Annotated in this window: 229 protein-coding genes and 1 pseudogene (2 of these 230 running past the window's edge); 128 read left to right on the top strand and 102 right to left on the bottom strand. The window is 68.1% G+C overall.

The genetic code is table 11. From position 1 onward, the window contains the following. Both MX571_RS19285 and MX571_RS19280 read left to right on the top strand, forming a co-directional pair. A protein-coding gene (locus MX571_RS19285) for a type I 3-dehydroquinate dehydratase (protein WP_247420175.1) crosses the window boundary here: on the top strand, nt 1-441 show its 3' portion. 240 nt of this gene lie to the left of the window's left edge; the window shows 441 of its 681 coding nt (coding positions 241-681); its start codon lies beyond the left edge, outside the window; the stop codon is at nt 439-441. A gap of 100 nt (nt 442-541) precedes the next feature. Continuing rightward, the gene (locus MX571_RS19280; protein WP_247420172.1) at nt 542-958 is read left to right on the top strand and encodes a DUF7575 domain-containing protein; all 417 of its coding nucleotides are present in this window, start codon (nt 542-544) and stop codon (nt 956-958) included. Nucleotides 959-1,003: 45 nt separating this feature from the next. On the opposite strand, the gene MX571_RS19275 is transcribed toward MX571_RS19280, so the two are convergent. Further along, nucleotides 1,004-1,744 carry a proteasome assembly chaperone family protein gene (locus MX571_RS19275; RefSeq protein ID WP_247420169.1) on the bottom strand — a complete coding sequence of 247 codons (741 nt, stop codon included), beginning with the start codon at nt 1,742-1,744 and terminating at the stop codon, nt 1,004-1,006. A gap of 124 nt (nt 1,745-1,868) precedes the next feature. Between MX571_RS19275 and MX571_RS19270 the strand changes: the two genes are divergently transcribed. Together MX571_RS19270 and MX571_RS19265 are read left to right on the top strand one after the other, a co-directional pair. Further along, nucleotides 1,869-2,828, top strand: a complete 960-nt coding sequence (locus tag MX571_RS19270; RefSeq protein WP_247420165.1) for an RsmB/NOP family class I SAM-dependent RNA methyltransferase — start codon at nt 1,869-1,871, stop codon at nt 2,826-2,828. Further along, complete coding sequence (locus MX571_RS19265; protein ID WP_247420163.1) at nt 2,825-3,382, top strand: DUF7122 family protein; 558 nt, start codon at nt 2,825-2,827, stop codon at nt 3,380-3,382. The genes MX571_RS19270 and MX571_RS19265 overlap by 4 nt, the downstream gene beginning before the upstream one ends. A 40-nt stretch (nt 3,383-3,422) precedes the next feature. On the opposite strand, the gene MX571_RS19260 is transcribed toward MX571_RS19265, so the two are convergent. From MX571_RS19260 to MX571_RS19245, 4 genes are all read right to left on the bottom strand, one after another. Continuing rightward, a complete protein-coding gene (locus tag MX571_RS19260) occupies nt 3,423-4,382 on the bottom strand; it encodes a M23 family metallopeptidase (RefSeq protein ID WP_247420160.1) in 960 nt (319 codons plus the stop codon). 227 nt (nt 4,383-4,609) lie between these two features. Then, a complete protein-coding gene (locus MX571_RS19255; RefSeq protein WP_247420155.1) occupies nt 4,610-6,109 on the bottom strand; it encodes a DUF790 family protein in 1,500 nt (499 codons plus the stop codon). 251 nt (nt 6,110-6,360) lie between these two features. Further along, on the bottom strand, nt 6,361-7,017 hold the full coding sequence (locus tag MX571_RS19250) for a helix-turn-helix domain-containing protein (RefSeq protein WP_247420153.1): 657 nt from the start codon (nt 7,015-7,017) through the stop codon (nt 6,361-6,363). Nucleotides 7,018-7,134: 117 nt separating this feature from the next. Next, the gene (locus MX571_RS19245; RefSeq protein ID WP_247420150.1) at nt 7,135-8,574 is read right to left on the bottom strand and encodes a DEAD/DEAH box helicase; all 1,440 of its coding nucleotides are present in this window, start codon (nt 8,572-8,574) and stop codon (nt 7,135-7,137) included. A gap of 71 nt (nt 8,575-8,645) precedes the next feature. On the opposite strand from MX571_RS19245, the gene MX571_RS19240 reads away from it, so the two are divergent. Both MX571_RS19240 and dnaK read left to right on the top strand, forming a co-directional pair. Continuing rightward, a complete protein-coding gene (locus MX571_RS19240) occupies nt 8,646-9,350 on the top strand; it encodes a nucleotide exchange factor GrpE (protein ID WP_247420148.1) in 705 nt (234 codons plus the stop codon). A gap of 312 nt (nt 9,351-9,662) precedes the next feature. Beyond that, nucleotides 9,663-11,585: a molecular chaperone DnaK gene (gene dnaK / locus MX571_RS19235; protein ID WP_247420145.1), complete on the top strand. Its 1,923-nt coding sequence runs from the start codon at nt 9,663-9,665 to the stop codon at nt 11,583-11,585. 81 nt (nt 11,586-11,666) lie between these two features. On the opposite strand, the gene MX571_RS19230 is transcribed toward dnaK, so the two are convergent. Then, on the bottom strand, nt 11,667-12,485 hold the full coding sequence (locus MX571_RS19230; protein WP_247420135.1) for an enoyl-CoA hydratase/isomerase family protein: 819 nt from the start codon (nt 12,483-12,485) through the stop codon (nt 11,667-11,669). Between the two features lie 104 nt (nt 12,486-12,589). Here MX571_RS19230 and MX571_RS19225 point away from each other — a divergent pair, with 104 nt between their 5' ends. After that, nucleotides 12,590-13,318 carry a hypothetical protein gene (locus tag MX571_RS19225; RefSeq protein WP_247420125.1) on the top strand — a complete coding sequence of 243 codons (729 nt, stop codon included), beginning with the start codon at nt 12,590-12,592 and terminating at the stop codon, nt 13,316-13,318. Between the two features lie 96 nt (nt 13,319-13,414). Continuing rightward, nucleotides 13,415-14,065: a DUF3267 domain-containing protein gene (locus tag MX571_RS19220; protein WP_247420122.1), complete on the top strand. Its 651-nt coding sequence runs from the start codon at nt 13,415-13,417 to the stop codon at nt 14,063-14,065. 6 nt (nt 14,066-14,071) lie between these two features. Here the strand turns inward: MX571_RS19220 and MX571_RS19215 are convergent, their stop codons facing one another. Together MX571_RS19215 and MX571_RS19210 are read right to left on the bottom strand one after the other, a co-directional pair. Further along, nucleotides 14,072-15,907: a Rieske (2Fe-2S) protein gene (locus tag MX571_RS19215; RefSeq protein WP_247420120.1), complete on the bottom strand. Its 1,836-nt coding sequence runs from the start codon at nt 15,905-15,907 to the stop codon at nt 14,072-14,074. A gap of 152 nt (nt 15,908-16,059) precedes the next feature. Continuing rightward, on the bottom strand, nt 16,060-17,688 hold the full coding sequence (locus MX571_RS19210) for a S8 family peptidase (protein ID WP_247420118.1): 1,629 nt from the start codon (nt 17,686-17,688) through the stop codon (nt 16,060-16,062). 219 nt (nt 17,689-17,907) lie between these two features. Here MX571_RS19210 and dnaJ point away from each other — a divergent pair, with 219 nt between their 5' ends. Then, complete coding sequence (dnaJ, locus tag MX571_RS19205) at nt 17,908-19,065, top strand: molecular chaperone DnaJ (protein WP_247420115.1); 1,158 nt, start codon at nt 17,908-17,910, stop codon at nt 19,063-19,065. On the opposite strand, the gene MX571_RS19200 is transcribed toward dnaJ, so the two are convergent. Genes MX571_RS19200 through MX571_RS19190 form a run of 3 tightly spaced genes read right to left on the bottom strand, consistent with a single transcriptional unit; the run spans nt 19,066 to nt 20,532 of the window. Continuing rightward, nucleotides 19,066-19,563: a hypothetical protein gene (locus MX571_RS19200; RefSeq protein WP_247420104.1), complete on the bottom strand. Its 498-nt coding sequence runs from the start codon at nt 19,561-19,563 to the stop codon at nt 19,066-19,068. Nucleotides 19,564-19,610: 47 nt separating this feature from the next. Continuing rightward, a complete protein-coding gene (locus tag MX571_RS19195; RefSeq protein WP_247420101.1) occupies nt 19,611-19,916 on the bottom strand; it encodes a MazG nucleotide pyrophosphohydrolase domain-containing protein in 306 nt (101 codons plus the stop codon). Nucleotides 19,917-19,965: 49 nt separating this feature from the next. Then, the gene (locus MX571_RS19190) at nt 19,966-20,532 is read right to left on the bottom strand and encodes a hypothetical protein (protein WP_247420099.1); all 567 of its coding nucleotides are present in this window, start codon (nt 20,530-20,532) and stop codon (nt 19,966-19,968) included. Between the two features lie 230 nt (nt 20,533-20,762). Here MX571_RS19190 and MX571_RS19185 point away from each other — a divergent pair, with 230 nt between their 5' ends. Next, nucleotides 20,763-21,500, top strand: coding sequence for an AMP-binding protein (locus MX571_RS19185; protein ID WP_247420096.1), 738 nt, complete (start codon nt 20,763-20,765; stop codon nt 21,498-21,500). A 55-nt stretch (nt 21,501-21,555) separates the two neighbouring features. Here MX571_RS19185 and MX571_RS19180 read toward each other — a convergent pair whose 3' ends face one another. Together MX571_RS19180 and MX571_RS19175 are read right to left on the bottom strand one after the other, a co-directional pair. Next, entirely contained in the window at nt 21,556-22,206 is a 651-nt protein-coding gene (locus MX571_RS19180) for a hypothetical protein (protein ID WP_247420094.1), read from the bottom strand. A gap of 253 nt (nt 22,207-22,459) precedes the next feature. Then, nucleotides 22,460-23,917: a TIGR00366 family protein gene (locus MX571_RS19175; RefSeq protein WP_247420091.1), complete on the bottom strand. Its 1,458-nt coding sequence runs from the start codon at nt 23,915-23,917 to the stop codon at nt 22,460-22,462. A 149-nt stretch (nt 23,918-24,066) separates the two neighbouring features. On the opposite strand from MX571_RS19175, the gene MX571_RS19170 reads away from it, so the two are divergent. Beyond that, nucleotides 24,067-25,338 carry an MFS transporter gene (locus MX571_RS19170; protein ID WP_247420089.1) on the top strand — a complete coding sequence of 424 codons (1,272 nt, stop codon included), beginning with the start codon at nt 24,067-24,069 and terminating at the stop codon, nt 25,336-25,338. Between the two features lie 18 nt (nt 25,339-25,356). Here MX571_RS19170 and MX571_RS19165 read toward each other — a convergent pair whose 3' ends face one another. Continuing rightward, nucleotides 25,357-27,345 (bottom strand): AMP-binding protein, encoded by a 1,989-nt coding sequence (locus MX571_RS19165; RefSeq protein WP_247420087.1) that lies wholly within the window; start codon nt 27,343-27,345, stop codon nt 25,357-25,359. Nucleotides 27,346-27,467: 122 nt separating this feature from the next. Between MX571_RS19165 and MX571_RS19160 the strand changes: the two genes are divergently transcribed. Next, on the top strand, nt 27,468-28,073 hold the full coding sequence (locus MX571_RS19160) for a GNAT family N-acetyltransferase (protein ID WP_247420085.1): 606 nt from the start codon (nt 27,468-27,470) through the stop codon (nt 28,071-28,073). A gap of 64 nt (nt 28,074-28,137) precedes the next feature. On the opposite strand, the gene MX571_RS19155 is transcribed toward MX571_RS19160, so the two are convergent. Then, a complete protein-coding gene (locus MX571_RS19155; protein ID WP_247420083.1) occupies nt 28,138-29,040 on the bottom strand; it encodes a DMT family transporter in 903 nt (300 codons plus the stop codon). 248 nt (nt 29,041-29,288) lie between these two features. Here MX571_RS19155 and MX571_RS19150 point away from each other — a divergent pair, with 248 nt between their 5' ends. The 4 genes from MX571_RS19150 to MX571_RS19135 all read left to right on the top strand — a co-directional run bounded on the left by MX571_RS19150 (nt 29,289) and on the right by MX571_RS19135 (nt 36,192). Continuing rightward, on the top strand, nt 29,289-29,771 hold the full coding sequence (locus MX571_RS19150) for an Lrp/AsnC family transcriptional regulator (RefSeq protein WP_247420081.1): 483 nt from the start codon (nt 29,289-29,291) through the stop codon (nt 29,769-29,771). A 194-nt stretch (nt 29,772-29,965) separates the two neighbouring features. Next, nucleotides 29,966-31,642 carry an acyl-CoA mutase large subunit family protein gene (locus MX571_RS19145; RefSeq protein ID WP_247420079.1) on the top strand — a complete coding sequence of 559 codons (1,677 nt, stop codon included), beginning with the start codon at nt 29,966-29,968 and terminating at the stop codon, nt 31,640-31,642. A 259-nt stretch (nt 31,643-31,901) separates the two neighbouring features. After that, nucleotides 31,902-32,288 (top strand): methylmalonyl-CoA epimerase, encoded by a 387-nt coding sequence (gene mce / locus MX571_RS19140; RefSeq protein WP_247420077.1) that lies wholly within the window; start codon nt 31,902-31,904, stop codon nt 32,286-32,288. 139 nt (nt 32,289-32,427) lie between these two features. Continuing rightward, nucleotides 32,428-36,192: a PKD domain-containing protein gene (locus tag MX571_RS19135; RefSeq protein WP_247420074.1), complete on the top strand. Its 3,765-nt coding sequence runs from the start codon at nt 32,428-32,430 to the stop codon at nt 36,190-36,192. Nucleotides 36,193-36,293: 101 nt separating this feature from the next. On the opposite strand, the gene MX571_RS19130 is transcribed toward MX571_RS19135, so the two are convergent. The 3 genes from MX571_RS19130 to MX571_RS19120 all read right to left on the bottom strand — a co-directional run bounded on the left by MX571_RS19130 (nt 36,294) and on the right by MX571_RS19120 (nt 38,678). Further along, entirely contained in the window at nt 36,294-36,899 is a 606-nt protein-coding gene (locus MX571_RS19130; protein ID WP_247420071.1) for an NUDIX hydrolase, read from the bottom strand. Nucleotides 36,900-36,961: 62 nt separating this feature from the next. Further along, nucleotides 36,962-37,978: an NAD(P)H-dependent flavin oxidoreductase gene (locus tag MX571_RS19125; RefSeq protein ID WP_247420068.1), complete on the bottom strand. Its 1,017-nt coding sequence runs from the start codon at nt 37,976-37,978 to the stop codon at nt 36,962-36,964. Between the two features lie 55 nt (nt 37,979-38,033). Next, nucleotides 38,034-38,678 (bottom strand): FAD-binding oxidoreductase, encoded by a 645-nt coding sequence (locus MX571_RS19120; protein ID WP_247420066.1) that lies wholly within the window; start codon nt 38,676-38,678, stop codon nt 38,034-38,036. Nucleotides 38,679-38,788: 110 nt separating this feature from the next. On the opposite strand from MX571_RS19120, the gene MX571_RS19115 reads away from it, so the two are divergent. Together MX571_RS19115 and MX571_RS19110 are read left to right on the top strand one after the other, a co-directional pair. Continuing rightward, nucleotides 38,789-40,552 carry a 2-oxoacid:acceptor oxidoreductase subunit alpha gene (locus MX571_RS19115; protein ID WP_247420064.1) on the top strand — a complete coding sequence of 588 codons (1,764 nt, stop codon included), beginning with the start codon at nt 38,789-38,791 and terminating at the stop codon, nt 40,550-40,552. Then, nucleotides 40,549-41,415, top strand: coding sequence for a 2-oxoacid:ferredoxin oxidoreductase subunit beta (locus MX571_RS19110; RefSeq protein ID WP_247420061.1), 867 nt, complete (start codon nt 40,549-40,551; stop codon nt 41,413-41,415). The genes MX571_RS19115 and MX571_RS19110 overlap by 4 nt, the downstream gene beginning before the upstream one ends. A gap of 1,153 nt (nt 41,416-42,568) precedes the next feature. On the opposite strand, the gene MX571_RS19105 is transcribed toward MX571_RS19110, so the two are convergent. Beyond that, the gene (locus MX571_RS19105) at nt 42,569-43,240 is read right to left on the bottom strand and encodes a helix-turn-helix domain-containing protein (RefSeq protein WP_247420058.1); all 672 of its coding nucleotides are present in this window, start codon (nt 43,238-43,240) and stop codon (nt 42,569-42,571) included. A gap of 249 nt (nt 43,241-43,489) precedes the next feature. Here MX571_RS19105 and MX571_RS19100 point away from each other — a divergent pair, with 249 nt between their 5' ends. The 4 genes from MX571_RS19100 (at nt 43,490) to MX571_RS19085 (ending at nt 46,948) form a co-directional block, all read left to right on the top strand. Further along, nucleotides 43,490-44,764, top strand: a complete 1,275-nt coding sequence (locus MX571_RS19100) for a digeranylgeranylglycerophospholipid reductase (protein ID WP_247420054.1) — start codon at nt 43,490-43,492, stop codon at nt 44,762-44,764. Nucleotides 44,765-44,994: 230 nt separating this feature from the next. Continuing rightward, entirely contained in the window at nt 44,995-45,840 is an 846-nt protein-coding gene (locus tag MX571_RS19095; RefSeq protein ID WP_368409073.1) for an aldo/keto reductase, read from the top strand. Nucleotides 45,841-45,949: 109 nt separating this feature from the next. Continuing rightward, nucleotides 45,950-46,714: a hypothetical protein gene (locus tag MX571_RS19090; protein WP_247420038.1), complete on the top strand. Its 765-nt coding sequence runs from the start codon at nt 45,950-45,952 to the stop codon at nt 46,712-46,714. A 45-nt stretch (nt 46,715-46,759) separates the two neighbouring features. Beyond that, nucleotides 46,760-46,948 carry a DUF7333 family protein gene (locus tag MX571_RS19085; protein WP_247420033.1) on the top strand — a complete coding sequence of 63 codons (189 nt, stop codon included), beginning with the start codon at nt 46,760-46,762 and terminating at the stop codon, nt 46,946-46,948. Between the two features lie 38 nt (nt 46,949-46,986). Here the strand turns inward: MX571_RS19085 and MX571_RS19080 are convergent, their stop codons facing one another. Further along, on the bottom strand, nt 46,987-47,349 hold the full coding sequence (locus tag MX571_RS19080; protein WP_247420030.1) for an HNH endonuclease: 363 nt from the start codon (nt 47,347-47,349) through the stop codon (nt 46,987-46,989). A 53-nt stretch (nt 47,350-47,402) separates the two neighbouring features. Beyond that, nucleotides 47,403-48,350, bottom strand: coding sequence for a phosphoadenosine phosphosulfate reductase family protein (locus MX571_RS19075; protein ID WP_247420027.1), 948 nt, complete (start codon nt 48,348-48,350; stop codon nt 47,403-47,405). 217 nt (nt 48,351-48,567) lie between these two features. Here MX571_RS19075 and MX571_RS19070 point away from each other — a divergent pair, with 217 nt between their 5' ends. Then, nucleotides 48,568-48,807 carry a hypothetical protein gene (locus tag MX571_RS19070; protein ID WP_247420015.1) on the top strand — a complete coding sequence of 80 codons (240 nt, stop codon included), beginning with the start codon at nt 48,568-48,570 and terminating at the stop codon, nt 48,805-48,807. A gap of 401 nt (nt 48,808-49,208) precedes the next feature. Here the strand turns inward: MX571_RS19070 and MX571_RS19065 are convergent, their stop codons facing one another. Beyond that, entirely contained in the window at nt 49,209-49,400 is a 192-nt protein-coding gene (locus MX571_RS19065; protein WP_247420013.1) for a hypothetical protein, read from the bottom strand. 194 nt (nt 49,401-49,594) lie between these two features. Here MX571_RS19065 and MX571_RS19060 point away from each other — a divergent pair, with 194 nt between their 5' ends. Continuing rightward, a complete protein-coding gene (locus MX571_RS19060) occupies nt 49,595-50,149 on the top strand; it encodes a hypothetical protein (protein WP_247420011.1) in 555 nt (184 codons plus the stop codon). 44 nt (nt 50,150-50,193) lie between these two features. On the opposite strand, the gene MX571_RS19055 is transcribed toward MX571_RS19060, so the two are convergent. Then, nucleotides 50,194-50,430, bottom strand: coding sequence for a helix-turn-helix domain-containing protein (locus tag MX571_RS19055; protein WP_247420009.1), 237 nt, complete (start codon nt 50,428-50,430; stop codon nt 50,194-50,196). Between the two features lie 233 nt (nt 50,431-50,663). On the opposite strand from MX571_RS19055, the gene MX571_RS19050 reads away from it, so the two are divergent. Further along, nucleotides 50,664-50,843 carry a hypothetical protein gene (locus MX571_RS19050; RefSeq protein WP_247419998.1) on the top strand — a complete coding sequence of 60 codons (180 nt, stop codon included), beginning with the start codon at nt 50,664-50,666 and terminating at the stop codon, nt 50,841-50,843. Between the two features lie 206 nt (nt 50,844-51,049). Further along, nucleotides 51,050-51,997: a LipP1 family hormone-sensitive lipase gene (lipP1, locus tag MX571_RS19045; protein WP_247419995.1), complete on the top strand. Its 948-nt coding sequence runs from the start codon at nt 51,050-51,052 to the stop codon at nt 51,995-51,997. Nucleotides 51,998-52,141: 144 nt separating this feature from the next. On the opposite strand, the gene MX571_RS19040 is transcribed toward lipP1, so the two are convergent. From MX571_RS19040 to MX571_RS19030, 3 genes are all read right to left on the bottom strand, one after another. Beyond that, nucleotides 52,142-53,110 (bottom strand): phosphoadenosine phosphosulfate reductase family protein, encoded by a 969-nt coding sequence (locus tag MX571_RS19040; protein WP_247419992.1) that lies wholly within the window; start codon nt 53,108-53,110, stop codon nt 52,142-52,144. A gap of 364 nt (nt 53,111-53,474) precedes the next feature. After that, nucleotides 53,475-53,966 (bottom strand): hypothetical protein, encoded by a 492-nt coding sequence (locus tag MX571_RS19035; protein WP_247419989.1) that lies wholly within the window; start codon nt 53,964-53,966, stop codon nt 53,475-53,477. A gap of 238 nt (nt 53,967-54,204) precedes the next feature. Next, nucleotides 54,205-54,804 (bottom strand): hypothetical protein, encoded by a 600-nt coding sequence (locus MX571_RS19030; RefSeq protein WP_247419986.1) that lies wholly within the window; start codon nt 54,802-54,804, stop codon nt 54,205-54,207. 164 nt (nt 54,805-54,968) lie between these two features. Here MX571_RS19030 and MX571_RS19025 point away from each other — a divergent pair, with 164 nt between their 5' ends. Further along, nucleotides 54,969-55,265, top strand: coding sequence for a hypothetical protein (locus tag MX571_RS19025; RefSeq protein WP_247419983.1), 297 nt, complete (start codon nt 54,969-54,971; stop codon nt 55,263-55,265). 77 nt (nt 55,266-55,342) lie between these two features. On the opposite strand, the gene MX571_RS19020 is transcribed toward MX571_RS19025, so the two are convergent. The 3 genes from MX571_RS19020 to MX571_RS19010 all read right to left on the bottom strand — a co-directional run bounded on the left by MX571_RS19020 (nt 55,343) and on the right by MX571_RS19010 (nt 57,820). Beyond that, nucleotides 55,343-55,573 carry a hypothetical protein gene (locus MX571_RS19020; RefSeq protein WP_247419980.1) on the bottom strand — a complete coding sequence of 77 codons (231 nt, stop codon included), beginning with the start codon at nt 55,571-55,573 and terminating at the stop codon, nt 55,343-55,345. Nucleotides 55,574-55,690: 117 nt separating this feature from the next. Next, nucleotides 55,691-56,113: a hypothetical protein gene (locus MX571_RS19015; protein WP_247419977.1), complete on the bottom strand. Its 423-nt coding sequence runs from the start codon at nt 56,111-56,113 to the stop codon at nt 55,691-55,693. 1,203 nt (nt 56,114-57,316) lie between these two features. Continuing rightward, complete coding sequence (locus MX571_RS19010; protein WP_247419974.1) at nt 57,317-57,820, bottom strand: hypothetical protein; 504 nt, start codon at nt 57,818-57,820, stop codon at nt 57,317-57,319. A 125-nt stretch (nt 57,821-57,945) separates the two neighbouring features. Between MX571_RS19010 and MX571_RS19005 the strand changes: the two genes are divergently transcribed. Both MX571_RS19005 and MX571_RS19000 read left to right on the top strand, forming a co-directional pair. Then, a complete protein-coding gene (locus tag MX571_RS19005; protein ID WP_247419971.1) occupies nt 57,946-58,197 on the top strand; it encodes a hypothetical protein in 252 nt (83 codons plus the stop codon). Nucleotides 58,198-58,410: 213 nt separating this feature from the next. Then, a complete protein-coding gene (locus tag MX571_RS19000) occupies nt 58,411-58,836 on the top strand; it encodes a DUF8159 domain-containing protein (RefSeq protein ID WP_247419968.1) in 426 nt (141 codons plus the stop codon). An 820-nt stretch (nt 58,837-59,656) separates the two neighbouring features. Here MX571_RS19000 and MX571_RS18995 read toward each other — a convergent pair. Continuing rightward, a complete protein-coding gene (locus MX571_RS18995) occupies nt 59,657-60,325 on the bottom strand; it encodes a helix-turn-helix domain-containing protein (protein WP_247419965.1) in 669 nt (222 codons plus the stop codon). Between the two features lie 312 nt (nt 60,326-60,637). Here MX571_RS18995 and MX571_RS18990 point away from each other — a divergent pair, with 312 nt between their 5' ends. The 3 genes from MX571_RS18990 (at nt 60,638) to MX571_RS18980 (ending at nt 62,074) form a co-directional block, all read left to right on the top strand. After that, the gene (locus tag MX571_RS18990; protein ID WP_247419962.1) at nt 60,638-60,958 is read left to right on the top strand and encodes a DUF7344 domain-containing protein; all 321 of its coding nucleotides are present in this window, start codon (nt 60,638-60,640) and stop codon (nt 60,956-60,958) included. A 611-nt stretch (nt 60,959-61,569) separates the two neighbouring features. Further along, complete coding sequence (locus MX571_RS18985; RefSeq protein ID WP_247419959.1) at nt 61,570-61,782, top strand: hypothetical protein; 213 nt, start codon at nt 61,570-61,572, stop codon at nt 61,780-61,782. Nucleotides 61,783-61,876: 94 nt separating this feature from the next. After that, nucleotides 61,877-62,074: a hypothetical protein gene (locus MX571_RS18980; RefSeq protein ID WP_247419956.1), complete on the top strand. Its 198-nt coding sequence runs from the start codon at nt 61,877-61,879 to the stop codon at nt 62,072-62,074. On the opposite strand, the gene MX571_RS18975 is transcribed toward MX571_RS18980, so the two are convergent. The 4 genes from MX571_RS18975 to MX571_RS18960 all read right to left on the bottom strand — a co-directional run bounded on the left by MX571_RS18975 (nt 62,068) and on the right by MX571_RS18960 (nt 65,891). Continuing rightward, nucleotides 62,068-63,603, bottom strand: coding sequence for a hypothetical protein (locus tag MX571_RS18975; protein WP_247419953.1), 1,536 nt, complete (start codon nt 63,601-63,603; stop codon nt 62,068-62,070). The two genes, MX571_RS18980 and MX571_RS18975, sit on opposite strands and share 7 nt — an antisense overlap. Nucleotides 63,604-64,161: 558 nt before the next feature. Beyond that, entirely contained in the window at nt 64,162-64,650 is a 489-nt protein-coding gene (locus tag MX571_RS18970) for a hypothetical protein (protein WP_247419950.1), read from the bottom strand. Nucleotides 64,651-64,781: 131 nt separating this feature from the next. Beyond that, nucleotides 64,782-65,261: a hypothetical protein gene (locus tag MX571_RS18965; protein WP_247419947.1), complete on the bottom strand. Its 480-nt coding sequence runs from the start codon at nt 65,259-65,261 to the stop codon at nt 64,782-64,784. 201 nt (nt 65,262-65,462) lie between these two features. Beyond that, nucleotides 65,463-65,891: a hypothetical protein gene (locus MX571_RS18960; protein WP_247419945.1), complete on the bottom strand. Its 429-nt coding sequence runs from the start codon at nt 65,889-65,891 to the stop codon at nt 65,463-65,465. A 519-nt stretch (nt 65,892-66,410) separates the two neighbouring features. Between MX571_RS18960 and MX571_RS18955 the strand changes: the two genes are divergently transcribed. Beyond that, nucleotides 66,411-66,950, top strand: coding sequence for a CDC48 family AAA ATPase (locus MX571_RS18955; RefSeq protein WP_247419942.1), 540 nt, complete (start codon nt 66,411-66,413; stop codon nt 66,948-66,950). Nucleotides 66,951-67,055: 105 nt separating this feature from the next. Continuing rightward, nucleotides 67,056-67,283, top strand: a complete 228-nt coding sequence (locus tag MX571_RS18950; protein ID WP_247419939.1) for a hypothetical protein — start codon at nt 67,056-67,058, stop codon at nt 67,281-67,283. A gap of 294 nt (nt 67,284-67,577) precedes the next feature. Here the strand turns inward: MX571_RS18950 and MX571_RS18945 are convergent, their stop codons facing one another. The 3 genes from MX571_RS18945 to MX571_RS18935 form a co-directional block, all read right to left on the bottom strand. Next, on the bottom strand, nt 67,578-68,183 hold the full coding sequence (locus tag MX571_RS18945) for a DUF7110 family protein (RefSeq protein ID WP_247419909.1): 606 nt from the start codon (nt 68,181-68,183) through the stop codon (nt 67,578-67,580). Between the two features lie 118 nt (nt 68,184-68,301). Beyond that, the gene (locus MX571_RS18940) at nt 68,302-68,643 is read right to left on the bottom strand and encodes a glutaredoxin family protein (protein WP_247419905.1); all 342 of its coding nucleotides are present in this window, start codon (nt 68,641-68,643) and stop codon (nt 68,302-68,304) included. Nucleotides 68,644-68,689: 46 nt separating this feature from the next. Next, complete coding sequence (locus MX571_RS18935; protein WP_247419903.1) at nt 68,690-68,836, bottom strand: hypothetical protein; 147 nt, start codon at nt 68,834-68,836, stop codon at nt 68,690-68,692. Nucleotides 68,837-68,900: 64 nt separating this feature from the next. On the opposite strand from MX571_RS18935, the gene MX571_RS18930 reads away from it, so the two are divergent. Continuing rightward, nucleotides 68,901-69,932 carry an NAD(P)/FAD-dependent oxidoreductase gene (locus MX571_RS18930; protein WP_247419898.1) on the top strand — a complete coding sequence of 344 codons (1,032 nt, stop codon included), beginning with the start codon at nt 68,901-68,903 and terminating at the stop codon, nt 69,930-69,932. Nucleotides 69,933-69,983: 51 nt separating this feature from the next. Here MX571_RS18930 and MX571_RS18925 read toward each other — a convergent pair whose 3' ends face one another. Continuing rightward, a complete protein-coding gene (locus MX571_RS18925; RefSeq protein WP_247419896.1) occupies nt 69,984-70,790 on the bottom strand; it encodes a helix-turn-helix transcriptional regulator in 807 nt (268 codons plus the stop codon). Nucleotides 70,791-71,012: 222 nt separating this feature from the next. On the opposite strand from MX571_RS18925, the gene MX571_RS18920 reads away from it, so the two are divergent. The 4 genes from MX571_RS18920 to MX571_RS18905 all read left to right on the top strand — a co-directional run bounded on the left by MX571_RS18920 (nt 71,013) and on the right by MX571_RS18905 (nt 76,312). Next, nucleotides 71,013-72,014, top strand: a complete 1,002-nt coding sequence (locus tag MX571_RS18920) for a DMT family transporter (RefSeq protein WP_247419894.1) — start codon at nt 71,013-71,015, stop codon at nt 72,012-72,014. 78 nt (nt 72,015-72,092) lie between these two features. Further along, the gene (locus MX571_RS18915; protein ID WP_247419891.1) at nt 72,093-73,550 is read left to right on the top strand and encodes an amidase; all 1,458 of its coding nucleotides are present in this window, start codon (nt 72,093-72,095) and stop codon (nt 73,548-73,550) included. A 363-nt stretch (nt 73,551-73,913) separates the two neighbouring features. Further along, nucleotides 73,914-74,681: an ABC transporter ATP-binding protein gene (locus MX571_RS18910; RefSeq protein WP_247419889.1), complete on the top strand. Its 768-nt coding sequence runs from the start codon at nt 73,914-73,916 to the stop codon at nt 74,679-74,681. Beyond that, complete coding sequence (locus MX571_RS18905) at nt 74,678-76,312, top strand: hypothetical protein (RefSeq protein WP_247419887.1); 1,635 nt, start codon at nt 74,678-74,680, stop codon at nt 76,310-76,312. The genes MX571_RS18910 and MX571_RS18905 overlap by 4 nt, the downstream gene beginning before the upstream one ends. A 93-nt stretch (nt 76,313-76,405) precedes the next feature. On the opposite strand, the gene MX571_RS18900 is transcribed toward MX571_RS18905, so the two are convergent. Beyond that, nucleotides 76,406-76,738, bottom strand: coding sequence for a 2Fe-2S iron-sulfur cluster-binding protein (locus tag MX571_RS18900; protein ID WP_247419885.1), 333 nt, complete (start codon nt 76,736-76,738; stop codon nt 76,406-76,408). A gap of 109 nt (nt 76,739-76,847) precedes the next feature. On the opposite strand from MX571_RS18900, the gene MX571_RS18895 reads away from it, so the two are divergent. Further along, nucleotides 76,848-78,218, top strand: a complete 1,371-nt coding sequence (locus tag MX571_RS18895; protein ID WP_247419883.1) for a geranylgeranyl reductase family protein — start codon at nt 76,848-76,850, stop codon at nt 78,216-78,218. 219 nt (nt 78,219-78,437) lie between these two features. Beyond that, nucleotides 78,438-78,917, top strand: coding sequence for a DUF5797 family protein (locus MX571_RS18890; RefSeq protein ID WP_247419880.1), 480 nt, complete (start codon nt 78,438-78,440; stop codon nt 78,915-78,917). Nucleotides 78,918-78,938: 21 nt separating this feature from the next. Here the strand turns inward: MX571_RS18890 and MX571_RS18885 are convergent, their stop codons facing one another. Then, the gene (locus tag MX571_RS18885) at nt 78,939-79,595 is read right to left on the bottom strand and encodes a DUF998 domain-containing protein (protein ID WP_247419877.1); all 657 of its coding nucleotides are present in this window, start codon (nt 79,593-79,595) and stop codon (nt 78,939-78,941) included. Between the two features lie 207 nt (nt 79,596-79,802). Between MX571_RS18885 and MX571_RS18880 the strand changes: the two genes are divergently transcribed. Continuing rightward, complete coding sequence (locus tag MX571_RS18880) at nt 79,803-79,982, top strand: FmdB family zinc ribbon protein (protein ID WP_247419874.1); 180 nt, start codon at nt 79,803-79,805, stop codon at nt 79,980-79,982. Nucleotides 79,983-80,190: 208 nt separating this feature from the next. Further along, nucleotides 80,191-81,012, top strand: coding sequence for a glycerophosphodiester phosphodiesterase (locus tag MX571_RS18875; protein ID WP_247419871.1), 822 nt, complete (start codon nt 80,191-80,193; stop codon nt 81,010-81,012). Between the two features lie 177 nt (nt 81,013-81,189). Here the strand turns inward: MX571_RS18875 and MX571_RS18870 are convergent, their stop codons facing one another. Continuing rightward, nucleotides 81,190-82,302, bottom strand: a complete 1,113-nt coding sequence (locus MX571_RS18870; RefSeq protein WP_247419869.1) for a DUF5787 family protein — start codon at nt 82,300-82,302, stop codon at nt 81,190-81,192. Next, nucleotides 82,303-82,740, bottom strand: a complete 438-nt coding sequence (locus tag MX571_RS18865) for a bis(5'-nucleosyl)-tetraphosphatase (protein ID WP_247419865.1) — start codon at nt 82,738-82,740, stop codon at nt 82,303-82,305. A gap of 157 nt (nt 82,741-82,897) precedes the next feature. Between MX571_RS18865 and MX571_RS18860 the strand changes: the two genes are divergently transcribed. Together MX571_RS18860 and MX571_RS18855 are read left to right on the top strand one after the other, a co-directional pair. Continuing rightward, the gene (locus MX571_RS18860; RefSeq protein ID WP_247419862.1) at nt 82,898-83,227 is read left to right on the top strand and encodes an uS10/mL48 family ribosomal protein; all 330 of its coding nucleotides are present in this window, start codon (nt 82,898-82,900) and stop codon (nt 83,225-83,227) included. A gap of 119 nt (nt 83,228-83,346) precedes the next feature. Continuing rightward, entirely contained in the window at nt 83,347-84,615 is a 1,269-nt protein-coding gene (locus MX571_RS18855; protein WP_247419859.1) for an amidohydrolase, read from the top strand. A gap of 191 nt (nt 84,616-84,806) precedes the next feature. On the opposite strand, the gene MX571_RS18850 is transcribed toward MX571_RS18855, so the two are convergent. Further along, complete coding sequence (locus tag MX571_RS18850; protein WP_247419856.1) at nt 84,807-85,697, bottom strand: coiled-coil protein; 891 nt, start codon at nt 85,695-85,697, stop codon at nt 84,807-84,809. Between the two features lie 370 nt (nt 85,698-86,067). Here MX571_RS18850 and MX571_RS18845 point away from each other — a divergent pair, with 370 nt between their 5' ends. The 4 genes from MX571_RS18845 (at nt 86,068) to MX571_RS18830 (ending at nt 91,062) form a co-directional block, all read left to right on the top strand. After that, a complete protein-coding gene (locus MX571_RS18845) occupies nt 86,068-86,484 on the top strand; it encodes a DUF371 domain-containing protein (protein ID WP_247419853.1) in 417 nt (138 codons plus the stop codon). Between the two features lie 247 nt (nt 86,485-86,731). Next, nucleotides 86,732-90,472 carry a PAS domain S-box protein gene (locus MX571_RS18840; protein ID WP_247419850.1) on the top strand — a complete coding sequence of 1,247 codons (3,741 nt, stop codon included), beginning with the start codon at nt 86,732-86,734 and terminating at the stop codon, nt 90,470-90,472. Between the two features lie 148 nt (nt 90,473-90,620). Continuing rightward, a complete protein-coding gene (locus MX571_RS18835; RefSeq protein WP_247419847.1) occupies nt 90,621-90,827 on the top strand; it encodes a hypothetical protein in 207 nt (68 codons plus the stop codon). 70 nt (nt 90,828-90,897) lie between these two features. Continuing rightward, nucleotides 90,898-91,062, top strand: coding sequence for a hypothetical protein (locus tag MX571_RS18830; protein ID WP_247419844.1), 165 nt, complete (start codon nt 90,898-90,900; stop codon nt 91,060-91,062). A gap of 47 nt (nt 91,063-91,109) precedes the next feature. On the opposite strand, the gene MX571_RS18825 is transcribed toward MX571_RS18830, so the two are convergent. Both MX571_RS18825 and MX571_RS18820 read right to left on the bottom strand, forming a co-directional pair. Next, entirely contained in the window at nt 91,110-91,376 is a 267-nt protein-coding gene (locus MX571_RS18825; protein ID WP_247419841.1) for a hypothetical protein, read from the bottom strand. A 276-nt stretch (nt 91,377-91,652) separates the two neighbouring features. Further along, on the bottom strand, nt 91,653-91,970 hold the full coding sequence (locus MX571_RS18820; RefSeq protein WP_247419838.1) for a HalOD1 output domain-containing protein: 318 nt from the start codon (nt 91,968-91,970) through the stop codon (nt 91,653-91,655). Between the two features lie 220 nt (nt 91,971-92,190). On the opposite strand from MX571_RS18820, the gene MX571_RS18815 reads away from it, so the two are divergent. Further along, a complete protein-coding gene (locus MX571_RS18815) occupies nt 92,191-93,009 on the top strand; it encodes an endonuclease III domain-containing protein (protein ID WP_247419835.1) in 819 nt (272 codons plus the stop codon). On the opposite strand, the gene MX571_RS18810 is transcribed toward MX571_RS18815, so the two are convergent. The 3 genes from MX571_RS18810 to MX571_RS18800 all read right to left on the bottom strand — a co-directional run bounded on the left by MX571_RS18810 (nt 92,964) and on the right by MX571_RS18800 (nt 95,404). Then, entirely contained in the window at nt 92,964-93,434 is a 471-nt protein-coding gene (locus MX571_RS18810) for a disulfide bond formation protein B (protein ID WP_247419832.1), read from the bottom strand. The genes MX571_RS18815 and MX571_RS18810 overlap by 46 nt on opposite strands. After that, nucleotides 93,431-94,120, bottom strand: a complete 690-nt coding sequence (locus tag MX571_RS18805) for a DsbA family protein (RefSeq protein ID WP_247419830.1) — start codon at nt 94,118-94,120, stop codon at nt 93,431-93,433. Before MX571_RS18805 ends, MX571_RS18810 begins: the two co-directional genes overlap by 4 nt. 102 nt (nt 94,121-94,222) lie before the next feature. Continuing rightward, nucleotides 94,223-95,404 carry a 3-dehydroquinate synthase II gene (locus MX571_RS18800; protein ID WP_247419827.1) on the bottom strand — a complete coding sequence of 394 codons (1,182 nt, stop codon included), beginning with the start codon at nt 95,402-95,404 and terminating at the stop codon, nt 94,223-94,225. Between the two features lie 110 nt (nt 95,405-95,514). On the opposite strand from MX571_RS18800, the gene MX571_RS18795 reads away from it, so the two are divergent. Both MX571_RS18795 and MX571_RS18790 read left to right on the top strand, forming a co-directional pair. Further along, nucleotides 95,515-96,204 carry an HAD family hydrolase gene (locus tag MX571_RS18795; RefSeq protein ID WP_247419814.1) on the top strand — a complete coding sequence of 230 codons (690 nt, stop codon included), beginning with the start codon at nt 95,515-95,517 and terminating at the stop codon, nt 96,202-96,204. 54 nt (nt 96,205-96,258) lie between these two features. Beyond that, nucleotides 96,259-97,407, top strand: coding sequence for an acyl-CoA dehydrogenase family protein (locus MX571_RS18790; protein ID WP_247419811.1), 1,149 nt, complete (start codon nt 96,259-96,261; stop codon nt 97,405-97,407). A gap of 217 nt (nt 97,408-97,624) precedes the next feature. Here the strand turns inward: MX571_RS18790 and MX571_RS18785 are convergent, their stop codons facing one another. Continuing rightward, a complete protein-coding gene (locus MX571_RS18785) occupies nt 97,625-98,410 on the bottom strand; it encodes an SDR family NAD(P)-dependent oxidoreductase (RefSeq protein WP_247419808.1) in 786 nt (261 codons plus the stop codon). A gap of 24 nt (nt 98,411-98,434) precedes the next feature. Continuing rightward, nucleotides 98,435-98,977 (bottom strand): VOC family protein, encoded by a 543-nt coding sequence (locus MX571_RS18780; protein ID WP_247419805.1) that lies wholly within the window; start codon nt 98,975-98,977, stop codon nt 98,435-98,437. A 154-nt stretch (nt 98,978-99,131) separates the two neighbouring features. Between MX571_RS18780 and MX571_RS18775 the strand changes: the two genes are divergently transcribed. Next, on the top strand, nt 99,132-100,274 hold the full coding sequence (locus tag MX571_RS18775; protein WP_247419788.1) for a Vms1/Ankzf1 family peptidyl-tRNA hydrolase: 1,143 nt from the start codon (nt 99,132-99,134) through the stop codon (nt 100,272-100,274). Nucleotides 100,275-100,363: 89 nt separating this feature from the next. After that, nucleotides 100,364-101,047 (top strand): helix-turn-helix domain-containing protein, encoded by a 684-nt coding sequence (locus MX571_RS18770; RefSeq protein ID WP_247419786.1) that lies wholly within the window; start codon nt 100,364-100,366, stop codon nt 101,045-101,047. Between the two features lie 98 nt (nt 101,048-101,145). Here MX571_RS18770 and MX571_RS18765 read toward each other — a convergent pair whose 3' ends face one another. The 4 genes from MX571_RS18765 to trpC are packed head-to-tail and all read right to left on the bottom strand — an operon-like array spanning nt 101,146 to nt 104,856. Further along, a complete protein-coding gene (locus MX571_RS18765) occupies nt 101,146-101,940 on the bottom strand; it encodes a 2-amino-3,7-dideoxy-D-threo-hept-6-ulosonate synthase (RefSeq protein ID WP_247419783.1) in 795 nt (264 codons plus the stop codon). 28 nt (nt 101,941-101,968) lie between these two features. Beyond that, nucleotides 101,969-102,799 (bottom strand): tryptophan synthase subunit alpha, encoded by an 831-nt coding sequence (gene trpA, locus MX571_RS18760; RefSeq protein WP_247419781.1) that lies wholly within the window; start codon nt 102,797-102,799, stop codon nt 101,969-101,971. Then, nucleotides 102,796-104,043, bottom strand: coding sequence for a tryptophan synthase subunit beta (gene trpB, locus MX571_RS18755; protein WP_247419778.1), 1,248 nt, complete (start codon nt 104,041-104,043; stop codon nt 102,796-102,798). Before trpB ends, trpA begins: the two co-directional genes overlap by 4 nt. Nucleotides 104,044-104,085: 42 nt before the next feature. Further along, on the bottom strand, nt 104,086-104,856 hold the full coding sequence (gene trpC / locus MX571_RS18750) for an indole-3-glycerol phosphate synthase (protein ID WP_247419775.1): 771 nt from the start codon (nt 104,854-104,856) through the stop codon (nt 104,086-104,088). Nucleotides 104,857-104,963: 107 nt separating this feature from the next. Between trpC and MX571_RS18745 the strand changes: the two genes are divergently transcribed. The 4 genes from MX571_RS18745 to MX571_RS18730 all read left to right on the top strand — a co-directional run bounded on the left by MX571_RS18745 (nt 104,964) and on the right by MX571_RS18730 (nt 108,003). Next, entirely contained in the window at nt 104,964-105,578 is a 615-nt protein-coding gene (locus MX571_RS18745; RefSeq protein ID WP_247419773.1) for a lipase family alpha/beta hydrolase, read from the top strand. Nucleotides 105,579-105,648: 70 nt separating this feature from the next. Further along, nucleotides 105,649-106,110 carry an MGMT family protein gene (locus tag MX571_RS18740; RefSeq protein WP_247419770.1) on the top strand — a complete coding sequence of 154 codons (462 nt, stop codon included), beginning with the start codon at nt 105,649-105,651 and terminating at the stop codon, nt 106,108-106,110. Between the two features lie 137 nt (nt 106,111-106,247). Beyond that, the gene (locus MX571_RS18735) at nt 106,248-107,132 is read left to right on the top strand and encodes a rhomboid family intramembrane serine protease (RefSeq protein ID WP_247419768.1); all 885 of its coding nucleotides are present in this window, start codon (nt 106,248-106,250) and stop codon (nt 107,130-107,132) included. Between the two features lie 82 nt (nt 107,133-107,214). Further along, a complete protein-coding gene (locus MX571_RS18730) occupies nt 107,215-108,003 on the top strand; it encodes an endonuclease V (RefSeq protein WP_247419765.1) in 789 nt (262 codons plus the stop codon). A gap of 93 nt (nt 108,004-108,096) precedes the next feature. Here the strand turns inward: MX571_RS18730 and MX571_RS18725 are convergent, their stop codons facing one another. Continuing rightward, nucleotides 108,097-108,417 (bottom strand): hypothetical protein, encoded by a 321-nt coding sequence (locus MX571_RS18725; protein ID WP_247419763.1) that lies wholly within the window; start codon nt 108,415-108,417, stop codon nt 108,097-108,099. A 225-nt stretch (nt 108,418-108,642) separates the two neighbouring features. Here MX571_RS18725 and MX571_RS18720 point away from each other — a divergent pair, with 225 nt between their 5' ends. Together MX571_RS18720 and MX571_RS18715 are read left to right on the top strand one after the other, a co-directional pair. Continuing rightward, nucleotides 108,643-109,464, top strand: a complete 822-nt coding sequence (locus MX571_RS18720) for an SDR family oxidoreductase (protein WP_247419761.1) — start codon at nt 108,643-108,645, stop codon at nt 109,462-109,464. A gap of 31 nt (nt 109,465-109,495) precedes the next feature. Further along, a complete protein-coding gene (locus MX571_RS18715; protein WP_247419758.1) occupies nt 109,496-110,863 on the top strand; it encodes a glycerate kinase type-2 family protein in 1,368 nt (455 codons plus the stop codon). A 276-nt stretch (nt 110,864-111,139) separates the two neighbouring features. On the opposite strand, the gene MX571_RS18710 is transcribed toward MX571_RS18715, so the two are convergent. Then, nucleotides 111,140-112,363, bottom strand: coding sequence for an ArsA family ATPase (locus tag MX571_RS18710; protein ID WP_247419756.1), 1,224 nt, complete (start codon nt 112,361-112,363; stop codon nt 111,140-111,142). Between the two features lie 404 nt (nt 112,364-112,767). Between MX571_RS18710 and MX571_RS18705 the strand changes: the two genes are divergently transcribed. The 3 genes from MX571_RS18705 to MX571_RS18695 all read left to right on the top strand — a co-directional run bounded on the left by MX571_RS18705 (nt 112,768) and on the right by MX571_RS18695 (nt 115,844). Then, nucleotides 112,768-114,651: an ABC transporter ATP-binding protein gene (locus MX571_RS18705; protein ID WP_247419753.1), complete on the top strand. Its 1,884-nt coding sequence runs from the start codon at nt 112,768-112,770 to the stop codon at nt 114,649-114,651. A 104-nt stretch (nt 114,652-114,755) separates the two neighbouring features. Then, complete coding sequence (locus MX571_RS18700) at nt 114,756-115,277, top strand: CinA family protein (protein WP_247419748.1); 522 nt, start codon at nt 114,756-114,758, stop codon at nt 115,275-115,277. Between the two features lie 72 nt (nt 115,278-115,349). Next, nucleotides 115,350-115,844: a metal-dependent hydrolase gene (locus MX571_RS18695; protein WP_247419746.1), complete on the top strand. Its 495-nt coding sequence runs from the start codon at nt 115,350-115,352 to the stop codon at nt 115,842-115,844. A 21-nt stretch (nt 115,845-115,865) separates the two neighbouring features. Here the strand turns inward: MX571_RS18695 and MX571_RS18690 are convergent, their stop codons facing one another. From MX571_RS18690 to MX571_RS18660, 7 genes are all read right to left on the bottom strand, one after another. Then, nucleotides 115,866-116,594: a PHP-associated domain-containing protein gene (locus tag MX571_RS18690; protein WP_282594721.1), complete on the bottom strand. Its 729-nt coding sequence runs from the start codon at nt 116,592-116,594 to the stop codon at nt 115,866-115,868. Between the two features lie 112 nt (nt 116,595-116,706). Continuing rightward, nucleotides 116,707-117,144, bottom strand: a complete 438-nt coding sequence (locus MX571_RS18685; protein ID WP_247419741.1) for a transcription elongation factor Spt5 — start codon at nt 117,142-117,144, stop codon at nt 116,707-116,709. After that, complete coding sequence (locus tag MX571_RS18680; RefSeq protein WP_247419739.1) at nt 117,144-117,317, bottom strand: protein translocase SEC61 complex subunit gamma; 174 nt, start codon at nt 117,315-117,317, stop codon at nt 117,144-117,146. The genes MX571_RS18685 and MX571_RS18680 overlap by 1 nt, the downstream gene beginning before the upstream one ends. Before the next feature lie 61 nt (nt 117,318-117,378). Next, complete coding sequence (locus MX571_RS18675; protein WP_247419738.1) at nt 117,379-117,588, bottom strand: hypothetical protein; 210 nt, start codon at nt 117,586-117,588, stop codon at nt 117,379-117,381. A gap of 45 nt (nt 117,589-117,633) precedes the next feature. Continuing rightward, entirely contained in the window at nt 117,634-118,836 is a 1,203-nt protein-coding gene (gene ftsZ, locus MX571_RS18670; RefSeq protein ID WP_247419736.1) for a cell division protein FtsZ, read from the bottom strand. A gap of 27 nt (nt 118,837-118,863) precedes the next feature. Further along, on the bottom strand, nt 118,864-120,303 hold the full coding sequence (locus tag MX571_RS18665) for a D-aminoacyl-tRNA deacylase (RefSeq protein ID WP_247419733.1): 1,440 nt from the start codon (nt 120,301-120,303) through the stop codon (nt 118,864-118,866). A 114-nt stretch (nt 120,304-120,417) separates the two neighbouring features. Beyond that, complete coding sequence (locus tag MX571_RS18660; protein WP_247419730.1) at nt 120,418-121,812, bottom strand: sodium/calcium exchanger protein; 1,395 nt, start codon at nt 121,810-121,812, stop codon at nt 120,418-120,420. Between the two features lie 187 nt (nt 121,813-121,999). On the opposite strand from MX571_RS18660, the gene MX571_RS18655 reads away from it, so the two are divergent. The 5 genes from MX571_RS18655 (at nt 122,000) to MX571_RS18635 (ending at nt 127,480) form a co-directional block, all read left to right on the top strand. Next, entirely contained in the window at nt 122,000-122,830 is an 831-nt protein-coding gene (locus MX571_RS18655) for a shikimate dehydrogenase (protein ID WP_247419729.1), read from the top strand. 26 nt (nt 122,831-122,856) lie between these two features. Beyond that, entirely contained in the window at nt 122,857-123,909 is a 1,053-nt protein-coding gene (locus MX571_RS22535) for a helix-hairpin-helix domain-containing protein (protein ID WP_282594688.1), read from the top strand. A gap of 147 nt (nt 123,910-124,056) precedes the next feature. Then, nucleotides 124,057-125,673 carry an anthranilate synthase component I family protein gene (locus MX571_RS18645; protein ID WP_282594687.1) on the top strand — a complete coding sequence of 539 codons (1,617 nt, stop codon included), beginning with the start codon at nt 124,057-124,059 and terminating at the stop codon, nt 125,671-125,673. Nucleotides 125,674-125,859: 186 nt separating this feature from the next. After that, on the top strand, nt 125,860-126,504 hold the full coding sequence (locus tag MX571_RS18640) for an anthranilate synthase component II (protein ID WP_247419724.1): 645 nt from the start codon (nt 125,860-125,862) through the stop codon (nt 126,502-126,504). Nucleotides 126,505-126,595: 91 nt separating this feature from the next. Beyond that, nucleotides 126,596-127,480, top strand: a complete 885-nt coding sequence (locus MX571_RS18635; RefSeq protein WP_247419720.1) for an aminotransferase class IV — start codon at nt 126,596-126,598, stop codon at nt 127,478-127,480. Nucleotides 127,481-127,551: 71 nt separating this feature from the next. Here MX571_RS18635 and MX571_RS18630 read toward each other — a convergent pair whose 3' ends face one another. Beyond that, entirely contained in the window at nt 127,552-128,631 is a 1,080-nt protein-coding gene (locus MX571_RS18630) for a saccharopine dehydrogenase family protein (RefSeq protein WP_247419717.1), read from the bottom strand. Between the two features lie 115 nt (nt 128,632-128,746). Between MX571_RS18630 and MX571_RS18625 the strand changes: the two genes are divergently transcribed. Next, nucleotides 128,747-129,172 (top strand): Rieske (2Fe-2S) protein, encoded by a 426-nt coding sequence (locus MX571_RS18625; protein ID WP_247419714.1) that lies wholly within the window; start codon nt 128,747-128,749, stop codon nt 129,170-129,172. Nucleotides 129,173-129,287: 115 nt separating this feature from the next. Continuing rightward, nucleotides 129,288-130,007 carry an SOUL family heme-binding protein gene (locus MX571_RS18620; RefSeq protein ID WP_247419711.1) on the top strand — a complete coding sequence of 240 codons (720 nt, stop codon included), beginning with the start codon at nt 129,288-129,290 and terminating at the stop codon, nt 130,005-130,007. Between the two features lie 113 nt (nt 130,008-130,120). Here the strand turns inward: MX571_RS18620 and MX571_RS18615 are convergent, their stop codons facing one another. Further along, complete coding sequence (locus tag MX571_RS18615; RefSeq protein ID WP_247419693.1) at nt 130,121-130,411, bottom strand: transcriptional regulator; 291 nt, start codon at nt 130,409-130,411, stop codon at nt 130,121-130,123. Nucleotides 130,412-130,539: 128 nt separating this feature from the next. Here MX571_RS18615 and MX571_RS18610 point away from each other — a divergent pair, with 128 nt between their 5' ends. From MX571_RS18610 to MX571_RS18595, 4 genes are all read left to right on the top strand, one after another. Then, nucleotides 130,540-131,496, top strand: a complete 957-nt coding sequence (locus MX571_RS18610) for a nucleotidyltransferase family protein (protein ID WP_247419690.1) — start codon at nt 130,540-130,542, stop codon at nt 131,494-131,496. 391 nt (nt 131,497-131,887) lie between these two features. Then, a complete protein-coding gene (locus MX571_RS18605) occupies nt 131,888-132,394 on the top strand; it encodes a hypothetical protein (protein WP_247419687.1) in 507 nt (168 codons plus the stop codon). Between the two features lie 88 nt (nt 132,395-132,482). Continuing rightward, a complete protein-coding gene (locus MX571_RS18600; RefSeq protein WP_247419683.1) occupies nt 132,483-132,893 on the top strand; it encodes a DUF8526 domain-containing protein in 411 nt (136 codons plus the stop codon). Between the two features lie 116 nt (nt 132,894-133,009). Continuing rightward, nucleotides 133,010-134,293: a S8 family peptidase gene (locus MX571_RS18595; protein WP_247419680.1), complete on the top strand. Its 1,284-nt coding sequence runs from the start codon at nt 133,010-133,012 to the stop codon at nt 134,291-134,293. A gap of 18 nt (nt 134,294-134,311) precedes the next feature. Here MX571_RS18595 and MX571_RS18590 read toward each other — a convergent pair whose 3' ends face one another. Then, nucleotides 134,312-134,464: a hypothetical protein gene (locus tag MX571_RS18590; RefSeq protein WP_247419678.1), complete on the bottom strand. Its 153-nt coding sequence runs from the start codon at nt 134,462-134,464 to the stop codon at nt 134,312-134,314. A 51-nt stretch (nt 134,465-134,515) separates the two neighbouring features. Continuing rightward, on the bottom strand, nt 134,516-135,229 hold the full coding sequence (locus MX571_RS18585) for a diphthine--ammonia ligase (protein WP_247419677.1): 714 nt from the start codon (nt 135,227-135,229) through the stop codon (nt 134,516-134,518). Nucleotides 135,230-135,330: 101 nt separating this feature from the next. Here MX571_RS18585 and MX571_RS18580 point away from each other — a divergent pair, with 101 nt between their 5' ends. Next, nucleotides 135,331-136,320 (top strand): hypothetical protein, encoded by a 990-nt coding sequence (locus tag MX571_RS18580; protein WP_247419664.1) that lies wholly within the window; start codon nt 135,331-135,333, stop codon nt 136,318-136,320. A 37-nt stretch (nt 136,321-136,357) separates the two neighbouring features. Here the strand turns inward: MX571_RS18580 and MX571_RS18575 are convergent, their stop codons facing one another. From MX571_RS18575 to MX571_RS18565, 3 genes are all read right to left on the bottom strand, one after another. Then, nucleotides 136,358-137,488: a DUF373 family protein gene (locus tag MX571_RS18575; RefSeq protein WP_247419661.1), complete on the bottom strand. Its 1,131-nt coding sequence runs from the start codon at nt 137,486-137,488 to the stop codon at nt 136,358-136,360. Between the two features lie 103 nt (nt 137,489-137,591). Continuing rightward, the gene (sppA, locus tag MX571_RS18570; RefSeq protein ID WP_247419658.1) at nt 137,592-138,599 is read right to left on the bottom strand and encodes a signal peptide peptidase SppA; all 1,008 of its coding nucleotides are present in this window, start codon (nt 138,597-138,599) and stop codon (nt 137,592-137,594) included. Nucleotides 138,600-138,711: 112 nt separating this feature from the next. After that, nucleotides 138,712-140,034, bottom strand: coding sequence for an MFS transporter (locus tag MX571_RS18565; RefSeq protein WP_247419655.1), 1,323 nt, complete (start codon nt 140,032-140,034; stop codon nt 138,712-138,714). Nucleotides 140,035-140,128: 94 nt separating this feature from the next. Between MX571_RS18565 and MX571_RS18560 the strand changes: the two genes are divergently transcribed. The 3 genes from MX571_RS18560 (at nt 140,129) to MX571_RS18550 (ending at nt 141,728) form a co-directional block, all read left to right on the top strand. Beyond that, on the top strand, nt 140,129-140,386 hold the full coding sequence (locus tag MX571_RS18560; protein ID WP_247419650.1) for a DUF5789 family protein: 258 nt from the start codon (nt 140,129-140,131) through the stop codon (nt 140,384-140,386). 62 nt (nt 140,387-140,448) lie between these two features. Further along, nucleotides 140,449-140,769 carry a transcription factor S gene (locus tag MX571_RS18555; RefSeq protein WP_247419645.1) on the top strand — a complete coding sequence of 107 codons (321 nt, stop codon included), beginning with the start codon at nt 140,449-140,451 and terminating at the stop codon, nt 140,767-140,769. A gap of 359 nt (nt 140,770-141,128) precedes the next feature. After that, nucleotides 141,129-141,728, top strand: coding sequence for a DUF6517 family protein (locus tag MX571_RS18550; protein WP_247419642.1), 600 nt, complete (start codon nt 141,129-141,131; stop codon nt 141,726-141,728). On the opposite strand, the gene MX571_RS18545 is transcribed toward MX571_RS18550, so the two are convergent. From MX571_RS18545 to MX571_RS18525, 5 genes are all read right to left on the bottom strand, one after another. After that, complete coding sequence (locus MX571_RS18545) at nt 141,721-142,056, bottom strand: hypothetical protein (protein ID WP_247419641.1); 336 nt, start codon at nt 142,054-142,056, stop codon at nt 141,721-141,723. The two genes, MX571_RS18550 and MX571_RS18545, sit on opposite strands and share 8 nt — an antisense overlap. Beyond that, nucleotides 142,053-142,277 (bottom strand): hypothetical protein, encoded by a 225-nt coding sequence (locus MX571_RS18540; RefSeq protein ID WP_247419638.1) that lies wholly within the window; start codon nt 142,275-142,277, stop codon nt 142,053-142,055. The genes MX571_RS18545 and MX571_RS18540 overlap by 4 nt, the downstream gene beginning before the upstream one ends. 101 nt (nt 142,278-142,378) lie before the next feature. Continuing rightward, a complete protein-coding gene (locus MX571_RS18535; RefSeq protein WP_247419635.1) occupies nt 142,379-143,104 on the bottom strand; it encodes a methyltransferase domain-containing protein in 726 nt (241 codons plus the stop codon). Next, the gene (locus tag MX571_RS18530; RefSeq protein ID WP_247419632.1) at nt 143,101-143,532 is read right to left on the bottom strand and encodes a nascent polypeptide-associated complex protein; all 432 of its coding nucleotides are present in this window, start codon (nt 143,530-143,532) and stop codon (nt 143,101-143,103) included. The genes MX571_RS18535 and MX571_RS18530 overlap by 4 nt, the downstream gene beginning before the upstream one ends. A gap of 94 nt (nt 143,533-143,626) precedes the next feature. Continuing rightward, a complete protein-coding gene (locus MX571_RS18525; protein ID WP_247419630.1) occupies nt 143,627-144,088 on the bottom strand; it encodes a PUA domain-containing protein in 462 nt (153 codons plus the stop codon). Nucleotides 144,089-144,271: 183 nt separating this feature from the next. Between MX571_RS18525 and MX571_RS18520 the strand changes: the two genes are divergently transcribed. Beyond that, complete coding sequence (locus MX571_RS18520) at nt 144,272-144,454, top strand: hypothetical protein (protein WP_247419628.1); 183 nt, start codon at nt 144,272-144,274, stop codon at nt 144,452-144,454. 69 nt (nt 144,455-144,523) lie between these two features. Here MX571_RS18520 and MX571_RS18515 read toward each other — a convergent pair whose 3' ends face one another. Further along, nucleotides 144,524-145,021, bottom strand: coding sequence for a LabA-like NYN domain-containing protein (locus MX571_RS18515; RefSeq protein WP_247419625.1), 498 nt, complete (start codon nt 145,019-145,021; stop codon nt 144,524-144,526). Between the two features lie 408 nt (nt 145,022-145,429). Here MX571_RS18515 and dapA point away from each other — a divergent pair, with 408 nt between their 5' ends. The 6 genes from dapA to MX571_RS18485 are packed head-to-tail and all read left to right on the top strand — an operon-like array spanning nt 145,430 to nt 151,349. Further along, the gene (gene dapA, locus MX571_RS18510; protein WP_247419623.1) at nt 145,430-146,350 is read left to right on the top strand and encodes a 4-hydroxy-tetrahydrodipicolinate synthase; all 921 of its coding nucleotides are present in this window, start codon (nt 145,430-145,432) and stop codon (nt 146,348-146,350) included. Then, nucleotides 146,347-147,114, top strand: a complete 768-nt coding sequence (dapB, locus tag MX571_RS18505) for a 4-hydroxy-tetrahydrodipicolinate reductase (RefSeq protein WP_247419621.1) — start codon at nt 146,347-146,349, stop codon at nt 147,112-147,114. Before dapA ends, dapB begins: the two co-directional genes overlap by 4 nt. Continuing rightward, nucleotides 147,111-147,956 (top strand): 2,3,4,5-tetrahydropyridine-2,6-dicarboxylate N-succinyltransferase, encoded by an 846-nt coding sequence (locus MX571_RS18500; RefSeq protein ID WP_247419618.1) that lies wholly within the window; start codon nt 147,111-147,113, stop codon nt 147,954-147,956. Before dapB ends, MX571_RS18500 begins: the two co-directional genes overlap by 4 nt. Further along, nucleotides 147,953-149,284 (top strand): diaminopimelate decarboxylase, encoded by a 1,332-nt coding sequence (gene lysA, locus MX571_RS18495; protein ID WP_247419616.1) that lies wholly within the window; start codon nt 147,953-147,955, stop codon nt 149,282-149,284. Before MX571_RS18500 ends, lysA begins: the two co-directional genes overlap by 4 nt. Next, a complete protein-coding gene (gene dapF, locus MX571_RS18490) occupies nt 149,281-150,216 on the top strand; it encodes a diaminopimelate epimerase (RefSeq protein ID WP_247419613.1) in 936 nt (311 codons plus the stop codon). Before lysA ends, dapF begins: the two co-directional genes overlap by 4 nt. Continuing rightward, nucleotides 150,213-151,349 (top strand): M20/M25/M40 family metallo-hydrolase, encoded by a 1,137-nt coding sequence (locus MX571_RS18485; protein WP_247419611.1) that lies wholly within the window; start codon nt 150,213-150,215, stop codon nt 151,347-151,349. Before dapF ends, MX571_RS18485 begins: the two co-directional genes overlap by 4 nt. A 42-nt stretch (nt 151,350-151,391) precedes the next feature. Here the strand turns inward: MX571_RS18485 and MX571_RS18480 are convergent, their stop codons facing one another. The 4 genes from MX571_RS18480 to purB form a co-directional block, all read right to left on the bottom strand. Further along, entirely contained in the window at nt 151,392-151,733 is a 342-nt protein-coding gene (locus MX571_RS18480) for a hypothetical protein (protein WP_247419608.1), read from the bottom strand. A gap of 3 nt (nt 151,734-151,736) precedes the next feature. Next, entirely contained in the window at nt 151,737-151,961 is a 225-nt protein-coding gene (locus MX571_RS18475) for a zinc ribbon domain-containing protein (RefSeq protein ID WP_247419606.1), read from the bottom strand. 44 nt (nt 151,962-152,005) lie between these two features. After that, entirely contained in the window at nt 152,006-152,629 is a 624-nt protein-coding gene (locus tag MX571_RS18470; protein ID WP_247419602.1) for a phosphoribosyltransferase, read from the bottom strand. A 73-nt stretch (nt 152,630-152,702) separates the two neighbouring features. Continuing rightward, nucleotides 152,703-154,076 carry an adenylosuccinate lyase gene (gene purB, locus MX571_RS18465; protein WP_247419598.1) on the bottom strand — a complete coding sequence of 458 codons (1,374 nt, stop codon included), beginning with the start codon at nt 154,074-154,076 and terminating at the stop codon, nt 152,703-152,705. A gap of 166 nt (nt 154,077-154,242) precedes the next feature. Here purB and purH point away from each other — a divergent pair, with 166 nt between their 5' ends. After that, a complete protein-coding gene (gene purH / locus MX571_RS18460; RefSeq protein WP_247419595.1) occupies nt 154,243-155,859 on the top strand; it encodes a bifunctional phosphoribosylaminoimidazolecarboxamide formyltransferase/IMP cyclohydrolase in 1,617 nt (538 codons plus the stop codon). A 34-nt stretch (nt 155,860-155,893) separates the two neighbouring features. Here the strand turns inward: purH and MX571_RS18455 are convergent, their stop codons facing one another. Beyond that, nucleotides 155,894-156,238, bottom strand: coding sequence for a hypothetical protein (locus MX571_RS18455; RefSeq protein WP_247419590.1), 345 nt, complete (start codon nt 156,236-156,238; stop codon nt 155,894-155,896). Between the two features lie 121 nt (nt 156,239-156,359). Here MX571_RS18455 and MX571_RS18450 point away from each other — a divergent pair, with 121 nt between their 5' ends. The 6 genes from MX571_RS18450 (at nt 156,360) to MX571_RS18425 (ending at nt 162,557) form a co-directional block, all read left to right on the top strand. Then, complete coding sequence (locus MX571_RS18450) at nt 156,360-156,956, top strand: hypothetical protein (RefSeq protein ID WP_247419586.1); 597 nt, start codon at nt 156,360-156,362, stop codon at nt 156,954-156,956. Nucleotides 156,957-156,982: 26 nt separating this feature from the next. Continuing rightward, nucleotides 156,983-159,442, top strand: coding sequence for a dihydropteroate synthase (folP, locus tag MX571_RS18445; RefSeq protein ID WP_247419583.1), 2,460 nt, complete (start codon nt 156,983-156,985; stop codon nt 159,440-159,442). A 98-nt stretch (nt 159,443-159,540) separates the two neighbouring features. Next, complete coding sequence (locus MX571_RS18440; RefSeq protein WP_247419580.1) at nt 159,541-159,732, top strand: hypothetical protein; 192 nt, start codon at nt 159,541-159,543, stop codon at nt 159,730-159,732. A gap of 39 nt (nt 159,733-159,771) precedes the next feature. Next, nucleotides 159,772-160,485 (top strand): ABC transporter ATP-binding protein, encoded by a 714-nt coding sequence (locus MX571_RS18435; RefSeq protein WP_247419577.1) that lies wholly within the window; start codon nt 159,772-159,774, stop codon nt 160,483-160,485. Then, nucleotides 160,485-161,726 carry an ABC transporter permease gene (locus MX571_RS18430; RefSeq protein ID WP_247419575.1) on the top strand — a complete coding sequence of 414 codons (1,242 nt, stop codon included), beginning with the start codon at nt 160,485-160,487 and terminating at the stop codon, nt 161,724-161,726. Before MX571_RS18435 ends, MX571_RS18430 begins: the two co-directional genes overlap by 1 nt. Nucleotides 161,727-161,882: 156 nt before the next feature. Then, entirely contained in the window at nt 161,883-162,557 is a 675-nt protein-coding gene (locus tag MX571_RS18425; protein WP_247419572.1) for a helix-turn-helix domain-containing protein, read from the top strand. Between the two features lie 84 nt (nt 162,558-162,641). Here MX571_RS18425 and MX571_RS18420 read toward each other — a convergent pair whose 3' ends face one another. Next, nucleotides 162,642-163,853, bottom strand: a complete 1,212-nt coding sequence (locus MX571_RS18420; protein WP_247419546.1) for a glycosyltransferase — start codon at nt 163,851-163,853, stop codon at nt 162,642-162,644. Between the two features lie 298 nt (nt 163,854-164,151). Here MX571_RS18420 and proS point away from each other — a divergent pair, with 298 nt between their 5' ends. From proS to MX571_RS18380, 8 genes and pseudogenes are all read left to right on the top strand, one after another. After that, nucleotides 164,152-165,618, top strand: a complete 1,467-nt coding sequence (gene proS / locus MX571_RS18415) for a proline--tRNA ligase (RefSeq protein WP_247419543.1) — start codon at nt 164,152-164,154, stop codon at nt 165,616-165,618. 135 nt (nt 165,619-165,753) lie between these two features. Beyond that, nucleotides 165,754-170,241, top strand: a complete 4,488-nt coding sequence (gene gltB, locus MX571_RS18410; RefSeq protein ID WP_247419540.1) for a glutamate synthase large subunit — start codon at nt 165,754-165,756, stop codon at nt 170,239-170,241. A gap of 92 nt (nt 170,242-170,333) precedes the next feature. Beyond that, nucleotides 170,334-171,107, top strand: a complete 774-nt coding sequence (locus tag MX571_RS18405; RefSeq protein WP_379750522.1) for an MBL fold metallo-hydrolase — start codon at nt 170,334-170,336, stop codon at nt 171,105-171,107. Between the two features lie 82 nt (nt 171,108-171,189). Then, a complete protein-coding gene (locus tag MX571_RS18400; RefSeq protein WP_247419534.1) occupies nt 171,190-171,876 on the top strand; it encodes a hypothetical protein in 687 nt (228 codons plus the stop codon). A gap of 68 nt (nt 171,877-171,944) precedes the next feature. Beyond that, nucleotides 171,945-172,986: pseudogene (locus MX571_RS18395) on the top strand (NAD-dependent epimerase/dehydratase family protein). Nucleotides 172,987-173,057: 71 nt separating this feature from the next. Then, nucleotides 173,058-174,035 carry an NAD-dependent epimerase/dehydratase family protein gene (locus MX571_RS18390; protein WP_247419532.1) on the top strand — a complete coding sequence of 326 codons (978 nt, stop codon included), beginning with the start codon at nt 173,058-173,060 and terminating at the stop codon, nt 174,033-174,035. 42 nt (nt 174,036-174,077) lie between these two features. Further along, a complete protein-coding gene (locus MX571_RS18385) occupies nt 174,078-174,428 on the top strand; it encodes a MaoC/PaaZ C-terminal domain-containing protein (RefSeq protein ID WP_247419520.1) in 351 nt (116 codons plus the stop codon). A 184-nt stretch (nt 174,429-174,612) separates the two neighbouring features. Next, a complete protein-coding gene (locus MX571_RS18380; protein ID WP_247419517.1) occupies nt 174,613-175,659 on the top strand; it encodes an NAD(P)-dependent glycerol-1-phosphate dehydrogenase in 1,047 nt (348 codons plus the stop codon). A gap of 12 nt (nt 175,660-175,671) precedes the next feature. Here MX571_RS18380 and MX571_RS18375 read toward each other — a convergent pair whose 3' ends face one another. The 6 genes from MX571_RS18375 to MX571_RS18350 all read right to left on the bottom strand — a co-directional run bounded on the left by MX571_RS18375 (nt 175,672) and on the right by MX571_RS18350 (nt 180,915). Beyond that, on the bottom strand, nt 175,672-176,226 hold the full coding sequence (locus MX571_RS18375) for a GNAT family N-acetyltransferase (RefSeq protein WP_247419490.1): 555 nt from the start codon (nt 176,224-176,226) through the stop codon (nt 175,672-175,674). A 225-nt stretch (nt 176,227-176,451) separates the two neighbouring features. Further along, nucleotides 176,452-176,931, bottom strand: coding sequence for an NUDIX domain-containing protein (locus MX571_RS18370; protein ID WP_247419487.1), 480 nt, complete (start codon nt 176,929-176,931; stop codon nt 176,452-176,454). Between the two features lie 239 nt (nt 176,932-177,170). Continuing rightward, on the bottom strand, nt 177,171-178,988 hold the full coding sequence (locus MX571_RS18365) for a S9 family peptidase (protein WP_247419484.1): 1,818 nt from the start codon (nt 178,986-178,988) through the stop codon (nt 177,171-177,173). A gap of 137 nt (nt 178,989-179,125) precedes the next feature. After that, nucleotides 179,126-179,470, bottom strand: coding sequence for an AzlD domain-containing protein (locus MX571_RS18360; RefSeq protein WP_247419474.1), 345 nt, complete (start codon nt 179,468-179,470; stop codon nt 179,126-179,128). After that, the gene (locus MX571_RS18355; protein WP_247419472.1) at nt 179,463-180,176 is read right to left on the bottom strand and encodes an AzlC family ABC transporter permease; all 714 of its coding nucleotides are present in this window, start codon (nt 180,174-180,176) and stop codon (nt 179,463-179,465) included. The genes MX571_RS18360 and MX571_RS18355 overlap by 8 nt, the downstream gene beginning before the upstream one ends. 247 nt (nt 180,177-180,423) lie before the next feature. Then, the gene (locus tag MX571_RS18350; RefSeq protein WP_247419470.1) at nt 180,424-180,915 is read right to left on the bottom strand and encodes a DUF7984 family protein; all 492 of its coding nucleotides are present in this window, start codon (nt 180,913-180,915) and stop codon (nt 180,424-180,426) included. A gap of 213 nt (nt 180,916-181,128) precedes the next feature. Here MX571_RS18350 and MX571_RS18345 point away from each other — a divergent pair, with 213 nt between their 5' ends. From MX571_RS18345 to MX571_RS18335, 3 genes are all read left to right on the top strand, one after another. Further along, on the top strand, nt 181,129-183,048 hold the full coding sequence (locus tag MX571_RS18345) for a beta-CASP ribonuclease aCPSF1 (RefSeq protein WP_247419461.1): 1,920 nt from the start codon (nt 181,129-181,131) through the stop codon (nt 183,046-183,048). Nucleotides 183,049-183,476: 428 nt separating this feature from the next. Continuing rightward, on the top strand, nt 183,477-184,571 hold the full coding sequence (gene gfo6, locus MX571_RS18340) for a D-xylose 1-dehydrogenase Gfo6 (RefSeq protein ID WP_247419459.1): 1,095 nt from the start codon (nt 183,477-183,479) through the stop codon (nt 184,569-184,571). 45 nt (nt 184,572-184,616) lie between these two features. Next, nucleotides 184,617-185,033, top strand: a complete 417-nt coding sequence (locus tag MX571_RS18335) for a hypothetical protein (protein ID WP_247419457.1) — start codon at nt 184,617-184,619, stop codon at nt 185,031-185,033. A gap of 41 nt (nt 185,034-185,074) precedes the next feature. Here MX571_RS18335 and MX571_RS18330 read toward each other — a convergent pair whose 3' ends face one another. The 4 genes from MX571_RS18330 to MX571_RS18315 are packed head-to-tail and all read right to left on the bottom strand — an operon-like array spanning nt 185,075 to nt 186,826. After that, a complete protein-coding gene (locus MX571_RS18330) occupies nt 185,075-185,872 on the bottom strand; it encodes a carbon-nitrogen family hydrolase (protein WP_247419456.1) in 798 nt (265 codons plus the stop codon). 6 nt (nt 185,873-185,878) lie between these two features. Then, complete coding sequence (locus tag MX571_RS18325) at nt 185,879-186,304, bottom strand: SRPBCC family protein (protein ID WP_247419453.1); 426 nt, start codon at nt 186,302-186,304, stop codon at nt 185,879-185,881. A gap of 44 nt (nt 186,305-186,348) precedes the next feature. After that, complete coding sequence (locus MX571_RS18320) at nt 186,349-186,576, bottom strand: DUF7123 family protein (RefSeq protein WP_247419450.1); 228 nt, start codon at nt 186,574-186,576, stop codon at nt 186,349-186,351. Between the two features lie 52 nt (nt 186,577-186,628). Continuing rightward, the gene (locus MX571_RS18315) at nt 186,629-186,826 is read right to left on the bottom strand and encodes a DUF7525 family protein (RefSeq protein ID WP_247419448.1); all 198 of its coding nucleotides are present in this window, start codon (nt 186,824-186,826) and stop codon (nt 186,629-186,631) included. A gap of 168 nt (nt 186,827-186,994) precedes the next feature. Between MX571_RS18315 and MX571_RS18310 the strand changes: the two genes are divergently transcribed. The 3 genes from MX571_RS18310 (at nt 186,995) to MX571_RS18300 (ending at nt 188,893) form a co-directional block, all read left to right on the top strand. After that, nucleotides 186,995-188,002 carry a DUF7490 domain-containing protein gene (locus MX571_RS18310; RefSeq protein WP_247419445.1) on the top strand — a complete coding sequence of 336 codons (1,008 nt, stop codon included), beginning with the start codon at nt 186,995-186,997 and terminating at the stop codon, nt 188,000-188,002. After that, nucleotides 187,999-188,301 carry a DUF8060 family membrane protein gene (locus MX571_RS18305; protein WP_247419442.1) on the top strand — a complete coding sequence of 101 codons (303 nt, stop codon included), beginning with the start codon at nt 187,999-188,001 and terminating at the stop codon, nt 188,299-188,301. The genes MX571_RS18310 and MX571_RS18305 overlap by 4 nt, the downstream gene beginning before the upstream one ends. Nucleotides 188,302-188,374: 73 nt before the next feature. Further along, nucleotides 188,375-188,893, top strand: a complete 519-nt coding sequence (locus MX571_RS18300) for a hypothetical protein (protein WP_247419441.1) — start codon at nt 188,375-188,377, stop codon at nt 188,891-188,893. A gap of 64 nt (nt 188,894-188,957) precedes the next feature. On the opposite strand, the gene MX571_RS18295 is transcribed toward MX571_RS18300, so the two are convergent. Next, entirely contained in the window at nt 188,958-189,683 is a 726-nt protein-coding gene (locus MX571_RS18295; protein WP_247419440.1) for a DUF2797 domain-containing protein, read from the bottom strand. Nucleotides 189,684-189,850: 167 nt separating this feature from the next. On the opposite strand from MX571_RS18295, the gene MX571_RS18290 reads away from it, so the two are divergent. Then, on the top strand, nt 189,851-190,663 hold the full coding sequence (locus tag MX571_RS18290; protein WP_247419439.1) for a phosphatase PAP2 family protein: 813 nt from the start codon (nt 189,851-189,853) through the stop codon (nt 190,661-190,663). A 10-nt stretch (nt 190,664-190,673) separates the two neighbouring features. On the opposite strand, the gene MX571_RS18285 is transcribed toward MX571_RS18290, so the two are convergent. Further along, nucleotides 190,674-191,858: an MFS transporter gene (locus MX571_RS18285; RefSeq protein WP_247419437.1), complete on the bottom strand. Its 1,185-nt coding sequence runs from the start codon at nt 191,856-191,858 to the stop codon at nt 190,674-190,676. 137 nt (nt 191,859-191,995) lie between these two features. On the opposite strand from MX571_RS18285, the gene MX571_RS18280 reads away from it, so the two are divergent. The 4 genes from MX571_RS18280 to MX571_RS18265 all read left to right on the top strand — a co-directional run bounded on the left by MX571_RS18280 (nt 191,996) and on the right by MX571_RS18265 (nt 194,342). Continuing rightward, nucleotides 191,996-192,181 carry a hypothetical protein gene (locus MX571_RS18280; RefSeq protein WP_247419436.1) on the top strand — a complete coding sequence of 62 codons (186 nt, stop codon included), beginning with the start codon at nt 191,996-191,998 and terminating at the stop codon, nt 192,179-192,181. Further along, complete coding sequence (locus MX571_RS18275) at nt 192,178-193,023, top strand: beta-keto acid cleavage family enzyme (RefSeq protein WP_247419435.1); 846 nt, start codon at nt 192,178-192,180, stop codon at nt 193,021-193,023. Before MX571_RS18280 ends, MX571_RS18275 begins: the two co-directional genes overlap by 4 nt. Before the next feature lie 110 nt (nt 193,024-193,133). Next, on the top strand, nt 193,134-193,757 hold the full coding sequence (locus MX571_RS18270) for a VOC family protein (RefSeq protein ID WP_247419434.1): 624 nt from the start codon (nt 193,134-193,136) through the stop codon (nt 193,755-193,757). Further along, nucleotides 193,758-194,342 (top strand): flavin reductase family protein, encoded by a 585-nt coding sequence (locus MX571_RS18265; RefSeq protein WP_247419432.1) that lies wholly within the window; start codon nt 193,758-193,760, stop codon nt 194,340-194,342. A 34-nt stretch (nt 194,343-194,376) separates the two neighbouring features. Here the strand turns inward: MX571_RS18265 and MX571_RS18260 are convergent, their stop codons facing one another. Continuing rightward, entirely contained in the window at nt 194,377-194,754 is a 378-nt protein-coding gene (locus MX571_RS18260) for a winged helix-turn-helix transcriptional regulator (RefSeq protein ID WP_247419429.1), read from the bottom strand. A 109-nt stretch (nt 194,755-194,863) separates the two neighbouring features. On the opposite strand from MX571_RS18260, the gene MX571_RS18255 reads away from it, so the two are divergent. The 4 genes from MX571_RS18255 (at nt 194,864) to MX571_RS18240 (ending at nt 197,695) form a co-directional block, all read left to right on the top strand. Further along, nucleotides 194,864-195,529, top strand: a complete 666-nt coding sequence (locus MX571_RS18255; RefSeq protein WP_282594685.1) for an alpha/beta hydrolase — start codon at nt 194,864-194,866, stop codon at nt 195,527-195,529. Nucleotides 195,530-195,608: 79 nt separating this feature from the next. Further along, nucleotides 195,609-195,920, top strand: a complete 312-nt coding sequence (locus tag MX571_RS18250; protein WP_247419426.1) for a DUF7471 family protein — start codon at nt 195,609-195,611, stop codon at nt 195,918-195,920. After that, nucleotides 195,917-196,429, top strand: coding sequence for a winged helix-turn-helix transcriptional regulator (locus tag MX571_RS18245; RefSeq protein WP_247419424.1), 513 nt, complete (start codon nt 195,917-195,919; stop codon nt 196,427-196,429). The genes MX571_RS18250 and MX571_RS18245 overlap by 4 nt, the downstream gene beginning before the upstream one ends. A 177-nt stretch (nt 196,430-196,606) precedes the next feature. Then, nucleotides 196,607-197,695: a DUF7350 domain-containing protein gene (locus tag MX571_RS18240; protein WP_247419410.1), complete on the top strand. Its 1,089-nt coding sequence runs from the start codon at nt 196,607-196,609 to the stop codon at nt 197,693-197,695. Nucleotides 197,696-197,764: 69 nt separating this feature from the next. Here the strand turns inward: MX571_RS18240 and MX571_RS18235 are convergent, their stop codons facing one another. The 3 genes from MX571_RS18235 to MX571_RS18225 all read right to left on the bottom strand — a co-directional run bounded on the left by MX571_RS18235 (nt 197,765) and on the right by MX571_RS18225 (nt 201,001). Further along, the gene (locus MX571_RS18235; RefSeq protein ID WP_247419407.1) at nt 197,765-198,343 is read right to left on the bottom strand and encodes a histidine phosphatase family protein; all 579 of its coding nucleotides are present in this window, start codon (nt 198,341-198,343) and stop codon (nt 197,765-197,767) included. Between the two features lie 67 nt (nt 198,344-198,410). Further along, on the bottom strand, nt 198,411-199,376 hold the full coding sequence (locus MX571_RS18230) for a diacylglycerol/lipid kinase family protein (protein WP_247419405.1): 966 nt from the start codon (nt 199,374-199,376) through the stop codon (nt 198,411-198,413). Nucleotides 199,377-199,543: 167 nt separating this feature from the next. Then, entirely contained in the window at nt 199,544-201,001 is a 1,458-nt protein-coding gene (locus MX571_RS18225) for a GntP family permease (RefSeq protein WP_247419403.1), read from the bottom strand. A 377-nt stretch (nt 201,002-201,378) separates the two neighbouring features. On the opposite strand from MX571_RS18225, the gene MX571_RS18220 reads away from it, so the two are divergent. After that, nucleotides 201,379-201,705: a BsuPI-related putative proteinase inhibitor gene (locus tag MX571_RS18220; RefSeq protein WP_247419398.1), complete on the top strand. Its 327-nt coding sequence runs from the start codon at nt 201,379-201,381 to the stop codon at nt 201,703-201,705. A gap of 186 nt (nt 201,706-201,891) precedes the next feature. After that, complete coding sequence (locus MX571_RS18215; protein ID WP_247419396.1) at nt 201,892-202,434, top strand: tRNA (cytidine(56)-2'-O)-methyltransferase; 543 nt, start codon at nt 201,892-201,894, stop codon at nt 202,432-202,434. A 123-nt stretch (nt 202,435-202,557) separates the two neighbouring features. On the opposite strand, the gene MX571_RS18210 is transcribed toward MX571_RS18215, so the two are convergent. Continuing rightward, a complete protein-coding gene (locus MX571_RS18210) occupies nt 202,558-203,685 on the bottom strand; it encodes a methyltransferase (protein ID WP_247419394.1) in 1,128 nt (375 codons plus the stop codon). 627 nt (nt 203,686-204,312) lie between these two features. After that, on the bottom strand, nt 204,313-204,636 hold the full coding sequence (locus MX571_RS18205; RefSeq protein WP_247419393.1) for a hypothetical protein: 324 nt from the start codon (nt 204,634-204,636) through the stop codon (nt 204,313-204,315). Between the two features lie 174 nt (nt 204,637-204,810). Here MX571_RS18205 and MX571_RS18200 point away from each other — a divergent pair, with 174 nt between their 5' ends. The 5 genes from MX571_RS18200 (at nt 204,811) to MX571_RS18180 (ending at nt 208,570) form a co-directional block, all read left to right on the top strand. Continuing rightward, the gene (locus MX571_RS18200; protein WP_247419390.1) at nt 204,811-205,347 is read left to right on the top strand and encodes a transcription factor; all 537 of its coding nucleotides are present in this window, start codon (nt 204,811-204,813) and stop codon (nt 205,345-205,347) included. After that, nucleotides 205,348-206,019 carry a DUF2110 family protein gene (locus tag MX571_RS18195; RefSeq protein ID WP_247419387.1) on the top strand — a complete coding sequence of 224 codons (672 nt, stop codon included), beginning with the start codon at nt 205,348-205,350 and terminating at the stop codon, nt 206,017-206,019. Beyond that, nucleotides 206,016-206,756 carry a DUF5803 family protein gene (locus tag MX571_RS18190; protein WP_247419385.1) on the top strand — a complete coding sequence of 247 codons (741 nt, stop codon included), beginning with the start codon at nt 206,016-206,018 and terminating at the stop codon, nt 206,754-206,756. The genes MX571_RS18195 and MX571_RS18190 overlap by 4 nt, the downstream gene beginning before the upstream one ends. Before the next feature lie 75 nt (nt 206,757-206,831). After that, nucleotides 206,832-207,767 (top strand): ABC transporter ATP-binding protein, encoded by a 936-nt coding sequence (locus MX571_RS18185; protein ID WP_247419383.1) that lies wholly within the window; start codon nt 206,832-206,834, stop codon nt 207,765-207,767. Next, complete coding sequence (locus tag MX571_RS18180; RefSeq protein ID WP_247419381.1) at nt 207,764-208,570, top strand: ABC transporter permease; 807 nt, start codon at nt 207,764-207,766, stop codon at nt 208,568-208,570. The genes MX571_RS18185 and MX571_RS18180 overlap by 4 nt, the downstream gene beginning before the upstream one ends. Before the next feature lie 70 nt (nt 208,571-208,640). Here the strand turns inward: MX571_RS18180 and MX571_RS18175 are convergent, their stop codons facing one another. Together MX571_RS18175 and MX571_RS18170 are read right to left on the bottom strand one after the other, a co-directional pair. Next, the gene (locus MX571_RS18175) at nt 208,641-209,675 is read right to left on the bottom strand and encodes a S1C family serine protease (protein WP_247419379.1); all 1,035 of its coding nucleotides are present in this window, start codon (nt 209,673-209,675) and stop codon (nt 208,641-208,643) included. A gap of 143 nt (nt 209,676-209,818) precedes the next feature. Beyond that, nucleotides 209,819-210,493, bottom strand: coding sequence for a DUF420 domain-containing protein (locus tag MX571_RS18170; RefSeq protein WP_247419377.1), 675 nt, complete (start codon nt 210,491-210,493; stop codon nt 209,819-209,821). A gap of 574 nt (nt 210,494-211,067) precedes the next feature. Between MX571_RS18170 and MX571_RS18165 the strand changes: the two genes are divergently transcribed. The 6 genes from MX571_RS18165 to meaB all read left to right on the top strand — a co-directional run. Next, nucleotides 211,068-215,474, top strand: a complete 4,407-nt coding sequence (locus tag MX571_RS18165) for a malectin domain-containing carbohydrate-binding protein (protein ID WP_247419375.1) — start codon at nt 211,068-211,070, stop codon at nt 215,472-215,474. 172 nt (nt 215,475-215,646) lie between these two features. Beyond that, nucleotides 215,647-218,745, top strand: coding sequence for a malectin domain-containing carbohydrate-binding protein (locus MX571_RS18160; protein WP_247419373.1), 3,099 nt, complete (start codon nt 215,647-215,649; stop codon nt 218,743-218,745). Nucleotides 218,746-218,908: 163 nt separating this feature from the next. Next, entirely contained in the window at nt 218,909-220,684 is a 1,776-nt protein-coding gene (locus MX571_RS18155; protein ID WP_247419371.1) for a CARDB domain-containing protein, read from the top strand. Nucleotides 220,685-220,741: 57 nt separating this feature from the next. Beyond that, a complete protein-coding gene (locus MX571_RS18150) occupies nt 220,742-222,040 on the top strand; it encodes a hypothetical protein (RefSeq protein WP_247419368.1) in 1,299 nt (432 codons plus the stop codon). Between the two features lie 199 nt (nt 222,041-222,239). Next, entirely contained in the window at nt 222,240-222,659 is a 420-nt protein-coding gene (locus MX571_RS18145) for a cobalamin B12-binding domain-containing protein (protein ID WP_247419365.1), read from the top strand. Then, nucleotides 222,659-222,707 carry the start of a methylmalonyl Co-A mutase-associated GTPase MeaB gene (gene meaB, locus MX571_RS18140; protein WP_247419362.1) on the top strand. It continues 992 nt past the right edge of the window, so only the first 49 of its 1,041 coding nucleotides appear in the window; the start codon lies at nt 222,659-222,661; its stop codon lies beyond the right edge, outside the window. The genes MX571_RS18145 and meaB overlap by 1 nt, the downstream gene beginning before the upstream one ends.

The raw sequence follows: 222,707 nt of genomic DNA, 5'->3' as shown, positions 1-222,707 counted from the left end.
CCCGCGGTCGAGGCCATCGACGTCGAACTCGCCGCCATCGTCGGCGCGCGCAACGACGACGCGCTGTGGACCATCGCGCACGCCCGCGAGCGGGACGCGTCGGTGGTCGTGTCGATTCACGACTTCGAGGAGACCCCGGCGCGCGAGGAGTGCGGTCGCCTGCTCGACCAGGCGCTGGAGTTCGGCGACGTAGCCAAACTCGCCGTGATGGCCGAGTCGCGAGCCGACGTGCTCCACCTGCTCGGGGTGACCCACGCCAAGACCGAGGCGGGCGAACGGGTGGCGACGATGGCGATGGGCGAGACGGGCCGTCACTCTCGCGCCGTCGCCCCGCTGTACGGGTCCCGTATCGGCTACGCGCCGGTCGACCCGGAACGGGCGACGGCCCCCGGTCAGTACGACCTGGCGACGCTCCGCGAACTGGTCGACGCGCTCCGGTGACCGCCTGCCGGACTCGTCGTGACCTATTCCGCCCGACAGCGCCCGTTCACGACGGTGAAACTGCACAACGCTCTTGTGTGTTCAGCATCGAATCCCACCGATGAGGCGCCGTCGTCCGTGGCTCGCCGCGGTGCTCGCCTTCGTCTACCCCGGGCTCGGGCACGTCTACCTGCGGGAGTGGCTCCGGGCGCTGCTCTGGTTCCTCCTGTGGGTGTCGACGGCGCTCTGGGTGTTCGAGGACACGGCCATCGAGGACGGCGGCATCGACGCCGTCGTCCAGGCGTGGGGCAACCTCCCGCTGTGGGCGGCGGGGGCGCTGTTCGCCGTCACCGTCTTCTGCATCGTCGACGCCTACTGGCTCGCCTCCCGCGGCCAGAACGTCCCCACCGCACGCGAGACGGCCGGCGGGGCCACCGACGCCGATGCTGACGCCGAATCGACCGACCGCTGTCCGAACTGCCGCCGCCGAATCGAGGACGATTACGACTTCTGCCCGTGGTGTGCGGCCGAGCGCTGAGCGCTGGGGAGACCGGTCCGTACCTCGTCGCGACCGCCCGCTACGCTACTGGAACATCCGCAGCGGCTGGGCCTGGGAGCTCTCGTCGGCCTCCGCCTGCTGCATCCGTTCGGCGAGGCGTTCGCGGGCCTCCCGGATGTCCTCGGCCTGTTCGACCAGGTCGTCGGTGTCCACTTCGACGTCGGCGAGCGGTTCGACGCCGTACTCCAGCACCGACCGCGCGGCCTCCGGGTCCGGGAACTGGCTGCTCGCCTCGGCGATGAGGCCGACGCCCGTGACGCCCTGTTCACTCGCTTCGGCGAGCAGCGCGCCGGTCGGGCCGCTCACGAGACCCCCCTCAGGTGGCGGGACGATGCCCGCGTCGTCGAGCAGGTCGGACCCCTCGCCCGTCGCGATGCCGTAGACGTCCGGGACGTCCGCCTCCTTCTCGCTCGGGAGCCCGGAGACGTAGAGCGGCGTCACGTCGTTCTCGGCGATCCAGGAGGTGATGCACTCGGCGAACCCTCCCGCGGCCTGCGGTGAGACGGGGATGTCGCTCTGGAGGACGAGAAACGTGCCGTCGTCGTTCGCGTACAGGCGGACGGGCGGCATGAGGTCCGAGGAGTTCGCCCGGTAGACGCTGACCTGCGGGATGCCCTCGCAGTGGACCCCCGCGTAGTAGTCGAGGTCCAGGGAGGAGACGAGGTGGTCCCCGGCGATCTTCCCCACGAGGCCGAGGCCCGGCAACCCCTCGACGAGCGTCGGCGAGTCGAGTTCGGTGTCGCTCTGGACGTCGATGCGTGCCATAGTTCGACAGAGGGTCGGTGGTGGGTTAACGCTATGTGTGCCGGAGGGAGGCCGTGACTCGGACGACCGTGGTGTCCGTCGGTCGGATGGAAACGCACAAACGCGGCCGCCGGGTACGCCGCGTATGGTACTGGAGCGCTACGACCCGCTCGTCGACGACGTGGCCGCCTTCCGGGCGGCCTGCGAGCGGCGGCTCCCCTCGGTGGTCCGCGTCAACACCGTCAAGACCTCCGTCGACCGGGCGAGACGCGCCCTCGACGACGACGGGCACGACTACGAGCAGGCCGACTGGTACCCCGAACTCCTCCGCCTCGACTCGGACTCGCCGGGCACCTCGTGGCCGTACTTCCACGGCTGGCTCTACGGTCAGGAGGAGGTGAGCGCCCTCCCGGCGCTCGTCTGTGCCCCCGAACCGGACGAACGCGTCCTCGACCCGTGTGCCGCGCCGGGGAGCAAGACGACCCAGCTCGCGGCGATGATGGACGACACCGGGACGCTCGTCGCCAACGACAACAACCTCGGCCGCCTCTCGGCGCTGCGTTCGAACGCCGAGCGCTGCGGCGTGACGAACCTCGTCGTCACCAACCAGGACGCGCGCAACCTCTCGCTCGGCCCGTTCACGCCCGACGAGGGGGACGGCGGCGATGGGGGCGACGACAGCCACGACGGCCAGGAGGAACCGCTGTTCGACCGGGCGCTCGTCGACGTGCCCTGCTCCTGCGAGGGGACGATTCGGAAGAACCCCGACGCGCTCGACGAGTGGTCGCTCGGCCGCATCCGACAGATAGCGTCGGTCCAGCGAGACATCCTCCGGCGTGCCATCCAGACCACCCGTCCCGGCGGCACCGTCGTCTACTCGACGTGCACGTTCGCCCCCGAGGAGAACGAGGCCGTCCTCGACCACGTCCTCGGCGAGGAGCCGTGCGAACTGGTCGAGTTCGACGTACCGCTCGACACTCGGCCGGGCGTCACCGAGTGGAAGGGCGACGAGTACGACCCGTCGGTCGAGCGCGCGAAACGCGTCTGGCCGCACCTGAACGACACTGGCGGGTTCTTCTGTGCGAAACTGGAGGTGACCGGATGAGCCGCGAGGACTTCGCGACCTACGACGAGCCGAGCGAGGACGCGGGCCTCCGGGAGAACCGCAGCCACGTCTTCGAACGCCTCCCGGAGACGGCTGCCGACCGGGTGGTCGAGGGTCGTCCCTCCCGCGAGGCGATTCTCGACTACTGGGCGGAGCGGTTCGGCGTCCCCCGCGAGACGTTCGACGGGTACACGTTCTGGGAGAAGGGGTCGGGGAAGCTCTGGGCGTACGCGGGCGACGCGCCCGACGGCATCGACGTGGAGGCCCTCGGGATGGTGTTCCTCCGCGTCAGGCAGGAACACTGGAAGCCGACGACCGACGCCGTCCAGCGGTTCGGTCGCGCGGCCACCGAGAACGTCGTCCACCTCGACGACGAGCAGGCCCGCCGGTTCGTCGCGGGCGAGGACCAGTCCCTCGACTGGGACGGCGACTGGGGCTACCTGATAGTCAGCCACGACCTCGCCGGCGACGTCGAACCTATCGGCGTCGGCCTCTACCTCCACGGCGAGTTGCGCTCGCAGGTGCCGAAGGGGCGTCGTCGCGACATCGATTGACCGACCGCGGAACCACGTCCCACCTCGCCCTTCTCCCGACTCAGTCCCCTTCCTGCATCATCTCGGCCCGTCGCACCGTCCAGTGGGGTTCGGGCGGACCCTCGTCCTCGTCGACGACGTAGCGAACGTCCTCGCCGCGAGAGAGGTACGCCCACCGTCGCCGGTCGCTCTCGTCCCCGCGGACGAGTTCGACGCCCGAGAACGCGGGCGGGAGACTCGCCGCGGTGAAGCGGCCGGGCGTGTCCTGCAACTGGTAGTGGAGGTGTGGCTCCGTCGAGTTCCCGGAGTTGCCACAGCGCCCGACCTCCTGGCCGACGTCGACCTGGTCGCCCGGTTCGACGGCGACGCTCCCCTCCTGCAAGTGCGCGAGCAGGCTGTACTCCCCGCCGTGGTCGACGACGACGTGATTCCCCCGACCGTCCCAGGTCCGCCAGTCGGTCCACCCGGTTCCGGGCCTCGGGTGGTCCCGCAGGCCGTCCTTCGTCGCGACGACGGTGCCACCGGCGGGGGCGACGACCGGTTCGCCGAAGGCGTAGTAGTCGTCCAGCCAGATGCCGTCGGCGGAGTAGGTCCGCCCCCGGTCGTCGGTGTAGGTGAAGTCGTAGGCGTAGCGCTGGGCGAGGAGGCCCGGCGAGTGCGTGTTCCCCGCCGTCACGCCGCCTCTGGCGACGGTCCACTGGTCGTCGAACGGTGGCCGGAGCGCGACGGTCTGGTCGACCGACTCCGGCGTCGGCGGCCTGCCACGGTACCGGGCGACCACGACGAACTGACCGCCGAACCGGGCCACTACGCTCGCGAACCCCCACGGTGTTAGCGTGTAGAGGAGCCGCGAGACGACGTAGCGCGTACTGTTCGCCGAGCGGAGCACCGGCAGCGTGAGGAAGCCGAAGCACAGCAGGAACCAGACGAGCCACGAGGGGCCGACCGAGACGAGCGGCAGGAGACCGAGGAGTCCGAGAGCGCCGACCCACGAGAGGTCGAAGCGGCCGAGCGCGGGCATACACGCCCGTTACCGTCCAGCGATATGAACGCACGGGTCGTCGACGACGGTGGCGAGAGCCGCCAGGTGGGTCGTCGCACGAGAGTTCTTGAACGGGGACGGAGACCAGCGGTGCCGTGGTCTGAACGGGACCGTCGGTCGTCTGCGAGGCTTCGCCTCGGACCGCGTACCGGACGCGCGGCGTGCGACGCACCGACCGGCGGCGGAGGCACGCGTCGCCTGCTCGCTCACTTCGTCCGGAGGACGCCGCCGGAGAGTCCGTCCCACTCCACCCGGTAGCCGAGTCGCGAGAGGAGCGCGCTCGCCTCCGTGATGCCCTCCTCGGCCAGCACCTCCTCAGCCTCCGAGAGCGGCATCTCGGCTTCGACCCGCCCCTCCAGCGCGTCGAGCACCGTGGGCCGCACGAGTGTCCGCCCGACCCGCTCGTGCTCGGGGAACGACTTCCCTTCGACGGCGTCCTCGCTGACGCCGTACTCCTCGGCCAGCGCCGCGAACGTCGTCACGTCCGCCCCGGGGCGCAGGTCTTCGGGGAGCGACGCCGCGCTCTCGGCGACCAGGTCGTCCTCGTAGCGCCGGAGCGCGTCCCTGACGTCCTTGAGGCGGACGGTACCGGTGTAGGGAATCGCCCGATAGTCGAGGGCTTCGAGGTCCTCGCCGACGCCGAGCGACTCGTCGACGGCGACGAGCAGTTCCACGTCTTCCAGGTCGGCGAGTCGCGAGAGCTTCTTCTCGACGTACTCGGGCGTCCAGAAGCCCATTATCTCGAAGAAGACGCGGAACGGCGCGTGGTCGTAGTCGAACGAGAAGTCGGGGATGACGACGTGTGCGCCCGACTCCAGGGGTTCGGGTTCGCGGACGAGCGTCCAGTCGAGGTCCAGCGACCGGAACCGGGTCGCGAAGTCGGCCTCGACGCCGCTGTCGAACGCGGGTTCGGCGAGCGGGTCGGTCCCCGGCACCGAGAGGTCGCTCGCGTCGAGTTCGAGCGTCCGCTCGGTCCCCCGGTCGTCGACGGTCGCCTCCAGTCGCCAGTCGCTGGTCTTCACCAGCGTCCGTAGCAGGCGCGCGAAGCGCGTCCCGTAGCGTCGCGAGGTCCGGAAGAGCGCGTCGGGACCCGTGACCACCACCTCACGACCGTCCGGCGTCTTCCGAATCTCGTACATCAGCCTGAGGCGCTTGACCGCCGAGACGAACGCCTTCGGGTCGTTCGTGAGTACTCGGACCTCGGTGGCGTCGAACAACGCCGTCTGCGCCAGCGAGAGGTCGTACTGGCGGCGCAGTTCGTCGGGCGTCCACCGCGAGTCGAACGCGACCAGCACCTGTCGCTGCTCGCGGTCGGCGTACAGCGACTCGTCGACTGACGCCGCGTCGACGCCCAGTCGCTCCGCGGCCGCCGCCAGCGCCGCGTCCCGCTCGTCGGCGGTGACGACGTTCCGCTCGGCGGCGACACCGAACACCGTCTCGCGGGTCCGCTCGGGGTCGACGGCGGCCCGCGTCTCGAACGTGGCCTCCCGGTCGAGTAGGCTCGCGAACCCACGGACGAGTTTGAAGTCGTCGGCCTCTCGTTCGAGCGACGTCAGCGCCGCCTGCAGGTCGGCCCGCGTCTCATCGACGTGGCCCTGATAGACGCCCAGTACACGGGCGGCGAGGCGGTTATCGCCCTCGTCGGTGAACTGCGGTCGGTAGCCGCCGCCGCGTCGGGTGACCCGCAGGAGGTCCTTCGTCAGCACGTCGACTCCTCCGACGAGGACGCCGAAAGCGACTTCGGTCGCTCGAGGGATTCGATGTCGGGACTGATCGGAGGAGGTTGGAAGGTGGAAGATGGAACGAAGGGAGATCGCAGACGAGAGAACGTGTGCCTCTGACATGCCCGGATTGGTCCCAGACAGGTGTGACGCTTCGCGCGCTGGTCGCGCAGACGTAGGTAGCCAATGGAGGTAGATATACTGTCACGTTTCTCAGCTGTTGTTTTATAAGGGGGTCAGCGACTCGTCCCGAACACTGCTTCGACGAGACCCGCCGTTCCTCGCCTGAGCCGTCGCCCGACGGCGGTCGAGGAGATGTCGAGGACGCCCGCGACGTCCTCCAGCGTGGCCGACCGGGGGTCGTCGAAGTAGCCCGCGTCGTACGCCGCGACCAGCGCCTCGCGCTGGCGGTCGGTGATGCCGGCGCCCCCCCAGTCGCTCGGTCCGTCGGCGCAGTACAACTGCTGGACGTCGAACGTCACGCCGTTGTCGGTACAGAACTCTCGCATCGCCACGAGCACCTCACGGTTCGGGAACTGGTACCGACCGTGCCACGCGCCGTCCTGACAGTACGCGCTGAGCATCGCGCCGCCGCGTTTCGTCAGTTCGGGGACGACGAGCAGTTCCGGCGTCGGTTCGACGCGGTAGAGTCGGTCGCCGTCGCCCTCCGCGACGACGACGGGGTTGGCGACGGACGTGTCCTCCGTCAGTGCGGCGTCGAAGGCGGCGAAGTCGCCACACTGCACCGCGTAGAACAGGTAGGGGATGTCGTTGTCCGTCGCTGCGTGGTAGCGGGTCTCGATGATGGCGTCGGGGACCGCACTGCTCGTCGAGTAGAATATCTGTTTCGGGCTTGCCTTTCGTATCTCTGCGATGAGACTGTCGTCGGCCATGCGTTGAACTGCGGACGTCTGCCCGCCTGTTCGCGGCACTCAGACGTGAGCGCTGAAATAAATATCGGCCCGTAGAGCGCCACTCGACCGCCGCAGTGTCCGGTACGGGATACCGTCTCACCGCCGCCGTGCGGCGACGCGTTCCTCCGCCGTCTCCTCGGTGACGACCTCGTAGAGGACGGCCCGACCCGCACGCGTCGCGGGCAGGTCGTCCTGGGTCGGCGTCACGTCCGCGCGCGCCGTCGCACCTCCCGTCGCCGCCACGTCCTCGGGTGGCGTATCCTCGTCCGCCGTCGTTCCCTTGGGTCGGAGGACGCGGCCGAGGCGCTGGGTGAACTCACGTTCGCTGCCCGACCCCGAGAGGACGACGCCGACGTTGGCGTCTGGAACGTCGACGCCCTCGTCGAGGACGTTCGCGGCGACGACCCGCGAGTACGTCCCGTCGCGGAACCGTCGGAGTATCGTCCGTCGTTCGCTCGCGCCGGTCTCGTGTGTGATGGCCGGAATCAGGAACCGCTCGGAGAGACGGTAGACGAGGTCCGTCGACGCGGTGAACACGATGACGCGGTCCTCGCGGTGCCGGTCGAGGATGGCTTCGAGTTCGTCGACCTTCGCGTCGGCGTGCATCATCACGTCGCGAGCGCGCTGTTTCGCCAGCAGCGCTTCGCGGGCTCTCGGGTCGTTCCCCGACCGCATCACGAGTTTCTGGTAGTCGCTGCCCGAGCGCAACTGGAGGTTCGAGCTGGCGAGGTAGTCGGTGAACGTGCCCTGTGCCGCCTCGTACTCCTCGCGCTCTTCGTCGGTCAGCGAGACGGTGACGCGTTTGATGTCGTAGGCCGCGAGGTGCTCGCCCGCGAGGTCGTCGACGCTCACGTCGTAGACCAGCGGTCCGACGAGGTCCGCGACGACCTCGTGAGCGCCGTCGGGTCGCTCGAACGTCGCCGTCAGGCCCATCCGGGCGGGTGCGGCCAGCAGGCGGGCGATGTCGCGGTAGCCCTCGCCGCCGAGGTGGTGGACCTCGTCGAAGACGACCAGACCGAACCGGTCGCCGACCTCGTCGGCTCTGAGGTACGCCGAGTCGTACGTCGAGACGGTCAGCGGGCCGAACTCCTGGACGCCGCCGCCGAACTGCCCCAGGTCGCAGTCGAACTCGGCTTCGAGTTCCCGTCGCCACTGGTCGAGCAGGTCGATGGTCGGGACGACGACGAGCGTCGGCGTGTCGAGGGCGGCGATGGCCGCGATAGCGACGACCGTCTTCCCGCTCCCGGTCGGCAGTTCGAGGACGCCGCGGTCGCCGTTCTCGCGCCACGCGTCCAGCGCGGCCTGCTGGTAGTCGCGCAGTTCGTAGCTCGTCGTCAGGTCGAGAGCGGGTGCGTCGAGGACCCCATCCTCGTACTCGACGCCCGCCGCGTCGAGAGCGTCCCGCAGGTCGGCGTAGCGGTGGCCCGGCGCGCGGGCCGTCTTCGTCCGCGGGTCGCGTTCGACCCACGCCAGGTCGAGGTCGGCGGGTGGGTCCGTCAGTCGGACCGTCCCCTCCTCGAACGAGAGCCGTGTCACACCGCGAGTAGCGAGTCCCCGAGCAAGTGGATTCCGGTCGGGTTAAACGCCCGCCGGTCGTCCCTTCGGGTATGACCGAGGAGACGCCGGACGCCGACCACGAGGCGACCGACGACCGACGCTCGGACGCAGCGAACGGTGGGGCCGACGACGGGCCCGACCGCCACGCGACGGAACCGGGGACGACGAGCGACGCCCAGTCGGCCGACGACGGGGAGGCCGACACGGCCGTCGAGGCTGAAGCGGAGACCGCTGCCGAGGACCTGGTCGAACGGGTCCGGGAGAGCGACCCCGAGGCGGTCGCCCGCGAGATCGCGGACCTCCGCGCTCGCGCCGAGGAGGCCGACCGGACGGCCGAAGACCTCGAATCGAAACTCGCCCGCACGCAGGCGGACTTCCAGAACTACAAGAAGCGGATGGAGAAGCGCCGCGAGCAGGAGAAGAAGCGCGCGACGGAGGACCTCGTCACCCGGATGGTCGACGTCCGCGACAACCTCCAGCGAGGACTGGAACAGGAGGGCGACATCCGGGAGGGCGTCGAGTCCACGCTGCGCCAGTTCGACGACGTGCTCGACGCCGAGAACGTCGAGGAGATATCGCCGGACCCCGGCGACGAGGTGGACCCACAGCGCCACGAGGTGCTGATGCGCGTCGCCAGCGACCGCCCCGAGGGCACCGTCGCGCAGGTCCACCGCCCCGGTTACGAGATGGCCGAGAAGGTCGTCCGGTCCGCGCAGGTGACGGTCAGTGACGGGGACGACGAGAACGAGGAGTAGCACGGTTCGGAGTTCCCGCGAGCGCTAGCGAGCGGGAGCACGGAAGACGGGTACAGCGAGTCTTCCGGGCGTCCGGAAGCGAGCCGTACGGAGCAACCTCGACCGACGGTCGGGCGAACACGGGTCGTCACGACTCGCCGCTCTCGTCACTCAGTTGACGTCGTGACCGACTGTCCCGGAACTTCTGTATAAAACTTCCCAGCGGTAGCTGTCGTTGGTTTTCGAAACCGCACTACTGCGGTCGATTCGATAGAACGTGTGTGACGGCCTATTCAGCAAGCTTTACCAGTGCGAGAACGGTATGGGACGGTAATGGCGAGCAACAAGATTCTCGGTATCGACCTCGGTACCACCAACTCCGCGTTCGCGGTGATGGAGGGTGGCGACCCGGAGATCATCGTCAACGGTGAAGGCGAGCGGACGACACCCTCCGTCGTCGCGTTCACGGACGAAGAGCGCCTCGTCGGCAAACCAGCGAAGAACCAGGCCATCCAGAACCCCGAGCGCACCATCTCCTCCATCAAGCGCCACATGGGCGAGCAGGGGTACACCGTCGACATCGACGGCGAGGACTACACGCCCGAGGAGATATCGGCGATGATCCTCCAGAAGATCAAGCGCGACGCCGAGGAGTACCTCGGCGACGAGGTGGAGAAGGCCGTCATCACGGTCCCGGCGTACTTCAACGACAAGCAGCGACAGGCGACCAAGGACGCCGGTGAGGTCGCCGGGTTCGAGGTCGAGCGCATCGTCAACGAGCCGACCGCCGCGTCGATGGCGTACGGTCTCGACGACGACTCCGACCAGACGGTCCTCGTCTACGACCTCGGGGGCGGCACGTTCGACGTCTCCATCCTCGACCTGGGTGGCGGCGTCTACGAGGTCGTCGCCACGAACGGCGACAACGACCTCGGGGGCGACGACTGGGACCAGGCCATCATCGACCACCTCGCCGACGAGTTCGAGGCCGAACACGGCGTCGACCTCCGCGACGACCGGCAGGCGCTCCAGCGCCTGAAGGACGCCGCCGAGGAGGCGAAGATCGAGCTCTCCAGCCGGAAGGAGACGACCATCAACCTCCCGTTCATCGCGGCCACCGACTCCGGCCCGCTCAACCTGGAGACGAAGATGACCCGCGCGAAGTTCGAGTCGCTCACCAGCGACCTCGTCGAGCGCACGGTCGAACCGACCGAGCAGGCGCTCTCGGACGCGGGCTACTCGAAGTCCGACATCGACGAGGTCATCCTCGTCGGCGGGTCGACCCGGATGCCGCAGGTCCAGGAGCAGGTCGAGGAGCTGACGGGCCAGGAGCCGAAGAAGAACGTCAACCCGGACGAAGTCGTCGCGCTCGGTGCCGCGATTCAGGGTGGCGTCCTGGGCGGCGAGGTCGACGACATCGTCCTGCTCGACGTGACGCCGCTTTCGCTGGGAATCGAGGTGAAGGGTGGTCTGTTCGAGCGCCTCATCGAGAAGAACACGACCATCCCGACCGAGGAGTCGAAGATATTCACCACGGCCGCGGCCAACCAGACCAACGTCCAGGTCCGCGTGTTCCAGGGCGAACGCGAGATGGCCGAGCAGAACGAACTGCTCGGCGAGTTCCAGCTCGCGGGCATCCCGCCCGCGCCCGCGGGGACGCCGCAGATCGAGGTGACGTTCAACATCGACGAGAACGGCATCGTCAACGTCGAAGCCGAGGACAAGGGATCGGGCAACGCCGAGTCCATCACCATCGAGGGCGGCGCGGGCCTCTCCGACGAGGAGATCGACCGCATGCAGCAGGAGGCCGAGGAGCACGCCGAGGAGGACAAGGAACGGCGCGAGCGTATCGAGGCACGCAACGACGCCGAGAGTTCGGTCCAGCGTGCGGAGACCCTGCTGGAGGAGAACGAGGAGAACGTCTCCGACGACCTGCAGGAGGACATCGAGGCCGCCATCGACGACGTGGAGGCGACGCTCGAAGACGAGGACGCCACCACGGAGGAGCTGGAAGACGCCACCGAGGCGCTGGCCTCCGAACTCCAGGAGATCGGCAAGCAGATGTACGACCAGCAGCAGGCCGCCGCGGGCGGCGCGGGGCCGGGCGGTGCCGGTCCCGGTGCGGGCGCAGGTGCCGCGGGCGCTGGCCCCGGCGAAGCCGGTGCCGGTCCCGGCGCGGGACAGGAGTCGGAGTACGTCGACGCCGACTTCGAAGACGTCGACGACGAGGAAGACGAGACGACCGACGACTCGTAATCGCGCCGACTCGCGACGGTTCTTCTGCGGTCTCTCTCGACGCGACGAGCGCCGGCTGTCGCGGCCGAACCGACGAGATGTCTACCGACCGACGAACTCCGGGTCCTCCTTCCCGAAGAACGCGGCGTGTCCGCGCTGGTAGTCCTCGGTCCGGGTCGCGTTCGCGATAGTGTCGGCCTCCTCGGCCAGCTGTCCGGCGAACTCGCGGCCGAAGCTCTCGTCGAGCAGGCGCTTGGTCGCGCCGAACGCCTTCGTCGGGCCGTCGGCGAGTCGCTCGGCCATGGATTCGAGGCGCTCGTCGAACTCGTCGCTCGGGACGGACTCGGTGACGAGGCCGAGCGAGACTGCGTAGTCGGCGTCGACGGGTTCGTCCATCAGGACGAGTTCCTTCGCGCGGCGGAGGCCCACGAGTCGCGGGAGCCAGAACGTCGACCCGCCGTCGCCGGTGAGGCCGACACGCCCGTACGCGAACTCCAGGCGAGCGTCGTCGGCCATCACGACCGCGTCGCCCGAGAGTGCCATCGAGAACCCCGCACCCGCGGCGACGCCGTTGACGCCGGTGACGACCGGTTTCGGGGCCTGGTGGAGCGCGAGCATGCTGTCGTGGAGTGTCGACGCGAGACTCCGCAGTTCGGGCGCGTCCGTCTCGTCGCCGTCGAACTGGGCGAGGTCCGCGCCGGCGCAGAACACGCCGTCCGTCCCGCGGAGCGTGATACATCGCACCGCGTCGTCGTCCGCGAGACGGGTCGTCGCGTCGACGAGTTCGTCGGCCATCGTCGGGTTGAGCGAGTTGAAGTTGCTCGTCGAGTCGAGCGTCAGGTGGGCGACGCCGCCCTCCACGCTGAGCGCGAGGTTCTCGTAGTCGGCGTCGCCGTCGGAGCCGTAGTCGGTGTCGGACATGCCCCCTGGTTCCAACGCAGTTGAGATAAAACAACTGGGATGGAGCGAACGTTCGACAACGACACGCACGGAACTTTATACGAGGACTCCCGAAGGCCGTTCATATGCAACAACTCGACGTCACCGACGACCAACTCGCCTACCTGGAGAGCGTGCGGGTCACGCTCGAATCCGAGTATCTCGGGCCCTACGGCCACGTGACGACGCAGGACGCCCTCCAGTTCCTCATCGACGTTCACGACTCGACGGACCCCGACCTGCCGAGCGTCGACGTGGACGCTCTCGACACCAGCACGCCCGGAACGACGGCGACGCAGACGAACGGTGCCGACGCGACGACCAGCGCGGAGGTCGAGTCAGAGGCGTCGGAGGAGCTCTTCACGCCAACGTCGACGGACGACGCGGACGAAGCGGAGGCAGAAGCGGACGAGGAAGCGACGGAAGCAGCGGCGGACGACGAGGAAGCCGATGGAGATGCGGAGGCCGACAGTGACGCGGCCGGCGACGAGGACGCAGCGGACGCCGACGACGCGGAGACGGAGACGGCCGATACGGACGAGGACGGCGACGAGACGGAGGCGGGGGACGAAGGAGACGACAGCGCCGAGGAGGAGAACGCTGGCGAGGACAGCGAGAGCGGTTCGTCCTTCGATTCGGACACGGGTGGGAACGACCGTCTCCAGGCGATGATGAACCTGCTGGAGACCCACGACGACAAGTGGCGCGAGGACGACGGCGAGGCGCGCTACGAGATCGACCTCCCCGACGGGTCGACGGAGACGGTCCAGACCCGCGACGACGTGCGAGCGGTGCTGTTCAAGAACTACCGCTGACGCCGCGGTCGAACGCCGACGCGTCCACGGCGTCCCCCGAACGACGGCTGACACGACTCACGCTACTGTTATCTCCTCGGCCGACGAACTGAGAGCGTGCCCACCCGACCAGTGTTCAGTGGCTTCGCCGTGCCGTACGAGTTCACCTACCCGCAGACGCTTCTGCAGGTGGTGAGTCTCGTCGGCTTCGTCGTCGGGGGCGTCGGTGCGCTGGTCCTCGCGGCGTGGCTCCGCGGCGGCGAGGTCACCGTCACGTTCGGTCAGTCGATAGCGGGGCTCGGGGTCTGGGGCGGGGTCGCCCTCGGGCTGCTCGGTCTGGTCGTCGCCTTCGTCGGGACGCTCGTCGTCCACGAGGCCGTCCACGGCGTCGTCGCGCGGGCGCTTGGCTACCGGGTCACGTTCGGCGTCGCCCATCTCGGGACGCTGCTGTACGCCGCCTACGCCGGGACGTTCGAACAGCGCGTCACGCGTCGTGACCTCGCGCTCACCGCCGTCGCACCGCTCGTGGTCATCACGCTCGGCTGTGCGCTCGCGCTCGCCGTCGTGCCGGACTGGCTGGTCGTGCCGTTCGTCGTCGCCCTGATCGTCAACACGAGCGGCGTCGCTGGCGACCTGTACCTGCTGTACTACCTCCTGCGGGTCCCTCGGGGGAGCCTGTTCTACGACGTCAGCGTCGACGAGATGCTGGTGTACGAACCGGCGAGCGACCGGAGGCCCTCGGCCGACCGGAACCGTCACTCGCTCTGAGGCCCCTCACTCGACCTCGTGGAGTCGTTCCCCTTGATGGAGTCTCGTGGCGATGGAGAACGTCTGTTCCGCGGAGCGACGGGTCGGGAAGTGCGCGGCCATGTAGCGCGCCGGGGCGACGAGCGCGAGTCGCGCCTCCAGTTCGTCTGTCGCCGGGTCGTCGGCCAGCGCGTCGAACCGCTGGAACCCCGCCTCGACGTTCTGGAGCGTGTGGAAGCCAGCGTCCTCCCGGAGCAGGCCGCGGCCGAGCGTCCGCTTCAGGTCCGCGGGGTCCCCGCCGGCGTCGAAGTGTTCGCTGACGAGCGTGGCCGCCCGGTTGACCTGCCCTTGCTCGTCGAAGCAGTCGAGCAGTTCCTCCCTGACGTCGAGCGGGTCGCGGTCGCTCTCGCCCGGTGACGGGACGGGCGCTCGGGGCTGGTTGAGGAACCGGTCGAGGTACACCGACATCGCGGCGTCGAGACAGCCGCGGTACAGTTCGGTGGCGTCGGTCTTCGCCGTCGCGCGGTGGACCGCGTTCGCGTAGGTGAACGTGTGATGGACTGTGTTCCAGTCGTTGAACTCGTTGTTCGTCGCGAAGTACGCCACCCGGCGAGTCGCGGCGCGGGCGACGGCGTCTGCGAGCTGCTCCGTCGTCGCCCCCTCCCGAATCGCGTCGGTGAGCGTGTCGATAACGAGTTCGGGGTCGTCTTCGAGGAGCGTCTCGACGAACCACTCGGGTCGTTTCCACTCTTTCCCGGCGCCGGCAGCGACGAGGTCCGGGAGCAGGTCGTGGGCGTCGAAGACGAGTTCGGCGATGTCGACGGGTTGGCGCCACGAGGAGAGTTCCTCCGAGCGCGTCGCGCCCGTGAGCTGTTCGAGCGTCGAGGCGAGGGCGGCGTCGGCGTGGTCCTCCCAGCCGATGTGGTCCACGGTCTCGAACGCCGTGTTGACGAAGTCGAGCGAGTGGCCGTTGTTGAGGTAGAGGTGGTCCGTCGCGGCGGTGAACAGGATGTCGGCGACGTCCTCCCGTGGGAGGTTCCCGATGGCGGTGAGGAGGACGCGCTCCGCGCCGTCGCGGTCACGCACCTCGACGCAGTCGCGGAACCACTCCTTGAGTCGCTCCTTGGAGACCTCGCGGTTGTCGAACGCGTACTGCTGGAAGCGCGGAGCCGACCCGGCCGTCTCGTCGGCTACCTCGCGGACGCCCATGAACATCGCGCGGCGCTTGTCGCGCCCGCCGACGTCGTCGTAGAGGTTCGCCATGCAGCCGAGCGTCGTGAGGCCGCGACCCCACCCCATCTCGCGGTAGCGCGTCCCGAAGTTGACGGCCGTCTCGACGGGCGTGTGGAACCCGTCTGCTCGCGGCTCGCTCCGCTCTCCGCTCGCACTGTCCGAGACCGTTCCGGCATCGCGGCCCTCTCCGTCGAGTCCGATGATGGCCTTCGCCATGACGAGCGAGAGGTTCTCGTGGAGGCCGTCGGCGAGGCGATTGCGCCAGTGGGTCGCCGGGTCGACGTCCGTGGGCGGGTCCGGGTCGAGGTAGACCCCGTCGTCGCGCAGTTCGACGGGGAACGTCTGGACGTCGTCGGCCCAGATGTCGAACGTGTCGCCCTCCTCCAGTTCGAACCGGGCGTGATGCCAGTGACAGGTGAGGATGCCGTCCTCGATGGACCCCCGCGAGAGCGGGAAGCCCATGTGCGGACAGCGGTTGTCGACGGCGAACACCTCGCCCTCGTGGTGGAACAGCGCGATGGCCTGGCCGTCCTCGCTGACGACTGCCTGCCCGTCGGCTTCGAGCGTCTCGCGGTCGGCGACGCGGACGAACCGGTCGTCTGAGGCGGCGGTGTCGGGGTCCGTTGCCATACTCGAACGTGTGCCAGCGACTCACAAGAACGTTCCCTGAACCGGGTTTTTGTACGAGAACCGATACGAACGGCGAGGGCGGTGCCCGGTCGCGGCGCTCCTCGTCCGGTGTCACGGAAAAACAGTCGTGTCGGTGTCGCGGTCGAGTCCGACTACCAGTGGTCGTCGTCTCGGTCGTCGTCGTCCCAGTCGTCGTCCCAGTCGTCGCCACGGTCGCCGTCGTGGTCGTCGTCATCGTCGTCCCAACCGTCGTCGTGCCAGTCGCGGTCCTCCGCTGCGTCGACCAGAGCGGTCAGGTCGAGGTGGCCGTCGCCGTGGTAGTCGGGGTCGCCGAGGTCGCTCGCCGTCGAGCGGACGAGTTCCTCGACCTCGCGGACGCCCATCCGGGGGGCGAGCGAGCGGACCAGCCCCACCGCGCCGGTGACCTGTGGGGCCGCCATCGACGTCCCCGCCTTCCAGCCGTAGCCGGGCGTGCCGTCGTCGTTCGGCGTGACCGTCGAGACGACGAGGTCGTAGTACCACTTCGGATTGTCGTCATCGCCGTCGTTGGCCTCGGCGTACGCCTCGGGGTCGTAGTTCCCGCCCTCGGCGCTCACGTCGAGGACGTCGCCGCCGTAGTTGGTGTAGATGGCGGGCTGGGTGGTCGGCTGACGGAGGTGTTCGAGCGCCTCCTCCACGTCGACACCGTCGTCGTCCCAGTGATCGTCGTCGTCGCGGTCCCAGTGGTCGTCCTCGTCGTGGTCCCACTCGCCGTCTCCCTCCTCCTCGTCGTCCCAGAGGTAGCCGATGGGGCCGGTCGCCGAGACGGCGAACACGCCTTCGGCCTCCGTCGGGAGGCTGAGCACGCTCTCGGGGTCCATGTCGAGGGCGTCGTTACCGGCGGAGTTGACGACGACCGTCCCGCGTTCGTTCGCGTACGAGACGGCGCGTTCGTACAGCGTCTTGATGGTGAGCAGTTCGGGGTACTCGTCGGGGTAGACGAACGGGAGCGGGAACCCGAGGCTGACGTTCGCGGCGTCACACCGCTTGTCGGCCGCGTACATCAGCGCCGCCATGACGTCGCCCGTCGCCGCGCCGCCCTCCGACGAGAACACGCGGAGGGCGAGCAGGTCCGTCTTCGGCGCGGTGCCGAGGATACCGCCGCGGGGACCGCGGTAGTCGTCCGTCCCGGCGACGATACCGGCGACGTGGGTGCCGTGGTCGCCCGCCCCGTTCGGTCGGAAGTTCTCGCCGTCGTCGGTGAAGTTCTTCGAGAGCCGTTCGTTCAACGGGCGTCTCAGGTCCGGGTGGTCCGCGACGCCGGAGTCGATGACCGCGAGTCGACTGCCACGACCGCGGGTCTCCTCGTGGACCTCCTCTTCGAGTTCCTGCGAGTGCTTGTCCCACTGGAGCGACCGGTAGTCGGGCAGTTTCGGCTCTTCTTCCTCGTCGTCATCGTCGTCGTGATGCTCTCTGGCCGGTCCGCCGTGCCCGTGGTCGTCGTCGTCGCCGTCCCAGTCGCCCTCCCAGCGGTCGTCGTGGCGGTTCAGCGCCACGTCCGGTGCCGTCGCGGCCGCCCCTCCGACGCTCTCCGGGTCACCGGCGGCGACCAGCACGTCGATGGCGGACAGGTCGTGGACGATGTCGACGTCTCCGGGCACCGCCGACCGGTCGACCTCCTGCAGGTCGATGAGGAAGCGCTCTCTCTCGCCCGCCGCGGCCACTGGAACGGTACCGAGTGCGACGCCTGCCCCGGCGGCGCCGACGAGTCGAAGGAACCTCCGACGGCTGTGTTCATCCATACTTCACGAGTAACGTAATTGATACAAATTAATCCTGTGATTGAGACAATGTGTGAGGAGTATCGTAGTAGCCGTGGGGCGAGTGTCGTCGACCGTCACACGAACGAACGCAGTCCGACGACGGTCCGGTAGCGTCGAGCGAGTAGCGGTGCGACCGGTGCGACTGGCATCGGAAGCCGGTCTGTTCAAGTGGCTCAACAAACAACGAATGCTCAACGAATGAGCAGGGACTTCTACGAGGTGCTCGGCGTCTCTCGCGACGCGGACGAGGACGCTATCAAGCAGGCCTACCGGAAGAAGGCCGCCGAGTACCACCCGGACGTGAGCGACGACCCCGACGCCGAGGAGAAGTTCAAACAGGTCAAGAAGGCGAAGGAGGTCCTCACCGACGAGGACGCCCGCTCGGCGTACGACCGGATGGGGCACGAGCAGTACGAACAGGCCGAGAAACGCGGCTACGACGCCAGCCAGGGCGGCCAGGACCCGTTCGGCGGGATGGGCGGCATGGGTGGCGGCGGACAGGGGAGCCCGTTCGACGACATCTTCGAGCAGTTCTTCGGCGGCGGTGGCGGCGGTGGCCGCGGCAGGGGCGGCCCGCGCCCGGGCCGTGACCTCCGAACCGGGCTGACCGTCGACCTGGAGGACGCCTACTTCGGTACGGCGAAGGAGATGACGGTCACCCGCCCCGAGCACTGTCCGGACTGCGACGGTCACGGCCACCCCGAGGACGCCGAGGCCCAGACGTGTCCGGCGTGTGAGGGTCGCGGCCAGCAGGTCCGCGTCCAGCAGACGCCGCTCGGCCGGGTCCAGCAGACGACGACCTGCCCGCAGTGCGAGGGCGAGGGGACCATCTACAGCGAGACCTGCGACACCTGCGACGGCGAGGGGCTGGTGATGGAGGAGTCGACGCTCACCGTCGACGTCCCCGAGGGCATCCGCGACGGCCAGACGCTCCGGATGGAGGCCGAGGGCGCGCCGGGCGAACCGGGCGCTCGCGACGGCGACCTGCTCGTCGAGATATCCGTCGAGTCCGACGAGCGCTTCGAACGCGACGGCGACGACCTCTACGTCACCCACCCCGTCTCGTTCCCGCAGGCCGTCTTCGGCGACGAGCTGGAGGTCGAGACGCTCGACGGCACCGTCTCGATGGACCTCCCCAGAGGTACGCAGAGCGGCGAGACGTTCCGCCTGCGCAACAAGGGGATGCCACGCCTCCAGCGTCGTGGACAGGGCGACCTGTTCGTCCGCGTCCAGGTCGTCACGCCCGAGCAGATGAACGACGAGCAACGCGACGCGCTCGAAGCGTTCGCCGAGGCTGGCGGCGAGGACATCGACGTGAAGGAAGGGTTCTTCGAGAAGATCAAGAACTCGCTGTAGTCAGTCGGCCGATTCCGCGGTCTCTCCGCCCTTCGTCGCTCCTGGGCACGACCGCCGGGGTGCTTTGGCCTCGACGAGGATACCCACCTCTGGACCAGTGTCGCCCTCTCGTACCTCCAGTTCTATCAGGTGCCCGGCGTACTCCGACGAGAGCGCCCTTCCCGACCAGTCGCCGTCCCCGAGACGTGCCTCCAACCGGTAGACGCCCCGAACGCAGCCGAACCTCTTGACGGGTGCGTATCGGGTCGAGACGCGGTCCTCGGCGGGAGCCGCGTCGAGGCGATAGGTCTCGTCGTGGACGCGCTCACCGTCCCGCTCGACGCGCAGACCGACCTCCTGTGGCGTTTCGAGCCTGTTATCCAACTGGACTCGACCGAGACGGAACGGTTCGGGACCGTCGTCGCCAACGTCGTCACCGAGCGCAGAACACCCTGCGAGCGCAACGAGAGCGCCAGTGCTCGTCGCGAGCAGGTGGCGGCGACTGGTGGAGGGCTGCATACACAGCGTGTCGAGCAATCGAGAATAAGTCTTGCCTGCCGTCTGCCCTACTCCCCGCTCCCGGCGTCGCCAGTGTCGTCCAGTCGCGACTCGTACTTCGCCAGCGCCGTTTCCAGCGCGCGCTCGGCGTCCGTGTCCGTCTCGTCACAGAGCGCGAGCAGGCAGAACAGCGCGTCGCCGAGTTCGTCCGCCGCGACGGCGACCGAGTCGGGCGAGTCGCCGTAGTCGGTCGCGGTGTTCACCTCCTTGGCGAGTTCGCCGACCTCCGAGGCGAGGTCGAGGACGCGGTAAGCTGGCGGGGCGTGCAGGTCGTTGTCGTCGAGGAACTCGGCGACGCGTCGCTGGGTGTCCACGTGACTGGGCGAGGAAGCGGTCGGCGTGAAGCTATCGGAGTCTCGGCGGTCAGTCTCGGTGCGGGACGGCGTCGTCGCCAGCCTCGACGACGACGTCGCGTTCGACCGTGGCGACGTCGCCACAGAGCGGTATCCCGTCGTCGTCGAGCAGGTCGACGACGAGTCGGAGCGTGAGCGTCCGCGTGCGGGGTCGGTCGGTGCGCCAGGGCGGTTCGAAGTCGACCGCGTCCAGCGTCGTGTTCTCCACCACGTCGTGGGCGTCGTCGAACTCGAGTGCGGTCGTTCCCTCGATCCCCTCGTCGAGGGGGAGCAGTTCGGTCGCGACCGGGTCGAAACACGTCTCGCCGTCGACGCGGACGAGCAGCGTCGCACCGACCTCCGACGGTGCTTCGTCGAACCCGGACCACGCACACTCCACGCGGGGGCGGACGGTCAGCGACGCCAGCCAGCCGTCACCCTGCGTGACCGTCACCTCGCTCTCGGCGAGCGACTCGTCGTCGACCGCGACCACGCGCCCCGCCGCGTCAGGAGACTGCTGTTCGGTCTCCGTGTCCGCGTCGTGTGCTGCGCGGGGCTCCCGGTCGAGTGGCGTTTGGAACTGTTCCTGTGAACTCATACTCACTCCCTTAGGACATACAGGTATAAATTAATATCACGTTTCAAAACCGTTCGAACCGTTCACCGAGGGACTCGTCGCCACCTATCCGACTGATTAATTCTCGTGGATGGTGTCGGGGGAAAAGCCCGTTACTGCGGACGGTCACGACGTGGCTTCTCGGAGGACTGTTGCAGCCGGTAGGCCCGGTATGCGGTGGCTACTTCGGGCTTCATCGACGATTTAGGGGTGTGACGCGAACCGGTTCCATGGACGTGCTCGGCGACCTGGTCGCGCGGTCCCGTCGGAGCGACGACCCGGCCCTCCTCGCACCGGCGGTCGGCCGGACCTACGACTACCGACGGTTCTGCACAACCGCGTGGAAGGTCGGCCACTTCCTGCGCCACCTCGGCGTGCGCACCGGCCGCAGTGTCGCACTCGTCGGCGACGACCGTCCCGAGGTGGTGCTCTCGCTCTACGGCGCGGCACTGCTCGGCGCGACCGTCTCGTTCGACCCGCCGACCGAAGAAGTGGTCGATAGCCGGGTGCTGCTGGCCCCGAGCGACCGAGTCGACGCCTTCGACGTCGAACCGGGGACCCAGCGCGTGGCGTACGGCGACGCCCCGAGCGACCCCGGAGTCGCGTACTTCGAGCGCGACGTGTGGAGCGAGAACCCGACCGAACCGCCGGACCGCGTCTCGCCGGACGACGTTCTCCTACATGACCTCGATGGGGAGTCGTACACGCACGCTGCGGTCCTCGACGCGGCCCGGCGAGTCGTCGAGGAGTGGGGCCTCGAACCGGGCGACCGCGTCGCGGTTCGCGCACCGCTCGCGCGTCCGGGTGCCGTCGTCGCGGGGCTCGTGGCTCCGGTTCTCGCCGGTGGCGCGATACTCCTCCCGGACGGGGACGCGGTCGGAGACCTCGCGGTCGGCGGCGGTGAGGCTCCGGAATCGGGTGTCCTCGACCCGGCGACGGTGCTGGAGTGATTCGAGTCGGACGAACCTGAAAGAGTGAGACGCTCGTAGAACGGAATCTGTGGCGTTACTCGGTCGTCGTGGAACCGCCTTCCATCCCGGAGTCGGCCGAGGCGGTGATGGAGACCTCGCCCTCCCTGTTCGTCGATGTCGCGCTGAAGGTGTCACTGTCGGAGACGCTGGCGTGCTCGTTCGGATCCGCGAGCGCGCCACTCGCGTTGAGGAGGTCCACCTGGAGTTTCACGTGGACCGTCCGGGTGCGCGAGGTGCCGTCCTCGGGTTCGCCGAACAGGTCGTCCGCGCGGTCCCCCGAGTAGAGGGTCACGTCGCCCGCGCTGACGTTGTCGAACGACCCGGAGTAACCGCCGTGCCCCCCGAGTCCGTCGTACGTCCGGTCCCAGACGGTCTCGTAACTCGTCGACCCTTCCACCTTCGCGGAGAAGCGCACGCGGACGCCGTCGACCTCTTCGTCGAAGTTCGCCCAGTCGATGCCGCCCGAGGGCGTGATGTAGACGCGCTGGACCGTCCCGTCGTGGGTCGCGAGGCTGGTACTGCTCACGGTGAACGTCGCGGACGCCTCCGCGGCCGCCGCCCCGGAGAACGCCGTGACGCCCGCACCGCCGACCAGCGCCGCTCCGCCGGCCACCCCCATCCCCTTCAGCACGCCGCGTCGGTCGATTCCTGTACTCTCGTCGGTTGCGTCGTTTCCGTCGGTCATCTGAATCCCCCCCTTGCGGGGTTACTCGACAGCACGAGACGCCTCCCATTTGCTATTCCACGACTTACACGATTTTGTGACACTCCTCCTCAGGACTGTATCCGTCGTTAAACCACGTTATCTGCCGATTAACGGGGAATCGGGCCGCACGACGGCGTCCTCGTCCTGGTGGTGTGTCGGGAGGCTCGGCACATGGACTGGGTCCGTCGGCCGAGTTGGGAGGTAGAGTGGGGAGCGCGAGCGGGTCCGGCTCTCAGGCGTGGGGGAGTCCGAGGAAGACGGTCAGCGTCGTCGCCATGATGACGAAGCCGACGAGCATCGCCACGGTCGAGTAGCCGATGATGTCGCGTGCCCGGAGATCAGCGAGCGCAAGCAGCGGCAGCGCCCAGAACGGCTGGATCATGTTCGTGAGCTGGTCGCCCATCATCTCGAGGATGACCGCCGTCGAGACCGGCATCCCGAGCTGTTGGGTCGTTTCGAGGAGGATGGGCCCCTGTGCGGCCCACTGGCCACCGCCCGAGGGGACGAAGAAGTTGACGAGACCGGTGCTCATCAGCCCGAGGACCGGCCACGTCAGCGGCGTCGACACGCTCGCGAAGAAGTCGGCGACTGCGAGTCCGAGCGCCGTCCCGGTGACGATGCCGGAGATTCCGGCGTAGAACGGGAACTGGAAGATGATGCCGGAGACGTTCTTCACGGAGTCCTCCATCTGCTCGACGATGCCCTCGGGGGTCTTCCAGAGGAGGATGGCTGAGAACAGGAAGAAGGCGTTGATGCTGTTGAGCGAGAGGCCCGCCAGTCCATCGCCGCTGAAGAACCAGGAGTTGACGAAGTAGTACGCCGGGAAGACGGCGATGAGGAGGGTGAGTACCACCGAGGTGTTCAGTCGGTCGGCGGGAGTGAGCCGTTCGGTGGCCGTCGGTTCGACGGGGTCGGCGGACGCGGTCTCTCCCCCGTCGGGCGTGGGGTCGTCCGGCGTCATCTCGTCCATCACCGAGTCCGGTAGTCCCCGGATGTCGTCCTCGTCGCGCGGGTGCAGCGAGGCCATCACGAGGGGTATCACGAGGAGCAACAGGACAACCGTCGAGAGGTTCGCCAGACTACCGATGGTCTCGGTGACCGGGATGCCGTTCGGCGCGTACTCGAGGAACTCCGTCTGGTCCTCGGTCAGCGAGGCCATGAACAGCCCCGAGGAACTCGTCAACCCCGAGTGCCAGATCATCAGCGCCGTGTACCCCGCCGCGGCCACGAGCGGGTAGTGCAGGTTCAGCCCCTTCTTCTGGGCCTGGTAGGTCACCTGTCGCGCCATCACCGCGCCGACGATGAGCCCCAGTCCCCAGGAGATGAGCGCGGCGACCATCGCCACGAACGACGTGAACGCGACGGCCGACGCCTGCGACTTCGGTAGCTTCGCGATCCGTTCGAGCAGTCGCGTCACCGCCGGCGACTTCGCGATGGCGTCACCGGTCATCAGGATGACGGCGAACTGGGCCATGAACGTCAGGAACGTCCAGACGCCCCCGTACCACGCGTCGAAGATGCCGCTCACCGCGGGAACCAACCCCCCGGTCTCCTGGAGTTCCAGGGGGAACGCAGCGAGGGACGCGAGGACGGTCAGGACGATGACGAACACGTACGGGTCCGGCATGTACCGCATCGCCCAGTCCGCGAACTTCTCTCCGAGCCGTCGTATCGGTGTCGTGAGTGACATTAACTGTCGTGCCTCTCGGGGGAGACTGGTCACCGGGTGAAAGAACTACCGGGACGTTCACTGAAGTTGAACAGGACGGACGAGCCACCGGCGACGACCGTTCACCGGTACCCGGCCACTTTTGGTCACCCTCCCCGGCGGTGTACGTCGTGCGTTCCCGTCTCGCGAGCTCCGTCTACTACGGGTGGGTCGTCGCCGCCTGCTGTTCGGTCGCCGCGGCCGTCATGTTCGGGATGACGTACTCGTTCAGCGTGTTCTTCGACCCGCTGCTGTCGACGTTCGCCGTCTCGCCGGCGCGCGTCTCGCTGGTGTTCGGCGTCCAGACGTTCGCCATCTACGTCGGGGCAGCACTCCTCGGCGGTACGCTCGACCGGTTCGGTCCCAGACCGACGCTCCTGGCCGGTACGTCGTTACTGGGTGGCGGCCTCTACGCCACCTCCCTGAGCCACTCCTTCGTCGCTCTCGTGGTCACCTACGGCCTCGTCACCGGCGTCGGGATGGGGTGTCTCTACCTGATCGCATACGCCGTCGTGCCACACTGGTTCTACCGCCGTCGTGGGGCGGCCACCGGCCTCGCCAGCGCGGGCCTCGGCGTCGGGATGCTCGTCATCGCGCCGACGTCCGCCGAACTCGTCGCCCGCTACGGGTGGCGCGCGACGTTCCAGGTACTCGCGGTGGGCCTCACCGCCGTCCTGCTGGTCGCGGCGTGGTTCCTCGTCGACTCCCCACGGTCGGTCGGTGCCGACCGCTCCTCGGAGTTCCCCGGAGGAAGCGGCACCGCTGGCGGGGAACGCGACGCCGCCACCCAGTCGGACGGCGGGGACGACGTCCACGACTCGGACCGACGCGGCGTCGGTGAGACGGTGTTCTCGCTCCCGTTCGCCCTCGTCGTCGTCGGCTGGACCCTCATCTACGCGCCGCTGTACGTCCTCGTCAACCACGTCGTCCCGTTCGCCGCCGACACCGGGTCGGAGTGGGCGGGCGTCCTCGCGCTCAGCGTCCTCGGCGTCACGACCAGCCTCGCGCGGCTCGGCATCGGCGTCGGCTCCGACCGCATCGGCCGCGTCCGGGTGTTCGTGTGCTCCTCGTCGCTGATGGGGCTCTCGGTGTTGGCGCTCTCGTTCGCCGAAGGGCCGTTCGTCCTGCTCGGTCTCACCGCCTGCTTCGGCGTCGGCTACGGTGGAAACGGTGCGTTGCTCTCGCCACTCGTCGCCGAACTGTTCGGGGCCGAGAACCTGGGGACGCTGTACGGCATCGTCTCGGTCGCATTCGCGTTCGCGGGTCTGTTCGCGTCGCCACTGGCGAGCGCCGGGCACGAAGCGTTCGGAACGTACGTTCCGGTGTTCCTCGCCGCCGGTGCGGTCGGCCTCGTCGGCGCGGCCTGCGTCGAAGGGGCGGGCCGACTCAGGGGCGTCCTCTGAATCCGGGTCCGCGTCCGACTAGCGGGCGTCTTCGACCTCGTCCAGCGCGTCCGGGTTCTCGATGCTGCTCATGTCGCCGAGGTCCTCGCCCGTGTAGGCGGCCTGGATGGCGCGGCGAATTATCTTCCCCGACTGCGTCTTCGGGAACTCGTCGACGAACAGCACCTCGCGCGGGCGGAACGGCTTGCCGAGTTCCTCACCGACCTGCTCGCGTAGTTCCCCGCGCAGGTCGTCCGACTCCTCGTAGCCCGCGTCGAGGATGACGTAGGCGACGACGGCGGTGCCCGTCGTGTCGTCGGGCGCGCCGACGGCGGCGGCCTGGTTCACCGCCGGGTGGTCGATGAGCGCGCCCTCCACCTCGGCGGGACCGACCTTCCGCCCGGCCACGTTGAGCGCGTCGTCCGCGCGGCCGTGGAGGAACCAGAAGCCGTCCTCGTCCTGCTGTGCCCAGTCGCCGTGGTCCCACAGCGGCGGGTCCTCGAAGGAACTCCAGTAGGTGTCGAGGTAGCGCTCGTCGCCCTCCCAGAGCGACTTCGTCATCGACGGACAGGAGTCGCGGGCGACGAGGAACCCGCGTTCGTGGTCGTCGGCGACGCTCTCGCCCTGCGAGTCGACGATGTCGACGCTCATCCCGAGCCCGGGCTTGCCGAGGGTACACGGTTTCAGGGGCATCCCCGGGAGCGGCATGAGGAAACAGCCGCATATCTCGGTCCCGCCGGAGATGTTGATGATGGGTATCTCGCCGTTCCCGACGTGCTCGTAGAACCACATCCAGGACTCGGGGTCCCACGGTTCGCCCGTCGACCCCAGCAGGCGGAGCGAGGAGAGGTCGTGACCCTCCAGCCACTCGTCGCCTCGTTTCCGGAGCGCCCGGATTGCCGTCGGCGAGATGCCGAACACCGACAGGTCGTGGCGGTCGATCATCTCCCAGAAGCGGTCCGGTTCGGGGTGGTCCGGCGCACCCTCGTACATGAACACCGTCCCGCCGAGCGTGTGATTGCCGATGAGCGTCCACGGCCCCATCATCCAGCCGATGTCGCTCACCCAGAAGAACCGGTCCTCGGGGCGGTGGTCGAAGCTGAAGTAGATCTCCTTGGGACACTGCACCCCGACGCCCGCGTGGGTGTGGACGATGCCCTTCGGCTTTCCCGTGGTCCCCGAGGAGTAGAGCAGCATCGACTCCTGGCCCGACGGCAGGGACTTCGTCTCGTAGTGGTCGTCCTGTGTCTCGACTGCGTCGGCCCACCACGCGTCCCGCGAGTCGTCGAACGGGACGGTGAGGTCGGTGTCCTCGTCACTCGCCCCGAGCCGGTCGAACACCACGGTGTGCTCGACGTGGCCCGCCTCCTCGATTGCCTCGTCGGCGGCGTCCTTCAGGGTGACGTGCGACCCGCGCCGGAGGAAGCCGTCGCCGGTGAACAGGACCGAACACTCGGCGTCGGCGATGCGGGTGGCGGTGGCGTCGACGCCGAACCCGGAGAAGATGGGGACGGCGATGGCGCCGACCTTGAAACAGCCGTAGAGGATGGAGACGACCTCCGGCACCATCGGCATGTAGAGGCCGACCGTGTCGCCCGTCCCGATGCCGACCGATTCGAGGTAGTTCGCCACCTCGTCGGTCTGTCGTCGGAGTTCGTGGTAGGTGACCTCGCGCACCTCGCCGTCCTCACCCTCCCAGATGGTGGCGACCTTGTTGCGCGTCTCGCTGTCGCGGGCCGCGTGCCGGTCGACGGTGTTGTGCGCGACGTTGAGTTTGCCGCCGACGTACCAGTCGGTGAACTGGGGTCCATCGCTCGTGTCTCGGACCTGGTCGTACTCCTCGTAGAACTCGATGCCCAGGTACTCCGGGAGGAGGTCCCAGAACCAGTCGACGTCCTGCGAGCGCTCGACGAGTTCGTCGTAGCCGTCGACGTCGAACTCCTCCATGAACGCGTGGACGTTGGTCGCCTCGACCGTCTCCCGGTCGGGCTCGTACACCACTTCGTCGAGGTCCGGCAGGCTGCTCATGCCCCGGTGTGCTCCGGGAGACGCCAAGTAAGTTGGCTCCCCCGCGCGGCGGTCGCTCCCCGCTCCTCCGCGCGATTCCGTCCCGGAGAACGTTTTTGCCGTTGCCGTGACAACCCGACTCCATGTACGTGAGGGACGCGAAAAACCGAGAAGAGGTGTGGCTGCTCGACCACATCGAGGCGATGGGCCTCGACGAGCAGTCGTTTCGGTCCCGTGACTACGTCGTCGCCGTCGACGAGGAGTCGAACGTCAAGGCCGGGTTCGGCCGCGTTCGCATCCACACCGTCGACCCCGAGGAGACGGCCGACGACGGGGGGTCCGCGGAGGTCTGTGAACTGACGAGCATCGGCGTCCTCGACGGCTGGCGGGGCCAGGGCGTCGCTGCGCACGTCGTCGAGCGACTCGTCAAGACCGCCATCGACGACGGGTTCGAGGACGTCTACGCGCTGACCGACGAGCCGAACTACCTCTCGCAGTTCGGGTTCCGAGCGGTCGACACGGAGAACCTGCCCGCGACGCTGCGCGAACGACTGGAGCGGAAACGGGAGGACATCGCGCCCGACGCCATCGGGATGCACCTCGACGTGCGCCGGTTCCGGATGCCCGAGCGACTGCGCGAGCGGTTCAAGACGGCCGCCGAGGCCCACGAACCGGAACCCGACCCGGACGCCGAGGAGTTCGGTATCGACCCGGACCAGGCGACCTACAAGTACGACACGGGGCGCTGACCGTTCGGGCACTGACCGTCCAGCCCCCGACCAGCGCGGTACTCGCGGCGCCGCCCGGTCGACGTTACGAGTAGGAGGGCGAGCCCCGACCGACGATGCGTTCCCCGAGCGCCGCGAGCGACTCCCGCTTCAGGAGCGCGAACCCGAGGAAGATGACGGCGAACCCCGTCGCCGTCGCCACGTCGACGAACTCGCCGAGGACGAGCCAGCTCATCAGCGCCGCGACGACCGGTTCGAGGTAGCCGACGAGGTTCAGTTCCGTCGGGCCGACGCGGTCGAGCAGTTCGAAGTACAGCAGGAACGCCACGACGCCCGAGATCACCGTCAGGTAGACGAACGACGCGACGGCGGGTACGGTCAGGCTGACGTCGACGAGTCGTTCGCCGCGCGCGACGCTCGCGCCGTGGAGCATCGCCGACCCGAGGAGCATCGCCCAGCCCTCCATCGTCGCGACGGGGAGGTCGGTGTCGAACGGGCGCGTGAGGACGCCGCCGAGCGCGAAGCTCGCGCCGCTGAAGAAGACCAGCGCGATGCCCACCGCGTCCGCGCCGAGCGCACCCGGGTCCGGGTTCGCGACGAGGACGACGCCGACGAAGCCGAACGCCAGTCCCAGCACGCCGAGGCCCTCGATGCGACCCTCGCGGAGGACGAGCGCCGCGAACGCGACGGTCATCACGGGCGACAGCGAGACGATTACGGCCGCGATAGCGCCCGAGACGTACTGTTCGCCCATGTAGAGCAGGCCGTGGTAGCCGGCGATGATGAACGCGCCAGCGACGAGCGTGACGAGCCACTCGTCGCGTCCGCGCGGTCGCCAGCGGTCGGTCGTGACCGCCGCGTAGCCGAGGACGACCAGCCCCGCCACGTCGTAGCGGAGCGCCGCGAACAGCATCGGCGGGACGTGGTGGAGGCCGACCTCGATGGCGACGAAGGAGGTGCCCCAGAACGTTGCGAGCAGTGCGAACATGAAGGGTGTACTTGGGAGGATTTTCCAAAGATAGCTGCGGACCATTGGTGTCTACTACAAGCTCGAAGCCTGATACGTTTAAACCCTTCTACAACGATTCAGGATAGAGTAGAACGATAGTGTGATGTTCGAGTTGATAACTGTTGCTAATTCGGATATAACCGGGATAAACGGAATATCAGTTGGTCGCTCTTCGAGCCACACATTGCACTCGGTGGATAGTTGGTGCTTCGTGACGAGCGAGACGCATGGACGAGCGCGACGTGCGCCTGTTGCGGGCAATCACGGACCTCGGTACGGGCAGTCCCGAGGCGCTCCACGAGGAGACGGACATCCCGGTGTCGACCATCCACTACCGGCTGAACAACCTCCGCGACGAGGGCGTCATCACGAACGACCTGTACGACATCGACCTCGACGCGGTCGGACTGGATGTCACCGTCGTCGTCGAGATCCTCGCGGACCTCGACGACCGCCCCGCGGTCGAAGACGAGATACTCGCCATCGAGGGTGTCACCCACCTGTTCTCGACGATGGGTGAGACCGACTTCATCGCCATCGCGCGCCTGCCGGACGCCGACCAGGTCGGCCGCCTCATCGACGACTTCGAACACGTCGACGAGGTCGAACGGACGAACTCGACGTTCGTCATCGACTCGATTCGAGAGGATTCGCGAGCGCTGGGGTCCTACGAGGTGGAGACGCTGCTCGATGCGCTCGTGGACGAGTAGCGAGACGCGAACACGGTGAGCGTCTCGGGTACGCGAACGGTGAACGCAGTGAGCTGTGAGTAGCGTGGCTCGGACTGAGCGAACTACGTAAGCGAAGGAGAACCACGAAGTCCGAGCGGGGAGCGCCGCGACCCGCGGGAAGTAGACCGCCCACGAGGACAACGGTTAGTAACCGGGCGGGAGTCGGCTAGAGTATGTACGACGAGGAGGACCTGCGAGCCATCCGCGAGGGCCACGAAGAGTGGGAGGAGGAGACGCTCGGTCCCACGCTCGACCGGTTCGGGGAGCGCAAGAAGCAGTTCACGACCGACACCGAGGGTCACGAGGTCGACCGCCTCTACACGCCCGACGACGTCGCCGAACAGGAGTACGACGAGGACCTCGGCTTCCCCGGCGAGAAGCCGTTCACGCGCGGGCCGTACCCGACGATGTATCGGGGGCGACTGTGGACGATGCGTCAGTACGCCGGGTTCGGGACGGCCGAGGAGACCAACGAGCGGTTCCGGTACCTCATCGACAACGGGTCGTCGGGGCTGTCGATGGCGTTCGACCTGCCGACGCAGATGGGCTACGACTCCGACGACGCGATGGCGGCGGGCGAGGTGGGGAAGTCGGGCGTCGCCATCGACTCGCTCGACGACATGGAGACGGTGTTCGACGGCATCCCGCTCGACGAGGTGTCGACGAGCATGACCATCAACGCCCCCGCGAGCGTCCTGCTGGCGATGTACGTCGCGGTCGGCGACAAGCAGGGCGTCGACCGGTCCGAGCTTCGGGGGACCATCCAGAACGACATCCTGAAGGAGTACGCCGCGCGCAACACGTTCATCTTCCCGCCGGAGCCGTCGATGCGCATCATCACGGACATCTTCGAGTTCTGCGCGGACGAGGTGCCGAGCTTCAACACCATCTCCATCTCGGGGTACCACATCCGCGAGGCCGGTTCGACCGCCGCCCAGGAGATCGCGTTCACGCTCGCCGACGGTATCGAGTACGTCGAGCGGGCCATCGAGGCCGGGCAGGACGTCGACGAGTTCGCCCCACAGCTCTCCTTCTTCTTCGCGTCGTACAACAACATCCTGGAGGAGGTTGCGAAGTTCCGTGCCGCCCGCCGGATGTGGGCGCGCATCATGGAGGAGCGCTTCGGCGCGGAGGACCCGAACTCGATGAAGCTGAAGTTCCACACCCAGACCGCCGGGTCCACGCTGACCGCCCAGCAGATAGAGAACAACGTCGTCCGCGTCGCGTACCAGGCGCTGGCGGCCGTCCTCGGCGGGACGCAGAGCCTCCACACCAACGGGAAGGACGAGGCGCTGAGCCTCCCGACGGAGGAGTCGGTCCGGACCGCGCTGCGCACCCAGCAGATTCTCGCCCACGAGTCCGGCGCGGCCGACACCATCGACCCGCTCGCGGGGAGCTACTACGTCGAATCGCTCACGGACGACCTGGAGGCGGAGGCGACGCAGCTCATCGAGGACATCGACGAGCGCGGCGGGATGCGCCAGTCCATCGAGGACCAGTGGGTCCAGCGCCAGATACAGGACGTCGCCTTCGAGCGCCAGGAGGAGATCGAGGAGGGCGAACGCGTCATCGTCGGCGTCAACGAGTTCCAGAGCGACGACGAGGTGGACGAGGACGACCTCGCGGAGGTCGACGAGGAGGACGAACAGCGCCAGATCGAACGCCTCGACGCGATGCGCGACGACCGCGACGAGGAGGACGTCGAGGAGTCGCTCGACGCACTCCGCGACGCCTGCGCGAGCGACGCCAACGTCATGCCGTACATCGTCGACGCGGTGAAGGCGTACGCGACGACCGGCGAGATATGCGACGCGATGCGCGACGTGTTCGGCAAGCACACCGGGGCGTGAGCGCGACGCGACGACGTGCGGTTCGCGGTCGGCCACATCGCCGTGCGCAGTCGCCGGCGGCATCGATCTCCGCACCCCGACCGTGACCCCACGCATGCTCGCTGACGTTTCGGTGGCTCTGGGCACCGTGGTCGCCTTCGCGCTCGACCTGTGGCTGGACCCACGGCCCGGCCGGGCGCAGTAGTTCCCCGCACGTCCGCATCCTCGTCGTCTCACTGCCAGCAGGACGCTTATTGCACCGACGGACGCACGTCGGGCCATGCAGTTCCATCACGCGGGAATCGCCACCACGGACTCGGACGCGATGGCGTCGCTGTTCTCGACGCTGTTCGAGACGCGCGTCGTCCACGAGGAGATGCTCGACGACCTCTACGTCCAGTTCCTCGACGTCGGTGACGGCTACTTCGAACTCCTCGAACCGACCGAGGAGGGGACGGTCCAGCGCTACCTCGACAAGAACGGGCCGGGCATCCACCACCTGGCGATGGCGACCCAGAACATGCCCGCGACGCTCCAGCGTGCCCAGGACAACGGCGTCCGCCTCATCGACGAGGAGCCACGGCCCGGCGCGTGGGGTCACGAGGTCGCGTTCTGCCACCCGGACTCGACCGCCGGCATCCTCGTCGAGTTCGTGAGCGAGCACTGACCGCTCGACCGTCGCGGCGGCTCGGGAGCAGCGTCTTCGTCCGCGTCGGTACGCCTCGGGAGACGACATAGTTCTCCGTACCCGAACGAAAATTCAAACGAAAAACATTAACGGCGGATGTGTGGACTGCCGCGTGTCAATGCGACGACGCACATTCCTGACGGCACTCGGTGCGGGCGCGGCATCGCTCGGCGTGACGGGGGCGGCGAGCGCGGACCTGCTCCAGTCGAGCGACACCATCGACTCGCTCGTGTTCGACTCGACGGCGAGTCTGCTGAACGCGAACGGCGAGCCGCTGACCGACGACTCGCTCGTCGCGGTCTGGGCCGAGCCGACGGCGTACAACGGCGACGACGACGGGGAAGAGAACGCCACCATCTACCCCGACGGGACACCGATTCCGCTCGTCGCGAGCGCGGGCACCGTCGTCGGCGTCGGTGCCCCCATCGGTCAGGACGACACGGACTTCAGCTACGGCAACGAGGAGTTCCTGCTCAACGTCTTCGACGTGAAGCTGGGCGGCGACGGGACCGTCCTCTGGGACGAGGGCCACGACCAGTTCTACACGCTCTCGAGTCACGGTTCGTTCGAGCAGTACGCGGAGGACGCGGGGTACGACCTCCGGGCGACGACGGACGTGCTCGGCGGCGCGTCGCTCACGTTCCCGTCCACGGCGAGCCAGGTCGCCCCCGATGGCGGGGCACTGACCGACGCCTCGACGGTGATGGTCTGGGCCGAACCGACGGCCCAGAACGTCGACGACGCCGGCGACGAGGCCTCTCACATCTACGCTGCCGACGAGGAGATACCGCTCGTCTCACGAGACGGTGACGTCGTCGGGTTCGGGACCCCGGAACTGATAGCGGACGGCGAGTTCGACGGTGCGAACGAGCAGTTCGTGCTCGCACTCCTCTCGTCGACGGTCGGGGACGGCGGAACGATACTCTGGGACGACGCCCACGACACCTACTACGACTCCTCGAACTTCGGGTCGTTCGCGGAGACCGTCGAGAGCGAGGGCTACGCGTTCGAGGCGACCACGGAGTCGCTCGCGGGAGGTTCCGACGGCGGCGAAGCGGGCGACGACGTGCTCGTGGCCGACCCGGGAACGCCTGGCGAGCCCTCGACGCACACCTGGACGCTCGAGGACCTCACCTTCGGGGAGGCGGGCGCCGACGGCGACGAGGTCGACACGATCACCGTCGAGTACGACGCGGCGAGTCTCGACGGGCTCGACCAGGACGACGTCACGGTGACGATGACCCGGACGCTCTCGGACGGGACCGACACGAGCGAGATCAGGGTCAACCAGGGGAGCTACAGCGGGTCGGCGGCGACGTTCGACCTCTCCGGGCGCTACCAGACCGACGTCGCGGGTCCCGTCGTCGTCGAGATCGACGGCGTCCAGAACCCGCCGACGAGCGAGGTCGCGACGATCACGCTCGAAGGCGACGCCGACCCGGTCTCGGTCGAGGCCGACCTGACCGTCGGCGATGGGTCGGACGGCGGCGACTCGGCGCTCGACGGCGCGGACCTCCTCGTGATCCCCTCACCCGCAGAGCCGTACCCGGACGCGGAGCTCGCGGCGGTCGCCGAGCACGTCGCCGACGGCGGGAGCCTGTTCCTGTTCGACGAGTCGGAGTTCACCAACGAGGAGACCGCGAACCTCGACGAACTGGCGTCGAGCCTCGACCTCTCCTTCCGGTTCAACGCCGACCAGGTCGAAGACACCGAGAGCAACGCGGGTGCGCCGTACGTCCCGACGACGTCGAACTTCAACGATGCGTTCGACGTCTTCGACGGGCTCGGGTCGGCCGGGCTTTCCGATGCAGACGGCCTCGTCGTCACCTCGCCGTCCGCCGCGTTCTCCGCGGCCGAACGCGACGCGCTCGCGACGTTCGTCGAGTCGGGGGGGTCGCTCTTCCTGTTCGACCAGTCGGACTACAACGACTTCGACGAGACCGCCAACCTGAACGAGGTCGCGACGGCGGTCGGCGCGCCGTTCCGGTTCAACGACGACCAGGTCTACGACCCGGAGAACAACGCCGGTGCCCCGTTCGTCCCGACGACCTCCGAGTTCAACGCCGACTTCGAGTACTTCGACGAGCGAGAGGGCCTCAGCCTCGAACTCGACCGCGACGAGACGTACCTCGTCGAGGTCGTCTCGGTCACCGACGGTGACACGGTCGACGTCCGGTTCGAGGAGGGCCAGGAGCAGGCTATCCGGACGCTCGGGTTCGACACGCCCGAGACGGGAAGCGCGACCAGCACCGAGCGAGCCGAGGAGTGGGAGGGCATCGACTCGTACGACTACCTCGAAACCGCCGGTGAGGCGGCGACGGCGTTCGCTCGGGAGCAGCTCTCCCCCGGCGATACGGTCGGGCTCTCGTTCGACGCGACCGAACCCGTCCGGGACGAGTTCGGCCGTGTCCTCGGCTACCTCACGTACGACGCCGACGGTTCGGGGAGCCGCGACACGCTGTACAACCGGCGCGTCGTCGAGGCGGGCCACGCCCGCGTCTACGGGTCGGGGTTCGCTCGCCACGACGAGTTCCTCGCGGCGGAGTTCGCGGCCCGCGACGCCGGCCGCGAGGTCTGGTCGGAGAGCGACCCGTTCGACTCCTCGCCCATCCGTGACCGTCCCGTCGAGGACCTGTTCTTCCCGACCCCGACGAGCGTCGTCACCGACTCCGGGCCGGTCGACGACGACCGCGTCCCGGTGTTCGCCGCGCCGAGCGCGACCCGGAGTGGGGGAGACGTCTCCACCGACGGTGACCTCCCGCTGGCGGCGGTCGACCTCGACAGTCGAGTCGCCGTGTTCGGTGCTCCTCTCATCAGCGAGACCTACGAGGAAGCCGAGGGGTACCCGGTCGACACGTCCGGCTACGAGAACTTTGCGTTCGTCACGGAGCTACTCGACGACCTGAGCGCACGCGACGACGACACGGTCCTCATCGAGGGCGGCCACGGACAGTTCGGCCTCTCCTACTCGCTGTCGAACGAGGACGCCGCGTACTACCAGCGCTACCTCGAAGGGCGGGACACGCTGTTCGAACAGGTGAACGACCTGACGACCGAGGCGTCTGCCGAGCGCCTCGCGTCGGCCCGCGCGCTCGTCGTCACGACGCCGGCGAGCGCCTTCTCGGACGCGGAACTCGCTGCCGTCGCGTCGTTCGCCGACTCGGGCGGTGCGGTCGTCCTCATGGGGAGTGCCGCCGCCCCTGCCGACCAGCGCGGCTACCTCGACGAGGTGGCGACCGCCCTCGACTCCGACCTCCGGTTGGGGAGCGGGAGCGTCACCGACGAGGAGTCGAACCTGAACGGCGACCCCTCGATTCCGGTCACGTCGAACCTCTCGGAGGTCGACACGGACCCGGCACCCGAGCGGCCGCCGGTCGCGACCATCGACCTCGCGACGACCGAGGCCACCGTCGGCGAGCGACTCGCGTTCCGCGTCGACGACACCTCCGGCAGCGGCCGGTGGATAACGGCGCTCGACTGGACGTTCGGCGACGGCTCCGCCGACGAGGGCTGGTACAGCGCCCACCGCTACGACGAGGCGGGCGAGTACACGGTGACGCTGACGGCCACGGACAACACCGGCGCGACGACCACCGACACCGTCACCGTCGCCGTCTCCGACCTGAGCGACCCCATCGCGCGCGTCGTCCCGAGCACGACCGACGCCTCGGTCGGTGAGCGAGTCACGTTCAGCGTGCGGGACACCTCGGGCGACGAGCGCTGGGTCGACTCGCTCGACTGGACGTTCGGCGACGGGACCAGCGGGAGTGGCTGGTGGAACGCGCACAGCTACGGTTCCGCTGGCAGCTACACCGTGACGCTGAGGGCCACGGACAACACCGGCGCGACGACCACCGACACCGTCACCGTCACGGTCGAGTGAGCGGCGCGCTGTAGCGCCCCGCTCGCGTTCTCCGTCTCCTCGGCGACGCTCGCCGCACCACGCCGCGCCGCGCTCTACGGCCGCGACCCGACTGGCTCACGTCACTGCCGTTCACCGAACCACTCCGCCGCCTTCGTCTCGGTCGCTGGGTGGATTCGGGCCGGTGGCTCGCGGAACCACGCCGCGCCGTGGAGTTCGCCGGGCTGGATGCGTATCTCGCCGCCAGCGTAGTCCGCGTCGAAGAAGCCGTACAGCATGTGGTTCACCCGGTCGTCGTCCGGGTCCGTGCAGTGGCGCTCGACGCGTTCGAGGCGGAAGAGGTCGGTCACCTCGCAGTCGACGCCGGTCTCCTCGCGGACCTCCCGAACGGCCGCCTGCTCGTACGTCTCGTCGTCCTCCTGTCCGCCGCCGGGGACGCCCCATCCCGAGTCGTCACGACCGAGGACGAGCAACGCGCGCTCCTCGTTCCGGCCGGGGAGCGCGCTCTCCGGCATCGACTCGGTGAGGTCGGCGAACTGCTCTCCCGTCCGGGTGACCCAGCAGTACGCGCCGCCGACGTAGCCCGCCCGCGACCCGGCGACGAACTCCTCGAACTCGTCGGGCGGCGACTCCCAGCGCGTCTCGACCAGGTCGACGCCCTCGCGGCCGTACTCCTCCAGCAGTCGCTCGCGACGCCGCTCGACCTCCGCTCGGTTGATGGGGGTCACTGTGGTCCGAGCGAACTCGTCACGGAGTCATCAGTCGCTCGAACTCGGGTCGCCGTTCGCGGTCACCGGTCACGACGGCTCCCGGCGAGGCGGCCGACGGTCGACTCGGCTCCCGCCACGAGTCGCTCGACCACCTCACCCGCGGGCGGCACGTCCTCGATGCTCCCGACGCCCTGCCCCGCGTAGAGCGCCATCGCCTCGGCGTCACCCTCGACGGCGGGCGTCGGCGGGTCGTCGTCGTACCGTTCGACGTCGTCGTCGCCGAGAGAGGCGACGCGCTCGCCCTCGTTCGGTCGCTCGCCTGAGACCGGCCGACCGGCGGCCGTCCACGACTCGACCGTCGAGTTCCGGAGGACGCGATGGTCGCGCCCCGGCCAGCCACCGTCGAACAGGTCGGTTCGACGGGTGTCGGTGCCCGCCGCGTCGAGGAGGTGCTGGCGGTACGTCGGGTGGCTCTGCGCCTCCTCGGTCGCGACGAACCGCGTGCCGAGGAACGCGCCGTCGGCTCCCAGCGAGAGTGCCGCGGCGAGACCCCGACCGTCGACGATGCCGCCGGCCGCGAGGACCGGCACGTCCACCGCGTCGACCACCTCCGGGACGAGGGCCACGGTGGAGACGTCGCCGTCGAGGTGACCGCCCGCTTCGGCACCCTGCGCGACGACCACGTCGACGCCAGCGTCCGCGACGGAGCGAGCGTCGGCGGCGCTCCCGACCATCGCCACGGCGAGCGCGTCGGCATCGTGGACACGCTCGACGTACGGCGCGGGGTCGCCGAACGAGAACGCGACGACCCGCGCGCCAGCGTCGAGGCAGGCGTCGAGGTGGTCGTCGGTCGGGTACCGTCGCGTCGCGTCGTCCAGTACGAGGTTGACGGCGAACGGGGCGTCGGTCAGCGACCGCGCCTCGGCGATGGCGTCCCTCGTCGCGTCGGGCGAGCGCCACGTCACGGCGAGACTCCCCAGACCGCCCGCCGAGGAGACGGCCGCGGCGAGTTCGGGACAGGTGACGCTCCCGACCGGGGCCTGTGCGACGGGGTGAGCGACGCCGACGGTGTCGGTGAACCGGGTCGTCAGCGACATAGCTGGTGTTCTCGAACCGCCGAGAAAAGCGTGTCCTCGGGTCGACCGCTGGTCGTCACTCGGGAGGCGCGCCGAACGACTCGACGGCCGCCGCGTCGACGTCGAAGTCGTTCTCGACCAGCGCGTCGCTCGCCAGTCCGACGAAGTCGTCGAAGCCGTAGACGAACACGGACTCGTCGCCGGCCGCCTCCTCGACGGCGGCTTCGAGACCGTCCGCGTCCGAGACGAGCGTGACCGTCGCCCCCGCGCCCGACAGCGTCGAGAGACGGTCCTCGTGGAGGGGTTCGTCGTCGAGGTAGACGACGGTGGCGTCGTTGTCCTCCGCGAGGGCGCGCTCGGCGATGCCGACCGCCGCGCCGACGCCCGGCCCGCCCGCGAGGACGAGTGCGTGCGCCTCGCCGTCGTAGTGCGCGTCGCCGAACGGCCCGGCGACGGTGACGGTGTCGCCGGCCGAGAGGTCAGCGAGGCGCGCGCCGACGACGCTCTCGGGGTCGTAGGTGAGCGTCACTTCGAGCGTCTCGTCGGTGTCGGGCGACGAGAGGGTGTAGAAACGCGACTCGACGTCGCCGTCTATCTCGACGCCGAGACGGACGAACTGGCCGGGCTGGGCGACGAATCCGTCTGGCGTCTCGAGTTCGAGTGCGACCGCGTCGGGGCCGACGCTGGTGACGGTGGTGACTGACGTTTCGGTCTGGTCCATACGGACTGTGCGTTCCCCCGCTTCGAAGGTGCTTTCGGTCCCGAGAAGTGGAGAGAACTATGCTGTATTCAGAAGTCTTTTGCAGTGTCGAAGGGTAGCCCGCGGTACGTATGCCTGCGGACCTCAATTGGGCCATCGGCGGGGAAGCTGGCGATGGTATCGACTCGACTGGGAAGATCTTCGCCCAGGCGTTGTCGCGTGCCGGTCGCCACGTCTTCACGTCGAAGGACTTCGCCTCCCGGATTCGGGGCGGATACACCGCCTACAAGATCCGGACGAGCGTCGACCGTGTGGAGAGCGTCGTCGACCGACTGGACATCCTCATCGCGCTGACACAGCGCACCGTCGACGAGAACATGGACGAGCTCCACGAGGGCTCGGTCATCATCTACGACGGCGAGCGCACCACGATGCAGGACCTCGAGATTCCCGACGGGATGGTCGGGCTCGACGTCCCGCTGAAGTCGCTCGCGGAGGACGCGGGCGGCGCCATCATGCGCAACATCGTCGCGCTCGGCGCGGCGTGTGAGGCGACGAACTTCGACGTCGAGTACCTCGACGAGTCACTGGAGAAACGCTTCGGGAACAAGGGCGAGTCCATCGTCGAGAACAACAAGGAGGCCGCTCGCCTCGGCCAGGAGTACGTCGAAGAGAACTTCGACCACGACTTCGACTACGACCTCGACACGACCGACGAGGACTACGTCCTCCTCAACGGCGACGAGGCCATCGGGATGGGCGCGCTCGCCGCAGGCTGCCGGTTCTACGCCGGCTACCCCATCACGCCCGCGACGAACGTGATGGAGTACCTCACGGGCCGCATCGAGGACTACGGCGGGGGCGTCGTGCAGGCCGAGGACGAACTGTCGGCCATCAACATGGCGCTCGGTGCAGCGCGCGCCGGCGCGCGCTCGATGACCGCCACGTCCGGACCGGGCATCGACCTGATGACCGAGACGTTCGGGCTGGTGGCGACGACGGAGACGCCGCTGGTCATCGTCGACGTGATGCGCTCGGGTCCCTCGACGGGGATGCCGACGAAACAGGAGCAGGGCGACCTGAACATGCTCCTGTACGGGGGTCACGGCGAGATTCCGCGGTTCGTCGTCGCCCCGACGAACGTCGCGGAGTGCTTCTGGAAGACCGTCGAGGCGTTCAACTACGCCGAGAAGTACCAGACGCCGGTGTACCTCGTCGCGGACCTCGCGATGGCGGTCACCGAGCAGACGTTCCCGCCGGAGACGTTCGACATGGACGCCGTCGAGGTGGACCGCGGCAACGTCGTCGGCGACGACGCCATCGACGAGTGGCAGAACGAGAAGGGGCAGTTCCAGCCCCACCTCGCCACCGAGGACGGCATCTCGCCGCGCTCGTTCCCCGGCCAGTCCGGCGGCGCGCACATGACGACCGGCCTCGAACACGACGCGCTCGGGCGTCGGACCGAGGAGGAGGAGGTCCGCCTCGAACAGGTCGACAAGCGCAACCGGAAGGTCGAGACGGCCGAGGAGCAGGAAGACTGGAGCTACCGGGAGTTCGGCGACGCCGACTCGGACACGCTCATCATCTCGTGGGGGTCGAACGAGGGGCCGATGCGCGAGGCTATCGACTTCCTCGAGGAGGACGACATCGACGTGCGGTTCATCTCGGTGCCGTACATGTTCCCGCGACCGGACCTCAGCGAGGACGTCGAGGCCGCAGACGAGGTCATCGTCGTCGAGTGTAACGCGACCGGGCAGTTCGCGGACGTCGTCGAGCACGACACGCTCACCCGCGTGAATCGCATCAACAAGTACAACGGCGTCCGGTTCAAGGCCGACGAACTGGCCGACGAGATCAAACAGGCCCTCTCCGAGGGCACGGAGGTGACAGCATGAGCTCAGACGTACGATTCACGGATTTCAAATCCGACAAGCAACCGACGTGGTGTCCCGGCTGCGGTGACTTCGGGACGATGAACGGCATGATGAAGGCGCTGGCGAACACGGGCAACGACCCCGACAACACGTTCGTCGTCGCCGGTATCGGCTGTTCGGGGAAGATCGGGACGTACATGCACAGCTACGCGCTGCACGGCGTCCACGGCCGCGCCCTGCCGGTGGGCATCGGCGTGAAGACGGCCAACCCGAACCTCGAAGTGATGGTCGCCGGCGGCGACGGCGACGGCTACTCCATCGGCGCGGGCCACTTCGTCCACGCCGTCCGGCGGAACGTGGACATGTCGTACTGCGTCATGGACAACCGCATCTACGGGCTGACGAAGGGGCAGTTCTCGCCGACCAGCCGCGAGGACTTCGAGACCTCGACCAGCCCCGACGGGACGCACCAGCAGCCGGTCAACCCGCTCGCGCTGGCGCTCTCGGCCGGCGGCACGTTCATCGCGCAGTCGTTCTCCTCGGACGCCCAGCGTCACGCGGAGATCGTCCAGAAGGCCATCGAACACGACGGGTTCGGCTTCGTCAACGTCTACTCGCCGTGTGTCACGTTCAACGACGTGGACACGTACGACTACTTCCGCGACTCGCTCGTGGACGTCGGCGAGGACGAGGACTACGACCCGACGGACATCGAACAGGCGACCGAGGTCATCATGGACGGCGAAAAGGAGTACCAGGGCGTCATCTACCAGGACGAGGACTCCGTCCCTTACGGCGAGCGCATGGGCTTCACCGAGGACATGTCCGACATCCCCGACAGCGCGCCCGAGAACGCGATGGACCTCGTCCGCGAGTTCTACTAAACGACCATTTTCTGCGTCGGGTGCCCTCACTCGCTTCGCTCGCTGCGGGCACCACTCCTTGAAAACCGTCGATGGATAATTCGTTCGCTCACTCGCTGATGCTCGTTCGCGGCCGGTGAACCGCGCTCGCGTTGCTCGCGCGGATGTTTAGTTCTCAGGGATTGAACTCGTTTCAACAGCAATTCCCATGATTCAGCTGATAGACTCAGAGCGTGAGTCTATCAGTCAGCTCGGGGAGTTATAGAGGGACTGACGACCGTCGCTCGCCGGGGACAACAACAATCTCAAGTATTTGGTGATTACAAAAACCTTACATAAGTGGCACTACAGGGACCAGATGCAGGAAACGTTCTGTCAGAGGCTCCTGCACTTTCCCGTCCCCACCTTCCTGTTTAGTATAGTACTCTGAATGTGGGGGAACAGCGTTCTCGGAAGTTGTCGTTGGTCCGTTAGCCGATGGCTGTCTCTGACGCCTCTGCACTCTATTCTGCTGACGCGTCGATGTCGTCAACGTCTTCGTTCACTTCAGTGAACGATTCGCTCTCACACGAGGGACACGCGCGTTCCCCCGGTCGGCGCACGTCACCTGTTTCATTGCGTCCTGTCAAGACTCTCCCACAGGCGTCACAGCGTACGAGTATCGGTTCACTGGACTTCATTAACCAGAATGGGACACCTTCCGTGTTAGTCATTGGCAATCAATTCGAATCCTCACATTGAGTAATTAACCAACGGATACACGTCACTCACTTAGCCAATACGGGAGTTCCAGAGTGCGGGCGTCTCAGTGCTGCTGTATCATGAATGGGTAGGACAGGAGCGATTTTAGGGCTTCTATGAACCGTTTCAGTAGTTGGCAGGCCGCATGACTATTGGTCTGTAGCTTAAACATACAGTTCAAGCGGGTCGTTCTCCGCTCACGGCACTACACCCAGATGAGTCTACACACTGACTCGGTCATGACGGAAACAGAGTTCAATCAGCGACTCAACCAGTTGTTGGAAGTCGGTCGCCGCAACGAGTTCGAGATTCGTGGGGCGTGGCCCTGCACCCAAACACAGGGCCGGTTCGACTACGAAGTACTCGTCTCGGCGGTCACACCACCACAGTAATCGTCACATCGAGCTGCGTTGCCTGCCTGTTCTGAGACCAGTCAGTGTCGTTCCGTAGGCGGGTCCTCTCGGGCCGGAGCGAGGGTGTGGTCGATGAGGATGTCCATCGCCCGGCGCACTCGTTCGGAGGCGGCCTGATGGGAGATGTCCAGTTCCGCGGCGATAGTGTCGAGGTCCGTCCCACGCGGAACGTGGAAATACCCCTTCTCGGCGGCGCGAATCAGCGTCTCGCGTTGTTTCTTCGATAGTCCGTAGTGGTTCGACTGCTCAGTATTCTCCGAGGCTTCGTACTTCTGGAGCAGGTCGAACTCAAGGCCGTGGTCCTCGCAGACCGAGTGGAAGTGCTGGAGTGTGTCGTTGTCGGGGAATTCGATTTCGACCGTCCAGCCATCGTGGGTTCCGATACACTCCTCGATGATACCCCCTGCGGTCGTCAGGGAGTCGTAGACGCTCTGGGCGCGCCCCTCACCAATCTGTTCGACTTGATAGAGCCTGCGGTCGGTGAACTCGGTGAGCAATCGGGGGGCGGTGACGGTCGGGTCGTCGTGCATCGCCGCTTCGAACGCCTCGAAGTCGTCGGATTCGGCCCAGAACAGCATGAGCATCTCGCCGTTCGGTGTCGTATGAGATTCTTCCCACCGGACCCGCGTCGATGGCATCTGTCGAAGTGCGTCGAGCAGCGTCGGTTGCTGGAAGACGAACTTGACAATCATCGGCGAAAGAGTATGGGGAGCATGAGTGGCTTGGCCTATCAAGTATGACGATTAAAAGACAATAAGTGTAGTGGCCTACTCCGGCAATTTCTATGATACACTCGCGGCACAGGTCTATCAACACCGGCAATCGAAGATATCTCCGCCGAAAAGACACTATTGGAGCCAAGTCGTACCGAAACGGGATACTGTTATCACGTGGTCGTCCAACCGAAACTCATGACAGGGGAGACGACGGCATCTAGTAGTATGACCGAAGACGAGAGCGACCACTTCGATGTCGTCATCGCCGGGGCGGGTCCCGCCGGAGGGCAGTGCGCTCGTGACCTCGCTGCACGTGGGTACGACGTCCTCGTCCTCGAGACCGAGGCCGAAGCCGAGTTCCCGCGACAGAGCAACAAGTCCACCGCGGGGACGTTCCCGTCGATGATGACGGCGTTCGGCGTGCCCGACCGTCTCGTCGAGAAGTTCACCGACAGCGTCGTCGTCGAGTCGCCGACCAGTCACTACAAGCAGAGCCAGCCGGGGGCGGTCCTCGACTTCGTCGCGTTCAAGCAGTGGCTCGTCGCGGACGCCCGCGAGAAGGGCGCGGAGTTCCGCTTCGAGTCGCGCGTCAACTCGCCCATCATGGAGGACGGCCGCATCGTCGGCGTGCGGTACGCCGGTGGTGAGGAGGTGTACGCCGACATCGTCGTCGACGCCACCGGTCCGAGCGCGCCGCTAGCGAAGGCGCTCGACGTGAGTTCGCTCCACCGCACGAACCAGGCCATCGGCATCGACTACAAGATAGAGGGCATCGACCTCGACCACGAGGAGTACGCCGACCTGAACGGCGCGATGATGCTCCGCCTCGACCACGACATCGCACCGGGCGGCTACTCGTGGATCTTCCACACGGGCGGCGACACCGCGAAGGTCGGCGTCTGTTACATCCAGAACGAACGCCACGAGGAACTCGCCCGCGACGGGATGCGCATCGACGACTACCTGGAGTACTGGATGGACACCGACCCGCGGTTCGCGGACGCCGAACCCGTCGAGGGCGCGCACATCCTCCGGGGGTCGGCCCACATCCAGATGCCGGGTCGCCTGAGCACGGACGGCTTCATGGCCGTCGGCGACACCGTCCCGACCATCGACCCGCTCTGGGGCGAGGGCATCCACCAGGGGATGAAGTCCGGACGCGCGGCCGCTACCACCGCCGACCACTGCCTCACGCTCGACACGCCCGACACGTCCGCCGAGCGGATGTCGGTGTACGAGGACCTCTGGCACGAGCGCGTCGCGCCGAACATGCAGACGCGGCTGCTGATGACGGAGCTGCTCTACCTCGTCCCGAACGAGCGCTACGACGGGTTCATCCGCGACCTCAACGCCCTCTCCTCGGAGACGCTCGGGAAGGCGAACGCTGGAAGCTTCCGCTCGCTCGCTCGCCTGCTCGAACCCGGTGACCTCCGGTACCTCGCGACGCTGGCGAAAAACCGACTCACGGACCCGTACAACCGCTGGAACCCGCTCTCCTGAGCGTTCGGGCGTCGTCGCCGGGCGCTCGCCACGGGGCCTGTCGAGTGGACCGGTGCGACGAAGGCTACTGTCGCTCTGTCGAGACGTACGACCGATAGTTACTGCGCGACCAGGTGCTCGACGGCCCCGACGTGACGACCGGTGCCGGGCCGAAGTACTGGGTATCGGTGCCGGAAACGCGAGGGGCCTTCCACAACCCCTAATCGGGACACGCCCCTCGTTCCGTGTGTATGAGTCAACAGCCGTCGCTGTCTCCGGACGACGTACCGCGTGCGAAGGAGATGCCCATGCTCGGCCTCGGGACGTGGCAGAACGACGACCTCGACCAGTGTGCCGAGTCCGTCGAGACGGCGCTGGGACAGGGCTACCGACACGTCGACACGGCCCAGGCGTACGGCAACGAGGAGGCCGTCGGTCGCGGGCTGGAGAACGCGCACGTCGACCGTGAGGACGTCTTCCTCGCGACGAAGGTGTGGAAACCCAACCTCGGCCACGACGACGTGCTCCGGACGACGAAGGAGTCGATGAACAAACTCGGCGTGGACACGCTCGACCTGCTGTACGTCCACTGGCCGGCGGGCGAGTACGACCCCGAGGAGACGCTTGGCGCGCTCGACGAACTCGTCGAGGACGGGGCGGTCGACCGCATCGGGATGAGCAACTTCGAACCGCACCACCTCGAGACGGCACAGGAGGTCGCCGACGCGCCCATCTTCGCCAACCAGGTCGAGATGCACCCGCTGCTCCAGCAGGAGGAACTGCGCTCGTACGCCGACGAGGAGGACATCGAACTCGTCGCGTACTCGCCGCTGGCTCGCGGCGAGGTGATGAACGTCGAGGAACTGCAGGACATCGGCGAGAAACACGACGCCTCGCCCGCGCAGGTGAGCCTCGCGTGGCTCCGTGAGAAGGGCGTCACGACCATCCCGAAGGCGACCGGTCCCGAGCACATCCGCGACAACTTCCAGTCGCTCGCGCTCGACCTCGACGCCGAGGACATCCGCGCCATCGACGACATCGACCGAGAGGAGCGACAGGTCGACCCGGACTTCGGCCCGGACAACTGGTCGGCGTAACGGCGTAGCGCGGTCCGACGCACACGGTCGGCTCTCCACGGTCGGTTTCTTTCGACAGCCGAATACTCCTAGACGGAACATTCACAACAGATGGAGTCTCAGGTGGCGCATGGTCGTCGAGCGCGAGCAGTACGGCGTCGTCAGCGGGGTCCGGGCTGACGTCGCTCAGCTACACGAACACTGGATGGCAGTCGTCTTCCCCCGGGTCCAACAGACACACAGCGTCGTCGGACGGTGGCGTCCGGACGGCGCACTGAAACAGGGCGCGTTCTACGTCTGGGGACTCCTCGGTGCCCTCGCGCTCCTCCTCACGTACCCGTTCCTCCTCCTCGGGTTCGGGACCCGCTTCTACACGCGGAAGCTGGACTCGACCGCGACGAGACTCGGGACCATCGGCGTCGTCGGTCTCACGGCCGTCGTCTGGGGACTGCTGACCGCGTTCGTCTGGTTGCGCTCGACGTTCTCCGCGGAGGCGTTCGTGGCCGTCGCCGCGGCGAGCGTCGTGGCCGTCCTCAGCGCCGCACTCGCCGCACTGTTCACGAAGTTCGGCGGCCGTGCGGTGACGGTCGTCCTCGCCTACCCGGCGGCGATGAACGCGCTGTTCCTCCCGCCGGTGGTCGCGGCACTCTACTCGCCCGCGCTCGCCGGGACGGTGCTGACCGAGAGCACGACGCTGGCGGAGTGGCTGCTCGACAACGTGCTGGTCGTCGGTGACCTGAACACGACGATCCGCGAGCAGTTCGAACTCGAAGGCGCGGCGTACGTCGCGATGTGGTTCGGTATCGCCCTGCCCGTCGGCTGGTTCCTCGGACTGGTCGTGACGCTCGCGGACGTCGTCCGCCCCAAACCGGGCTCGAAGTCCGGCGACGAGTAACCCGACCCCGAGAACGCTTATTCTCCCCGCGCCCGAAGAACGTCTATGGAGTTCGACGCAACCAGAACCGTCGCCGTCTTCGTCGTACTGGTAGCAATCGGGACTCTGGGACTGTTCGCTACGCCGATGGACCAGTCGACCATCCTCATGATGGTCCTCCCCTCGCTCGTCGTCGGCGGACTCGTGTTCCTCTTCCTCGGCGTCAAACACGGTGAGTACCGCGCGACGCGCTGAGGTCGTCACGAGGTGTCCTCGGGGCCGTCGTGACGGCGCTATCCCCGCCGCTCACGGACCCGATTGCTCGTCCGCACTTGCACGTCGAGTTTCGCCGTCTTTCGAATCCACGAGAGGTACCCCTGTAGCGCGTCCGCGTTCTGGAGGGCCGCCAGCGTGTCGTACTCCGCCTGCAACTCCTCGTTCGTGAACGTCGCGTGGACCTGTTCGTGACAGGGGCGGCAGAGCGTGACGGTGGGACTCTCCTTGCGGTGTTCGGGGACGAGATGGTGGCGCTGGATGACCTGCGGGTCGGAGAGCAGTTCGTCGGGGAACCGTCGACGACAGAGTTCGCAGGTGGTCGGCATCGGGACGACCGACGGTACGGGCGCGAGCGGTATCAGCGTGTAGCCCGCGGCCATCGACCGCCCGGACGTGGGGGCGACGCTGGTCCGGCGGGCGACGAGTCCGACCGCTACATGTACCCCAGGTCGCGCAACCGGGCCATCAGGTCCTCCTTGTCCTGGGCACGGCCCTGACGCTCCGTCGTCCCGTCGAGGTCCTGCAACCATGCGGGGGCGTCGTCGGACTTCGCCGACCCCTCCTCGGTTCCGAGCGACCGGAACCCCTCGAAGTACTTTGGGCCGACCGGGACGTCGTCGGCCGTGACGCCCTCCGGCATGTCGTCGTCGGTCCGGGGGACGTGGCCCTCCGGCCAGCCCTCGACGGCGTCGGGGACGACGTAGTACCACATCGCGTCCCAGAGCGCCCGTTCGTCGAACTGGAGGATGCTGTGGACGCGGTCGTGAGGCGGGTACTTCTCGGAGTCGTGGCGGGGGCTGAAGAACGTCTCGTCGGCGCGGGCCTCCTGTTCGTCCCAGCGGACCCCCGAGAAGATGCCGTCGAAGCCGTGTTCCGCGACGACCTCGTTGAGCGCGACGGTCTTCAGCAGGTGGTTTCCCCCGAGGCTGTCGGCCTCGAAGCGGAACGTCTCGCCCTCGTGGTCCGCCCGCGCGAGCTCCCGGCGGTTCGCCTCGGTGAGCGAGTCGACGGGTACGTCCTCGCCGGGCGTGTGGCGCTCGAAGGCGGGGTCGTCGTTGCGGGCGACGACGAGGTCCAGGTCCCACTCCTCGGCCCAGCGCTCGACGAACGCCTCGACCTCGTCGAAGTGCTGGTAGTGGTCGATGAAGACGACGGGCGGCACGTCGTGGCCGTGCTCCTCGGCCACCTCCCGGACGAAGTAGAGGACGAGCGTCGAGTCCTTCCCGCCGGTCCACATCACCGCCGGGTCGCGGTACTGTTCGAGGGCGGTACGGGTGACCTCGACGGCCTTGCCGAGTTTGTCCTCCAGCGCGGGGTAGTCGGCGGCGCTCTGGCCGCGGCCGTCGTCGTAGTCGAGCGAGAGGTACTCTGGGAACGTCATGGGTGTGATCAGCGTCGATGCCGACGAGCGGCATCGGGTACGCTTGTCGACAGGACACTATCCGCCTTCATCACCTTGTCGGCCGGCTATGTCGGTGGATAGCGTCCGTCACTGCCGTCTACGTCGGTTGCCGAGATTGCTAGACTGAGTGCGTGAATCTACCGTTCCGAACTAGACAATGAGAACAAATATACGGGGATATAGCTGAACACTGGTGATGAGCACCGATTCACTGACCTTCGTGAAGTATGGTCTTGGTGTAGCTCTTGGTCTGTTCGTGATGCTCTACACCTTCGAATCGTACCATTGGTACGGATACATGAAAGCGAATCCGAACACGGGGTCAGTTTCGGGCGGTGGGTGGTGGTTCAACGGACTGTTCTTCATCATCGGCGTCGTCGTCGCGTTCACGTCGTTCATGAGCGGCCTTCAGCAAGCGATTCAGAGCGATATCTGAACACAGATTGGGAGCCACTACGACAGACGATTGACGCACAGTGCTCGTCAGATCTGCAGCACAGGGGCATCGATACACTGAGAGCGTGAGCGTATCAGTTGGTTGGGCTCTCGGAGTTCCACCACCACAACCCGAAAGTCACCGTTACACCGATAGCTGTCCATTGAGTGGCTTTAGCGAGGTCCCCTTCGTCAATAGCCACCAGCACCAGAACTGCGTAACAGAGCGACAGTAGAGCAAAGACGCGCCGACTGGGTTTGGGCATGGTATCGAAACGTACCATCCGATGACAGGTAAGCGTTCGTCCACTGTTACACTTGCGGCACGAGTCGTCCGCTCTACCCGCCGATACACGCAGAGCGTGGGTCTCTCACTTCACTCTGCTCGACCGCAGTTCGACGTCACCCAGTTTCCTCGCGGGGGGTCGACAGCGGGCCGAGTAGGTAGGTACCGATAGCCGCTCCAATCAGCAGACCGGGAAGGACAGCGAGCGGATACGGGACGTCGTGCGCTGCTCCGATAGCAGCAGTGCCGACGCTCCCGAAGAACGCGAACCCCATCGTGACGACGTCGTCGACATCAATTGCTATCATATCAGGGAGTCACAACTCGGCTGACAAGTACCTTCTCTCCCCGATAGCTCTGCTTGACTCTCGACACACGTCGCTCACTCGACCCGTTCGATACACGCAGAGCGTGAGTCTATCGAACCGAACGGTCCCAGTATCTGGAGATATCACGAATCGCCTGTCAGAAAGAGTTTACCACACGACATGTGAGTGGTCCTATGGAACTGCGCCGTCTCTCTGGGATAACCGCTATCGGCGGCGGTCTGTTGTGGGCCCTCGTTCCGCTCCTGGACGGTATCTATCCGACCTACGAACTGCTGGTTGGCATCCTCCCACTGCTCCTCGCCGGTGGTGTGTACGGGATTCACCGCACCTACGACACCAGCCGGTCAGATATCGTGCTCATGGCCAGCGGACTGGGGTTCTTGCTCGTCGCGGCCCTCATCTTCACGTGGGCCCGCCTGACGGCGGGAAGTATCGCGTTCGTTCTCCTCACCGGACTCCCAGCAGGTGTTGGGATGGTGCTGGTCGCACTCGGCACCGGAAAGCTCGCCCATCGACTCTGGAAACTGGACGCGATGCCGTCGTGGCTCGCGGTCGGCTTCAGCGCCGCGCTCCCGCTTGACCCACTCGTGAATGCGCTGGTGACACCGCTGTTTTCGTTCGGCGTCTCAGTCTACGGCCTGTCGTGGATACTGGTCGGCTGGTGGCTGTTTGTTCGACCCCCCGAGTCGAAGCCGGTCGCCACGTCAAATCGCCCCACCGTAAAATGAAGGCGAACGTCGTTTGCCGGGATTGGAAGACAGAGAGCGTGAGTCTATCGTTCGGTCCTGCTGGACGGACGTTCCTCCTGCATCTTCTCGCGCAGCACCTTCGTCATGCCACGGCGGAGGTGTTCGGTGAGTGCGGTAGTCGAGACCCCGACCGCCTCGGCGAGTTCGACTGTCGAGATGCGCCGCGGAACCCCGAAGTACCCTTCGTCGACCGCGGTGTACAGTACCTCCCGCTCTATCCCGGTGAGCGGCACGCCGTCTGTGGGCTCGACCCCATCCATGGTGCGTGGGATTACCACTCGCCTTTGTTAAGGATGCGGCATGCCTGGTGCCTCGGTCGTTCAGCGTGGGGGGCACGGCGTGGTGACCCAGTACATAAGCTTATCCGAGTGGCCTTCGATGGTCAGGGTGAACGATTGACTCACGGTTCCTGTGAGCCGTGGTATCCTCCCTGTGAAGACCGACTTCGCTGTGCACTACCCCTGAATCGCGGATTGCTCGTTCTCGATGAGCCATGTCCGACACCACCGATACCATCGACAGCAGGGACGCGTTCACCGACCGACTGGCAGAACTCATCAACGCCGCCGAACTGGGCGGCGTTGATGTTGAAGGGGGCTACGAGGTCAACACCACCCCTGCTGGCAACCGCTACGACGTCGAAGTGAGTGCCGTCGTCCCGAGACGAGACTGAGACACTCGCGACACGAGTCTGTCCGGAGAATCACGTGCGAAGGACGTGAACGAGAGTGCCTGGGTAATCGATCGTCGGGAGGAGTACTTCTGTGGACTCGGCCCCGGCGGCCGTGTTCACTGGGACGCACAGATTCGCTACCGCGCTACAACGGCGACACCGTCACTCGCGGCGACCTTATCAGTCGAGGAACCGAACGGTCCGGCGTGGAAGCGTCCGAGATTCACCCCCAGGCACAGGCGTACCTCGACAGACAGGAGCGGCTCCCGCTGTACCCGCTCCGGGACCGCAACCTGCGATTCCTGCGCTCGTTCATGCGCGTGGCGAACTGGTTCCAGAACCGGGACCCGCCAGCGGTCGGGTCGACGGCCGACCGGACGATTCCCGGCCCGGACGGCGACCTTCCGATTCGCGTCTACCGACCCGAGGGTGAGGGGCCGTTCCCGGTGACCATGTTCTTCCACGGCGGCGGGTTCGTCATCGGCGATCTGGGAAGCCACGACCTGTTCTGTCGCCACCTGACCCGCGAGAGCGACTGCGTCGTGGTGTCCGTCGACTACCGTCTCGCGCCGGAACACCCGTTCCCGGCGGCCGTCGAGGACGCCTACGCGGCGACCGAGTGGGCGGCCGAACACGGAGACGAGCTCGACTCGGACGGTCACCTCGCGGTCGCCGGTGACAGCGCGGGCGGGAACCTCTCGGCCGTCGTCTCGCTGCTGGCCGCCGAACGCGACGGCCCGGACGTCGACTATCAGGCGCTGCTGTACCCCGGCGTCGGCCTCGCCGGTGACCACCCGTCCGAGGAGCACACCGGTATCGTCCTGCTGGAGGAGGACATGGAGTGGTTCCGCGAGAGCTACTTCGGCAGCGAACTCACGATGCGCAACCCGTACGCCGACCCCGTCCAGGCCTGCGACCTCTCGGGGATGCCCCCCGCGACGGTCATCACCGCTGGTTTCGACCCGCTGCGTGACGGCGGGAAGGCCTACGCCGAGCGTCTCGTCGCGGACGGCGTTCCCGTACGGTACGACAACTACGACGACATGATACACGGCTTCGCCTCCGCCCCTGGTGCGAACGGTATCGACCGTGCGATGGAAGCGGTCGAGCAAATCGCCGACGACCTGCGCGACGCGTTCGGAACCTCGTCGTAGACTCACCAGTCGGCGGTCGATTGCAGGAAAAACGGACTGTCGTTCTGTCGTACCGCGAACGAGCGGAGCGAGTGAGCGGCCTTTTTAGTGCAGGTTTTTCGAGGAGCGGGTCGCGGAGCGACCCCGACGAAGAAAAACGTGCGTTTACATGTACCCGAGGTCGCGCAGGCGCTCCATCAGGTCCTCCTTGTCCTGGGCGCGGCCCGCGCGCTCGGTGGTGCCTTCGAGGTCCTGGAGCCAGGCGGGCTCCTCGGCGGACTTGTCGGTCGAGATCTCGCTCCCGAGCGAGCGGAAGCCCGCGAAGTACTTCGGGCTGACCGGGATGTCCTCGTGGGTGAGGTCGTTCGGCAGGTCGTCGTAGTCCTGCGGGACGTGGCCCGCGGGGTAGCCCTCGACGGTCTCCGGGACGACGAAGTTCCAGAACGCCTCCCAGACGGCGGCCTCGTCGAACTGGAGGATGGACTGAATGCGGTCGTGGGGCGGGTAGACGTCGGGGTCGTGGCGCGGCGAGAAGAACGTCTCGTCGGCGCGCGCCTCCTGCTCGTCCCAGCGGATGCCCGAGAGGATACCGTCGACGTCGTGCTCCTCCAGCGCGTTGTTGAGCGCGACGGTCTTCAGCAGGTGGTTGCCGACGTAGGTGTCGAGCAGGAACGGGAAGGTGTCCTCCTCGTACTCCAGCAGGTTGCGGACGTGGTGCTGGTTCTGCTCGTTGAGCTCGTCGATGGGGATGTCGTCGCCCGGCGTGAGACCGTTCGCCTCGACGTAGTCGCCGACGTCGGTGTTCCGGGCGTAGACGACGTCGAGGTCCCACTCCTCGGCCCAGTGGTCGACGAAGTCGTGCAGTTCGTCGAAGTGCTGGTAGTGGTCGATGAAGATGGCGGGGGGCACCTCCATGTCGAACTGCTCGGCGACCTCCTTCACGAAGTACAGCGTCAGCGTCGAGTCCTTCCCACCGGTCCACATGATGGCGGGGTTCTCGTACTGTTCGAGGCCGATGCGCGTGACCTCGATGGCCTTCTCGATCTTGTCCTCCAGCGTGGGGTAGTCCTCGGGCGACTCGCCCTCGCCGGCGCTGTAGTCGACGTCCAGGTAGTCGGGGAAGTCGTCTGCCATCTCGTAATTACATATCATTACTCGCTATAAACTCCTTATGGCTCCGCGCAGCCTACGTGACACTGTCACAGGCGTCGTGACACGTCTGTGGGTGGGTAGCGTCCTGCGAGGTCGGTCGAGAAATGGCTCGTTCGAGAGGGCCGGTAGAACCGCGCGACTAGCTGATGAACTTGTTATCAAATCTCTGCTCAAGAGGATTCATATAGATGGCTCGGGATTGGTAATTCAGGGGACAAGATATGGGCGGCAGGAAACTCCAAGTCAACCTGATAGTGACCGAGGAGTAGAAGGAGCGATGGGAGGATTACCTGTTCGAGGAGAGCGAGCCTTGAGCCGCGAAGGGCAGTCAGACCCCTCTGGGTAGTTATCGCCTCTGAGCGTCGACGTTCTGACGCATCTCATCGAGATTCCAAGAGAGTCTATTCACGTCTTGTGGGACTTGGTAGAGCGCGATTCCTGAGGCCCCCTGTTTGATTTCCCCTCGTGATTGGACGCCGTCAGTGAGGTCTGCAGTCCCGTGGTCGAGGTCAAAGAACCGCTCGCTCGTTTCAACCCGGCTCCGGAACCAGACGTCCTCCATATCAAGCGTCCCCTGTGTCACGTCGAAGCTGACGACGATCCATTTGTATCCCTCTTCTCGCCGCCCGCCATTCTCTCGACTCTTACTGATGTCCGAGGGAACCGCGTCAGGTGATTTGCCTGATGTGAGGCTGTATTCGAGTACCACGTTGGCGTTCGACCCGCCCCCTCCTCCGGCATCATCCTGATTGTCTGATTCCGATGCACCTGAGCATCCCGCGAGGATAGCCGCAGAACCAGCCACCGTCGCTCTGAGGAACTGTCTTCGCTGAGCCATGGGAGATGTATACTGTGTCAACAAAATAACCCTACCGGACTAGTCAGCGTGACGACCATTCTATCGATGCGTAATTCAGGTATCGGATTCGTCGCTCAGGAGATGAGTGAGTCGTCGGAGTATGTCGAGATGGCGATATTGGCGATTAGTAGACGGGCACGAATCCGGGGATGGAAGATATTTGCCGGTAATGATAGACTCAGAGCGTGAGTCTATCAGTTCGTCGTCGCTCAGGTGGTCAGAACACTATGGGGTCTGGGAGTTGCCAAAGCCTGCCCGTCGTGCCGGAGCGTTCGAGTCGTTGAATTTCGTAGCCGTTGACGGTTACTGGCAGCTCTTCCCAGTCATTGGGGACGTTTGCACTGCCGGTGATGTGGGTTCCTGTTCCACAAGTGGGCGTCTCCGAGCTCGGCGTCGAAGAGACCGGACTCGACTCGCTTTCCGTCGCAACGTTGAGTCTGTACTCTGTTGAGACTGGATTGGTGAGCGTCACCTCAACGGACTGACTGGTGCAGAGACGAGCGTCGAATGTGAGGTCCGCGCTCTCCCCATCAGCGACGATATGGACCCACCCTCTGTTCGGCGTTGCGCTTTTGGAGAATGGTCCGCTACTCGTTGAATACACCAGTGGCAATCTCTCGTCGCGGGAAGAAGTGGTCGTTGAGGCTGGAGGCTCTGAGGCCGACGTTTGAGGAGGGCTGGCAGTGCCGGTGTTCTCCGAAGATGAGCGGGCCGTCGTAGAAGGCTCGTCGCCAACGGAGCTTCCACACCCGGCGAGCAGTCCGCTGATGGCGGTCGCACCGAGGGCGAGAACCCGGCGGCGGGGCACTTTGTTCATACTTGCTAATATTACTGCAATAACTGGTAAGTGCTTTTGGGGGACATGAAGGATGCGTCTGAGTTGCAATGGTACACACGCGGCACGCATCGAATGCGAGACCCAGAGCGTGAGTGTATCAGTTTGCGAGAAGACCTATACCCTTCCAAGAAATAGGTTAGAATATGGACCGTTACAGCGCAATCGTTGCGACAGCCCTCCTCTCGATACTCGTGCTGGCGTATGCGGTGGTCATTGAGGGCCAGTTGTTCTTCGGACTCGTGAGTGTCGCCGCGATTTGTGCCGCCTCTTTCCTCGTTCGGCGAGGTGACCGCGAACACGCGACTGTCGTCGGCGTTCTCGGTGGTCTGCTCTCCATCGCCTTCCTTCTCGGTCGGTTGGAAATCATCCTCCCCGTCTTCGTCGTCGCTGGATTCACGTATCTGGGGTGGAGTATTCGGCGGAACCGACCAACTGCCTGAGCGATAGACTCGCAGCACGCGTCTCCCATTGGAAGTGTTTGACCGACTCAGAGCGTGAGTGTATCGTCGACCGCTTTTCACCCCTCGTAATCCGAGTTGGGATAGTAAACGTTTGTCACAATCAGTATGCTGAAAATCACTGCTCCGATGCCAAAAAGCCACGCAACGATAATTGGCAAGTCAAATCGTCCAGCTTCTTCCCATAAATTAACACCACCAGATGACGACAGCTCGCCGATAATAAGTGTGCCAAGGGTTGCGACCCCCATCCCACCGATGATGAGTGCGTCTTTGTATCGCTGGTCCATACCATCCTGTGACTACAGCCTATTGGATAGTCTTTGCTGGCTGAACGAATGGGCTCCCGTTACACTCGCGGCACTGGTCTCTCGCTCGGCCCGTTTGAGCGACCCAGAGCGTGAGTCTTACGCTGCACGTTCGTCGATGACATACCGGCCGATGGCTACGACGCCAAGTCCGACGAACAACACTGCCGGTTCGACGGAGTTGGCAGTCGCGTACACCAAGGCAGCGGCAACGAACATGAAGGAGGCAGCGACCAACAGGTACGCCCCTGCTCCCTCTCTCGCTGGGTTCGGGAGTCGTGCAAACAACTGCTCAATGCCGACATCAAGAACGAGAAAGAGGAGTACCAATGCGACATTCGCCCCCAGCAAGATGACCCAGAGATACCCGCTGAACGTCTCGCCGACGAGGAAGTCGATGAGCGCCGCTCCTAAGAGAAGCGGAAGCACGAACAGGAGTTGAATCGGCCCCATCACGTACCCCCCGGGCATCGCCTCAAATCGAGTATATACTGCCTCTCCCCACTCCCGGAGCCGTCTCATAGCGGGACAGAATAGACACACTCTCGAATAGCTTCGGGTCACTGGCATGATACACTCGCGGCACGCGTCGCTCACTCGGTCCGGTCGAGAGACTTAGAGCGTGGGTCTAACAGCGAGACAGTGAGCAGACACTATCGTAGAAACCGGCTCAGTTGCTCGACGAGTTTGCCCTCATACTAACGCGAATGGATTCTAAGCAGAGTACGACACACACGAGTGAAAATGGGAGAGAGAACGTCTCGTATTCGATGCTACCCAGAGAGAGGGCAATCAGTAGTCCAACGATGATGATGCTCAGACCAATCTGTAACCACGAGAGTCGATTCCAGAGCATTTTGAGCCATCCCATCGCCTCCATCCGACGGTGGCATCTCGAATAACTCTTCAGCATGAGTGGATGTCGAAGTGAGCGAATTGTCCTCGTAGACTGGTAGACTCGCGGCACGCGTCGTTCGCCGACCCGTTCGATAGACGTAGAGCGTGAGTGTATCATTCACTTGTGCAGCTCCCGCCGACTGTGAGTGCGTCCTCATCAACGATGTCGATACGGAGTCCATCAAGCCGTCGCTCATCCGTACACTGAAGCCCGGCTACTGCGGAAACTCGTGTCGGTTGATTACTCGCTCGAAGGACGACAAGCACCGAGACCTCTTCCTCTGAGGGGACCCGGCCAAAACGAACGTCGTCACCCGAGATGCTCGAATTAAGTACTCGGGATGGTTCATGTCCCGGAACGACACGACTGATGTTATCGGCGGGCCTGACGTTCGGTAGTTGTATCGACATTGAATCGTCCTTGTCCACCGAATGATTCACTGTCCCAGTCCGCGAGTGAAGAGTGACCGAGGAGAGGCGTTCCTTCGTGAAGAACATCTGCAGTTGGTAGGAGCGATTCTGTTCGTTTTGAATCTCTATGCCGAGCAATGGCCGCGTGAGAGTGCCTGTCGACGTCGGTTCTGTTGTCGTAACGGATGCCTGCTGGTCAGTGGGGACACTACCGGGTGTTACTGTAGCCTGAGGAGTGGATTGTGTGTTGAGCCCGCCACACCCCGAAAGGACGACACAGAGTATGACCAGACTAATCAGGAGGGCCCGTCGTTTTGGCATACTCGTGAACGTCCTTCCACTCGATTACTTCTTATGTTACACTCGCGGCACGGGTCACTCACTCGGTCCGGTCGATACACTCAGAGCGTGAGTCTATCACTGCGAGGCGTCGATACGGAACCGAACAGCGAGAAACGGGTCGGTGCCGAGCCACACGAACCGGTACTGTCCCGACGTGAACTCCTCGACGAGTGTGCCGCCGATGCTGTCCTCGATACCAGCTTTGTCGAGCGTGAGTCGTGTCGTCCGCGATTCGCCCGGTGCGAGTGGGGCTGCGCAGCCAGCGCCACCTCGGGCAGTCGTATAAATCAGTTCGCGCCACGACTCACCGTCGTTCCGCTGAATCGTCCACGAACTTCCACAGCCGCTCTCGATGGTCTCATCGCCGACGTTCCTGAGCGTGAATTCGACGTGGTCACCGGCACGGACCGGTTGGTCAGGGCCGGTCAACTGCAGGGTGCCGTTAGAGTACACGATGGGATTGTCTTCGTATCCCGCGCTCATGGGGTGACCCTGTGGTCCATCACCACCGAGTGCGGTACACCCCGCGAGTGCCGTGAGGAGGCCCCCTGTCGCCCCGAGAAACCGGCGGCGGTTCATACTTCTCTGTTGACTCCTTCACACCAATAGTATTCCTGTGCGTCAAACTATCCGTTGAGACACTGAGAGCGTGAGTGTATCAGCATCCCGGAAAGTATTTATCAACCATCACTAACTGGAAAGATATGCCTGCTCTTGGAATCGGTCTCCCAATTTTCCTCCTCGTCCAAGCTGCTATCGCGTGGTTTAGCTACTCAGAGATAGCTCACAGCAACAAGACCGTCGCTGCACTCATCGGGCTCTGTGTGTTTGTCGTCCCGGTCACGCTTGCGTTCTGGTCCGGCAAGGTCGTCGATTTGGTCTTCACCGAACTGGTGCTGCTCTGTGTCTACCTTCTCATTCGAGAACTCTCGAATCGTCGGCTCTCGTCGAACTGAGCGATACCATCTCCCTTGTCCTTCCGACGTAGAGTGTCCGTTAGACTCGCGGTACGCGTCGCTCACGCGGCCCTATCGAGAGACTGAGAGCGTGGGTCTGTCGTCACCAGAAATCCACACAAAGACACATTCCCCGCATCAATACAAGTTGGTCTAATCGGAGGCCATCTGTGCATACACAAACTATTTACTCAACAATATCAGAAATTGGATATGAACCGGCGGCGACTCCTCCAGCTCTTGGGAGGGGCCGGTATAGTCGGCCTCGCAGGGTGCTCTGCGAGTAGCGAGGCTGAGTTCCGGGAGAGATATGCTCAAGAGCTCAAGGATGACGATGTCGACATCGCTAGCTTGGGTGTGGACGAAGGGATTGTAACACTGGAGTACTACTCGACTGCCCGAACGAGTGCCGAAATCCCACATATCGGGTCCGTTGTGGGTATCTATGCTGCCTACGTCGACCAAGGATGGCACGTGGAACGATTGAATGTTAGCGTCCTTACTGAGTCTGATACGCTCACTGCGACGTACTACGTAACTGAGAAAATGGTCGAGAAGATGGTGAGCGGGGACCTCACCGACAGGGAGGTCGGACAGATGGTTACCTCGACGATTGAAATGAAACGCACCGGAGAGTGAGACTGGTGTAAATCTCCCGCATCGCTTACTTGGCCCGTTCGAGAGACGCAGAGCGTGAGTCTATCAGTCTTCGTTCCTTCGCGCAGCGACGAACTCACTTAAACACCTTCGAGAATCCCCTCCCGTCATGGAGATACTTGATAGACACTTCCGCTGAAGGTTCCAGAGTAATATGGAAACTCGCGCTTCTGACGATGACTCCCGAGAGACATTTGACGAACTGTTGGCCGACCTCCTCGCTCGCGCTGCGGCCTCCGGTGATGATGTGGAAGGAGCGTACGATATTACAACCTCCTACGACGGTTCGCGGTACGATGTCGTCGTGAGTGCCGTCAAACCAAACGGAGACTGAATCACTCGCGGCACATATTGGTCACGCGGTTCGTTCGATGGACGCAGAGCGTGGTCAATCGAGTACAGTTCGTCACACTCTCCTCAGCTCGGGACTAACGCCTTAGGAAAAACTGCCGTGTTAGGAGGGAGTGGGGCTGATACCCCCGGAACCAGCGTATCTGCTGAACACTGTCCCTCCGCACCGGCAGTCTCCCTCCCTCGTCGGGAGGATGAAACTGCCATCGGCCCGTTGCCGAGCAGTGTACACCTGTCGACACGCCTCGCAGACGACGATGAGTTGGTCGAGCATGCCGAGTCACCTCTTCCCAAGCGGTCCGACCGATGTGCGCCGTCTCAACACGGCTTGGGACGTGAGAGTACGGCCCGTCCAGTTCTAACCCTTTCTGCCACCTGTCCCCGAGCGATGCTATCTGAACGAGTGTGAGAGATGCATGGTACGCGTCGAGCGAGTGACCCAAAGTGTCACTCAGTGTTCGTATTCCGATGTGGACGCTGTGGCAGTGCCAACCGACCGACCAACCAAGATGTCCATCGCTCGGCGAAGCCGTTCAGATGCCGCTTGGTGAGAGATACCCAGCTCATCGGCGAGTTCGTCGAGGTCCGTCTTCCGGGGAACGTCGAAATAGCCTCGGTCCGAAGCGAGTGCCAGCATCTGTTCTTGTTTCGCAGTGAGCCCGAACTCATCGAGCAGTCGGTCAGCGGATTGCTCGTACTTCTCCAAGGGCGTGAACTGGATGTCTGACTCGTCGAAAATCGTATAGTACTGTTGGAGGGCGTCGTGACTCGGGAAGGCAATCTGTAAGGTCCACCCGTTGTGCGTGCCCACACACTCCTGAATGATGGCTCCTGTCTCGACGAGCGCAGAATGTGCCCGTTTCGCTCTCCCACCCCCCACGTATTCGGCTTGGTACAGCCGTCGGTTGCGAAACGTCGTAACCGTGCGCGGGGACTCGACGGTCGGGTCGTTCTGCATCGCTGCCTCGAACGCCTCGAAATCATCCGACTCTGCCCAGAACAACAACACCACTCCACCATCCTCCGTGATGTTCATGTCCTCCCAGACAACCCTCGTCGTAGGCACCTCCCGAAGGGCCTGAAGGAGCGTTCGTTCTTGGACGCTGAATCTAACTATCATGGAAATCGACCGCGGAATGAGTAGTCGACATCTATGGCTGTCCCTCAATAGCACCTCTCAAAAGTTTCATTGAAGAGACCACTGAGACTCAGTGGACGAGATAAATACACGTCTGAGACTCTCATCCAGAATACCTAACGCGAGCGTTCAAACATGTAGAGATACTACCCATAAGCGGAAGCGCGACTGATATACTCGCGGCACGCGTCACGCACTCGGTCCGTTTGATACACGCAGAGCGTTAGTCAATCAGTCGCGTCTCGTCGAAGCGGCCAAAAATCCTACCAGTCCAGCACTGCGAGATATCGTGAGATGGATGACTGGACGCCGGATGAGTTATCCGAAGACGAGGCATACGACCTCGTCGCCGAAGAACTCCGTCGCGAGACGCTCCGCCTTCTGTTAAACGAGAGCGAGGAATGGGACGTCAGCAGTCTCGCGACGGAAATCGCCGCCCGTGAATCAGACATCTCACACAGCGAGGTCAACGAGGGGGACCAGAAACGCGTTGCCGTTGCCCTCCTCCACCGGGACCTGCCGAAGCTCGCCGATGCCGATGTCGTCGAGTTCGATTTCGAGGACGAGACGGTGGTGACGGGGGAGCACATCGACGACCTCGACCCACTTCTCTGAACCCCCAGTCTACGACCATTCCGTTGATTGAACTGAACGAGAGACGCAGAGCGTGAGTGTCTCACGAGACTAACTGACCTACGGTGCGGGCGGGTTGTACATCGGGCGGTCACACAGAGTTATTAGCGGTCGTGTCGAGCAAGGAATGTCCGTGGCGTCACCGTCCGTCGCTGGTGCATCGGCCAAGACGACCACGGGCGTCCACTTGTGAACGACCCTCGGCGACGCCACCGGACAGCGGTGGTTCAGGATACTGGATATATAAACGTATCTACGTGTTGCGCGATTTAACAGAGGGTGCTTCTACTACTGGGTGGTATCGTTATCTCATGAGATTGTTCATAGCAGTAGCCTTACATGCCAAGGCTGAGTATGCCCCAACTGGGGCCACGCTGTCAGAGGCACTCGGTTGTTTACCTCGTCCCCATCGGCCCCCCGTTCTATTCGCTCCCGATGGATGTGCTGCGCCGTTCCCCAAGTACGACCTGTCCGGTAGTGGAGGCAGTAGGGTGTTGAGCAGAGCGTTGGTCACGCAAAGGCACTCATGCCGAGTCTTCTCACGCTCCGAGAATCAAAGGTCGAACCATCTCGTAGTGACGTATTGATTCGCCATGGATGACGATACGTTCGAGAGCGATTCGACCATCACCAGTCAAGAGGACCTCGAAGAGCGACTGACGGCTCTCCTCGACGCCGCTGAAGAGAGCGACATTGACCCAAGAGGCTCCTATGAGTGTGTCACTGCCCGCAATTCGCTCTATGATGTCCAAGTATCGCCGGTTGACGCTGACCCAACACCCGAGGAGAGGGGGAATGGAAACTAATCGACCGATACACTCGCGGCACGCGTCGCTCACTCGGTCCGGTCGAGAGACTCAGAGCGTGGGTCTATCAGTGAATCGAGCGGAGGCTCCGGCGGTGAAGACTATCGAGAAGCGCGTCGGGTTACTGGAAGACGACCTCGACGACCTCGATGACTACGTCCTCGACTGGACGGAGGGCGCAGACACCTACCTGCGCGCGCTCCGGTGGGTCGTCGAGGAGAAGCTGGGGGTCTCGCTGAAGTCGTATCTGGAGACTGTCGAAGAGCGTGGAGAACTGGAGGGGACTCAGTAGTCGGGGGGCGTCTCCGAGCGGTCGTACGTGTACTCGAACGTCCCGGTGTCTTTGATTCCGTTAATCTTGTTCACCCGTTTCGATGCTATCCCGAGATTTGTGTCGGCCGTCATCTCAAAGAACGCGTAGCGGGTATCCGGGAAGTCGGGTCGGGGATTGCCTTCCGGTCCAAGTTGACCGTCAACCCAGCGAATGTTCCCCCTCCCGTCGAAGTCACGTTCGTCTATCCCGACCGTCATATGGCTGGCTCCACGGAGTTCGCAGTCGATGTATGCAGTGCGGACGTTCCACGGGTCGTTGGCGAGGATACCAGCGATTAGCATACTGACCTCCGAACAGTCGCCGCTCCCTTCGTGCAGGACGACGATGGGCGGGTTTGCCGCCTTGATAGCCGTGCCATACGGGATGGCCATCTGGATGAGGTCGCCGAGGGCTTGTAGGCGGTCAAACGACCCGGTGATGCCGACAGCCGAGATGACGGCATCGGTCTTCTCTGCGAGGTCGCGCAGGTGACTGATACGTGTCGCCCAGTGAGTTTCCCATCGGCCGCTGTGAGCGAGCCGCCACTGGAAATCATCGCTCTTCCGTCGATATGTCTCGACGAACTCCTTCTCGACTTGCGTGGCGACGCCGAACACCTCATCGTTGACGTTGGTCCGACAGACGAGGAAGACGGTGCGTTTGTCGCCGTGGTCTTCGGTGGCCATGACACCGCCGCTGTTGTCGGGGTCGTTGAACTCCGCGTCGTTGAACCACCGCGTGCCGTCGGGGTGGTCGATGCCGACGAACTGGTGGCGCGTCAGCAGGTGATGGCTGGCGGAGTCCGGGCCGAGGATGCGCTCTTCTTCGCTGTCGGTGAGCGTCAGCACAACGAATCCACCTGCACCCCTCGGCAGGTCAACGTTCGAGAGGCCGAACTCCGCGGACTCCGCTCGGTACTGCGTGTTCGGACTCTTCGTCAGGCTGGCGCGCTTAGTGATGAACCGACCGCGGGTGTCTCGGACGTGGAGGTGAAGCGTGCAGTCGCGAAACACACGCACTGGAGGCATCTCTAAGCGGGCCGTTGAGGCGTCGACGGTGATGCTGAACGCGCGCTCGCGCGGGTGGCGATGGTCAGCGGGCGAGGGGGGTGACTCATCCATCGTGAGGTAGTCATTGGTGGTGAGCTTGCCGTCAGGGGCATCGAATGCCGCCGCTGGCTCGCGCGACAGGGTTGGCGAATCGTCATCGTCGCCGGTCTCGACACGGTCGGTGGGGTCTTGGTTGTCGGTGGGCGGTTCGATGGGGTCGCGCTGAGGGGCGGGCTCACTGCTGAACGGGGCCGAACAGCCAGCCAGCCCGGTGGCGAGGCCGAGCGCCCCCGCTCGAAGGAGGCGACGGCGCGTTGGAGAGGGAGAGGCGGGGGAGTAGCGGGACATACTATTGGCTGTGAAGAGTTTACCAATTTGATTAAATATACGTTTCTGTCCATCATCTGGCGAAACGCTGTGAGTCCTACCGAGGGATATCGAACTGTGACCACAAGGCATGGCAACTCACCTAAAGGCCCGGCCAGACACTTCTACTAACGTTGACCTATCACCATTATCGACACACACGTCGCACGCTCGTTCGAAAGACTCAGAGCGTGGGTCTACCGGGCAGGAAGACGGTTGTCCGCTGCGCTGGCAAGTGTGATGGATTGGAGCTGTCAGCAGAATCGATTTATCCACCCGGTTTGAATACTACATATGCGATTCGACGCTCTTCCCTCTTGGAGACGACTCGCCTCGATGTGTGGGTCGTTGATTGTGGTGAGCGTAAGCGTCGTTCTCGTGATGGACCTGCTTCCGATTTCCGATTCACCGCTAGTCTTGGGCGCCTCCATTGCGATTATCTATGGAATGGTGGAGAATGCACGTCAGTAGGAGCGATACGCGCCGAACATCAAATTCCCACCCACAGCCACACTATTCGAAAGTTGAGAGGCGACCAGTGGGTGTAACTACAAATACGCCACGGCTCTAACAGCAGAATCGTACTATAGCTGGTCGAAATACACTCGTCGCATCGCTTGCCGGTTTTGATAGACCCAGAGCGTGAGTCTATCACTCCTGTATCTGGCCCACCCACCGTTCTGGGAGTCGGCCATAGAGACCCAGTGCGATGACGAGTGCACCGAGTAGTACGGACCCTCGATTTGGATGAACAGTGCTGTCGTAGACCGCTCCTGTTCGGGTGAGTCCGAATCGGAGCGTGTTGGTGGTCCAGTCGTAGTCGAACCCGTAGTAGTACTCTGAGGGGTTCACTGGTGCAGTGAGCGCACTCACCACTCCTGACCCGATGACCCCAACGATGAGGGCAACTACACCGAATACGAACAATGCGAAGACGGTTCGACGTTGCCAAATTCCTGTGGGGCCACTCACGAGAGCAAGCAGTGGAACGCCGAGCGTAACCCCGAGGGCGAGATATCCCGCCGACTGCAACCCATAGTACGTCCAGAACACACTGACCACGTACACAGCGACCACACTGACGACTCCAATGCCCCACGCCGCCTGAAGGGACGTTCTACGGGACCAATCGTAGCTCATTCAGTTGCGTGTCAATGTGTTATCGAATAAGCTTTCGGGCGCTCGCTGGCCACCGATACACTCGTGGCACGCGTCGAACGAGCGACTCAGAGCGTGAGTCGAACATGAAGGGACGAATCGAGGATTGTCGCTTACTCACTTCCCGAACTGGTGACTGCTGCTTCCTCAGGTGAGAGTTCGAACGATGGTTGCTGAGTATACACGTCACAGCCGTTCTGGTCGTATCTCAACCCGGATGAGGTAACGCGAATGACGGCTGCCTGTCCTGTGACCGCTGAACACGGGTCCGGCATCCAACGTTCCTCGACGGACGCTCCATCCACGGTAGACGCTCGAATAGTGTACGTTTCACCCGTCACGCCAATCTCGGGGAATCGAACGAAGTGTCGTCCGGGGAGCCTGAACGCTCCCTCGATGAGCGTGGTCTCAGTTGCAGGTTGAGTTACTGTGACTGTGAGCACGTGAACCTCATCGACGTCGTTCTGAAGGAACAGCGGGTCTGGCGTCTCAGCGTCGTCCGTCCCGAATAGTTCTCGACCGAGTGACGTACACCCCGCGGAAGCTGAGGCTGGCAGAATACTCAACGACGTGAGGAGGGCGCGTCGATTCATATGCTGCTATTCGTAAATTTCGGTAAGTACCTTTCTGTGAATCGAAGTACTCGGTGATGGATTCGCTGTACGGGTCGCTCACTCGGTCCATTCGATACACGCAGAGCGTGAGTGTATCAGAAATCTCGGACCGAGGCCGACTATTCTGATGACCTCTCGGAAAGCATGCTTTCGCCGTAGACCTGTCTATGGGACGTCGGACTACTTCCAGACAGAACCTACTGCAACACCGTCATCCTCAAAAAATACTTCAATGCCACCGAACCCCCCATCAGGAGTTACTGGTTGCTGAGTCGGGTTTGAATCGACTTCGACGATGACGTAGTACTTCACCCGATGTCGTAGCTCTACATTGAATCGGACATCCTCACCAGATTCGAGAGAAAGTGTCTCATGCACCAACGTCTCTTGTGGACCCTCAAGACGGACAGTTGCCTCCACTGCCTCGTTTGTGTAATTCTTGGAGTAGATAGCCGTCCTGTAGAACTGTGTCACAGTCCTGTTTTCAGTAGATGGTGACTCTACCGCTGCAGTGCTTGTCTGACCTCCCGGATTGTTCGTGTTGCCAATGCAGCCACTCAGGGCGAGTGCGGCACTACAGCCGACAGCGAGGAGGGCACGGCGCTTCATATCCGAATTTAGTCAATCCATGATAAGTATCTTCTGTGGTGAATGATACACTCGCGGCACGTGTCTATCGATAGACTGAGAGCGTGAGTCTATCGCTGCGTGTTCTCCTTGTGTCGCTGGTGTACCTCGTAGGCCTTCTGGCGAAACTCCTCGTCGCACCGGAATTTCAATTCCGCATACGCCATGAATAGCGGGAACAGCGCACTGAACGGTGCGACCACGAACACCCAGCGTGGTACCGGGCCGCCTCGTCTCACTCGGTAGATGAGAAGCACTGTCGGTGTCAGGCCAAAGAGTATGCCGCCGACGATAGCTGGAAGCGGAATGCCCAGCTTGTCCGAGCTGGGCTCATGATGAGAGCGGTTCATAATTGTTCAGTAGAGGTACAATTGATTTGTAGGTTCCTCACTGCAGTACACGTCGTTCACTCTGCCCGTTCGATAGACGTAGAGCGTGGGTGTATCACTTCGATACGGTTCAGGGCAACCGTCTTGGTGTTCGTTGTCAAACTCTACCTCAATGGCCGAGTCGAAGCTTCACCTGCGAATCGCTCGCCAGTTCATCGGAGACGTCCAGAAGGGGTGGTGTCGGCTCCACCCAGCAGTGATGGACCAGTTGGGAATCTCGTCAGGAGACGCAGTGCTGGTCAGCGACGGCGAGCATCAGGTGGGGTACTACGCTCATTCCGTCACAGAGGAGCCACGCTGGGACCGTGAGGTGGACGAGCAGTCGATTTATCTGGACTTCCACACCGTACCCGACGAGCTGCCCGTCGAAACGGAGGGTCGGGAAGTCACCGTTCGCCCGGTCGCCCCATCACCGGCCCGGTCAGTGGTATATCAGGACTTTCCACCCGGAACTGCATCAGAACTGGTTGACAACCACACGCAGGAGAACCTCCTCGGAACGCTCGCGGTCGTGGGGGCGAGGATATGGATTACATATTCGAAGGGCGAGTCCAGTACAGGTGGGGCGGGACTGGAAGTCTATGAGACTGACCCGGATGGAGTGGTTGTCATCACCGAGTCAACGACCCTTGAACCAGTCTCCGAACGATAGACCCGCGGCACGCGTCGCTCACTCGGTCCGGTCGAGAGACTTAGAGCGTGGGTGTATCGTGTAGTCAGGTAGCTATTTGTGATGCAGTACTGAACACTCACTATCATGGACGAGCAGCTCCGGGGAGGTATCTCAGGCGTCCTCGTCGGCGTCCTCTCAACGGTATGGTTTGCGGTGACCTACGGCCACCCGTTTGCGGAGGTTCGCGTGACAGGGAGCTACTACGATGGGTCGCCCGCGCTGCTTTATTACGTGTTCTCGATAGGGCTTGCAGTGTACGGCATACACAAAATCAGAACCTACCGTGATAGTTCGGCGACGCAGAGCAAGTGATAGACTCGCGGCACAAGTCTATCAGCTGAGTCATGGCTCCTCCATCTGAAAGAAAGTAGCGTGGCGCTCTGAGCGATAGGAGGCGATTGGAGAGGGGTCTGTCGAGCCTTCAGGGTATCCGTCAGTGAGGGAGCGAATCGGCAGAGGAGCCAATCTAAGCCATCTCCGTGAAATCCTAATAGCGAGGTGGTCAGATATAGGATTGAGAATGGAGAGTCTCGCTCAGAAGGTCCCGCGTCGCTAAAGTGAGGAGATTAACCGCCCGGAATCTTACAGAGTCTATCTGTAATCGCTCTAACTAATGAACTTGTTGTCCCGCCAGTTGATGCCGTTCCCGGGGCCGTTCTCGCGTGGGTCCTCGACGACTTCGAGTCGGGCCGCTCGCTCCTCGCCGTCGACGATTCGCGTCGCTTCGAGCGTGCCGTCGCGTGCGGTGATGGCCGTCAGCGCGCCCTTCTCGCACTCGAGTGCGAGTTTGCAGAGCACCTCGAACATCGGATACTGGAGCGCGGTGTTCTGGAGCACCGTCTCGCGGTCGCCCTTGAAGCAGGCGTACTCGACGAGTTCGGAGGGTCGCTCCATCTCCTCCTCCTGGCCGAACGCGCCCCACTGGGGGCCGCCCGAGGGGCCGCTCGCGAACGGGCCGGAGTCCTCCTCGTCTTCCTCCTCCTCGTCGAGGTAGATGCGGTTCTCCGTGACGCTGGCTTTGAGCTGTGCGGTCGGGGTGTACTTGCTGATGTTGTCCTCGGCGGCGACGGCGCTCACGATGAGCGTGTTGTTCCGTCGAGTGATCTCGATGTCGGCGATCTCGGCGGGCAGGTCGGGGTCCTCGAAGAAATCGTGTACGTCTTCGAGTGGCAGTTCGAGCGTCGAGTGAAGGCTGTATACGTGGCTGGTCATGGATGTAGCACGAGCTAACCGGGGCAAATCCCTCCCCGCGACCGGAACTGGTCACCCTACTCTAGGGATTTGAGGTTTATATTTTCTGCCCTTTTTGTCACTCGGACACAGGGGCCGGTTATTCCCCCAGCGTCTCGCCCAGTTCGCCACGTTCGTCGAGTTCTGCGAGAATGTCACTGCCCCCGACGAATTCCCCCTCGACGTACGTCTGTGGAATCGTCTCCCACCCGCTACGCTCCTGGAGCGCCTCGCGGTAGAGGTCCAGCGCATCCAGCACGTCGACGGTCGCGACGTCCTCGCGGTGCTGCTGGATGAGCCCCAGCGCCCGGCGCGAGTAGCCACACTGGGGCATCAGGGGCGTCCCCTTCATGAACAGCACCACGTCGTTGTCCGCGATGGTCGACGCGACGGTCTCCTCGACTTCCTCCTCGCTGAGGGACGGCGTGGGGTCGAAGCTCATGTGCGAACGGTGGGTCCCGACGTGGAAACTCCTTTCGCCGACACCGTCACCGCCAGCCACGGTCGATGACGCCGTCGACGCGACGGCCGCTCCAGTCGAGTGCCCGACGCTCCGTATCGACCGTCGACGGCCCCGACCAGTGTATCGACTGCTTGCGTGCCACGGGGTCGCCGCCGTCAGCACTCGTCGGCACGCCTCGGCGTGCCGAGCGCACGTCCGACTAATCGGTTATGTGTCCGGCGACCCAACGTCCCGCCATGACCGACGAGTACCAGGTGACGGTGATCGGTGGCGGTCCGGCGGGACTGACGACGGCGCTCTACACGACCCGCCTCGGCCACGACACCGCCGTCGTCAACCGCGGCGGTGGGCGGGCGGCGATGATGCTCGACACGCACAACGTCATCGGCGTCACCGAGGACGTTAGCGGTAACGAGTTCCTCCAGACGGCCGTCGAACAGATACAGGGGTACGGCGCGGAGTACGTCCGCGATACCGTCTCCGACGTCGAGCGGACCGACGACGGTCGCTTCCGCGTCACCGGTGGCGACGTCGACATCGTGACCGACCACGTCGTCCTCGCGACCGGGTTCAACGACGTGCGCCCCGAACCTCCGCTCCCGCGCACGGGTCGCGGCCTCCACTGGTGTCTCCACTGCGACGCCTACATGTTCGTCGACCAGCCGGTGTTCGTGATGGGGACGGGCGACGCCGCGGCGACGGTGGCGATGATCATGCTCAACTTCACCGACGAGGTGGACCTGCTCACGCGCGGCGACGACCCCGAGTGGAGCGAGGACACCCAGACGCAGCTCGACGCCCATCCCGTCGACGTGATTCACGAGGACATCGACGCCATCGAGAAGGGCGACGACGGCTGGCTCGAAGCGTTCGTGTTCGAGGACGGCACCCGGCGGGAGTACCGCGGCGGCTTCCCGATGTACGGGTCGGACTACAACAGCGACCTGGCCGACCAGCTCGGCGTCGAGACGAACGACGACGGCACGGTCGCCGTCGACGACCACGGGCGGACGAGCGTCGAGGGCGTCTCGGCCGTCGGCGACCTCACGCCCGGCCACAACCAGATTCCCGTCGCGATGGGCGAGGGCGCGAAGGCCGGCATCGGCATCCACTACCGCCTCCGGACGTTCCCGCGCTCGGTGGAGGAGATAGAGGCCGAGGGCGAGGTCACCACCGAGGACGTGCCCGGCATCTCCGAGCGGATGCGCGAGCACGCACGCGAGCACAACGCCGACGCACCCGCGCCCACCGCCTCGGACGACGACTGACACGTCCACCGACCTGACGACTACCGGAGAACGGCGGATACCCCACTGCCCTCAGCCGAGGCTGTCGGCGTCGAGGTCGCTCGGGTCGAGCGGCGTCGCGGCGGCCCAGTAACGGTCGTACGCCTCTTCCGCCCAGTCGCGAACGACCTCGTCGTCGGTGTCGACGGCTGCGCGCAGGAAGCCGTCGTCGTCCCTGAGCAGCAGGTGGACGCGGTCGTCGGTGATGGTCACCGCGAGCGGGACGCGCTCGTCGTGGAGGCGAATCTCGGCGTCGGGCGAGGCGAGCAGGTCGCGGAGCTGCCCCCGGAGCGCGTCGTCGCTGGCGACGGCGTCGAGCGCGGTCTGCGAGAAGACGCCCTCGACGGACTGCTCGCCCGCGACGACCCGCCGCCGCACCACGTCGAGGCTCTGCTCGTTCAGCGCGTGGGAGACGATTCGGACGTGGTCCGTCGCCCGGAGCAGTTCGAGCACCCGATGGACGGGCGCGCCGGGCTTCGTCTGGGTCGGTATCGTGATGGTCGCGTCGGCGAGGTGCCGGAGGTCGAACCCCATCGACGCCTCCGGGAGCCACTCGACGACCGGCCGGAGTCGCAGTTCGGTCGCCAGCGTCTCCGAGAGCGCGGTGAACTGCTCGGCGACGAGCCGACCGGTCGCCGTCGCCTCGTAGCGCGTCCCGTCGTACGATATCCACTGGCGGTCCGCCAGGTCGTTCAGCACCCGTCCGAGCGTGGGCTGGGAGGCGTCGATGCGGTCGCCGAGTTCGCGCCGCGTGGCCGGCGCGTCGTCCAGCGCCCGGAGGACGGCCACCCGGTTCTCCGAGCGGGCGAGGAACTCGATCTCCTCCAGCGCCGTGTCCATACACCGTGTTCAGAGTCCTCCCACATAGCGGTTTTCGCACCACGAAAAATCGTCACAGTGTGAATCGCCGTCGGCACTGGTCGATGTTACACGCAGCGAAAGTATTACTGGACAGGTTCAACCGTCGAACCCGCCTCTTTCGAAACAAGTGATGGTCTCCACGTCTGAACCGAGTGTTCGAATAGCTCTGCGAACGAGTCACACGGCGACCGCGAGGGGGCGGTGACGGACTCGCGTCTCCGGCTGGTCGCGGCGTTCCTCGTCGCCAGCGTCTGCTTCGGCGGGACGTTCGTCGCGGCGACGGCCGGACTGGCGTACTTCCCGCCGCTCCTGTTCGCGGCGTTCCGGTTCGACATCGGGGCGGTGCTGCTGTTCGGGTTCGTGCTGGCGCGGTTCCCACGCGAAGAGCTACTGCCGCGGACGCGCGCCGACGTCGCCGGCATCCTCGCGGCGGGCGTCTTCGCCATCGGCTTGGCGAACGTCTTCATCTTCGTCGGTCAGCAGTACACCACCAGCGGGGTGGGCGCTATCGTCTTCAGTCTCAACCCCATCCTGACGCCGGTGCTCGCCGCCGGTATCCTGTCGAACGAGCGCCTCTCGCGGGTCGGCGCGCTCGGAATGGCCGTCGGGTTCGTCGGCGTGGCGCTCGTCGTCGGCGTCGACCCGAGCGCCCTGGTCGGCGGTGCCGTCCTCGGCAAGGCCATCGTGTTCGCGGGCGCGGTGAGCGGTGCGCTCGGTGCCGTCCTCATCCGCCGGGCCGACTCCTCGCTGTCGAGTACCGTCAGGACGGCGTGGGCGCTGCCCGTCGGTGCACTCCTCTGTCACCTCCTGAGCCTGGGGACCGGCGAGCGGCTCGGAGCCGTCGCGTGGACGCCCGCCGCGCTCGTCGCCCTCGGCTACGTCGGCGTGTTCTCGGGCGCGGTGGCGTTCATCGCGTACTTCGGCCTGCTCGACGACGTCGGCCCCATCCACGGGAACCTCGTGTTCTACGTCGTCCCCATCGTCGCCACGCTGGGTGGGTGGCTCCTGCTCGGCGAGACCATCTCCACCCTCACGCTCGTCGGCTTCCTCACGATATTCCTCGGGTTCACCATCATCGGTCACGACGCCATCTCGTCGGCGTTCGGCCGGTTCGTCGGCGACGGCGACGACGCTGTGACGATGGGCGCAGGCGGGTCAGTCAACGGTCGCCACGACGGCCCGGTCTGGAGCGACGACGACTGACGCCGTGGCTCCGTCGAGCAGTTCCTCCCAGAGCGCTCTGCCCCGAGACTTCTTGCCACGGCCGGCCGACGAACCGGTATGTCGGACGACTGCTTCCGTCCCGCGGCCGACGTCGCGGCGGACGTGCGCGCGGGGACGCTCTCTCCAGTCACGCTCCTCGACCAGTACCTCGACCGTATCGACGAGCGGGGCGACCGGACGAACGCGTTCGTCACCGTCCTCGCCGACGAAGCACGAGAGCGCGCCCGCGAGGTCGAGACTGCCGTCGAACGCGGCGACGACCCCGGACCGCTCGCGGGTGTCCCGGTCGCCATCAAGGACCTGGGGTACACGAAAACGGGCGTGCGCCACACCTACGGGATGGCACCGTTCGCGGACAACGTCGCCGACCGGACGACCGTCGCGGTCGAGCGCCTCGAATCGGCCGGCGCTGTCGTCGTGGGGACGACGAACACGCCGGAACTCGGCCACACGGTCCGGACGGACAACGAACTCGTCGGGCCGACGGCCACCCCCTTCGACCCGGAACGCAACGCCGGTGGCTCCTCGGGCGGGTCCGCGGCGGCCGTCGCCGACGGCCTCTGCGCGCTAGCGACCGGGTCCGACGTCGGCGGGTCGCTCCGGACGCCCGCCTCGTGCTGCGGCGTCGTCTCGGTCAAGCCGTCGTTCGGCGTCGTCCCTCGCGACGCCCGACCCGACGCGTTCCGGACGCACACGCCGTTCGGCGTCCTCGGCCCGATGGCGCGGACGGTCGAGGACGTCGCCCTCGCGATGGACGTCCTGGCTGGACCGGCCGACGCCGACCCCTACAGCGTCCCGCGGCCCGACGACGAGTCCTACACCACCGCTACGGAGCGGGACGCAGCGGACCTCGACGTGGGCTACAGTCCCGACCTCGACCGGTTCGCCGTCGACCCCGCCGTCCGCGACACCGTCGGCGACGCCGTCTCCGACCTCGCCGACGCTGGCGCGACCGTCGAGTCGGTCGCGGTCGGCGGTCCGGAGAAGGGCGAACTGGTTGCGGCCTACGGGACGCAGGCGACGACGCTGTTCGCCACGCTCGTCCGGGAGTTGAACGAGGCGCACGGGATGGACCTCCTGGACGACCACGCCGACGACCTCCGGTCGTCGTTCGCCCAGACCGTCCGGATGGGACGGGGGTACGACGCGCTCGACTACACGACGGCCGACACCGTGCGGACCCGACTGTACGACGCCGTCGAGGAGACGCTCGACGGCTACGACGCCCTCGTCTGCCCGGCGCTGGCGACGCCTCCGCTGGCCCACGACGAACCGCTCCCGACCGAGGTCGACGGCGAGTCCGTCGCCGGCCTGCCGATGGACTGGACGCTCTCGTGGCCGTTCAACCTCACCGGCCACCCGGTCGTGACCGTGCCCGCCGGCCTGGTCGATGGCCTCCCCGTCGGGATGCAGGTCGTCGCCGGGCGGTACGACGAGCGCTCGGCACTGGCCGTCGCGAGCGTCGTCGAACGGGTTCGACCGTGGCGCGAGGACTACCCCGGCCTCGACGAGTGACCTGTCGGTGCTGTCGTGATTTAATACGCCAACACCTGTCGGGGGTACTGCTAACTGTCTGACAACGAGATGTCGCGGTGGCGGTCGACCGAGAGTTGTCAGAGGCTCGGACCGTACGCCCTCACGTCGGGGGTCGCCACGCGGGGAACGGTCGCGTCAGGTATCCGTGCCCCCCGTCCGCTCGGACGCCTCGCCGCCTCCGTCCTCGCGTCGCTTCTACCGGCCGCTCGTCACTGGTCGTCATCCCTCGGTCGCAGACGTCGACGGTGACCGATTCTCACCCCGGGAGAACACCCTCCCGGGTTTTACTACACTCTCGCTCTCAGTAGCGTACCGTACGCAGTCCCCCGACACACGCACACGATGCCCTCCACGTTCACCGACTCCGACGCCGTCGAAACGCGAGCACTGACCAAACGCTACCCGAGTTCGACCGCGGTCCGCGAACTCGACCTGTCCGTCCCCGAGGGGAGCGTCTACGGTTTCCTGGGGCCGAACGGTGCCGGGAAGACCACCACGATGCGGATGCTCACGGGCCTGCTCGACCCGACGAGCGGCGAGGGTCACGTCGCGGGCGCGTCCATCCGCGACCGGCGGGCGCTCGCCGGCGTCGTCGGCTACCTCCCCGAGACCCCGCCGTTGTACGACGAACTCACGGGACGAGAGCAACTCGACTACGTCGCGGACCTCCGGGACGTCGGTCCCGACGCCGACGCACGCATCGACTCGCTGGTCGAACGGTTCGACCTGGCCGGCGACGCCGGCAAGCGCATCGAGGCGTACTCGAAGGGGATGCGCCAGAAGACGGCGTTCGTCCAGACGGTGCTCCACGACCCCGATGTCGTCTTCCTCGACGAACCCACGTCGGGACTCGACCCGCGGGCGGCGCGGACGCTCCGCGAGGAGATTCGGAACCTCACCGACGACGGGACGACCGTCTTCCTCTCGACGCACGTCCTCCCCGTGGTCGAGGAACTCGCCGACGTCGTCGGGGTCCTCAGCGACGGCCGACTCGTCGCCGAGGGGACGCCGAACGGGCTGAAGAACCGCGTCGAGTCGGACAGCGACGAGACGCTCGAGGACGTCTTCCTCGACGTGACGAGCGGACACGGGGGGCGGTTCGGTCGATGACGTCGCTCGTCGCGGACGCCCGCCACGGGCGGCGAATCGCTCGCGTCGAGGTCCGCCGCAGCGTCCGCGGCTACTTCCAGCAACGCAGCGCGAAACTGGGGCTCGCGGCCCTGGTGCTGATATTCGGGTCGGTGTTCGTCTTCGGCGTCCTCCCGGCGGCCTACGGCGTCGGCCGGGTGGTCAGCACCGAGAGCCAGTTCCCGCTGCTCGACGCCCTGCGGCAGCAGACGACGTCCGTGGTGGGGACCCTGCTCGTCATCTTCGCACTCCGTACCGTCGAACGCCTCTCGAACGTCGACAACGAGGAGTTGCTGCTGACGACGACGTCCTCGCGCGCCGTGGTGTTCGGCCTCCTGCTCGCGGAGGTGACGCGCCTCTGTCTCTGGTTCGGTCCGCCCCTCCTGCTCGCCCTCGGCGCGTTCTGCCTCGGTGCGGGGACGCCGCTGTTCGCGGTGAGCACGCTCCTCGCCCTCGCGCCGCTGGTCGCGTTCGCGGCCGTCTTCGGCTACCTGCTCGGTATCTGTGCGCTCTACGCGAGTCGCTACGTCCCGCTTCCGTCGTCGCTGAAGACGGTCGCCTACCCGCTGCTCATCGGCGTCGTCATCGTCGCCTCCCAGATACTCCCGCGACTCTACCTCTCGGGGTCGCTACCGTTCACGCTCGACCCGCTGTTCGACCTGCTCGACGCGTCGCCGTTCGCCGCGTACGGCGAGTTCTTCCTCCTCGGGACGCCCGTCGCCCGCCCCGTCTCTCCGGTGGCGGTCGCCGTTCTCGGCGCGCTTCTGGCGGCCGTTCCGGTCGGGTTGACCGTCACCGCCCGCGTCGTCGACCGGTTCTGGACGACGGACGCGGCGGTCACCGACGGTACCGGGAGTGAGGGGACGGTCGAGGCGACGCCGACCCGGACGCCGCGACCGTTCGCGTTCTCGAAGGCCGGGCGTATCGGCTGGCACTACCTCCGGCAGGGCGGGCGCTCGCCGCGGCGGTTCGTCCACCTGTTCTTCGTCCTGTTCATGCTCGCGCCGGTCGCCTCGTCGGTGGTGGAGAGCCCGGACCTGCTCTACCTCGTCGCGATAGCCGGGTCGGTCGTCCTCGGCGCGTTCCTCTCGGGCTCCGCGTTCGGGCTGAACCCCTTCGGCGACGACCAGGCCGTCCTGCCGCTCCTCCTCGTCACCGCGACGCCGCCACGGGCGTTCGTCCGGGGGCGACTCGTGGCGGGACTCGCCATCGGCCTCCCGTTCGTCGTTCTGGGGCCACTGGTCGTCGCACTCGTCGGTCCGCAGACGCTGCTGGAGGCGGTCGTCTACGCGTCGTTCGGGCTCCTGCTCGCCGTCGCGAGCGCGACGTGGGGCGTCGGACTGGGGACGGCCGTCCCGAAGTTCGAGTCCCGGACGATGTACGGCGTCGAGACGGTGACGCCGTCGCTCCTCGTGCTGTTCGGCTACAACGCGCTCGTCGGCCTCACCGGCGTCCTCGGGCTCGTCCTCCTCGGCGTCGCGCTCAGCGAGGGCGTGGCCACGAGTCCCCTCGTAATCGGGGTGGGTGCCGTCGCGGCGGCCGTCCTCCTCGCCACGGCGCTCGGGAGCTACGTCTACGCCGTCCGTCGGTTCCGGAGCTACACGCTCGACTGAGCGTGGCTCCCGTGCTGGACCTCGGCGTCCGCGTCGGACCGCTCGGAACCGGTCCGGAATCTGAACGCCCCGAGCCAGTCGCGGACCGTCGGGTCAGTCGTCGGCCGCTGCCGCGTCGCCGTCCGCGACGTCGCCCTCGATGCTCGGCGGGTACTTCCCGCGGTCGAGTTTCAGGTCGGAGGCCGGTCGCGCCATGCACGTCAGCGTGTAGTGCTCGGCCTCCTCCTCGGTCAGGCCGCGAGCGACGGCGACCTGCTGTTCGACCTCACCCTCGATTATCTCGGCCGAACAGGCGAGACACATCCCGACGCGGCAGGAGTACTCCTGGGCGATGCCCTCCTCGATGCAGCGGCTCAGGATGGTCCGCTTGTCGGAACAGGTGATGGTCTCGCCCGTCCCGACGAACTCGACGGTGTACTCGGTCATGGTCTCCGGTTGGACGAACCCGACCAAAACTCTTGTTGGACCGGTCTGTCTCGACCGTTCGGTCGTCCGTATCGGAAACCGTTTTGCCGCGCGCCGGTCACTGGGGGACATGACCAGTCACACGTACGACGTCGTCGTCGTCGGCGCGGGGACGGCGGGCTGTTACGCCGCCGCGACGGTCGCCCGAGCGGGGTACGACGTCGTCATCGTCGAGCGGAAGACGGCGGAGGAGGCGGGCCACATCGCGTGCGGGGACGCGCTCAAGGGGGCCGCGAACTTCCCGAGCGCCATCCCGAAGTCCCAGATCGAACCCGCGTTCACCAACACGGAGGTCGACCACGGGCAGTTCGAGATCCCCTCCGAGGACGTCGTCCTCGACATCCCGGTCCCCGGCGAGATAGCCGTCATCGACCGCTGGGAGTACGGTCGCCTGCTCATCGAGGGCGCGGAGGAGGCCGGCGTCGAGTTCCACTACGACACCGTCGTCCGCGACGTGAACCAGAACGACGACGGTCGCGTCACCGGCGTCACCGGCGTCCGCAAGGGCGACACCGTCACCTACGAGTCAGAGATGCTCGTCGACGGCGCCGGCGCGCTGTCCATCCTCCAGGACAAGGCCGACCTCTCGGACGCGACGTTCGACACCAACGTCCGGTACTCGCAGTTCGCCTCCGCCTACCGCGAGATCGTCGAGGTGGACGAACCGGTCGAGTGGTCCGACGCGCTCGTGTTCAAGCCCACCAAGCGCTCGGCGGGCTACCTCTGGTACTTCCCGCGGACGCCCACCGAGATCAACGTCGGCCTCGGCTTCCAGATGAACGAGGAGCCGATGAAGCTCGTCGGCGACCTGCGCGACGACCTGCGCCAGCGGCCCGAGTTCGAGAACGCGACGGTGAAGGACAAACTCGGCGCGGCCCTCCCCACGCGCCGGACCTACGACTCGGCCGTCGCGCCGGGGTTCATCGCCGCGGGCGACTCGGCCGCCCACGTCAACCCCACCACCGGCGGCGGTATCGCCGGCGCGGCCTACGCCGGACAGTACGCCGCCGAGCAGGCCATCGAGGCCATCGAACACGACGACGACAGCGAGGACCGACTCTGGCGGTACAACGAGCGCGTGATGGACCACTTCGGTGCCCGCTACGCGGCGCTCGACGTCTACAACATCTTCAGCACCGCCTACGACCTCGACGACCTGATGAGCCTCCTCGCGGCGCTGCCCGGTCAACAGCTCTCGGAAGCCCTCTACTCGGGCAGTTCGAGCGTCGGGCCCGGTCTCGCGCTCAAGACGCTCTGGAAGTCCCGCGGCCACTGGCGGACGATGTTCGACTTCTACGAGACGAAGGGCCTCGCCGACCGACTCCTCGCTCACTACGAGAACTACCCGGACTCGCCCGACGAGTTCCGCGCGTGGCAGATCCGCCGCGACCGCATCATGGACGACATCTACGAGCGGACCGGCGCGGAAGCGAAGTACTGAGAACCACCCCTTCGTCACGAGTCGAGGGCCGCCGGGTCGCCAACGGGACGACGGCCGGACCATCACCAGAACGGCGTCCGCTCACTCGCTCCGCTCGTTCGCGGTACAGTCGTCTCCGCAACCGCCCCGCGACCGGACCACTCTGGTATTCCCGTCCACGTCGAACCGACGGCATAGAAGTCGCAATACCGATGTACTACCTCCCCTAACCGACCGGCAGTGAGCCTTTCGGAGGAAGCCCAGGCACGCCTGCGCGACATCGTCGAACTCCAGCCCACCAAGAACAAGGAGTTGCAGGAGCGCTGGGACATGGACGGCGGGAGCGAGGTCCACCAGTACCTCGAATCCGAGCTGAAGGAGTACTACTTCCGGGACGAGAACAGCCTCATCCGCGCGACGCAGGAGGGGGCAGAACTGCTCGGCATCGAGATGGACGCCGAGACCATCCGCGTCCCCGAACTCCAGGTCCGCATCACGGAGGTGCTGGCCGGCCCGGACGACGACCCGGAGAGCGTCGTTAGCGTCCTCCACGAGGTCCAGGACACCGGGATGGAGACGGACGTGGACGCGGTCCGCTCCGGCCTCCGTAGCCTACAGGACAAGGGTATCGTCGAGGTGGTCAGGGAGACGGTCCCGACGTTCCGCCTCACGACGGCCCGCGATGACCTCGACGTCGAACCGCTCGACGCCGAGGACTGAGGCCGCGCCCCTCGTCCTCCGTCACTCCGTCGAGCGGATGCGTTCGCCCCGCTCGCTGGCGCCGAGGAGGTACCCGCCGAAGGCGACCAGCCAGAGCATCACCGGGTAGACGATCATCCGTTCGGTCCCACCGTGACCGATGGGGCCGAACGCCGCCACGGTGCCCGCGTCGCCGATGGCCATGAGGACGACGAACACGAGACCGACCCCGCCGGCGACGGCCGACAGTGCGCGCATCAGTCCGGTCACCTGGGTCGCGGTCCCGACGGCCTGCACGTTGAAGAACAGGAACGCGAGGAGCGCGAACAGGCCGTGGAGGCCACCGGTGTCGAGCGGGAACGCCCCGGCTCCGACCGCGCCGACGCCAGCGAGCGCGTAGACGGCCAGGAGCCAGCGCTTCCCGTGGCTCCGGTAGAGGAAGTACCCGCCGAGCAGGTTGAACGCGCCGACGAGGACGAGCGACGCGTTGAACAGGAGCGCCGTCTCGGTGGCCACCCCCAGGTCGCTGATGGCACCGCCGCCGAAGTCGTAGCCGGGCACCATCGCCGCCGCGAGCATTATCACCGTCATGAACCCCGCCCCGAGGGCGAAGAAGCATAGACCGGCGAGCGTTCTGTGGTCGGACGTCGTTCGCGCCGTCGTCTCGACGGACTCGGTGTAGGTGTCGACGGGAGTCATCGTGCTGTCACCGTCTTCTAGTTGTTTCGGCGACGACATATATCGGGGCGACGATTCTCGATGTCCGAGACTGGGGTCCCTGACGGCCGGCACCGACTTGGCGGGTCAGGGGTCGCGGCTCCGTTCTCGCCCTCGGCCTCCAGCGAAGAACGAGCAGAACCGACGGGTTCCGTCAGATGTTTTACGCTCTTGCCGTAGCGGCCAACGATGAGCGTCCTCACCACACTCCGCGATACGGTGGTCGAATCGGGAGCGTCGGAGGGGGCCACGGAGACGTTCGAGTACCGATGTGCGCGGTGTGGCGCCTCCTTCGAAGAGTCGAAACTGAAGATGACACGGGTGAGCTGCCCCGGGTGTACCAGCACCAACGTCCGGGCGACCGACTGAGAGACTGACCGGGAGTCGCCCGGACGCTCGGTCCCCTGGCCGACAGGTCGACGAGCCGTGTGGATAGCCCCGACGCGTACGTCGAACCGTCGAACGCCCCGGACGGCCGTACTCCTCGACGAACCGTTCGCTGGAGGGCGTGCCCCGTCGTCGCTCGCCTCAGCAAGCTGAACCGACTTCCGACCAGTCGTGATGTCTGGTAGTACGGATGACAGACCTCGCTTCTACGACGGTCTCGCGACGACGCGTCCTCGCTGGCACCGGGAGCGTCCTCGGAGGACTCGCGGTCGGACGCGGCACGGCACGCACCGACCGGTCGACCACCCCGACCATCGTCGGCCATCGTGGCGCGTCGGGACTCGCGCCTCCGAACACGCGTGCTGCCATCGAGGCCGGTCTCGAACACGACGTCGACGGGGTGGAGCTCGACGTTCGACGGACGCGCGACGGCGAACTCGTGTTGTTCCACGACCCGGTTCTCGACGTCGCCAGTACGGCCGGCGGTGTCGTCCGCTACACGCACTCCGAGGACGTGCTCGACGCCACCGTCGGCGGCGAGCCGATTCTCACCCTCGACGAGGGACTGCAAGCGCTCGCCGACCGGTCCGTCGACGTCTACCTCGAACTCAAACGCCCCGGCTACACCGGGGCGGTCCTCGACAGCGTTCGTCGACACGGGCTGTCCGGCCGGACGACCCTCGCCTCGTTCGACGCACCCGCGCTCCCGACCGCTCGCCGAGCGGCCGTCGACACGGCGCTGCTCGGCGCGCTGCCACGTGACGGGTTGCTCGCCGACGCCGAACGACTGGGCACTGGTCTCGTCTCCGCACACTACCTCCCCTACCTCACCAACCAGTTCGTCGACACCGTCGAGCAGAGCCCGCTCGACGTCGGCGTGTGGGCGCTGTTCGAGAGCGAGGAGACGATTCGGGACGTGGTGGCTGCCGAACCGGACATGCTCACGACGGGACGCCCCGACCTCGCGAACGAAGCCAGCGAGTCGTCCGACGACGGAGGCTTCCTCTGGTGAGCGGCCACCCCGACGTGCCGGCGACGTTCCGAACGGTCGACGGATAACGCCAACCCATCGAGGCGAGTTACCTGCCGGACGCGAAGCGCGTGGACACGAAGGGAGCGCCGTCGGACGACACGGTTCACCACGAACAGGACGACGACCACCGACCCCGAGCGACTGCGCCGTCGCTCGCTACGGCTCTCGACGTCGCTCCCGCTGCCGAGCCAGGAGGCGTTTCAGTCCCTTTCCCGGGCCGCCCTCGATGGGCCACCCGCGGGTGCGCCACTGTGGCGGTTCGGGGGTGAACTCGGGACAGGACCCCGAACACTCCCGGCCCGTCGGACTGTGGGCCTTCGCGGCACACCAGGGGAGCGTGTCGCCGTCGTCGCGCAGTTCGAAGTGGCGACAGTCCGCGCGCATCGTGTCGACGTACGACCGCCAGCCGCGCTCGTAGGCTCGTTCGGCGATTTCGAGACGCTTGGCGCGCTTCCAGTCGGGGTCGGCGTACTCGAAGCGCGCGGCGGAGGCGTCGTGGCCGGTCCCGGTCGGCCGTTCGAGGATACGCGTGCCGGGGTCGTCGACGCGGAGCGAACTCGGGTGCCACGCCACGTCGGCGCTCGTGGGAGTTCCGTCCCCGCCACGCGTCACGGCGAGGATGCCCGCCTCGACGGGCAGGCGTTCGAACAGTACGGGCTCGACGCCATCGCCGGAACTCGCCGAGCTCCGGGTGCCAGCCGAGCTCTGCTCGGCGCCGTCCCCTTTGGCTGCCGTGGCGACCCACACCTCGTCGGCGAGCGACAGCGCGACGTCGCGTTCGAGCTGGTCGCCCAGGACGCGGGCGGCGCTGGCGTCGAGGTCCGGCTTGTTCTCGATGGCGACGATTCGCCGAACCCAGTCGGGGTAGTGCCACTTGCGACGAATCTCGATGCGGTTGCCCGCGCGTCGCTCCTCGACGATACCGCGGTCGCTGGCGGTGTGGATGGCCTCGCGGACGTAGCGCCACGGGTACCCCGGATGGGGGAGCGCGTCGCGGTAGTACGTCCACTCGCGGGGGGCGTTCCGGACGACGTGCAGGAGGTCGGAGTCCAGCCGCTCGTTCCCGAAGACGCTCCGGGCGGCGAGGCCGTCGGGGTCGCACTCGACGACGAGCGTGTCCCAGCGGCGGCCGCGCGTCCCGAGTTGCCGGGCGACGAGGACGGCGCTCGGCCCGGAGCCCTCGCTGTCCGCCGCGCGACGCGCGGGCGTCCACTCGCGTTCGGCCCACTGGCAGACGCGGAGTTCGAAGGTGAACTCCCGGGAGGTCATCTACCCGTCGTCGTCGTCGAGGCCGCCGTTCTCGAGGAACTCGTCGGCCTGTTCGAGTATCTCGCGGGGGCCGTCCTGCGTGATGGTGTTGATGGCCTGCTCGTAGTCGCGCCACTGCAGGTCGCGATGCTCGCGCGACAGTTCGGCGCTCGCCTCGAACGACCGCGCGATGAACAGGTGGACCGTCTTGTGGATTGTGTTGCCGTTCGCCTCGAAGATGTAGTCGTAGTCCTCGCGGAACCCGTCGATGAGTCTGAGTTCCTCGATTCCCGCTTCCTCCGCGACCTCACGTATCGCCGTCTGCTGTAACTCCTCCTTCCCTTCGACGCCGCCCTTCGGGAACTCCCAGTCCCCCGTTCGGGACTTGAGCAGGAGGTACTCGCGACGGCCACGTGTATCGCGGAACAGGATTGCTCCGGCGCTCGTGGCCTCTATCATGGCTCTGGATACTGATTCACTACATAAGAGAATATCGCCATGCGGTCGGTGTCCGTCAGCCGCCGGCTCTCCCGGTGAGGACGCCACTCGGTCGGGTCTCCGGAGGAGACGGGTCCGGATGGATGGGCTTTTTGCCGTCGCCACCGACCGGACTGACATGCCGTTCGTCACGACTCTCTCACTCTCCAGCGGGGACCGTCCGGCCCTCGACGACGTCGTCTCCAGCATCAAGTCGATGGCGTCGCGCAAGGGCGTCGAGATAAAGGGACCGCAGACGCCGCCACCCGAACGGTACGTCGCACCCCAGCAGAAGTCGCTCCACCCCGACGGCGACCGGTTCGCCGACTGGTCGTTCTCGGTGTACACCCGGACGATGCGCATCGTCGGCCACGACGAGTTCGCCCGCGACGCCACCCAGCGGGAGTTCCCCGACGGCGTCCACGTCGAGGTGGATGTCGAACAGGTCACCGGCGCTGGCCGGGCCTGAGCCGTCGCTACGACTTCCTGCCGCTCTCCGGTTCCCGGTCTTCGCTACCCTCATCTTCTCCCCTCGCTGTCAGTACCCGGTCCGCGTGAACTAAGCCGTACGCGTGTGACTCACTGCCCATGAGTGTCGACCGCGACCGACTCGTGTCGCTTCGCCGTGAGTTCCACCGCTTCCCCGAACCGGCGTGGCGGGAGTTCCGTACCACCGCGCGCATCGTCGAGGAACTCGACCGCATCGGCGTCGACGAACTGTACGTCGGTCCGGACCTGCTGAGCGGCGAGCGCATGGGCCTCCCGGACGAGGCCGAACAGCGTCGCTGGTTCGACGACGCCCGCGACCACGGCGTCGACGCGGACGTCCTCGACCGACTCGACGGTGGGTACACCGGCGCACTCGCCGTCCTGAACATGGGCGAGGGGCCGACGGTCGGCCTCCGGGTCGACATCGACGGTCTGCCGCGCGCCGAGTCCGAGGACGCCGACCACGCACCGAACGCGGAGGGCTTCCGCGCCGAGACCGAGGCGATGCACGCCTGCGGCCACGACGCCCACATCACGTTCGGGCTCGGCGTGCTGGAGGCCATCAAGGACAGCGAGTTCTCCGGCACGCTGAAGGTCGTCTTCCAGCCGGCGGAGGAGGTGGTCGGCGGCGGCAAACCGGTCGCCGAGTCCGGCCTGCTCGACGACTGCGACTACCTGCTGGCCGCCCACGTCGGCCTCGACCACCCGACGGGCGAGGTGGTCGCGGGCATCGACGGCTTCCTCGCCGTCCACCACTTCGAGGCGACGTTCACGGGCGAACCGGCCCACGCGGGCGCGAACCCCGGCGACGGCCGCAACGCCAACCAGGCGCTCGCCGCCGCGGTCCAGAACCTCTACGCCATCCCGCGCCACCAGGACGGCCGCACGACGGTCAACGCGGGCGTCATCCGCGGCGGCTCGGCGACCAACATCGTTCCCGAGGAGGCGTACGTCGAGGGCGAGGTCCGCGGCGAGACGACCGAACTGATGGAGTACATGCGCGACAGCGCCGAACGCGTCATCCGGGCCGCCGCGGAGATGCACGCCTGCGAGGTGGACGTCGACACCGTGGGCGGCGCGCCGAGCGCCGTCAGCGACGACGCCATCGTCGACGTGGTCGAGTCGGTCGCTGGCGGCGTCGAGGGCGTCGACTCCGTCCTCCGCTCGGACGCCCTCGGCGGGAGCGAGGACGCCACCTACCTCATGCAGCGCGTGCAGGACAACGGCGGGAAGGCCTGTTACGTCGGCATCGGCACTGACCATCCCGGCGGCCACCACACCTCGACGTTCGACGTCGACGAGGACTCGCTCCCCATCGGCGTCTCGGTGCTCTCCGAGTCCATCCTGCGACTCGCCGCGGAGCACTGAGTCGGTGACCGGCCACTGACGACCCCGTTGTATCTCCCGCCCTCGCCGAGTAGACGCGTCGCTGTGCGGTCGCTCGTGAGCTGGAGTCGTCCCTGAGGAACGCGCGGCCGCGACACCTGCCGGTCAGGTCGTCGGTGTGCGGTGCGTGAAACGAGAACGTAGAACGGGTGTAGAGTGACCCTGCTAGTGGATCAGAGCAGCCCCGACTTCTGGAGCTTCATCAGGTCCTCGGTGTCGAGGGTCTCGCCTTCCTTGAACTTCTGGTAGATCTCCTCGGCCTCCTCCTTGGCCTCCTCGCGCTTGGCGGCGCGCTCGTCCTTGCGCTCCTCCTCCTCGGCCTTGTCCATCTCGCGCAGGCGCTTCTGGACGCGGACGAAGTCCTCGTGGTGGCGGTCGGCCGCCTCCTGGGCGTCGACGAACTTCTCGTGCCACTCGTCGGCGTCGTCGCGGATGTCGTCGGCCTCGCGGTAGGCCTCGATCATCTGGTTGTGGTGCTCCTGGGCCTCGTCGGCGAGCTCCGTCACCTTCTGGTGGTGCTTCGAGGCTTCGGCGCGGACCTCCTGGGCTTCGGACTTCAGGTCCTCGATGCCGTCGGTGTCGTCGAGCTTCGACTTGCGCTCCTGGTACTGGTCGCGCTTCGTCTCGATCTTCTCGATGAGTTCGCGCTCGTCCTCCGTCGAGAGGACCTCGGTCTGCTGGCGGAACTCCAGCTGCTCGATCTCCTCCTTCAGCTCGTCGAGGCTCTTGCCGTCGTCGAGGTCGAGGTCGGACTTCGCGTCGTCGACCTGCGAGAAGAGTTCGTTCGCCTTCGCGTTGAGCTCGTTGCGCTGGTTCTTGTGCTCCTGAACCTGTTCGTTGAGCTCGTCGCGTTTCTCGCGGTGTTGCTGGGCCTCGTCGACCTTCTCGCGTGTCTTCGCGTTGAGCTCGTCGCGCTTCGATGCGCGCTCCGACGCCATCTGGTTGAGCTCGTTCCGTCGATCTCGAAGCATCCCGGCCATCTTGATGAGGCCGCCCTTGGATTTGTTTTCGAGGTCGTCGTCGGTGAGTTCTACGTTCTTGGATTCGTCAATAGTCTCTGCCATGGTTGTGAACTGTCCATTACGCTCCAGCGCGGTGGCTCACGGTGGTACTGGCCGATCGATAAGCAGGGTCTCCTGTCATTCTGTTCGCCGTGCAATCCACCGAAACGCCGGAGGCGTTCTGGTAGGTATCCATACCGGAAGCTCGTACTTAAGCCTTTCTCACTTCAGGGGGGAAGGATGCCCCCGAAACCCCTGCCAACGGCCTCGTCAAGACGTGACACGGTTTCGGATGGCACGCGGAGGGGTATTTAAGCAAGAGTCGGGGTCGTCGTCGTTCCCGTCCGCGTAGCGGAGCGCAGCGTCGAACGATACCGGAGATGCGACGACGACGGAACGACTCGCTCAAGTGCCCCGGGCGGTCAGACGGCGTATGCACGAGGTGACCTTGCGCGCGCGTGGCCACGACCACGTGCGGGCGGCCCACGAGAGCACCTTCGAACTGACCACCGACGACTGGCTGACGCCGGCGGGCGACTGCATCGTCGGCGTCGAGGCCGACGCGACGCCCGCCGACCTCCCGTCGTCGTTCGTCGACGCCTGCCGGGACGAGTCGGCCCACGTCACCGCCCACCTCGTCGCCGGCGGGGTCGAGACGACCGTCGCCGGTCGCGGCGACCCCGACCTCACGTTCGAGGGCGAGCGCTCGATGGTGTTCCGGACCAGCGGGTACGTCGACGAGCGGACCGTGATGGTCGCGGCCGACGCGGCGGCCGCCGACCTCGACCGGGACCTCGTCGCGGAACTCCAGGACGGTGCGGACCTCACGGTGACCCTCCGCGTCGAGTGAGTCGAACCGGTCCCTGCGACCGACGTACCTCCTGTCTCTCGGCGCCCGACCGACTCCCCTCTCGACCTCACGCCGAAGACTGTCAGAGCGTGGCACGTGCAAGTCGACGAATGTGGCCTCACCAGGGTAACCGGGTGATGGCGACGGCGAGCCTCCATCGTGACCCGAATGTACCGTAGATGTGAGGGTGTCTCGACCGAGTTCGAAGGCACATCCGGTTTAGCGCGCGGCGGTGAAGACGGTCGAAATGGGTAGCGACTCGACTGCGGGCTCACAGCGGTTCCTCTACGTCGGGTCGTCCTCGACGCTCTTCGAGGCGCTCGACTCGTATCTGGAGGCGGTGGACGCACGGACGACCCTCCTCCAGGCCGAGACCGCCAGCGAAGCGGCCGAACTGGCCTGTGAGACGCTGCTCGATGGCATCGTCGCCCAGTACGACCTGCCCGACTGCGACGGCATCGACGCGATACTCGAGTGTGTCGACCCGCCAGTGCGAGCCCTGACCGTCCTCGTCTCGGAGACCAGTACCTCGGCGCTGGTCGAGCGAGCGTACGAGGCAGGTATCGACGAGTACGTCCACTACACCGGCGCGGAGAAGCTCCCCGTCCTCGAACATCGCCTCGACCGCCACGTCGACGACGGCGAGGGGTCGGGAGACGACCACCGCTCTTTACAGCACCTCGACGCGCTCGCCGCCACGACGTCGGACGCCATCATCTCCATCGACGAGTCGAGCGTCATCCGCTACGTGAACCCCGCCGTCACCGACGTCTTCGGCTACGAACCGGAGGAACTGGTCGGCGAACCGCTGACCACGCTGATGCCCGACGACCTCTCCGGACGCCACCGGGAGCGATACCAGCAGTATCTGGAGACGGGAGAGCGGACGTTCGAGTGGGACGACGTCCAGATTCCCGGTCGGCACAGAGACGGCCACGAACTCCCCCTGAGCGTCTCGTTCGCGGAGTTCACCGTCGACGGGGAGCGGTACTTCACCGGCATCGTTCGCGACATCCAGGAGCGCAAGCGGTTGCAGGCCGAACGCGACCTCTACCACGAGGCGACCCAGCGAATCCTCCGGTCCGACTCGTTCGAGGAGGGACTCGACACCGCCCTCGACGTCGTCGGGTCGGCGATGGACTGGGAGTACGGCGAGGCCTGGACCCGGTCCGACGACGGACGACTCGAACGGGCCGCCACCGAGTACGTCGCGTCCGGCGAGTCCTCCCGGTTCGAGGAACTGGCGGCCACCACACCGGTCGAGGTGGACGAGGGACTCGTCGGTCGGGTCTGGGCGTCCGGGGAGCCGGAGTGGGTCGCCGACGTCGACGACGGATTCGAGCGCGGGCGGGCCGCCGTCGAGGCCGACCTCCGCGCCGCGCTCGGCGTCCCGGTCGTCTCGGAGGGGACGGTCGTCGCCGTCATGGTGTTCTTCCTCACCGAGCGGCGAGAACCGGACCAGGCGATGCTCGACGCGACGACGACCATCGCCGCGGACCTCGGACGGTTGATGGAACGACTCGAAGCGGAGACCGCCGTGCGCGAGCAGCAGCGTCTCCAGGACCGCATCCTGGAGACCAGCCCCGTCGGCATCGCCATCACGGACAGCGAGGGGAACTTCGAGTACCTCAACGAACGCGCCGCCGAGCTGCTGACGGGCGACCCGTCGGCGGAACAGGCGGTCGCCGCCGACGCCGACGTCGACCTGGTGACGTTCGACGGCAGGTCGGTTCCCGACGAGGACCAGCCGTACCAGCGGGTCGTCGAGGAGGGCGAGTCGGTGTCGGGCGAAGCAGAGGTGACGATTCGGGGCGAGACGCGCTGGCTGGTCGTGAGCGGTGCGCCGCTCCACGACGAGGACGGGACGCTGTCGTCCGGCGTCTTCTCGTTCCGGGACGTCACCGAGCGCAAGGAGCGCGAGCGACGACTCCAGACGACCGACGCGGTGATGGAGACCGTCGGCGACGGCGTCTACGCCCTCGACGAAGCGGGTCGATTCGTCGCCGTCAACCAGGCGTACACCGACCTCGTCGGCTACGACCGGGCGGAGCTACTCGGTCGTCCCGCCGACGAGTTCATCGACACCGGCGTCACCGAGGCTGCAGGCGACCTGGCGGCCGAGATTCTGGCGGGCGACCGGAACGATGCGACGCTGGAGACCGTCGTCACGACGAAGTCGGGCGAGCAGCGTCCGGTCGAGGTCCGCCTCTCGCTGTTCGACCTCGGCGAGGAGTACGGTCGGGCGGGCGTCGTCCGCGACATCACCGAGCGGAGACGGCGCGAGGAGCGACTCGCCCAGTTGAACGAGGTCGGTCAGGCGCTCGCCGGTGCCGAGACGGACAGCGAGGTCGGTACCATCGTCGTCGAGGGTGCCCAGGAGACGCTCGACCTGCCGCTCGCCACGGTCGAGTTCTACGACGAGGAGATGGGCGAACTCGTCCCCGGACCCCGGACGCCGGAGCTCGAATCGCTCGCCGGGTCGGCGGCACTCTTCGACTCGGAGTGGAACCTCCCGTGGCGAGTGTACGCCGAGAGCGAGGAACGAGTCATCGACGACCTCCGGGAGGAGCCGTCGGTCGAGGCCGACGAGACGGCCCTGCGGAGCGTGATCGTCGCTCCGGTCGGGTCACACGGCGTGTTCATCGCCGGAGCGACCGAGGCCGGGGCGTTCTCCGACGCGGACGTGACGACCGCACGAATCCTGGTCGCCAACGCCGTCGCGGCGCTCGACCGGGTGGACCGCGAGCAGGAACTCCGCGAGAAGTCGACCCGGCTGGCAGAACACAACGAGTCGCTCGAACGCGTCAACCGGCTCAACGGGGTCATCAGGGGGCTGACGCAGAAGCTCACGCAGGCCTCGACCCGCGAGGAGATAGAGACCGCCGTCTGCGAGGAACTCGCCGCGACCGACCCGTACTCGTTCGCGTGGGTCGGCCAGCGACGGGCGGAACACGAGGGAGTGACCCCGACGGCCCAGGCGGGAGACGACTCCGGGTACCTCGACGCGCTCTCGGGCGAGGGTGACTCGCCGTCGGTCGACGAGCAGCTCTCCGGCCGGGTGATTCAGACCGGCGACCGGGCCGTCGAGAACAACCTCCAGGCCGACCCACCGTTCGACCGGTGGCGGCAGGAGGCGCTCAGGCGGAGCTACCGTGCTGCGGTCGCGGTCCCGCTGCAGTACCGGGAGACGACCTACGGGACGCTCAACCTGTACGCCGACGAGTCGGGCGTGTTCGACGAGATGGAGGCCGCCGTCTTCTCCGAACTGGGGACGATGATCGGGTACGCCATCAACGCCATCGAGCGCAAGAAGGCGCTGGTGAGCGAGGAGTCCGTCGAACTCACGTTCGGCGTCGACGACTCCTCGATTCCGGCGATCGAGTTCGTCCAGGAGACCGGCGGCTCGTTCGAGTTCGAGTCCCTGGTCGAGCAGAGCGACGGGTCGTTCCGCGTGTTCTTCACGATCTCCGGGGCCGACCTCGAGACGGTGTACGAGTTCGCCGACCTGAGCGAGGAGATACTCGACGTGACCCTGCTGTCGGAACGACAGTCGGGGATGTACTACGAGGCGTCCGTCACCGACGGGAGCTTCCTGGCTCGACTCGTCTCGTACGGGGCACACCCTACCGCGATGAGCGTCGGCCCGGAGGGCGGGCGACTCACCGTCGAACTGCCACAGAGCGGGGAGGTGCGCTCGTTCGTTCGCATGTTCCTCGACACCTACGACGGCAGTGAGTTGATCGCTCGTGTCCATCGCGACCGGCCGGTCCAGACGCTGGCGGAGTTCGAGGCGAACTACCGCGACCGCCTGACCGAGCGGCAGACCGAGGTGCTCCAGACGGCCTACTTCAGCGGGTTCTTCGAGTGGCCGCGAGACACCTCCGGGGCGGAACTCGCGTCGCTGCTCGACGTCTCACAGCCGACCGTCAGCCGGCACATCCGGACGGGAGAGCGCAAACTGTTCTCGCTGCTGTTCGACGAGGGCTGAGCGGTCGACACCGGCGAGAGTGGCCGGCCCCCGACACGACCGGTCGTGGCGACGGAGCCGACCGACGCTAGATAGTTATCCTGGGGGTCGCCGTCGGGGATATTGAGCTATCGAGTCCGTTCATGGGGGCTTGTCCTGTACCCGACGTATGGACGACGAGACTGAACTGGAAGAGGACGTGGCACTGACACCACAGCGACACCGGAGCGACGATGCCGACGCTCGACGCTCCACGCTCGACCAGTACCTGTTCGTCCAGTACGACCTCGGTGACGGCCCCGTCGTGGTCATCCGTCACCGGGAGAACGGGGACGCTCGCATCGAGTCCGACACGACGGTCGACGTCCGTCGGTGACCGCGGTGGTAGCCCTCCGCGTGCGACTGTCCGACCCCGCTGACCCCGACGACTCCGCCGTCTCCCAGCCATGACGAACGTCTACGTCATCGACTGTAGCGAGTGTCGGTACGAGCGCCGTATCGAGGGTGCCGAGTCGGCGCTCCGAACCGCCGACGCGCACCAGGCCGAGGCCGGGCCGCACCACACCGTCGACGTGGTGCTAGAAGAGCGACGTCCCTCCGACGCGAGCTAGGGTGAACCGGTTCGGTCGACTGTCGTCCCGCGAGCGGCGGTCTGGGGTCAGTCGTCGGTCTCGGCCCGGTCCGTCTCATCGTCCTTGCGCGCGGTCGGCTGGGGGGAGGGTGCGTTCTCGTCGACGTCCGACGTGGCGATGTCGGGCGCGTCGCCGTCCATCTCTTCGAGATACTGCTTCGACCAGACCTCGACGGTGTGGTCCTCGTTCTGGTGGGTCTTGTGGCGCTCGAACCAGTCGAGCGCGGTGTTCAGGTCCTCGACGCGTCGGTGGAAGTCGCAGTCGTGACAGCCGACGAGGAACGGACTGTTCACGCGGTCCCGACCTCCGGGGACCCACCGGACGAGACGGTGACCACGCCGGGCGTCCGAGACCGCTGCCTTCGGTTGGTCGTGGGCTCGGGTGTGCGCTCCGCTGTGAGCGGGTTCGTCCTCGTCTCCTCGACTAGTCGTGGCTGGTGTTCGATACGACCGTGTCGTGACGACTCGACGTTCCTGGTGGGGTCGATGGTCTCCGGGATGGTTCGCTCGTTCGACCTCGGGTGGAGTGCCGAGTCGTGTGGCTCTGTCCGTTCCATAGCTGTCCGCTGTTCAGTCGGACGCCTGCCCCGTCGGTCGGGGTTCGGCGTCTGTCGTGGTTGTGGTCACGGTGACCGTTCCGTCGGACTGGACTCGAACCTCGTCGTCCCCCACCCAGAACGTCACCTGATCGAACAGTCGGTCGCTGGCGGGCGACGACTGGTCGAACAGCGTGGCGATGGCGTCGAGGTCGACGTAGTCGTAGAGCGGGGGGAGGTGCAGTGGCTCGACTCCACGGCTGTCTGCGAGTTCGTCGACGATCGTTACCACGAGTGAGTCGACGGTGACCGCCTCCCCCGGTGCCCCCGTACGACTGGTCGAGTCCGACATCAACGGTGCTAGGGAACTTCTACCCATAGTCCATTGCCGTAACCGTATACGGGGTCGCGACACCCCTGGGGCTAACTATCTAGCATCCCTCCTCTCCCCCGGTAGACCAGTCACGTTCGCCCTTCGTGCACCCCGCCGAACCCCCGCGACGTGAACCGCGTCTGCGGCAATCCGGTTCGGTGAGGCGACCGGTTTTCGGTTCGGAACGCGAAGCGACGGTATGGACGACGAACCCGCCGAGAACATCAGCGGCGGCGACGCGGGCGGGGGCACGTTCGACGAGTTCACGCCGGGAGACGGTACCTCCCGTGCCGAAGCCGTCGTCGACCGACTCGGCGATGCCTACTGGCAGAAGACGTACGGTGGGCAGGACGCCTTCGAGTGTCTCGTCCGGACCATCCTCTCGCAGAACACCTCGGACAAGGCCTCCCAGCCGGCACACGACGACCTGATGACGCGGTACGGCGACGGTGGGCCTGCACACAGAGACGACGACCTCGCCGTCTCGCTGGCGAACGCCGACCGGGACGACCTCGCCGAGACCATCTCCTCGGCGGGCCTCTACAACCAGAAGTCGGAGACCATCGTGCGCATCGCCGGGCGGGTCGTCGAGGAGTACGGGAGCGCGAGCGCGTTCGACGCGTTCGTCCGCGAGGACCCGTACGACGAGGTCCGGGACGCGCTCCTCGACATGAAGGGCGTCGGACCGAAGACGGCCGACTGCGTCCTCCTGTTCGCGGGCGGCACCGGTGGGGTGTTCCCCGTCGACACTCACGTCCACCGTATCTACCGCCGGATGGGTATCGCGCCCGCCGACGCCGACCACGAGCAGGTCCGGCAGGTGCTCGAAGCCGCGGTTCCGGCCGAGAAGTGCGGCTTCGGGCACACCGCGAGCATTCAGTTCGGCCGCGAGTACTGCTCGGCGCGGAAACCGGCGTGTCTCGACGACCCCGAGGCGTGCCCGATGGCGGACCTCTGCGACCAGGTCGGCGTCTACCCGGAGACGGGCGAGGTGGTCGACCCGGCGGACGCGGAGTAGCGCACCGCGCCGACGAGCGCCCCGAGAATCAGGACGAACGCTAGGAGCGAGAGGTTCGGAATCGAGAGGCCGAGCACGGGCACCTGCCACTGGATGGCAGTACAGCCGCCACCGAACCCACAGACGTCGCTCCCCGTCCGCTGGATGACGGAGTGGTACGCGGCGATGGTGGTACCGACGAGCGCCAGCGGCAGGACGGTGCGGTAGACGCCGGGGCGGTCCTCGTAGGCGGCCACGCCGAGGACGACGACGAGCGGGTACATCAGGATGCGCTGGTACCAGCAGAGGTCACACGGGATGTAGCCGTAGCCGAGGCTGAACGTGAGGCTCCCGATAGTGGCGACGATGGCGACGAGCGTGCCGAAGGCGAGCCACTGTTTGGGGGAGCGTCGACCGGCGATGCCACCACTCGCCCCGGTGCTCATTGCGAGGCGAACTGCTCGAGCGCGTTCCGGGTCGACTCGGGGAGCGCCTCCGACTCCATCGCCCGGACGCGCTGGCCGTCGACGATGAGCCCCGGCGTCCCCTGGAGCCCGAACTGACGTGCGGCGTTCTGCGAATCACTGAACAGGCTGCCGAACTGTTCGTTCTCGATCTGTGAGCGAACCGCGTCGACGTCGCTGACGCCCACCTTCTCGGCGGCCGTCGTCAGCCAGTCGGTCGTCGCCCACTCCTGGGAGTGCGGTCCCGCCTGGTTCGCCATCACGTACTCGTGGAACGTCCAGTACGTGGCAGGGTCGACGTTCCAGACTCCGAGTCCGGCGCGCGCGGCACGGACGTCGTCGTTCTGGAAGATGTTCCACGCTCTGAACCGGAGGTCCAGGTCGCCCGGTTCGACGAACTCGGAGACGATGGTGGGGAGCACGTTCGTCGAGAACGTCGCACAGTGGGGGCACTTCCAGTCGCCGAAGTAGACCACGGTCGGGTTGTCGCCGCTCCCCATCGTCGCGTAGTCGTAGTCGCCGGGGGAGTTCGGTACCGGCGCGTTCGTGACGGCGGTGTCCGGCACGTCGTCCGGGAGGTCGGCGCTACCACTGCTGAGACACCCGGTCAGTCCGGTCGCCGCGACCGCACCGCCAGCGAGGAGGAACCGCCGTCGTGTGGAGGTCATTGGGTCTACTATCGGATTGACGAGAATCAATGTTGTGATGTGCGAGAACGTCGCACGCGGACGCCGACGGTCGTGAAACCGGCAGCCGGCTACTCGCCCTGCTCAGCGCTCGATGATGGATTCCTCGACGCTCTCGCCGAAGTGACGGCCGCCCGTCTCGTAGTAGACCAGCACCTCGTCGCCCTCCTGCAGGTCGGTGATGGCCGTGCGCCCGTCGCGGGTGGCGACCTTGATGGTCTCGGCGTTCTGGAGCAGCGTCTCGACCGTGTCGGTACCCCCACCCACGTCGACCTCGGCCTCCACGCGGAACATCGGGCGGCGCTCTATCTTCGACCGACCGACGATGGCCTCGCGCGTACTGCCGTCCGTCGAGACGACCTGCACCTCGTCGCCCGACTTCAGTTCCGCGAGGTACTTCGTCGACCCGTCGGCAGCGCGGGCGTAGGCGTGGACGGCCCCCGCGTTCACCCGGAACGGCCGGGACTCGACGTACGGCGACTCGGCCGTCTCGGCGTGGACGAAGAAGAGGCCGCGACTCATCGACCCCACGAGCATCCCCTCGTCGTGCTCGAACAGGCTCCCCGTGTCGACGCAGACGCGGTCGGCGCTGCCGACCTCCTCGATGGCGGTGACGGTCGCCCACGAGAGGTCGAGGTCCTCGCGTTCGCCCTCGTCACGCAGGTCGACGGTCTTGCGTATCTCGTCGGTGTCGTCGGTGTCGAGCAGGACCGCGTCCGCGCCGTGTTCGAGCGTCTCGAACGCCGTCTTCGCCTCCTCGGAGTTCGTGACGCCCGCGACGAGGCTCGTCTCGCTCCCGATGCGCGCGATGAGGTTCTCCAGCGGGATGATCTTCCAGTCCTCGCCGACGACGACGGTGTAGTCCGCGGCCTTCGCGGCCTCCTCGGCGAACGCCTCGTACTTCTTCCCCTGGATGCGGACGAACGCGCCGTCGGCCTGCCCGCGGCGCAGCGTCGTCAGGTCGGCCGACCCCGAGAGGTCGCCCGGCAGGTCGACGGTGCCGTCGCCCTCCGCGCCCTTGCCGACGACCACCGCGTCCGGTTCGGCCCCGCCGTCGGCGCGTTCGGACTCGGCTTCCATCACGTGAACGTCGTCGCCCGCGAACGCCGCGACGTTCACCTGCCCCAGTTCCCGTACCTTCTCGACGTCCGCGCGGTCGACGAGCACCCAGTCGACGCCCGCTTCGAGCCCCGCCGTGATGCGGCGTCGCCGCGCGTCCCAGTCACCGACTTCGTCGTCCGCCTTGAGCCAGACCGCACGTGTCATGGACGCACGCTGTTCGGGGGGCGTAATGAACGTGCTGGATGGTGCCGTCACGACGCCAGCGACGACGCCCCGCACAACCCTTTTGCCCACCTCCCCGCTACCTGTCGCAAGTGACCATCTCCGCCGACTCGCTCTCGACGGTCCTCTTCGACCTCGACGACACGCTCTGCGAGTACCGCCTGTCGCCCGCCGAGCGACTCGACGCCGCGTTCGACCACGCCGATGTCGACCCGTACTGCTCCCCCGCCGACCTCGACGCCGTCGTCGGTGGCCTCCCGACGGTCGACACCGACGTCGAGTTCTACACCGAACTGTTCGCCGCGGCCGCCGACCACGTCGACGCGGACCCGGCCGTCGCGCCGGACCTCGCGCGGTCCTACGCCACCGCGCTCGACCACGGCGACGTGCAGTTCAGACCCGGCGCACGCGACGCCGTCGAGGGCCTCCTCGCCCACGACGGCTACGACGTCGGCCTCGTCACGAACGGCAGTCGAGCGACCCAGACCCGGAAGCTCTCGACGCTCGGGCTCCAGGGCGCGTTCGACGCCCACGTGTACGCCACGCCCGAACACGGGCTCAAGCCCGACCCGTACCCGTTCGAGCGCGCGCTCTCGACGCTCGACGCGACGGTCGACCGGACGCTGTACGTCGGGAACTCCCTGCGCGCGGACGTGACCGGCGCACGCAACCTCGGGATGCGGACCGCGTGGTACCCCACCGACCGCGCTCGCGTCCCCGACCCCGACCCGACGCCCGACCACACGCTCGACTCGCTTTCGGACCTGACGGCGCTGCTCTGAACCGCCTCCGCTGCCGCTGCAGTTTTCCTCCTCCGTCCTGTGGTACGACCACCCATGCCCTTCCGACTCACCGCCGACCAGCGCGAGTTGCGCGACGAACTCCGCGAGTTCGCCACCGAGGAGATAGCGCCCGTCGCGTCGACGCTCGACCACGCGGGAACGTACCCCGGCGGCGTCCTCGGTGCACTCGCCGACCGCGGCGTCACCGGCCTCACCGTCGACGAACAGTACGGCGGCCGCGGCGAGGGGTTCGTCGAACTCGCCGTCGTCGTCGAGGAGCTGTCGGCCGCGATGATGTCGGTCGGCGCGGCCCTCTCGCTCCACCTCGGCGTCGCCGAGACCATCGAGCGGTTCGGGAGCGAGGCCCTCCGCGAGGAGTTCCTGCCCGCGATGGCCGACTTCGAGACGGTCGGCGCGCTCGGCGTCACGGAGGCGAACGCGGGCAGCGACAAGGCCGCGATGGAGACGCGCGCGGAACGTGCCAGCGGGGACGCGGACGGAGACGAGTGGCACCTCACCGGCCACAAGCAGTGGGTCACCAACGTCGCCGAGGCGGACGTGGTGCTCCTCTACGCCAAGACCGGTCCCGAGAGCGAGGCCCCCGAGAACGTCAGCGCGTTCCTCGTCCCGACCGACGCCCTCGATATCGACCACGAGTGGGACGCCATCGGCGGCGACAGCGTCCCGACCGCCCGCGTCGAGTTCGAGTACCTCGCCGTCCCCGACGACCGGATGGTCGGCGAGGAGGGACGGGCGCTCGTCCAGCGTGGCGACCTCCGCGGCGGCGTCAACCTCCCCGCTCGCGCGGTCGGCATCGCCCGCGCCGCCCTCGACGACGCCGTCGCCTACGCGACCGAACGCGAGCAGTTCGGGCAGGCCATCGGCGAGTTCCAGGGAGTCGAGTGGCGACTCGCGAAGATGGCCGAACGCGTCGAGACGGCCCGACTGCTCACCCTCCGCGCGGCCGACGAGGCCGACCGAGGTGCCGAGACGGCGAGTGCGAAGACGAGCATGGCGAAGGTCCACGCCACCGAAGCAGCAGTCGAGAACGCCTCCGACGCGATGGACGTCCACGGCGGCGTCGGCTTCACCAGCGAGTACCCCGTCGAGCGCTACTTCCGGGACGCCAAACTGCTCACCGTCGCCGGTGGCCCGAACGACGTCCACCGCAACACGGTCGCCAGGTCCCTCCGCTCCGACTGAGGGGACCGCTTCTGGCGTACTCGTGGCCTCCACTCACCACGGGTGGGACTGAAAGGAGCCGGGTTCTCGTCGACGGCTGACGACGTAAGCACGCGAGGGAGCGACAGCGACCGAGCGCGCGCAGCGAGACACCCGAGTCGAGAACCCGGGGGCTTTCGAGGCGGTCGCTGTCGCTGGACTCTCACGATCAACCCCAAACACGAACCCTGCTGCTCGTTCAGAACGTGCTCCACCCGCCGTCGACGTACAGCACCTCACCAGTCACGTAGCTCGCTTCCTCGCTCGCCAGGTAGCAGAACGCGGGTGCGAGGTCCTCCGGGAAGCCCGCCCGCTCCATCGGCACGGGCTTGATGAACCCGTCGTCGCCCGCTCGGTCCTGCGTGCGCTCGGTGCCGCCCTCGGAGAACTCGGTCGCTATCTGGCCCGGCGCGACGGCGTTGACGCGGATGTCCGGCGCGAGTTCGAGCGCCGCGCCGCGGGTGATCATCGCCACGGCGGCCTTCGTCGCGTCGTACTGGACCTGTCCGTGCTGGGCGAACCGGGAGGAGATGGACGCGGTGTTGAGGATGACGCCGCCTTCGTCGCGCGCTTGCATATCGCGGGCGGCGGCCTGCGTCCCGTAGAACGTCCCCTTCACGTTCACGTCGACGATGCGGTCGAGGTCGTCGGGGTCCAGGTCGACCAGCGACTCGCCGACGAACAGGGCCGCGTTGTTCACCATCACGTCGAGGCCGCCCTTCTCGCGGGCGGCCTCGACCACCGCTGCGACGTCGTCCGGGTCGGCGATGTCGCACTCGACGTAGTCTGCCTCGCCGCCGCCTTCGCGAATCACACGGTGGGTCGGCACGCTCGCGTGGGGGTCCTTCGGCATCTCGCGCACGTCGGCGACGACGACCGTCGCGCCTGCCCGCCCGAACGCGAGTGCCGTGGCCCGACCGATGCCCGAACTGCCGCCCGTCACGATGACCGTCTCCCCGGAGTAGTCGAACGAGAGCGAACCCATGCCGGGGGAGACGACGGGGTGTGACTAATCGCTATCCGTTGGGGAGTCGCTGTCCGCTGGAGTCTTCGCATCGCCGTCCACCGTCCCCTCCTCCAGCCACGGGAGGTCTTCGGGGTCGGCGGTCTGCTGGGAGAAGACGAGGACGTAGCCGTCGGGGTCCTCGACGCTCACCTCGCGGGTGTTCCACGGGGTCTCCGTCGGCCCCTCGGCCTCGAATCCGGCCTCGCGGACACGCTCGGCGACGTCGTCGACCGACCCGTCCTCGACGGTGAGATATATCTCGACGCCCGCGCCGGCCACCTCGGGCGGGTCGTCGCCATCGGCAGTCGCCTCTGACTCGGTTGCCGTCCCCGATTCGGCGACTGCGCCCGGTTCGGCCGCCATCCCCGACTGCACGAGCATCACGTCGGCGTACTTGCGGTACCGGACGTGACTCGTGCCGCCGCCGGGCATCGCGAACAGTTCGTCGAACCCGAGCACGTCGGTGTAGAAGTCGGCCGACGCCGCCACGTCCTCGACGGTGAGTCGGGGGAACAGCGGCATCGGGTAGATGTCGTGGGAAGTCACGTGAGGAGGTTCCCGGCTCCCGAGATAGCGATTGCGGAGGTGTGGTGGGCTCTCGCACGCGTCTCGGGGGCAGACCGGCTCGAATCGCCTCCCACAAAGACCCGTGGCACACGCAGGGCGCGCCGACAACCCCTGCCCGCGAGCAGTCCGGGCCATGACGACAGAGGACACTCCGCTGCACGACCGCATCCGGGCGGTCGAGAGCGTCTCGGTAGACGAGGACCGTCTGCTCACCGTGGCCGTCCCCGCCGACGAGTCCGTCGGGACGTACCACGAGCGCATCGAGGAGGCCGACGCCGAGGTCTCGTACATCGACACGAACGACGTGTCGAAACACGAACGCGACGCCCTCGAACGCGTCCGGCGGACGCTCGCCGAGTACGACGAGACCCCCGAGAACGGACTCGTCACCTACGCCGGCGTCGTCGACGCCGACCTGACCGACTGGACGTTCGACGAGCTGCCCGACCCCGTCCGCGAGTCGCGGACCGCGTGGGGCAACGAGTTCGACACCGAACCGCTCGACGCCCTCGCCACGCCGTCGCAGTCGGTCGGCCTGCTCGTCGTCGAGCGGGGCGGCGCGGCGTTCGGCCGACTCGACGACGGGCGCGTCGAGGTTGTCGAGACAATCGACCGCGACGGACGCGGCACGTCCCGCCAGAGCGGCGAGTCGACCGAGCGGTTCGAACGCGACGAGGACCCGAACCTGGAGGCGTTCTTCGACGAGGTCGGCGAGACGGCCGGTCGGCTGTTCGTCGACCCGTCGGCGCACGAACGGGCGACCGAAGACGCGGCCGCGCCCGACCCGAACGACGAGGACCGTGCGGGGGTCGACGGCCTGCTCGTCGGCGGCACCACGGGCACCGTCGAGCGGTTCGTCGAGGGCGAGTTCCTCCCGACGCACCTCGCCGACCGGCTGCTCGACGACGCCTTCGCCGTCGAGTACGCCAACGAGCGCGGCCTCGAACGCCTCGCCGACCTCGGCGAGGAGCGCGTCGGCGACGTCGAGCGTCGCGGTCCACGCGACGCCCTCGACCGCCTGTTCGAGGCGGCGAAGACGGACGACGAGGAGGTCGTCCACGGCCACGAGGCCGTCGACGAGGCGCTCACCTACGACGCCGTCGAGACGCTGCTCCTCTCGGAGTCACTCGAGACGGAGACCTACCGCACGCTCGAAGAGCGGGCGACCGAGCAGGGCGGCGAGGTGCTCACCGTCCCGACCGACATCGAGGGCGGCGAGCAGTTCGTCGAGGGGTTCGACGGCCGCGGGGCGTTCCTGCGGTTCCCGGTCGAGTGAGTTCGCCCCCTGTCAGCGTCGGGGCGTCGTGAGTCTCCGACCGACCGAACAGGGCCACGCTTATTCCGGTTGAATAGAGACATGAGGGCATGAGTACGGTCATCCTCGGTTCACTCCCGGCCGAGAACTTCGCCCTCGGTCAGACGCTTCGGACGGTGGACGATATCGACATCGAGTGCGAGCGACTCGTGGAGACCGGCTCCGAGTCGGTCGCCCCGTTGCTGTGGGTCCGCGGGTCCGACCACGACGCCATCGAGGCGGCGCTACACGACGACCCGACGACCGAGTCCGTCGAACTGCTCAGTTCGTTCGACGGCGAGTGGCTCTACCGGATGGAGTGGATCGACCGGGTCGACGTCGTGTTGCAGATGCTGACGAACTCCGAGGCGACGGTGATGGAGGCGTGGACCGACAACGGCCGGTGGTACCTCCGCGTCCTCTACCCGAACCGCGACAAACTGTCGAAGACCGTCGAGTTCTGCGAGGAACGCGGCATCGAGTTCGACGTCGAACGAATCCGGGAGATGGAGGGCGAACCGAGCGGTCGCTACGGGCTGACCGACGAGCAGTTCTCCGCGCTCACGGCGGCCTGCGAGGCCGGATACTTCGCCATCCCGCGCGAGGCCGACCTCGACGAACTCGCCGAGGAACTCGGTATCTCCCACCAGGCGCTCTCCGAACGCCTTCGCCGCGGCCAGGAGGCGCTCGTCACGGAGACGTTGCTCGTCGGTCAGGGGAAGATAGTCCACGGCGGCGCGTCGTCGAGCGACTGAGGTGCGTCGTCAGGAACGGGTTCGTCGGGAAGCGGGTTGAGATACGTTCCGGTCGCGAACACGCCGACGAGCGAGAGTGACGACGGTCCGACCCGGAGTCAGACCCGCGCGGAGAGACCTGCGCGTTCCAGCGCGTCCGCCGCGCCAACGTCCTCGTGGACGACGGCGCTGACGGCGCGCGTGATGGCTTCGGGGTCCTCGTGCTGGAACACGCTGCGACCCATCGAGACCCCCGCCGCGCCCGCGTCCATCGCGCCGCGGACCGCGTCCAGCGTCGCCTCGTCGCCGGACGGCGACCCGCCGGCGATGACGACGGGCAGGCGCGTCGACTCGACGACGTGCTCGAAGCTCTCGGCGTCGCCCGAGTACGCCGTCTTGATGACGTGTGCGCCGAGTTCCTCGCCGAGACGGACGGCGTGGCCCAGCGACTCGGCGTCGTGTTCGTCGACGTCGCGGCCGCGGGCGTAGGTCATCGCCAGCACGGGGATACCGTACCGTTCGGCGGTCTCGGTGACCTGCGCGAGGTTCTCTATCTGGTCGGGTTCGTGGTGGCTACCGACGTTGACGTGGAGCGAGACGGCGTCGGCCCCGACCCGGATGGCCTCCTCGACGGTGCCCGTCATCCGCTTGTCGTTGCTGTCCGGGCCGATGGAGGTGGAGGCGTTGAGGTGGACGATGTAGCCCGCGCCGTTCAGGTTCGGGTGGGCCCGCGGCGCGATGCCCTTCTGCGTGAGCACGGCGTCCGCACCCCCTCGCGTCACCGCGTCGATGGTCGATTCGATGTCCTTCAGTCCCTGTACCGCTCCCAGTGTGATCCCGTGGTCCATCGGGATGACGACGTAGCGACCGTCCCGCCCGATGCGGTCGAGTCGCGCCTGTGTTCCGGCGTTCATGTAGTGTGTGACTCTGTGGCAGGTTCGTTCAAGTTCGTTCCGATTGCACTCGCTCCGCCCCGGCGAGCGCCCCCTCCTTCAGTTCGCGCGACAGCGTCTCCAGTCGGTCCGCGACGACGGCCGCGTCGTCGCCGTTCTCGTGGCCCGTTCCGACGATATCGACCAGCGCGCTCCCGACGATGATGCCGTCGGCACCGGCCGCGATTACCTCGCGGGCCTGCTCGCCCGAGGAGATGCCGAACCCGACCGCCTTCGGGAGGTCCCAGCGGTCGAGGCGGTCGAGGCTCGCGCCCGTCTCGTCGCTCACGTCCGCGCGAGCGCCGGTGACGCCGAGGCGAGCCTGCACGTAGACGTACCCGGAGGTGCGCTCCATGATGCGTTCGAGGCGCTCGCCGCGGGTCGTCGGAGCGACGATGAACACGAGGTCCAGTCCGAACTCGTCGCACGCCTCGCGGAGCGGTCCGGCCTCCTCGGCCGGCAGGTCGGGGACGACGAACCCCTCCAGTCCGACCTCGGCGGCGCGTTCGACGAACGGCCGCGGTCCGTCGCCGTCGCCGAACTGGTAGACGAGGTTGTAGTAGGTCATGCAGACGAGCGGCACGTCCACGTCGAGGTCGGCCACGGTGTCGAAAAACAGCGTCGGCGTCATCCCGCCCTCCAGCGACCGCACCACGGCGGACTGGATGGTCGGGCCTTCCGCGACCGGTTCGGAAAACGGCAGGCCGAGTTCGATGATATCCGCGCCGCCGCGTTCGAGCGCCTCGACGTACTCGACGCTCGATTCGAGGTCCGGGTCGCCCAGCGCGAGATACGGGACGAAGGCGGGTCCGTCCGCGAACGCCTCGTCGAGTCTGCTCATCGCAGTCCTCCGCTGAACACGTCCATGTCGGGCGCGTTCGGGATATCTCGATTTTCGGTCTCCTCGATGACGGATTCGAGGTCCTTGTCGCCGCGCCCGGAGACGCAGACGACGACGCTGTCGCCCAGTTGCTCGGGCGTCGCGTCCTCCAGCCACGCGACGGCGTGTGCGGTCTCGAGCGCCGGGATGATGCCCTCGGTCTGTGAGAGGCGGTGGAACCCTTCGAGCGCGGCGTCGTCGTCCACCGTGACGGGCGTGACTCGTCCCTCGTCGACGAGGTGGGCGAGTTCCGGCCCGACGCCGGCGTAGTCGAGTCCCGAGGAGATGCTGTGTGACTCCACTATCTGCCCGTCGCGGTCCTGCAGGAGCCTCGTCCGCGCGCCGTGGAGGACGCCCTCGGACCCCGTCGAGAGCGACGCGGAGTTGGGGGCGACGCCCGTCTCCTCGTCCACGTCGAGGGAACTGCCGCCCGCCTCGACGGCGTAGAGGTCGACCGACTCGTCGTCCGTGAACTCGCTGAACGCGCCCATCGTGTTCGACCCGCCGCCCGCGCAGGCGACGACGCTGTCGGGCAGGCCACCGACCTGCTCGTCGAACTGGCGGTGCGCCTCCTCCGAGATGACGGACTGGAACTCCCGGACCATCGTCGGGAACGGGTGGGGACCCACGACGGACCCGATGACGTAGTGGGTCGTCTCGACGGTGGTCGCCCAGTCGCGCATCGCCTCGCTGATGGCCTCCTTGAGGGTCCCGCGGCCGGTCGTCACCGGCGTCACCGTCGTGCCGTTCAATCGCATCCGGAACACGTTGGGTCGCTGGCGGTTGATGTCGCGTTCGCCCATGTACACCTCGCAGGGCATATCGAGGTGGGCGGCGGCCATCGCCGTCGCGGTGCCGTGCTGGCCCGCGCCCGTCTCCGCGACGATGCGCTCTTTCCCCATGTACTTCGCCAGCAGCACCTGCCCGAGCGCGTTGTTGAGTTTGTGCGCGCCGCCGTGGACCAGGTCCTCGCGCTTCAGGTAGACGTCGGTGTCGTAGCGCTCGCTCAGGCGGTCGGCGTGCTGGAGCGGGGTCGGGCGGCCGCCGAAGTCCCGCAGTCGCTCGCGGAACTCGTCGACGAACCCGTCCTCGTTCCCCAGGACGTAGCGCTCGAACGCGTCGTCCAGTTCCTCGATGGCCGGCATCAGTGCCTCGGGGACGTACTGTCCGCCGTAATCGCCGAAGGTGCTGGCTCGTTCGCTCATTGGTCTGTCATCGGTGTGTTCGTGGTTCGGTCGTCGGTGTACTCATCGGTCTGTCATCGGTGTCGTCAGTCGTCGCGTGTTCTCGGTCACAGTTCCGGAACCGCGCATGATGGCCGTGCCGACGAGCAGCGCGTCCGCACCCGCTCGCCGCATCCGGGCGACGTCGGCGGGCATCGCGATTCCGCTCTCGGCGACCAGGGTCACGTCGTCCGGAACGTCGGGGGCGACGGCCTCGAACGTTTCGAGGTTGACCACGAGGTTCGCCAGGTCGCGGTTGTTGACGCCGACGACGTCCGCGCCCGCGTCGAGCGCCTGCCGGAGTTCCGTCCGGTCGTGGACCTCGACGAGCGCCTGGAACCCGCGCTCGCGGGCCGCCGTCAGCATCCCCTCCAGGTCGTCGAGGAACCGCGCGATGAGCAACACCACGTCCGCCTCGACGGCGTCGAGGTGCTGTTCCTCCAGCAGGAAGTCCTTGCGTAACACGGGCACGTCGACGGCCTCGCGGACGCGCCGCAACGTCTCGCAACTCCCCCCGAAGTGCTCCGGTTCGGTCAGTACCGACAGCGCCGCCGCGCCGCCCGCGACCATCTCCTCGGCCAGTTCGACCGGGTCCCGGTCGTCCGTGCCGTCCGTCGTCGGACTCGTCGGCTTCACCTCGGCGACGACGGGTACGCGGCCGTCCGCCTCGGCGCGCGCGACGGCCGCCGGGAAGTCGCGCGGCGTCACGGCGACCCTCTCCCCCGGTCCCTGCCGCTGGCGGGCCGCCTCCAGGATTGAGGCGACGGCGGGGGCCAGCTCCTCTCTACTGTTCATCGTTGTACTATGATGGACTAGTCTGTACGTAAGGCTTGCGGGTCGTGGGCCGACAGCGGGCGGGGGCCGGGGGGTCACCTTTACGTCTTCGGGCCGTAGCGAGGGTGATGGAAGGAGGACGCGGCGACGAACCGATTCTGCTCGTCCACGGCTACGGCGACACCGGGGCGATGCCTTGGTGGCGGACGCTCGAACGACGATTCGCCGACCGGGGCTACCCGAACGACGCCGTGGAGACGCTCTCGCTCGGCGTCCCCGGCCTCACGCTCGACTCGCCGCGACGCTACGCCAGCCGAATCGGTGACCGGGTCGAAGCACTGCGCGACCGGTACGACTCGCGGGTCGACGTCGTCGCGCACTCGATGGGTGGGCTCGGCGCACGGTGGTACGTCGAACGCGGCGGCGGCGCGGCGTTCGTCGACGACCTCGTGACGCTCGGGACGCCCCACCAGGGAACGACGCTCGCGTACACGCAGCCGACGCCCGGCGGTCGGGCGATGACGCCCGACAGCGAGTTCCTGGAGACCCTCAACGACCGCCGACCGCCCCGGAGCGTCACCTACACCGCCGTCGGGAGCGACGGCGACCGACTCGTGACGGCCGACCGCGCCGTCCTGCCGTTCGACGGGCGGAACGTCACGAACGTCCGCATCCGGGGACCGGGTCACATGGAACTCGTCTCCGACGCCGCCGTCTTCTCCGAGTACGCGAACGCGCTGTAGTCGGCGTCGAACTCGATAGCCGACCGAGCGGTATGCTAACTTTCATACTCCGGTTCGTCGTTATCCGCGTATGGACGACGTGGCGGGCATCTACGCCAGGAACTCGGAGTATCTCGACCGCTACGTGCAGGTCGGTCTCGCCAGCGGGAAGGTCATCTCGCTGTCGTTCCCGCACGAACCGGACGAGGACGCGGAGACGGACCTCCCACTACTCGACCGTATCGAGGGGTACGTCGAGGGCGAACGGGAGTCGTTCGAGGACGTGGAACTCGGACTCACCGTCCCCACCGACCAGCGAGAGGTGTTGCTGGCGGTCCGGGAGATACCGTACGGCCAGCAGGTCACCGTCGAACGCCTCGCCCGGACGGTGCCCGGACTCGACGGCGACGACGAGGCCGACCAGGACACGATTCGGGCCGCACTCGCCGAGAACCCCATCCCCCTCCTCGTGCCGGACCACCGGGTCCGAGACGGGTCGAGCGGTGCCCCACCGGACGTGGTCCAGCACCTCCGGACCATCGAGGACCTCTGAGTCAGCCGAGACTGTCGAGAAATGATGATATCCTCCGAGGCGTGACTCGATACCGCTATATTCGGTAGCGAGAACGGTTCTGACGGCATCCGTCTCGGACCCAAACCCCTTTGCCGTCGGCTACCTACCGTCCGGTAATGGCACTGTGTGACGAGTGTGGGCGGCAGGAGAACATGCCGTACAACTGTCGGCACTGCGGCAACACGTTCTGCTCCGAACACCGTCTCCCGGAGGCCCACGACTGTCCGGGCCTCCAGAACTGGGGGGACCCGAGCGGCGTCTTCGACGGCGGTCCCAGCGCTGGCGCGAACGAGCAGAGCAGGGCGTCGAAGGTCTCCTCGCGGCTCTCGGCGACGAACGGCCCGCTGAGCTACTTCCGGGGGAACGTCTCGTACCTGTTCCTCGCGCTGATGCTCGTGACGTTCGTCGCCCAGCAGGTGACGCTGCTCGTCGCCGGTGGGCAGCTCCACGACACGCTGTTCGTCCTGAAGTCCAGTGCTCCACTGCAGGTCTGGACGTGGGTCACCTCCGTCTTCGCGCACAGCCCTGTCGGCTTCACCCACATCCTGTTCAACGGCATCGCGCTGTACTTCTTCGGGCCGGTCGTCGAACGACAGATCGGTTCGAAGGCGTTCGCCGTCCTCTTCCTCGTCAGCGGCGCGCTCGCTGGTCTCGGTCAAATCGGTATCAGCCTCGCACTCGGCGACCCAATCTCCGGCGTCCTCGGTGCGAGCGGTGCCATCATGGCGATTCTTGGCGTTCTCACCGTGTTGAATCCCGGTATGAAGGTGTTGCTCTACTTCGTTATCCCCGTCCCTATCTGGGTGCTCACCTTCGGCTACGCAGCGCTATCGACATTCGGCATCATCGCACCGGGCGGTGGGAACGTCGCCCACGCGGCCCACCTCTCGGGCCTCGTCATCGGCCTCGCGTACGGTGAGTACGTCAAGCGCAAGGGCGTTCGCGCCCCCGGTCAGGTCCAGTTCGGTGGTGGCGGCCGCGGCGGCCGCCGTCGGTTCTGACTCGGCCGGTCCTCCCGTCGCCCCTCCTGTCCTTTCCGCTGCGCCCATCGGTTTGAAACCCGTCTCGTTCCTACTTCCCGGTGTGAACGTCGTCCACCCCGAGTTCCGCCCGGACCCCGAGTCGAGTCGCGACGAGATGGAGGCCATCCAGCGGGACATCGCCGCGACCGCACGGTTCGGGGACGACCACGGATTCGACGTCGCGGCCGTCGGCGCTCCCTCGCTCGACGCGTTCGACGGATCGGACGACTCCACGGCGTCGGCGGGACCGCTCGTCGCGGGCGTCGACCAGGCGTTCCTCGACGAGCGGGTGGTGAGCGCCATCGTGGTCCTGCGCGGCGACGAGGTGGTCGAGCGGACGTACGCCGTCTCGCCGCTGACGTTCCCGTACATCCCCGGCCTGCTCTCGTTCCGCGAGGGCGGCCCCATCCTCGACGCGTTCGAGACGCTCGACGCGACGCCGGACGTGGTCCTGTTCGACGGGTCCGGTCGCATCCACTTCCGGCAGGCCGGACTGGCGACGCACATGGGCGTGGCGCTCGACGTGCCGGCGCTCGGCGTCGCGAAGAGCCTGCTCTGTGGCGAACCGGTCGCCGACACGGACCGCCTCGACGCGGGCGAGAGCGTCGCCATCAGGGCGAACGACCGGATGGACGCGCCGCCGGGGACCGTCGTCGGGCACGCCGTCCAGACCCGGCAGTTCGACTCCTACCGCATCAATCCGGTGTACGTCTCGCCCGGCCACCGCGTGAGCGCGGCGACCGCTCGCGACGTGGTGCTGGCCTGTCGCGGCGGGTACAAACTCCCCGAACCGACGCGACGGGCCGACGCATACGCGGACGAGGTGAAAGCGGAGGTCAGCGGTAGCTGAGAACGAGAACGCTGAGGACAGAGCGAAGCAGTTCCCACGTGTGGGCGACGAGTGCCGCGCCGCCGACCGCCGTCGCGTCCGGCGACGTAGCCGTCAGCGTCGACGACGCCTGACGTACACCGGGACGGCGCGTTCGTGGAGGGTCCGTATCGTCTCGGCCGCCTCCCGGCGGTCGCTGGCGATGTCGGGGGACATCCGCGGCGTGACGTAGGTGAACGCGTCGGTGAGCGTCTGGAGCAGTTCGTCGCTCGCCCGGTCCTCGGCCACGTCGGGGACGAGGCCGTGGTCCGACTCGTCGAGTGCGGCTTCGACGACGCTCTTGTCGATGGTGACGCCGGTTCCGTCCGGATGGGGCTGGACGACGGCGCAGTCCGGGAGCGGTCGGTCGACGTTCGAAGGGTCGTGTGGGGTCATCGTGGTCCGTGAAGCGTCCCCGGTCGAACCGGTGGGGACGACGCTGGAGGTGCCGCTTCGTACGGACGGACACCAACCTCGGTCCAAGAGGTTCTGCTTGCGAGTTCACACGGTCGTGGAGACGTTCCCGCGTTCCGTCCCCTCTGGTCACGAGTCCACGCCCGTACTGCAACCGACCACCGCCCGACCGTCTCCCATTAAGTACGACCGGTGAGAGTCGCGACCATGGCAAAGACGGTGTTGATAACGGGCGCGTCGTCGGGTATCGGCCGAGCGACCGCGCGTGCGTTCCTCCACGAGGACTGGACCGTGTACGCGACCGCTCGTGACCCCGAGGACATCACGGACCTCGCCGAGCGTGGGGCCGAGACGGCCGCGCTCGACGTCACCGACGAGACGCAAATCCGGTCGGTCGTCGACCGGATGGACGAGGAGCAGGGGCGTATCGACTGTCTGGTCAACAACGCTGGCTACGGCCAGTTCGGCCCGGTCGAGGACGTACCGACCGACCTCCTCCACGAACAGATGGACGTCAACCTGTACGGTCCGCATCGCCTGATTCGGGCCGTCCTCCCGTACATGCGCGAACGCGAGGACGGGCGCATCGTCAACGTCTCCAGCGTCGCCGGTCGGTTCGCCACGCCGGGGATGGGCGTGTACAGCGCCTCGAAGTTCGGCCTGGAGGCGCTGACCGACGCGCTCCGGAACGAGGTCGAACCCCACGGTATCGAGGCGGTGCTGGTCGAACCCGGCCCCGTCGAGACGAACTTCGCCGACCGGGCCGACGACCGCCTCGACCTGCTGGACCGCTCGGGCGCGTACGAGACGCTCTACAAACTGTACGAGGACGGGCAGACGTTCGGCGGGAGTTCCCCCGTCGCCGTCCGCCCCGCGGACGTCGCGGAGGTCATCCTCGAAGCGGGCGTCACGCCCGACCCCGAGGCGCGTTACCCGGTGGGCGCGTTCGCCGACCTCTCGCTGAAGGCGCGCTACCTCCCCGACCGCGTCCGCGACTCGGTGTTCGCACTGCTCGGCCGACTGCTCTGAGGGACTGCCGAACTGACCGCCTACCCGTACCATGACCGACGACCCGACACCCAACCCGACCCCCGACGCCACGACCGACCGACAGCGACGCCGCGACCTCGCCCGCGAGTGCATCGAAGCGGGCGTCGCCGCGGCGGACCCCGAACGCGCCGTCGGCGACCAGCTACGTCTCGACGGCGACGAACTGCGCGTGGGCGAGACGACGGTCGACCTCGCGGACTACGACCGCGTCCTCGTCCTCGGCGGCGGGAAGGCGAGCGCGGCGGTCGCCCGCGGTCTCGAATCCGTCCTCGGCGACCGCATCGACGACGGCCTGGTCGTCACCGACGGCGACGACGACTCCCACCGCGTCGAGGTCCGCGTCGCGGACCACCCGGTGCCGAGCCAGCGCAACGTCGACGCGACGGACCGCATCGTCTCGCTGCTCGACGAGGCGGACGACCGGACGCTCGTCCTCGCGCCGGTCACCGGCGGCGGGAGCGCACTGCTCGCCGCACCGACGATACCGCTCGACGACTTCCGGGACCTCACCGACGCGCTGGTCGAGAGCGGCGCGACCATCCACGAGATAAACGCCGTCCGGAAGCGCCTCTCGCGGGTGAAAGGCGGCGGCCTCGCCGAGCGCGCCGCGCCCGCGACGGTCGTCGCGCTGCTCGTCAGCGACGTGGTCGGCGACGACCCCGGCATCATCGCCAGCGGGCCGTTCACGCCCGACGAGACGAGCGCGGGCGAGGCGCTCGACGTGCTCGACCGCCACGACGTCGACGCGAGCGACGAGGCCCGCGAGGCCATCGCGGACGCGTCGCCCGCTACCGGCCCGTTCGAGCACGTCCACGTCCACATGCTGACGACGGCGCGGACGGCCATCGACGCGGCCGCCGACCGGGCGAGCGAGGCGGGCTACGACCCGCTCATCCTCTCCTCGCGGATGCGCGGCGAGGCCCGCGAGAACGCCCTCGCGCACGTCGCCGTCGCCGAGGAGGCGCGGGCGACGGGCGACCCCGCCGCGCCGCCGCTGGCGCTGCTCTCGGGCGGCGAACTGACGGTGACCGTCCGCGGCGACGGCGAGGGCGGGCCGAACCTGGAGTTCGCGCTGGCCGCCGCCCTCGAACTCCCCGACGGGACCACGCTGGCGAGCGTCGATACCGACGGCCGCGACGGCGGGACGGACGTGGCCGGCGCGGTCGTCGACAGCGCGACGCTCCGCGAGTCGGGCGCGGACGGCGATGCCGACGCCATCAGTTCGGCGGCCGAGGGGCGCGAACGCGCACGCTCGGCTCTTGCAAGCAACGACGCCCTCCCCCTTCTGTCCGAGTGCGACGCGCTGCTCTCCGTCGAGAGCGCGACGAACGTCAACGACCTGCGGGTCGTGCTCGTGGACCCGCCCGCGTCGGGCTGAGCCTTCTACTGCTCGCGTCTCGCCATCCGCGGGTCGCTCGCGCTCCCCGCTCACCGTTCGCGGTTCTCCCTCGCTGTGCGTGGCGACGGAGTCGCCACGACATTCGGTTGCGGGCCAGCGGCCCGCAACCCGCTCGGTCCGAACCGCGCTACTCCTCACGAGTCGCTCCGCTCCTCGTTCGGCTATCCGAGGCGCGACCCGCGCGCGCCTCACTACTCACGGCTCCCGCTGGTCGCCGTTCGTCTGTTCGGAGACGCTCGCTCCGCTCGCGTCTCCCTACTCCAGACAGGCCGCGACGACCCGCAGCATCGTCTCGCCCGAGACCTCCTCGGCGAACAGCGGGACCCGCTCGATGTCCTTCCCGCGGAACACCTCGTTGGCGCGCTGGAGGGCCTTCTGCTGGCTCTCCCAGCGCCGCGAGCAGAACTCGCAGTTCTCCGGGTCCGGCGTGACGAACGCGTCGGGGTCCACGTCGGCGACGTTCGTCACGTCCTCGGTGACCCGGTTGACGACGACCGTACTCGACGCGACGCCGTAGTCACCGAGTTCGCGCAGCAGTCGCTCGGACTCGATGACGCTCAACGTCTCGGGCACCATCACGACCCGAAAGTCGGTCCTGTCGGGGTCCTGAAGCGCGTCGCGGAGACGCTCGACGCGGTCGGCGAACTCCCGCAACCCGCCGACGTCCGTCGCGTCGGGGTCACCGAACGGTCCCGGCATGTCGCCGAGCATCCCGCTCATCTGCTCGCGGAACTGGAGCATCCGCCCGAGCATCGAGTCGAGCGCCTCGGGGAGCTGGAGGAGGCGGAGCGTGTGGCCCGTCGGGGCGGTGTCGACGACGACCCGGTCGAACCGCTCGTCGTCCATGTACCGGAGCAGGAGCTGCATCGCGGCCGTCTCGTCGTCGCCGGGCATCGCGCCGCCACCGCCGCCCATCGGGTTCATCCCGCCGAACATCGCGTCCGCGGCACCGAACCCCTCGTTCACGTCGAACCCGCCCTGCGCCCCCGACTCACCGGCTCCGGGGCCGCCGCCTGCGCTGCCGCCCATGAACCCGCCGAGCCCGCCGCCACCGAACGGGCCGCCGGTCCCCGACTCGTCGTCGGGGTCACCGGCCGTCCCGCCCATCCCACCGGGACCGCCAGCGCCCATGCCACCCATACCGCCCATCCCGCCGGGGCCGCCCGCTCCGCCGAGTGGGTCGTCGGCCTTCTCGGGGTCTATCTCGACCGCGTACAGCGGCATGTCGTCGCGGATACGCGCCGGTTCGTCCGGTATCGGCGTCCCGAGCACGTCCGACAGCGAGTGGGCGGGGTCCGTCGAGACGGCCAGCGTCGCCGTCCCGTCGTTGGCGCTGGCGAGCGCCGTCGCCGCCGCCATCGTCGTCTTACCGACGCCTCCTTTCCCCCCGTAGAGGACGTAGTCGGGGGCGTCGACGCCCTCCGGCGTGACCTCCTCGGCGTCGATGTCGTCGACGGCCTCGACCTCGATACTGCTCATGCCCCCACGTTCCCGGCCTGGACACGAGTATCCGTTGGTACGGTCGGCTAACTCGCGCTACACGCAGAACGGAGAGCGTCCGACCGAGGTGTAGCAGTCCGACGGTCACGACGCGAGTTGTGATTCACTCACACACCACAGAAACCGTTAACCGACCGGCATCCATCGATTCGGGAGGGTTGATGACAGACGCGAAATCGTTCTGACGTAACGTGTGTCGCTCGCCAGCGACCCGTCGCGACGCGTCTCGACCGCCCGGTCGCCTCGTGCGACGCATCCTACACCATGACGACTACCACACCGATTCGAGTCCGTACCGCCGCCCGACCACCCGCCGACGCCGACCCGACGGACCTCCCGCCCGACTCAGCACCGCTCTCCAGACGCCCGACACGACCCTATCGATGACTACCACGCAGGACACACTCGACGACGACGACGAGAAGACGTTCGAAGAACAGCGGGCCCGCATCGACCACCCGATGCGCCGCCTGTTCGGCGAGTACGGCCGCCTCCACCGGGGACCGCTCGGTCTCGGCCTCGGTGCGAGCCTGTTCGCCCACACGCTGGCGCTGCTCCCACCGTTCGTCCTCGGCGTCGCCATCGACGCCGTCTTCCTCGACACCCGCGAGTTCGGCCTCCCGCTCGTCCCCCAGTCGTGGCTCCCGGCCAGCCAGAGCGGCCAGTTCTGGCTCTCGGCGGGCCTCGTCGCCGCCTCGTTCCTCCTCTCGGCCGTCTTCCAGTGGGGGAAGGGCTGGGGACTGAGCGTGTTCGCCCAGCGCGTCCAGCACGACGTGCGCTCGGACACCTACGACGCGATGCAGGGCCTCGACCTGGGCTTCTTCGCCGACAAGCAGACGGGCGAACTGATGAGCATCCTCAACAACGACGTGAACAGGCTGGAGCAGTTCCTCAACGGCGGGCTCAACGTTCTGACACAGCTGCTCGTCACCGTCCTCGGCGTCGCGGGGCTGCTGTTCTACGTCAACCCGCAACTGGCGCTGCTCACGCTCGTGACGGTGCCCGTCATCGCCGTGTTCACCCACCGGTTCGTCCAGACCATCCAGCCGATGTACGCCGACGTGCGCTCGACGGTCGGCCGGATGAACTCCCGCCTGGAGAACAACCTCGGCGGCATCGAGGTCATCAAGGCCTCGAACACCGAGTCCTACGAGACCGACCGCGTCACCGACACCTCGAAGGAGTACTACGACACGAACCTCGAGGCCATCACGACCCGCGTGAAGTTCTTCCCCGGCCTCCAGCTCACGGCGGGCATCGGCTTCGTCGTCACGTTCGTCGTGGGCGGCGTCTGGGTGTTCCAGGGCCCGCCCGGTCCCTTCACGGGGGTGCTGGAGATCGGCCAGTTCGTCACGTTCGTCTACCTCGGCCAGCGCCTCATCTGGCCGATGGCGCAGTTCGGACAGCTCATCAACCTCTACCAGCGGGCGCAGGCGTCCGCCGAGCGTATCTTCGGACTGGTCGACGAACCGACCAGCCTCCCCGAACGTGACGACGCCGAGGACCTCGCAGTCACCGAGGGTCGCGTCGAGTACGACGACGTCTCGTTCGGGTACGAGGAGGACTCCGCCGTCCTCGACGGCGTGGACTTCGACCTCGACTCGGGCGAGATGCTCGCGCTCGTCGGCCCGACCGGTGCGGGGAAGTCGACCGTCCTGAAGCTCCTGCCGCGCCTCTACGACGTCCACGAGGGGGCCATCCGCATCGACGGCCACGACGTCCGTGACGTCACCCTCGGCAGCCTCCGGCGCTCCATCGGCTACGTCAGCCAGGAGACGTTCCTGTTCTACGGGAGCGTCAAGGAGAACATCGCGTACGGCACGTTCGACGCCACCGACGAGGAGATCCGCCGCGCCGCGGAGATGGCCGAGGCCCACGAGTTCATCACCGAGTTCGACGACGGCTACGACACGCTGGTCGGCGAGCGCGGCGTGAAGCTCTCGGGCGGGCAGAAACAGCGCGTCGGCATCGCCCGCGTCCTCCTGCAGGACCCGGACATCCTCATCCTCGACGAGGCGACGAGCGACGTGGACACCGAGACGGAACTGCGCATCCAGCGCTCCATCGACCGACTCGTCGAGGACCGGACCGTCCTCGCCATCGCCCACCGCCTCTCGACCATCAAGGGTGCCGACCAGATTCTCGTCCTCGAAGACGGGCGGGTCGTCGAGCGCGGTACCCACGACCGCCTGCTCGCCGAGGACGGCATCTACGCCGACCTCTGGGGCGTCCAGGCGGGGGAGCGAGACGTGCTCCCGAGTCGCTGACGGCCCGACTCGCGGCTCGGGTGACCGGCTCCCGCCTCCGAGTGCCCGCCCAGACGCGGATGCCCGGCACGCACCTTCTTTGACGCCGCCCGCCAGCTATCGGTATGAACCCGTTCGACGACTCCGACGACCCCATCGCAGAGCGCGTCGGAACCGCGCTCCGACGCGACGGCTGGACGCTCGCCGTGGCCGAGTCCTGTACCGGTGGCCTCGTCGGGTCGCTGCTGACCGACGTTCCGGGGTCGAGCGACTACTTCGACCGCTCCGTGGTGACGTACTCCTACGCAGCGAAGCGCGACCTGCTCGCCATCTCGCGGGAGACGCTTGACGCCGAGGGCGCGGTGAGCGGACCGGTCGCCGCGCAGATGGCGCGGGCGGTCTGTGACACTGCGGACACGAACTGGGGCGTGGCGACGACCGGTATCGCGGGCCCCGACGGCGGCACCGAGGAGAAACCGGTCGGGACCGTCTACGTCGGCGTCGCCAACGCGGCGTCGTGGGGGAGCGGTGACTCGCGGACCACGGTCGAGCGCCACGAGTTCGACGGCGACCGCGACGAACTGAAACGCCGGTTCGCCGAGCAGGCGCTGACCGACCTCCTCGCTCGCATCGAGACCGACCGGTGACGCAACCGCCGGAGGACGCGCCGACGACGGTGGACCGGTGATGCTTTGCCGGCGGCGGGGCCACCTCCTCGGGTGAACAAGGAAGGACACGTCGTCAACGGTCTCCTGCTCGGCGTGGGCCTCGGGTTCATCCTCCAGCCCGGCGGCGACTGGGCGACGCTCCGCACGGTGGCGGCGGTCACCGTCCCCGTCGTGCTGGGTGCGCTGTTCCCCGACGTCGACACCGCCTTCGGCAGGCACCGGAAGACGCTCCACAACCTCGCCACGCTGGGCCTGTTCGTCGCGTTCCCGGTCGTCTTCGACAACCTCCACTGGGTCTGGGTCGGCGTGCTCACCCACTACGTCCTCGACCTCGTCGGGAGCAAGCGCGGCATGGCGCTGTTCTACCCCATCCCGACGGAGTACGACTTCCCGACCGGCGTGGCGACCAGCAACCGGTACGCGAACCTCGTCACGCTGGTCATCACGGCCGCCGAACTGCTCGTCGCGGCCGCCGTCGTCCGCTACGCGCCCGAACTGGTCGACGACCTCGGGTCGATTCCGCCGCTGCCGGACCTGCTACTGTAGAACCAGTCGACGCGGCTATCGTCAGTACACCCGCACGTCGTCGAACCGCCCGTCGTAGGCGATGTGTCCTGGGTGGGTCGGTTCGGTCGCCGACAGCAACACCCGGTCGACCTTTCCCCACGTGTTCTCGAACCCGAGGTGGGCGAACTCCGCCGCACAGCGTAGTTCGTGCTCGACGCCCTCGCGGTGGTACACCCGCCGTGGCGCACGCGATTTCAGCAACTCGGCGAGGTCCGCGGCGTCCGTTATCTCCTCGTCGAACTCCGTCCACGCTTCGCCGACGGTGCCGAGCAGGTGTGCGTACGACGACGTGAACCCCGGTAGTCCCGCCTCGCGCGCGATTCGGATCGCCCGCTCGTTGTCCCGCGGGAGGTGCTTCGGGTTGTACACCTCGACGGCGTCGACGTCGAACCGCTCGATGTCGTACAGGTCGAGGCTCACGGTGAGGAACTCGGGGTGTGGCGCGAGCACGGCGGCGTCCTGTCGGTCCAGTTCCGCCATCGCTCCCTCCAGCGTGATGAAGTCCGGAATCGGGTCGGTCAACCCCACCGCGAGGATGTGCTTGCGACTGTTCCAGTTACCCGTGAATATCTCGCGGGCCGGGACGACGAGGAGGTCGTCGTCGGAGAACGCCTCGGCCTTCGCCGCGATGTTCGGCAGGCGCGTGAAGTGGGGGGCGTAGACGAGCGCGTCCAGCCCCCGGGCTTTCGCACGCTCGACGACCCGTTCGTCGAGAATCTTCACGTGCATGTCGACGCGGAACCCGTCTGCCGTCACGGGAGTCGCTACTCGTGGACATCGTTTAACCGGTTCGAAAAGCGAACCGTCGGCCGTGCTGTGGTATCGTCCGACGAAGAGCGCGTCAGCGCTCTTCCGAGTCCAGCACGCGAATCTGGTCGCCACGCACGGTGACCGGAATCGGGACCGTCGCCTCGTACAGTTCGACCGTGACCTGGTCTTTCCCCTCGTCGATGCGCTGGACCTGCGCCTTCTCGCCCTTGAACGGTCCGGCGATGAGTTCGACGATGTCCCCCTCGGCGATACCCTCGACGTCGGGTTTCGGCGAGAGGAAGTGCTCTACCTCCATGATGCTCGACTTGCCGGGGACGACCCCCCGTGCGTGGGGAATCTCGTCGAGGATGCGGTCGAAGACGGCCGACTCCTCGGCCTCCACCATCACGTAGCTGGTCAGCGAGTCGGGCGCGAGCGCGGCGTGGATGCTCTCCTCCTCGCGGTTGATGATCATATCGGCGACCGTCCGCTCCTGGCTGGCGGTCGTCTTGACGGCGAAGATAGCCATCAGACGCCTCCGGGCAGGAACGTCATGATTACGAAGATGAGAAACCCGATGAAGCCGACGAACGCGATGCCGGCCCCCGCGATGAGCGCCACCTGCGAGAACTCCTCCCAGGAGGGCGTGCTGGCGAGTTTCAGCACGCGAACGTACGAGGTCAGGTCTTTCGGTACTTCCATGGGCCGGAGTTACCGGTCGGGCTTTTTCTATCTTTCTACAACGATATGAGCCGGTCCGCCCTCACTCGCCCGTCGACGGCTCCCCGCGACCGGTCCACGCGCGGTACGCTCCGTAGGCCTGGAGCGCCAGGACGCACGCGCTGAGTACGAAGACGACGCTCGCGAACACCGCGAACTGCATGTAGACGGCCCCGTCGATGGCCGCGTAGGAGGTGACGAGCAGAACCAGCGCCACGGCGGTCCGACCCGGCGTCGGCGAGAGGGACTCCATACGCCCTCGTGGCGGTGCGGCGAGAAGAACGTGTCCGTCGTCCGATTACTCGATGAAGTCGATGTCGCCGTCGTCGTCGGGGTCCGGCTCCTGCTGGCCTTCGACGCGCTCGGTCGAGACGCCCTCGGCCTCGTCGCCCTTGCCGTAGATCTGCGGGGAGTCGACGCCGGTGACGACGACCATCGTCTCCATCTTGTCCTCGAAGTCCGGGTTGACCGACGCGCCCCAGATGATGCGGGCGTCGGGGTCGATGCGCTCGTAGATCTCCTCGACGACGCCCTCGGCCTCCTCGATGGACATGTCGGGGCCGCCGACGACGTTGATGAGCGCGGAGTTCGCACCCGAGAACTCGACGTCGAGCAGCGGCGAACGAAGCGCAGAGCGGATGGAGTCCTGCGCGCGGTTCTCGGAGTCGGACTCGCCGAGACCGATCATGGCGACGCCGCCGTTCTCCATGATGGTCTTCACGTCGGCGAAGTCGACGTTGACGAGGCCGGGTTTGGTGATGAGTTCGGTCATCCCCTTCACCGAGCGCATCAGCACGCGGTCACAGATCTTGAACGCGTCCTGGAGCGGGAGGTTCGGCGCGTAGTCGAGCAGTCGGTCGTTCGGGATGACGATGACCGTGTCGGCGACCTGACGCAGGCGTTCGAGACCGGCGTCTGCGTTCGCGCGCCGTCGCTCGCCCTCCGCGGTGAACGGGATGGTGACGACGGCGATGGTGAGCGCGCCCGCCTCCTGGGCGGCCTGTGCGACGACCGGGGCGCTCCCCGTCCCGGTGCCGCCGCCGAGTCCGGCGGTGATGAACACCATGTCGGAGTCCCCGATGGCCATCTGGATGTCGTCGATGTTCTCCTGTGCCGCCTCCTCGCCAATCTGCGGGACCGAACCGGCTCCCCGGCCGCCCGTGCGCTGGCGACCGATGAGGATCTTCGAATCCGCCTGCACCTGATCCGCGAGGTGCTGGGCGTCGGTGTTGGCGGCGACCGTCGTCGCGCCGTGGATGCCCTCCTGGGCCATCCGGGTGACGGTGTTGCCGCCGCCGCCGCCGCACCCGAACACCGTGATCTTCGTCTCCAGGTCCTTGACGACGTCTGCGAGTTCCTCGTCCGTCATCGCCCCGGAGGTGTTGCCGGGCGCGGCGTCGGTGTTCGTGGAGTCCTCGGACTCCGCCCCGTTCCCACGCGGGGGATTCTCCTCCCGAGTTTGTTCGGCCTCGTCGATGGCGTCCTCGATAAGCGAGTCCATGCCTGCGCGGGATATAACAGAGTTGGATTAACTATCTTTCGACGATGTCCGACGAGTGTCTGACAGGGCGTCGAGGGAGAATCGACGCTCTCGCTCGCGGTGGACATCGGCGGGTGCGACGACTCGACCGTCCACCTCGACCGTCTCGCCGGCCGAGAGACGACCGAACGCCGGCCCCTCGCTGACGCCCCGTTCACGGGCCAGGTCCGGGTCGAAGGCACGGTCCCGGACCACCACCGCCTCGTCCCCTCGTTCGACGTGGTCGTACGTCGTCTCCAGCACGCCGACCAGCGCGTCGACGAGAGGGGTGACCGGGTCGTCCTCACTCGACGAGTTCTCGACGGCCGCGGGGACGACCGCCGGGCCGGCGAGTCGTGTCCCGCCCTCGTCGGTGGCGACGGCGACGCTCCGCTCGCGGACGGCGGCGAGCGTGGTCTCGTGGTCGATACCGTTGGCTTCGGCGAGCAGGTCGTCGGGGAGCGCGAGGACCGTGTAGTCGGCCACGTCGTCGCTCTCACTCACCGAACCGGCGTCGCGCGCCAGCGCACCGAACCGAAGCCCCTCATCGACGCTCGCCACCTCGCGTTCGAGGCGCTCGACCAGCGCCAGCGGGACGCCCGTCGTCTCGCGGGTCCACGTCTCGCTCACCACCTCGTAGCCCAGGTCGGCGAGCGTCTCGCGGAGGAACGAGCGCTCGCCGTCGACGAGCACGCGGGTCGCGCCGGACCGCTCGAACGCCCGGCGCAGCACCGCACGGTACGTCTCCGGGTCCTCCGGCAGGTCGTCCAGTCCCCAGTCGGCGGCGACGTGGCCCACGGCCCAGTCCGTCTCGCGGACGACGCGCTCGAACCGGGGGACGTAGTGGCCGCCGCCGAAGCCGACGAGCGTTCGCTCCGGAGTGGGGTCCACGTCGCGCAGGTCGAGGGTGGCCCGCGCCACCGCCCGGGCCGCGTCGTCGTCCGCCCACTGGGCCTCGTCGCTCCCCACCTCGACGAACAGCGAGGGCGTGTCGAGGTTCGTCGGACCGTGGTGGGTACACTCCATCCCGACGTCGTAGTCCTCGGGGGCGTACCGGTCGAGCGACTCGCGCACCCTCTTCAGTGCGCCGGGTGCGGCGCGGGCGAACCGGTGGTCCTCGCCGCCGTACTCCGCCTGGCCGACGTTCCCGGTCGGGTGGGCGGTCAACAGCGGGCCGGTGTCGCCGGCGTGCCGCGAGACGAACGCGAGGCAGTCGAGGTCGGCGTCGAACGCCTCCTCGACGCCGGTGAGGTAGATGTGGAGGTCGTCGAAGACGCGCAGTTCGGCGTCCGGGCGACCCTCGTCGTCGCGAAGGCGGTAGACGGCCCCGCCGCCCTCGGCGTCGGGCCGCGAGTCGTCGGTCGTCTCCTCCCAGTCGGCGAGCGAGCGCAGGTGCTCACCGATGCGTTCCGAGGCGCTGTCGGCGCGGCTGACGACGATTCCGAGCACGGGCGGGCTACGACGCTCGCGTGAAAAACGGTGTCGAGACGCCGCCGACATCGAGACGTCGTCGATGTCGAGCCGTCGTCGGCTCGCCGAGGAGTGAGCGTCTCGGTCGTCGGCTCAGTCGGCGTGGTCTGGCTGGGCGGTCTCGTCGCCGAACGCTTCGCGGGCGGTCGTGACGGTCCGACCGAACAGGCTGCGCAACTCGTCGCGGCGCGCGACGAACAGGTAGCCCCCGAGGACGAGGTAGACGACGGTGTACGCGTACAGCACCCAGAGGCTGTACGTCTCGGCGGCCGACTCCGAGAGGGTGACGATGAAGGCGAACTCGATGGCCACCTGCGAGATGAACAGGACGAACAGCCCGACGGCCTCCCGGAGCGATATCTCGAAGTTCGTCAGGATGGCGATGGCGAAGAGGCTCTGGGCCGCCGTGATCCAGATCTCGGCCATCTGCTTCTCGTCGAACGGGAGCGTCCCCACCTCGCCGGCCGCGATGGAGTAGACGACCGCGATGGTCCCGATGAGCAGCGTCCACTGGTTGAGCTTCGAGGAGATGAGCGCGTTGAACCCCGCGGTCGACCGCGCCTTGTTGACGAGGTAGGCGACGACGATGAGTTCCGGCGCTTCCGAGGCCAGCGGCGCGACCCACTGTATCATGAAGAACTCGGGGATGCCGTTGTCGACTCCCAACTGTTCGAGCCCGTGGGCGAAGTGCTCGACGGAGATGAATATCATCACGCCGGAGTAGACGAACAGGAAGAGGACCGAGGCGATGCGCGGCCCCTTCGACCACGACTGGAGGTAGGCGGGGACGCCGACCTGCTCCTCCTCCTCGACCTCGCCGCGGACGATGATAGCGATGTAGAGGAGGTAGAGACCGACGAGGACGAGCGTGTCGATGATGCCGATACCACCGACCGACCCACCACCGTTGAACGTGCTCATGCTGAACGGGACGAGGAACGCGAACGCCGTCGCCGCGAGCAGGAACGTTATCTCGGTGGCGATGTCGCGGTCCAGCGAGACGGCGTCCTTCAGGAACCCGCTCCGGCTCTCGACCGCCGGGTCGTTCGTCGACCGGGCCTTGTAGACGGTGAACAGCGCGATGGCGGACCAGCCGATACCGATGAGGATGCGGTTCGCACCGGTCATGTTGGCGACCGCGAGGTTCGCGGCCTCCGCGCCCTCCTGCGTGCCGGCGTTCGCACCCGCGGTCCACGCGTACAGCGCGTCGACGGCGTACTCCGGTGCCACCGCGAGGATGGCGAGGACAGCGATGGCGAACGCCCGGGGGACGTCCTTCTCGGCCGTCTCCGCCCCCCACGCGAGGAGGAACGACGCACCGAGGACGGCGAGACCACTCACGGCGACGACCTGCCCTACTGGGAGCAGTTCTTCCGGCGACCCGAGACTCGACGAGGAGAGGACGTACAGACGCGTCGCGACCCACGGAGCGGTCAGGAGGAACGCGAACGCGACGGCGCTCAGCGGGTGACGCAAACGGTTACTCATCGTGTCGAGCCTCGGGGGTCTGTTACGTTTTTCTGTCGGTTCGGTCGCTCTTCGTTCCCGAGTCCGGACACCTTCGAGTCGGCGACTGGGCGGCGGCCACTGACTCGATATCAGCGCAGAGTACCCGCCCCGGACGACACTTGCCGTCGTCCACGGCGCTTATCGCCCGCCGTACCGACGCTCGTGTATGCAGGTGTTCGGTCTCCTCGGCAACCCGGTCGGCCACTCGCTGTCGCCGCCGATGCACGAGGCCGCCTACGACGACCTCGACATCGACGCCCGGTACGTCACGTTCGAACCCGCGCCCGACGACCTCGGCCGTGCGCTCGACGGTGCGGCGGCGCTCGGCGTCTCGGGACTGAACGTCACCATCCCGTTCAAGCAGGGCGTCCTCGACCACGTCGAGGCCGCACCGCTCGCGGCGCGCATCGGCGCGGTCAACACCGTCGACTTTTCGACCGACCCGCCGACGGGGTACAACACGGACGCCAGCGGCGCGGTCCGGGCGCTACGACACCACGACGTCGCCCTCGACGGGACGGCCGTCGTCGTCGGCGCTGGCGGCGCGGGCCGGGCCGTCGCGTTCGGACTCGCCGACGAGGGGATGCCAGTGCGGGTCGCCAACCGCACCGTCGAGCGCGCGGAGGCACTCGTCGCCGACCTCCGCGAGGAGGGCGTCGAGGCGACCGCACACGGCCTCGACGCCCTCGGCGACTGCCTCTCGGACGCGTCGCTGCTCGTCAACTGCACGAGCGTCGGGATGGAAGACGAGGACGACGATGACGCCACCGACGAGACGCCCGTCCCCGCGAGCGCCCTCCACGCCGACCTCGCGGTGATGGACGCGGTGTACGTGCCGCTGGAGACGCGCTTGCTCCGCGAGGCCGCCGATGCGGGCGCGACGACGGTCGACGGCGGGTGGATGCTGTTGTACCAGGGAGTCGAAGCGTTCGAGCGGTGGACGGGCGAACCCGCACCGGTCGCGGCGATGTCGCGAGCGCTACGGGTACGGCTTTAAGTAGTCCGGGCAAACTACTATCGCACATGAGCATCCTCGACAGAATCAAGTCGTTACTCGGGATGGGATCGACGTCGGACGAGGAGTCGTCGGGGTCCGGTCGCGGTGTCCACGTCGAGCGCGAACGTGGAACGGCAGCGACGGACGAGACGGACGAGACCGATGCGTCGGACCAGACCAGCACGGAGCCGACCGGGGAGACATCGGACGCGGCCGAAGAGGACGAGTCGGCCGCCACGGACACCGATGCGTCCGCGTCCACCGGGTCGATGACCGAGGAAGCCCCCGACGAGGACATCGAGGCGGCGACGGAGGCGGCGGAGGCCGCCGGACCGGCGTCCCAGTCCGAACAGCCGAGCGACCTCGACGCCGACGAGGAGCCGGACGAGGAGTTCGACGAGATGGACGAGACGGCCGTCGCGGACACCGACTCGTCGGCGTCCACCGGGTCCATGACCGAAGAGCCGCCGGACCAGGGCGTCGAAGGGGCCACGGAGGTCGCCGAGGCCGCCGGTCCGGAGTCGCAGTCCGAACAGCCCAGCGACCTCGACGCCGACACAGAAGACCCCGACGCGGACACCGTCGACGAAGCGGACGAGTCGGACCTGGAGGACGCGCCAGCGGTCGACGAGAGCGACGACGAAGCCGGCGAAGGAGACGCGGACGCGGACGAAACGGACGCGGACGACGCGACCGAGGAGGAACCGGGTGAGGAGGACACCGACGAACCGTCGCCGACGGCCGACGAACCCGACGCCGAGGCGAGCGGCGACCTGGTCGACCAGGACACCGGCATCGAACCGGGCGAGGCCGTCGGGGCGGCCGACCCGGACGCCACCGAGGCGGCCGAACCCGCCGAGGCCGCCGGACCGACCCCGGACGCGACGGAGGACGCCGAGACCGCCGACACCGTCGACGACATCAAGGGCATCGGCCCGGCGTACGCCAAGACCCTCGCGGACGCCGGCGTCGAGAGCATCGACGACCTGGCCAACGCGGACGCCGAGGACCTCTCCGACGACACCGGTATCTCGGAGAAGCGTCTCGGCCGCTGGATCGGTCGCGCGAAGAACCGCTGAGCGACGACCCGGCCACGAACTCCGCTTCTGCCGGTCGTCGGAACGACGAGAGCCGTCTGGCCGAACCGTCCTGGTATCGGACCGTTCCGGTCTCCGGACCTCCCGGTACCGAAACGCCGATAGCGAACCCCACCAGTTCTCGAGGTGATGCGCGTCGTCACCGACCGCGAGACGTTCGTCGCCACGGCGAGCGACGCACTCGCCGGTGCCGACCGCTCGGCCCAGTCCCGTGCGAGTCGACTCCGCGTCCCGGTCGAACTCCGGGTCCGCGTCGACCCGTTTGACGCCTACCGACGGGCGCGCGACGGCGACCACTGCGTGTTCCTGGAAACCTCCGGCGGCGCGGAAGGCTGGGGCTACCTCGCCACCGACCCCGTCTCGACCACGACGGTCTCGTCCGACGCGGCGGCGCTGCCGGTCCTCGAACGCCTCCTCGACGACACGCGCCTCGCCCGCGGCGACTGCACCGTCCCGTACCCGTGTGGCCTGTTCGGCTGGCTCTCCTACGACGTGGCCCGCGAACTGGAGGACCTGCCGACTCACGCGGTCCGCGACACACCGTACCCGCACCTCGAAGTCGGCACCTTCGACCGCGTCGCCACGTGGCGCGACCCCCACGACGGCGAGACGGAGGTTCGGGTCACCGCCTGTCCGGTCGTCCACGGGGCAGCCGACGCGGCCGACGCGCCCGAAGCGACCGACAGGGGCGACACCGCGTCGCTCGAGGCGGCCTACGACCGGGGTCTCGAACGCGCTCGCGACCTCGTCGAGGCGATGACGGAGGGCGACCCGGCGGTCGGCGCGCCGCCGGTCGACGCGGGTGAGCACGAGGGCGGTGCGGCCGGAACCGTCGAGTTCGAGAGCGACTGCACGCCCGGGGAGTTCGCCGACCGCGTCCGGACCATCAAGCGCGCCATCCGCGACGGCGAGACGTTCCAGACGAACGTCTCCCAGCGGTTGCGCGCGCCGGCCGCCGTCCACCCGGTCGACGCCTACGCGGCGCTCCGCGAGGTGAACCCCGCGCCGTACTCCGCGCTCGTGGAGTTCCCGTCCTGCGACCTCGTCAGCGCGAGTCCGGAACTCCTGCTCCACGCCGAACCGGTCGGCGAGTCGGGTGCCGGTGACAGTGAGAGCGACGACGAGTCCGGCGGAACGCGGCTGCTCACCGAACCCATCGCGGGAACGCGCCCTCGCGGTGCGACGCCCGAGGAGGACGACGCCCTCGAAGCCGAACTGCTCGGCGACGAGAAGGAGCGCGCCGAGCACGCGATGCTGGTGGACCTCGAACGCAACGACCTCGGGAAGGTGAGCCGGTTCGGCAGCGTCGCGGTCAGCGAGTACCGACGCGTCGACCGCTACTCGGAGGTGATGCACCTCGTCTCGCTCGTCGAGGGTCGCCTCCGGGAGGACCGGACCCTCGCCGACGCCGTCGCGGCCGTCTTCCCCGGCGGCACCATCACCGGCGCGCCGAAACCCCGGACGATGGAACTCATCGACGAGGTGGAGCCGACCCGCCGCGGTCCCTACACCGGCTCTATCGGCGTGTTCGGCTTCGACGACCGCGCGACGCTCAACATCGTCATCCGGACGCTCGCGCGCCCCGACGACGAGTACCGCCTCCGGGTCGGCGCGGGCATCGTCCACGACTCCGACCCGGACGCCGAGTTCGAGGAGACGCTGGCGAAGGGCCGTGCGCTCGTGAAGGCCCTCGACACCGCCGTCGAGTCCCGAAACCTGCGCGTGGAGGGTGAGAGCGATGGGTGACCCAGTGCGGGTGCGGTCCTGGCGGAATCGAAGGGCGAGCGGTCTGCGGGAACCCGGACGAAGCGAGCACCGAGCGAGCGATCGCGAGCGAGGCGCGCAGCGAGTCCCGGGAGCGCAGACCGCGAGGGCTTCGGAGGTGTTCTCGACGATTTCGAAGACAGAGACTGCAACGAGTACTCCAGAGCCATGATTCTGGTCGTCGACAACTACGACTCGTTCGCGTACAACCTCGTGCAGTTCGTCGGGGAGGCGCTCCTGAACCTCGACCGCGACCCCTACGAGGACATCGTCGTCCGGCGGAACGACGCGCTCGACGCGGCGGCCGTCCGTGACCTCGACCCGGAGGGTATCGTCGTCTCGCCCGGCCCCGGCACGCCGGAGGAGGCGGGCGTCTCCGTCGACGTGTTCGACCTGCCGTATCCCGCGCTCGGCGTCTGTCTCGGTCACCAGGCGCTCTGCGTCGCCAGCGGCGTCGCGGTCGGCCACGCGCCCGAGGTGGTCCACGGCAAGCCCTCGACGGTCACCCACGACGGACACGGCGTCTTCGCCGGACTGCCCGACGAACTCGCGGTCGGGCGGTACCACTCGCTCTGCGCGACGGGGGACCTCAGCGCCGCCAGGACCCTCGAACCGACCGCTCACACCGCAGACGGGACGCTGATGGCGGTCCGGCACCACGAGCGCCCCCACGTCGGCGTCCAGTTCCACCCCGAAAGTATCCTCACCGACGGCGGTCGCCGGATGGTGTGGAACTTCTGTGCGCGGGCGGTGCGCGGCGAGTGGCCCGAGGCAGACGCGCCCGAGGCACCGGCGGTCGGCGACGTGCTGTAGTCGTCCTCTGGTCGTCCTCTGGTCGTTCACCGACGACCGCCCGCGAGACGAACGCGGTACGGCCAAGTCCCGTCCCCCGGTAGCCCCGCCCATGCAGTACCACGTCGACGGCGAACTCGTCGACCGGGAGCGGGCGACCGTCTCCGTCGAGGACCGGGGCTGGCGCTACGGCGACGCGGCCTTCGAGACGTGTCGGGCCTACGGCGGCGAGGTGTTCGCGTGGGACGCCCACGCCGAGCGCCTCGAACGCACCTGCGAGACGCTCGGGATGCCCGAGGCGGTGCCCGCGGACCTCGCGGTTCGGGTCGCGGAGACGCTCGACGCCAACGACCTCGACGACGCGTACGTCCGGGTCTCCGTCTCGCGCGGCGTCCAGCCGGGGAAGCTCACGCCTCGGGAGGAGGTGGACCCGACGGTGGTCGTCGTGGTGACGGACCTCCCGCGGGGCGGCCGACCGGCAGCGGGTGGCGAGCGCGTCTGGGACGGCCACGCCGTCGTCCAGTCGGTGAAGACGCGAAAGCCGGACGCGAGCGCCCTCCCGCCGGACGCGAAGACGCACAACTACCTCAACAGCATCCTCGCGCGTCTCGAACTCCGGCGCGCGTCGAGCGACGCCTACCGGCCGGACGAGGCGCTGCTGCGCGACGCGGAGGGGTACGTCGCCGAGGGGTCGTCGTCGAACCTGTTCTTCGTCGACGACGGGACGCTGAAGACGCCCGCTGAAGGGTCGCTCCTGCCGGGCATCACCCGTCGAACCGTCCTCGACCTCGCCGAGGGCGAGTCGTTTCCGGTCGAGACGGGGCAGTACACGCCAGATGACGTCCGCGAGGCCGACGAGGCGTTCCTCACCAACACGACGTGGGAGGTGCGGCCGATAGCGACCGTCGACGGCATCGAGATGGGTGCCGGGCCGGTGACGCGACTGCTCCAGCGACTGTACGACGACCTGGTCGAACGGCGCTGTTACGGGGGCTGAACGGGGAGCGCGAGGCGTGGCCGGGCGAGACCGGGGGAGAGAGAGCGACGGGGGGAGACCGGGCGACCGGTTCAGTCGTCGCTCACGGTCGTGCCGACCGGCCGTGCGTCCTCTCGCTCGACGCCCTCGAACTGGGTGACGAAGTCGGCTCCGAACGCCGAGGAGGGCGTCTGGTAGCCCGTCGGCGTCTCGCCGGCGAGCGTGCGTCGGGCCGCCTCCACCGCGGTCATCGCGGTCAGCGTGTACGTCTCGGGCGTCCGGAGGCGGGCTTCGTACGTCTCCTCGCCATCCCCTATCTCGCCCCACACCAGTGCCTTCCCCTCCTCGCGCTCGTCCGCGTCGGGGCCGACCATGGTCCGGTCGACGACCGCCGACAGCGTCCGCTGGACCCACTCGCGGTCGAGGAGGGGCGCGAGGCGGTCCGTCGCGTCGAGCGCCTGTACCGCTCGCTCCGGGACGGCCGTGAACACCTGCACGTTCGGGACGCCCGTCGAGTGGTACGCCGTCGCCACGTCGCCCCACGGTATCGTCACGGCCAGCGTCTCGCCGTTCCCGAAGTCGATGCGGCGGGTCTCGTGGACCGACGAGACGGCCGTGACGCGGCCATCCCGGCGAATCGCGCCCCCCTCGCCGATGGACTCGACGGCGGTCCGGACGGTCCCCCGCGAGAACGACCCGAACGCCTGGAACCCGAGCGAGAGTTCGGTGGCGTCGGGCAGCGCCTCGGCGAGGTGGGCGGCGAGGCAGTCCGTCGGCACGACGTCGAACCCGACGCCCGGCAGGACGGCGATGTCTGCCTCTTCGGCCTCGGCGTCGCGGGCGGCCAGCGCCTCGAACACCTCGATCTCGCCCGTGATGTCGAGGTAGTCCGTGCCGGTCTCGACGCAGGCGTCGACCAGCGAGTCCGCGGTCCGCGAGAACGGGCCGGCGCAGTTGAGCACCGCGTCTACGCCGTCGAGGTGACGTTCGACCACGCGCCGATGGTCGAGCGTGAACGCCCGCGAGGGCAGGTCGTGCTCGTCGGCCAGCGGTTCGAGCTTCGACGGCGAGCGACCGGCGAGCACGAGGTCGGCGTCGAGTTCGTCGACCGCGCGGTCGGTGACGAGTCGCCCGGTGTAGCCGTACGCGCCGTAGATGAGCAGCGTCGTCATGGGCCGTCGTTGTCACGGGCGGCAGAAAGGTGGCGCGCTCGCGGCAGTCGGTCCGACTGACTCTCTCGGCTGCGGGAATCAGAACGCTTGACCGCACCGGCCCGCTATCGCGTCCATGGACGAGGACCGACGCATCGCCGCCGTCTCCGAGGTTCCCACCGACGGCACGCTGCTGTTCACCATCCGCGACGGCTTCGACCGCGAGGAGGCCTTCCTCGTACGACTCGGCGGCGAGTCCGAGGCGAGCGACGCGGTCCACGCGTGGAAGAACTACTGCCAGCACTGGACCGACGTGCGCCTCGACAAGGGGTCGGGCGCGGCCGTCCGCGACGGCGAGGTGCTCTGTCAGCGCCACGCCGCGACGTTCGAGAAGGGGAGCGGGCAGTGCACGCACGGCCCCTGTGAGGGCGCGTACCTCGACGCAATCGACGTGACGGTCGAGGACGGCGCGGTGTACCTCGGCGAGGACGGCTACGAGTTCGACGGCCTCGGCCCCTCGGGCGACCACGACCTCTCGACCGGGAGCCGAATCGACTTCTGAGCGGGTGGCGACGCCCCGTCGACGTGGCCCCCGACGACGACCCTCGAAGTGGGACTATCCAGCCGCTTGACGGCTCCTACCGCCGGTTTATCGTCCAGCCCTGCGTACGCCTGCCATGGGTCGGAAGACCGGACTGGCAGTGGCCGCTACGCTCGGCCTCCTGACCGCCTGGGTCGGGTGGGGTGCGTACACGAAGCGCTCGACCGAGCGGGTGCCGTTCACGACGGTCCGGACGGTCGACGGCGTCGAGATACGTGAGTACCCCGCCCTCGTCGTGGTCGAGACGACCGCAGCGTCCGAACCCGAGGCGTTCGACCGACTGGCCCGCTACCTCTCCGGCGCCAACGAGTCCCGGACGGACGTGTCGATGACCGCGCCCGTCCGGTCGTACGCCGAGGGACGTGGCGCGACCGGCGCTGTGACGAGCGCAGCGACAGCGACGGCCGCGACCGGTGCGAGGCGAGCGACCGCACCGATTCGCCTCCACGGGATGTCCGTGGCGACCACGTCCCCGGTCCGGTCGGCGACCGTCGGCGACCGGGTGACGATGGGGTTCTACCTCCCTGACTCCTACACCGGTGCCTCCGCCCCTCGGCCGACGAACTCTCAGGTCGCGCTCCGGGCGCAACCGCCGCGACGCCTCGCCGTCCGCCCGTTCTCGTGGTGGGCGACCGACGACCGAACGCGGGGCGAGGAGCGTGCGCTGCTGTCGACGCTCGCCGAACACGACCTCACCCCGGCGAGCGACCCGGTGGTGTTCCAGTACGACCCGCCGCTGACGCCGCCGTTTCTCCGGGAGAACGAAGTGGCCGTCGAACTCCCGACGACCGGGTGAGGCGACTGCTCACTGTTCGCCGTCACGCTAACTGACGCTCGGTCGCCGTACCCCACCAGTCGACGCAGGTCCTCTCGACCCGACGGTCCCCTCGATTGTCGACCGATGACGGCCTACTCGATGGTGAACACCGGTTCGTCGACGCTCTCGCTCTTGCACTCCGGGCAGCGAGAGGGGCGGTTGATCAGGTCGTCGAAGTCGGTGAACCCGCAGTCCCGACACTCCGGCGGCGCGGCCAGCAGTTGCTCGTCGCTCGGGTCGAGTGACTTCGAGATGTGTTCGACGTGCGAGAACACCGTCGCCGTCCGGACGCCGAACTCGCGGGCGAGGGCACCGGCGGGCGCGGGGTCGTCGCGGAGGCGGTCGGCGATACGCTGGCGCGTCGTCTCCTCCTCGGCGCGCATACGAGGTCCGGTACCACGTCCGACGATATACGTGTTCGGGCGGTGAGAGTGGGCGGTTCGGGAGGGTCTGTCGCCGGGTCGACGTGGAAGGCGCAACGCCTATCACGGCGGCAACTGTCGCGCCACACATGCACGCGGTCGTTCTCGCGGGTGGGTACGCCACCCGTCTCTGGCCTATCACGCGCCACCGCCCCAAGATGCTCCTCCCCGTCGGCGACTCGACGGTCATCGACAGACTCCTCTCCGACTTCGAGACCGACGACCGGATCGACACGGTCTACCTCTCGACGAACGAGCGGTTCGCGCCCGCCTTCGAAGAGCACATCGCCGACAAGAACTACGAGAAGGCGGAACTCTCTATCGAGGACACCAGCGCCGAGACCGAGAAGTTCGGCGTCGTCGGCGCGCTCGCCCAGCTCGTCGAGCGCGAGGAGGTCGACGACGACCTGCTCGTCGTCGCCGGTGACAACCTCATCGGCTTCGAGATGGGCACCTTCCTCGACTTCTACGAGGAGCAGGACGCGCCGACAATCGCGGCCTACGACGTCGGCTCCCGCGAGAAGGCGAAGTCCTACGGGCTGGTCGCGCTCGACGGCGACCGCGTCGTCGACTTCCAGGAGAAACCCGAGGACCCCAAGAGCACGCTCGTCTCCATCTGCTGCTACGCGTTCCCCCAGGAGTCGGTGCGGTTCTCGGAGTACCTCTCGGGGGACAACAACCCCGACGAACCGGGCTGGTACATCGAGTGGCTCCAGGCCAACGACTCCGTGTACGCCTACTCGTTCGAGGAGCCGTGGTTCGACATCGGCACGCCCGACGCCTACCGCGAGGCCGTCGCGTGGGCGCTCGACGGCGAGAACCGCATCGCCGACGACGCCGTCGTCGAGAACTGCGACCTGGGGGACAACGTCCACGTCATGCCGGGCGCGGAACTGACGGACGTCTCGCTCACCGACAGCATCGTCTTCCCCGAGGCGACCATCGAGGACAGCGACATCGTCGACTCCATCGTCGACGAACACGCCGAGGTCCACGGCAAGGACCTCACCCACTCGCTGGTCGGGTCGTACTCGCGGCTCTGCTAGACGACCTTTTATGCCCGCGCCGGGGTCGGGTTGCGGGCCGGAGGCCCGCAACCGCACGTCGTGGCGGCTTCACCGCCACGCGCGCAGCGACCCCGGCAGTGCAAAAGCTCGACCATCGCAGACTCGCGCCGCGAGTCTGCAGGCAGTCAGAGCGCGCCGCGCTCTGACCGCATCACCAGAACGGCTCCGCCGTTCTGGTTAGTAGCCAGAAATCGGAGATTTCTGGCGACAAAAGGACTCCCTCACCACCTCGGTCGCTCCGCTCCCTCGACGGTTCAGTCACCTCGCTCACTCGGTACACTCGTTCGCGGTACGGTGTCCGACCGCACCGCACGAGACCAGCATCCGTGTCTATCAGTGGCTCTATTCGTTCGGACGGTCACGCTCGGCCATGGGGGACTGGACCGAGGAGTACGCCGCGACCGACGACCTGAACGAGCAGTACCGGCTCCTGCGCGCGGAGATGGCGAGATTGCGTGGTCGGAGAGACGACGTCGAGTTCTTCGACGTCGGCGCCGTCGCCAGCGACGTTCGCCGGGCGAACGACTCGTTCGACGGTGCGCTCGTCGTCTTCGTCGCGAACGACTTCGGGCGTCCGGTCGCCCTCCGACCCGAGGACGTGGCGATAGATGCACAGGCCGAGATACGGCGGGCGATTCTGGAGCGCAAGTACGACGACGCACACGAAGACCTGGACGAGGTCCGGAGGACGCTGCTCGACGAGCATCCAGCCCTGCACAAGGCCATCGTCGCGGAGTACTCGGACGGAGGTATCAGATACCACCTCCCGGAAGGCTCGAACGAGACGACGAACTTCCTCACCGTCCGCGAGATGGTCGGACTCGTCGACTACACGACGAACAGTCTCCAGCGAGACGACCTCTCCGTGACCTACTGAACACGAGGCTCACGTCCGGGAGACCGCGATTCGAGTTCCTCCGACCCTCGGGGAAACACACATAGCACACTAGATACATGTCGTACGTATGGCCGATACCGACTCGTCGCTGTTCTCCCTCAAGCGGTTCGTCGTCGCCCTCCTGACGGTCGGCGTCGGTGCGGTGCTGGGGATGGAGTTCGTCCCGCTGGTCGGCGTCTACGTCGGGACGCTGCTCGGCGGGTTCGCCGCCGGACTCGCGTTCGAGGACCGACCGCTGGTGGAGTCCGGACTGGCGGGCCTGTTCGCCGGGATGGGCGTCCTGCTGGTCTCGAAACTCATCGGTGGCGGCATCGTCGACGCCATCATCGGTCTCATCACGCTCCAGCCGCAGTTGCTGGTCATCTCGGCGGCGCTCAGCCTCACGACGGGCGTGCTCGGGGCGTACTTCGGCAACGACCTCCGCGACGGTCTCACCCGACCGGTCGAGGAGTCCCCCCGCCGACGGAGCGACCTGTAGTCAGCTCACCTCGCCCTCCCTCCGGCTCTGACGAGTCGAACTGCACGATTTCGAGCGGTCGCCGTCCCGATCGGATCTCTCGAAAACTTATCACGTACTACTGACAATGGTAGTCCATGTCGAATTCGGAGTGGTCCCGCCGGGAGGTGCTGGAGGTCCTCGGAACGGGTGCGGTCGCGGTCGGCGTCGGGGCCGTCGTCCTCGACCAAATGGACCGGTACATCGTCGGGGCGCGGGACCGCGACGCCGCCGTCGCCGCGGCGTCCATCTCCGACACTCGCGAGGAGCGCATCGACCTCACCGAACACACGTCGCTGACGCTCGTCGTCGGTGCGTACTCGCAGGCGGGCAGGCAGTCGCTGCGCTCGCGGAACGACGTCGCCTTCGTCCAGCCCGACCGGTCGCTGTCGTACGTCTCGACGCCCGCCAGCGAGCGCGAGGCGACGAACGCGGCCGATGCGGCGGACGCGGCCGACGTGACGAACCTGAGCGACGCTGCCGACGGGCAGACGCTCCCCTGGGGTATCGACCGGGTCGACGCCGACGTGGCCCACGAGCAGGGTGCGACGGGGGCGGGCGTCGACGTGGGCATCGTCGACGGCGGTATCGACGCGAGCCACCCCGACCTGGCGGGGAACCTCGCCGACCCGGACGCCGACGGCAACCACAGAGCCTGGGTGGACTGTCAGGGCGAGGACTGCGACTACCCGTGGTCCGACGACGGCGACCACGGGACGCACGTCGCGGGGACCGTCGCGGCCGGGGAGGGCGACGACGGGGTGGTCGGCGTCGCCCCCGAGGCGACGCTGCACGCGCTGAAGGTGTGTAGCGGCGGCGGTGGCTGTCGCACCTCGGACATCGCCGACGCCATCCGCCACGCCGCCGACGAGGGGTGGGACGTGGTGAACCTCAGTCTCGGGTCGTCAGCCGAGTCACCGGCGCTGCAGGCCGCCGGACAGTACGCCCGCGAGGCGGGCGTCGTGCTGGTCGCCGCCGCAGGGAACGCGGGCCGACCCGACTCGGTCGGCTACCCGGCGGCCTACGAGGAGTTCATCGCCGTCTCGGCGACCGACATCGACGACGGCGTCGCCGCGTTCTCCTCGACCGGTCCCGAGGTGGACGTCGCGGCTCCCGGGAAGGACGTCTGTTCTGCGGTCAGGGACGGCCACGGCGTCTTCGACGGCACGTCGATGGCGTCACCGCACGTCACCGGTGCCGTCGCACAGCTCGTCGCCGACGGCTACGGCCCCGACGAGGCCCGCGAGCGACTGCTCGACACGGCCGAGGACATCGGGAAGGCGGGCGACGAGCAGGGAGCGGGCCTGCTCGACGTCGCGGCCGCGCTGGAGTACGACTCCGACGACGACGGCACGGGCGACGGGACCAGTTGTCCGGCCTGATACGGTATTCACTACGGCTCACGAGAGGTACGCGTAGAGCGCGAACCCGAAGAGCAGGACCAGCGGAAGGACGGGTAGTGCGGCCTCGAAGTCCAGAATCAGTCCGACGACGCCCCAGAAGACGAACTGGGAGAGGACGAGCACACTGAGCAGTTCGGACTGCGTCGCCATCCCGTAGACCTGTCGACCTATTGGTAATCAAACCACCGGCTCACACGGCACTCACTCGTCGAGCCACGCGTCCTCGATGCGGAGGTAGCCTCGCGTCCCCTCCCAGACCGTCTCGTACTCCAGTTCGATGCGGCGGTCCATGTGCGGCCCGTCCACCACCAGCGTCTCGAACTCGCCACCCTCGCCGAGGACGTGGACGCCGTACTGGTCGTTGAGCGCCGTCAGGTCCGCCATCGCCTCGCGGTCGAGGGTTCGACCGAGCCACGACTCGTCGAGTCCGTGGGCCGCGACCTGGACGATGCGAATCTCGAACCCCGCGTCGAGCATCGCGTCGGCGAGTTCGTGGGGGTCCTCCTGCCAGAGCGGGGCGAACAGGTCCGCGCCGAGGCGTTCACACATCCCCTCGATGCGGGAGGTCTGGTAGTCGCTCTCGACGGCGCCCGCGGTGACGCCGCCGATGCCGCCCCACTCCTCGGCGAGCGATTCGAGGGCGCGTTCGAGCGGTTCGAGTTCGGCGTCCCCCTGCGCGCCGGAGTCGGAGACGTCGTCGGCCCCGAAGTCTTCGGGGTGGACGTTGAGCAGTTCGATACCGACGGACTCGGCGGCGAGGGCGGCGAGGTCCGTCGCCGGGGTGTGGTACATGTACGAATCGCCTTGCGGGTGGACGGTGACGAGGCGTTCGACGGGGTAGTCCGCCTCCAGCGCGCGGTAGAGCGCCCAGGAGGAGTCCTTCCCGCCCGAGAAGAGGCTGACCCAGGGATGCATACCCCTGCTATCGAGTCGGGGCGGTTAGCGCCTGCGGTACCACGTCGGACGACCGTTCGTCGGGGCGAAGATACTTCATTGCAGACACGAACTCGAGTACGATGCGACGACGTGCCCTCCTCGCGTCGATCACCGCTGGGTCGGTCGGACTGGCCGGTTGCGCCGAGTTCGGTTCGACACCCGCTTCGGAGACGGTGACCCCGACGAACTCGATACCCGACTGTACCACGGAGGTGGCCGACTCCGAGTGGACGCTCATGCTCCCGCCGGTCGTCGGTACCGACGCGCCGAGTGGTTCGACGAGCGACCTCCAGAGCGCGATCGAACGAGTCAGTGCGGCACTTCGCACCTTTCAGGACCTCAAGCAGGTGATCTACAGCGACGAGACTTACGACGGGGACGAGGTCGACCGCCTGTTGCGGGATGGCAGTAGTACTCCGCCGAGCACGCCATCGATCGACGGCCCGATAGTTGCGTTCGCCCGACACGCCTCCGACAGTCTCGTCGCGGTGTCGACGGCGAACGCACTCCTCCACCGCCAGGCGACACTCGACCCGGGACGGGACATCCCGAAGCTGAGAGCGGCTATCTCGTTCATGGAGGAGGCCGAGCCAGCTATCGAGGACGCACGGTCGTCGGTCGAGCGAGCACGAGCGGTCGCCGGGGAGTCGACGGTGACGAACGAACAGGAGACGGTTACCGTCGGCACCCGGGCGCGACTCTCGCACCTCGACACCATCGTCACCAACTACGAGTGGTACCTCCGTGGACAGATACCCCGATACGAGGGACTCGTCTCGAATCTGGAGCTCGGCGAACACTACGAGAACGACGAGCTAGAACGGGCGATAGCGAAGGCCCGGACTGCAGTCGAACAGTTCGTCACCGCGAAAGAGGCGTTCTGTGCGGGGACACCAGAAGTGGGTCCCACCACGGGAGAGTGGTTCACCGGACTGACCTGCCGAGTAGACAACTTCGCCCGGTACTGCCGTCAGATGGAACTCGCAGTGTCGTACGACCGCGCCGGGAATCCAGACAGACAGCGCGCAGCAGCGAAGCGGGCGGAGGCAATCGCCGACGAGGAGTGTTGACCGGCCGACCTCCCCACTCTCGTGAACACGACACCGCTCACTGCCGCGTCTCCACCTCGTCTACGGACGGCCCGTTCATGAACGAGGAGACGACGACGCCGACGAGGCTGACGACGACGCCGGCGACGACGAACACGACGAGGCGGGACTCCGGCGTGAACTGGACGCGCTCGACCGCGAACGCGCCGAACTGGCTGGCCGGGACCACGAGTGGGCCGACGACCTCGGCGTTCTCCAGGAAGTACGCCGTGAACCCGCGGACGACTAACCCGATGGCGACGATGCCGAACGGGAGGTTCATCACGGCGTTGGGTACCCGGTCCTCGCGGAGCACCTCGTCGAGCAGTCGACCGGTGGCGGCCGCGAGGGCGGCCAGCGCCAGCCACGGGACGCTCTCGTAACAGAAGCGCATCCCCGCGAGCAGGACGCCCTGGTCCATCTCCGTGGCTGCGAGGCCGCCGACGAACGCGCCGACGAGCGCCAGTCCGGCCGCGACGACGTAGGTGACGAACGACACCTGCCCGGAGTAGAACGCGTCGCTGGCGGCCCGCGGGAGGCTCGTCAGCAGGTCGTCGACGCCGAGGCCCTTGTAGAGGAAGAACGTCCCGATGACGCCCGCGACGACGGAGAGCGCGACGGCGATGCTGTCGGCGACTGCGAGGAGGACGGGGAAGGCGACGAGCGCGACGCCGAGCGGTACCAGCACCGCGGCGCGCAACTCCTCGTCGCCGAGGAACTGCTTGAGCAGGTAGTAGGTCGACTCGATGTCGCGGGCCTGTCGGACGACGACCCGGTCGACGGCGTCGACGCGGACGCGGCTCTCGACGATGGGGACGATCTGCTCGTCCTCGGCGCTGTCGACGACGATGACGGCGGCGTCCGGACGGTGCGTGGCGACCAGTTCCTCGACCTGCCGGGCGATGGTCCGGTCCCCGTCCACGCTGTCGCTGGCGCTGGAGACGACGGCGACGACTGCCTCGTCGCCCTCGCTCCGCAGGTCGCGGGCGACGCGGAGTGCTTCGAGGAGACTGTTGACCCGAGCGTCCTCCGGGTCCCGGATGCCGACGCCGGTGACGAGCGCGGAGACCTGCTCGTCGCCGACGAGCGGCGGGTCGCGGTCGCCCGCGATGCGGCCGTCCCGGTCGAGACACAGCACCAGCGTGGTCACGACTGCGAGGAAGCCCGCCCGCGATAAATAACCTGTAGACGAGCGGAGCGACGGTGAGCGCGCGCGTCGGCAGCGCCGGCCGACGCGACTGCGTCCGGTGGTTCTACAGTCGAATCGTCAGGTCGTCGCCATCGGTCCCAAGCTGGCTGGCGACGCCCGCTCCGAACGCGTAGGCGGTCCTGCTCGCACCGCGCGACAGGCGTTGCATCGGTGAGACGGAGGGTTCGAACTCGGCGGCGCTCACCTCCTCTCCGAGCAGCGACTCGACGTGGTCGAGCACGTCGTCGCGCGTCCCGAGCGAGTCCACGAGGCCGAGGTCGTACGCTCGCTCGCCGATGAACACCTTCGCCTCCGTCTCGCGGATGTCGCCGGGTGCCATCTCCCGACCCTGCGCGACCCGCTCGACGAAGTGCTGGTAGTAGTCGTCGATGATGCCCTGGAGGTAGTCGCGCTCCTCGGGTTCGAGTTCCCGGAGCGCCGTCCCGCTGTCCTTGTACTTCCCGGCGGCGAACCGTTCGTAGGAGAGGCCCAGTTGGTCGGCGAGGTCAGTCGCGTTGACGCGCGAGCCGATGACGCCGATGGAGCCGACGATGCTGGTGTCGCGCGCCCAGAGTTCGTCACAGCCGCTCGCTATCCAGTAGCCCCCGCTGGCGCAGGTGTCCGTGGTGTAGGCGACCGTCGGCCCGTCGAACGCCTGCGCCGCGTTGCGGATGTCGTCGCTGGGAACCACCTCGCCGCCGGGGGTGTTCAGCTTCACGAGCAGCGCGTCGACGTTGTCGTCGTCCGCCGCGGCCTCTATCTGGTCGACGATTCGGTCGGCGGGCGTGCCGCGGACGCCGCCCGGAACCGGCCCGGAGCCGCCGTCGCGGGTGATAGGTCCCTCCACGGCCACCTCGGCGACGTTGTACCGCGGCACCGCCCGCGAGGCGACGTTCCCACCGACGCGCACGCCGAGATAGCCGACGACGAGCATGCCCACGACTCCGAGGACGGTCGGGACCAGCGGTAGCCAGATGAAGAGGAACCAGCCGACGAGCAGACCGACGAGACCGCCAGCCAGCACGACAGCGAGGTGTCCGAGCGCCCGTTCTCTGCTGTTGACTCCTGCCATGTCGGAACTCGGTCCGGGGACAGGATAAACGCGGTGGCTCGTGTGAGCACGGCACGCGAGCGGCACGCGACTCCTCACCACCCGTCCACGACGGTCTCTGTCGTGGGGGGCGTCAGTCGTGGGGCGCGGGACCCGTCGCCGTGCTGGTGATCGTGTCCTCGACCTGCGAGTAGACGAGGACGAGGGCGACGGCGGCGATGGCCGCGCCGAAGGTGAACGGCGCCGCGAAGCCGAAGCGGACGAAGTAGCCCGCCGCCAGCGGTCCGATGGCGACGCCGAGACCGAACGCCGTCGTCAGCACGGACAGCGTCGTCCCGGAGCGGCCGCGACCCGCGAGGTCACCGGCCAGCGCAAGCGACGGTGCGAACACGAGAGCGACGGCGACGCCCTGGAGCAGTCGGAGCAGGAGCATCGCTATCGGGCCGAACAGCGTCTCGCCGCCCGTCAGCGCGGTCGCTATCGCGGGGACGTACCCCTGGAGGAACACCGAAGGGACGAGCAGCGCGAACCCGGCGACGATGAACGGTCGCCGGCCGTACTCGTCGCTCGCGCGACCGATGGGGACCTGGAAGACGACGTTGGCGATGACGACCGCGGCGAACTGGACGCTGAACAGGAACGACCCCTCGCTCAGTTCGCGGGTGATGTCCTGCTGGAGCGTGGCGAACAGGGCGATGGTCGTCGCCATGAACAGCGTCCCGACCCCGAGCGTGAACACGGGGTCGAACAGCAGGTTTCCCGACCGGTCGAACACGCGGAACGAGACGTCGTCGCTCGCGTCGCTCTCGGTCCGCGGCGGGTCCTCGATGAGCAGCGTCACGAGGGCGAAACTGACGATAGCGCCGAGGACGGCGACGCCGAACGCCGCGTTGAACCCGGAGAGTCCGCCCCACGGGGTCGCGTACGGCCCCGAGGAGACGACGATACCGGCGACGATGGGGCCGAACCCGAACCCGATGAGTCGGAACGTGTTGAACACGCCGAAGTTACCGCCGCGTTCGGTGTTGCTGGCGGCGAACTCGTTGACGAGGGCGACGGTGGCCGGGATAGTGAACGCCGCGCCCAGTCCCTGGAGCGCGCGGATGAGCAGGACGAGTTCGTACTGCTCGACGAACGGGTAGAGCGAACTGGCGACGCCGAACAGCCCCAACCCGAACAGGACGAACGCACGGCGCTTGCCGACGCGGTCGGAGAACCGCCCGGTCAGCGGTTGGCCGAAGCTGTTGAGGAAGCCGAACAGCGACAGCACGAGGCCGACGAGCAGCGCCGTCGTGAGTTCGACGCCGAACAACTGCGTCCCGACGATGCCGTCGAGGTCGATCTGGCCGCTCTCGATGTACAGCGGGAGGACGATGATGAGGAAGGAGTTCCCGAGTGCGTCGGCCATGCGAGCGATACCGAGCGTCAGCACACGGTTGTCCGTGCCCAGAACCATTCGACTGGAGGGAAGGGTGCCATCCCCATACCGTTTCTCCTCCCGGTGGTCCCCTCGTCGCTACGTACAAGCCCTCTGCGCGCCATCAGGTACCATGACACGCTCCGTCAAACTGAGTCGCATCGACGCCGTCCTCGCAGACCACGACTACCCCACCTCGCGCGCCGGGGCCGCCAGCGCGTTCGACGACGTGACGCTCCTGCTCGCCGACGGCGAGACGAACCTCGGCGAGGCGGTCCAGAGCCTCTCGGCCGACGAGTTCGACAGCGCCGACGACCTCCGTGGAGAGGTGCTCGGCAACCTGCCGCGAAACGCCGTCGGCGAACCGTACCAGTCGGAGGGAGAGGGCTAGACGCAGCCCCGGTACTCCTCGCCAACCACGTCGCTTAAGCGTCCGAACCGATTGTGCCCGCTATGGAATTCTGCGACGAGTGCGGCTCGATGATGAAAGTCGAAGACGGCGTCTGGACGTGCGGGAGTTGCGGCAACCAGAAGGCCCGGAACAGCGAGAAGGAGGCCGGGATGGTCACGACGCAGGGCCAGGAAGACAGCGAGATAATCGACGTCAGCGAGGCCGAGGACAACGGCCTCCCGACGACGAAGGTGAAGTGTCCGAACTGCGAGAACGACCGCGCCTACTACTACATGCAGCAGATCCGCTCGGCCGACGAGTCCGAGACGCGCTTCTTCATCTGCACCGAGTGCGAGCACAAGTGGCGCGAGGACGACCACTAAAGCACCCACCTTTTGCTGCGCTCGCGACGTGACGACGAGCCTCGCGTTGCTCGGCTGTCGTCACTGACTCGCTGGCAAAATCTGGACCAAAAGCCAGCGTCACCCGTTCGCCTTCGGCTCACGGGTTCCTTGGCCCGCTCGCTCACTTCGTTCGCTCGCGGTACGACACACGAGCCAACTGCCCAGCACTGCAACACACTCCGAACGTTCAAGTCAGAGTACGCGACCAGCCCTGCGCGTGACGTAGCCAGTCACCGCGGGACGTGTAGCGGGAGCGCGACACGTCGTCTCGCGGGGGAGCGTGTCGCCTGTTCGCTCAGACACCCGGACTGATTAGTCCGGCCGCCGTGGTGAGGACGATGGCCCCCGACAGTCTGCGACCGCCGGAGGTCCCCGAGCGACTGCTCTCGGCGGGTAACTGGTCCCCGCTCGAATCGCGTGCGGAGACGCTGGCGACGCTGCCAGCGGCACGCGTCGAGGGCGCGACGCAGGTCTACGAGGACGAGTCCCTGCGAGAGCGCGTCGGAGCGGCGACCGGGGTGGACCGGACGTGGCGGTTCGTCTTCGCGACGCGCGTCGTCTTCTCACCACCGCTCGCGCCCGGTATCGGGACGGCGATGGTCCGGCCGATGGTCTCCAGCGAGGCCCATCGAGCGTTCCTCGACGACCTGGGGGAGCGAGGCTTCGTCGACGTCGCTCGCGACCGGAACGAGCGGATTCGGACGAGCGCTGGCGACCGGGTACGACTCCAGTCGTACCGCGGTCGGCTTCCGGTCGAGGACGAGCGAGCGCTGGCCGTCGAGGGGTGGCTCGGCGTCTGGTCGACCGACGGCGAGTTCCGCATCGCCGGTGGCGCCTACCCGACCGACCTTCGCGAACTGGTCGGTGAGGGGGTTGAGGTACCGACGCCACAGGCGTCTCGTGACGACCTCGTCCGGTTCGTCCGCGCGGTCAGTTGAAGAAGCGAAGCGGTGCGGCGACGGCCGCCCGGAGCGTCCCTCCCGCGTCGACTTCCAGCGGGAGTCGGTTCGACTGCGGCTTCGCGCGCGCCCCGACCGTCCCGACCGCCACGCCGTCGACGAGGACGACGACCGTCAGGTCCATCCGGCGGAGCGTGCGTTCCAGTGAGGGCAGTCGCTGGCGCTCCGTCCGTGCGACGGCGGCGAGCGCCCGTACCGACGGGAAGTCGACGAGTACCGTGTCGGTGTACGACTCGATAGCGATAGGTTCGCCGTCGATCGTGAGCGTCAGGTCGGCGGTGACGTCGAGGGCACGCGCTCGGCTCAATCGTCTCGCTCCCGCGTCGAGATGGTGAGCGTGCCGTCGAGTCGCCAGTGGGCGTGGTCCGCGTCCTCGCCCGCTCGACTCGGGACGAAGACGTTCATGTCGTCGAACTCGTACTCGATGACGGCGTTGCGTCCCGTCAGCCGGTCGTACAGTGCGATGCCGAGGTCGGGCCAGGTCGTCGTCGTCTCGTCCAGCTCCGCGTCTGGTTCTGACTCGCTCATGACAGGAGTGGTACGGTCGTCGTCAGTATAAGACTACCCGCGACCCTCGCGGTTGCCGGTTCGAAGCGGGGTGGAACTGGCTGGATCTCTCGACAGTAGCGCTACGCTCTGGCGAAGACGAGATACCCAGTATGGCCGACGCCCGCGGTTCCTGGGCGGGAGCCGCGGTCGTCGAAGTCCATCCGGCGCTGGATGGTCTCGAACGTCTCGACCTCGCCGAGCGACTCGCGGGCCGCCTCGACGACCGCTCTGGTCCCCTCGACGAACGGGACGTACGCGACGAGATACCCGCCGGGAACGAGCAGTTCGTCGGCGCGGGCGGCGACCGCTGGTGCGTCCTCGGTGTCGAGCGTGAGCACGTCGAAGGGGTCCTCCTCGGCGACGACGTCGTCGAGGTCGGCGGCGAGGTCGCCGACGCGCACGTCCACGAGGTCGGTCACCTCCGCCATCGCCATGTTCGACCGCGCCACTTCGGCGAACTCGGGGTCGCGTTCGTACGTCGTGACCCGCGCGCCGACGCGACCGAGGTAGGCGCTCAGGACGCCCGTCCCGGTCCCGGCGTCGAGCACGCGGTCGCCCGCGGCGATGCCGGTGTGCCCGACGACGAGACCGATGTCGCGGGGCATCATCGGCGCGCCGGTACGTTCGAGGTGGTTGAACAGGTCGGGGCCGCGAAGTTCGCGAACCTCGAACTGCTCGCCCAGATGCGTCTCCAGGGTCTCGCCGGGGGTCGCGTCCTCGGGAATCTCCAGCACGCCGAGGTCGGTTTCGAGGGTGTCGCCGCGCTCGCGGAGGTATTCGCGGTCCTCTCGGACGAGAAGTATCACTCCAGTCGCGAGACGGCCGCGGCCAGGTCGCCGTTCTCGGCTTCCAGTGCTTCTCGGGCCTGCTCCTCGCTCGCGCCGGTTCGCTGCGCGACGATCTCGACGTCCGAGTCGGGGATCTCCTCGCCAGCGCCGACGTCGACCTCGTCCGCGCCACCGCTCGCCGTGATCTCCTCCTCGACGTCCACGTCGCCATCACCGCCACTGTCGCCGCCCTCGCCGAGCGGCCGGGACTCGGGGTCGCCGACGATCTGGTAGGTCGCCTGGCCCTGCGCGTCCATGCGCTGGACCTCGACGTCGGTGAACACGAGTTCCTCGTCGTCGGTCCGGATGACGATCTCGTTGGCGTCGATCTCCGTGACCTCGATGCCCATCTGCTTCATCATCTGCTTCATCTTGCGCGGGTCGAGTCCGCCGCCTCCTCCAAACATACGCGACTGGTCGGTAGCAGCACTCAAAAACCCAGCGCACTCGGTGCCCACGGTGTGCTTGCGGTCGACTGGTCGGGACGAGACGACGGCCGACTCAGGCGTCGATACCCTCTCGCACCTTCACCGCGACGCCCGACTGGAAGTCGCGCATCCCGTCGGCGGGTAGCTCCGCCCGCCCGACGGCGATGACGGTCCCGTCGAACGTCACCGCCACCTCGTCGCCGGGGCGAACCTCGTCGTCCACGGCCTGGACGAACTTCGCGAACGCGTTCTTCCCGTCGCGGACGAACGGGACGGACTCGTCGCCGACCTCGACGTGCGGGGCACCGAGCCGGTCGAACAGCCGTCGACCGCCACTGGCGGCGAGCGTGAACCGCCCCTCGACGGTGTAGGAGACGAGTCGGTCCTCGTCGTGGCTCAGCACCTGCTGGGGTCGCCCCGTGGAGGTCCGGAGCACCGTCAGCGACTCGTCGGCGGGGAACAGCGCCGCGCCCGCCCCGGCCCCGAACTGGTAGTCCGCGACGGTCCGCAGACGCGCGCGTTCGTCCTCGTCCATGCCGGTGGTCGTCCGTCGGCGGACAAAAACGCCCCGAGTCGTCCCCGCCGCTGGGCGTCGTGGGCACGTGGCCAGCGACGGCGAGAGACGACGAACCGTTCACCGCCTCCGTGCTATGTCAAATCGTACCGCAGTCGGCGGGTTTCGACGGGATTTATGTCGTCCATTCCGTAGCCCCGGCCAATGCCAACCGACAAACGACAGCTCTGGATCGGCGTCGCGCTGCTGGTCGTCAGCACCCTCTTCGTCCTCTTCTCGGCCGTCACCGACATCTTCGTGGTCAACGCGCTCGGGTTCGTGGCCGCGCTCGCGATGGCCGCGGGGTCGCTCCTCGTCGGCCTCTCGGAAGAGGGCGCGCGGGTCTGAGACGGCGACGTCTCGCTACGGGGAGCCGATTACGACGGCACGTCTTCTTCGGTGTTCACGCGACGGTTCCTACAGCAGGTACTTCTCTTTCTGTTCGCTCATGTCGACGAACGAGTCGGCGGCTTCGACGAGCGTCTCGGCGGTAGACGGGCCGAAGCTCATCACCTCGACGCGGGTGCCCTCGTGACGGATGTGCGAGCAGAGGCGGGTGAAGTCGCCGTCACCCGAGCAGATGACGACGGTGTCCACCTTGCCGGCGAGCGTGACGGCGTCGAGGCTGATACCGACGTCCCAGTCGGCCTTCTTCGTCCCGTCGGAGAACGTCTTCAGGTCCTTGATGCGTGTCTCGAAGCCGATGTCGTCCAGCGCGTCGAAGAACGACTCCTCCTCGGGGGCGTGGGCGCGGACGACGTACGCGATGGCGCGGACGAGGCGACGGTCCTGCACTGCCGTGTCGAGTACTGCCGTGTAGTCGACGTTCCGGGAGTAGAGGCTGTGAGAGGTGTGGTAGAGGTTGCGCGCGTCGGCGAGCACCGCGACGCGCTGGTCGGGATGCAGCGGTGGCATACGTCGACTCACGCGCCCGCTCTCAAAGAGGTTGGTATTCCCCCGTCGACGGGTCGTTCCCGGCTGCTCGCCGTCGTCCGGCGGCGCCGCCGCGACGGCTCGGGTGTGTGAGACGCGCGAGTTCCGGCAGGTGTCGCGCTCGGCGCAACCGCTAAGTCGTCGGGACGCCGTCCGTCGTGTATGCGACTCACATCCGCGGGCGGGTGTGTACGCCACCGCGTGAAACGCGCGTAGCTGTCGGTTCACGGCGGGCTGGCGACCCGTCGCGGGCTATTCTCCGAGTTCGACCACACAGCAACGCGACTACACGACACGACCGACGACGGGTCCGGGACACCACGGACTCACGTCGGACCACCCACCGACGACTAACCGACGACCCAACGACCACGACGGACCACACACCACATGACACACCAACCGTACGCCGGTGTCTATCCGGCACTCCCGACGCCGTTCCACGACGACGACAGCATCGACCACGAGACACTCGCCGACCACGCCCGGCGGATGGAGGACGCGGGCGTCGCGGGGGTCGTCCCCGTCGGGACGACCGGCGAGAGCGCGACGCTGACCCACGACGAACACGTCGCCGTCGTCGAGACGGTGGCCGACGCCGTCACCGTGCCCGTCGTCGCGGGCGCGGGGTCGAACGCCACCCACGAGGCGCTGGAACTCGCCCAGCGCTCCGTCGACGCAGGCGCGGACGGCCTGCTGCTCATCTCGCCGTACTACAACAACCCCGAACCCGCCGGGATGGAGGAGCACTTCCGGGCCGTCGCGGACACCCTCGACGTGCCGCAGGTGATCTACAACGTCCCGTCGCGGACGGGACGGAACATCGCCGTCGAGACGGCCGTCTCGCTCGCCTCCCACCCCAACGTCGTCGGCTACAAGGCCGCCAGCGGCGACCTGGGGCGCTCCGGCGAGATACTCGAGCGGACGCAGGACGAGGCGTTCTCGGTCCTCTCGGGCGAGGACGGGCTCAACCTCCCGCTCATGTCGATGGGAGCGACGGGCTGTATCAGCGTCACCGCGAACGTCGAACCCGAGCGGACGGTGGCGATGGTCGACGCGGCGCTCGAAGACGAGTTCGTCGCCGCTCGCCAGTACCACTACGACCTCGGGCCGCTCTCGCGGGCGCTGTTCCTGGAGACCAACCCCATCCCGCTGAAGGCGGCGCTGTCGATGCGCGAGGACTACCCCGAGCGCCTGCGTTCGCCGCTCTCGCGGCTGAGCGAGCGCCACCGAGACGAACTCCGCGAGGCGCTGACGGGTCTCGAAGGGGACGAGGAAGAGCCGACACAGCCTCCGGAGGCGGACGTATGAGCCTGCGACTCGCCGTCACGGGCGCGACGGGCCGGATGGCTCAGGAGGTCGTCGCCGAGGCCGACGAGCGCGGCGACGAGACGCTGGCCGTGTCGCGGGGCGCGGAGCGAGTCGACGGGTTCGAGGTCTCTCCGGCGGACGACCTCCCGACCCTGCTCGCCGAGGAGCGACCCGACGCGCTGGTGGACTTCACCGACCCCGAAGCGAGCGTCGAGTACGTCGCCGCGTGCGCGGAGGCAGGCGTCCCGGCCGTAATCGGGACGACCGGCTTCTCCGACGACCAGCTCGACGCGCTCCGGCGGGCGAGCGACGAGGTGCCCGTCCTGCACGCGCCGAACTTCTCGCGGGGCGTCGCGGTGCTGACCGACCTCGTCGAGCGCGCGACGCGACTGCTCCCCGACTACGACGTCGAACTGACCGAGACCCACCACCGCGAGAAGCGCGACGCACCCAGCGGCACCGCGAACGCGCTGCTCGACGCCATCGAGGCCGAGCGAGCGGACGCGGGCCAGGACTCCGGCGAACGCGTCCACGGCCGCGAGGGCGTCGCTCCACGGGACGATGGTGACATCGGCGTCCACGCCCGGCGGGCGGGCGGCGTCCGTGGCGAACACGAGGTGCTGTTCGCGGGCGGCGACGAGTCGCTGACGCTCGCCCACCGCGCTGGCTCCCGGCGCGTGTTCGCGTCCGGTGCGCTCGACGCGGCCGAGTGGCTGGCGGGTCGTGACGCTGGCTGGTACGAGTTCGAGGAGGTGCTGGCATGACGAACGCGCTCGAATCGGACGTCGAGGACCTCTGGGAGCGCCGCGAGTCGGGCCTCGCCGCGAGCGACGTGACCCACGACGACCGGGCGACGCTCGACGACTTCCTCGACGCCCTCGAATCGGGCGAGGTCCGCGCAGCCGAGAAGGAGAGCGACGGCGGCGAGTGGACCGCCAACGAGTGGGTCAAGCGCGGCATCCTGCTGAACTTCTCCCTGCGGGAGTCACGCCAGCGCTCGTACGGCGACGTCGACTACAACGACGTGCTCCCGCTCCGGGATACGGGGGACCTCGCCCGTCGCGGGACGCGGAACACGCCCGACGGCACCGTGATTCGGCGCGGGGCGTACCTCGGTAGCGACGCCATCATGATGAGTCCGAGCTTCGTCAACGTCGGCGCGTACGTCGGCGACGGGACGCTCGTCGACTCCTGTGACACGGTCGGCTCCTGCGCGCAGGTCGGCGACGACGTGAAACTCGGCGCGAACACGCTCCTGGGAGGTGTTCTCGAACCCGTCGAGAGCGCCCCTGTGATCATCGAGGACGACGTCTCGCTCGGTGCCGGCTGCCGGGTCACCTCGGGATTCGTCGTCGGCGAGGGCAGCGTCGTCGGCGAGAACACGCTGCTCACGCCGCGCATCCCCGTCTACGACCTCGTCGAGGAGGAGGTGGTGTACGGCCACTTACCGTCGAATCGCCGGGCGTTCACGCGGTACGTCGAGTCGAGCGTCGCCGACCACGATCTGTTCGGCGACGGCGGCGCGTACAAGCCCGCGGTAGTCGCCACCGACGTCGAGGACGAGACGCTGGAGGCGACCCAGCGCGAGGGCGCGCTCCGCGAATGAGCGGGTCGGACCGGACAGCAGGCGAGCGGACGACGAATCCGCCAGTACGACGGCCCGCCGACTGGGACGCCGAGCGCCTCCGCTCGCTCGCCGCGGAGTACGGCACGCCGCTGTACGTCCTCGACCCCGACCGGGTCCGGCAGAACTGCGAGCGCCTGCTGGGTGCGTTCCCCGACGCGACGGTCGACTACGCGGTGAAGGCCAACACCACCCGAACAGTCCTCGAAACCGTCGAACAGGCGGGACTCGGCGCGGAGTGCGCCTCCGCGGGCGAAGTCCGTCGAGCCCTCGACGCAGGATTTCCGGCGGAACGCGTGCGCTACACCGCGGTCAACCCGCCCGCCGCCGACCTCGACGCCGTCGTGGACTGGTGGCGCGAGGGCGGCGACGGCCTCACCGTCACCGTCGGCGCGCGGGACGCGCTGGACGCCCTGGCCGAACGCGGCTACGACGGCCGCCTCTGCGTCCGCGTCAACCCCGGCGTCGGCGCGGGCCACCACGAGAAAGTGACGACGGGCGACGCCCCGCAGTTCGGCGTCCCGTTCGACCGGGCGGACGAGGTCTGCACCGCGGCAGATGACGTGGGTGAGTTCGTCGGCCTGCACGCCCACGTCGGGAGCGGCGTCTCCGGCGAGGACCTCTCGGCCCACGAGGTGCTGGTCGCCCGGATGGCGATGCTCGCCGACGAACTCGACCCGGCGCCGGAGTTCGTCTCGGTCGGCGGCGGGCTCGGCGTCCCGTACAGTCGGGACGAACCGCCGCTCGACCTGGAGTCGGTCGCCGACGCGACCCGCGACGCGTTCGACTGTGACGCCCGCCTCGCCGTCGAACCGGGACGGTACGTCGTCGCGGACGCGGGCATCCTCCTGACCGAGGCGACGACCGTGAAGGAGACCGAGGAGACGGTCGTCGTCGGCGTCGACGCCGGGATGACGACGCTCCTCCGGCCCGCGCTGTACGACGCCTACCACGAGATTCGGAGCCTCTCGGGCACCGTCGACGGCGACGACCGCCACGCGCGGGACCCGACGCTCTGTCTCGTCGCCGGGCCGGTCTGCGAGACGGCCGACGTGCTGGGCGAGGAGCGCGTGCTCCCCGCTCCGGAGCGCGGCGACCTGCTCACGGTCGGCACGACCGGCGCGTACGGCTACGAGATGGCCTCGACGTACAACTCCCGACCGCGACCCGCCGTCGTCACGCTCGACGGCGAGACGGTCGCCCGCCGCGAGACGCTGGCGGACCTCACGCGCCTCGAAGCCGACGGTGACGACGACGGCACTCGTGGCGCCGACACCCGAACCGCCGACACTCGGGGTGACGACGCGTGAGCGACGTCGAGATAGCCGTCGAGAAGTACCACGGCGCGGGCAACGACTTTCTGGTAGTCAGCGAGGCCGCCGCCTCGGGAGACCGAGCGGCGACCGAAGGGAGCCGCGAGGACACCGCCGACGCGCCGGTCGGGGACCGGTTCGCGTTCACGGCCGACCGCTGCGACCGCGAGACGGGGCTGTCTCACCCGGACTCGGACCGGACCGGCGCGGACGGCGTCCTCTTCCTCGCGGTGGACGGCGAGGCGACGCCGCCCCGCGTCGAGATGACCCACGTCCAGCCCGACGGCTCCGTCGCCGAGATGTGCGGCAACGGCGTGCGCTGTGCGGCGCTGTGGGGTGCCCGCGAACTCGGCCTCGGCGTCGACGAACCGGCCGACGTGGTCGTCGTCACGCCCGCGGGCGACCGCCCCTCGACCGTGGACGACGCCGGTGACCACGCGACCGTCACCGTCGGGATGGGTCGCCCGTCGTTCGCCCCCTGGGACGTACCGCTCGCGCCCGACCACACGACGCCGCTCGTCGAGGAGACCGTCGAGGGACTCACCGTGACCGCGGTGAACACCGGCGTCCCCCACGCCGTCGCGTTCGTGGACGACGTGAGCGCGGTCGACCTCGAAGCGGTCGCGCCGCCCGTCCGACACGCGGACGCCTTCCCCGAGGGGACGAACGTCGTCCTCGCGGCCCCGGACGACGCGGGCGGGTTCGACCAGCGGACGTACGAACGCGGCGTCGAGGGGGAGACGAACGCTTGCGGGACCGGAGCGGTCGCCGTCGGTGCGGTCGCCCGGCGACGCGGCCTCGTCGGCGACGAGTGGGTGACGGTGCGTCCGCCCGGCGGTCCGCTGGAGGTACGCGTTACCGACGACGCGTCGTTCCTGCGCGGCCCGGCCGAGCGCGAGTTCCAGACGACGCTCGCGCTCCAGCGATGAGTGCCCACGAGACCGGATTCGACCTGCTCGACTTCCACGAGGCGGCGGTGCGGACGCCCTCCCACGAGTCGCCCGACGCGATGCGCGACCTCGTCGTCGAGACGCTGACCGGGGCCGGCCACCCGCCCGACGTGGACGACGCGGGCAACGTCCTCGCCTCGCGCGGCGCGGGCGACCCGCACGTCGTCCTCAACACGCACCTCGACACCGTTCCGCCGCACGTCCCGTTCGAGCGCGTCGCTGGACCGCCCGACGAGGACGGGGACGCTCCCGCCGACCCAGATGGCGACGTGGTGCTCGGTCGGGGCGCGTGCGATGCGAAGGGGCCGCTGGCGGCGATGCTCGACGCGTTTCTGCGGGCGAATCCGCCCGGTCGCCTGACGCTCGCGCTGACGCCCGACGAGGAGACGACGAGCGCCGGGGCACACGCGCTCTCGCTCGACGCCGACTGCTACGTCGTCGGCGAACCGACCGACCTCGCGGTCTGTACCGCGGCGAAGGGTCGGTTCGAGGGACACGTCACCGTCGCGGGCGACGCGGCCCACGCCGCTCACCCCGAGGACGGCGTCAACGCCACCGCCGCGCTGGAGTCGGTGCTCGCGGCGCTCCGGTTGTTCGACGACGCGCACGGGCCCGACACCCACGAGCAACTCGGCCCGTCGACGCTGACGCCGACCGTCGTCGCGGCGGGCGAGGCGGCCAACCAGCTACCGGAGCACGCTCGGGTGACCGTCGACCGGCGGAGCGTCCCGCCCGAGACGGCCGCCGGGTACGAGCGGGCGCTGAACGCCCACCTCGGGGCGGCCGTCGCGGACGGTCCGGTCCCGGACGCGAGCGTCGAGTTCGCGCTCACCGACAGAGAGACGCCGTTCCTGGAGGCGTTCGCCACGCCGACCGACCACCCGCTGGTGCGAACGTTCGAGGACGCCGGTGCCGGACCGCCTCGGCAGTTCACAGCGGCGACGGAGGCGTCGTACTTCGCGCCCGCTCCCGTGGTCGTGTTCGGTCCCGGCGTGCTCGTCGACGACGTGGGACCCGTCGCGCACGGTCGCCGGGAGTACGTCCGTCGGGGAGACGTCGAACGGGCGAGCGAAGTGCTCGGGGCGGCGCTCGACTCGCTGTCGTCGCTGTAGTCGGTCCTCTGCAAGGGTTCGCTCTGGCCGAAAAATGGACTCTCAGTGGAAGTACGCCGACTTCGACAGCAGGTAGCCGACGACGACCACCGCGATCAGCAGGCCGACGACGTCGAACGTGACGAGCGCCGCCAGCGCCCGGAGGCCGAAGACGAGCAGTGCGACGGTGTACGCCGTCCGACTCCGCGTCAGGAGGCCGAGTCCGACGAGCACCCCCGCCACGCCGAGCACGATGCTGACGACCCCGAACGGGATACCGACGATGCTTCCTATCTGACCGAGACCGCCGAGGATTCCCTCTACCCCGCCGAGGATGGCGAGGCCACCGACGAGGTAGATGCCGAGCGGCGTCGAGCGGTTCCGGCGGCCGTAGTCGCTCGCCATCGGCTACCCGAAGAACACGTCGACGATGTCGCTCCCCGAGGAGCCCACGTCGCGGTACAGTTCGGAGTAGCCACAGCCGGTACAGGTGACCACGTTGAACCGGTTCGTCTGGATGTCGAACATCTTGCTGAGGCCGCTGCCGGTCGTCGATATCTCGCCGATGTCGACCTCGGTGTGACCGCACTTCGGACAGCCGTCGCCGTCGCCCGGTCGGTTGCTGGAGGACATTGCGTTCGACAATTCACGCACGACTACAAAAGTGTTCAGTAGGTTTACGTGTCAAGGTACCCCCGAGCCTCGTCGTCGCTCACCTGCGCGAACGAGCGGTAGAACGCCCCGACCGCGCCGAACCGACCCGGCGTCTCGACGGCGACCACCTCGTCGGCGACGGACCGGAGTCGGTCGACCGTCTCGGGCGGTGCGACGGGGACGGCGACGACGACCCGGTCCGCTCCCGCCGCGCGGACCGTCCGGACGCACGCGATGGCCGTCGCGCCCGTGGCGAGACCGTCGTCGACGACGAGCACCGTCTTCCCGTCGAGGTCCAGCGGCGGCCGCCCCGCCCGGTAGCGGTCGAGTTTCTCCCGGACGACCGACGTCTGGCGCTCCCGCTCGCGTTCGAGGTAGCCGTCGGTGACGCCGATGTGGTCGAGCAGGTCCTCGTTCAGCCACAGCGCCCCCTCCGCGCCCACCGCGCCGACGGCGAGTTCCGGGTTGCCCGGCGCGCCGAGTTTCCGCGCGACGACCACGTCCAGCGGGAGGGAGAGCGCGTCCGAGACGGCCCGACCGACCGGAAGCCCACCGCGCGGGATGGCGAGGACGACGTCGGCGTCGACGCCACGGTCGAGGAGCAGTCGGCCGAGTCGCTCGCCACCGTCCGTGCGGTCTGTGAACATGACACCTGAAGATGCGCGGTCGAGCGGGAAAAACGCCTCGTCGGGGTGTGTCGCAGACGTTCTCGTTCGCGGTTCAGTCCGTTTGGTCCAGTTCGCCCACGAGGTCCGACGCGAACCCGGTGTAGGTGGCGGGGGTGAGCGCGAGCAGCTCTTCGCGCACGTCGTCGCTCACGTCGAGGTCCTCGTACATGTCGTGGAAGTTGTCGAGGGTGACCTCGCGGCCGCGCGTCGCCTCTTTGACGCGCTCGTAGGCGTCGGCGTGACCCTCTCGGCGGAGGATGGTCTGGACGGCCTCCCCGACGACAGCGGGGTTCGCCTCCAGGTCCTCGCGCATCACCGTCTCGTTCGGGACGACCTTCGCCAGTCCGTTCTCGGTCTTCTGGTACGCGAGGAGGCAGTGGGCGAGCGTGCCGCCGATGGTGCGCTTGACCGTCGAGTCCGAGAGGTCGCGCTGGAGGCGCGAGGTGGTGACGTAGTCCGCGAGGAACGCGAGGTCCGAGTTGGCCTTCGAGAGGTTGCCCTCGCTGTTCTCGAAGTCGATGGGGTTGACCTTGTGGGGCATCGTCGAACTGCCCGTCTCGCCCGCGGCGGCCTCCTGCCCGAGGTAGCGCTGGCTGACGTAGAGCCAGACGTCCCGGTCGAGGTCCAGCAGCACGTCGTTCGCCCGGCGGAACGCGTCGAACAGCGCCGCGAGGTCGTCACACGGGTTGACCTGCGTCGTCAGCGAGACGTGCTCGAAGCCGAGCGACTCGACGAACGACGCCGAGAACGACCGCCAGTCCACGTCCGGGTAGGCGGCGCGGTGGGCGGCGTAGGTCCCCGACGCGCCCGCCAGCTTCCCGGCGAGGTCGATGCGCTCGATGGTACCGAGCGCCTGCCCGAGCCGGGCCGCGTAGACGGCCATCTCCTTGCCGAACGTCGTCGGCGTCGCCGGCTGGCCGTGGGTCCGGGCGAGCATCGGGACGTCCCGGTGCTCGCGGGCCAGGTCGGCGAGTTCGTCCCGGACGGTCCGTAACTGGGGGACCAGCACCTCGCTCACGGCATCGCGGACGAGTAGTCGGTGGGCGAGGTTGTTGACGTCCTCGCTGGTGAGGCCGAAGTGTATCCAGGGGGCGTACTCGGGGAACGAGTCCCGGACGAAGTACTCGATGGCCTTCACGTCGTGGTTGGTCGCCGGGAACTCCTCCGTACCCTCCGTCTCGATTCGCTTGACGAAGCTGGCGTCCTCCTCGTCGAACTCACGGTACAGGTCGCGCAGCGCCTCGCGCTCGCCGTCGGGAATCGACAGCGGCGTGGCGTCGAGGTCCGCGAGCGCGAGGAGGTACTCCACCTCGACGTGGACGCGGGCGCGCATCAGGCCCGCCTCGCTGGCGTAGGGGACCAGCGGCTCCGTGTACGACGCGTACCGGCCGTCGAGGGGTGAGACTGCGTCGAGTGGGGTTCGCATGGCCGGAGGTGGGGACGGTGCCTGAAAAAGCGTATCGAAGGGTGGTCGCTCGCACCACCGATTCGATGCACGTTCGTGCATCAAACGAGGCTGTCGAACGCGCCGACAGCCACGTCCGTGTGGAAGAACCGACACCGCTTTCCCGTTCGCCCGGCGCGTCTCGCACATGCACATCGCCGGGATGGCGGGCAACCGAGGGCGCAACCTCCTGAACATCGCCGACCGTGCGCCGGGCGGCGCGGAGCTAGCAGTAATCGTCGCCACCGACGAAGACGCGCCGGTGCTGGACGCGGCCGCAGAACGCGGGATTCCCACCGAGACGGTCCCGCTCCGCGAGGGCGAGGACCGCCGCGACCACGAGCGCCGCGTCCTCGACGCCCTCGACGGCTACGAGTTCGACCTCGTCTGCCTCGACGGCTACATGCGCGTCCTGAGCGAGACGTTCCTCGACGCCGCGCCGACGACGCTGAACGTCCACCCCTCCCTCCTGCCGTCGTTCCCCGGGACGGACGCGTGGGGCGACGCACTCGACGCAGGCGCTCGGGTGACCGGCTGTACCGTCCACGTCGTCACGGACGCCGTCGACGAGGACGGCGAGGTCGTCGAGGGCGAGGTGGACGGCGGCCCCATCGTCACGCAGGAACCGGTGCCCGTCTACGAGGGCGACGACGCCGACGACCTGAAGCACAGGGTGCTCTCCGAGGGCGAGTTCCGGGCGTACCCCCGCGCCGTCCGCTGGTTCGCCGAGGACAGCGTTACCGTCGCGGAGGATGGCAGCGTGACCGTCGAGGGCGACGAGGGCGGTACCTTCCCGGTCCGCGACCTCGCCTCGGCAGACCGCGCCGAGACGCTTCGCTACGGCGAGAACCCGCATCAGGACGCCGCGCTGTACGCGACGCCGACCGACGAGGCGAGCGTCGTCCACGCCGACCAGTTGAACGAGGGTGCGAAGGGGATGGGCTACAACAACTACAACGACGCCGACGCGGCGCTGGACATCGTCAAGGAGTTCGACGCGCCCGCCGCCGCCGTCATCAAGCACACCAACCCCGCCGGGTGTGCCACGGCCGAGAAGCTCGCCGACGCCTACGCCGACGCGCTCTCGACGGACCCGATGAGCGCCTTCGGCGGCATCGTCGCGCTCAACCGCGAGTGCGACGCGGCCACCGCCGAGCGAGTCGTCGACTCGTTCAAGGAGGTGTGCGTCGCCCCCGGCTACTCCGAGGATGCACTGGGCATCCTCCGCGAGAAGGAGAACCTCCGGGTCCTCGACTGTGGTTCCCTCGACACGCCCGACGAGGAGCGCGAGGAGTTCACCGTCAAGCCCGTCACCGGCGGGCGACTCGTCCAGGAGCGCGACGACCAGCGCCTCACCCGTGAGGACCTGACGTTCGTCACCGAGCGCGAACCGAGCGAAGAGCAGGTCGAGACGATGCTGTTCGCGTGGCAGGTCGCCAAGCACGTCAAGTCCAACGCCATCGTGTTCGCCGACGGCACGGAGACGGTCGGCGTCGGGATGGGGCAGGTCTCCCGCGTCGACGCGGTCCGCCTCGCCGCGATGAAGGCCGATGAACACGCCGAGGGCAAGGACGCGCAGGGCGCGGTGATGGCCTCGGACGCGTTCTTCCCGTTCCCTGACGGGGTCGAGGAGGCCGCCGAGGCGGGTATCGAGGCCGTCGTCCAGCCGGGCGGGAGCGTCAACGACGACGACGTCATCGAGACGTGCGACGAACTCGGCGTCGCGATGGCGTTCACCGGTAACAGGTGTTTTAAGCACGACTGACGCCGGAACAACAGGAGAACGGTCGGTTCGCTACTCAGCCCTCGTAGCCGCCGTGCAACCCGTCGTCGGGGAAGCACTCGCCGAGTCCGTGAATCATGTTGATGGTGTCCTTCTTCGTCTGCGGGTCGAGGTCCTCCAGGGTGTCTATCTCTTCGAGCGCCCGGCGAAGCAGCGGGAGGCTGAGGCGCTGGTCGAGGTGCGCGACCGGGAGATAGAGGTCGTCGAAGTCCTCTGGCGGGATGTCCGACGTCGACAGCAGGAAGTAGTCGTCGATGTCCGCCATATCGTCCGTCGCGAACTCCTTCTCCTGGTACGGCATGTCCGGCGAGTCGTTCGTCGTTCCGCGGATCGACGGCACGTGGAGCGTGTACTCTGTCATCCGCTCTGGCCGACTCGCGGTCCCGGTGTGTGGCTGTTGCTTGCCAGTCTCGCCGAACCGTCGCTCAGCGGCGCGGACACGCCGCAGCGGGTTTGGTCCCGGCCGCCGACGGTCGACGTGCATGCTCCCCGCGCTGGCCGTCGGCCTCGTCGTCCTCCCCTACGCGACGCTGTGGGTCAGCCGGAGCGGGCGCGTTCGGGCGGGAGCGCTGACCGTCGCTCGCCAGGGGTGGCACACGCTCCTCGCGCTGGCCGGCGTGAGCGTCGGGTTGCTGGCGCTCGGTACCGCTGGCGGTGTGGGACCCGCGATACCGCTCGTTGTGGCGTGGGCCGCCGCACTGCTCGGCGTCGTCGCGTACGCCCACGTCGACCTGTTCGTCGCCGCGGCGGCGATGCGAACCTACCCCGACGACCGGGCGTTGCACTACGACCTCGCGGCTCCCCGGACGTGGGCGGCGACGAGCGCCCGCATCGTCTCGGCGTGGGGCGTCGTGATGCGCCGTCACGGGTGGCTGTTGCCCGCGTTCCTGCTGGCCTGCGTGCTGTTCGCGCTCGGTCCCTCGGTCCTCGGCGGCGTCGGGGTGGCCTGGTGGCTGGCGCTCGCCGCCGACGCGCTGGTGCTGGGGGTGTGCTGTCTCCCGTTCCCGCGGCTGGTCGCGCTCCCGGCCGAGTTCACGGACGGGACACAGTCAGGGAAATCCCGTACTTCGATAGGCTAAAACCGCCACCGTGCACACTCGGAGGCATGGAGTACCACGAGGCCGCGAACTTCCTCTTCGACCTGCGCCGGTACCCGTCGCGTGAGGGCCTCGACGCGACGCGCGCGCTCTGCGACTCTCTCGGGAACCCACAGGACGACCTCGTCTGCGTCCAGATAGCCGGGTCGAACGGGAAGGGCTCGACCGCGCGGATGGTCGAGCGCACGCTGCGCGAGGCGGGGCTCGACGTGGGGCTGTTCACCTCTCCACATCTCTCCGACCTCCGCGAACGCGTCCGCGTGAACGGCCGGAAGGTGACGAAGCGGGCGGTGTGCGAGTACACCGACGCCGTCCGGGAGCACGTGCTGGACGCCGCCGCAGAGGGCGACTGCCCGACGTTCTTCGAGTCGACGACCGTCCTCGCGCTGTGGGCGTTCGCGCGGGCCGAGGTGGACGTGGCGGTCCTCGAAGTCGGCATCGGCGGGCGCTACGACGCCACGAGCGTGGTGGACCCGCTCGCGAGCGCCGTCACGAGCGTCACGCTCGAACACACCGAACTGCTGGGCGACACCGTCGCCGAGATCGCCCGCGACAAGGCGCAGGTCGCTGGTACGTCGCCGCTGGTCACGTCGACGACGGGCGACGCGCTGGCCGCAGTCCGCGACGAGGTCGAGGCGGTCGTCACCGTGGGCGGCGCGAGCGCCGACGTCCGCGCCCGCTACGAGGGCCGGGACGGGCTCTCGGGACGCGTCGCGCTCGACGGGCCGGACTGGTCGGTCGAGACGCGCCTCTCGCAGCTCGGCACGCACCAGGCCGCGAACGCGGGCGTCGCCGCAACGCTCTCGAGGCAGGTCGCCGAGGCGCTCGACGTCCCGCTGGACGAGGCGACGGTCGAGCGCGGCCTCGCGGGCGCGCACTGGCCCGGCCGGTTCGAAGTGATGAACCGCGACCCGTTGACGGTCCTCGACGGAGCGCACAATCCAGGTAGCTGCGAGTCGGTCGCCGCGACGCTCGCGGAGTTCGACTACGACGACCTCCACCTCGTGGTCGGCGCGATGAGCGACAAGGACCACGCCGGGATGGCCGCGGCGCTCCCCCGCGCCGACCACGTCTACACCTGCCGCGCGGACAACGAGCGCGCGGAGTCGCCCGCGGTCCTGGCCCGTGCGTTCGAGGCCAGCGGTCGGTCGGGCGAGGTACACGTCGGCGGGAACGTCCCCGACGCGCTGGCCGCCGCCCGGAGTGCGGCCGGTTCAGGCGACGCCGTGCTCCTCACCGGGTCGCTGTACGTCGTCGCGGAAGCGCGCGAGGAATGGGTGCGCCCGGAGATACCGAAGCGCGTCACCGGCCTCGACGAGGCCCGCGCGGCGCTCGAATCGGCCGACGTCACCGAGGGCGGCGTCCGGCGGATGCGAGGCGAGGGCGTCCACCGCGTCGTCAAGACGCGCGTCCGGCCGCGGCAGGCCCGCTACCTCAAGCAGGAGATGCTGTCGCTGGACGGCGAGTGTGCGGTCTCCGGGCTGTCGGCACAGGAGTACGACCCCGTCGACGTGGTCCTGATGGGGACGCTCGCGCAGTTCCGACGACTGCTGGAACGACTGGCCGACCAGCCCTACGGGCTCCAGCAGGTCGGCGAGCGACTCCGCGAGACGCTCGGTATCCGGACGGACGACCCGGAGTACCCGTGGGAGGCGGGGACGGCGGTGATGGGCATCATCAACGTCACGCCGGACTCGTTCCACGACGGCGGCGAGTACGACGCGCTCGACGAGGCACGGGAGCGCGCGGAGGCGATGGTCGAGGCGGGGGTCGACATCCTCGACGTCGGTGGGGAGTCGACCCGACCCGGCGCGGAGCCCGTGCCGGTCGAAGAGGAGATTCGGCGGGTCGTCCCGCTCGTCGAGGCGGTGGCCGACCTCGACGCGCTCGTCTCCGTCGACACGCGGAAGGCCGAGGTCGCCCGCGCTGCCCTCGACGCCGGTGCGGACATCATCAACGACGTGACGGGCCTCGACGACCCGGAGATGCGCGAGGTGGTCGCGGAGTACCGGCCACCGACCGTCGTGATGCACTCCATCGACGCGCCGGTCGACCCCGACACCGACGTCGAGTACGACGACGTCGTCGAGGACGTCGTCGAGCAGGTGCGAGAGCGCGTCCTGCTCGCGGAGAAGGCGGGCCTCGACCGGTCGCGCATCATCGTCGACCCCGGTCTCGGCTTCGGGAAGTCCCGCCACGAGAACTTCGAACTGCTGGACCGACTCGACGAGTTCCACGCGCTGGGCTGTCCGGTGCTCGTCGGCCACTCCCACAAGTCGATGTTCTCGCTCGTCGGCGAGGAGGGGGGCGACGCACCGGCCGGGACCGTCGCGGCCTCGGCGCTCGCCGCCGACCGTGGCGCGGACGTGATTCGCGTCCACGACGTACCCGAGAACGTCGTCGCGGTCCGGACCGCCCACGCGCTGGACGGGGCGATGGACGACGCCGGGAACGATGAGGGGCCGTGACGGACGTGGCTCACGGAAGCGTGCCCGTTCAGACGTGTCGACCGACCGACGGATGGCGGAGTCGTACAGTTTAAGTTTAGGCCATCCTAAACCCGTCTGTGACCCGCCCCCAGTCCGACCGTGACGACTCGGCCGACGCGAGTTCGACCGCGGGGGCGTCCGCCCCGGACAACGACGTTCGGACGACCGCGTGTTCGACCGCGCCGGGGCGGACGCTCCTCGTCGAGGAGGGAAACCGCGACGGCTGGATCTCGTCCGCACTCGTCGTTGACATCTCAGACTATCGGTAGTGAGCGAACCGTTATGCGGGCTGCTCGCCTGCTAGCGGTATGGCTGCCGTCTCCAACACATCCGTCGAGTCGGCCGTCTCGCTCCGCAACGTTCGGAAGCGGTACGACCTGAACGAACCCATCCTCGCGCTCGACGACGTCTCGCTCGACCTCCTCCGTGGCTCCTACACCGCCGTGATGGGACCGAGCGGGTCCGGGAAGAGCACCCTCATGAACGTCGTCGGACTGCTCGACACCCCGACCGAGGGCGACGTCGTCGTCGCCGGGACCGACGTGAGTACGCTCTCGGAGGACGAACGCACCGACCTGCGTGGCGAGGCGGTCGGGTTCGTCTTCCAGACGTTCAACCTCATGCCCCGGATGAGCGCGCTCGACAACGTCGCCCTCCCCATGGTGTTCGCGGGCGTCTCCCGCGACGACCGGGAGGCGCGCGCCCGCCACCTCCTCCGGCGCGTCGGCCTCGGCGACCGACTGGACCACCGACCCAGCGAACTCTCGGGCGGGCAGCGCCAGCGGGTCGCCATCGCCCGCGCACTGGCGAACGACCCCGAACTCCTCCTCGCGGACGAACCGACCGGGAACCTCGACTCCGCGACCAGCGCCGACGTGATGGCGCTGTTCGACGACCTCCACGCGGAGGGCAACACCGTCCTCCTGGTCACCCACGAACGCGCGGTGGCCGAACACGCCGACCGCATCGTGCACGTGCTCGACGGCCGGGTCGAGTACGTCGAGACGCTGGTGCGGTCCTGATGCAACTCGGCGAGTCGTTCTCGATGAGCATGAGTGCCATCAGAGCGCACAAACTCCGGTCGGGACTGACGGTGCTCGGCGTCGTCATCGGCGTCGCCGCGGTCATCACCTTCGTCACGCTCGGCGGTAGCCTCCAGGTCGGATTGCTCGGCGACATCGGCGGCGAGGGAGCGGCGAACGTCAACGTCTGGTCCGGCCCGGCCGACGCCGAAGGGCCGCCAGGCGCGGGCGCACAACCGGTGTTCACGAGCCACGACGTGCGCGAACTGGGCAGCCTCGACGGGGTCCGCGAGGTCGTTCCGCGCGGGTCGGTGCCGCTGGCGGCGGTGCGCGACGGCGACGACACCGTCGCCCTCCAGCAGGCGACCGCCTACGGCCGCGAGTACTTCACGGCCGAGGACTTCCGGGAGGGCCGGACCTTCAGACAGGGGACGAACGAGGTCGTCCTCAACCCGGCCGCCGCCAGCCTGTTCGAGGAGGACCTCTCGGCGGGCGACGCGGTGACGCTGACGCTGGCCGACGGCACCGAGGTCGACGTGCGGGTGGCCGGGGTGCTCGACACGTCCACCGCGCAGGACCCGTTCGAGGGGTTCAGCCAGGGGCCGCGCGTCTACGTCCCGACCGACCCGTTCTACCAGCGCGTCATCACCAGTCCCGCCACCGGCGACCCCGAACGCGTCTACCCGGCGGTGTTCGTCATCGCCGACGGACCCGAGGACGTCGAGGAGGTCCAAGCCAGAACGCTCGCGTACCTGACCGACGAGTCGGACGCCGCCACGCTCGTCCCGCCGAACGTCGAGTTCGTCGCCCAGACCAACGAGCAGTTGCTCGACCAGGTCCGAGAGATCCTCGACACGCTCACAGCGTTCGTCACGGGCGTCGCGGTCATCTCGCTCGTCGTCGGGGCCATCGGCATCGCCAACATCATGCTCGTCAGCGTCACCGAGCGCACCCGCGAAATCGGCATCATGAAGGCCGTCGGCGCGCGCGACCGGGACGTCCTCGGCCTGTTCCTCACCGAGGCCGTCGTCCTCGGTCTGGTGGGCGCGCTCGTCGGCACCGTCGTCGGTCTCCTCGCCGGGTACGCGGGGACGGTGTACGTCGACCTGCCGTTCGTCGTCCCGTGGGAGTGGGGCGTCGTCGCCGTCGCGGTCGGTCTCCTCGTCGGCGTCGGGGCGGGCCTCTACCCCGCCTGGAACGCGGCCCGGACCGACCCCATCGACGCACTTCGCTACGAGTGACGGGGTCCGTCCGCGGTTCGACACGCCGTCGGGTGCCGTCGACCGTCCTCGTGACTGTCTACCGATAGTTCCCGCGAGGCACGCTGTCACTCGCTGGATTGGCCAGCAGTTAAAAGGGAGGTCGTCGTGCATACGTTTACGACTCAATCCGCCACGATGATACTCGTCGAATTCACCCTCGACCATCCGATTCTCCGGGAGGCGCTCCGCTCTGCCCCCGAGACGCGTCTCGTCTGGGAACAGTCACACCGACTCGACGACGGTGGACAACACGTCGTCGTCTGGGCGGAGGGTGCGGACGTCGACGCGTTCGAGGACGCCCTCGACGGCGACCCGTCGGTCACGGAGTTCGACTGTGCGGCGGAGACCGGTCAGCGCCGACTCTACCAGATCGTCCTCTCCGCGGAGAGCACCTCCATGAGCGTCTACCCGGCGCTGGTCGAGGAGGCGAGCATCATCGAGCATCTGTCGGCGAGCAGCGAGGGGTGGCAGTTCCGGGTCGCGTTCCCCGGCCGGGACTCCCTCGACGAGTTCCGCGACTTCTGCGAGGAACACGACCTGCGGTACGAGGTCAGCCGCATCTACGAGCAACCGGGCGGCCCCGACGACGACCACCGGACGTTCGGCCTGACGGAGAAACAGCGCCACCTGCTGGAGATGGCGACCCGCCAGGGTTACTTCGACGTCCCGCGACGCATCGGTCTGGAGGAACTCGCCGCCGAGGCCGACATCTCCCACCAGGCCGCCTCGGAGCTCCTCAGGCGGGCGCAGGCGACGCTGAACCGTCGTGCGCTCGGGTTCGAGGACTCCGACGAGGACGCTTCGGCCTGACGACGGACGAACGACGGGGACTCGATGGCAGGGACCGACGCCAACTCCTCTCGCGCGTGTAGCTCCACGGTCGACGCAGGAGCGCTACTCCTCGCCCGACTCCCGGTAGAACTCGACGTACTCCTCGACGATTCGCTCCCAGTCGTAGCGTCGCAGTTTCGGGTCGACGGTCCGGCGCTCCATCTCGCCCGCCTCCCTGATGGCGTCCTCTATCTCCTCGGGCGTCGTGACGCGGAACCCCCGGTCGTGGTCGACCAGCAGTTCGTGGGCGCTGGAGGCGGCCTGGTACTCCACGACGCCGACGCAGCCACAGGCGAGTGCCCACAGCAACTCCCGCGCGAACCACTCCCGGGCGCGCGTCTGGACGAAGACGTGTGCACCGCGGTAGTGCGCGAGTCGCTCGTCGCGGTCCATCCCGTCGGCGACGGTCACCCGGTCGGCGATGCGGAGGTCCGAGAGCTGTCGGTCGACGGCCGCCCGCGGCGACGGCTCGGCGTCGTCGTCCGTGGCCGATTGGCCGTCCGCTTCGGCCGTACTCTCCGTCCCGCCGTCGCTCCTCGCCTCGTTCGTGTCCGGAACGGCGTCGTCGTCCGGCGACCGCCCCTGAGTGGGGGTCGGCGTACTCCTGTTCTGGGTGCCCTCTGTCGCGGTGTCGACGAGGAGCGCCGACCAGTCGCGCCGTCTGAGTTCCGCCAGCGAGAGCAGGAGGGCGTCGAGGTTCGCGTACTCGTCGAGCGGCGTCGCGGCCACCACGTCGTACGAGCCGACCGGGTCGACGCGCTCGACGCGCTCGAAGTCGATGGCCTGCGGAATCGTCCGCACTCGGCGCTCCGGCGTTCCGGCCTTCCGGGCGCGAGTGCCGACCAGGCTCGACGGGACGGCCACGCCGTCGGGTGCTCTGGCCGCGCGCCCTTCGAGACGGCCGGACGGCACCTCGTGGCCCTCCCAGCCGACGACGAGCGGCGCTCCGGCGAGTCGTGCGCCCTGCTTGGCGGCGACCACCGCGCTCGCCGGCGTCGGCGCGGCGTGGACCACGTCGGGCCGCGCCGCGGCGACGAGGACCGGGAGGCGCGCCGTGAACGCCGCCTTCGCCGGCGCGACGGTCACCGCTCGATAGGTGACGCCGTCGCGCCGGAGCGTCGAGGCATAGCCGTCCCAGAACTGCGTGCAGAACACCGTCACCTCGTGGCCGGCCGCCGACTGACGTTCGGCGAGGCGACGCGTCAACTCCATCTCGCGGGCGGGGGCCAGCGAGCGCCAGTCGCGCGTGTGGGTCACGACGATGGCGATATTCATACCCGCGCTGGGTCGCCTCGCGACATGAATCCCCGGGTGTCCGTTGCTGCGAGGCACGGACACGCCGTCAGAATCACGCGTCGACTCGTCGCGCCACACCGACTCACACCTTCGCCGACTATATCACGTCGTCCGGCTATCGTTGGAGTATGACCGAGCGTCGGACCGGGTTCGCCGCGATGCGAGCCACCGCCACGCTCACCCAATCGCCGCCGGGTGGCTCCTGAGCCACCTCTCTCCTTCTCACGCCCCCGACGAAACGCACCGCGTTTAAGCGACCCGCAAATCACCAGTACGTATGAGCGACGAGACACAGGAACTCGGCATCACCGAGTCGAAGGAGCACAGCACCGGCGAGTGGTACGCCGAAGTGGTACAGAAAGCAGGCCTCGCGGACTACGCCCCGATGGGCGGGTTCATCGTGACCCGACCCCGCGGCTACGCCCTCTGGGAGGGCCTCCAGAACCACCTCGACGGCTGGTTCAAGGAGACGGGCGTCCAGAACGCCTACTTCCCCATGCTCATCCCCGAGAGCTACCTCGAAGCCGAGAAGGACATCGTCGAGGGGTTCGACCCCGAGGTGGCGTGGGTGACCCACGGCGGCCACGAGGAACTCGAAGAGCGACTGGCGGTCCGTCCCACCAGCGAGTCCATCATCACGCCGTTCATGAGCCAGTGGGTCCGGAGCCACCGCGACCTGCCCATGCGCCTGAACCAGTGGTGTTCGGTGATTCGGTGGGAGGCGACGGACACGAAGCCGTTCTTCCGCACGAAGGAGTTCCTCTGGCAGGAGGGCCACACCGCCCACCGCGACGAGGAGGGTGCCTGGGACGAGACGATGACCCGCCTCGACCAGTACGAACGCCTCTACGAGGAGGTGCTGGCGCTCTCCGTCCTGCGCGGGCGGAAGCCCGCCCACGACAAGTTCCCCGGCGCGGACACCACCACCAGCGTCGAGGCGCTGATGCCCGACGGGAAGTCCGTGCAGGGCGGCACCTCCCACTACCTCGGCACCTCGTTCGCGGAGGCGTACGACGTCACCTACGCCGACGAGGACGAGGAGGACCAGCTTGCCCACACCACCTCGTGGGGGCTGTCGTGGCGCGCGCTCGGGGCGCTCATCATGAGCCACTCCGACGACCAGGGTCTCGTCCTGCCTCCCTCGCTCGCCCCCGAGCAGGTCGTCGTCGTCCCCATCTGGCAGGAGGACACCCGCGATGCGGTGCTCGACTACTGTGAAGAGCTGACGGCGGACCTCGAAGCGGCGGGGCTGAGCGTCGAACTCGACGACCGGGACGAGCGCAACCCCGGCTTCAAGTTCAACGAGTGGGAGCTGAAGGGCGTCCCCCTGCGCATCGAGGTCGGCCCCAACGAGGTCGACGACGAGGAGGTCACGCTCGTCCACCGCCCCGACGGCGAGAACGAGGTCGCCGACCGTGCCGACCTCGAAACCGCCGTCACGGACGCGCTCGACACGGTCCACGCCAAACTGTACGCCGCCAGCGAGGAGCGACTGGAGGAGGAGGTCCGCGAGGCCCACGGCCGGTCCGAGATCCTCGGGACCATCGGCCAGCACGGCGGCTACGTCAAGACCGGGTGGTGCGGGAAGGAGGAGTGCGAGACGGAGATCAAGGACCAGATAGCAGCGGAGATCGTCGCCATCCCCATGGAGGACGACGAGGAACACGAGACCCCCATCCACGACACCTGCGGCGTCTGTGGGGAGCCCAGCGAGACGACGGCGTACTTCGCCAGGACCTACTGACGCCGCGACCGACTACTCCCGGCTTCCGGGGGAGAGTCCATCACGGAAGCTCATCTTAAGGACCTATTATCTCTTACTCACGTCCTATTACCTTCAGGGAGAGCCTTTTCAGTAGCAGGTGACAGACGTTGTCACATGACTGGGAATCTACGAAGTGTCGCGAGCGGCGGCGGCCTCGCTCCGCCGGACGACGAACGGGCGAACTGCGGTGTCGGCGTCGTGATGGACCTGGGCGGGGGCAGTTCTCACGACGTCGTCTCCGACGCGCTCGAACTGCTGACGAATCTCGAACACCGCGGCGCGACGGCCGACGACACCGGCGACGGGGCGGGCATCATGCTCCAGACGCCGCGCGCGTTCTTCGACGACGCGTTCGGCGGACTCCCCGAGCAGTCCGCAGTCGGCACGCTGTTCCTGCCGAAGAGCGACGAGGACCGAGCGCGCGCCCGGACGCTGTTCGAGGAGAGCGTCGCGGCCCACGGCCTCTCCGTCGTCGACTGGCGCGAGGTACCGACCGAGAACGAGGGTATCGGCGAGACGGCGCTGAACTCGGAACCGTCGGTGTGGCAGGCCGCGGTCGCCGCCGTCGACGAGGTGGACGACGCCGCGTTCGACCGCCGCCTCTACGTCGCCCGGAACGCGTTCGAGGGGCGGGTCGACGACACCTCGCTCGACACCGAACGCTGTTACGTCTGCTCGCTCGACCGGCAGGTCGTCGTCTACAAGGGGATGCTCACCGCGGAGGGACTCCGCGGCTACTACCCCGACCTGCGCGACGAGCAGGTCGTCTCGAACTTCGCGATGGTCCACGCCCGCTTCTCGACGAACACCCTCGGGAAGTGGCACCTCGCGCACCCCCATCGACGGGTCATCCACAACGGCGAGTTCAACACGCTCCAGGGGAACGTCAACTGGATGCGGGCGCGGGAGGCCAACATCGAACACCCCGACTTCTCCGACGACGAGGTGGACGAACTCCGACCCGTCGTCGACCCCGAGGCGTCGGACACGGCGTGTCTCGACGCGTCGCTCGAACTCCTGCTCGAAGGCGGCCGCGACCTCCCCCACGCCCTGCGGATGCTCGTCCCCGAGGCGTGGCGCAACGAGGAGACCGGCGTCACCGGCGACCGACGGGACTGGTACGACTACCACGCCTCCATCATGGAGCCGTGGGACGGCCCGGCGTTCGTCGCCGCGACGGACGGCGAACGGGTCGGGGCGGTGCTCGACCGCAACGGTCTGCGCCCGTGTCGCTACGACGTGCTGGAGAACGACCGACTCGTCCTCGCGAGCGAGGTGGGCGCGCTCGACTACCCCGCCAGCGAGGTGAAGGAGCGCGGCCGTCTCTCGCCGGGACAGCTGTTCCTCGCCGACCCGAACGAGGGCCGCGTCGTCCCCGACGAGGAGGCGTTCGCGGACCTCGTCGACGACCGCTACGGCGAGTGGGTCCGCGACGAGCAGGTCCACCTCCCCGAGGGCGAGACGGTGACGAGCCTCGACCCCGTCGACGACCTGCGCACCCACCAGACGCTCCACGGCTACAGCCAGGACGAACTCGACGAACTGATCGAACCGATGGCCCGCGACGGGAAGGACCCGGTCGGGTCGATGGGCGACGACACGCCGCTCGTCGGCCTGGAGAACGAGGACCGACCGCTGGCGAGCCACTTCCGACAGGGGTTCGCGCAGGTCACCAACCCGCCGCTGGACTACCTCCGCGAGGACCTCGTCACCTCGCTGGAGTGTCGGCTCGGCCACCAGCGCAACCTGCTGGCGGAGACGCGCGAACACGCCCGGCAGGTCGTCCTCGACTCGCCGGTGCTCTCGGACGCCGAACTGGCCGACCTGAAGGGACTCGACGGTGACCTCACGACCGAGGTGCTCGACACGACGTTCGACGTCGGGACCGACCTGGAGACGGCCGTCGCGGACCTCCGCGAGCGGGCGACGGCCGCCACCGACGACGCCGACGTCGTCGTGCTCTCGGACCGCTCCGTGGGGGCGGACCGCGTCGCGATTCCCAGTCTGCTCGCGACCAGCGCGGTCCACCACCACCTCGTCCGGGAGGGGACGCGCGAACACGTCGGCCTCGTCGTCGAGTCCGGCGACGTGCGCACCGTCCACCAGTTCGCGACGCTCATCGGTCACGGGGCGGGCGCGGTCTGCCCGTACCTCGCCGCCCAGACGGTCGAGGACATCGTCGCGGGGCCGGACGGCGCGGACCCCGAGGAGGCGGTCGAGGCGTACCACCACGCGCTGGAACACGGCCTGATGAAGACGATGGCCCGCCTCGGCATCTCGACGGTCGAGAGCTACCGCGGCGCGCAGACGTTCGAGGCGGTCGGTCTCGACGGCGGCTTCGTCGCCGAGTACTTCGAGGGGACGCCCGCTCGCACGGGCGGCTTCGACCTGACGGACGTCGAGGAGCAGGTCCGGGAACGACACGACCTGGCCGTCACCGAACCGGAACTGGAGCGGCAGGGCGAGTTCGCCCACCGCAAGACGGGGATGCGCCACGACTGGAACCCCGAGACGGTCGGCACGCTCCAGCAGGCCGTACGGAACGGCGACGAGGAGCAGTACGCGGAGTTCGCCGACCTGGCCGACCGCGACGCGGAACGCGGGACGCTCCGCGGCCGACTGGCGTTCGACGGCGAGAACGACCCGATTCCGGTCGAGGAGGTCGAACCCGTCGCGGACATCGTCCAGCGGTTCTCGACGGCCGCGATGAGCCTCGGCAGCCTCTCGCCGGAGATGCACGAGACGAACGCCATCGCGATGAACTGGCTCGGCGGGAAGTCCAACACCGGCGAGGGCGGCGAACCGCCCGAGCGGTTCGACACGCCCCGCGAGTGCAACGTGAAGCAGGTCGCCTCCGGCCGCTTCGGCGTCACTGCGGCGTACCTCGCGAACGCCGAGGAGATACAGATCAAGATGGCCCAGGGGTCGAAACCCGGCGAGGGCGGTCAGCTACCGGGCTCGAAGGTCAACGAGTACATCGCCCACGTCCGGTGTTCGACGCCGGGCGTCGGCCTCATCTCGCCGCCGCCGCTCCACGACATCTACTCCATCGAGGACCTGAAACAGCTCATCTTCGACCTGAAGGCCATCAACCCGGAGGCGGACGTCAACGTGAAACTCGTCGCCGGGTCGGGCATCGGCACCATCGCGGCGGGCGTCGCGAAGGCCGGCGCGGACTCGGTTCACATCTCGGGACACTCCGGGGGGACCGGCGCGTCGCCGAAGACGAGCATCAAGCACGCCGGCCTGCCGTGGGAACTCGGCGTCGCCGAGGCGAACCAGATGCTCCGGCACACCGGCCTGCGCGACCGCATCCGCGTCTCGACGGACGGCGGGCTGAAGACCGGTCGCGACGTGGCCGTCGCCGCCGCACTCGGGGCCGAGGAGTACGTGTTCGGAACCGCGTCGCTCGTCACCGCGGGCTGCGTGATGGCCCGGAAGTGCCACGCCAACACCTGTCCGGTCGGCGTCGCAACCCAGCGCGAGGAACTGCGGGCGCGGTTCCCCGGTCACCCGGACCACGTCGTCAACTACATGACGTTCATCGCGGAGGACCTCCGGCAGTACCTCGCGGACCTCGGCCTGCGGAGCGTCGACGAACTCGTCGGCCGGGTCGACCTACTGAAACAGCGCGAGGACCAGCAGGTCGACAACCGCGCGGCGCTCGACTGCTCGGCGCTGCTCGCCGAGTCCTCGGGCCCGCGCCGCAAGACGACCGAGCAGTTCGAGGACGAGCGGTTCGACGACGACCTGCTCCCCCAGATGCGACCCGCGCTCGACCGGGCCGAGAACGTCACCATCGACCGCGAGGTGGCGAACACCGACCGCGCCGTCGGGTCGACGCTCTCGTACCACGTCGCGAAGCAGCACGGTCCCGAGGGACTGCCCGACGGGACCGTCGACGTGGACCTGCACGGCGTCGCGGGACAGAGCTTCGGGGCGTTCCTCGCCAGCGGCCTCTCGCTGCACCTCACCGGTACCGCGAACGACTACGTCGGGAAGGGGCTCTCGGGCGGCCGCATCGTCGTCGAGACGCCCCACGACGCGGCGTACAACCCGACCGAGGGCGTCGCCATCGGCAACGTCGCACTCTACGGAGCGACCGACGGCTCGCTGTACGTCAACGGCGTCGCCGGCGAGCGGTTCGCCGTCCGGAACTCCGGCGCGACCGCGGTCGTAGAGGGCGTCGGCGACCACGGCTGTGAGTACATGACCGGCGGCGTCGTCGCCGTCCTCGGGGAGACGGGTCGGAACTTCGCCGCCGGGATGTCCGGCGGCCTGGCGTACGTCTACGACCCCGACGGGACCTTCACCGACGACGTCAACCCCGGGATGGTCACCTGCGAGCGGTCGCTCGACGAGCGCGACGAACAGCTGCTCCGCCGGCTGGTGGAGAACCACCGCACGTACACCGACTCGGCGCGCGCCGAGGAGCTGCTGGCGGACTGGGACGCCGCGCTCGCCGACTTCGTGAAGGTCGTCCCCGACCCGTACGCGGACGTGGTCGCGGAGAACGAGGAGTTCGACGTCCGCCGCGAGATGCCCGCCGCCGCGACGTCCGGCAGCGAGAACCGGCAGGCACTGAGCGGCGCGTCCGACTGAAGGTCGAGCGGGCGACAGCCCTGCCGTCGTCTCCGCCCGTCCGCCCGTCCACTCGTCCACTCTGCCGCCGTCACAACCGGTTTCCTCCCGGCGTGCGAGACGAGAGCATGGCCTCGGTCACACTCGTCCGACACGCGACACTGCTTCTCGACGTCGACGGCACTCGACTGCTCGTGGACCCGATGCTGAGCGACGCGGGTGCGAACCCACCTATCGAGGGGTCGTCGAACGACCGGCGGAACCCGCTGGTCGACCTGCCCGCGGACACCGACTGGGACGGCGAGTTCGAGGACGTCGACGCGATGGTCGTCACGCACCTCCACCAGGACCACCTCGACGACCCCGCCCGCGAGCGGTTCGGCGACGCCGACCTGCCGGTGTTCTGCCAGCCGGAGGACGAGTCGAGCCTCGCGGAGACGTTCGACGACGTGCGCGTGGTCGAAGAAGAGGCGTCGTTCGACGGCCTCACCCTCACCCGGACGCCCGCCCGGCACGGCCACGGCGAGTGGGCCGAGCGGATGGCTCCCGTCTGCGGGTTCGTCGTCGGTACGGACGACGAGCGGGTGTACCTCGCTGGCGACACCGTCTGGTACGACGCCGTAGAGGCGACCCTCGACGACCACGACCCGACGGCCGTCGTCGTCAACGCGGGCGCGGCGCAGTTCACCGAGAGCAGGCCCATCACGATGGCCGCAGAGGACGTCGCCGAGGTGTGTGACCATACCGACGCACCCATCGTCGCCGTCCACATGGAGGCCATCAACCACTGCCTGCTGACCCGCGACGACCTGACCGACGCGCTCGCGGAGGCGGACCACGCCGAACAGGTGACGATACCCGACGACGGCGAGACGGTCGAGCTGTAGCCCGGTCGAGGCGTCCGGCGGGGACGTCGCCGGTGACTGCGCAAGCACGGAGCGTATTCCTCGCGTCCGACACCTACTGGTGATGGAACTGCCAGACTCGCTCTCGGGAGTGACGGAATCGGCGAGCGACCGGGCCGCCGAGGCGCGGGAGTCCCTCTCGGCGGGTGCCGCCGACGCGTCGGTCGCGGCGGCGGAGACGGCCGCGGCGGCGAAGGCGGCCGCGACGACCGCTCGCAACCGCGCGGCCGACGAGGTGCCCGCCCGACTCCCCGAGGAGGCACCGGACCCGGCGACCCTCGCCGCGACGGCGCGGTCGTACTCGATTCCGACCGACCGTCTGCTGACCGACCCCGCCGAGCTCGGACCGGCAGCGCGCGCGTTCGGCGTCCGGGCGCTCGGTCTCGTCCAGACCGTCGACATCGAGGAGACCTACCGCTTCGGGAAACGCGGGTTCGAGTACGGCGGCACGTACGGCCGGTACGTCCCGTTCGGGGCTGCGCTGCCGTACGTCGGTCTGCTGGCGGGTCTCGGTGCGGGCGTCCTCGACAGCACCGACGTCGTCTCGGCGGAGACGCTGCTCGGTCTCACCGAGTACGCGCCGGCGGCCGTCCAGCGACTGCTCGAAGCGGGCGCGGCGGAACGGGCCGACGCGGGTGCGTCGGCGCTCACGGACGGCGTCGACGCGCTCGACGGCGCGACGGAGACCGTCGACCAGCAGACGGCCTCGGACCTCACCGAGATGGACTACGACGAGTTCGCCGACCGGTAGGCCGTCGTCGGTGGGACGCGGACGCGACGACTCGCACACTTTTCTCCGCGCCCCGCCACGCTCCGTCCATGCCCACCGCACTCACCGTCGGCGGGACGCGGTTCATCGGCCGCCACACCGTCGCGCAACTGCTCGCCAGCGGCTACGACGTGACGACCGTCACCCGTGGCGAGAGCGACGACCCGTTCGCCGAGGAGGAGCGCGTCTCGAACGTCCAGGGCGACCGGAACGACCGCGAGACGCTCGACCGTGCCCGCGAGACGGCCGACCCGGACGTCGTCATTGACCTCTGTGCGTACCACCCGCGACAGGTCCGCGCGGCGACCGAGGCGTTCGCCGACTGCGACGCCTACGTCTACGTCTCCAGCGGCAGCGCCTACGCAGCGGGGGACGTCCCGCTCCGCGAGGACGAGACGCCCCTGCACGACTGCACCGACGAGCAGGCAGACGACGAGTCGATGGAGACGTACGGCCCGCGGAAGGCCGAGGGCGACCGCGCCGTCTTCGAGGCCGCGGCCGACGGCGTGAACGCGATGGCCGTCCGGCCGATGCTCGTCTACGGCCCCCACGACTACACCGAGCGCTACGCCTACTGGGTGGACCGCGTCGCGGAGTACGACCGCGTGCTCGTGCCCGGGGACGGCGGGGGCCTGTTCCACCGAGCGTACGTCGGCGACGTGGCCCGTGCGCTCCGCATCGTCGCCGAGGAGGGGGAGCCGGGCGAGGCGTACAACGTCACCGGAACGCTCCGCGTTCCGGTTGGCTCGTGAGAGCTTCGCTCTCACGAACGTCGCCGACCGCGACGCGATGACGCTCGAACGCTCGCTCGACCTGGCGGCCGAGGCGCTCGACGCGGACGTCGAGGTGGTCCACGCCAGCGAACACGACCTCGCGCGCAGCGACCTCGCACCCGACGACTTCCCGCTCTACACGCCGTCGCCGGCGCTCGCCGCGACCGGGAAGCTCCACGCGTTAGGCTGGGACTCGACGCCGCCCGAGGCGGCGGTCCGCGAGACCGCACGGTCTCACCGCGAGCGTGGCCTGACCGGCGAGGAGTACGACCCCGGCCGCGACCGCGAGGAGCAGGTCATCGCCGCGCTGACGGACTAGGTGGGGAGTCTCCCGCCGGTCTGGACCCCCGGAATCGCTACACGTTTCCCGCGTCCGGTGCACCGCCACGCATGGACTCGGTGCTCATCATCGGCGGCACGCGCTTCATCGGCCGCCCCACCGTCGAGGAGTTCCTCGACCACGGCTACGACGTGACCATCTTCAATCGGGGGAGCCACGAGAACCCGTTCGCCGAGAACGACGACGTGCGCCACGTCGAGGGCGACCGCACGACCGACTCGGCGCTCGAACGCGCCAAAATGGAGGTCGACCCCGACGTGGTGGTCGACTGCGTCGCCTACTACCCGAAGGACGTCCGCGCCGCGACCCAGATCTTCGCCGACTGCGACGCCTACGTCTACATCTCCTCGGGCGCGGCGTACGGCGTCGACGAAGCGCCGAAACGCGAGGACGACACGCCGCTCCACGACTGCACGCCCGACCAGGCGACCAGCGACGAGGACGAGACCTACGGCCCGCGGAAGGCCGAGGGCGACCGCGCCGTCTTCGCCGCCGCCGACCGGGGCGTCCGGGCGATGTCCATCCGCCCACCCATCGTGTTCGGTCCGCACGACTACACGCGCCGCTTCGACTACTGGATCGACCGCGTGAAGAACCACGACCGGCTGCTCGTCCCGTACTCCGAACTGCGCCACCTCGTCTACGTCGAGGACGTCGCGAGCGCGCTGCGGGTTATCGCCGAGGCGGGCGAGGCGGGCGAGGCGTACAACGTCGGGACGCACACGCTCCCGCTGTTGACCGAGTGGATAGACGCCATCGCCGAGGCGGTCGGCCGCGACGTGGAGACCGTCCGCGTCGGCGACCGGGAACTCGACGCCGTCGACCTCGCGCCCGACGAGTTCCCGCTGTACCTCGACTACCCGCACGTCCTCCCGACCGACAAACTCGAAGCGCTGGGCTGGGAGCCGACGGCCGTCGCCGAGTCCGTCGCGGAGACGGTCGCCGCCCACCCCGACGGCGAGGGCCGCGAGAACGGTCCGGACCGCGAGACCGAAGAGCGGATGCTTGGCGTACTGGACACGTTCTGAGGTCGGGAAAGCGTCTTCAGCCGCTGGCCGGTGTGGTCTACCGTGACACTGTACTTCGAGGACATCGAGGTCGGGCACAGCCGCGACTGCGGCAGCGTCACCGTGAGTTGCGAGGAACTGCTGTCGTTCGCTGAGCAGTTCGACCCGCAGCCCATCCACACCGACCCGGAGGCGGCCGCCGAGTCGATGTACGGCGGGCTCATCGCCAGCGGGTGGCACACCGCAGCGCTCTCGGCGCGCCTGCTCGTCGAGGGGTACATGAACGAGACCGCCAGTCTCAGCGGTCGCGGAATGGACGACCTGCGCTGGCACGCCCCCGTCAGACCCGGCGACACGCTCTCGGTCCGCGTCGAGGTGCCGACGCAGGCCACCACGACTCCGACCCGTCGATGAGTCAGACTCGCACCGGCGTGACGACGACGACCGGCGACGGCGAGACGGTGCCGACGATGGAGGGGCTGGTTCGGTCGAGCGTCGCGAGGCGTGACCCTCGTCTTCGGGGTGGCCAACCGGCACGACTCCGGGTCGCCCGCTGGGCAGTACGAACCGTTATACGGCGCGACGGGCCAGTTGAGGTATGTTCGACAAACGCGCGTGGATTCGGCTCCCGCGCAACGTCGTCGTCGGTCACGGCGTGCTCTCGGAGACTGCGGCGGCGGTCGGCGAACTCCACCTCGGAGGGACGCCGCTCGTCGTCACGAGTCCGACGCCGAAGGAGCTCGCCGCCGAGTCCGTCGCCGAGCAGTTCGACGGCGCACCCGTGGTCACGGTCGACGAGGCCAGTTTCTCCGAGGTAGAGCGCGTCATGGACGAAGTGGAGGACAGCGAGGCGAGCTTCCTCGTCGGCGTCGGCGGCGGGAAGGTCATCGACATCGCGAAGATGGCGAGCGACGAACTCGACATGGGGTTCGTGAGCGTCCCGACGGCCGCGAGCCACGACGGCATCGTCTCGGGTCGCGGCTCCGTCCCGGAGGGCGACACGCGTCACTCCGTCGCCGCCGAACCGCCGCTGGTCGTCGTCGCGGACACGGGCATCATCGCCGACGCGCCGTGGCGACTGACGACCGCCGGCTGTGCGGACATCATCTCGAACTACACCGCGGTCAAGGACTGGGAGCTCGCCCACCGCCTGAAGAACGTCGAGTACAGCGAGTACGCCGGCGCGCTCTCCCGGATGACCGCCGAGATGCTCGTCGACAACGCCGACTCCATCCGCCCCGGTCTGGAGGAGTCGGCGTGGCTCGTCGTCAAGGCCCTCGTCTCCTCCGGCGTCGCCATGTCCATCGCCGGGTCCTCTCGCCCCGCCAGCGGTGCCGAACACCTCATCAGCCACCAGTTAGACCGCATCGCGCCCGGAACGGCGCTCCACGGCCACCAGGTCGGCGTCGCCAGCGTCGTCACGGAGTACCTCCACTCGGGGGACATGGGCCGCTGGCAGAACGTCCACGACGCACTCGCGGCCATCGGCGCCCCCACGAACGCGGAGGAACTCGGCCACTCCGCGGAGGACTTCGTCGAGGCGATGACGACCGCCCACGAGATTCGCGACCGCTACACCATCCTCGGGAACGGCGTCAGCGAGGAGGCCGCCATCGAGGCGGCGACTGTAACGGGCGTCATATAGATACGACCGCGCTCACCGCTCCTCCCACTCCTCACGGAGCAGGCTGTACTGCACCATGTCGCGGTACTCGCCGTCGACGAACATGTCCCGTCGAGTACGGCCTTCCTCGGTGAACCCGAGCGATTCGAGCAGGCCACGAGAGGCGTCGTTGAACGCGAACGCGCCAGCACCGACCGCCGGGTGCTCGTACGTCCGGAAGGTGTAGTCGACGGCCAGCGCGACGGCCTCCTTCCCGTAGCCCTCGCCGTGGACCTCCCCGACGAGACCGTAGCCGAGTTCGGGGCGTCGCCACGACGCGTCCTCGACGTTGACGAACCCGATGGCCCGCGTGTCGTCCTCGCCGGGCGTCCCCGGGCCCGCGCCCTCCCCGTCGAGACAGACGGTGAATCGGTCGGTGTCATCGTCGTGTGGCCACTCAGCCGCCATCTCGTCGCGGCTCGTCAGTCTGGTCGCGAGCGGGTATCGGAGTTCGGGGTTGGTCCGCATCCGCTGGAGCAGTGGGAGGTCCTCTTTCTCGGTCGTTCGGAGCGTCACACGCTCACCACGTGCGACTCGTGCGCCGGGCATAGCTCGATGAAGTCAGTACCCCGACAAAGGCGTTCGGTAGCTGTGCGGAACGCTCACGCACTGTACCGCGAGCGAACGAAGTGAGCGAGCGGGGCGACTGAACCTCCGAAGAAGCGAGTGAAACGAGCGACTGAGGGGGTGAAGGAGTCCTTTCGGTCCAGCTTTTACCCTCTGGGGGTGAGCGAGCGGTAGCGAGCGAGCCCCCAGTCGTGGATAAAAGGTGGGCTAGTAGGCCCCGACGAACGGCCCCGATTTCACCGGCCGCCACTGACACTCCTCGCAGCCTGTGCCCTCGGTCCGGCCGCCGTCGAACAGCGCGCCGAGGCGGTAGATGGGGGCACGGGCGGCGTCGCTCGCGTCCGTGAGACAGAGGATGGTGATGCCGAGCAGTCCCTCGATGTCGCAGGTGAAGTCGGCCGTCTCGTGGAACACGCGACAGGCCCCCGCCTCGATGGACTCGCCGTCCTCGACGTGACCGCATGGGTCGGTCCAGCCGCCCTCGTTGCGGACGACCAGCGACTCGCCGCGGGCGTTGTTGACGCGGACGCCGACGTCGACGACGCTCCGCTCGGCGAGCCCCCGGAGTCGGTCGTAGGTCGTCGTCGGAACCGATATGGTCGTCTGCCGGACCGGGCAGTGGCCGTACGTCCCGCGCAGCGACGAGAGGATGGAGCGAACACGGTCGTAGGTCTCCCCCCGAGACATACCCCGACCGTTACCAGCATCGCGTATAAACCCCTGTGACCGTTCCTCGGCGAAGAGTGTCGGTACGTCGTGAGTACACCCCGAACGGAGTGTCTTCAGGGGTGACTGAACCGAAGAAAAGAATCACCGACCGTAGCAGGTAAGCAGAGGATACGCCGCGTGCAATCTGTGCTTACTCTGCCGTGACTACCTCCGAACCATCAGTGGTGAAGGTGGGTCGAGCGTCGCGTCCCGACGCCTCAGACGTGGTCGTCGAGGAACTCGACCACGGCCGAGTACGCCTCGATGCGGTTCTCCAGTTTCGAGAGGCCGTGGCCCTCGTCGTCGAATATCAGGGTCTCGACGGGGACGTGCTCGGCGGCCTGCTCGGCGACCTGTTCCGCCTCGCCGAGGGGGACGCGCGGGTCGTTCGCGCCGTGGATGACGAACAGCGGTGCGCGGATGGCGTCGATGTTGTTGATGGGCGAGATGGACTCGAGGAACTCGCGGTCGTCGGCGAGACTGCCGTACTCGGCCTCGCGCAGTTCGCGCCGCCACTCGCCGGTGTTCTCCAGGAACGTGACGAAGTTGGCGATGCCGACGACGTCGACGCCGGCGGCCCACAGGTCCGGGTACTCCGTCATCGCGGCGAGCACCATGAATCCGCCGTAGGAGCCACCGTAGGCGACGAGGCGGTCGCCGTCGACGGCCTCGTGGCTCTTCAGCCACCCCGCAGCGGCCTCGATGTCCTTCACCGAGTCCATGCGCTTCTCCACGTCGTCGAGGTGTGAGTACGCCTTCCCGTAGCCCGTCGACCCGCGGACGTTCGGTTCGAAGACGGCGTAGCCCGAGCGCAGGAAGTACTGCTTCAGCGGGTTGAACGACGGCCGACGCTGGCTCTCGGGGCCGCCGTGGATGTCGACGACGACCGGCGCGCCGCCCTCGGGCACCTCCTGGGGGAGCGAGAAGTACGCCGGAATCTCACGGGTATCGAACGACTCGAACCGGACGAGGTCGGGTTCGACGAACGTCGAGTCGGGGATGCCAGCCGTCGAGGCGAGCGTCCAGCGCTCGGTGTCGCCCGACGCGACGTCACCGACGTGGACGTTCGTGTTCTGGGTGCTCCCGGTGATGGTGACCGCGAACTGCTCGGCGTCCTCGTCGAACGAGACGCCGCCCGCGACGCCCTTCGGCAGGTCGACCTCGGTCACGTTCTCGACTCCCAGTCCGTCCGCCGAGAGGTCGCCGACCCGGAGTTCGGTGTAGCCGTCGACGTTCCGCGAGTAGACGACGCGACCGGTCTCGTCGTCGATGCCGAACCCGCCGACGTTCCAGTCGCCGTTCTCCTCGTCGTCGGGCAGCGCTACCCGCTCTCGCTCGCCGTCGAGCGACAGGCGGTACGGGTCGAGCGTGTCCGAGTCGTGGTCCGTCGAGACGTAGAGGTACTCACCGTCCGGTCCCCAGGTCGCGCTCTGGTGGCGCACGAACCCGTCGTGGGGCGTCAGGTGCTCCAGGTCGCCCGATTCGAGGTCCAGCACGTAGACGTCCTGGTCGAGCAGCGAGGTGGCCTGCGTGACGAGCAGTCGCGAGTCGTCCGGCGAGAACCCGCCGGGCGAGTACCAGCCGTCGGACTCGTAGACGAGTTCGGCGTCGTCGCCCGTCTCGTCGCGGCCCTGCACGTAGACGTCGAAGACGCCCTCGTCGCGGCGGTTCGACGCGAACGCGAACCGCTCGCCGTCGTGGCTCCACCCGCCCCAGAGGTGCTTCGCGTCGGGCATCCCGGTGAGGGCGGTTATCTCGCCCTCCGTGTCGCCCGCCAGGTCGAGCCGGTAGAACTGCGTCCGCTCGTCGCCGCCCTCGTCCATCCCGAAGACGAGTTCCTCCCGCTCGGGCGAGAACGTGCAGAAGCCGACCGACTCGTCGTAGAACGTGCGCTGTTCGGGCCAGCCGCGCGGTTCGTCCAGCGTCCAGACCTGCGCGGTGCCGGTCGTGTTCATCAGGAAGGCGAGCTGTCCCCCCTCGGAGAGCGACGCGCCGTAGGCGCTGCGGATGTTGAGATAGCGCTCGATGTCGTGCACGGCGTGTGTGAGGGCGGACCACGGCAAAGAGGTTCGGAAAGCGGGTTGCGGCGTCGTCGAGTCGACGGACGGGACACGAACGACCACCTCGGACGCTATCTCTGACGCCGGTCGGTGTCCCCCCGCGGCTACTCGGGTTAGACGACGCCGCTGTGCACCAGCGCCTCCAGTGCGACGAGCGCCAGCACGCCCGAGACGATGGTCCAGAGCACGGACTCCGTGCGCCAGGCGACCACCGCCGCGACGCTCCCCGCGACCAGTCGGAGCGGCGTGAACGCCGCCGCGCCGGAGCCCTCGCCGCCGAAGACGAGCGCCGGGACCACCAGCGCCGCGAAGACGGCCGGTGGGACGTAGCGGAGCGGCCGCCTGAGTCGCGGCGGGACGGTCCCGGTGCGCTCGAACACCGCGAGGAACGAGAACCGGATGGCGAACGTCCCGAGGCCCGCCGCGAGGACGACGAGCCAGACGGTCGACTCACGCACGGCCGTCTTCCGCCTCCGTGGGTGTGACCCCGACGAATCGTTCGGCGACCAGTCCGGCGACGACGCCGGCCAGAGCGCCCGCGAGGAGACCGAGGTTGAACGGTGCGGTGACGAGGGCCAGCGCCACGCCACCGCCGACGAGCGCGGCGCCCGCCGAAGCGCGGTTCTTCACCGCGGGGACGAGCAACGCGAGGAACGTCAGCGGGACCGCGAACGTCAGCGGGACGTCCTCGGGGACGCTCGTCCCGACGGCGACGCCGACGACGGTGCACACCTGCCAGACGGTCCACAGGGAGAGCGCGACGCCGAGGTAGTACCACGTGCGGGTCACGTCGGCGGACTCCTCGAAGCGCGTCACCGAGAGCGCGAACGCCTGGTCGGTCAGCAGGTACGCGACGGGGACGCGCTCGCGGAGCGACAGGCGGTCGAGGTACGGCGCGAGCGACGCCGAGTACATCATCATCCGGAGGTTGATGACGAGGACGGTGAGGACGACGACGGCCGCGTTCGCGTCCGCACCCAGCAGGTCGATGGCGGCGAGTTGCGACGCCCCCGCGAACACCAGCACCGACAGTCCGACCGCGAGTTCCGGCGGGAGGTCGGCGGCGACGACCGCCGCCCCGGCGATCAACCCGAACGGGACGATGCCGAGCAGGAACGGGGCCACGTCGCGGACGCCAGCGAGCACGGAACGGCGACGGTCCATACCGGAGAGGTGACGGGTCCACGGAAACCCGGTTCGGTTTCGCGGTTCGACCTGTCGGTCCCAGTCTGTCGTCGGGCCCCATCACCCGAGCGTCTCGTCCGGGTGGGGCGGGACGCCAGTCTCCACCGTCACGTCCGCCGGGTCGCCACCACCGTAGACGGACCGACCGCGGAACGTCCCGCGGTGCCCTCGGGTGCGTCGAGCGCCGCTCGGTCGAACTCGTCGAGCGCGCGTCGGTTCGTCGGTGCTACTCGTCCGCCGGCGCGGAGACGGCGAAGGGGCTCTCGCGCTCCTGCCACTCCCACCCCGGCAGTCGCGTCTGGAACCCCGCCGCGAGCGCCGCGTCGAGGTCGTCGAGCCCCGCGCGTTCGTCCTCGTCGCCGTGGACGTGCACGTCGGCGTAGTGGAACGTCGCCTCCGCGAGCGTCGTCAGCGGTTCGCCGCCCGCGAGCGTCGCGGCGAGCGTGCGCCCGAGTCGCTCGTCGACGACGAACCCCGGATAGTCGCCCTCTACGTCGAGTTCGCGGAGGATAGCGACGAGCGCCGCGACGTTGACCGCGCGGTCGCCGTCGGCGAAGACGGCGTCGACCTCGCCGCGGTACTGTTCGGTCGTGACGGCCGCCACGTCGGTGTCGAACAGGTCGCCGAGCGCGTCGCGGACCTCGGTGATGAGCGGCGCTATCGGGCGCTCGCGGACGAACTTGTACTCCGAACGGACCCGGACGGGGGTAATGTCCATACCCCTCACTGGCGACCGACCTACGTCGGCTTTGCGAAGGCTTTTATAATCGTGCAGGTATACCCTCAGATAACGCGGGTTTTCCGGGCCGTTCCAACGGTCACGACTCCCTAGCATGACGTACTGCTTCATCCCGACGCGGGCGACGCCCCGGACCTCAGGAGGTCCGTCCGGCGCGCTCGCGTCACGGAACCCCGCCCGTTTCCGCTAGCTATGAGCACGGTAGAGAAGCAACTCGACGACCTGAAAGCACAGATCACAGAAGAGGTTCCCGACGACATCTCCATCTCCGACGTGAGTTACGAGGGGCCGGAACTGGTCATCTACACGCGCGACCCGAAGAAGTTCGCGCAGAACGGCGACCTCATCCGCACCCTCGCGGGCCGCCTCCGAAAGCGCATCACCGTCCGCCCCGACCCGGACGTCCTCTCCCGCCCGACCGACGCCGAGAAGCAGATTCGAAGCGTCATCCCCGAGGAGGCCGGCGTCACGGACCTCGACTTCCACGCCGACACCGGCGAGGTGGTCATCGAGGCCCAGAAACCTGGTATGGTCATCGGCCGCCACGGGTCGACGCTGCGCGAGATAACCCAGAAGGTCGGCTGGACGCCCGAAGTCGTCCGCACGCCGCCCATCGAGTCCTCGACGGTCTCGAACGTCCGGAACTTCCTCAAGCAGGAACGCGAGGACCGCCGCGACATCCTCGAACGCGTCGGGCGACAGATCCACCGCAAGGAGATGTCCGACGACGAGTGGGTCCGCATCTCCACCCTCGGCTGCTGCCGGGAGGTCGGACGCGCCTCGTTCGTCCTCAACACGCCCGAGACGCGCATCCTCATCGACTGCGGCGACAAGCCCGGCGCGGACGGCGAGGTGCCGTACCTGCAGGTGCCCGAAGCGCTCGGCGCTGGCGCGCAGAACATCGACGCCGTCGTCCTCACGCACGCCCACCTCGACCACTCGGCGCTCATCCCGCTGCTGTTCAAGTACGGCTACGACGGCCCCATCTACTGCACCGAACCGACGCGCGACCTGATGGGTCTGCTGACGCTCGACTACCTCGACGTGGCCGCGAAGGAGGGGCGCGCACCGCCCTACGAGTCCGAGATGGTCCGCGAGGCCATCAAGCACACCATCCCGCTGGAGTACGGCGACGTCACGGACATCGCGCCGGACATCAAGCTCACCTTCCACAACGCGGGGCACATCCTCGGGAGCGCCGTCTCGCACTTCCACATCGGCGACGGCCTCTACAACGTCGCGTTCTCGGGCGACATCCACTACGACGACACGCGCCTGTTCAACGGCGCGGTCAACGAGTTCCCGCGCGTCGAGACGCTCGTCATGGAGTCGACCTACGGCGGGCGCAACGACTACCAGACCGACCAGGAGGACTCCGAGCGCAACCTCGTCGAGGTCATCAACGAGACCTACGACAAGGGCGGGAAGGTCGTCATCCCGGCGTTCGCCGTCGGTCGGTCGCAGGAGATCATGCTCGTCCTCGAAGAGGCGATGCGCGAGGGGAAGATACCGGAGATGCCCGTCCACCTCGACGGGATGATCTGGGAGGCGACGGCCATCCACACCACCTACCCCGAGTACCTCCGCGACGAACTGCGCGACCGCATCTTCCACGAGGACGCCAACCCGTTCCTCGCGCCGCAGTTCAACCATATCGACGGCGGCGAGGAGGAGCGACAGGAGGTCGCCGACGGCGACCCCTGCATCATCCTCTCGACGTCCGGGATGGTCACCGGCGGCCCCATCATGTCCTGGCTCGAACACCTCGGCCCCGACGAGCAGTCGCGGATGGTGTTCGTCGGCTACCAGGCCCAGGGGACGCTCGGCCGTCGCATCCAGAACGGCTGGGACGAGATCCCCATCAACGGCCGCGGCGGCCGCTCGAACACGCTGAAGCTGAAGATGGACGTCGAGACGGTCGACGGCTTCTCCGGTCACGCCGACCGGCAGGGGCTGATGAACTTCGTCCGGACGATGAACCCGCGCCCGGAGAAGGTGCTCTGCGTCCACGGCGACGAGTCGTCGGTGCAGGACCTCTCCAGCGCGCTGTACCACGAGTTCAACATGCGGACGTTCGCGCCGAAGAACCTCGAGACGTTCCGGTTCCGGTAGTCGAGACGGCCGGAGCGTCGTCCTCGACGGTCCGGTTCCGACTCCCGGTCGGGACGCGGGTCGAGACGGGTACGCGTTTTTCACGGTATCGTATCCGACCGCGGAGTCGTGTCGCCGGTCGACGACCAGACGGTGACCGCGAGTCCCCCCAGACCTCCGACCGACTGGAGCGGCAACTGAAGTGGGAGGCGGTCGCGCCGCTGTCTGAGGTGGGGACGGACGGAAGTAGTGTGGCGCGACGGTCCGCACGCGGATTGCCGTCGGGTTCCGGGCCAAACCCGACGGCGTCGCGGTGGCGGCCGAATTTGCTTGCCGGTGTTGACGAGAAAAGCGTCGTGCCGGCAGACGGTACTTCGTTCTCGTCCATATAAATGTAGTGGGGTTCGGCTCGCCCGATGACCTATCCCGCTGGTGGTCGTGGTGCCGGTATGCAGTTCGTAGACGACCTCCGGACGCTGGGCGAGCGAGACTGGGACACCGACGTCGACACGACGCTCCGCGTCGCACTCGTCGGTCTCGGCGGATTCGCGCGCGGTGCCGCCCTCCCGTCGCTGGCCGACGCCGACTACTGCGACCCGACGGTGTTCGTGACCGGGTCGGCCGACGAGGTACAGGACCTCGCGGCCGAGCACGATATCGAGCGCGTCGTCGACTACGAGGCGTACGCGGCGGGCGAGGCGAGCGACGCGTACGACGCGGTGTACGTCGCGACGCCGAACGCGCTCCACCGCGAGCACGTCGAGGCGGCCGCCGACCTCGGGAAGGGCGTCGTCTCGGAGAAGCCCATCGCCGACACCGTGGCGAACGCCGAGGCTGCGGTCGAGACCTGCGAGCGGGCGGGCGTCCCGCTGATGACGGCCTACCGGATGCAGCTCGACCCCGTGATGCGCCGGCTCCGCGACTCCCTCCCGGACCTCGTCGGGGACGTAAACGCCGTCCACAGCGACTTCACGTTCGAGGTCATGAGCGGGTCGCGCGGCCCGGACCAGTGGCGCATCGACCCCGACCTGGCGGGCGGCGGCGCGCTGTACGACGTCGGCGTCTACCCGCTCAACACCGCCCGGTTCCTGCTCGGCGAGGACCCCGTCGCCGTCTCCGGTCGGACGCGCGGCGACGACCCCTACGACGGCACCCCGCGGCGCGACGACGACGGCGCGTACCGCGCGGCCGACCGGCACGTCGCGTTCCGCGTCGACTGGCCCGACTGCACCGGGTCGTTCACGGCGAACTTCAGCGGCCAGGCCGGCGCGACGCTCACCGTCGTCGGCTCCGAGGGCCGTATCCACGTCGAGAACGCCTTCCTGCCGAAGGAGGCGCGCCACGTCACGGTCGAACGCGACGAGGGGACGGTCGAACTGACCCCGGAGGCGACCGACGAGATGCGCGAGGAGTTCGACTACTTCGCCCACCAGGTCGCCACCGACGGGGAGATAGAACCGGACGGACAGGACGGACTGACCGACGTGCGGGCGCTCGCAGGCGTCCTCGAATCGGCGGCGACCGGCGAGCGCGTCGAACTGTAGTCACCGAACCTACTTGTCGCTCGAACATGTCTCTCGGGGCGAACGATGCAGCGACGAGCGACGCGCTGGTTCCCCGACCGGTCGCCGACCTGGCTGGAGGTGCTCCTCGGCCTGGGTGCTATCGGTCAGGTCGCCATCACTGCGTACACCGGGACGCTCGTCTGGAGGTGGTTCGGGGTCGGGTTCGCCGTCTTCATCCTGGCGATGGGGCCGGCGAGCGCCACCACCGCGGGCGAGCGGTTCGGGGCGTGGTTCCGGACCATCGGTGTCGGCGGGCGAGTGGCGCTCATCGTCGCGTTCGCCGTGGTCCTGTGGACGGTGAGTCTGACCGAGAGCGTCTCGGCTGCTACGCTGAAGAGTCTGGGACTCGGCGGGCTGGCCGCCTGTCTGGTCTACTTCCTCGCCTTCCTCATCATCGAGCGCGAGGTTGAGGGGTGGTGGGCACGAGACGCTCGTGACTAGTCGGTAGCCGAGAGAACTCCGACAGCGTCCCAGACCTCGCTCTACAACTCGCGGTCCCTGAGCGCGGGAAACTCCTCGCGAACTCGCGCTATCTCTGCGGGGTCGCAGTCCGTGACGACGAGCGTCGGGTCGTCGTCGGAGGAGGCGAGCGTCGTCCCCCACGGGTCGTACACCGTCGAGCGACCGCAGAGGCTGGCGTCCTCGAACGTCCCGACGCCGTTGGCCGCGCCGACGTACAGCAGGTTCTCGACGGCCCGCACTCGCGGGAGCAGTCGCCAGTGCTCGACGCGCGGGTAGGGCCACGCGCTCGGGACGCAGACCAGGGTGGTGCCGTCGTCGACGAGGCGGCGGTACAGTTCGGGGAAGCGCAGGTCGTAACAGGTCGTCGTGGCGACGGTGAACCCGTCGAAGTCCACGGTGGGCAGCGACTCGCCCGCGACGAGCAGGTCGGACTCCGCGGAGTCGTAGCCGAACAGGTGGCGCTTGCGGTAGACGGCGCGGCGGTCGCCCGCCCGGTCGAGGAAGACGGAGGTGTTGGCGAGGCCCTCCTCGGCGGGGCCGCCGTCGGTCGTCGCGAGGTCCTCGACGATGCTCCCCGCGACGATGCCCACCTCGTGGTCGCGGGCGGCCTCCGCGAGGCGGGTGAGCGTCGGTCCGTCGAGGGACTCGGCGCTGCGGGCGTAGCTGTCGAACGCGAAGTAGCCGACGGTGAACAGTTCCGGGAGGACGACGAGGTCCGCGCCGCGGTCGCTCGCCCGGTCGACGGCGGCCACCGCGCGGTCGACGTTCTCCGTCACGTCGGTCGGTTCGACGTCGAGTTGCGCGAGGGCGAGTCGCATGGATACTCAGGCGGTCGCCAGGTCGCGGCGGAGCGCGTCCTCCAGGTTGTCGAGTTCGCCGTCGAGGTTGCGCTCGAAGTACTTCTCGACGCCGGGGAGCTTCCCGTCGACGGTGAAGCGGTTCGTGAGTCGCGTGCCGTCGCCGTGGGGCGTGAGTTCGTGTTCGCCGACGACGCGCATCACCTTCGAGCGCCCGACGAACCGGACGTACTCCGGCGGTCGGACGTCGGTCTCCTCCGTCTCGATGGACGCGGTCCGTTTGAGCAGCGGGATGGGGAGTTTCACGTGCCAGACGGCGGTCCCTTCCCCCGTCTCTTCGAACTCGTCGACGACGCTGATGGGTGCGGCGCGCTTGCGCGGGTCGGAGATGAACGCCCAGACCTCCTCGGGGGAGGCGTCGAGGTCGAACGTCCGTTCGACGCGTACGGTCATGGGGGTACTACGAACCGCAGCGGAAAATTACCGTGGGGTTCCGGTCAGGCACCGGGGGTTACTCGCCACGTGGTGGACTTGGCGCGACCCCACTTCTCGATGTCGACGTCGTCGGCGCTGTCGGCGAGTCGGGGCAGTCTGGCACCGACCTGCTTCGCGGTGAGACCGACTCCCTTCGCGATGCGTTTGGCGCGGAAGTACTGGTTACCGTTCGCGACGCTGTCGCGAAGGTACTCGAGGATCTGCTGGTCTTCCTCGCTCAACTCTGCCATAGCCATCGCTAGGCGATTGCGCGGATTAACGGTTACGGCCTGCGGTCGCTGGTCACCGGGGTTGCTCGGCGAGATGCAACGCGGCGATGAGGACGGTCCCGGCGACCATCGCGGCGGCGAACCCCATCCCCGCGAGCACCTGCATCTCGTCGAACGCGGCGACGAGCATCACGAGCGCGCCGCCGACGCCGAGCGCACCGAACAGCAGTCCGAGGCCGAGGCCCATATCGGACCCGACTGACGCTTCCATACGCATCGCTCGTGGAGCGACCGGATAAACCCCGCCGATTCGGGCGACGCTCGCCACCGGTCTCCGGACGAGTCGGTCGCTACGAGACCTCGCGCCGCTCGTCCGGATGGTTCCTCGTCGTGACCTGTTGAACACAAAGCATATCATCTACCTCCCGAGTGTCGGTGCATGGATAGGAATCTGGTCCTCGCTGCCGGCGTCGCGCTGGTGGTCCTCGTCTCGGCCGTCGGGATGGTGGCCGTCCCGGGCGTCCTCGCGGCCCCCCAGCAGGACCCCGAACCACCCAGCAGGCTCGCCGTGAGCGACCTCGCCATCGGCACCGGCGCGGTCACCGGCGAGACGGCGACCCTCCGCGTCGAGACCCGACTGAAACACCGCGGCGGCGCGGCCGACAACGTCACCCTCCGCGTCCGCGCCGTCGACGCCGCGTCCGGCCTCGTCGAGACCGAGCGCACCGTCGCGGTCGGCACGGTCGACGGCGACCGCGAACGGGCGGTCACCGCGAACATCACCGTCCCGCGCTCGGGCGACTACCGCGTCGAGTCCATCGTCTACCAGAACGAGCGCCGAATCGTCGAGACCCGCCGGTCGGTCTCGGGCGTCGGGTCGCTCCAGCCCGCGTTCGCCGAGAGCGACCTCCAGTTCCACCGGTTCGACGGGCCGATGCCCGCCGTCGAGTTCGAAATCGCCGCCAGCGACGACGACCGGACGACGCTCGCCGTCGACGCCCTCCTGACGAACACCGGCGACGACGTGGTCGGCGACGTCGAACTGCTGGTCAAGGCCCGGCAGGTCGACTCCGGCATCGTCGCCGACCGGTCGACCGTCGACGTCAGCGAGGTCCGCCCCGGCCGCACCGCCACCGCGTCGCTCGACCTGACGGTCCCGACGCAGTACAACTACTACCTCGACGCCGTGTTGCTGCGCGACGGCGTCGTGGTCGACACCGTCCGCGCCCCCGCAGCACTCGACCCCACGAAGACGATTCCCATGAACCAGACCACCACCGACACCGGCCTCCAGGTGAGCGACTTCGACTCCGACGAACCGACCGACGACCGCCCCGCCCGCACCCAATCCTACGAATCCGACGGTCAGGGTCCCGGCTTCGGCGTCGTCGTAGCGCTGGTCGCGGTGCTCGGCACGGCGCTGCTCGCCCGGAGGCGGTCGGCGTGAGCTCCGAGACGCGCGACGGCGAGGACGCCGTCGACCGACCCAACGCCGACTACGGCCCGAGCGCACGCACCCGGACCGCGCTCGACGCCGACCAGTTGCGGACGTACCTCCTCTATGGCGCGCTCGGTCTCTGCGTCCTGCTGGCGCTGGTGGCGACGGTGAACTTCTACGGCAGCGCCTCCCACGCCATCGACGTGTGGGTGAGCGAGCGCTACCAGCCGCTGTACCAGGCGGCGTTCAACCTCGGCGTCCTGCTCCTGGCGGCGGTCGGCATCTCGCTGGTCGTCCGTCGACTGTAGCCACGCTGACGACTCACTTTGCGACCGACGCCAGTCACACATCCTTTTGTGACGTGGCCGAGAAGGGCGGCCCATGAGTGACGACGACCCGACGGAGGAGACGCCGTCCGACGAATCGGCCGACGAAGAGCCAATCGTGAGCGGTGACGACGAGGCGGGCGACGACGCGGGCGAGGAGAAGTCGTTCCGCGAACGCGTCGAGGAGATCCGACAGCAGCGCGCCGAACAGCGCGAGGGCGAGGGCGGCCCCGACGACCGCTCGCCCGAGGAGCGTCTCGAAGAGGCGTTCGGCGGCGAGGAGGGTGGTCCCGGTGGGATGGGCGGTGGCGGCAACCCGTTCGCCCAGATGATGGGCGGTATGATGGGCGGCGGCGGCCCCGGCGGGATGGGCGGTGGCGGCATGGGCGGCGGCCCCGGTGGCATGGGCGGCGGTCCGCCCGGAATGGGCGGCGGCCCCGACCCCCGCGAACGCGGCGAGAACGACCGCGCCAACGAGGAACTCGTCCGCGAGGTCCGGAAGGTCCGCGACGAGGTCCACGACGTCCGCCGCGAACTCGAACGCATCGCCGACGCGCTCGAATCGCGTAACTGACGCGTCGTCGCGTTCTTTCAGTTTTCGCTCCAGTCGTCGTGAGCGACGGCGCTCGCGACCTCGTTCAGAAACTCCCGAGACTCGACTGGAGCGCGCGACCGTCCGCCTCCTCGTGCACCTCGTAGCCGAGCAGGTCCCGCAGGTCGACGGCGTACGTCGTGCCGCCGCGGTCGAGCAGGAGGATTCGGCCCTTCGTCGCGCGGACCGTCCCCGTCAGCAGCGTCTCGGCGACCGGTCGCGCGTCGAGGTCGACGCCGTAGTCGAAGTCGAAGCGCTCGACGACGCGGTGGTCGGCCAGCAGTGCCTCCCACGCCGTCTCGTCGACCTGTTCGTGGAGTCCGGCCACCTTCGTCGCCACGCGGACCTGGTCGCCGACGTCCCGGGCGATCTCGGCCTCCAGGTCGCGGGCGACGCGGCCGTCGCTGACGGTGTGGATGTGCGCGGCGCGGTCGGCCCCCTGCTCGCGGAGGCGCGTCTCCAGTCGCCACGAGCGAGTGACGCCGACCTTGAACACGTCGGGGGCGAACGCGGCGAGGTAGACGGCGTGTTCCTCCGTCGAGTCTGCGTTCGACTGGACCGACCAGGGGACGGTGTGCGTGGGACAGTAGGGTGCCGCCGGGTTCGCACAGAACTCGTGGCGCTCGGTTTCGTAGTCGATGCGGCCCGCACAGTGTCGTTCGCCGAGCGTGTACGCGAGGTCCGTACCGGGCGCGAGCACCTGCCGCGAGAGGTCGCCGTCGCTGGCGAGGCGGAGAGCGGGGTCGGAGCGGTCGTAGCCCACGACTTGCACGCCTCGACGTTCGGTTCCGGGGTGCAAAACGCTGTCTCGATGGCGGTGACCGTCCGGTGGTGGTCGTGCGATGGTGGTCGTGGACCGTGCGGTGGAGTGACACCGAACGTGCCAGTAACTCTAGAAGAAAAGATATTTAGCCTCATTAGCGATACGTGCACCTTGCAATGATGGTCCCCCTCCAACCGGAGACGCAGTACGTCGTGGGGATGACAGCGGCCGCGCTGGTCGCCTTCCTCGTCGGCGCACGCGTCTTCCTCCCCGACCTTCGCCCCGTGGCGTTCGTCCGGGAGTTCCTCCGAACTGACTGGCGGTACATCGGTCTCGCGTGGGTCGTGACGTTCTGCGTCAACGAACTCGCACACCGGTTCCACGCCGACCGAACGTTCACCAACTACGTCTACGAACTCGAAGGCCCGGCGGTCGCCACGTTCCAGTCGGTGACTGCTATCGTCCCCGAGTGGGCGGCGTACGCGCTGACGGCGTTCTTCACCGTCGCGTACCTCGTGGGCTTCCCGTTCATCGTGCTGTTCACGTACTTCAAGCTGAAGGCACACGACGAGGGACAGGCGCGTCGCTACGCGATGGCGTACATCGTCCTCGTGTTGCTGGCCGTGCCGTTCTTCCTGCTGTTCCCGGTCGGCATTCCGGGGCTGTACCTGCTGGAGGTGCGGCCGCTGATGCTGGACTTCAACCCCATCATCCGCGCCGGCGTGATGGCGACGGACACGCTGGTCAAGGCGTTCCCGAGCCTCCACACCGGGCTCTCGGTGCTCGCGGCGCTGTACGCGCGGAACGCGAGCGAGAAGTACTCGCGGCTGGTGAGCGCACTCGCGTTCATCATCGTGCTGTCGACGCTGTACCTCGGTATCCACTGGCTGACCGACGCGCTGGCCGCGGCCGTGCTCGCGGCGGGCGTCTACTGGTTCACCCAGCGCGTCGACCCCGACCGGTTCAACCCGGTGGCGCGCGGGAACTGACTGGACAGCCTCACCACTTCCTCTCGACCCGACTCACGACGACCACCAGCGTCGCCAGCGCCATCGCTCCGGCGAGCGTCGAGAGCGCGAGTCCCCACCCGGAGACGGTCACCGCCCCACCGACGACCAGCCCACAGAGCGCGGCGAACCCGATGTAGACGGTCCGGACGAGGCCGAACCCGTGACCAGACTCCTCCGCGTCGAGGTGGTCGAGGAACCGCGACTGCACCGCGGGGCTCCATCCCATCCCGACGCCGACGAGCCCCACGCCGAGGGTGACGACGGCCGTCCGGTCGCCCACGACGAGCAGACAGAACCCGGCGACGCCCGACAGCAGCGTCCCGACGACGACCGGGTCGCGACCGACCCGGTCCGAGAGCCACCCCGTCGGCACCTGGATGGCCGCCTGGACGGCGAAGTAGCCGGCGAACAGCGTCCCGGCGAGCGTCGGCGAGAGCCCGTGATACGTACGCAGGACGGCGGGGAGGTAGGAGAACGCGGCCGTGTCGGCGAACTGCGCGAGGGCGGCGACGGCCGTCGTCACCGCGATGGGTCGTCGCGAGAGCAGTTCCCGGAGCGTCCCGGCGTCGAGTCGTTCGCGGAGCGCGGTCGTCGACTCCGGAGGCACGCTCTGACCACGGGGTCGGACGAACAGCGCGAACCCGACGAACGCCGGGAGCGCGACGGCCGCCCCCGACGCGAGGGCGACCCGCCAGCCGTATCTCACGCCGACGAGCGCGACCAGCGGGCCGGTGAGGCCGACCACCTGCGCGCCGAGTCGGTGGACGCCGATGGCGCGGCCGGTGGCGTCGAACCGGTCTGCGAGGAGCGCCGTCGCCGGACTGTAGTACGCGCCGCCGACCGCACCGAGCAGTGCCATCGCGCCGACGAGCACGGCCCCCGAGGTGGCTCCCGCGAGGAGGAGGCTGGCGACGGCAGTCCCGAGGAGCGCCGCCAGCACGACCCGTCGTGCGCCGAACCGGTCACCGAGCGCGCCGCTGGGCAACTGGGCGAGCGCGTAGGTGACCGTGCTCGCGGTGAAGCCGACGCCGAGCGTGAGGTCGGAGACGCCGACGCCCGCCCGAACGTCCGGGTAGACGATTGTGAGGACGTACTCCGCGAACCGGACGCCGAAGTAGGCGACGACGCAGCAGGCGAGCACCGTCCGGCGGTGGGGCCACGAGCGGAGGGACACGTGATACCCGGACGATTCGACGCGTCGACAAGTGCGCTGTGGTCGGCTGCGGTGCCCTACTCACGTCCGAGTCCCCGACACCCCGGTGACCTCGCAATCAGCGAACGCTTTTGGCGAACTCGCGCGTCCCCCGTTCCATGACCTGCCCGTATCTGGAGTACCGCGACGCGGACGAGGAGCGGTCGTTCGACACCGACCGAGCGTACTGCACCGCCGTCGACGCGTTCGTCCAGCCGATGCGCGCCGACATCTGTAACGACCGCTGGAGCCTCGACCACGAGACGGACTGCGAGTTCTACCGTGCGGCGGAGGACCAGGAGTGAGCTACGACGACTACCTCGCGGGCGAGCCGGCCATCGTCACCGCCGCGCTCACCGGCGGCGTCCACGGCAAGGAGGCGAACCCGAACCTCCCCGAGACGCCCGCGGAGATCGGCGAGGCGGCCGCCGCCTGCCGGGAGGCCGGCGCGAGCGTCGTCCACGTCCACGCCCGCGCGGACAACGGCGAGCGAGCGTTCTCGACCGAGCGCTTCCAGGCCATCGACGACGAGATTCGCTCCCGCGCGCCGGACCTCGTCGTCCAGCACTCGACGGGGGCGACCGGCGCGTCCGACGAGGCGCGCCTCCAGCCCCTGCGCACGGACCCCGCCCCGGAGATGGCGAGCCTCGACATGGGGCCGCTCAACCGCTACCAGCACCTGACGAGCGAGAACACGCGCGCCACCATCGACAGACTGTACGACGAGATGCGCGAGCGGGGAATCAAGCCCGAACTCGAACTGTTCAACGGCGGGCAGGTGACCGAGACCTACGAGCTGCTGGAGCGCCGCGACCTCGACGACCCGGTGTACGCGACGCTCATCTTCGGGTCGGGGACGCTCACGCGGCCGACGCCCGAGAACCTCCTCGCCCTCGTCCACGACCTTCCCGACGGTGCGTCGTTCAACACGCTCGGGTTCGGCCCCCACCAGCTCCCGTTCGCGACGATGGGGCTGCTGTTCGGCGGCCACGTCCGCGTCGGCCTGGAGGACAACGTCTACTACCGCCGCGGCGAACTCGCCGAGAGCAACGCGCAACTCGTCGAGCGAGTGGTCTCCGTCGCCGAGACGCTCGGTCGACCCGTGGCGACCCCCGACGAGACCCGCGAGATACTGAACCTCGGGTAGCGGTTCGCTGCGGTGAACTCGTCCGCTCGTCACCATCCAGGTGACGCTCGTGCCACCCGCTAACCGCCGCGTCCACGGGAGGCTATACGCCGTCGGCTCGTAGCGCCCCCGTGAGCAGCGACCCCCCAGTCACCGCCGACCGCCCGGACAGCACCCTCCACGTCGAGGGGACCGACCACGTCACGCTCGTCGGGTCGACCGTCGAGGACACCGTCGCGTTCTACCGCGACACCCTCGGCATGCGCCTCGTGATGCGCCAGCCGAACCTCGACAGTACCGACGAGACTCACCTGTTCTTCGACGCGGGCGACGGCCGCCTCGTCACGTTCTTCTGCGACGAGGAGCGCGACTCCGTCGAACGGCAGGACCCCGACGTCGGCGCGGTCCACCACCTCGCGTTCCGCCTCGACCCCGAACAGTTCCGCGAGACCCGCGAGAACCTGCGGGAGACGGGGCGGCGCTTCTCGGAGTTCGACCGCGGCGCGTTCCACAGCCTCTACACCAGGGACCACAACGGCCTGACCATCGAACTCGTCGCCGACAAGTTCGCCATTCCGGACGACCGCCGCGCCGAGGTGCTCGCCCGCGCCCACGCAGCGCGCGTCGAAGCGGAAGCGGAGTACGTCCGCGGCGAGGACCTCCGGACCGCGCTGGAGGCGCTGGACCTCCCGGTCGAGGAGCACGACCTGCCCGACGCACCGACCGGGACGGACGTCTCCGAGGGGCGGGCCTGAATGGAGGGCGCACCCGAGGAGTTCGGGTCGGCGTACCGTCTGCTCGGCGGTGTCGTCGTCCCCCGACCAATCGCGTGGGTCGGAAGCTACGACGCCGAGGGCCGGGCGAACCTCGCGCCGTACTCGTTCTTCAACGTCGTCTCGCCCGACCCGCCGGTCGTCTACTTCGCCCCCGGCGGCACCGGCGAACACCGCAAGGACAGCGCGAACAACGCCATCGAGAGCGAGACGTTCACCGTCCACGTCGTCACCCGTGACTTCGCCGAAGCGATGAACGCGACGAGTGCGACGCTCGCGCCCGGCGAGGACGAGTTCGAGCACGCGCACCTCGAACGCGTCGACGCCACGCGCGTCGATGCACCACGAATCGCGGACGTGCCGGTCGTGCTGGAGTGCGAACTGTACGACACGCAGGAGATCGGCCGCCAGACGCTCGTGTTCGGCGAGGTGGTCCACGCCCACGTCGACGACGACCTGCTCACGGACGGGAAACCGGACGTCAGGAAACTCGACGCGGTCGGTCGCCTCGCGGGGAGCTACTACAGCACGACAGAGGACCGGTTCAGGCTCGAACGCCCGGACTGAGGGACGAACAGTACGTCAGTAGGGCCCCCCGACGTCACTCGGCGGGCGCGTCCGCCTCGGGTTCGGCGGGCGTCGTCTCCGGGTCCACGACGCTCTCGTCGAGCCAGTCGTTCGCCCAGCACTCTATCTCCTCGAACACGGGGCGGAGCGAACAGCCCTTCTCCGTCAGCGAGTAGTACGTCGCGACCGGCGCGTCCTCCTCCAGTCTGCGGTCGACGAAGCCCGTCTCCTGCAGGTCGCTGAGCACCCGCGAGAGCGTCCGCGAGGACGCTCCCGTCGAGCGCTTCAGTTCGTTGAACCGCTTCTCTCCCTCCTGCAGGTCGTGCAGGACGACCAGTCGCCACTGCGAGCCGATCTGCTCGATGGAGTCGATGACGACACAGGCCTCCTCGGTGTACTGCTCCCCTGACATCGATGTCACCTGGTGTCCCGTTCGTCCGCGAACGGTTAAAGTAGTTCGCCTCGTAACCAGGTTTATCGATGCAACTACGAAACCGGTCGACCGACGGGAGGGACGCCCGATGAGTTCGCTCGGTCCCGACGACCCGGTGGACGGACCACACCAGTCCCAGCCGCTCGTGACGGGCGGCGCGGACCCGGCGGAGGCCGAGGCCGCCGTCGTCGCCATCCACGGGCGCGGCGCGACGGCGCGGAGCATCCTCGACCTCGCTCGGCAGGTGAGCCAGGGGCGAGACGACGTGGCACTGCTCGCGCCGCAGGCCGCGCGGAACACCTGGTACCCGAACTCCTTCCTCGAACCCACCGAGTCGAACCAGCCCGGTCTCGACTCCGGGTTACAGGCTATCGCCGACGCCATCGCGACCGCAACGGACGCAGGCGTCCCCCCCGAGAAGGTGATGACGGTCGGCTTCTCGCAGGGGGCGTGCATCTCCAGCGAGTTCCTCGCGCGCAACGCGCAGCGTCGCGGCGGGCACGCCGCACTGTCGGGGGGCGTCGTCGGCCCGGACGACACGCCGCGGGACTACGACGGGTCGCTCGACGGCACGCCGGTCTTCCTCGGCTGTTCGGACCGGGACCCGCACATCCCGCTCGAACGGGTCCACGAGACGCGCGAGATATTCGAGGGGCTGGGCGGCGAGGTGGACGAGCGCATCTACGAGGCGATGGGCCACGGCGTCAACGAGGAGGAGCTACAGGTCGTGAGCGAGATGGTCGCCGACCTCTGACTGCGAACCACCGACTGCCGACCGTTTCGACGCGCGAACCAGAACCCGAAAGCCGGTCGAGCGGCTACGGTCGGTAGCAATGGGTGCAGGACACGGGTCGGGACTCGCGCTCTCGCTGGTCCTCGCGGGCGGCGGGTCGCTGCTGCTCGTCGGTCTCGCTGGCGTCGCGTACGTCCAGCGGCGCTCCCGGTCGTACCTGCTCGTCCTCCTCGCGCTCGCGACGCTGCTCGCTCGGACCGTCGCCGGACTGCTCATGCTCGACGGACTCCTCGCCGACGGCGTCCACCACACGCTCGAACACGTCCTCGACGTGGCGCTGGTCGGGTTCCTGCTGGTCGCCGTCTACTCCGTCCGGTCGGACCGCGCGCGAGCCACGGGTGAGCGCCGATGAGCGAGACGCGCGACCGGGTCGCCGCGCAGGTCCGCGAGACGCCGGGTATCCACTTCAACGGACTCGTCCGGGCGCTGGACCTCGCGCCGGGGCAGGTCCAGTACCACCTCGGCCGTCTGCGGTCGGCCGACTCCATCGCCGAACAGCGCCTCTACGGCCGGACGCACTACTACCCGCCGTCGTACGACGAGTGGGAGCGCCGGGCGCTGGCGCTGCTCTCCCGCGAGACGGCGTCGGACGTCGTCGCCGCCCTGCTGGACGAGGGTACCGCCCGCCCGAGCGCCGTCGCCGAGCGAGTCGGCATCGCCCGGAGCACGCTGGAGTGGCACCTCGACCGACTCGTCGAGCAGGACCTCGTCCGGAAGGAGCGCGACGCGCGCAACCGCGTCACGCTGGCACTCGCCCGCCCCGAGGAGACCGCCCGACTGCTCCGCCGGGCGACGCCGTCGCTCCCGGGCAGACTCGTCGACCGGTTCACCCGACTCATCGACCACCTGCTGGAGGAGTGAGTCGCTGTCCGGGACCCCCCGTCCGCTCGCCTTCCGACCACCCATCCGTCCCGGACCATCCGACCCCCCCATCGTTCACGAAGCCGTGTGTGGCCGCGACACACGTTCTCCGGTGCGGACACGAGCGTTCGACGGTCGGACCAGAACGCCCTTTCGTCGGACTCCCCGAGTACGTGTATGCGACGACGGAGGTTCCTCCGGGCGGGGCTGGGTCTCGCGGCTGCCGGCGCGACGACCGCTTCGGCCGGGTGTCTCGGCGTGTTCGAGACGCAGCCCGCCGGGATACCGCCGGTCCCCGAGAACCGTCCCGACGCCGTCTACGTCCCCAGCCACGAGGAGGGGATGGCGTCGGTCGGTATGGGGACGGCGGGCGACTACGAGTTCGGGCTGATGTACAGCTTCGCCCACCGGTTCTGGAACGTCAACGGTCGGGACGTGGAGAAGACCGGCGTCGAGTCGAGCGGCGACGACGCCGTCCACCTGATGGCGGTCGTCTGGGACCCGGAGACGAAGCTCGCACTGCCGGAGACCGGGATGGACGTCGACATCAGCAGGGACGGGGAGTTCGTCTCCCAGGAGACCATCTACCCGATGCTCAGCCAGGTGATGGGCTTCCACTACGGCGCGAACTTCACGCTGGAGGGCGACGGCACGTACGACGTGAACGTCAGCGTCGGCGGGATGTCGACGCGCCGGACGGGGTCGTTCGCCGAGAGGTTCGCCGACCCCGCGAGCACGACCATCGAGTTCGAGTACAGCAGCCAGCGCAAGGACGGCCTCTCGTTCGAGACCCGCGACGACGCGGGGGAGAAGGGGGCGCTCGAACCGAACTCGATGATGGACGCCGACTCCACCGCCCCCGCCGTCGAGGACCTGCCGGGTCGAGTGGTCGGGCAGGGGACGAGCAACGACGCGGTGCTCGTCACCACCGTCCTCGACGCGCCGCCGGAGGGCGTCGACGGTGACGGCCAGTACCTCGCCGTCTCTGCGCGGACGCCGTACAACCGGATGGTCGTCCCCGCGATGGGCCTCGACGGAGCGGTCACACGCGACGGCCAGTCGGTGTTCGAGGGCGAACTCGTCCGAACGTTCGACCCGGACCTCGGCTACCACTACGGCGCACCCGTCGAGAGCCTCCAGTCGGGCGACGACGTGACGCTCTCGGTGACGACGTGGCCACAGACCGCCCGCCACGAGGGCTACGAGACGGCGTTCGGCGGCCTGCTGGGCGACGGGATGCCCGACGTGACGTTCACCGCTAAGTGAGGCCGGTGGCCACGGTCCGAAACGAGTGGGGTCACGAGTTCGACCTACAGTCGTTCGCGGGCTGACGCGCTACTCGGCCGGTTCGTACAGCCGTCGAATCGCCGCCATCTCTGCCCCCTCGAAGCGCGCCTCGTAGACATCCGGCGTCGTCAACGCCTCGCGCCAGAACGTGCGGTCGAACCGGTCGTCGTAGTGGTGCAGCGTCGCCGTCAGCAGTTGGCCGTGCGTGCCGACGGCGACCGTCTCTCCCTCGTGTCGGTCCAGTATCCGCTCGACGGCGGCGACGCCACGGGCCTGCGCCTCGTCGCTGGACTCGCCACCCGGCCACGCGAACGACCAGTCGCTCCACACGGCGTCGACGGCGCTCTCGAACGTCTCGCCGACCGTCTCGACGGGGCCGTCGGCCAGCGCCCGTTCGCGGAACCCGTCGTCCGTTCGCACGTCGAGGTCACGACGCACGGCGAGCGGTTCGACCGTCTGCCGAGCGCGCTCGTACGGACTGGAGACGACGGCGTCGATACGCCGGTCGTCCAACTGGTCGGCGACTCGCTGGGCGGCGACCCGACCTGCCGTGGAGAGTGGCCGCTCGGCTTCGCGGTTCGGAACCCACGGCGAGTGCGCGTGACGGACGAACAGGAGGGTCGTCATCCGTGAGGGAACTTCCGCAGGGACGATACGTGGTCCGGTTCTCGTCGTCGTCTCGCCCGACTCGATCTCACGACCTCGTCGGTTCGACGTCGTACGCCGGGCCGACGCAGACCCGGAGCGCGAACGGTCTGGTGTGGAGGCGGAGTTCGTCGTGTCGCCGTGGCTCGCCGTCGAGGCTGAAGTCGATGGGGTCGCCGTCGGCCCCCCGGATGCTGAGCTGACTCGCCTGTGTGTGGAACACGTGGTCCGTCGTCCGGCCGAGTACCCGCTGGGCGAACGCCTCCGCGACGATGTCACCGGCGGGCATCCGCTCGATGACGACGACTTCGAGCAGGCCGTCTTCCAGTTCCGCCTGTCCGCCCTCCTCGACGAACCGCCGCGAGTTTCCGACGAGCGCCGCGAGCGCGTCGCCCGACCACGACACCGTCTCGCCGTCGGAGATGGCGGTGAGGTCGATGTGGAGGCCGTCGAAGGAGGCGGCCTGCTTCAGCCCGCTCGCGACGAACGCGAGCGACCCGAACCGCTCTTTCTGCTCGCTGCTCGTCGCGACGCTGGCGTCGGCCAGCAACCCCGCGATACAGGACATCACGAACGGTTCGCCGTCCGCGACGCCGATGTCCACCCGACGGCGTGCGCCCGTCTCGACCACCTCGAAGGCGTGCTCTGCGTCGCGGATGCCGATGTTCGTCGCGAAGATGTTCTCGGTTCCGACCGGCACGACGGCGACCGTCGTCGTGTCGAGCGCCTCCGCCTCCGCGAGGCCGACGACGACCTCGTGGAGCGTCCCGTCACCGCCGGCGACGGCGAGCAGGTGCACGTCGTTCGCGGCCGCGTCGCGGGCGAGTTCGGTCGCGTGGCCCTCACCCGTCGTCTCCTCGATTCGGTAGCCGCGTTCGGTCGCCAGCTCTCGCACCACCTCCGTGTGGTCTGCCGTCCCGCTCGTCGGGTTGAGGACGAGCCACCGCTCGCCGTCGGCCTGGGGCATCGCCCCGGCGACCGGTTCGTCCTCGATAGAAAACCCCTGCTGCTGCATGTACCCCTCCTAACCGGACGGGGCCTCAAAGGTACGTCGCCTGCCGAAGAGGGACGTCCCTTCGCCCTCGGCGAGTCGGTGGGTGACGAACGACGTCGAACGCTCGGTACGCCGAGCGGTTCTGCGGGCGTCGGCGCGGTTCGCTCACCGAGCGGTCGCGCGTACCCTCACGCGAGTGGCATGACCGTCGAGACGGCCAGCACCGTGAGGAGCCCCGCCACGGAGATGAGCGTCGTGAGCGCGGTCCAGGTCTTCAGCGTCTCTCCCAGGGTCAGCCCGCCGATCTCCTTCACGAGCCAGAACCCGGAGTCGTTGTACCACGAGCAGATGTTCCCGCCCGCTCCGATGGCCATCACGAGGTACGCCGGGTGGACAGCGAGCTGACCCGTCAGCGGGGCCATGATGCCCGCGGCGGTCAGCATCGCGGCGGTCGCCGACCCCTGGGCGATGCGGACGATGGCGGCGATGAGCCACGCCGTGACGATGAGCGGGATACCGAGCTCCTGTAACCCGCCGGCGATATAGTCGCCGATGCCCGACGCCGCGAGCAGCGCACCGAACGCACCACCGGCCGCGGTGATGGCGGCGATGTTGCCACCGCTCTTCAGCGCCTCGGTCAACTCGTCGTTCCACTCGCTACTGGTCAGCCCGGTGTACCGGTAGAACGTGTACGCGGCCGCGAGCGCCGCGATGGTCAGCGCCACGTTCTTGTCGCCGACGAAGTCGGTGTACGGTTGGGCGGTCGTCAGTATCTGCTCGACGGTCGCTTCCCCGAGGATGTCGGCGATGAATCCGAGCGCCGACGGAGCGTCGACGAACGTGTTGACGAACGTCGACGACGCGATGAGGACGACCGCGAGGAGGATGGGCAGCAGCGACTCGCCCATGCCCGGCAGCGCGCTCGTCGGTTTCTGGGCGACCGACTCCAGTTCCTCCGTCGTCGTCGACATCGTGTCCCGGAGCGGGATGTCGAGTCGGGCGTTGATCCACCGACCGTAGAGGAGACCGGAGACGAGCGCGGCCGGAATCGCCACGATGAGTCCGATCAGGATAGTGATACCGAGGTTGCTGCCGATCTCGTCGGCGACGGCGAGCGGCCCCGGCGTCGGCGGGACGAAGACGTGCGCGGCCGCAGCACCCGCCCCGACGACGACGATGAACAGCGTGTAGTCCCGGCCGAGTCGCGCCCGCGTCGAGCGCGCCAGCGGCGCCATCAGGTAGAACACGCTGTCGAAGAACACCGGCACCGCCAGCACGGTGCTACTGCTCAGCAGCGCGATGTCGGAGTTGTCCCTGCCCAGGAGGCTCTGGAACCCCCTGACGATCCGCTGGGCGGACCCGCTCTCGAGCATCGACTTGCCGATGACGGCCGCCATGAGGATCGGGATACCGATTCCCGCCATCCCGTTCCCGAACGCCGTGGCGACCTGGGTCGCCGCGTCGGCCGTCGTGAACTCCGGCAGGAACACCGAGTTGACGACGCCGACGAAGAACGCCGCGATGATGAGCCCTATGAACGCCGGGAGGTCGAGCCACACGAGCAGCGCGATGACTGCGAGCAACCCGACCACGAACGTGATCAGCGGACTGTACGACAGCTCCGTCAATTGAAGAACTGTAAACATTGTTCGGAGAGTGTCGCCAGAGCGAACTCGAAAAAGATACTAAAATTTTTCCGTATTTAATTGGTTGGATGTAAATGCATTCCGATACGAGTGCTAGAACGTCGGCATTCTCTCGGCTTCCGACTGACACCGGTTCGTCGGTCGCATTCCGACGACGGTCGGCGCTCACTCGGCATCGGGTATCGAGTCTGCCTTCTCCGCCTCCGGTGCTGGAACTGGAGAGTCGCTCGTCGACGGTCAACCTCGGAGTTTCCCCGAGAGTGGCCGTTCTCGAGCGTCTTGTCCCCGAGTCTTCTGACGCACGACCACTGATTTGCTATCGCGACATACGATTCACCGGCCGTAACGCTATCCCCCTCCGCACCCAACGACCGCCCATGCTCACAGGCGAGTTGGCGGTCGAGACGGACGGCACGGTCCGATTCGTCTTCGAGGTCGAGAACACAGGTGAGGACCCGGAAGAGGTGACGTTCCGCAACGGTGGCCACGCGGACTGCGCTGTCTACGACGGCGACGACGAGGTGTGGCGGTGGTCCGTCGGTCAGATGTTCACGCAGGCCATCGAACACGAGACGGTCGAACCCGGCGAGACGCTCCGCTACGGGTTCGAGTGGGAGCCACCGGAGCCGGGTGAGTACACCGCCCGCGCCGAGTTGCGACCGGAGGGCGACTGCACGGCCGAGACGACGTTCTCGGTCGAGTGAGCGGCCGCGCCGACGGAGCTGGGTTCCACCAGATCACACTCCCCCTTCCTCCACGTCGCTGGTAGGTCACGGTTCGACGGGTGGCACTCCTCTCTCGTCTCGACCAGTCAGTGCCCGGCGTCTCGCCGCTGGAGCGCAGTGGCCGCCGATTCGAAACCCCTTCACTGCGCGGCGCGAAGGTTCGTCATGGACGAACACGAGGTCGCGGTGCTCCGACTGGGCCACCGGCCGGGGCGAGACAACCGGATGACGACCCACGTCGGTCTCACCGCCCGGGCGCTGGGAGCCGACCGCGTGGTGCTGGCGGGCGACGCCACCCAGTCGCGAGCGACCATCGAGGACATCACCGACCGCTTCGGCGGGCCGTTCGCCGTCGAACAGACCGACGAACCGAAGCGCGTCGTCCGGGAGTTCCCCGGCCGCGTCGTCCACCTGACGATGTACGGGCTTCCCGTCCAGGAGGTAGCGGGAGAACTCCGAGACGCGCACGCGAACGAACCGCTGCTGGTGGTCGTCGGCGCGGAGAAGGTGTCGTTCGACGTCTACGAGGCCGCCGACTGGAACGTGGGCGTGACGAACCAGCCGCACTCGGAGGTAGCGGGGCTCGCCGTCCTCCTCGACAGACTGTTCGAGGGGCGGGAGCTCGACCGCTCCTGGGAGGGTGCCGACCGGCACGTCGTCCCGATGGCGACCGGGAAGAAGGTCGTCCCGGCCGATTCGGAGGAGTAACGCTTTCTACCGGTGGTTCTGTGGCTTCGAGCAGCGGTCTCTCGTCCTCGTGATACACTGCCATCTGCTATACCGATTCGTCGGTGTGCGGCGACCGTCCTCACCGACGAGTACGCCGCTGCGCTACAGTCTCGCCTCCAGAACGACGTGCTCGGCTCTCGTGCGGCGCTTCTCGACCGAACTGTAGTGGCGCAGGTGCTCGTGGAGGTCGAGTGCGCGGTGGTGGACGACGCTCAGTAGACCTTCTGGCGCGAGTACGTCGTGTGCGTCGGCGAACAACTCTGCGAGAACGCCGTCGCCGGCGTGCGTCGGCGGGTTACAGAGGACACGGTCGAACGCCCGGTCGGCGACACCGTCGAGACAGTCGGCGGTGACGACGGTGCCGTCGACCCCCGCTGCACGGAGGTTACCGGCGGCACAGGTCGTCGCGACCCGGTCGTCGTCGGTGAGCCAGAGGTCGCAGTCCGCGGTCCGCCCAGCGTAGAGACCGATCGCCCCGTACCCACAGCAGAGGTCGAGCACCCGGTCCCCGTCCTCGACGCTCGCCGCCTCGACGAGCAGTCGAGTTCCGTCGTCGAGCGACCCCACGGAGAACGTGCCGGGCACCGACACCAGCGGGAGTTCGACCCCGCTCACGGCCGGGCGGAGTCGTCGGGGAGTCACGTAGGACCGCGGCGGGACGGTGTCGGGGCGCTCCGCGCGGAGCAGTGCACACGCGCCGTCCGTTCGAACGCGTTCGACGCGTGCTCCGAGGTCCCTGAGGCAGTCGGCGTACCTCGGCAGGCCGGACTGGTCCGTCGCCGACAGATAGTAGACGCCGTGGGGGTGGAGTCTCGACAGGGCGTCGCGGAGTCGCTGCTTCGCGACCGGTATCGGTGTGGACGGCATCGGCGCGTGTGCGACGGCGTCGAACCGACGGTCGAGGCCTGCGAGGTCGGCGCGAACCTCGACCGTCGCCTCCGCGTCGTTCCGTCGCAGGTTCGTCTCGGAGAGGCGAGCGGCGCGGGCGCTCGTCTCGGTGAGGTGGACGGCGTCGGCCCGCCCGGACAGGACGGTGCCGACGACCCCGTAGTTCGCCTCGGGACAGAGGACGACGCCTGGGTCCGTCCCCCAGAGGTGGTCGAGCAGGAGGAGTTCGGTGGGTCGGAAGGACTCCTTCGACGGGACGCCGTCGGCCGTCTGGAACCGATAGGTCGCCGGACCGTCGGCGACGCGCGACTTCAGTGCGAGGCTGTAGGGCGCGCGGTTCATCGGCCCCCTCCTGCGTGGTCGCGGCCGAGGTGTTCGTGGTCGGGGGTATCGTGGTCGGTGGAGCTGTCGCTGTTCTGTGGACGACGGGTGTCGTCCGCGGGTCGTGTCGGACGTGGTTCGTGCATCGACGATGGGTCGGTGGCTCAGGTCGGTCGGAAACGAGACAGCCAGCACGCTCCGCGACCGTCGAGAACCACCGAGGACATCGGTCGACGCGACGCTACGCGGCGCGTGCGAACCGTGTACCGAACAGCGCGACGCTCCGACGTGAACCGTCACCGACCGCGCTCACGGTCGGGAATCGGAACGCCCACAGTCGGCGAGCCAGCCGAACCCACTCGCCACGAGCGTCACGCGACGAACGACGGGGTCGACTCGAAGCCGTTGTTCAACGTCTTTGGGGAGTCGGCCACCGACTACAAACCTGACGGTCGTCGGTTCACTCCCTCACTCCTGAAGATTCGCTTCGTCTCGTGAACGACAGCGTCGCCGGATTCCGGCGGGACCTTCGGTCCGCGCGGTTCGTCTTCCGTGCTCCCGTAGCGCTCGGGGGAACTCCGAAATCCCCCTTTCACCGCTCGCTGGCGCTCACCGTTCGACTCCCGAGGCCTCCGGTAGTCGGCCTCGCTACTCCTCGCGCCCGATGAGCGACCAGTGGTGGTGGACGCTGCCGTCGGGGTGGCGTTCCGTCGAGACGTGGTAGACGTACACGTCGCCGAAGTCGCCGGCCGCGTCACGCTGGCGCTTGTGGACCACGAGGTAGCCGTCGCGCTCCTCGACGCGGACGACCTCCTCGTCCGTCCGCGGCTCGACGGTCGGGAGCGGCTCGTGGCGGGCACGGAGCAGTTCCTGGGCGTAGACCACGGCCCCGCGCAGGTCGTGCCCGTCGAGGCTCTGGAGCGTGCTGGCGACCGCTTCGGGGAGGTCGTCGGGCGGTGTCGGGTCGTCCATGCAAGGTGTTGACGATGGACGACCCTAAACCGTCGGCTGGTCGTCACGGGTGTCGAGCCGGGTCGTCGACGGGTGGTGAGTGACTCCGTCCGGGTGTGACGCTACGCGCTGTTCCGGGCGGGTTCTGCCGCGAGAGCGCAACCTTTAGGCACGAGTCTAGCGCACAACTCCGTAATGGCTTTCGAGGAGCTACTGAACGACCCCGTCATCCAGAAGTATCTACACGAGCTGGTTGGACCGACGGGGATGCCCGTCGCCGCCGCCCCTCCCGACGGCGAGGTGACAGACGAGGAACTCGCCGAGGACCTCGGACTGGAACTCAACGACGTCCGGCGCGCGCTGTTCATCCTCTACGAGAACGACCTCGCGTCGTACCGCCGCGTCCGCGACGAGGACTCCGGGTGGCTGACGTACCTCTGGACGTTCGAGTACGACCAGGTCCCCGAGATTCTCGAAGAGGAGATGTACCACCTCCTGGAGGCGCTGGAGACCCGCAAGGACTACGAGGCGGACAACGAGTTCTACCTCTGTCCGGAGGAGTCCATCCGCTTCGAGTTCGGTGAGGCGATGGAGTTCACCTTCGAGTGTCCCTCCTGCGGTGCCGACCTGGAGTCGATGAGCAACGACCAGTTGATCCGGGCGATGGACGAGCGCATCGCGGCGCTCCGCGAGGAACTCAACGTCGAGTCGGCCGACGAGGCCCAGGCGTAGATGGTCGTCCTCGCGACGAAACTCTACGTCGAAGGCGACGCGCGCGAGCGTGCGGTCGACTCGCTGCGCTCGCTCGTCGCCAACGACCTGGCGGACCTGGACGTCGAGTGGACGCTCGGCGTCCGGGAGGACGGCTTCCCCTCGGTGACCGTCGAGGGTGACGACGAGGTGGTCGCCCGGAACCTGCTCCGCGAGGAGTGGGGTGCCATCACGCCGACCTTCGAGGCCGGCGAGGAGTACGTCGGCACCCTGGAGTCGTGGGACGACGAGGGGTTCGTACTCGACGCGGGCGAACGCGTCCGTATCCCCGCGAGCGAACTCGGCCTCGGGCAGGGGTCGCCCGCCCAGATTCGCAAACGGTTCGGCCTCGTCCAGCACGTCCCGCTCCGGTTCGTCTACGACGACGACGCGCCGCGACTCGCCGACAGCGAGCGGGACCGACTGTACGACTGGACCCGCGCCGACACCGGTCGGCTCAACGTCAACAGCGCGACCCGCGCGGAGGTGCGGGCGACGATGAACCGCGCCGGTCACGCACGGGACGTCGTCACCGTCGAGCGTCTCGGGTTGCTCGAACAGTCGGTCGTCTGCACGGAGGGGACGGACCCGCCCGGACTGCTCGCCAGCGTCGGGGAGTACCTCCCAGCCGAACTGCTCTGCGTGGTCCCATGAGGCGTGCGCTCGCGCTCTGTCTGCTCGTCCTGTTGACGGTGAGCGCGGGCTGTACCAGCCTCTTCGGCCCCGGCGAGGTGAGCGACGACCAGTTGAACGAGAACGCCACCTACGACGACGTCTGGCAGCAGGACGCCCAGGTCTACATCGACGTGCGGTCGAACGACTACCGCGCCGTCTACGACCTGGGCGAGAACCGCACGACGTTACAGGTGTTCGGCCGCAACGCGTTCGGCCTCGAACGGCCGCTCGACATCAGCGGCCTCCGGTATCGCTTCGACAACGGTACCGTCGTCAGCACCGACCAGCACGCCAACTTCACGGTCGACCAGGGGCGCGAGCAGTTGCGCATCACCGTCCCCGAGGCGAACGGCACGCTCGCGTTCACCGCGCCGAAGAGCGGCAAGTCGTTCGGCGTCCCGGCGTTCATCGAGGGCGTCTCCTACGAGGCGGCGCTGCCGCCGAAGACGGACGTGGCGGTGCCACTGCTCTCCAGCGTCGACCCGAGTCCCACGAGGACGACCGACGAGGACGGGCGCATCCACATCTACTGGGACTCCGTCTCCCGCGACGTCTCGGTGCGCTACTACCTCGACCGGGACCTGCTCATCTTCGGGGCGCTGGCGGGCATCCTCACCGTCGCGGGCATCGCCGGCGCGCTGTACTACCTCCGACAGATCCGCGAACTCGAACGTCGGCGCGAGGACGTCGCGCTCGACGTGAACCGCGAGGAGTGACGAGCCGTCTCGCACACGACGGCTGACACCTGTCCAACCCGGAACTCTTAGGCGCTGGACGGCCGGACCGGCCACATGGTCATCGTCGCCGAGGACGTCCGCAGGGAGTACGGCGACACCGTCGCGCTCGACGGCGTCTCGCTCTCCATCGACGACGGCGAGGTGTACGCGCTCATCGGGCCGAACGGCGCGGGGAAGACGACGCTCATCCGCGCGCTGACGGGCACCACCGACTACGAGGGGCGCGTCGAACTGTTCGGGACCGACCCGCAGACGGCCGACGCCGAGCGCCTCGGCCTGCTCCCGCAGTCGTTCTCGCCGCCGGAGCGACTCACCGCCCGCGAACTGGTCGACTACTACGGCGGCCTCTACGACCACGCCCGGCCGACCGACGAGGTGCTCGCCGACGTCGGGATGGCCGAGCACGCCGACACGTGGTACGAGAAGCTCTCGGGGGGCCAGCAGCGTCGCACCTGCGTCGCCGTCGCGCTGGTCAACGACCCGGACCTGCTGGTCCTCGACGAACCGACGACGGCCATCGACCCGGCGGGTCGCCGGTCGCTCTGGGACCTGCTCGACTCGCTCGTCGCGGGCGGGACGACGGTGCTCCTGACGACCCACTCGATGGCCGAGGCCGAACGCCTCGCCGACCGGGTCGGCCTGCTCGCCGACGGCGACCTCGTCGCCGAGGGGACGCCCCGCGAACTCGTCGAAGCGTACGGCGGCCAGTCGCGGCTGACCGTCGACACCGAGGGGGCGGTCGCCGACGCGGCCGCGAGCGCCGTCGAGGGAGCGGGCTACCGCGTCGCCACGACGGGTCGGGGTATCGTCGTCCGGGACGCGATGCCCGAGGACATCGCGCCCATCGTCGACGCCCTCGGAGCGGCCGACGTGTCGTACCACGCCCTGCGCTGGGAGCGTCCGGACCTCGAATCGGTCTACCTCGCGCTCACCGGGACGGGCGTGACGGAGACGGGTGAAGCGGTCGAACGCGAGGAGGCCGCGGCGTGACGTTCGTCAGTCGCGTCCGCGCCGAGACGACGGCGGCCGCGCTGGGGTTCCTCCGCCGTCGGACGGCCGTCTTCTTCACGTTCTTCTTCCCGGTCATCATCATCCTCATCTTCGGGGCGCTCGTCCAGACGAACCCGACCGGCGGCGGGCTGTTCTCCGAACCGCCCGTCTACTACCTGCCGGCCTACATCGGCGTCGTGGTGCTGTTCACGCCGCTCTCTCGCGTGGGCAGCGAGGTGGCCCGTCACCGCGACGACAACCGCTTCGAGAAGCTGGCGACGACGCCGCTGCGTCGCTGGGAGTGGCTGCTCGCCCAGACGGCCGTCAACGTGGCCATCATCGGCGCGGCGGCGCTCGTCATCTTCGCGCTGGTCGTGTTCGTCTCGGGCGCGCAAGTGGCCGTCGGGCCGGAACTGCTGGCGCTCGTCCCGTTCGTGGCGCTCGCGGTCACGCTGTTCTGCGGCGTGGGGGCCATCCTCGGCAGCGTCGCGGGGTCGCAGGACGGGGTCATCGCGGCGGCCAACGGCATCGCCATCCCGCTGCTGTTCCTCTCGGAGACGTTCGTGACGCCCGAGCAACTGCCAGACTGGTTCGTCCCCGTCCTCGACCTCTCGCCGCTGACGTACTTCTCGCGGGGGGTTCGCGAGGTCACGACGCCGCAGATGGCGGCGTACGCCGACGGCGGCATCCTCGTCCAGCACGGTCCCGCCGTCGCCCCGTGGCTGTTGAACCTCGTCGTGCTGACGGTGCTCGCCGTCGCCTTCTTCGCCGTCGGCGCGTTCGCGCTCCCGCGAACGGACTAGCTCGCGTTCCCGGAGACGGCCCAGAGAACTCTGTGTTACTGCTCGTCACCGACCGACGCCACGGACACCCTCAGCGAACCGGGACGTCCTGCCCGCTCGGCCGTCGCCCTCGCCCTCGCTGTCGGGGACGCCGCCCGCTACGGGCCTCCGGCATCGGCCGTTCGTCCAGTCGGACTCGCTCCTCGACGCGCTCGCCGTTCCGAATCAGTTCGAGCGTCACCTCGTCGCCGGGGCGGGTCTCGATGAGCAGGTGGCGCATCAGTTCCTCGTGGGCGTCGACGGGTTCGCCGTCGATGCTCACGACGACGTCGCCGCCCGCCGGCACGTCGTGGCCACGCACGCGGCGCGTTCCCCGACTGCCCCGGAGGACGCCTCGGGCCGGCCCGTCGTCCACGTCGACGACGAGGACGCCCCGCGGCCGGTCGAGGCGGTTGGCCTGCGCGACGCTCGGCGAGACGTCGAGCGTCCGCACCTTGAGGTACGGGTGGCGGTACTCACCGTCGCGGACGAGCGACGGCACGACGCGGGCGGCCACCTCCGCGCTCACGGCGAACCCGATGTTGTCGCCGCCGCGGGCGCGGTTGACGCCGACGACTCGTCCGTCGAGGTCGACCAGCGGCCCACCCGAGTTACCGGGGTTGATGGGGGCGTCCGTCTGGACCGTATCGGGGATGACGAACCCCGACCGCGTGACCATCGACCGCGACGCGCCGCTGACGACGCCGACCGACAGCGACCCTTCCAGACCCATCGGGTTGCCGAGGGCGGCGACGCGCGTCCCCGAAACGGGGTTCTCCGGCGCGAACGCGAGCGGTTCGGCGTCGTCGGGGAGGTCCGGGACGCGGACGACGGCGAGGTCGGTGTACGCGTCGCTGCCGACCACCTCGCCGACCCGCCACTGCCCGTCCGCGAATCGCACGTCGACCGCCGTCTCTCGGCCGACGACGTGCTGGTTCGTCACGACTACCGGGTCGCCGTCGGCCGTCTCGTGGACGAACCCGGACCCCGCACCGCCCGGTCTGCGCCCGTTGCCCGCGATGTAGATGGAGACGACCGAGGGGATGGTCGTCCGGTACAGCTCCTGATAGCGTGTCTCCTCGCTCATGGTGTGGCCGCCGCGACGCTTCGACGAGAATCGACCGCCCTCGGCGGACTAACCGGAGGTAAGCGAGAGCGAGTGATAACTGGCGTGCGAGTTGGTGTCACGCACGCACTGACGTGGGAGGCGACAGTTCGAGTGCCGAGACGCTACTCGTCGTCGCCACGGTTCGCGGCGAACGCCGGGACGGCCAGCAGGAGGAGCATCGCCTCGTGGCCCCGCGGCACCCACGAGTAGACGTGGTTGAGCATGACGTAGGTGACGACGCCGAGGAAGAGGCTCAGCGACCACGAGACGACGGCGATGCGGCCGACGCGCGCGTGGGCGGTGTCCCGGAGTTCGGCGGGTGTGTGGGTCAGTCCGAGGACGATGGCGTACAGCACCACGGGCACCGCGAGCACCGAGAGCAGGATGTGGATGGCGAGCATGGCGAGGTAGAGCGGTTCGACGATGCCCGCGTACTGCGAGAGGAACTGCCCGTCCTGGACGACGAACGACTTCTCGAACCCGCCGCCGACCTTCCAGAGGTAGAGGACGAGGAACAGGCAGATGAGCCCGAACGCGGTCAGCATCGCCGCGCGGTGCTTGCGGACGTCGCCGCGGCGGATGAACCGCCAGCCGACGAGGAGGGTGGTGAACGCGAGCGTGTTGACGACGGCGATGAGGTCCGAGAACAGGACGACCGTGTCCCGCGAGAGGTCGGGGAACAGCGGGATAACCCCGGCGAACGCGCCGAGGACGAGCGCGTAGCCGACGACGGAGAGCGCCGCGGTCACCGCACGCGGGTGCTCCTTGACGACGCTCCCGGAGGAGGCAGTTGCCATACTCGCAGTCGGGAGGCGAGGAGTATGGCCGCTTCGCTTCCGACCGAGTGCAGGGCGTCGAGGAATCGTGGACGCAGCGCGCTCGACGGCGACAACCGTGCGCCCGACCGCGATAACCGCGCGTCTGACGCACTGAATCGCCACCGTGTCGAACGTTGACTCGGGTTCTCGACCAGACAGCGTACTATCGGACAGTCCCCGCGCGCGAACTGGACATTCGAGTATAATACGGCGAATCGGTGTACGTCCTGACCCCGGCTAGCGATTCGACGTGAGATGAGAAACATCCACCCCTCGTGTCGTTGCGTCAGAGCGAACGAGTCGAAATACTATCTGGTCTGCATCCCGGAATAGACAATCAACTGACCATAATATCTAGATAGTCATTACTAGAGTAATAAAGCGAGTCGACTCTCTCTTACGACAGTTAGTCCGTGATTGCAGAACCGACGGTTGCCGGTTTTGGTGGTTGTCAACTATCCACAGGGTACTGTAACGAATCTGTCAATCGTGGCGGCGGGAGTTCCTGTTGGTTCAGAATAACTATCCGCCGAAATTCGAACCGTCTCGTCGCATGCAACCACCTGACGACGTGCGACGACGGACGATTGCAGTAACTTTCACGTTCCTCATGGTGCTCTCCACCGCGACGGCCGGACTCGCGTTCGGCGTCGCGGGCGTGTTCGCTCAGGAGGAGACGCCGGCGCTCTATCGAGTGAACGCCGGGTCCGGGACCGTCGCCGCCACCGACGGCGGCACCGACTGGACACCCCCGGGAAGTACGACAGGGGTGAGTCTCAGCGGGGGGACGACCTACTCGGCGAGCGCGTCGGTCTCTCTCGGTAGCTCCGTTCCGGCGGGGACACCGACCGACCTGTTCACCAGCGAGATATACGGCGACCAGCAGTGGACGTTCGACGACGGCATCCAGAGCGGGACGCCGTACGAGGTGCGCCTCTACTTCGCCGAGATATACCACGTCGACGGCCACGCCGACAACGACGACGGCGGCGACGGTCAGGTCGGCGACCGCGTCTTCGACGTGAGCGTCCAGGGCGAGACGGTCCTCGACGGCTACGACATCTACGCCGACATCGGTGCGGAGACCGCCGTGATGAAGTCGTTCACCGTGACGCCGACCGACGGGACGATAGCCGTCGGACTCACGACCGTCACGGACAACGCGAAGGTCTCGGCCATCGAGATCGTCCCGGCCGAGCCGGAGCCCGACACGCTCGGCGGCCCCTCGGCCGTCGACTTCGGGTCGGTGCTCACCGGCGACAGCGAGGCGAAGACCGTGACCGTCACCAACCTCGGTGGCAGCGGCGACCCGAGCATCGACGTCTCGGGCGTCTCGGTCACGGGACCCGACGCCGACGAGTTCGCGGCCGGCGGTCCCTCGCAGGGGTCGCTGGCCCCCGGCGAGTCCGCGACCATCCCGGTGACGTTCATTCCGGCCGACGCACAGGCCAAGAGCGCGACGCTCGAAGTGAGCCACTCCGGGAGCAACTCGCCGCTGACCGTCGCCCTCTCGGGTGAGGGCGCGAGTTCGGCGCAGGTCGGCTTCGGGAAGAGCGGCCTCCAGGGCTTCGGCCAGGGGTCGCTCACGGCGCTGGAGTTCGGCCCCGACGGTCGCCTCTACGTCGCCCAACAGGACGGCGACGTCTACGCGCTGGAGGTGACCCGCGACGGCGAGAACTCGTACGACGTGGTCTCTCAGGAGAGCGTCGACGCCATCAAGGACATCCCGAACCACGACGACAACGGGAACTACGTCTCCGGCGAGAACACGCGGCAGGTCACCGGCCTGACGGTCGGCGGCACCGCCGAGACGCCCGTCGTCTACGTCTCCTCGTCCGACCCGACCATCGACGTCGGGACGGACGACGACGACACGGACACGAACTCGGGGGCCATCTCCCGGCTCACGTTCGACTGGAACGGCGACGGGAGCCTGAACGGGGTCGACCACGAGGTGCTCGTCCTCGGCCTCCCCCGCTCCGAGGAGAACCACGCCACGAACGGGATGGACCTCAGCGACGACGGCACGACGCTGTTCGTCGCGCAGGGCGGCCACACGAACCAGGGTGCGCCCAGCAACAACTTCGGCCACACGTCCGAGTACGCGCTCTCGGCCGCGGTGCTCTCGGTCGACCTCCAGCAGATCGACCAGAACTACCAGCCGAAGAACCTGCAGGACTACGACAGCGCCTACCCGGACGTCGAGTTCCTGTACGCGATTCCGACCATCCAGACCGACGACGCCACCGACGGCGACGACCTGCCGTTCGGCGGCGACGACGGCGTCAACCAGGCGAAGTGGGTCGAGGACGGTCCCGTTCAGGTCCACTCCTCGGGCTACCGGAACCCGTACGACCTGGTCCTGACCGAGGACGACCGACTCTACACTATCGACAACGGCCCGAACGGTGGCTGGGGCGGCCAGCCCATCGGCGAGGGTTCGGGCGGGGTCTGTACGAACGAACCGAACGACCCCGGCTCCGGGGACGGTGACCAGCTCCACCTCGCCAGCGAGGGGAGCTACGGCGGTCACCCCGCTCCCATCCGGGGCAACCCGACCGGCGCGGACATCTACGACGCGGCGGGGAACCTCGTCTACGACATCACCGAGTCGAACAGCCCCGTTCCCGCCTCGAAGGTGAACCCCATCGAGTGCGACTACCAGGGCGCGAACGAGGACAACTCCCTCGGCGACGAGTTCGGCTGGACGGGCGGTATCGAGGAGTACACCGCCTCGAACTTCGGCGGCCAGATGCAGGGCGACCTGCTGGTCGTCGTGGGCTCCAGCTCCGTCACCCGCGTCGAACTGACCGCCGACGGCACCGGCGTCACCGAACAGAGCGGCAACTTCTTCAGCGACCTCAGCGCGCTCGGCATCGCCGCGCAGGGCGACGACGGCCCCTTCCCGGGGACCGTCTGGACCGCCCGCGGCGGCATCACGGTGTTCGAGCCGACCGACTACGAGGGTAGCGGCGGCGGTGGCAACCAGTGTACCGCGGCCGACGACGTGGCCCTCGACGAGGACGAGGACGGCTACGACAACGCCGACGAACTCGACGCGGGCACCGACCCGTGTTCGGCGGCCTCGACGCCCGCGGACTTCGACGGTGACGGCACCTCGAACGTCAACGACGCGGACGACGACGACGACGGCACGCCCGACACGGCCGACCCGTTCGCGCTCGACGCCGACGACGGCACCTCGACGTCCCTGCCGGTCACCATGGACCTCTCCGAGACCCAGCTGTTCGGTCCGAACGGCCAGGGCTGGACGGGCCTGATGACCAACGGGCAGGACGACTACCTGGACCTCTACGACCCCGACCAGATGACGGTCGGCGGCGCGGCGCAGGTCCTGACGGTCGAGAACGTCCCCTCGGGCGACGCGGTCAACGACCAGAACGCCCAGCAGTTCGCGTTCCAGCGCGGTGTCGACGCCCCCGACCAGCCGTTCACCGTCTCGACGACGGTCAACGGCTTCCCGGCCGACCCCCAGAACTACCAGGGGCTCGGTATCTACGTCGGGAACGGCGACCAGGACAACTACCTGAAGCTCATCCTCTCCGCGGAGGGCGGCGACGGTGGTATCCAGTTCGCCAAGGAGGTCGACGGCTCGTTCGGCGAGTACGACCAGCACGTCACCGACGGGAGCGTCACGGGGCCGAGCAGCAACACGGACCTCTCGCTGACCGTCTTCCCGAGCAACGAGACGGTGAAGGCGTACTACACGCCGCCCGGCGGCGAGAAGACGTACGTCGGCGAGACGACGGTGCCGTCGTCCTGGCTCGACAGCGCCGACGGCAGCGGTCTCGCGGTGGGCGTCGTCGCGACGTCCTACAACGCGGGGTCGACGTTCGACGCGACGTGGACCGACCTCGTCGTCGAGTACGTCACGCCGCCCGCCAACCAGCCGCCGGTGGCCGACGCCGGCGCGGACGTCACCGTCGAGGAGGGCCAGCAGGTCACCCTCGACGCGTCCGGCTCCAGCGACCCGAACGCGGACACGCTCGGGTTCACCTGGTCACAGCTCGACGGCCCCGACGCGGGCCTCGACTTCTTCGACTCGGAGTCGGTGTCGTTCACCGCTCCCGACGTCGACGGCGACCAGACGCTCACCTTCCAGGTCAGCGTCTCCGACGGCGAGTTCTCGGACACCGACACGGTGACCGTGACCGTCGAGGACGCCGACGGCGAACCCGCCGACGGCACGGTCGTCCACCGCGTGAACGTGGGCGGTCCCGAACTGGCCGCGACCGACGACGGGCCGGTCTGGAGTGCGGACACCAGCGGCAGTCCGTCGCCGTACCTCGTCGCCGGCGGGTCGATACCCGGCGGCCTCCCGTACGCGGTCGGCGGTGTCGACGCGTCGGTGTCCTCGGATACGCCGACCGCGGTGTTCGGGACCGAACGGTACGACCCCGACAGCGGCGACGAGATGCTCTGGAGCTTCTCGGCGCAGTCCGGGACGACCTACGAGGCCAGGCTGTACTTCCACGACGGCTACAGCGGGACGAGCGACCCCGGCGACCGGGTGTTCGACGTCTCGGTAGAGGGCCAGCAGGTCCTGACCGACTTCGACCCCATCGTCGCCTACGGCGACAACACCGGCGGCATGGAGTCGTTCACCGTCACGCCGACCGACGACAGCGTCGACGTGGAGCTGCTCCACGGTCTCGCCGAGAACCCGCAGATCAACGCCATCGAGATAGTGGCCGTCGGCGACGACGGCCCCGGACCGGTGGGCGAGTTCACCTCGCCGCCGACCGACACCGACGGCGACGGCGTCTACGAGGACGTCAACGGCGACGGCTCGTTCGACGTCGGCGACGTCCAGGCGTTCTTCCAGAACTACGAGGGTAGCACGGTCCAGGACAACGTCGACGCGTTCGACGTCAACGGCGACGGCTCGGTCAACGTCGGCGACGTCCAGGCCCTGTTCCAGGAGGCGACCAGTAGCTGAGCGACCGCAACCGGGAGCGGCCGATCACCGCTCTCGCAGTTCTCGCGGGTCGTCGGCGGCGACGGACGGACTCCAGAGGTCCGCCATCACCCGTCGCTCGCGGCGGCCACCTGCAGGAGAACGGTTCGCCGACTCGGGTCGGCGTGACAGCCAACACAGACACAACACAAAAATGACAAGAAACAGAGGGGCCGGAACGGCCCTCAGACCACTCGCGGCCATCGTCTTCGCGGCGATGCTCGTCGTCTCCGCGGGCGCGGCCGGGGTCGCCTTCGCGGCGACCAGCACCGAGGTCAGCGTCCTCGCGACCAGCCAGACGGTCGACGTCGGCCAGACGGCCACGTTCGAGGTCGTCGTCGAGAACACCGACGGCGACGTCGGGGCGGCGGAAGGGGAGGTGACGCTCACCGACTCCTCGGTCGCCCAGATAACCGACGTGAGCTACGCCGGTAGTCCGGCGAGCACGAACGTGGACGTCGCCTCGGACGGTGGCTCGGCCACCTTCGCGGCGTTCTACGGGTCGAACTCCCTCGCGGGTGACGGCCCGAGCGTCACGGTCCTGACCGTGACCGTCGAGGGGACCGCCGCCGGGCAGACCGGCGTCGACCTCGCCGAGTTCCTCGTCTTCGACGACGCGGGGTCGGGCTACGACGTCACGGCGACCAACGGCGCGACGCTGACCGTCGAGGGCAGCGACGATGCCACCAGCGCGACCGTCACCGCCAACGACGGCGAGGGCATCGCGGCGAGCACCTACGGCGGCGGCTCGTTCGCCATCACCAACGACGGCGAGACCGACGTCGAGTCGGTCACCATCGACCTCTCGGAGAGCGTCGTGCCCGACGTCGTGTTCGACCCCGACGGGACCGCCGGCGACGCGGTCGCCAAGGGGTTCAGCCCCGACGGCGGCGCGAGCGCGACCGGTCTCGTCGACGGCACGTTCTCGGCCCCCCACAACGGCGTGGACGGCGAGGACGGCTACGACGTGCTGACCATCGCGTTCGACGACTTCCAGCCCGGCGAGACGCTGACGTTCTCGGTCGACATCGACCCGACGAGCATCAAGGACGTCGACAGTTCGGGCGGGGCCGGGTCGGTCTCCGGCCTCGAACTCGCGGGCAGCACCGTCACCGTCACCTCGGCCGACGGGAGCGTCACGAACGACCTGTTCACCGACGGAAGCGCCGGCGGCGCCCAGGCGACCGCGAACGGCGACGTCGCCGCAGCGCCCACGCTCGGCGTTCAGGGCGTCACGCTGGGCGGGACCGACTTCCCGGCCCACGCGGCCGCGACGGTCGGCGACCAGAGCCAGACGCTCACCGTCGACGGACCGGCCGGCGAGAGCGTCACCCTGCTCCACGTCGTCGGGACGCCGGCACCCGCCGCCGGCTACGACGTCGACGACTACGAGGCGAACATGGCCGCGAGCGTCTCCACGCAGACGGTCGCGCTCGGCTCCGACGGGAGCGCGACGGTCGCGGTCTCCCTCTCGGAGGGCGACTACGACTACTTCCTCGCGGCGGTCGCGGGCGAGAACTCCGGTCGCACCTCCCAGACGGTGATTCTGGAGTACGACTCGGACGCTCCGTCGGGACCGTCCGACGGTGAGGTGGTGTTCGCGGTGAACGCCGGCGGGAACCAGTACACGGCCACCGACGGCACGGAGTACGCGGCGGACACGAACTTCGGCGGCGGGAGCACGTACAGCGTCTCCGGCGCGCCGGACGTCGCGAACACGGACGACGACGCGCTCTACCACACCGAGCGCTACGGCGACCCGTTCAGCTACGACGTGCCCGTCGAGAACGGCGTCTACGAGGTGACCCTGCAGTTCGCCGAGATCTACCAGGGCGTCTCGCCGAACGACGGCGACACGGACCAGATCGGCGACCGCGTGTTCAGCGCGAACGTCGAGGGCGGTGCGGTCGAACTGGTGGACTACGACATCTACGCGGACGTCGGTCCGCTCTCCGCGACCGAGCGGACGTACACCGTCGAGGTGACCGACGGCGAACTGAACGTCGAGTTCAGCGCCAGCGCGGACAACGCGAAGGTCAGCGCCATCGTCGTACGCTCCGTCGAGGACGGCAGCGGCGGCGGACCCGTCGCACCCAACGCGTCGGTGGCCGTCACCCCCGACTCGGGCGTCGACGCGACCACGTACACGGGTGGGTCGTTCCAGGTGACCAACACCGGCGAGTCGGCCATCGAGACGCTCACGCTCGACCTCGCGCCGACGATGCTGCCGGACATGGTGTTCGACCCGTACAACACCGCCGGCGACAACGTCGGGAAGGAGTTCAGCCTCGACGGCGGTGCGGTCACCGTCACGAACGTCGAGTACGCCGACTTCCACAACGGCGTCGACGACACGGCGGGCTACGACTCGCTGGTCGTCACGCTCGACGGGTTCGACCCCGGCGAGACGATGACGTTCTCGGTCGACAACGACCCGACCAGCATCAGCAGCACGCCGCTCGGCTCGCAGGCCGCCGGTCCGGTCTCCGGACTGGAGCTCTCGGGGGCGACCGTCACGGTCGCCAACGAGGCGGGCGCGACTACCGCCGACCTCGTCGGCGACGGGAGCGCCGGCGGGGCCGAGGCGTCCCTCGACGGTGACGTCGCCCCGGCGCCGACCATCGGCGTCGACGGCGTCTCCCTCGACGACTCGATACTCTCCGCGCGCCACGCCGGCGCGACGGTGAACGAACAGGCCCAGACCGTCACGGTCAGCGGTCCGGCGAACGCGCCGGTCACGCTCGTGCGCGTCGAGGGCGTCCTCGACCTGAGCGACGTCCCGACGCCGTACGACGTGGAGGACTACGAGGCCAACAAGGCGGTCGTCGTCGAGTACTACTCGACCACGACCGACGCGACCGGCCAGGCGACCGTCGCGGTCGACCTGACCAACTCCTCGGCCGACGGCGGCCTGAACTACTTCGTCGCGGCCGTCGAGGACGGCGACGGCGACCCCGGATTCGCCTCGAACTACGTCGTCCTCCGGTACGACCCGTCCAGCACGGGCGACGACGGTCCCGGACCGGTGGGCGAGTTCACCTCGCCGCCGACCGACCCCGACGGTGACGGCGTCTACGAGGACGTCAACGGCGACGGTTCGTTCACCGTCTCCGACGTGCAAGCGTTCTTCCAGAACTTCGAGGACGGCGTCGTCCAGGCCAACGAGGACGCCTTCGACGTCAACGGCGACGGCTCGGTGACCATCTCGGACGTGCAGGCGCTGTTCGTCGCACTCCAGGGAGGAAACTCGTGAGCCAGCGCCACAGCCACGGAGCGGCCGATCACCGCTCCGATGCGCGACCGGCGGCCGGACTCCAGAGGTCAACCTCTCCCCGCCACGTCGCCCCATCGACCCCGTTCGGCCGCCGAACGGACACGACTCGACCAGCAGCGCGAACGACCACGACAGAAGACGAATGAACCACGATACATCGACACTCAGGGCGGTCGCGGCCCTCGTACTCGCGACGATGCTCGTCGCCGCGGCGGGCGTCCCGGGCGTCGCCATGGGCGCGACGAGCACCGAAGTCAGCATCGCACCGAACAGCCAGACCGTCACCGTCGGCCAGACGACGACGTTCGACGTGGTCGTCGAGACCACCGACGGCGACGTCGGGGCGTCCGACGTCGACCTCGAACTGACGGATCCGTCAGTGGCGGAGATCACGGCCGTCAGCGTCGCCGGCAGCCCCGGCTTCGTGAACACCGACGTCGCCGCCGACGGGTCGTCGGCCGGCTTCCAGGCCGTCTACGGCAACAACCCCATCGCGGGGGCGAGTCCGACGATAGCGACCGTCACCGTCGAGGGTGTCGCCGAGGGGTCGACCGGCCTCAGCATCACCGACGCCGACCTCAGTGACCTGCCCGGCAACTCCTACGACGTGACCGGCACGAACGGCGCGACGCTGACCGTCGAACCGGTCGCGGTGGACCCGGCAGACTTCCAGGTCTCGAACCTGCAGGCACCGGGAAGCGCCGACGCGGGCGAGTCCATCTCCGTCTCGGCGACCGTCACGAACGACGGCGGCGAGAGCGGGACCCAGACCGTCGTCTACCAGTTCGACGGGCAGACGCTCGACTCCGAGCAGGTGACGCTCGACGCCGGGCAGTCCCAGGCCGTCACGTTCGACGTGACCGTCCCCGGCAGCGCCAGCGCGGGCAGCTACACCCACGGCGTGTACAGCGACGACGACAGCGCGACGGCCGCACTGAGCGTCGCCGCGTCCTCCGGCGGTGGCGGCGACGGGCCGGCGACGGCCGTGAGCCTCTCGCCGTCCGAGCAGACCGTCGGCGTCGGCGGCACGGCCACCTTCGACGTGGTCGTCGAGAACGCCGACGGCGGCGTCGGTGCCATCGACCTGGACGTGGCAATCGGCGACACCGCCACGGCGGAGATCGTCGGCATCGACTCGCCGGCGACCGGCTTCGAGGACGCGAGCGTGGCCGGCGACGGCTCCTCGGCGTCCATCGCCGCCGTCGGAATGGACACGGCCGACACCGGCGCGGTGACGGTGGCGACGGTGACCGTCGAAGGGGCGAGCGTCGACTCGACGACGCTCTCCGTCTCCTCGGCGGTCCTCGGGACCGAAGACGGCGTCGAGACCTACGACGTGACCGGCACGTCCGACGCGACGCTGTCCGTCGTCCCGGCGGAGTTCCTCGTCTCGAACCTCGACGGCCCCGACAGCGTCGTCCGCGGCGAGTCGCTCACCGTGACGGCCGACGTCACGAACGACGGGAGCCTGGAGACGACCAAGACCGTCTCGCTCCGCTTCGACCTGAACGGCGACGGGACGCTCGCGCCCGGCGAGACCGTCGCGTCCGCGCCCGTCACCCTCGGTGCCGGCGTGACCGACTCGGTCCCGCTCAGCGCCGCGATTCCCGACTCCCTCGCGCCAGGCGAGTACGACTACGGCGTGTTCACCGTCGACGACGAGGCGACCGGGACCGTCGCGGTCACTCTCGCGCTCATCGACGACAGCTACGCCGGACCGCCACAGGACCTCGACGGCGACGGCGTCTACGAGGACGTCAACGGTGACGGCGAACTGACCGCCAGCGACGTGCAGGCGCTGTTCGTCAACCGCGACTCCGGCGTCGTCACCGGCGACCCGCTCCTGTTCGACTACAACGGCGACGGCCAGTTCAACGTCGTCGACGTCCAGAACCTCTTCGCCCAGACCAGTGACTGAGACCACACCACAGCACAGCCGACGACCAGCACACAGCGATAGACGACACACCAACCGATGACACCGAAACACAGGACCCGACCGACGTACCGCACGCAGACACTGGCGATACTGGGAGTACTCCTGCTCCTCGTCGGGGCGATGACCCCCATCGCCCTCGCTCAGGAGGACGGAGTGACCGTCGCCGCGTCGCCCGCGAACCCGACGATAGCGAACGGCGAGAGCGTCACCTTCGACGTCGTCGTCGAGGGCGCGGACACCGTCGGAGCCATCGAGGGCGACGTCGCGCTGACGAACCCCTCGGTCGCCGAGATAACCGCCGTCTCGCTGGGCGGGTCGCCGGCACTGGAGAGTGCCCGCGTCGCGGCCGACGGTGACTCGGCCGCGTTCGAGGCCATCTACGGCAACGACCCGCTCACCGGGAGCAGCGTCGTCGTCGCGACGGTGACCGTCGTGGGCACCGCCGACGGCCAGACCGGCATCGACCTCTTCGACGTCGCCGCGGGCGACGCCGCGGGCGCGAGTCTCGCCGTCACCAGCGTGAGCGACTCGTCGCTCACCGTCGGGTCGTCGACGGACCAGCCCACGGAGGAGCCACCAGCGACCACGGACGAGCCGCCGGTGACCACCGACGAACCGACCGAACAGCCACCGGCGACGACCGACGAACCGCCGGCCACCACGGAAGAACCGCCAGCGACGACCGAACAGCCACCGGCGACCACGGAGCAACCGCCGACCACTACGGAGCAACCGCCAACGACCACGGAGGAGCCGCCAACGACCACGGAAGAACCCCCGGCGACGACCGACGAACCGCCGGCGACGACTGAGGAGCCACCGTCGACCACCGAGGAGCCGACGGAAGAACCCACCGAGCAGCCCACCGAACAGCCGACGGAGACACCCGATGACGGTACGGACGGCGACGATGGTGACGACGGCGAGTCGACCTACTTCCAGGTCGACTTCGTCGTCGGCGAACCGAAATCGCACGTCGGACCCGACGACGGGTTCTACAGCGACGAGCAGCGCCTCGTCCGGTACGCGCACGGCGTCGACGACCGGACGACCCGCAGCGGGTCGACACCGACGCTCGCCGACGACGCGGCGGCCTGCCTCGACGCGGGCTACGTCCAGGTCGAAGACGGCACGGCGACGATATCGTTCGCCGTCGACGACGGCTGTGAACTCACGCTGAGCCTCGTGAGCTACGAGAAGCCCGGCGCTGGCTTCGACCGGGGCGTCTCGCAGGAGATGGTCGACGCGTCCACCGGGACGTTCGGCCCCGGCGAGTACTCCCTCACCGTCGAGTTGCCCGACGGCGACGAGGTCGACGCGAGCGCGCCCGCGTAATCCGCAGAACCACGTGGTCGGGTCGGTCCCACCGGCCCCGCAGGCGTCACTTTTTCGACCGACTCGACGTCACACGACCGAGACGTCCGTACAGAGCAGTCGCAGTCCGACCGGTAGGTCCTAGTCGGTCCGGTCGCCCCGCTCCGGTCTCCTTAGACAGTTCGTTAGAGTCAATGTGCCACCCCGTGAAGCGGGGGTCATGAGCGCAGATACGGACCAGCGGACCATCCGCTGTCTGGTAGCGAAAGTCGGGCTGGACGGTCACGACCGGGGGGCACACGTCATCGCGCGGGCGTTCCGCGACGCCGGGTTCGAAGTCATCTACTCGGGGCTCCACCGGTCGCCCGACGAGGTCGTCCAGGCCGCCGTCCAGGAGGACGTCGACGTGCTGGGCATCTCCATCCTCTCGGGGGCGCACAACACGCTCGTCCCGAAGATTCTCGAGGGGCTCGAGGAGTACGACGCGCTGGACGACACGCTCGTCGTCGTCGGCGGCATCATCCCCGAAGACGACCGGCCCGAACTGAAGGAGGCGGGCGTCGGCGGTATCTTCGGCCCCGGCGCGTCGATGGAGGAGGCGGTCGAGTTCGTCCGCGAGAACGCTCCCCAGCGCGACTGATGGGCGACCTCATCGACGACCTGCTCGCGGGGAAGCACCGAGCGCTCG

This window comes from Halomarina salina, from assembly GCF_023074835.1.
Lineage (GTDB): Archaea > Halobacteriota > Halobacteria > Halobacteriales > Haloarculaceae > Halomarina > Halomarina salina.
This window is presented reverse-complemented; position numbering and strand designations above follow the sequence as displayed.

Bases quoted from the DNA above. Each gene is read 5' to 3' on its own strand.
- MX571_RS19280 (WP_247420172.1), top strand. From the start codon at position 542: ATGAGGCGCCGTCGTCCGTGGCTCGCCGCGGTGCTCGCCTTCGTCTAC.
- MX571_RS19275 (WP_247420169.1), bottom strand. From the start codon at position 1,744: ATGGCACGCATCGACGTCCAGAGCGACACCGAACTCGACTCGCCGACG.
- MX571_RS19270 (WP_247420165.1), top strand. From the start codon at position 1,869: ATGGTACTGGAGCGCTACGACCCGCTCGTCGACGACGTGGCCGCCTTC.
- MX571_RS19265 (WP_247420163.1), top strand. From the start codon at position 2,825: ATGAGCCGCGAGGACTTCGCGACCTACGACGAGCCGAGCGAGGACGCG.
- MX571_RS19260 (WP_247420160.1), bottom strand. From the start codon at position 4,382: ATGCCCGCGCTCGGCCGCTTCGACCTCTCGTGGGTCGGCGCTCTCGGA.
- MX571_RS19250 (WP_247420153.1), bottom strand. From the start codon at position 7,017: ATGGCCGACGACAGTCTCATCGCAGAGATACGAAAGGCAAGCCCGAAA.
- MX571_RS19240 (WP_247420148.1), top strand. From the start codon at position 8,646: ATGACCGAGGAGACGCCGGACGCCGACCACGAGGCGACCGACGACCGA.
- dnaK (WP_247420145.1), top strand. From the start codon at position 9,663: ATGGCGAGCAACAAGATTCTCGGTATCGACCTCGGTACCACCAACTCC.
- MX571_RS19230 (WP_247420135.1), bottom strand. From the start codon at position 12,485: ATGTCCGACACCGACTACGGCTCCGACGGCGACGCCGACTACGAGAAC.
- MX571_RS19225 (WP_247420125.1), top strand. From the start codon at position 12,590: ATGCAACAACTCGACGTCACCGACGACCAACTCGCCTACCTGGAGAGC.
- MX571_RS19215 (WP_247420120.1), bottom strand. From the start codon at position 15,907: ATGGCAACGGACCCCGACACCGCCGCCTCAGACGACCGGTTCGTCCGC.
- MX571_RS19210 (WP_247420118.1), bottom strand. From the start codon at position 17,688: ATGGATGAACACAGCCGTCGGAGGTTCCTTCGACTCGTCGGCGCCGCC.
- dnaJ (WP_247420115.1), top strand. From the start codon at position 17,908: ATGAGCAGGGACTTCTACGAGGTGCTCGGCGTCTCTCGCGACGCGGAC.
- MX571_RS19200 (WP_247420104.1), bottom strand. From the start codon at position 19,563: ATGCAGCCCTCCACCAGTCGCCGCCACCTGCTCGCGACGAGCACTGGC.
- MX571_RS19190 (WP_247420099.1), bottom strand. From the start codon at position 20,532: ATGAGTTCACAGGAACAGTTCCAAACGCCACTCGACCGGGAGCCCCGC.
- MX571_RS19180 (WP_247420094.1), bottom strand. From the start codon at position 22,206: ATGACCGACGGAAACGACGCAACCGACGAGAGTACAGGAATCGACCGA.
- MX571_RS19175 (WP_247420091.1), bottom strand. From the start codon at position 23,917: ATGTCACTCACGACACCGATACGACGGCTCGGAGAGAAGTTCGCGGAC.
- MX571_RS19165 (WP_247420087.1), bottom strand. From the start codon at position 27,345: ATGAGCAGCCTGCCGGACCTCGACGAAGTGGTGTACGAGCCCGACCGG.
- MX571_RS19160 (WP_247420085.1), top strand. From the start codon at position 27,468: ATGTACGTGAGGGACGCGAAAAACCGAGAAGAGGTGTGGCTGCTCGAC.
- MX571_RS19155 (WP_247420083.1), bottom strand. From the start codon at position 29,040: ATGTTCGCACTGCTCGCAACGTTCTGGGGCACCTCCTTCGTCGCCATC.
- MX571_RS19150 (WP_247420081.1), top strand. From the start codon at position 29,289: ATGGACGAGCGCGACGTGCGCCTGTTGCGGGCAATCACGGACCTCGGT.
- MX571_RS19145 (WP_247420079.1), top strand. From the start codon at position 29,966: ATGTACGACGAGGAGGACCTGCGAGCCATCCGCGAGGGCCACGAAGAG.
- mce (WP_247420077.1), top strand. From the start codon at position 31,902: ATGCAGTTCCATCACGCGGGAATCGCCACCACGGACTCGGACGCGATG.
- MX571_RS19135 (WP_247420074.1), top strand. From the start codon at position 32,428: ATGCGACGACGCACATTCCTGACGGCACTCGGTGCGGGCGCGGCATCG.
- MX571_RS19125 (WP_247420068.1), bottom strand. From the start codon at position 37,978: ATGTCGCTGACGACCCGGTTCACCGACACCGTCGGCGTCGCTCACCCC.
- MX571_RS19120 (WP_247420066.1), bottom strand. From the start codon at position 38,678: ATGGACCAGACCGAAACGTCAGTCACCACCGTCACCAGCGTCGGCCCC.
- MX571_RS19115 (WP_247420064.1), top strand. From the start codon at position 38,789: ATGCCTGCGGACCTCAATTGGGCCATCGGCGGGGAAGCTGGCGATGGT.
- MX571_RS19110 (WP_247420061.1), top strand. From the start codon at position 40,549: ATGAGCTCAGACGTACGATTCACGGATTTCAAATCCGACAAGCAACCG.
- MX571_RS19105 (WP_247420058.1), bottom strand. From the start codon at position 43,240: ATGATTGTCAAGTTCGTCTTCCAGCAACCGACGCTGCTCGACGCACTT.
- MX571_RS19100 (WP_247420054.1), top strand. From the start codon at position 43,490: ATGACCGAAGACGAGAGCGACCACTTCGATGTCGTCATCGCCGGGGCG.
- MX571_RS19095 (WP_368409073.1), top strand. From the start codon at position 44,995: ATGAGTCAACAGCCGTCGCTGTCTCCGGACGACGTACCGCGTGCGAAG.
- MX571_RS19090 (WP_247420038.1), top strand. From the start codon at position 45,950: ATGGTCGTCGAGCGCGAGCAGTACGGCGTCGTCAGCGGGGTCCGGGCT.
- MX571_RS19085 (WP_247420033.1), top strand. From the start codon at position 46,760: ATGGAGTTCGACGCAACCAGAACCGTCGCCGTCTTCGTCGTACTGGTA.
- MX571_RS19080 (WP_247420030.1), bottom strand. From the start codon at position 47,349: ATGGCCGCGGGCTACACGCTGATACCGCTCGCGCCCGTACCGTCGGTC.
- MX571_RS19075 (WP_247420027.1), bottom strand. From the start codon at position 48,350: ATGACGTTCCCAGAGTACCTCTCGCTCGACTACGACGACGGCCGCGGC.
- MX571_RS19070 (WP_247420015.1), top strand. From the start codon at position 48,568: ATGAGCACCGATTCACTGACCTTCGTGAAGTATGGTCTTGGTGTAGCT.
- MX571_RS19065 (WP_247420013.1), bottom strand. From the start codon at position 49,400: ATGATAGCAATTGATGTCGACGACGTCGTCACGATGGGGTTCGCGTTC.
- MX571_RS19060 (WP_247420011.1), top strand. From the start codon at position 49,595: ATGGAACTGCGCCGTCTCTCTGGGATAACCGCTATCGGCGGCGGTCTG.
- MX571_RS19055 (WP_247420009.1), bottom strand. From the start codon at position 50,430: ATGGATGGGGTCGAGCCCACAGACGGCGTGCCGCTCACCGGGATAGAG.
- MX571_RS19050 (WP_247419998.1), top strand. From the start codon at position 50,664: ATGTCCGACACCACCGATACCATCGACAGCAGGGACGCGTTCACCGAC.
- MX571_RS19040 (WP_247419992.1), bottom strand. From the start codon at position 53,110: ATGGCAGACGACTTCCCCGACTACCTGGACGTCGACTACAGCGCCGGC.
- MX571_RS19035 (WP_247419989.1), bottom strand. From the start codon at position 53,966: ATGGCTCAGCGAAGACAGTTCCTCAGAGCGACGGTGGCTGGTTCTGCG.
- MX571_RS19030 (WP_247419986.1), bottom strand. From the start codon at position 54,804: ATGAACAAAGTGCCCCGCCGCCGGGTTCTCGCCCTCGGTGCGACCGCC.
- MX571_RS19025 (WP_247419983.1), top strand. From the start codon at position 54,969: ATGGACCGTTACAGCGCAATCGTTGCGACAGCCCTCCTCTCGATACTC.
- MX571_RS19020 (WP_247419980.1), bottom strand. From the start codon at position 55,573: ATGGACCAGCGATACAAAGACGCACTCATCATCGGTGGGATGGGGGTC.
- MX571_RS19015 (WP_247419977.1), bottom strand. From the start codon at position 56,113: ATGAGACGGCTCCGGGAGTGGGGAGAGGCAGTATATACTCGATTTGAG.
- MX571_RS19010 (WP_247419974.1), bottom strand. From the start codon at position 57,820: ATGAACCGCCGCCGGTTTCTCGGGGCGACAGGGGGCCTCCTCACGGCA.
- MX571_RS19005 (WP_247419971.1), top strand. From the start codon at position 57,946: ATGCCTGCTCTTGGAATCGGTCTCCCAATTTTCCTCCTCGTCCAAGCT.
- MX571_RS19000 (WP_247419968.1), top strand. From the start codon at position 58,411: ATGAACCGGCGGCGACTCCTCCAGCTCTTGGGAGGGGCCGGTATAGTC.
- MX571_RS18995 (WP_247419965.1), bottom strand. From the start codon at position 60,325: ATGATAGTTAGATTCAGCGTCCAAGAACGAACGCTCCTTCAGGCCCTT.
- MX571_RS18990 (WP_247419962.1), top strand. From the start codon at position 60,638: ATGGATGACTGGACGCCGGATGAGTTATCCGAAGACGAGGCATACGAC.
- MX571_RS18985 (WP_247419959.1), top strand. From the start codon at position 61,570: ATGGATGACGATACGTTCGAGAGCGATTCGACCATCACCAGTCAAGAG.
- MX571_RS18975 (WP_247419953.1), bottom strand. From the start codon at position 63,603: ATGCCTTGTGGTCACAGTTCGATATCCCTCGGTAGGACTCACAGCGTT.
- MX571_RS18970 (WP_247419950.1), bottom strand. From the start codon at position 64,650: ATGAGCTACGATTGGTCCCGTAGAACGTCCCTTCAGGCGGCGTGGGGC.
- MX571_RS18965 (WP_247419947.1), bottom strand. From the start codon at position 65,261: ATGAATCGACGCGCCCTCCTCACGTCGTTGAGTATTCTGCCAGCCTCA.
- MX571_RS18960 (WP_247419945.1), bottom strand. From the start codon at position 65,891: ATGAAGCGCCGTGCCCTCCTCGCTGTCGGCTGTAGTGCCGCACTCGCC.
- MX571_RS18955 (WP_247419942.1), top strand. From the start codon at position 66,411: ATGGCCGAGTCGAAGCTTCACCTGCGAATCGCTCGCCAGTTCATCGGA.
- MX571_RS18950 (WP_247419939.1), top strand. From the start codon at position 67,056: ATGGACGAGCAGCTCCGGGGAGGTATCTCAGGCGTCCTCGTCGGCGTC.
- MX571_RS18945 (WP_247419909.1), bottom strand. From the start codon at position 68,183: ATGACCAGCCACGTATACAGCCTTCACTCGACGCTCGAACTGCCACTC.
- MX571_RS18940 (WP_247419905.1), bottom strand. From the start codon at position 68,643: ATGAGCTTCGACCCCACGCCGTCCCTCAGCGAGGAGGAAGTCGAGGAG.
- MX571_RS18930 (WP_247419898.1), top strand. From the start codon at position 68,901: ATGACCGACGAGTACCAGGTGACGGTGATCGGTGGCGGTCCGGCGGGA.
- MX571_RS18925 (WP_247419896.1), bottom strand. From the start codon at position 70,790: ATGGACACGGCGCTGGAGGAGATCGAGTTCCTCGCCCGCTCGGAGAAC.
- MX571_RS18915 (WP_247419891.1), top strand. From the start codon at position 72,093: ATGTCGGACGACTGCTTCCGTCCCGCGGCCGACGTCGCGGCGGACGTG.
- MX571_RS18910 (WP_247419889.1), top strand. From the start codon at position 73,914: ATGCCCTCCACGTTCACCGACTCCGACGCCGTCGAAACGCGAGCACTG.
- MX571_RS18905 (WP_247419887.1), top strand. From the start codon at position 74,678: ATGACGTCGCTCGTCGCGGACGCCCGCCACGGGCGGCGAATCGCTCGC.
- MX571_RS18900 (WP_247419885.1), bottom strand. From the start codon at position 76,738: ATGACCGAGTACACCGTCGAGTTCGTCGGGACGGGCGAGACCATCACC.
- MX571_RS18895 (WP_247419883.1), top strand. From the start codon at position 76,848: ATGACCAGTCACACGTACGACGTCGTCGTCGTCGGCGCGGGGACGGCG.
- MX571_RS18885 (WP_247419877.1), bottom strand. From the start codon at position 79,595: ATGACTCCCGTCGACACCTACACCGAGTCCGTCGAGACGACGGCGCGA.
- MX571_RS18880 (WP_247419874.1), top strand. From the start codon at position 79,803: ATGAGCGTCCTCACCACACTCCGCGATACGGTGGTCGAATCGGGAGCG.
- MX571_RS18875 (WP_247419871.1), top strand. From the start codon at position 80,191: ATGACAGACCTCGCTTCTACGACGGTCTCGCGACGACGCGTCCTCGCT.
- MX571_RS18870 (WP_247419869.1), bottom strand. From the start codon at position 82,302: ATGACCTCCCGGGAGTTCACCTTCGAACTCCGCGTCTGCCAGTGGGCC.
- MX571_RS18865 (WP_247419865.1), bottom strand. From the start codon at position 82,740: ATGATAGAGGCCACGAGCGCCGGAGCAATCCTGTTCCGCGATACACGT.
- MX571_RS18860 (WP_247419862.1), top strand. From the start codon at position 82,898: ATGCCGTTCGTCACGACTCTCTCACTCTCCAGCGGGGACCGTCCGGCC.
- MX571_RS18855 (WP_247419859.1), top strand. From the start codon at position 83,347: ATGAGTGTCGACCGCGACCGACTCGTGTCGCTTCGCCGTGAGTTCCAC.
- MX571_RS18850 (WP_247419856.1), bottom strand. From the start codon at position 85,697: ATGGCAGAGACTATTGACGAATCCAAGAACGTAGAACTCACCGACGAC.
- MX571_RS18845 (WP_247419853.1), top strand. From the start codon at position 86,068: ATGCACGAGGTGACCTTGCGCGCGCGTGGCCACGACCACGTGCGGGCG.
- MX571_RS18840 (WP_247419850.1), top strand. From the start codon at position 86,732: ATGGGTAGCGACTCGACTGCGGGCTCACAGCGGTTCCTCTACGTCGGG.
- MX571_RS18835 (WP_247419847.1), top strand. From the start codon at position 90,621: ATGGACGACGAGACTGAACTGGAAGAGGACGTGGCACTGACACCACAG.
- MX571_RS18830 (WP_247419844.1), top strand. From the start codon at position 90,898: ATGACGAACGTCTACGTCATCGACTGTAGCGAGTGTCGGTACGAGCGC.
- MX571_RS18820 (WP_247419838.1), bottom strand. From the start codon at position 91,970: ATGTCGGACTCGACCAGTCGTACGGGGGCACCGGGGGAGGCGGTCACC.
- MX571_RS18815 (WP_247419835.1), top strand. From the start codon at position 92,191: ATGGACGACGAACCCGCCGAGAACATCAGCGGCGGCGACGCGGGCGGG.
- MX571_RS18810 (WP_247419832.1), bottom strand. From the start codon at position 93,434: ATGAGCACCGGGGCGAGTGGTGGCATCGCCGGTCGACGCTCCCCCAAA.
- MX571_RS18805 (WP_247419830.1), bottom strand. From the start codon at position 94,120: ATGACCTCCACACGACGGCGGTTCCTCCTCGCTGGCGGTGCGGTCGCG.
- MX571_RS18800 (WP_247419827.1), bottom strand. From the start codon at position 95,404: ATGACACGTGCGGTCTGGCTCAAGGCGGACGACGAAGTCGGTGACTGG.
- MX571_RS18790 (WP_247419811.1), top strand. From the start codon at position 96,259: ATGCCCTTCCGACTCACCGCCGACCAGCGCGAGTTGCGCGACGAACTC.
- MX571_RS18785 (WP_247419808.1), bottom strand. From the start codon at position 98,410: ATGGGTTCGCTCTCGTTCGACTACTCCGGGGAGACGGTCATCGTGACG.
- MX571_RS18775 (WP_247419788.1), top strand. From the start codon at position 99,132: ATGACGACAGAGGACACTCCGCTGCACGACCGCATCCGGGCGGTCGAG.
- MX571_RS18770 (WP_247419786.1), top strand. From the start codon at position 100,364: ATGAGTACGGTCATCCTCGGTTCACTCCCGGCCGAGAACTTCGCCCTC.
- MX571_RS18765 (WP_247419783.1), bottom strand. From the start codon at position 101,940: ATGAACGCCGGAACACAGGCGCGACTCGACCGCATCGGGCGGGACGGT.
- trpA (WP_247419781.1), bottom strand. From the start codon at position 102,799: ATGAGCAGACTCGACGAGGCGTTCGCGGACGGACCCGCCTTCGTCCCG.
- trpB (WP_247419778.1), bottom strand. From the start codon at position 104,043: ATGAGCGAACGAGCCAGCACCTTCGGCGATTACGGCGGACAGTACGTC.
- trpC (WP_247419775.1), bottom strand. From the start codon at position 104,856: ATGAACAGTAGAGAGGAGCTGGCCCCCGCCGTCGCCTCAATCCTGGAG.
- MX571_RS18745 (WP_247419773.1), top strand. From the start codon at position 104,964: ATGGAAGGAGGACGCGGCGACGAACCGATTCTGCTCGTCCACGGCTAC.
- MX571_RS18740 (WP_247419770.1), top strand. From the start codon at position 105,649: ATGGACGACGTGGCGGGCATCTACGCCAGGAACTCGGAGTATCTCGAC.
- MX571_RS18735 (WP_247419768.1), top strand. From the start codon at position 106,248: ATGGCACTGTGTGACGAGTGTGGGCGGCAGGAGAACATGCCGTACAAC.
- MX571_RS18725 (WP_247419763.1), bottom strand. From the start codon at position 108,417: ATGACCCCACACGACCCTTCGAACGTCGACCGACCGCTCCCGGACTGC.
- MX571_RS18720 (WP_247419761.1), top strand. From the start codon at position 108,643: ATGGCAAAGACGGTGTTGATAACGGGCGCGTCGTCGGGTATCGGCCGA.
- MX571_RS18715 (WP_247419758.1), top strand. From the start codon at position 109,496: ATGACCGACGACCCGACACCCAACCCGACCCCCGACGCCACGACCGAC.
- MX571_RS18710 (WP_247419756.1), bottom strand. From the start codon at position 112,363: ATGAGCAGTATCGAGGTCGAGGCCGTCGACGACATCGACGCCGAGGAG.
- MX571_RS18705 (WP_247419753.1), top strand. From the start codon at position 112,768: ATGACTACCACGCAGGACACACTCGACGACGACGACGAGAAGACGTTC.
- MX571_RS18700 (WP_247419748.1), top strand. From the start codon at position 114,756: ATGAACCCGTTCGACGACTCCGACGACCCCATCGCAGAGCGCGTCGGA.
- MX571_RS18690 (WP_282594721.1), bottom strand. From the start codon at position 116,594: ATGCACGTGAAGATTCTCGACGAACGGGTCGTCGAGCGTGCGAAAGCC.
- MX571_RS18685 (WP_247419741.1), bottom strand. From the start codon at position 117,144: ATGGCTATCTTCGCCGTCAAGACGACCGCCAGCCAGGAGCGGACGGTC.
- MX571_RS18680 (WP_247419739.1), bottom strand. From the start codon at position 117,317: ATGGAAGTACCGAAAGACCTGACCTCGTACGTTCGCGTGCTGAAACTC.
- MX571_RS18675 (WP_247419738.1), bottom strand. From the start codon at position 117,588: ATGGAGTCCCTCTCGCCGACGCCGGGTCGGACCGCCGTGGCGCTGGTT.
- ftsZ (WP_247419736.1), bottom strand. From the start codon at position 118,836: ATGGACTCGCTTATCGAGGACGCCATCGACGAGGCCGAACAAACTCGG.
- MX571_RS18660 (WP_247419730.1), bottom strand. From the start codon at position 121,812: ATGAGTAACCGTTTGCGTCACCCGCTGAGCGCCGTCGCGTTCGCGTTC.
- MX571_RS18655 (WP_247419729.1), top strand. From the start codon at position 122,000: ATGCAGGTGTTCGGTCTCCTCGGCAACCCGGTCGGCCACTCGCTGTCG.
- MX571_RS22535 (WP_282594688.1), top strand. From the start codon at position 122,857: ATGAGCATCCTCGACAGAATCAAGTCGTTACTCGGGATGGGATCGACG.
- MX571_RS18645 (WP_282594687.1), top strand. From the start codon at position 124,057: ATGCGCGTCGTCACCGACCGCGAGACGTTCGTCGCCACGGCGAGCGAC.
- MX571_RS18640 (WP_247419724.1), top strand. From the start codon at position 125,860: ATGATTCTGGTCGTCGACAACTACGACTCGTTCGCGTACAACCTCGTG.
- MX571_RS18635 (WP_247419720.1), top strand. From the start codon at position 126,596: ATGCAGTACCACGTCGACGGCGAACTCGTCGACCGGGAGCGGGCGACC.
- MX571_RS18630 (WP_247419717.1), bottom strand. From the start codon at position 128,631: ATGACGACGCTGCTCATCTACGGCGCGTACGGCTACACCGGGCGACTC.
- MX571_RS18625 (WP_247419714.1), top strand. From the start codon at position 128,747: ATGGACGAGGACCGACGCATCGCCGCCGTCTCCGAGGTTCCCACCGAC.
- MX571_RS18620 (WP_247419711.1), top strand. From the start codon at position 129,288: ATGGGTCGGAAGACCGGACTGGCAGTGGCCGCTACGCTCGGCCTCCTG.
- MX571_RS18615 (WP_247419693.1), bottom strand. From the start codon at position 130,411: ATGCGCGCCGAGGAGGAGACGACGCGCCAGCGTATCGCCGACCGCCTC.
- MX571_RS18610 (WP_247419690.1), top strand. From the start codon at position 130,540: ATGCACGCGGTCGTTCTCGCGGGTGGGTACGCCACCCGTCTCTGGCCT.
- MX571_RS18605 (WP_247419687.1), top strand. From the start codon at position 131,888: ATGGGGGACTGGACCGAGGAGTACGCCGCGACCGACGACCTGAACGAG.
- MX571_RS18600 (WP_247419683.1), top strand. From the start codon at position 132,483: ATGGCCGATACCGACTCGTCGCTGTTCTCCCTCAAGCGGTTCGTCGTC.
- MX571_RS18595 (WP_247419680.1), top strand. From the start codon at position 133,010: ATGTCGAATTCGGAGTGGTCCCGCCGGGAGGTGCTGGAGGTCCTCGGA.
- MX571_RS18590 (WP_247419678.1), bottom strand. From the start codon at position 134,464: ATGGCGACGCAGTCCGAACTGCTCAGTGTGCTCGTCCTCTCCCAGTTC.
- MX571_RS18585 (WP_247419677.1), bottom strand. From the start codon at position 135,229: ATGCATCCCTGGGTCAGCCTCTTCTCGGGCGGGAAGGACTCCTCCTGG.
- MX571_RS18580 (WP_247419664.1), top strand. From the start codon at position 135,331: ATGCGACGACGTGCCCTCCTCGCGTCGATCACCGCTGGGTCGGTCGGA.
- sppA (WP_247419658.1), bottom strand. From the start codon at position 138,599: ATGGCAGGAGTCAACAGCAGAGAACGGGCGCTCGGACACCTCGCTGTC.
- MX571_RS18565 (WP_247419655.1), bottom strand. From the start codon at position 140,034: ATGGTTCTGGGCACGGACAACCGTGTGCTGACGCTCGGTATCGCTCGC.
- MX571_RS18560 (WP_247419650.1), top strand. From the start codon at position 140,129: ATGACACGCTCCGTCAAACTGAGTCGCATCGACGCCGTCCTCGCAGAC.
- MX571_RS18555 (WP_247419645.1), top strand. From the start codon at position 140,449: ATGGAATTCTGCGACGAGTGCGGCTCGATGATGAAAGTCGAAGACGGC.
- MX571_RS18550 (WP_247419642.1), top strand. From the start codon at position 141,129: ATGGCCCCCGACAGTCTGCGACCGCCGGAGGTCCCCGAGCGACTGCTC.
- MX571_RS18540 (WP_247419638.1), bottom strand. From the start codon at position 142,277: ATGAGCGAGTCAGAACCAGACGCGGAGCTGGACGAGACGACGACGACC.
- MX571_RS18530 (WP_247419632.1), bottom strand. From the start codon at position 143,532: ATGTTTGGAGGAGGCGGCGGACTCGACCCGCGCAAGATGAAGCAGATG.
- MX571_RS18525 (WP_247419630.1), bottom strand. From the start codon at position 144,088: ATGGACGAGGACGAACGCGCGCGTCTGCGGACCGTCGCGGACTACCAG.
- MX571_RS18520 (WP_247419628.1), top strand. From the start codon at position 144,272: ATGCCAACCGACAAACGACAGCTCTGGATCGGCGTCGCGCTGCTGGTC.
- MX571_RS18515 (WP_247419625.1), bottom strand. From the start codon at position 145,021: ATGCCACCGCTGCATCCCGACCAGCGCGTCGCGGTGCTCGCCGACGCG.
- dapA (WP_247419623.1), top strand. From the start codon at position 145,430: ATGACACACCAACCGTACGCCGGTGTCTATCCGGCACTCCCGACGCCG.
- dapB (WP_247419621.1), top strand. From the start codon at position 146,347: ATGAGCCTGCGACTCGCCGTCACGGGCGCGACGGGCCGGATGGCTCAG.
- MX571_RS18500 (WP_247419618.1), top strand. From the start codon at position 147,111: ATGACGAACGCGCTCGAATCGGACGTCGAGGACCTCTGGGAGCGCCGC.
- lysA (WP_247419616.1), top strand. From the start codon at position 147,953: ATGAGCGGGTCGGACCGGACAGCAGGCGAGCGGACGACGAATCCGCCA.
- MX571_RS18485 (WP_247419611.1), top strand. From the start codon at position 150,213: ATGAGTGCCCACGAGACCGGATTCGACCTGCTCGACTTCCACGAGGCG.
- MX571_RS18480 (WP_247419608.1), bottom strand. From the start codon at position 151,733: ATGGCGAGCGACTACGGCCGCCGGAACCGCTCGACGCCGCTCGGCATC.
- MX571_RS18475 (WP_247419606.1), bottom strand. From the start codon at position 151,961: ATGTCCTCCAGCAACCGACCGGGCGACGGCGACGGCTGTCCGAAGTGC.
- MX571_RS18470 (WP_247419602.1), bottom strand. From the start codon at position 152,629: ATGTTCACAGACCGCACGGACGGTGGCGAGCGACTCGGCCGACTGCTC.
- purB (WP_247419598.1), bottom strand. From the start codon at position 154,076: ATGCGAACCCCACTCGACGCAGTCTCACCCCTCGACGGCCGGTACGCG.
- purH (WP_247419595.1), top strand. From the start codon at position 154,243: ATGCACATCGCCGGGATGGCGGGCAACCGAGGGCGCAACCTCCTGAAC.
- MX571_RS18455 (WP_247419590.1), bottom strand. From the start codon at position 156,238: ATGACAGAGTACACGCTCCACGTGCCGTCGATCCGCGGAACGACGAAC.
- MX571_RS18450 (WP_247419586.1), top strand. From the start codon at position 156,360: ATGCTCCCCGCGCTGGCCGTCGGCCTCGTCGTCCTCCCCTACGCGACG.
- folP (WP_247419583.1), top strand. From the start codon at position 156,983: ATGGAGTACCACGAGGCCGCGAACTTCCTCTTCGACCTGCGCCGGTAC.
- MX571_RS18435 (WP_247419577.1), top strand. From the start codon at position 159,772: ATGGCTGCCGTCTCCAACACATCCGTCGAGTCGGCCGTCTCGCTCCGC.
- MX571_RS18430 (WP_247419575.1), top strand. From the start codon at position 160,485: ATGCAACTCGGCGAGTCGTTCTCGATGAGCATGAGTGCCATCAGAGCG.
- MX571_RS18425 (WP_247419572.1), top strand. From the start codon at position 161,883: ATGATACTCGTCGAATTCACCCTCGACCATCCGATTCTCCGGGAGGCG.
- MX571_RS18420 (WP_247419546.1), bottom strand. From the start codon at position 163,853: ATGAATATCGCCATCGTCGTGACCCACACGCGCGACTGGCGCTCGCTG.
- proS (WP_247419543.1), top strand. From the start codon at position 164,152: ATGAGCGACGAGACACAGGAACTCGGCATCACCGAGTCGAAGGAGCAC.
- gltB (WP_247419540.1), top strand. From the start codon at position 165,754: ATGACTGGGAATCTACGAAGTGTCGCGAGCGGCGGCGGCCTCGCTCCG.
- MX571_RS18400 (WP_247419534.1), top strand. From the start codon at position 171,190: ATGGAACTGCCAGACTCGCTCTCGGGAGTGACGGAATCGGCGAGCGAC.
- MX571_RS18390 (WP_247419532.1), top strand. From the start codon at position 173,058: ATGGACTCGGTGCTCATCATCGGCGGCACGCGCTTCATCGGCCGCCCC.
- MX571_RS18380 (WP_247419517.1), top strand. From the start codon at position 174,613: ATGTTCGACAAACGCGCGTGGATTCGGCTCCCGCGCAACGTCGTCGTC.
- MX571_RS18375 (WP_247419490.1), bottom strand. From the start codon at position 176,226: ATGCCCGGCGCACGAGTCGCACGTGGTGAGCGTGTGACGCTCCGAACG.
- MX571_RS18370 (WP_247419487.1), bottom strand. From the start codon at position 176,931: ATGTCTCGGGGGGAGACCTACGACCGTGTTCGCTCCATCCTCTCGTCG.
- MX571_RS18355 (WP_247419472.1), bottom strand. From the start codon at position 180,176: ATGGACCGTCGCCGTTCCGTGCTCGCTGGCGTCCGCGACGTGGCCCCG.
- MX571_RS18350 (WP_247419470.1), bottom strand. From the start codon at position 180,915: ATGGACATTACCCCCGTCCGGGTCCGTTCGGAGTACAAGTTCGTCCGC.
- MX571_RS18345 (WP_247419461.1), top strand. From the start codon at position 181,129: ATGAGCACGGTAGAGAAGCAACTCGACGACCTGAAAGCACAGATCACA.
- gfo6 (WP_247419459.1), top strand. From the start codon at position 183,477: ATGCAGTTCGTAGACGACCTCCGGACGCTGGGCGAGCGAGACTGGGAC.
- MX571_RS18335 (WP_247419457.1), top strand. From the start codon at position 184,617: ATGCAGCGACGAGCGACGCGCTGGTTCCCCGACCGGTCGCCGACCTGG.
- MX571_RS18330 (WP_247419456.1), bottom strand. From the start codon at position 185,872: ATGCGACTCGCCCTCGCGCAACTCGACGTCGAACCGACCGACGTGACG.
- MX571_RS18325 (WP_247419453.1), bottom strand. From the start codon at position 186,304: ATGACCGTACGCGTCGAACGGACGTTCGACCTCGACGCCTCCCCCGAG.
- MX571_RS18320 (WP_247419450.1), bottom strand. From the start codon at position 186,576: ATGGCAGAGTTGAGCGAGGAAGACCAGCAGATCCTCGAGTACCTTCGC.
- MX571_RS18315 (WP_247419448.1), bottom strand. From the start codon at position 186,826: ATGGAAGCGTCAGTCGGGTCCGATATGGGCCTCGGCCTCGGACTGCTG.
- MX571_RS18310 (WP_247419445.1), top strand. From the start codon at position 186,995: ATGGATAGGAATCTGGTCCTCGCTGCCGGCGTCGCGCTGGTGGTCCTC.
- MX571_RS18300 (WP_247419441.1), top strand. From the start codon at position 188,375: ATGAGTGACGACGACCCGACGGAGGAGACGCCGTCCGACGAATCGGCC.
- MX571_RS18290 (WP_247419439.1), top strand. From the start codon at position 189,851: ATGATGGTCCCCCTCCAACCGGAGACGCAGTACGTCGTGGGGATGACA.
- MX571_RS18280 (WP_247419436.1), top strand. From the start codon at position 191,996: ATGACCTGCCCGTATCTGGAGTACCGCGACGCGGACGAGGAGCGGTCG.
- MX571_RS18265 (WP_247419432.1), top strand. From the start codon at position 193,758: ATGGAGGGCGCACCCGAGGAGTTCGGGTCGGCGTACCGTCTGCTCGGC.
- MX571_RS18260 (WP_247419429.1), bottom strand. From the start codon at position 194,754: ATGTCAGGGGAGCAGTACACCGAGGAGGCCTGTGTCGTCATCGACTCC.
- MX571_RS18255 (WP_282594685.1), top strand. From the start codon at position 194,864: ATGAGTTCGCTCGGTCCCGACGACCCGGTGGACGGACCACACCAGTCC.
- MX571_RS18250 (WP_247419426.1), top strand. From the start codon at position 195,609: ATGGGTGCAGGACACGGGTCGGGACTCGCGCTCTCGCTGGTCCTCGCG.
- MX571_RS18245 (WP_247419424.1), top strand. From the start codon at position 195,917: ATGAGCGAGACGCGCGACCGGGTCGCCGCGCAGGTCCGCGAGACGCCG.
- MX571_RS18240 (WP_247419410.1), top strand. From the start codon at position 196,607: ATGCGACGACGGAGGTTCCTCCGGGCGGGGCTGGGTCTCGCGGCTGCC.
- MX571_RS18235 (WP_247419407.1), bottom strand. From the start codon at position 198,343: ATGACGACCCTCCTGTTCGTCCGTCACGCGCACTCGCCGTGGGTTCCG.
- MX571_RS18230 (WP_247419405.1), bottom strand. From the start codon at position 199,376: ATGCAGCAGCAGGGGTTTTCTATCGAGGACGAACCGGTCGCCGGGGCG.
- MX571_RS18225 (WP_247419403.1), bottom strand. From the start codon at position 201,001: ATGTTTACAGTTCTTCAATTGACGGAGCTGTCGTACAGTCCGCTGATC.
- MX571_RS18220 (WP_247419398.1), top strand. From the start codon at position 201,379: ATGCTCACAGGCGAGTTGGCGGTCGAGACGGACGGCACGGTCCGATTC.
- MX571_RS18215 (WP_247419396.1), top strand. From the start codon at position 201,892: ATGGACGAACACGAGGTCGCGGTGCTCCGACTGGGCCACCGGCCGGGG.
- MX571_RS18210 (WP_247419394.1), bottom strand. From the start codon at position 203,685: ATGAACCGCGCGCCCTACAGCCTCGCACTGAAGTCGCGCGTCGCCGAC.
- MX571_RS18205 (WP_247419393.1), bottom strand. From the start codon at position 204,636: ATGGACGACCCGACACCGCCCGACGACCTCCCCGAAGCGGTCGCCAGC.
- MX571_RS18200 (WP_247419390.1), top strand. From the start codon at position 204,811: ATGGCTTTCGAGGAGCTACTGAACGACCCCGTCATCCAGAAGTATCTA.
- MX571_RS18195 (WP_247419387.1), top strand. From the start codon at position 205,348: ATGGTCGTCCTCGCGACGAAACTCTACGTCGAAGGCGACGCGCGCGAG.
- MX571_RS18190 (WP_247419385.1), top strand. From the start codon at position 206,016: ATGAGGCGTGCGCTCGCGCTCTGTCTGCTCGTCCTGTTGACGGTGAGC.
- MX571_RS18185 (WP_247419383.1), top strand. From the start codon at position 206,832: ATGGTCATCGTCGCCGAGGACGTCCGCAGGGAGTACGGCGACACCGTC.
- MX571_RS18175 (WP_247419379.1), bottom strand. From the start codon at position 209,675: ATGAGCGAGGAGACACGCTATCAGGAGCTGTACCGGACGACCATCCCC.
- MX571_RS18170 (WP_247419377.1), bottom strand. From the start codon at position 210,493: ATGGCAACTGCCTCCTCCGGGAGCGTCGTCAAGGAGCACCCGCGTGCG.
- MX571_RS18165 (WP_247419375.1), top strand. From the start codon at position 211,068: ATGCAACCACCTGACGACGTGCGACGACGGACGATTGCAGTAACTTTC.
- MX571_RS18160 (WP_247419373.1), top strand. From the start codon at position 215,647: ATGACAAGAAACAGAGGGGCCGGAACGGCCCTCAGACCACTCGCGGCC.
- MX571_RS18155 (WP_247419371.1), top strand. From the start codon at position 218,909: ATGAACCACGATACATCGACACTCAGGGCGGTCGCGGCCCTCGTACTC.
- MX571_RS18150 (WP_247419368.1), top strand. From the start codon at position 220,742: ATGACACCGAAACACAGGACCCGACCGACGTACCGCACGCAGACACTG.
- MX571_RS18145 (WP_247419365.1), top strand. From the start codon at position 222,240: ATGAGCGCAGATACGGACCAGCGGACCATCCGCTGTCTGGTAGCGAAA.